This window comes from Rhodococcus sp. P4_B6 (assembly GCF_056402215.1).
In genome coordinates, this window is the sequence record NZ_JBFUHV010000001.1 from 1 (window position 1) to 187,674 (window position 187,674).

Consider the following 187,674-nt stretch of genomic DNA (forward strand, 5'->3'; position numbering starts at 1 on the left):
GTCGTGCTGATCGCACTCGACGACACCGGCACCGACTACCGCATCCTGGTACGAGCCTCCTTCGCCCGCTACCTCGCGGCGTGGCTCATCGACGCCGCCGAAGAATTCGGCGTCGATCCCGTGTAACGCGACAGTTCTCGGCCCCGGGGGACGACATGGCGCCGTCCCCCGGGCCGGTCTCTGCAATAAGGTTCGCACCACCTCACGTCCCGCGGTGATGCGCGAGGCAGTGACAAGCGCGTTCACACACCGATTCCGACGGACTGCCGATCCTCGACTCCGAGTACCTTGCACGACGACGCCGCCTTGACCAAGATCTCTTCGTACTCCTCCGCCGGATCGGACAGGGCGGTAATCGCTCCGCCGACGCCGAAGTGAACGTGCGTGTCGGTGACCACCATCGTTCGGATCGCCACCGACAAATCGGCGGTACCCGACAACGAGAGATATCCGATCGCACCGGAATACACTCCGCGCGCGGTTCCTTCGAGTTCGTCGATGATCCCCATGGTCCTGATCTTGGGGGCTCCGGTCATCGATCCCGCCGGAAACAGCGCCCGAATCGCGTCGACGATAGTCGCATCTCGGCGCAGACTCCCCCGAACCGTGGACACCATCTGGTGCACCGATGTAAACGTCTCGATTCCGAAGAGGATCGGTACGTGGACTGTCCCCTGCTCGCACACCTTCGAGAGATCATTGCGAACCAGGTCGACGATCATCAGATTCTCGGCCCGGTCCTTCTCGCTCCGGGCGAGAGCACGGAGCAGTCTGTCGTCCTCGTCGGCCGTGGCGCCGCGCGGGCGTGTTCCCTTGATCGGTTTCGATTCCACTGTTCGGTCGGCCCCGACCCGGAGAAACCGCTCCGGGGAGGCGCTGACCACCGACAGTTCCGGGAACGACAGCAGAGCGGCATGCGGCACCGGGTGTAGTCGCTTGATATTGGCGAAGATTCGTGGTGCGTCGACGCCGAACTCGACGGTTGCCCTGTTGGTGAGACATACCTCGTACGTTTCGCCGGCGCTGATGAGTTCGAGGCACTCGCCGATCAGCGACTGGTACTCCGCCTCGCTGTTCCTCAGTTGGAATTCCGCTCCCGTCGGCCGCTCCGAGACAGCCGGTGGGCACACCGGGTCGACGGCCGCGTCTCGGCTTTCGATTGCGGCGGTCGCGGTCTCGAACCACGCATTGCTGCGCTTGTCGTTCGGGGCGGTGCTCAAACTCATGACGTACACACACCGTTGATCGTGATCGATCACCACGGCCCGGTCGGCAAAGATCAGGGCCGCATCCGGATGCCCGGACCGGTGTGCGCGAACTCCGCCGGTCTCCCCTTTCAGCTCGTAACCGAGGTAGCCGACGTAGCCGAGGTTGAAATCGAAGGGAAGAGTGCGGTCCGGTTCCACCGCGCGAAGGCGAAGTTGTGCGTCGAGGTAGTCGAAGAGCGATCCCGCAATCTGCTCGTCGGGCAGCGACTTCCGGCTGATGCGCACTATCGAGGCGTCGACGTCGTAGGTGATGTACTCGGCGTGGGGACCGGAACAGTCCCCCATGATGGTGAAGCGGGAGCCCGGTTCGGGTTGGGCGCTGCCGTCGAGCCAGAAGGTTCCCGGACCGCTTCCGAACAGGGCATGGAACAGTTGTTCGGGGTCCGGGTAGCGGTCTATCCGTCGATACTCGACGGCAAAGCACGGCTGGTGGCCGCGAGGTGGCGGAAGCTGTTCGCGTTCCCGGCACTGGGTGTGCGGTTCGACCGCACTCGGTGCCGTGAGATCCCGGAAATTGGCGAACAGTTCCTTCCCGTATTCGCTGGAGATCGATTCGGGATGGAATTGGACTCCCCAGAGCGGCCTGCTCCGGTGCCGCACCGCCATGACCAGACCGTCTGCCGTCGATGCCAGCACCTCGAGGACGTCGGGCAGGTCCACCGCAACGAGCGAGTGATATCGCACCACGTTCATCGGCGACGGGAGTCCGCGGAATAGGTCGTGGCCGGTGTGCACCATCGGCGAGAGTCTGCCGTGCACGGGCTGCGGCGCCCGCACGATGTCGGCCCCGAACAACGCGCACAGGCCCTGGTGTCCGAGGCAGACCCCGAGGACCGGCAACCCTGCCTCGGCGATGACGCGGGCGCCGATCCCGAAATCGGACGGCTCGGTCGGCGTGCCCGGACCCGGCGAGATGACTACGTTGTCATAGGCCGAGAAGTCGATCGATTCCCACGGCGCATCGTTCGGTACCACGGTCGGACGCACCCCGTTGACGGCGGCGAGCAGTTCGACCAGGTTGTATGTGAAGGAGTCGTAGTTGTCGACCAACAGGGTTCTGACAGACTGCACCATCCATACACCTCCGCTTTCGATGCGACGGACGGATCGCTGGAATACTTTTAGTATACCGTGTATTAACTACTAGTATATCACTAGTTGGGAGTACGGCCATGACCCACTCGATTCCACGTCTGCATCCCGGACGCTCCTTCCGTGACGCCACCGACTACCTCTACCGACTGCCCCGGGGAGCAAAGAGCAGCGGCCTCGCCCGCGCAGGCGAGTTCTACGACCGGTTGGGGACGCCTCAGGATGCGGTGCGCACGGTGCACGTGGCGGGGACTGCCGGTAAGGGCTCGGTGAGCACCTTCCTGGCGTCGATCCTGGACGCCCACGGCTGGCGGGTCGGCGCGCACCTGTCGCCGCATGTCCGTTCGATACTGGAGCGTTTCCAAGTCGCCGGCGCACCGATCACCGAGTGCGCGTTCCTCGACATCGTCGACCGCATCGCCCCGGTCGCCGAGGGCATGGCCGATTCGGACGTCGGGATGCCGACATTCTTCGAGGTGGCCAATGCCATTGCGTTCGCCCACTTTGCGAGCGTGCCAGTGGACTACTCGGTCATCGAGACCGGCATCGGCGGACTGCTCGACGCCACGAACACCATCCGCCGACCCGACAAACTCGCCGTGATCACCCGAATCGGGTTGGATCACACCGACATGCTGGGAGACACCGAATCCGCGATCGCCCGGCACAAGGCCGGCATCCTTCCGCGCGGCGGTCACGGCATCGCCCTGCGCCACCCCTCTCGTGAGGTGCGGCGCACAATCGCCACCGTGGCGCAGGAGCGTCGGTGCGTKCTCGATCAGCTCGACGATCGGGCGATCTCCTGCGACATCTCCGCCGCAGGCACGCACGTTCGATTGCACGACAGCGAGCCGATGAAACTCGGCCTGGAGGGCCGCCACCAGGGCGTCAACGCCGCTCTCGCGCTACGCGCCGCCGAGTTCCTCGCGGCCCGCGACGGCTGGTCTCTCGACCCCGCCAGGGTTCGAGACGGCTTGGCCGATGCCACCCTGCCCGGCCGGTTCGAGCGACGCACGACCGTCGACGGACAGCAGCTCGTGCTCGACGGTGCCCACAACGCGGTGAAGCTTGCCGCCCTCACGTCGACGCTGCAGGACCTCTATCCGGGGCAGCGCTTGACCTGGGTCCTCGCCTTCAAGGACGACAAGGATATCGACGCCGCTCTTGCCGCACTCGCGCCCTCTGCGGCAGGGATCGTGGCCACCGAGTTCCGCGAGACCGGCCGCGGAACCGGCGCGGCCTCCTGCATGCCCGCACGGAAAGTGGCGGAACGCGCTCGCGCGCACGGCTTGCGCTCCATCGCCGTCGAATGCCCCATCGAGGCGGTGACGATGGCGGGACTGGTCGCGGGCGACGCACCGGTGGTCGTCAGCGGCTCGTTCCTTCTTCTCAGCGCCGTCACGTCGGTCCTCGAACCGGCGCGGAGCGCACACCGCTGACACCGTCGACGGACACTTTCCGGAAGTTATCCGGACAATACTTGACCACACCCCCAACCTGACCTACCGTGGTACACATCACTGATATATCAATCTGCTGATTTGCCGCTCCGGTGGGTCGGCTTTGTCCTGCGAAGACCTCCTCACTCCCGCTCAGTACACCGAGGAACTCGGCGAAGCGGTATGAGCGCGCAGTCTTCCTGCTGCCTCCGCTGCTTCCACCGCGTGCCCTCGAGGTGCACAGACACAGGATTGTGATTCCATGACCATCAGCGTGTTCGACCTGTTCTCCGTCGGCGTCGGCCCGTCGAGTTCGCATACCGTCGGACCCATGCGAGCCGCCGCGCGATTCGTCTCCGACCTCCACACGCTCGGCGCTTTCGATGAAGTCGTCGACGTGCGAGTGGACCTGTACGGATCACTCGCGGCGACCGGCGCCGGGCACGGGACGATGTCGGCCGTGCTGCTCGGACTGGAGGGCTACCGTCCCGAGGAGATCGAGACCGAGAAGATGGAACAGCGGCTCGAGATCATCCGCAGCACCCGCCACATCTCGCTGGGCGGATCCCGCGACATCGCGCTCGCCGAGGACGAAATTGTTCTGCGCCCGTTGACCGTTCTTCCGTTCCACCCCAACGGGATGACCCTGACCGCCTACGCCGGCGGGAACGTCGAGGTCCACAAGGAGACCTACTTCTCGGTCGGCGGCGGCTTCGTCGTCACGGAGGCGGAGAGCACCGCGACCACCACCGCCGAGTCCCGTGGCCTGACGTACGGGTCCGCGAAGGAACTCCTCCAACTCTGCGACCGCTTCGGATACAGCATCAGCGAACTCATGCTGTCGATCGAACGGGAGTCGCGGTCCACCATCGAAATTTACGACGGGTTGCTGCACATCCGCGACGTGATGGTCGAGTGCGAGCAGCGTGGCATCTCCCGCGACGGATACCTGCCGGGTGCACTGCGGGTTCGCCGACGCGCCCGCGACTGGTTCCTGCGTCTGGATGGCGAAGATCCGGATCGTGCACCGGAATTCGCGGAGGACTGGGTCAACCTCGTGGCGCTTTCGGTCAACGAGGAGAACGCCTCGGGCGGCCGGATCGTCACCGCGCCCACCAACGGCGCCGCGGGCATCATTCCCGCCGTGTTGCACTACGCCGTGCACTACACCCCGGCGGGTAAGGCCGACCCGGACGGCACCGCGATCCGGTTTCTGCTCACTGCCGGTGCCATCGGGTCGCTGTACAAGGAGCGGGCCTCGATCTCAGGCGCCGAAGTCGGGTGCCAGGGCGAGGTGGGTTCGGCGGCGTCGATGGCCGCGGCAGGTCTGGCCGAGATCCTGGGCGGCACACCGGAACAGGTGGAGAACGCGGCGGAGATCGCGATGGAGCACAGTCTCGGCCTGACCTGCGATCCGATCGAAGGTCTGGTGCAGATTCCGTGCATCGAGCGAAATGCGATCTCGGCGGGCAAGGCCATCAACGCCGCCCGGATGTCGCTGCGCGGTGACGGTACCCACCGGGTCAGTCTCGACCAGGTGATCGAGACGATGCGCTCGACCGGCGCCGACATGCTCTCGAAGTACAAGGAGACCTCCACCGGCGGCCTCGCGGTCAACGTTCCCGTCAACTATGTTGAGTGCTGACCGGAAGGCAAGTTGCTTCACCCGTTCCGCGTTGACGAACCTGCTCATCACGCTCGACGCAGTTCTGTATCACCAGAACGCGACCCGGGCCGCCGAGCAACTCGGCGTCTTGCAGCCGGCCATCTCGGCAGCCCTTCGCCGACTGCGCAGGCACTTCGACGACGAATTGCTGCGGCGGGTCGGAAATCGGTTTCAGCTGACGCCCCTGGGAATGGAACTGCGCCTGCACACTCGACTCGTGCTGGACGGCGTCGAACGCGCGATTGCGGTTCGTCCCTGCCGCACCGGATCATCTGCCGCAGGCGGAGCAGATCTTGACCGCACTGGACTTGATGCTGGTGCCGGAAGACCTCGGTCGAGACCTGCCGAGTGAGGAACTGTTCCACGACGAATGGGTGATCGTGATGGACCGGCACCACCCGTCCGCACCGCACGGACCCTCGATCGACGACCTACAGGCCCTCCCGTGGGTGCTCGTCCGGCACAGTCGAACCCCGGCAGATTCCGCGGCGCAACTGTTGCGCCTGAGGGGGATCGAACCCTGGGTGCAGGTCAGCACGGAGACGTATCTGACGGTGCCGCCTCTGGTTGTCGGCAGCGACCGTCTGGCACTGGTCCCCACACGCCTGTTCGACGCCGCCGTCGACAGTCGTGGGCTGGTGAGCCGCCCGTGCCCCGTCCGCCTCGCACCCCTGGTCCAGCGCATGTGGTGGCATCGGGTCCACAACTACAATCCGCAACACCGCTTCCTCCGGCACGTCGTCATGACGACTGCGCAGGAGGTGGGTGGTGGCCGTCACCCGCGCATCTGCGGGTGACGGGCACGAGGGGCCGGTGGTCGCCGGTGCTCACATTCGGGGGGAGCCGTCGCGGATTGCCCGGTACCACTGCACGATCGCTTCGGTGGAACTGTCCACACTCTCGGCGACCCCGCCCCCACCGACTGCCCGGTGTAGTTGCAGGGCTTGATCCTTGCCGAGTTCGACGCCCCACTGGTCGAACGAATTGATGTTCGACAGCACACCTTCGGTGAAGACCTGGTGCTCGTAGAGCGCGATCAGCTGGCCGAGCACGCCGGGACTCAGCTCGGGGGCGAGAATCGTGGTCGACGGACGGTTCCCCGCCATCACCTTGTGGGGAATCAGGTCTTCGAGGATCCCGTCGGCGGCGAGATCCGCCGGGGTACGGCCGAATGCGAGCACTCTGCGCTGGGCGAGCAGGTTGCTGACCAGAACGTCGTGCATGCTGCCGCTGCCGTCGCTCAGCGGCAGGTCGGCGGCCGGTTCGGCGAATCCGAGGAAGTCGACCGGGACCAGGCGGGTGCCCTGGTGCAGGAGCTGGTAGAAGGCGTGCTGCCCATTGGTGCCGGGCTCACCCCACCAGATCGCCCCGGTGGAGACATCGGTCGGCGTCCCGTTCAGCTGCACGGACTTGCCGTTCGATTCCATCGCGAGTTGCTGCAGATACGCGGGCAGGGCTGCGAGGTCGTTGGCGTAGGGCAGGACCGCCCGGGTCTCGGCGTCGAAGAAGTTCGCATACCAGAAACCCAGCAGAGCGAGCAGGACCGGTGCGTTCGACTCGAGCGGCGCCGTCGCGAAATGCCGGTCCACGGTGTGCATGCCGGCGAGGAAGTCGCCGAACGCACCTCGTCCGATCGCGAGCATCACCGGCAGGCCGATCGCCGAGCCGATCGAGTAGCGGCCACCGACCCAGTCCCAGAACTCGAACATGTTGGCCGGGTCGATGCCGAACTCGGCCACCTTCGCCGCGTTGGTGGACACGGCCACGAAATGCCGGTCGACCGCGTCCTCCCCGAGCGCGCCGATGACCCAGGACCGGGCCGCGGTGGCGTTGGTGAGGGTCTCGATCGTCGTGAAGGTCTTCGACGCGACGACGAACAGGGTGGTCGCCGGATCGAGGCCGTCGAGGGCAGCCAGCAGGTCTGCCGGATCGACGTTGGAGACGAACCGCACCGACAGATCGGGGTGGGAGTAAGGGCGCAGCGCCTGGCACACCATCCGCGGGCCGAGGTCGGATCCGCCGATCCCGATGTTGACGACGGTGGTGATGCGCCGGCCGGTGGCTCCCCGCCACCGGCCGCTGCGCACCCGGTCGGTGAAGGTGGCAATCCGGTCCAGCACTCGATGCACGTCGGCGACGACGTCGCGCCCATCCACAGACAGTTCCGCAGATGCGGGCAGCCGCAACGCGGTGTGCAGGGCGGGCCGGTTCTCCGTGGTGTTGACCGGGTCTCCGCGGAGCATGCAGTCGCGGTGGTCCTCGAGACCGACGGCACGGGCCAGCGCGACGAGCAAGGGCAGCGTGTCGCGGTCGATGCGGCTCATGCTGTAGTCGATGAATAAATCACCGGCGGTGACCGTCAGATCCCTGCCGCGTCGGGGGTCGGCGCCGAACAATTCCCTCAGATGCACCGAGGCGATGTCACCGTAGTGGTCCTGCAGGCGCTGCCATTCGAGAAACGCTGTGATGCTCGGTGATACGGACGTCGCGGTCACGGGTTACGCGACCTCGACAGGCTCGGCGCTGCTGACGGCGTGCCCTCCGAACTGCCGGCGCAGCGCGGAGACCGCCTTCATCGCCGGGGAGTCGTCCTGACGGGACGCGAACCGGGCGAACAGTGCCGCGGAGATCACGGGGGCGGGGACGGCGTGGGCGATCGCTTCCTCGACCGTCCACCGGCCTTCACCCGAGTCCTCGGTGTACCCGGAGATCGAGCCCAGCCCCGGGTCTTCGGACAGGGCCTGGACGAGGAGGTCCAGCAGCCAGGAGCGCACCACGGTGCCCTGCGACCAGGCCCGCAGCACCGCCGGGACGTCCGCGATGGACTCCTCGGCCGCGAGGAGTTCGTAGCCTTCGGCGTACGCCTGCATGAGCCCGTATTCGATCCCGTTGTKCACCATCTTCGCGTAGTGCCCGGCTCCGATGCCGCCGGCATGGACGAACGAGTCCGCACGGTCCCCTTCGGGACGGAGGGCGTCGAAAATCGGTAGCAGCCGGGCGATGTCGTCTTCGTGGCCACCGGCCATGAGCGCGTACCCGTTCTGACGTCCCCAAACGCCGCCGGAGACGCCGCAGTCGACGTAGCGGACGTCGTGTTCGGCGAGCAGGGCTGCGTTCACCTTGTCGTCGGTGAACCGGGAGTTGCCGCCGTCGACGACCACGTCGCCGGGGGCGAGGAGCCGGGAGAGTTGCTCGATCACCTGGCGGGTGGGCGCGCCGGCGGGCACCATCACCCACACCGCCCGCGGTGCGGGAAGGGCCTCGACGAGGGCCTCGAGGCTGCGGACGTCGCTGACGTCGGGATTCGGATCGTAGCCGACGACGTCGTGCCCCTTCTCACGCAGACGTTCGCGCATGTTCGATCCCATCCGACCGAGCCCTACCACACCGAGTTTCATCGTCACCGTTTCACTTTCGCCGTCGATCCGTCGAGTACCTGCTCTATGTGTAGTGCCGCGCGACGCCTGGTTCACCTGACCGGATGGGGAGCCGCTACTGGTCACCCGGCCAAGTGCTTTCGCCGCTCGCCGCTCCGACACTGATAGCCGACGCATTGTCCGAATGCGCCTGTCGAGGAGCGAATGTACGGAGTGCAGCAGAAGTGACCGTGTCTGAAGTGCAGCAGAGCGTCCCGCTCACAAGCGAAGTCGGTGGCCGCGTCGGCGGGGAACTGGTGATCGGTGACATCGGCCCGGTGGCCGACTTGTCTTCGCTGGTGATCTTCGGCATCACCGGTGATCTGGCCCGCAAGAAACTGGTTCCCGCAATCTACGATCTCGCTCATTGTGGTCAGCTACCCGCGGGGTTCGATCTCGTCGGATTCGCCCGCGATGCCGCGAACAGCGAGCCGGTGTTGCGGGAGTCGGTGATCGCTCATGCCCGGCGGCCGTTCGACCCCGCGGTCTGGCAGGCCCTGACGCAGCGCATCCACCTGGTCGAGGGGTCGTTCGACGATCCGGGCGGGTTCACGCAGCTGGCTTCGCTGTTGGCCGTCCTCGATCAGCGCCGCGGCAAGCCGGACAATTACGTCTTCTACCTGTCGGTCCCGCCCTCCGCTTTCGCCACCGTGTGCGGCCGGCTCGCGGTCGTCGGGTTGAATCGGCCCGCACGCGGGTGGCGACGGGTGGTGGTCGAGAAGCCGTTCGGTCACGACCTGCCGAGCTCCCGGGCGCTCGAGGTCGTACTGGCACAATATTTTCCACCGTCGTCGATCTACCGGATCGACCACTATCTGGGCAAGGAAACGGTACAGAACATCCTCGCGCTGCGGTTCGCGAACGGGATGTTCGAACCGCTGTGGAACAACCGGCACATCGACCACGTGCAGATCACGATGGCCGAGAGTGTCGGGGTGACCGGACGGGCCGGGTATTACGACGGCGTCGGTGCCGCCCGCGACGTCATCCAGAACCACCTACTCCAGTTGCTGGCGCTGATCGCCATGGAGGAACCCGTCGGCTTCGACGCCGACAGCATCGCCGCCGAGAAGGTCAAGATCCTCTCCGCCACCGAACTACTCGGACCCCTGGATCAGACGTCGGCCCGCGGCCAGTACGGGCCCGGCATCGACGACGACGTTCGGCTCCCCGGCCTGACGGAGGAGGACGGGTTCCCTGCCGACTCGTCGACGGAGACCTTCGCCGCCCTGACCGTCGGGATCACCACTCGCCGCTGGGCGGGAGTGCCGTTCTACATCCGCACCGGAAAACGGCTGGCGCGCAGGGCCACCGAGATCGCGGTCACGTTCACGCCACCCGCTCACGGGTCGCCCGCGGCCCGCGCCGCCGGGGTCTCGAACGTCCTCGTCTTCCGCGTCCAACCCGACGACGGGATCGAATTGCACATCGGCGCCAAGCGCCCGGGGGGTGGCATGCAGATCCAGCCGGTGAGCTTGGGCATGGACTTCCGGTCGGTGTTCGACCCGGCGCCGGAGGCGTACGAGCGGCTGATCGGTGACGTCCTCCGCGGGGACGGGACACTGTTCCCCCGCCGCGCGGAAGTCGAGCACTCCTGGCGGATCATCGACCCCCTCCTACAGCACTGGGCCACGGCCGGCCGGCCGGACACCTACCCGGCAGGCACCTCGGGCCCCGCGTCCGCCGACGACATCCTGAGCCGCTCCGGCCGGGTGTGGCGCACGCTCTAGTTTCAGCCCCACGTGAGTGCCAAAGTGTGCCCCGGCACGCTTTGGCACTCACCTGTCTCCGGTAGTTCCCGGGCACGCGAAATACCCTGAGCAGCGATCCTGCTCAGGGTATTTCGGGTGCCGAAGACTACTTGGCGAGTGCGTCCTTGAGGGCCTTCGCTGCAGCGGCCGGGTCGGCGGCGCTGTAGATGGCGCCACCGGCGACGGCGACGTCCGCACCGGAATCACGGACGGCCTTGATGGTGTCGACCTTCACGCCACCGGCGATCGAGAACGGGACGCCGGCGATCTTGCCGTCGTCGAGCAGGGTCTGGATCGAGTACCCGGGCTGGGCCTGCTCGTCGAGACCGGCGTGGATCTCGACGAACGCGACACCGAGCTTGGCGATCTCGCGGGCCCGCTCGACACGGTTCTCGACACCGATCAGGTCGGCGACGACCTTCTTGCCGTGCTTCTGACCGGCCTCGACGGCACCCTTGATGGTGGCGTCACCGGCGGCACCGAGGACGGTGACCAGGTCGGCACCGGCCGCGAACGCGAGGTCGGCCTCGAGGAAACCGGCGTCGGCGGTCTTGAGGTCCGCGAAGACCTCCTTGTCGGGGTGCGCAGCCTTCACAGCGCTGATCACACCGAGGCCGGCGCTCTTGATCAGCGGCGTGCCCAGCTCGATGATGTCGACGTACGGGGCCACCTTGTTGGTCAGCGCCAGCGCGTCCGCGGTGGTGAGAAGGTCGACTGCTACCTGCAGCTTCGTCATGTATTTCTCCTGTTTCTTTCTTGGGGGGTTCAGGGGTGGTGCTGGTTCAGCCGATGTTGGCGTGGCGTTCCCACAGCCGTTCGGCGGTCTGGTCCGCGTGCGACCACAGCGCCTGGAACAGCGCGTCGAAGGCGAGGAGGACGGACTGCTCGAACAGGCTGCCCGCGTACTGCGCGGTGATCGCGGCGCTGTGGTCCTGCTTGTCGGCCGCCGGGAGCACCAGGATCTCGTCGGCCCGCTGCGCGAGCGGCGACTCGGCGGCCGTGGTGACCGCGACGACGGAGGCGCCGACCTTCCGGGCGGTGTCGGCGGCCCCGATCACCGAGGCGGTGGTCCCGGACCCCGACACCGCGATCAGGACGTCGCCCGATCCGACGGCGGGGGCGGTGACCTCACCGGCCACGTGGACGCGCAGGCCGAGGTGCATCAGGCGCATCGCGGCCATCTGCACGGCCAGGCCGCTGCGTCCGTTGCCGATCACGAACACCGCGCGGGCGGAGGTGATCAACGCGCCGGCACGGTCCCACTGTTCGGCGGCAACGGAATTGAGCAGCCGTTCGTTCTCGTCCAGCACGATGCGGCGCCCATCGTCGAACCGTGTTCGAGTGTCTTCGATGGTGACGGTCATGATCCTCCTCGGTATAGCGGGTCCGGTCGTGGAGACAAGATTGCCGAGCCCGCACCCCGACGGCACCCGGTCGCTCGACGAGTGCGCGCTGGCCGGATGGCCAGTGCCGCCGCACACCGATCGGCCCTACGGTGGATGCCGTGGTAAGCGTCGAGGACACCGATCGGAAGCAAGCGCAGTCGTGGGCGGACATGCGCGCCGTGATCGCGGGCCCGCTGCCGGACATCGCGGCGCGTTTCTCCCGGTATCTGACCTCACTGTGGTCACATGACGCGCTCGTGATCTTCACGTGTGAATGCACCGGGCGACCACGGAAGGTCGCCGGGAACCGGGAGATCGTCGACCGCGTCACCATCGACGAACTCGACGCCCTGAAGAAGTCGGCCGACCTCGGCACGGTTTTCGACGGGGTCCAGATTCTCGGAGGGGCCCGGCGCCCGCTCTGGGTGGTGCGCGATGCCACCGACACCCTGCTGGTCGTCGTACCCAAGCGGGTCCAACCCGAACCGCCCGACCCGGACCTGATCGTGGCGCTGTTCGGGATCGTCGCCACCTCGATCCGTCAGCAGGTCGCCCAGGCCAGCCCCGACTACCTCGCCGAGTCCCGCGCCGCGTCCAGTGAACGGGCCCGCACCATCGCCGAACTCACCGAGATTCACGACGCCACCCTGTCCTCGATCCTGGGGACACTGCGATCGAACGACCTCGACGATCGCCGCTCCCGCATCACCGCCAGCGAGACGGCGTCGGCGGCGTTGATCGCGCTGCGATCGGCGGGCGATGCCGACCGCGCCCTCTCCGAGGAGGCGGTCACCACCGCGTTCGCCCGGCTACAGGGAGAACTACGTCCGCTGCTGCGGCATTGCGAGGTCGAGATCGACTACGTCGAACCCCCGGCGGACGGGCGACCGCTTCCGGGCGAGATCGCGCATGCGGCCAGGGCGATGGTCCGCACCATCGTCCTGGCGTTCGGGGCGCAACCGGTGCTGGCCCGGCTGCGGGTCGCGTGGGACTGCGACGGCGACAACGTGCTGCTCGAGGTCCGAGATCAGGGCTCCGGAGCGATCGACGGCGGCGCCCTCACCCGGCAACTGGCCGGGCGGCTGCACACCCTGCGCGGGCGCGTCGACATCGAAAGCATCGCCGGGTGGGGTAGCCGGGTGTCGCTCGTGATTCCGCTGGATCCCCCGGCCGCACGCCCGGACGAGCACCTGCTGTCCACCCTCAATCCCCGGGAACTCGAGGTCCTCGCGCATCTGACGGTCGGCAAACGCAACAAGGCCATCGCCTCGGAACTGGGCATCAGCGAGAGCACGGTCAAGTTCCACGTCGCCAGCGTGCTGCAGAAACTCGACGTCACCAACCGCGGCGAAGCCGGTGCGATCGGAATTCGCGCGGGCATTTCGCCCGACGCAGCGATGGTCACCGGCGCGCGACGGTAGCGGGAGGCGCTCCCACCTCGGGATCGGAAAATCCGGATCGGCGGTCGTCCGTCCCGGGTCGCCGCGCGGGTTGGCGGACTATCCTGGGGGAAGCGTGTCAGAGGTGGTGCAAGCCTATGGCGGATGATCGGTGGGCCACGCAGCGCGAGCCGGATATCGCGGTGGAACTGTCCGCCGCCGGCTTCGACGACGCCGTGGAGATCGGACGGGGCGGGTTCGGGGTCGTCTATCGCTGTGTGCAGGAAGATCTCGACCGCACCGTTGCCGTCAAGGTCCTCACCACCGACCTCGATCGCGAGAATCTCGCCCGCTTCGTGCGCGAGCAACGCGCGATGGGCCGCATGTCCGGGCACCCCAATATCGTCGATCTGTATCAGGTGGGCATCACCCGGAGTGACCGCCCCTTCCTGGTGATGCCGTATCACGAACACGGATCCCTGGACGCACAGATTCGCACGACGGGTCCGATCGGGTGGGAATCGACCGTTCGGCTCGGGGTGAAGATCGCGGGCGCACTCGAGACCGCTCACCGTGCGGGCACGTTGCACCGGGACGTCAAACCGGCGAACATCCTGCTGACCGAATACGACGAACCGCAACTGACCGATTTCGGTATCGCCCGGGTGTCCGGTGGCTTCGAGACCGCCGCCGGGTCGATCACGGGTTCCCCGGCATTCACCGCGCCCGAGGTGCTCGAGGGCCGCCCGCCCACCGTCGCCTCCGACGTGTACAGCCTCGGAGCAACACTGTTCTGCGCACTCACCGGACATGCCGCGTTCGAACGCCGCAGCGGTGAACAGGTCGTCGCCCAGTTCCTCCGGATCTCCTCGCAGCCGGTCCCGGACCTGCGCGACACCGGCATCCCGAACGACGTGTGCGGAGCACTGGAACGGGCGATGGCCCGGTCCGTGGAGAAACGTCCCGGCAGCGCCGCCGAATTCGGCGACCAACTACGCGTCACCGAACGCACACACGGGATGGCAGTCGACCACATGCATGTGCCCGCCCAGAGAACCCCGCGACAGCCACCCGGCAAGAACGCCGAGGCCACCGAGGCCGCGCCACCGCTCGCACCGAAGCCGACACCGCGTCCCTACCCGGTGCAGACGCCACGGACGCCACCGGTCCCGCTGACCAAGTTCCGCCCACCGACGACCACCCGGAAACTGGTGCGGCGTCACCGCCTGCTCGACGAACTCCGGGCGAGCCGGGGCTGCCGGCTGACCCTGGTCCACGGTCCCGCCGGGTTCGGCAAGAGCAGTCTGGTCGCGCAGTGGCGGGACGAACTCGTCGCCGCCGCAGTCACTGTCGCGTGGCTGACGGTGGACTCGGACGACGACAATGCGGTGTGGTTTCTCTCGCACCTGATCGAAGCGATCCGGCGGGTGCGGGCGGAAGTGGTCGGCGATCTCGGGCAGGCACTCGAGGAGCAGGGGCAGTCGGTCGAGCGATTCGTGCTCACCTCGCTGATCAATCGACTGCACGAGAGCGGGGATCCACTTGTCGTCGTGATCGACGACTGGCATCGGGTCACCGCGCCGACATCGATCGCGGTGATGGAATTCCTCCTCGACCACGGCTGCCACCACCTGCAGATCATCGTGGCCAGCCGCAGCCGGTCCGGACTGCCGTTGAGTCGCATGCGCGTGCACGACGAACTCAAGGAAATCAATTCCACAGCACTGGGATTCGACTTCGCCGAATCCAGGGACTTCTTTGCCGAACGAATGCAGACACCCCTGACCGACTCCGACGTCGAGGAGCTCCGAGCCTCGACCGACGGATGGATCGCGGCGCTCCAATTGGCGTCGCTGTCCCTGCGGGAATCCGGCGGCCCGGACACTCTGCTCGAACGGTTCCGCGCCGGAACCGACACCCTGGGTGAGTATCTCGCGGAGAACGTCCTCGACGCACTCGAACCCGACCTCCTCGATTTCGTTCTCGCAACCGCAGTTCCGGAACGGGTGTGCGGCGAATTGGCGTCGGCCCTCGCCGACATCCCCGACGGCGCAGCGCGGCTCGAGCAGGTCGTCGCCCGCGATCTGTTCCTCGGCCGGGCGGCCGAGGACCGTAGGTGGTACCGCTATCACCACCTCTTCGCTCAGATCCTGCGCCAGCGTCTCGAGCGCGATCACCCCGACCGGATCGCGGCGCTGCACCGGCGAGCGGCCTCCTGGTTCCGGGAACGGCACCTCCTCGGAGAGGCCCTCCACCACACACTCGCGACCGGTGACCGAACCGCCGCGGTCCGGCTCCTCGAAGACGACAGCCTGTATCTCCTCGACCGGTCGCAGATGTCGACGCTGCTCGGCCTGATCGACAAGCTGCCCGCCGATTGGGTGCTGTCCAGTCCCCGATTGCAGCTGACGATCGGGTGGGCGAACACCGAGCTGCAACGGCTCGACGTCGCAGCGAACGCACGGCGCCGCACGCTGGAGCTACTCGACACTCTCGACCTTCCCGACGACGAGCGCGCCCAGCTCCAGGTGGAAGCCAACGTCCTGCAGGCCGATATCAGGATCACCGCCGATCATGCGGCGGGTGTCAAAGACCTTGTCGCCGAATGCCTGACCCACGCCCACGACCATCATCCGTTCGTGGTGTCGTTGGCGGCACTGATCGCCACCATCGTCGACACGTACGAGTTCCATTTCGACGAGGCGTACGACAGGCAGACGTGGGCTGCCCCGTACCACCGGAAGACCACCGGGCCCTACTCCGTGGCGTACGGGTACTGTTTCGCCGGCATGGCGAGGGCGGAGCAGCTCGATATCGCCGGGGCGAGCGAGCTGTATCACCGGGCGTTCGATCTCGTGCGGGAGGCCGGCAACACCCAATCCCAGCACGCGCGACTCACCCGTGCGCTGCTCGCCGAGGAACTCTATCTGCAGGACAGGATCGAGGAGGCGGCCGAGCTACTCGGCGAGACCTCCGACGCCGCGTCACTGGGTGGTGCGTCCGATTTCATGATTCGCCATTACTGCCTGGGCGCACGGATCAGATCGGTACGCGGCGACCACGCGAGCGCGGGATCCCTACTCGACGAAGGCATCCGCACCGCGCACATCCTGTCCCTCCCCCGACTGCGCGCAGCGGTGGACGGTGAACGGGTGCGGCTGGGATTGCCGCCTCGGCCCCGTTTCGTCCCGGTCACCCGCGGAACGCGCCGGGAACCGGTGGACGGCATCGAACGCGTCACCGCCGAACTGGAGGACGAGTCCGCAATCCTGCTACTCGTCCGCAGTGGCGACGCCGAGCAGATCCGTATCGCCTGCGAGTGGGCCGGCGACTGGTTGCGTGCCCTCGAAGGAACCGAACGCGCCATGGCGCGACTCCACGCCGGCCGGCTGCTCGCCACGTGCCTGTGGGCGGCCGGGCGGGCGGATGACGCCCACGAGGCGCTACTGCCCGTCGTTGCGCACTGTGCCCGGCACGGCCTGATCCGCTTCCTCCTCGACGGCGGACCGGAGACGGTCACCGCGCTCCGATCCCTCCGTGAACGACTGAGTGCGACTGGTGGGGAAGAGCATCCGGAGATCACACCGAGTTTCGTCGACAGAGTACTCGGCTCACCAGCCTGAACGAGCGCATCACGGGTCGGCGGTGAGACGCGGCGTCGGGTTCAGCCAGCCACCGACGCACCCAGATAGCTCGGCGGCGCGATTCCGTCCAGCGCCAGCGCGACTGCGGCCCGGGCGGCGACGGGCCCCATCAGGTTGCCGGTCCCGTTGTACCCTCCGACCGCGAAGACACCGGGCCGCACCTCGCAGCACAGGGGGCGACCGTCGGGAGTGAAGCCGACGGACGCCGCCCATCTCCGCGTCACCGACACCGGCCGCCCGGCCATCCGTTCGGCCACCCTCTCGATGTGGGACTGCACCGGTCGGGTCGGCTCAGTGTCGGACGTCCACTCCGCGTCGGCGAACAGGTCGCGGCCACCGCCGACCAGCAATCGGCCGTCGGCGGATTGCTGCGCGTAGTCGTAGCCCCACCGCCCGTACACCGGGCACGGCAGGCGCCGCGGCAGTCCGGGCACGGTGCCGAGCATCTGCAGTCGCGCGGTGCGGACTCGGCCGGCCAGCTCCGGAAGTACCTGCTCGAGTTTCCCGTCCACGGCCACCAGAATCACCGGTGCGCTCACCGTGCCGTGCCAGGTGTGCACGACTCCGGGTCCGAGTGAGGTGACCGGCGAATTCTCGTACAAGCTTGCCGAATTCCGCAGTATCGACGCGAGACCCAATGCTCGGCGCGACGGATTCGTCGCCGCGTCGTCGGGCAGGAATATCCCCTGCCCCAGCTCCCCGTCGTAGGGTTCGACGGCGATGGCATTGTCCCGCAGTGCCTGTGCGAGCGTGTCGCAATCCACCAGTTCTGCTGCCCGCTCGGCGGCTTCGGCGTCGTCGACGGGATCGCCGGGGAGTCCGGCCAGTCGAATCGACCCGGTTCGCGTGATCACGTCCGTACCCAGCACGTCGGCGAGGTGGTCGAGTTCGGCGAGCGTCGCCCGGTACAGGTCCACCGACGCCGCACCCCACGCGGCGACCGACGAATGCAGGAACGCCGCCGGACCACCCAGCAGGAATCCGCCGTTCCGTCCGGCCGCGCCCGAGGCAACGCGACCCGAATCGAGGCCGACGACGGTGAGCCCGCGGGTTGTCAGTTCCTCGACAGCGGCGAGACCGGAACCGCCGAGTCCGACGACGCACGCATCCGCGGTCAGGCGTGATTCCAACCGCGGCAACCCCGACCATGCCGCCACTACCGGGTCGTCATCCCACGCGCACCGTGAATCCATGACGGACACGGCAGCTTTCAGTCGGTGAGGTCGAGGGCGGCGCGGACGATGCTGTCAGTGTCGATGCCGTGGTAGCGGTAGACGTCGTCGAGGGACCCGACCTGCCCGAATTTGCTGACCCCGAGCGCGGCACCGGGCACGTTGTTGATGCCGGTCAGGAACGCGAGGGTGTGCGGGTGCCCGTCCAGGACGGTCACCATGGGCGCCGCCCGGTCGGCGGGGAACACCTGGTCGAGGATCCACGAGGGACCGTCGGCGAGTCCGCGGCGGGCCTGGACCGCCTCGAACAGCAGTCCGGGGCTGGTCACACACACCACATCCGCGGCAATCCCCTGCTCGGCCAACCGGTCTGCGGCGGTGAGGGTTTCGGTGATCATCGCACCGACCCCGACCAACGTCACCACCGGCTTGTCGGTGTGCCGCAGCGTGTAGGCGCCGGCGACGACCTGCCGGCGGCGGCGTTCCCGGGCCGCGGGGTCGGAGGGCACGGCGGCGAGGGTCTGATCGACCGGGCGGGTCGACAGGCGCAGGTACGACGAGGAACCGTCCGGCCGTCCCAGCCGGGAGATGCTGTCGAGCAGGGTCCATTCGACGTCGATCGCGAACGCCGGCTCGAAACTCACACACCCGGGCTGCTCCAGCCCGATCGACGGCGTCTTGATCGACTGGTGCGCCCCACCCTCCGCGGCAAGGGTGACGCCGGAGGGAGTGCCGACCAGGATCGACTGCCCGCCCGCGTAGATCCCGTACGACCACGGCTCGAGGGCACGTTCGACGAACGGGTCGTACATCACCCCGATCGGGAACAGCGGCTGACCCCACCGGCTCCAGGTGGCTCCGAGCTCCCCCATCAACCCGACCAGGTTGGTTTCGGCGATCCCCAGTTCCATGTGCTGCCCGGTGGGCTTTTCCCGCCAGTGCATGATCGTCTCGGCGTCGTCGTCGAACCAGTTGCGGCGCTCGTTCGGCGACCACACCCCGACCTTGTTCAACCAGCCCGCCAGATTCGTCGTCGACGAGACGTCCGGGCTGACCGTGACCACCCGCTTCGCCGCGTCCGGGGCCTGACGCGACAGATCCAGCAACGCCCGCCCGAGCGCTGCCTGGGTCGTGGACGTCCCGGACGGGGTGCGCCCGATGTCGGCGGGGACGGCGGGCGGTGTGGCGAGTTCGACCTTCTTGCGCGTCAACGTCTCCGCGGTGGCCGCGCACACCCGGCCCGCGGTGCTGTCCGCGGCGAACCGTGCCCACGGATCGTTCGGATCCATCCCCAGTTCGGTGGCCAGCTGTTGGTACTGCTCCACCGTCAGCAACGACGAATGATTCTGCGGGTGCCCCTGCGTGGGCAGGCCGCGGCCCTTGATGGTGTACGCGATGATCACCGTCGGCCGGGTGTCGTCGATCCGCGCATAGGCGGCGCGGAGGGCGTCGAGGTCGTGCCCACCGAGATTGCGGATCGCCCGCAGCAGGGTGGCGTCATCCAACTCGCCGATCAGCGAGGCGATCGCCGCCGCGTCGGGGCCGTCGCCGGGCAAACGACGACGCAGTTCCTCGGCGTCGCAGCGCAACAGCCGCTGGTATTCGGGGTTGGGCATGTCCAGAATCCGGGTCCGCATCGCCGGACCACCGGCCCGGGTGAACAACGACTCGAGCAGGGTCCCGAACTTCACGGTGATCACCTGCCACCCCGCGGCGGAGAACATCGCCTCGAGCCGGCCGGCGGCGATGTTCGGGACCACCCGGTCCAGGGACTGCCGGTTCAAATCGACGATCCACACGATCTCCCCGAGTTCGGCGACCGAGGTGTCCAGGATCGCCTCCCACACCGCGCCCTCGTCCAACTCCGCATCCCCGACCAGTGAGTACTGTCGTCCCGTCCCGGCACCGCCGATGGTGGTGTCGACGTAGCGTCGGGCGATGGCACCCCAGATCGGGGCCGTGGCACCGATCCCGACGGACCCGGTCGAATAGTCCACCGGATCCGGATCTTTCGCCCGACTGGGGTAGGACTGCAGGCCACCGAACTCCCGCAACGTCGTCAGATACTTCTCGTCCAACTCCCCCAGCAGGTAGTTGATGCCGTGCAGCACCGGCGAAGCATGCGGCTTCACCGACACCCGATCCCCCCGCCGCAACTGCTCGAACCACAACGACGTCATGATCGACACCATCGACGCACACGACGCCTGATGCCCACCCACCTTCAACCCCGTCGGATTCGGCCGAACCCGGTTGGCGTGATGGATCATCGACGTCGCCAACCACAACACCCGTTGCTCGATCTCCACGAGTGCTTCCGGAGTGCTCGAGCGCGGGGCGAGTTGGTTCGTGTGGGCATCGATCGTGCGGGCGTCGTTCATGGTTTCGTCCTTGCCTGTGAGTTCCGGGCACCGAATCCGATCCTCCTCGGCCCAGTTCGTGAGCGAGGCGGATCGGCGGTGACGGGCAGGCGGACCTGTGGGAACCGGCCTCACCGCATCTTCGAGGTCTCATGTGCAGATCTCTCACAACAGTCGACCACCGGAACGCACTTTGAGCAATACCGTTTACCAAAGTTAAGCATCCTGCGCATTCACAGAGCGGACGCCGCGGTCGACGGTTGGCAAAATGCCCAGCACAACCGCCGTCGCCACCGCCCGGCGCTACCCTGACCGGAAGGGCTGTTCACCGCGCACACCAACTCAGGGGGATCGATTTGACCACCACACCAGACCGCGTTCGCACGGCGTTCCCGGACATCAGTTCGCGTACGTGGGAGCACCCCGCGGACCGGGCGGCGCTCGTCACCCTGCGCACGCTGAAGGGGTTCGACACCGTTTTCCGGACCATCTCGGGTCTGCTGCAGGAGCGTCAGCACCGGCTGATGTACCTGGCCACGTCGGTGCGCGTCGACGAACGGCAGTTCAGCGATCTCCACGACCTCCGCAGCGACTGCGTGCGGATCCTGGGTGCCGACGAGACACCTGAGCTGTTCGTGCTGCAGACCCCGGTGGTGAATGCCTTCACCATCGGCATGGACCGGCCGTTCATCGTGGTCACCACCGGGTTGCTCGACGTGATGAACTACGAAGAGCAGCGGTTCGTCATCGGTCACGAACTCGGGCACGCCCTGTCCGGGCACGCGGTGTATCGCACGATCCTCATGCACCTGATGCGGCTGGCCGGGACCATCGGCTGGATGCCCATCGGCGGGTGGGCGCTGCGGGCGATCATCGCCGCGCTCATGGAATGGCAGCGTAAGTCCGAACTGTCCGGCGACCGTGCCGGATTGCTGTGCGGTCAGGACGTCCACACCGCCCTCCGCGTGCAACTGAAGCTGGCCGGCGGTTCCCGGGTGAGTGAGATCGACACCGACGCCTTCCTGGCCCAGGCCGCGGAGTACGACGCCAGCGGTGACCTCCGCGACGGCGTCCTCAAGCTCCTCAACATCGAACTGCTCGCCCACCCCTTCTCGGTGCTGCGGGCCGCCGAGTTGAAGAAATGGGTGGACAGCGGCGCCTACGCGGCAATCCTGCGAGGAGAGTACCCACGCCGGCACGAGGACGACGACRCCAAGATCAGCGAAGAGTTCCGCAAGGCCGCGAAAACGTACAAGCAGAATTTCGACGCCTCCAACGACCCGCTGATCCGCATGCTCCGCGAGATCGGCAGCGGACTGGGCACCACCGTCGACGCCGTCGGCAATGGTGTCGGCGACGTCGCGGCGGACATCAAGGAACGCTTCACCCACTGGCGCCGGAACTCCGACGGCAAGAAGGATTCCGAGGGCAAGCGGGATTCCGACGACAAGAGCGACGGCGACAACTGACCGGAAGCCGACGGTAGGCCGGGCGCCGCAGCCCGCGCCCGGCCTTCCCGTCAGTCGGCCATTGCCTCGGCCAGCTCCTCGACCTCCTGGATGACCGGTTCGGGTACCCGCACCGGTCCGGGGGTGTAGGTGACCGACCGCAGTCGGCCGGTGAACCGGAACGTCCCTCGCCGTTCCCGCAGATCCCACACCACCGGTCCGCGGGCGTCGACGCCCACCGAGATCCCGGTCCACGGCGCCATGCCGACGAGCTGGAACTGGTCGTCGAGGGTGGCGACATCGGTGGTCACCCCGGCCCCATCGGTGAGCGCGACGGTGAAGTTCCACCGGACGGATTCGGTGGCCTCGGCCCGCACCTGCACACCGACCACACCCTCGCCCAGGGGCGCCGACGTGTGTGCGACACGGCCGTAGCTGTTGACCGCGAACACGATTCGACCGTCCTCGACGTAGAGCACATAACCGCCGTGCGGATCGCCGTGCGCGACGAGCACTCCCTCGTCGCCTGCGGCGATCTCGTGGGTGGCGACGTCGATGGTGAAGTCGCGGTACTGGATCAGCACACTGGACCGATAGCGTTCCAGCGTGGGTGTGCCCGCGAGGATCTTCACCGGTTCCGCGAGCCGGCGCTCGTCGGGCCGGCGCTGCACGGCCTTGCGGTCGTTGAGGATCGGGAACACGGTGTTGTGCCAGGCCGCGCGATCCCATGCCTCGGCCAGTTCCTGCACCTTCTCGGGGAAGAGGTGTGCGACGTCCGTGGTCTCGGCGGGGTCGGATTCGACGTCGAACAGTTGCCACTGCGGATCGTCGACCCGGGTCGGATCCGTGTGCAGCGACAGCAGTTTCCAGCCGTCCCGGTAGAACCCGCGGTGACCGCCGAACTCGGCGTACTGCTCCGTGTGCGGGGTCGGCTGCGTCGCGTCGCGCAGGACCTCGGCGATGCTGACGCCGTCGCGCTCCTGCGCGGGAAGCCCGTTCCGATGGGTCGGCGTCTCGAGTCCGGCGAGGTCCAGGAGGGTCGGGGTGATGTCGGTGACGTACGAGTAGTGCTTGCGCAGCCCGGTGTCGCCGTCGGCGCGCCGGAGCCCGGCAGGCCAGGACAGCAGGAACGGCACCCGGACACCGCCGGCGAACGTCTGCCCCTTGTAGAACCGGAACGGCGTGTTGGACGCCTGGCCCCAGCCGCGCGGGTAGTGGACTCCGATCTTCTCCGAGCCGATCAGTTCCTCGTCGTGCGGGACGTCGCGCACCCAGTCGGACGGCACCGGCCCGTGCACGAATTGACTGAAGTACGAACGGGTTCCCACCGCACCACCTTCGGCCGTGCCGCCGTTGTCGGAGGTGAACACGATGATGGTGTTGTCGGTTTCGCCGAGTTCGTCGAGGGTGTCGAGGACCCGGCCCACGCTCTGGTCGATGCTGTCGACCATGGCGGCGTAGACCTCCTGGTACCGGGCGAACCGTAACTGCTCCTCTTCGGTGAGCTCGTCCCACGGCGGGGCGTCGTAGCCGGGTTCGGTGTTCCGCTCGGCGATCGGCGTGCCGGGAGGGAAGAACCCGGCCTCGACCTGGGCATCGAACCGGTTGCGTCGCACGGCGTCCCAGCCCTCGGTGTAGCGGCCGCGGTACTTCGCGAGGTCTTCGGGCTTGGCCTGGTGCGGCCCGTGCATGGCGATGTGCGAGAAGTACAGGAAAAACGGCTTGTCGGCGTCGTGTGCGCGCAGGCTCTTGATGCGGGCGACGGCCTTGTCGGTGATGTCGTCGGTGACGTAGTAGTCCGACGGGTACTCCTCGACGTCGACCACCGAATTGTCGGAGATCAACTCGTTCGGGTAGTAGAACGAATTCAGCCCTTCGAGCGACCCGTAGTAGCTGTCGAACCCGCGTTGCAGCGGCCAGGAGTCGCGGGTGCGCCCCGGCGCGAGGTTGGTGTCGCGCGCGAGATGCCACTTCCCCACCGCGTGCGTGGCGTACCCGTTCGCGCGGAGGATCTCGGCGAGGCTCAGCGCGTCGTCCGCCAGTTCCATCCGCAGCCCGGGGAAGCCGGGATCGAAGTTCGCGACGCTGCCGTACCCGGCGCGGTGCGGGTTCAGCCCGGTGAGCAGCGCAGCGCGGGCCGGTGAGCAGACCGAGGTGGTGTGATAATTCGACAGCCGGTAGCCGCTGTCGGCGAGCCGGTTGAGGTTGGGGGTGTCGATTTCGGAGCCGAACGGCCCGATGTCCGAATAGCCCATGTCGTCGATGAGGATCACCACGATGTTCGGCGCGCCGGCCGGGGCCTTCGTCTCCGGCTTCCACCACGGCGTCGACTCCGCGCTCGTCCGCCCGATGCGCCCGCCGAATCCGTCGTACCCTCGCGCGCCCGACGGGATCTGCTGCTGACCGTCGACACCACCGGTTCCGTTACTTCCCACTTCGGGCACGCGCGCAATCCCTTCACTCACGGAGAAAGGATTTCCCCGCACATGTGGGGGAATCGTACGGATGCTCACGACCCCGGCGAGTGGTTTGAATCACGAAGATTCCAAACCGCGTTCACCCGCTGTGACCTGCATCGCCCAAAACCGGTGGCAGAACGTGATCTGCGCAATGAAAGGGGCCACTTTTACACGCGCGTAAGATTTTCAGGACAGGATTTGCGGTGAACGTGCTCCTGCCCGCGTGTGATCGTCCAGAAAGCTGTACCACTGTGCTCCAGCTCATCTCGATACTCGGCCTCCTCCGACGTGCCGGCTCCACCGCATGGCCGTCGCTGCGCACCGCGTTGCTTCGCTTCGCGGGGTACCTGGTACCGATTGCGCAGACGGCGGTCACCGCGGGGGCGGCGTGGTGGGTGTCGGTCGAGGTGGCCGGTCACGAGCAGCCGTTGCTGGCCCCGCTGGCCGCGGTCGTGTGCCTGAGCGTCGCGCGTGGCGCCCGCAGCCGCCGCGCCGGTGAACTCATCGCCGGTGTCACCATCGGAACGATCGTGTCGGACGTCGTCGTGCGGTACATCGGCAACGGCCCGTGGCAGATCTGCCTCGTGGTGGCGGTGGCCATGTCTTTCGCGGTGCTCCTCGACGGTGGCTCGGTGATCGTGCTGCAGTCGGGTTCGTCGGCGGCGTTGGTCGCGGCGATGGCGTCCGCGACCGCCGCGCACCCGTTCGATCGGGTCGTCGATGCGTTGATCGGCGGTGCGCTGAGTCTGGTGGCGCTGTCCGTGTTGCCCACCGACCCCGTGCGACGGACGCGCCGGTGTGCCGCCGCGGTGCTGGACAGCGTCGCCGCGGCCCTCCGGCAGACGTCGAAGGGACTGGCCGCCGGCGATGTCTCCGCACTGGAGGACGCTCTCGCGCTTGCCCGTTCGACGCAGTCGACCATCGACAGCAYGCGCGTCGAACTCCGTTCGGGCTCCGAGGTGGCGCGCATCTCGCCGATTCACTGGCGGGGACGTCGCCGCATCGGCCGGCTCGCGTCGATCGCGGACCCGATCGACAACGCCGCACGCAACACCCGGGTTCTGGTGCGGCGAGCCCTGATCGCCACGTACGACGGCGAGCGGGTGGACCCGCAGTTGGCGGACGCCGTCTCCGAACTGGCGCACCTCGCCGACCGGATGCGGCTCATGATCCTCGCGACTCCCGCGAAGAAGCCCAACGAAATCCAGCTCAGCGACGAACTCGAACGGTTCGCACGCGCACTGCCGCAGCAGGAGATCTCGGCCGGGTTCTCCGCGGCGGTCGTGTCCGCACAGGTCCGATCGATCGTGATCGACTTCTTCGAGGTGTGCGGCATCCCGCGCGCCGTCTGCCGGCCGATGCTGCCCCGCCCCGCCCAGTACGCGGAAGCCGCGTAGCCCCGTAGCTCAGGACAGGTCGAGCCGGCACTCGTCGGGCGCACGGGAGTTGTCGATGACGCAGAACCGGTTGCCCTCGGTGTCCGCCAGCACCACGAAGTCCGATTCCTCCGGGTACCGGTCCCACGGCACCCGCTGCGCGCCGAGACCGACGAGTCGTTCGATCTCGGCGGCCTGATCTTCGCTGTCGCGGGCGTGCAGGTCGAGGTGCAGTCGTGGTTCGGGTTCCGCGTCGTGTTCGCTCTGCTGGATCGCGAGCACCGGCCGGCCGTCGGGCCGGGTCAGGTTGGTGAAGCCGTTGTCGCCGACCGGCGGGCGCGCGGCCAATCCGAGTGCCTCGGTCCAGAACCTGACTGCGCGGTCGACGTCGCGTGCCCCGATGACGGTCGTTCCCAGAATGAGCATGATCCGAACTTATCCGCTGTGCCGGGCCGGGGTGGACGATGTGGGTGTGGAATTTCAGGATGCGATATTGCGGCCCCTCGCCGAGCGGTTGTGTCGCGTCGACGGCGTCGTCGGCGTCACCCTCGGCGGCAGCCGCGCCCGTGGCACGCACACGGCGGAATCCGACTACGACCTCGGCGTCTACTACCGCGGGACGCTCGACACCGACGGGCTGACCGCGCTCGCGCAGGAGTGGGCGGGCGCCGGGGCGTCTGCGACCCGCACCGGCGAATGGGGTCCGTGGGTCGACGGCGGGGCGTGGCTGTCGTACGACGGCCGGGCGGTGGACTGGCTGTACCGCGACCTCGACCGGGTGGCCTCGGTCTGGCAGGACTCGCAACAGGGGGTGTACGGGTTCCACGCCCAGACCGGTCACCCGTTCGGGTTCGCGGACATCGCGTACGCCGGCGAACTCGCGTCGGCGGTGATCCTCGTCGATCCGTCCGGACAGCTCGCTGAGTTCCGAACCGCCATGCAGCACTACCCGGACGCGCTGCGCGACGCCCTGGTGCGGCGGGGGCTGTGGGAGGCGGAGTTCGTCACCGCGCTGGCCCGCAAGGCAATCCCGCGAGCCGACACCACCTACGTGGCGGGGTGCCTGTTCCGCGCAGTATGCCTGTGCGCCCACGCCCTGCACGCCCACGCCCGGCGCTGGCTCATCAGCGAGAAGGGCGCCGCAGCCGCCGCCGGCGCCCTGCCGAACGCACCGGCCGACTTCGGCGCTCGTGCTCACGCCGTCCTCGGCCGGCTCGGCACGACACCGGACGAACTGACTGCCGCTCTCACCCTGGCCGAACAGCTCGTCGCGGACACCCGCGACGCCTGCCCGCTCACCTGAGCACGCGCACCCTCAGCCGTCCGCCCCGAACCGCCCGCGGGCCTCGACCGGAATCAGCGGCTTCTCCGCCCGCGCCCTGATCTGCTGGACCGCCCACGTATTGCCGTCGGGATCGGCGAATCCGAAGAACGTTCCCCCGTCACGCTCGTCGAACACGGTGATCTCACTGACCTCGACATCTCGATCGAGCAACTCCTGGCGGGCAGCGGCGGCGTCGGCGACCACCAACTGCAGTCCCCTCATCGACCCCGGCGCCATCTCCGTGTGCGACGGGAGGTCGCCGATCACGATCGAACACCCCGAACCGGTCGGCGTCAGCTGAACGACGTGCATGTGCTCGTTGGTGGTGTCGTGATCGAGATGAAAACCGAGCTTGTCGCGGTAGAACGCGACGGAACGATCGATGTCACTGACGGGCAGAACGACCACTTCGAGTGTCCAGTCCATGATGCGAGTTCCTCCGTAGCTGGGCGGTGTACCTGGGGAGCGAAACTGCTCCGCATCAGATAGTGGCACCGTTCCGCATCGCGTGGTGGCGCATCGACGACGCCGCGCTCAGCCGTGCGTGTGGAGCGGCTTCCCCGACAACGCGAGCATCGCCTCGCCCAGCGCCTCGTTCTGCGTGGGGTGCGCGTGGACGAACGGAGCCACGTCGGTGGGCAGGGCTTCCCAGGCGACGGTCAGCTGGGCCTCGCCGATCAGCTCGCCGACGCGGTCGCCGACCATGTGCACACCCACCACCGGGCCCGTGTCCCCGGCCCTGACGACCTTGATCCCGCCCGACGTTCGCAGGATCTGGCTCTTGCCGTTACCCGCGAGGTCGTACACCACGGAGGTCGCGTCGCCGTGCCGTTCGCGGGCGGCGTCCTCGGTGAGGCCGACGGACGCGACCTCCGGGTGCGAGTACGTCACCCGCGGAACGAGATGCTCGGCCACGGGGACCGGATCGAGGCCGGCGATCTCCTCGGCGACGAAGATTCCCTGCTGAAAGCCGCGGTGCGCCAATTGAAGTCCGGCCACGATGTCTCCGACGGCATACACGCCGTCGACGGGGGTGCGGAGCCGGTCGTCGGTGACGACGAACCCGCGGTCGAGGGTGATGCCGTGTTCGGCGAATCCGCAGTCTCCGGTGCGCGGTCCCCGCCCCACCGCCACGAGCAGGATGTCCGCCTCGAGGGTGTCGCCGCCGTCGAGTTCCACGAGGACGCCGTCCGCGGTCTCCTTCGCCGCGGCGACCGTGACGCCGGTTCGGGTGGAGATACCGCGTTTGCGGAACGCGCGTTCGAGTTGCTTCGAGCACCAGGGATCCTCCGCCGCGACCAGGCGAGGAAGTGCCTCGACGATGGTCACGTCCGCGCCGAACGACGCCCAGACACTGGCGAACTCGACACCGATCACGCCGCCGCCGAGGACGATGGCCTTCTTCGGGACGAACCCGAGGTTCAGGGCGTCGTCGCTGGTGACGATGCGCTCACCGAGCTCGATGGACGGAACGGTCCGGGCGTCGGAGCCGGTGGCGAGAACCACGGACGTTCCCGTGTAGCGGGTGCCGTCCACCTCGATCGTCCTGTTCCCGAGATACTTTCCGTGACCGGTCACGACGGTGATCTTGTGGTGGGCGACCAGGCCTCGGAGCCCCTTGTGCAAGCGATCGATCGTGCCGTTCTTGTACCGGTGCACCGCGTCGATGTCGATGCCGTCGAACGTCGTTCGCACCCCGAACTCCACACCGGTCCGCGCGGCGTCGGCGATCCCGGCGGAGTGCAGCAGCGCCTTGGTCGGGATGCAACCCCGGTGCAGGCAGGTTCCGCCGATCTTGTCCGCCTCGATCAGCGTGACCGACAGCCCGAGTTGCGCGGCCCGGAAGGCGCAGGCGTAACCGCCGGAGCCGCCGCCGAGGATCAGGACGTCGCTGTGCGCGCCTGTCATCTACAGCCTCCCCAGGAAGGTGATCGGGTTCTCGATGTAGTCGGCGAACAGCCGGAGGAATCCTCCGGCGACACCGCCGTCACACACCCGGTGATCGAAACTCAGCGACACCTGCATCACCTTCCGAACGGCCAACTGCCCGTCCACCACCCACGGTTTGTCGACGATACGACCCACACCGAGGATCGCCGCCTCGGGATGGTTGATGATCGGGGTCGAACCGTCCACACCGAACACACCGTAGTTGTTGAGGGTGAACGTGCCCCCGGTCAGCCGCGACGGCGGGAGTGCTCCCTCGCGGGCCAGCGCCGTGGTGTCCCGCAGTTGCCGGGCAAGGTCGACGGTCGTGAGCGAGTCGGCCTTCTCGATCACCGGGACGACCAGCCCGCGTGGGGTTTGCGCCGCAATGCCCAGGTGCACATGACCGTAGCGCACGATCTCGTTGCGTTCGGTGTCAACTGTGGAGTTCAGTTCCGGGTACCGCGCGAGCGCCGCGAGCGCCAGGCGGGCGAGCAGGGCCATCAGACCGACCTTGTCGTCCTCGGGCAGTGCGGCGTTGATCGTGCGGCGGGCCTGCACGAGTTCGGTGGCGTCCACGTCCACCCACGTCGTGGCGTCCGGAATTTCGCGGCGGCTCGTGGACAGCTTGTCGGCGACCGCCTTGCGCACGCCCTTGATCGGTATCCGCTGCACGTCAGTGGAGTCGGGCGTGGTGTCGAGCGCCCGCTCGACGTCGGCGCGGGTGATCACACCACCGGGACCACTGCCCGGCAGCCGCGACAGGTCGAGGTCGTTCTGCCGCGCGAGGTTGCGGACGACCGGCGAGATGACCCGCGTCGCAGAAGCGTTGGGGGCCTGCGCGACTTCGCGGTTCGCGGCGACCCGACGCCGGCGCCGACCGGTGTCCTCACTGGTGCCGTACCCGATCAGGACGTTGCCGCTTCCGGACTGTTCCTCCTCGCGGTACTGCTCGTGCGCGGCGGGGGTACCGCTCACGGTGATCAGTGGGGTGCCGACCTTCAGTGTCGAGCCTTCGTCGCCGTGCAGGGAGATCACCGTACCCTCGAACGGAATCGGCACCTCGACCGCGGCTTTGGCGGTCTCGACCTCGACGACCACCTGGTCGATGGTGACGGTGTCGCCGACGCGGATTCGCCACTCGGCGATGTCGGCCTCGGTGAGTCCCTCGCCGAGGTCGGGGAGCAGGAAGACTTGGCCGCTCATGCTGTCACCGCCCAACGGGTGTCGGCGGAGTCGTTCCACTGCAACCGGTCGACGCTGTCGAGGACGCGGTCGATGTTCGGCAAGTGCAGGCGTTCGAGTTTCGGCGCCGGGTACGGGATGTCGAATCCACTGACCCGCAACACCGGGGCGTGCAGGTGATGGAAGCAGCGTTCCTGGACGCGGGCGGCGATCTCGGCGCCGACGCCAGCGAATCCCTGCGCCTCCTGAATGACGATGCACCGGCCGGTCTTCCGGACCGACGCCATGACCGTCTCGTCGTCGAACGGCACGATCGACCGCAGGTCGATCACCTCGAGGTCGTGACCCTCCGCCGCGGCGGCCTCGGCGGACTCCAGCGCGACGGTCACCGACGGACCGTAGGCGACGAGGGTCGCGTCCCGGCCGGCACGCCGGACGGCTGCCTTCCCGATCGGCGCGCCCACCGCGAGATCGACGTCGGCGCGGGAGAAGTACAGCCGTTTCGGCTCGAGGAAGATCACCGGGTCCGGGTCGTCGATGGCGGCGCGCAGCAGGGTGTAGGCGTCCTCGACGGTGGACGGGGCCACCACCTTCAGCCCCGGGGTGTGCGCGTAGTAGCCCTCACTGGAATCGCAGTGATGCTCGACGCCGCCGATGCCGCCGGCGAACGGGATCCGGATGACGATCGGCACCGACAGCGCGCCCTTGGTGCGGTTCCGGATCTTCGCGACGTGGGAGACGATCTGCTCGAACGCCGGGTACGCGAACGCGTCGAACTGCATCTCGACGACCGGCTTGAACCCGGCCATCGCCATGCCGATGGCGAAACCGATGATGCCGGATTCGGCGAGCGGGGTGTCGAAGCAGCGGTCGTCGCCGAAGTCGCGGGTGAGTCCGTCGGTGACCCGGAAGACGCCGCCGAGCGTGCCGACGTCCTCACCGAAGACGACGACGTTCTCGTCCGCGGCGAGCGCGTCGCGCAGCGCGGTGTTCAGGGCCTGAGCCATGGTGAGTGTGGGCATGATTCAGTGCTCCTCGGATTCGGCGGCCAGTTCGGCCTGCACCTGGGCCTGCTGTTCGCGCAACTGTGGGGTGGGTTCGGCGAAGACGTGCCGGAACAGATCGAGCGGGTCGTGGGGCCGGTCGACGTTCATTCCGGCGCGCAGGGCCGCGGCGGCGGTGTCGGCCTCGGCGGTCAGGGCGTCGACGGACGCGTCGTCGAGCAGGTCCCGGCCGCGCAAGTACTTCTCCAGCCGGGTCAGCGGGTCGCGTCCGAGCCACTGCTCCACCTCGGACGAGTCGCGGTAGCGGGTGGCGTCGTCGGCGTTGGTGTGCGCGTCGATCCGGTAGGTGCGGGCCTCGACGATGACCGGCCCGTTGCCGGCCCGGACGAAGTTCGCTGCCTCGTCCATCACGGCGAGCATGGCGACCGGGTCGTTGCCGTCGACCTGCTCGCTGCCGATTCCGTAGCCGACGCCTTTGTGCGCCAACGTGGGTGCGGCGCTCTGCCGGGCGAGCGGCACGCTGATCGCGAATCCGTTGTTCTGCACCAGGAACACCACCGGGGCCTTGAACACGGCCGCAAAGTTGAGGGCCTCGTGGAAGTCGCCCTCACTGGTCGCGCCGTCGCCGCAGAACGCCAGCGCGATCGCGTCTCGGCCCCTGCGGTGTTCGCCGTACGCCACACCGGTGGCGTGCAGCAACTGAGTGGCCAGCGGGGTGCACTGGGGTGCACTGCGGTGCCGCGCCGGGTCGTAGCCGCAGTGCCAGTCGCCGGCGAGCATGCTGAGGATCTCGACCGGCTCGATACCGCGGGCGGCGAGCGCCACCGAGTCGCGGTAGGTGGGGAACATCCAATCGGTCGGTCGCAGGCTCATCGCCGCCGCGATCTGGCAGGCCTCCTGGCCACGCGAGGACGGATACACCGCCAGCCGGCCCTGCTTGGTCAGGGCCGTCGCCTGCTGATCGAAGCGCCTGCCCAGCACCATGTCCCGGTGCATCTCCACCAGACGGTCGTCACTCGGCCTCGGGTACCGGGCCTCGCTCTCGGTGAGCGCGCCCGCCGAATCCAGATACTGCACCGCACTGTCGGCGGGAAGGAACTTCCGATACGGCCTCGCCGGGGGCTGCTCTACGAGCGTCACGTCTACCTCCATATGCATTGTGTTCGTCAATGCTCGCAACTGAACGACCTATCGACAACGACTGGGAGGAATCGGAGACAAATGGCCTAGAATCGGCCTGTCGGGGGCAGAATGTCTCACCGGAGTGTGAGCGACCACAGCAGGGATGGACAGATGGCCGAGGGCACAACGGACACGTACGAACTCGACGCGATCGACCGACGCATCATCAAGGAACTCGTCGCCGACAGCCGCATCTCGATGCGAGCGCTGGCGGAGAAGGCGCACATCTCCCGCGCCCACGCGTACGTCCGCATCGAACGGTTGCAGGAAGCCGGGATCATCGAAGGATTCACCACCCGCATCTCGCACTCCAAAGCGGGCCTGGGCTCCTCCGCGTTCATCGCCCTGTCGATCAGGCAGGACTCGTGGCGGGGAATCTCCACCCAGCTGCGGACATTGCCGTTCGTCGAGCACTTCTCACTACTGGGTGGCGATTTCGACGTTCTCGTCCTCGTCCGCGCACCGGACAACAGCGCACTGCGTCACGTCGTCCTCGAACGGTTGCAGAGCCTCGAAGGTGTGCAGGCGACCAAGACGTGGCTGATTTTCGAGGAAGCCAGCGGGCCCGGTCCGGAATGGGTTCGTTGACGCGGCGGATACGATCGCAGCATGCGCAGCGACCTGATGAARAACGCGGAACGCAACGGAGAACCGGGCACCTTCGTGCTCCAGAATCCCCGAATGCTCAAGGTGGACTTGACCGGAACTGGCGGCCACTTCTTCGCCCGGCAGGGAGCGATGGTCGCGTACCAGGGTGACGTCGACTTCTCGTACGAGGGCAGCGGCGGCGTCGGGAAGTTCTTCAAGAAGGCGTTCACCGGTGAGGGCATGTCGCTGATGAAGGTGTCCGGCAACGGCGACGTGTTCCTCGCCCGCGACGCCGACGAGATCTTCCTGCTCGAACTCGAGGACGAGTCGGTGACCGTCAACGGTTCCAACGTCCTCGCGTTCGACAGTTCCCTGACCTGGGATATCCACCGCGTCGAGGGCGCGTCGATGCTCAGTGGCGGACTGTTCAACACCACGTTCACCGGGCGCGGCGTTCTCGCCGTCACCGTGTACGGCACCCCCGTCGTCCTGAACGTGGACACCCCCACTTACGTCGACATGCAGAGCGCAGTGCTGTGGTCGACCGGCCTGCACTCGACGATCCGCAAGACGGCGAAGATGGGCGCTGCGATCGGCCGAGGATCCGGTGAGGCATATCAGCTGTGCCTCACCGGAAACGGATTCGTCGTCGTGCAGGCGTCGGAGGGGCACCCGGTTCCCACGCATTGACCGCGGCGTCTGTGCGGGTGCCCCTGTCGATCACCCGGCCCGGGTACGGCCGAGGGCACCGACCGCGACGTCGACGAGCAGGAACGCGACGAGGCTCAGTCCCAGAAGCGGGACGAACCAGCCGACGAGGACGACGCAGGCGACTCCGGTCACGGCCGCGACCGGGTGGATTCGACGCCACGTGCCGCGCGCCGGCGGCCTGCCCACCGCCCGGGCAGTGCCGCGGGTGGGACTGCGCCGCCACCAGAGGACGTAGCCGCGGATGATGACGGCGAGCAACGCCACCGCGAGAGCGGCCAGGATCAGCTGGTTGAGCAGACCGAACAGCAAACCCATGTGCAGGGCGATGCCCCAGGACGTCAGCTTCGCGGCGAGCGGCCAGTCGGCGAACCGCGACACGTCCGTCACGGTGCCCGTGGCCCCGTCGATGGCGATCGAATCGGTCGAGAACTGCCATGGTTCGCGGGTCTGGGTGACCGTGAACGCGGTGCCCGTGTCCGCGGGAACGGTCGCCTCGACGGCGCCGGTGACACCGCTGCGCCGGGCGACGTCGAGGACGGTGTCGAGTTCGCCCACGTTCGTGTCGAGGATTCCCGGATCCGACGCGGGAGTGTGCCCGGCGCCGTGCCCGTCGTGACCGCCCGAGGCAGCGCCGCCGGTGTTCGGAGCCGAGTCCAGTTTCTTGTCGATCTTGGGGGTGGTCCAGCTCAGGGCGGTACGGAGTTCGCCGACGTTCTCGCCCGCGTACCGCGACCAGGTCAGGCCCGTCGCCGAGAGGAACACCAGACCGACCGCGATCCAGACCCCGACCACCCCGTGCCAGCTCAGGGTACGGTTGCGGCCGCGGCTCGACCGGTCGAGCGTCCACAACCTGGCGGCGTCCGCGTTCCGGGCCCGGGTCGTGCGATACCGCTGCACCCACAGGTACACGCCGCCGAGCGCGATGACCCACAGCCACGACGCGGCGAGCTCACTGTAGATACGTCCGGGCTCACCGAGGTGCAGGTGCCGGTGCAACTGCGAAATCCAGGTCCGCATCGGCAGCGCCCCACTGCTGCCGTACACCACCAGTTCGCCCTTCGGCTGCGCGGTGGCGGGATCGACGAAGACCGCGAGTCGTTCGGATTCGCCCAGCCCGGGGTCGGTGAACATCACCTGCGTCGTCTCACCCGGTTCGGTCGCCGGGCGCACGGCCGCCACGGCGAGGTCCGGGCGAACCTGCTGCGCGGCCCGCACCTGTTCGGACATCGGCAGATCGGGCCCGGTCGAGTCGACATGCAGGTAGTCGCGGTAGACCAGCTGCTCGACGGACGGCGCGAGGGCGTAGAGGCCGCCGCTGACGGCGGCGATCACCAGGAACGGGGCCACCAGAATCCCCGCGTAGAAGTGCAGACGCAGGATCAGTGGCCGGAGACTGCGCGGCGGCGACGCCGACGAGGACGGGGCGGGCGCGACGGGTTTGTCGCGTTCGAGTTCGGGAATGGACATGATGGTCTCGATTCGAGTTCGGGTGAGGCGGGCACCCAGCGCCGTCGAGGCCGCGCACGTCAGGGGTGCGCTGGGCAACGCGAGGTCAGGGATGTTCCGACTCGGGAAGGGATCGGCACCGGGACTCGCCGGGAGTCTGCTGGTGCCGTGTGAGAACACGCCCGACCGGCGAGCGACACGTCTTTCCGTGTGCGCCGGGAGGGCGGTGAGAGGTTCGACTAGACGAGTGCGGGTGGCCCGCGGGTGCCGGCGCCCGCGGCGACCAGCAGCCACAACGACAGCTTCGCGCGGTAGACCGGGGTCGCCGACCAGGTGCCGGTATCGACCTGCAGTGGGGCCAGGACGGCGAGAACGATGCGCGTCAGCGCCGCCAGGGCCCGCAGACAGGCGCGTTCGGCCGATCGGACCAGCACCGCGGCCACCGCAATGGCGGCGATGTGCGCGGCGATCATCGGAGTGGACAGTCCCAGGCCGTGCGCATGATCGGCCGCCAACGCCAGCGTGGTGTGGCCGATCAGCTGGCCCACTGCGAGCACCGACAGCACGAACAACCATTCGCGGCTGGCCACCCGGATGGCGGCGACCGACGCTCCGACGGCGGCGCACGCCGCGAGAAGCAGCACCACCGAACCGTCGCTCGGGGGCATTCCGCCGCCGGCGATACCGTGCGCGGCGATGCTGACCGCGCCGGACAGTGAACCCACGACGGAGCCGCGCACCCGCGCGACCACATCCAACCGTGAATTCACCCCGCGAGGGTACCGCTCCCACGATCCCGGCACCGGCCGCGGTATGCGAAACGGGTCAGGCGGACGCCCCCGCCGCCGGGCGCAGACGCGCGAGGACGTCCGTCAGCGTGACGACGCCGATCAGCTGCCCGTCGTCGGTGACGATCGCGAGATGGCTACGGGTCTCGCGCATCGTGTGCAACGCCTCGTACACGGCGGCGTCCGCGTCGAGGGTCAGCACCGGGCGCATCAGGTCGGCGGCAGTGACTCCCGCGCCTGCCCGCAGACTGTCCCGCGCGTGCACCACGCCCCTGATCCCGTCCTCGTCGCGCACGAGCAGCCGGAGGTGGCCGCTCCGATCCGCTGCCGCCTTGATCGCCGCGGCGGTCGCATCCGGGGCGACGCTGCTCGGGGAGGTGTTCGGCCGCACCATGTCCCGCACGGTGAGCGACTGGAGTGCCAGGGCACTGGTCAGCTGGCCGTGGTACCGCTCGTCGAGCGTGCCGACGGTCGCGGAGTGCTCGACGAGGTGACGCAGCGCATCGGGATCCTGGCCCGCCCCGACCTGGTCGACCGGTTCCACGCCGAACAGTCGCAGGCACCGGTTCGCCATCCGGTTCAGCACCAGCAGCAGTGGGCGGGTGGCCCACATGAACGCGCGCATCGGGATCGCCAGCAGGGTCGCCGATTTCTCCGGGTGCGCGATCGCCCACGACTTCGGTGCCATCTCGCCGACGACGAGGTGCAGGAACGTGACGATGATCAGGGCGAGGACGAATCCGAGGACGTCCGCGAGCCACAGCGGCGCACCCCACCCTTCGAACGCCGGGGTGAGCCAGTGATGCACGGCCGGCTTCGTGACGGCACCGAGTGCGAGGGTGCACACGGTGATGCCCAGCTGGGATCCCGCCAGCAACACCGACAGCTCGGATGCGCTGCGCAGAGCGGCCCGCGCCGCCCGACTGGTGGGGGCGGCGTCCTCGAGCCGGTGGCGACGGGCGGCGATCAGTGCGAACTCGATGGCCACGAAGAACGCGCTGGCCGCGATCAACCCGACGGTGACCACCAGAACGACCCAGGGATTACTCATCGGTCGAGTCACTCTCCACGATGCGGAGCCTCACGAACAGCGAGGATGGAACGTGCTTGTCGACCGCCCGCACCTCGGCGTCGAGGTTGCGGACGGGCGGATGGGCGTCGGCGATCAGGTCGGCCGGATCCGGGTTCAATCGGATCGCGACGACATCCCCGACGAGGGGGAGACCACCGAACTCCGCGATGACGGCGCCGGCGAGCGTCTCGAAGTCGCCGGACCGGAGGTCGTGTCCGAGGACGCGCTCCACCTCGTCGATGTGCAGGTCGCCGGGCATCGTCCAGCCCTCGGATTCGGAGCCCGTCACCGACGTGTCGCCGTCGGGATCGTGTTCGTCGGCGATCTCACCGACGAGTTCCTCCGCGAGATCCTCGATCGTGATGACGCCGGCGAACCCGCCGTACTCGTCGACGACGAGGGCCATCTCGTCCCGGGCGGCTGTCAGCTGTTCCAGCACGTCGGGCAGCGGCAGCGACGTCGGCACGACGACGGCCGCGCGGGTCCGGGACGCGGCCACCCCGTCGGCCTGGTCGCCGAGGAGGTCGTGGAGGTGGATGACGCCGCGCAGGTCGTCGGAGGAGGTCCCGACGACGGGGTAGCGGGTGTGTCCGGCGCCCATCTTCCCGAGCACGCTGCTCAAGGGTTCGTCGGCCCGGACGGTGTCGACGTGGGCGCGGGGAATCATGGCGTGCCCGGCGGTGCGGGTGGGGAAGTCGAGGATCCGGTCGAGCAGGGTCGACAGTTCCCGCGGCAGCTCACCGGCGTCGCGGGACTCGGCGACGATGTGCTCGAGGTCCCGTGCGGTCGCCGAGTGCTCGACGTCGTGGACCGGCTCGATCCGCAGCGCGCAGCAGCAGGTTCGACGACTGGTCGAACAACCAGATCAACCAGCCGAAAAGTTTCAGGTAGACGGTGGTCGACAGCGCGAGCCATCGCGCCACCGGTTCGGGACGGGCGATCGCCAGGTTCTTCGGGAACAGTTCACCGAACAGCATCTGGACGAAGGTGGAGAACAGGACGGCGAGGACGGCACCGACACCGACCCCGACCGCGGTCGGGATGCCGACGCCGCCGAGAAGTTCGCCGAGACCGCGCCCGATCAGGGGTTCGGCGACGTAACCGACGAGCAGACCGGTGACCGTGATGCCCAACTGGGCGCCGGAAAGCATGAACGAGGTGCGGCGCGTGACGGCCAGCGCGCGTGCGGCGCCCATGTCTCCCGCCTCGGCCCTGGCCTTGAGCCGCGAGCGGTCGACCGACATGTACGCGAATTCCTGCGCGACGAAATAGCCGGTCAGGGCGGTGATCAGTAATACGACGACGACGCCGAAGCCGATGCTCAGGACGGTCACCACGGTGTCACCCGCGTCGTGCGTCCGGGACTGCGGTGACCACTCTGGGGCGGGCTGGGTCTTCGGGGGCGCGAAGCGCTGGTCATGGCTCTCTCTGTAATCGGAGTACGAGCCACCCATAGTAAAGGACTCTTTACCTTTTCGGACGATGGGTGCGCAGGGTCACGCTCTCACTGCGGATGAGCCGCCGAGAACGCGCGCATCACCGCTGCCGGGATCCGCCCCTTCTCCGACACCTCGATCCCCTGAGCCCGAGCCCAGTCGCGGACGACCGCGGGGCGCTGCACGTCGACTTTCGCGGGCGCCACGGACGGGGCCGTCGCGAACGTCGTTTCGAGATCGCTCGTCGCCCGAGCCGATTCCCACTCGTGCAGGCAGGCGCCCAGCCAGCGATAGGTCCACTCCTGGCCCAGTTGCCGCGTCTCGCAGAACGTCACCGGCAGCGCCGGAAACCGGGCCTGCAATTCGGCCAGCGCCTCAGCGACCCTGGCTCCGCTGACGTGTTCGAGCTTGAACAGCCGGCTGTACCGGTCCTCGACCACCACGGCGGCCCGAGGCAATGCGCTCAACTCGGCCGCCGCGTATGTCATCCGCCCGGACAGCAGGCTCGCCGCAAGATCCTCGAGCGTCTTGCGTTCCACCACCGCCACGATCTCGTCGCCGACCTCGACCGCGTAATCTCCCGCGGACAGCCGTCGGCGAACCGTGGTCGCCTGCTGCTTCCCGAACGTGTACGGATACTTTTCGGCGGTGTCGACGACGATGTCGAGCACGCGGCCGTGGGCCCGCGCCGTCGGCACCGTGACCGCGGGCCTCGCCTGCTTCGCGGTGCGCGGCGACTGCCAGAAGATCATCTCCCGGCCCCGCGCACGGGTCATCACCAACTGGGAGCGGTTCTCCCGGGCACGGGTGAGCACCAGGTCGATCGCGGGGCCTCGCCGGGTGCACGAACGAACCTCGAGCCGCTCCAGGATCTCGGCGTCGGCGGGCCATTCGTCGGCCCGGTGGCAGTAGACCTTGGATTCGCGGGGCCAGGGCTGCTTCGCCTTGACGACGATGCCGCCCGGTCCCAGCGGAACCCGCACCAGGTAGGGAAGCGTCGAGCCGGCTTCCGGATTCCGCGCGATCAGCAGGTCGTCGGGCATATCGCCAGAATAGGGGACCAGACGCGGGACAAACCCGATTCGCGGCCGGTCAGTCAGCACTCTTGATGGTCTTCATCGTGATCAGCGACGTCACCCGCGACACCGCCGGGAGCCCGCTGAGCTTCGTGGCCATGAAGTTCTCGTACGTCGCGAGGTCGCGGACCGCGACCCGGATGAAATAGTCGGGGATCCCGAACAGCCTCCGGCATTCGATCACCTCGTCGAAGGCGGCGACCCGGGACTCGAACTGTTCGATGGTCGCCTGATCGTTCACGCCGATCTCGGCGGTGACGATCACCTGGAATCCCCGATCCAGCGCCTCCTGGCTGACGATCGCGCGGTAGCCGGTGATGACGCCGTCCGCCTCGAGTTTCTTGACCCTGCGCAGACACGGGGAGGGAGTCAGACCCACGAGGTCCGCCAATTCGGTGTTGGTCAGACTGGAGTCGTTGCGCAGGTGGTCGAGAATTGCGTGATCGATATCATCCATCGCACTATTATTGCGCACAGGGCCGATTATGGGCATTCGCTCGCAATCGCGCACCGGGATAGTTGCTATAGATTTGCGTGGTGATCGATCCAGCCCCCTTTGCCGCGACCGCAGTCGTCGACCCCGACCACCGGCACACGCCGGAATGGCGTCGGGCCCTGCAGGCATCCCTCCCCGTCGGGATCGGACTGATTCCGCTGGGGATCGCCCTCGGGGTGCTCGTGGTCCAGCAGGGACTCAACCCCTGGTGGGCGATGGTCTTCACCTCGCTGATCTACGCCGGTTCCCTCGAATTCATCGCGGTCGGCATGGTCGCCACCCTGACGCCCCTCCCTTACATCGCGCTGACCGCGCTGCTGGTGAACTTCCGGCACGTGTTCTACGCCTTGAGCTTTCCCCTCGACAGGGTCAAGGGCCGGCTCGCCCGGTTCTACAGCATGTTCGCGCTGACCGACGAGGCGTACGCCATGTCGGTCACCGGCGACCGGAGGTCGATGACCGGCCGGGTCATGGTGTACTCGCAGCTGTACCTCCACGCGTACTGGATCGGCGGGGCGATCCTCGGAGCGACTGCAGCGCAGTGGATCCCGGAGACCATCGTCGGACTCGACTTCGCGCTGACCGCACTGTTCGTCGTGCTGTCCATCGAGGCGATCCGGGCCCAGAGCGGTTTCGCGGTTCCCACGATCGCCGTGGCATGCGCCCTGACCGCGCGACTCGTCGACGCCGAACACATGCTGCCGATCGCGATGGGCGCATTCGTGAGCCTGCTCGTCGTCCGATACTTCGTCACGCGGAGAAAGGTGCCCGCCGATGCCTGACCCCGGTTACATCCTCGCGGCCGTCGCGATCATGGCGGTGGTCACGTTCGCCCTGCGGGCGATCCCGTTCGCGATCGTCATGCCGATGCGGTCGTCCGCGCTCGTCGGCTACCTAGGTGTTTACATGCCTGCCGGGATCATGCTGATCCTGGTGGCGTACTCGCTGAAGAACGTCTCCGTCACCGCGCCGTCGCACGGGATCCCCGAATTGATCGCGGTGGGGGCCACGGCCGCGGTACAACTGTGGCGTAAGAACGCGGTGCTCTCGATCGTCGTCGGGACCGGTCTGTACGTCGTCCTGATGAACTGGGCATTCGCCTGAGCCCGGCGCGCCTCACGTTCTACGATGCAACCACACGGGTAGGCAGGAACCACAAGACAGTCGGCCGTTTCTCGGGAAGGACGCACTGATGAGTGAACAAGAAGTTGGTTCGGTGACGGGTCTACGGGACAAGGACTACAACCTGATCTGGTTCGTCGAAGCGTCACTGAGCAACGCTCTGCGTCTCGAGGGCTACATCTCCGACGCCGACATGGACGGCGACGCCGAGTTGGCCGACTTCTTCCGCCGCGCCCAGGCCGTGAGCCGGAAGGGCGGCGATCTGGGCAAGGCGATGCTCGCCGCCCGCCTCGGGAAGGAAAAGAAGGAACAGTAAGGTCCACCGCACAACGAAAACCGCCGGCACCCGAGGGTGCCGGCGGCTTCTGCGACGGTGCCGTCATATCGCCTCTCGGCAAGTGGTCGCTCTCGGCGACGAATTTAATGTGGTACCCGGGGTATGTCCGACACCGTCAGCGGGTTCAACAGTACCGTCCTCGGAGATATTCCGCGATATTCCGCGCCCCCGGAATCACCCCGACTCCGGAACAAGCGTCCGACTACCCGAACCGGGAGCGAACCCATGGTCATCGTCGCCGGACACATCACCGTCGAACCGGAGCAGCGCGAGTCCTACCTCGCAGGCTGCGTGAGCGTCGTCGAACAGGCGCGCGGCGCGGCCGGCTGCCTCGACTTCGCCATCTCGGCCGACCTGATCGACCATGGCCGCATCAACATCTTCGAGCGCTGGGAGTCGCAGGCGGCGGTCGATGCCTTCCGCAGCAGCGGCCCCAGCGACGAGCAGGGCGCGGCAATGCTCACGGCGTCGGTAGCCGAGTACGACGTCGCCGACGAGCGGGCGTTGTTCGGCGAATGATCGCGCACGATCGCGATCCGGCAGTCGTCGCGGCGTAGACCTGGCACGATGGCGGGGTGACCGATTCCGATCGCGTCCTCGTCCTCGGCTCGGGGTTCGCCGGTTTGTGGGCCGCGCTGGGAGCCGCGCGGCGGCTCGACGAACTCGGCGCAGCCGGCACCGTCGATGTCACGGTGATCAGCGCGATGCCCTTCCACGACATCCGGGTCCGCAACTACTAGGCGGACCTGAGCGCGTGCCGCATCCCGCTGAGCGACCTGCTCGACCCCGTCGGCGTCGGGGCATCGCCGCCGAGGTGACCGCGATCGACACCGCGGCGCGCACCGTCACCGTCTCGGGCGACGGGGCAGGGGCACGCAGCGGTACGACCGATTGGTCCTGGCGCTGGGCAGTCGGGTGGCGAAGCCCGACATCCCCGGTCTGCGGGAATTCGGCTTCGACGTGGACACATACGACGGCGCGATGAAGTTGCAGCGTCACCTGGCCACACCGTCCAACGGCCGAGCGGGCGTGGGCGCGGCGACCGCGGCGGTCGACGACTATCTGCGCGTGATCGGCTCGCCCGGAGTGTTCGCCGCCGGTGACGTCGCCGCGGCGCGGGTGGACGAGGGCCACCTGTCGGTGATGTCGTGCCAGCACGGGCGCCCGATGGGCCGCTACGCGGGCTACAACGTCGTCGGCGATCTACTCGGGGAGCCGATGTTGCCGCTCCGGATCCCCTGGTACGCCACGATTGATTCTCGACCTCGGACCGGCCGGCGCGGTGTACACCGAGGGGTGGGATCGCCAGGTGGTGACGCGCGGCGCGCAGGCCAAAGCCACGAAGATCACCATCAACACCCAACGCGTCTATCCCCCGTTGAACCGCGACCGCGACGCGCTGCCGGCCGCCGCCGCGCCGACGCTGCAGGCACGGCCCGATCCCGGACAGTGACCGTCCGGACCTTCCGAGGACTTCGCCGCAGTCATCGCCGATTGACCCGGCCGCTTCCTGAACAGCAGCTTTTCAGTCGATAGCCACTGCGTGGTGCCGCGCCATCCACGTGGTGAGCCACTTAGGTCTTGCGTTGATGCCAACATGGTGCCATAGTGGTGCCATGCACTTGATCTCGTTTGAGAGACATCGCGACCGCACCACCGGCTGAGCCGATCGAGGATGCGGCCAATGCATCCCGCTACACCACGTCCCCGACCTGCGAGACGTGCCACCTACCCACGACGAAGGGGACAACCATGCCCAATTTCGAGACACCCGAACCGATTTCCGTCACGCTCGGCCTCGGCGTCGGCAATGTGTGGATCACCGCGAGCGACCGGACCGACACCGTCGTCGATGTGCATCCGAGCGACGACTCCGACGAGTCGGACGTCCAGGCCGCCCAGCACGTCCGCGTCGACTACGCGGACGGCGTTCTTCAGGTCACGGGACCGAAGGCGCGCGCCTTCGACTTCTCCCGCAAGACCCGGTCGGTGAACGTGTCGATCGAATTGCCCAGCGGTTCACGGGTATCCGGCTCGTTGCAGGTGGGAAACCTCAGTGGCACGGGCCGGCTCGGGGAGTGCACGTTCAAGACCTCCGCCGGGAACGTCCGACTCGAGCGGACCGGTTCCTTGCGCGTGAACACCGCGGCCGGTGACGTCACCGCGGACGGCGTCGCGGGCAACGCCGAGATCCGCACCGGCTCCGGGAAGGTACGCATCGGCGAGACCGCGGGCTCCGTGGTCGTGAAGAACTCCAACGGCGACACCACGATCGCCGCGGTCACCGGGGACGTCCGCGTGCGCTCGGCGAACGGCGCCATCTCCGTCGACCGGGCCGGCGCGAGTGTCGAGGCGAAGACGGCCAACGGCAGCATTCGCATCGCCGACGTGGCCCACGGCTCGGTCGAGGTCGGGACCGCGATGGGCGACCTGGAGATCGGCATCGCCGAGGGCACCGCCGCTCGGCTGGACGTGAAGTCCAAGTTCGGGCGGGTACACAACGCGCTGGACGACATCACCCGGCCCGCGGCGTCCGACAGGACGGCCGAGGTGCGTGCGCACACCTCGTTCGGCGGCATCACGATCCGCCGTTCCTGATCCATTTCCGGCCCTGGAGTACAGGAGAACCCATGACCGTCAAGCACACTCACCCGGCACGAGAAGGACATCCGATGAGCCGAACCGTTCCCGTCCCGCACGGCCTCCCGATGGATCGCGATGCGGGACCGTTCGACCCGCCCAGCGCAATCACCCGGCTGCGCGACGCTCGACCCGTCAGTCCGCTGGTCTTCCCCGACGGTCACGAGGGCTGGCTCGTCACCGGCTACGACGCGGTCCGCCGGCTTCTGGCCGACACCCGGTTCAGCTCGCGCCCGGACATCGGCATTCTGCACGTGCCGTACGAGACGCCCGGCATGCCCGCCGCCACCGAGCCGTCCCCGCAGGTCCCGGGGTTGTTCATCGCGATGGACCCGCCCGACCACACCCGGTTGCGGCGCAAGCTCACCGGCGCCTTCACCGTGCGACGCATGAAGCAACTCGAGGAGCACATCGTCGACGTCGTCGAGCGGCAACTGGACGAGATGGCGCGCCTGACCCAGCCGGTCGACCTGGTCAAGGAGTTCGCACTGCCGGTGCCGTCGCTGGTGATCTGCGAACTGCTCGGCGTCCCCTACGCGGACCGGGAGACTTTCCAGGTCAACACGGCCAAGTTCCTGGTCAAGGACCAGGCGCTCGACGAGAAGATGGCCGCGTACGGCGCGCTGACCACGTACCTGGCCGAACTGGTCGCGCTCAAACGTGCCGCACCCGGCGAGGACATCCTGTCCGACCTGGCCCGCGACGACGACCTCACCGTCGAGGAGCTGATCGGCATCGCATTCCTGCTGCTGCTCGCGGGCCACGAGACGACCGCCAACATGCTGGCACTGGGCGCCTTCGCGCTCCTGGAGCACCCCGAGCAGCTGGCCGAACTCCGCGCCGACCCGGAGTTGATGCCCGATGCCGTCGAGGAACTCACGCGCTACCTGGCCGTCGCCGACATCTTCTATCGCTACGCCACGGAGGACATCGAACTCGGCGGCGAAACGATCGGGAARGGATCGACCGTCGTCGTCTCCCTGCTGGCCGCCAACCGCGACCCCCTGCGTTTCGACAACCCCGATGCCCTGGACATCCACCGCAAGGCCCGCGGTCACCTGTCCTTCGGCCACGGCGTCCACCTGTGCCTGGGCCAGCAACTGGCCCGCCTCGAGATGCGCGCCGGCTTCGAGGGACTGCTGCGCCGCTTCCCGAATCTCGAACTCGCCGTCCCGGCGGGCGAGGTGAAGCTCAAGTCCGACATGAACATCTATGGCGTGCATGAACTTCCGGTGTGCCTTCGGCCCGTGAGTACTTATTAACGTCGGGCGGTCAATAAGTACTCACGGGGGATGCGCGCTACAGCGAGCGCGATCGCGTGTGGAGCGGAGAACCCAACGGCGCACTCGTCGACGAGATGACCGGCGCACGCCCGGGACGCGCCCTGGACGTCGGCTGCGGTGAAGGCGCCGACGCACTCTGGCTCGCCCGCCAGGGATGGGCCGTCACCGCGCTGGACATTTCGCAGATCGCCGTCCACCGGGCCCGGGCCCACGCAGACAGGGAAAACGTGGACATCACCTGGGTGCTGAGCGGACTGCTCGATGCCGAGTTACCCGCGGGTGGTTTCGACCTGGTCTCAGCCCAGTACCCCGCCCTGCGCATAACCGCCGACCGTGCCGCCGAACGCGCGCTGATCTCCGCCGTCGCACCGGGCGGCACCCTGCTGATCGTGCACCACGACATCCGCGACGCGGCCGCGGCACGCGAGCACGGCTTCGAACCCGATGAGTGGGTCACACCCGGTGATGTGGCAGCGCTACTCGATAACAGCTGGCACACCGACGTCAACGAAGTGCGGGAACGCTCGATCAGCGGCGGCGCGGGCGCACACCACACCCACGACGTGGTCCTGCGCGCCCACAGGCGCGGTGGGCAACCATCACACCAACCAGCCCCGAGACCAAAGGCCACGCGGCCCACACCACGTCCTCCTACTCCGCCGCGGTCAGTTTCTGATCCGGCATCCGCAGACTCCGCGCGCAGGCCATCGTCAAGTCGTCGCTGAATGCGGGGACCTGGTGCGCAGGTTCGACGTCAGTGGAGCGGTACGGAGGCCTGAGGCGAACGCGTACAACTCCCGACCTGTCTCGTCGTTACGCGTGACGCTGCGAGAACGCCCGGGAAGAACTAGGAGTTCTGTTCGTCATGTGTTTGCTCGACCATCCACGCCGCGATCTGCGCCCTCGAGGTGAATCCGAGTTTTGCAAGGACATGCTCGACGTGCCCTTGTGCTGTGCGTTGGGATATCACGAGTTTCGTGGCGATTGCTCTGTTTGTGAGTCCCTGTGCAACGAGAGTGGCTACTTCCAGCTCCCGTTTGGTCAGAGTCGTCGAATCTGAGGTTGAAGCTGGCGACGCTGTCGGGAACTGCTCGTCGAGCGCATAAGCAAGGGCTTCCTCGTAGCCGAAAGCCTCGCCTTGCGCGTAGGCCGATTGGAATGCCCGGTCACCGAGCACTCGACGTGTGCGGCGTTCGCACTCCTCGTGATAAAGGAGAAGATTCGGAACAATGGCGGTGCGGCCGCCGACCTTCTTCCCGAGGGACTCGGCGCTTCCCAACAGTATGGCGGCGCGTTGCGCCCTTTGATCACCCGCAGCGATCCAAGCCAGCGCTTCCAAGCACCATGCAGAGGTAAGAGGGTCATCCACGACTCGCGTGAGTTGCAGGCCTTGTTCGAGCAGTGTGGTGGCGCGAACAGGGTCACCTTGCTGCGCAACCAGCATTCCAAGGATCCACAGTGCATATGACCGGTACACAGACTCGCCGCGAGGCTCGGCGAGTGAAAGCACCTCCTCGTGACATGCGACCGCTCGTTCAATGTCCCCGTTCAGTCCGCAGGCCAGTCCGAGTCCGAGCAGATCGCCAATCACTCTGTGAATGTTGCCGCCCTTGCGGAAGAAATTGACAGCGGACTCGAAACAGGCGACGGCATGAGCGAGGTCCCCGGCGTACAGCGACAGGCGCCCTTCATCGGAGGTGACGAGCGCACCCATCTCGTCACCGCCGATCTTGGTTGCGACGACGCGCGCCTCTTCGATGCGAGCCGCAGCTGCGCGGAGGTCCCCCTGCACTCCGGCTAACATGCTGTCGGCGCAGAGCGCTTTGACTCGTCCGGTACTTGGTTGGCCGCCCTGACTGGCGAGGGCGAGGTCAAGCCAATGTCTTCCCTCACCCAAAGGACTACGCAAACGCCAGAACGGATAGAGGGCAGCGGCGATCTCCACGCCCGACTCCGATTCAGTCGGATCTGTCATCGAAAATTTGAGTGCCTCACGAAGATTCGTTTGTTCTCGCTGCAATCGCGTTATCAGCTCCACTTGTGACGGGCTTATCCATTCCACCTCCGCCCGCAGCGCCATCTTTTTGTACCAGTCGCGGTGGCGACGCCTAAGCTGCGAATCCTCCCCTGCCTCCTGCAACTTCTCACGTCCGTACTCGCGCAACGTCTCTAGAAGCCGGTACCGCACGACCTTGCCGGGCTCCTCTCGGATGAGAATTGATTTGTCGACGAGCGAAACTACGTGATCGAGCAATCGTCCGGAATTCAATTCGTCTGCGCAGATTTCCTCCGCCGCATCGAGTTCGAATCCTCCTGCGAACACTGACAATCGGGCCCACAATTGTCGTTCGTGCGTGGTGCACAGTTCGAAGCTCCAGTCCATGGAAAGGCGCAGAGTCTGCTGACGGCCTGGCGCAACCCTGCTGCCACCTGTTAGCAATTTGAATCGGTCCGTGAGACGCTGCAAGATCTGCGTTACCGACATCGCTCTGAGCCGCGCCGCCGCCAGCTCGATGGGTAGCGGGAGACCTTCCAAGCGGGAGCATATTTGGGCGACCGCCAGCTGGTTGTCCTCAGTTAGCTCGAAACCCGGGAGTGCGGCTGCAGCCCGCTCGGCGAAGAGGGTCACGGATTCGTATCGCGGAAGACTTCGTAAGGAAACTGAACGGTACGGATCCGGTACCGCCAGCGGGGGAACTCTCATTGCGGATTCGCCGCCGATACCGAGCGGTTCCCGGCTCGTGGCCAGGATACGCAGGTCCGAACAGGATGTGAGCAGCGTTTCGACGGACTTCGCGACCTCGTCAACGAGGTGCTCACAATTGTCCAGGACCAACAGAAGTTGTCGGTCCCTGAGATACTCGGCCAGCATTGTCAACGTCGGGCGAAATGATTGTTCTCTAAGTCCCAGACCGGTAGCGATGGTGTCCGGCACGAGAACGGGGTCTCGCAGGTCGCCGAGTCCTACCAGCCAGACTCCGTCACGGAATGCGCGCTTCACCTCCGCCGCAACCCGCAAAGCCAACCTTGTTTTACCGACTCCTCCAACTCCTGTCAGTGTTAACAGGCGGGAGGAGGACAGCAACCGTCTTGCCTCTGCTACTTCATGGCGACGACCGACGAAACTAGTCAGTTCTAGGGGCAAGTTTCCTAAATTGCTCCGAACGCCGGCTGCCATCCCATCGTCACTCTCGTCGAGATTCTTCACACAACCGTACCCGTTGGCGCCTTCACCTGGCATGGGTTGTCGGACTGTGCCCGCCGGAATTACAGTCCCTATTGACTCGGCTGGAAATCTCCGTCCTGCGCATCGGATTGTCCCCACCGGCGCCGGTTGGATCTCGTGTGAATCGGCCCGCATACATCATTGGTCGGTGATGCGCGACCTCATGTGGCGCGTCGACCCCGTTCGTCCTGGCATTCGCCTTGAATCTAGGACCATCCCAAACCGTCCTTGCGCTGGCGCGTAGCGGGCGTACATGCTTGTGTTTCCCTCCGGGGTGGTACGGCTCAGCCGCCTTGACGAAGACATCCAGATCATGGGTCAGCCCTGGAACAACAGCAGCGCGAAATCGCCGGCAAGCACGCCAGGTCGACGAAGTTGCCGTTCGCCCACTTTCGTTGCTGGACAGCAATACTCCGCCGCGGATCGCCGGTAGTGGAGTAGGTGACTGCCGATCATGAGGATTCGCTTTCAAAGTCAGTCGATCCTGGGCAATGACTGCCAGACCATGGATAAAGGTTCGACGCGATCGTTCGTAGGGCCAACTACAACGTCGCGATCAGCACCACCGCGGAGGCCGGAGTGGAGCAGTGCCGCATCCGTCAGGGAGCGTCTCCACCCCGTAGGTTGCGACATCCCCGCAACCTGCCGGAAGGTACCCGCACGCTCCGCGGTCCGTAGGGAGGCGATGGATGGGGACAGCACCCTGGACCGCTACCGAACTCACGATGGGCCTGCGGTACCATTAATACTATGATTGGACAGGCACGTGGCATCGTTGTGCGCCCCCGGAGGCGACGCCATGCCCGCTAACGCCGACGATTCACGGGCCACGCCTGTCCGTAAAGCTATCCACGAAGACCGAGTCCCTCGTCGGCGAACCAAGAGCCGGCGATCCCACAAGGCTGCCGTTGAAATCGCCCAGCTCATCGTCGATGACATTACCGATGACCGACTGGCGCCGGGAACACGGTTGCAGAGCGAACGAGACATGGTCGCCCGCTTCGAGGTGGGTCGCGGAACGCTACGTGAGTCGCTGCGATTCCTGGAGATGAGCGGGGTTCTGACAATGAAAGCTGGGCCCCAAGGCGGCCCCTTTGTTGCGGATCCTGATGCCCACGATCTCGCCGGCTCCCTCGGACTGTTCCTGCAGCTTCGAGCCGTGCCCTTCAGTCAGATCATCGCAGCCCGCGAGATTCTCGAGCCGGAGCTGGCAGGGCGGGCCGCCGTAGGTGCGTCAGAGGAAATCCGAGAGCTCATCGCGGACTCCATAGCTGGGATGGAAGCCTTCCTCGACAACGACGAGAACTTTCGCGCGGAAAACGACCGGTTCCACGCTGCGATCGCTACCGCAGCGGGGAATGATCTCTTCACCCTCCTTATCGTGTCGCTTCACCAGATCACCGATGGCATGCCGTTGGGTGTCAGCTACTCGATCGAGAATCGCGCCGCTGTGCTCAAGGCACACGTCACTATCGCTGACGCGATCCGTGCTGGCGACCCCGAAGGCGCCCGGTGGGCGATGCGCCGGCATATGCGCGAGTTTCATGAGTTCGTAAAACGGCGGTACCCGGAGGCCTACGAGCGGCCCGTGAAGTGGCGTGACGTTGCGCAGTAGAACGCGGGTCTCGTTGCCGCATCGCGAACTGGCGTGATCCGTGTGTTCGCGTGAATTCTCGGTGTTGTAGACGAATGACGAGGGCCAAATTGACGCCTGAGCTGCTGCATCCTCGCGAGACTGCGGTCGATGGCAGGCAGGCCGCGGACTACCCCTTCAGCGAATACGGCCTCGCGCGGTTTCATTTCACCTCCGCGCGGCGTGGTGCCGCGCTGCGTCTCGTCGCGAGGAAGAGGGTGAGAACGAAACCGAGGACAAGCAGCGGGACGGTCGCGAGGAAGGTGCTGGCGACGGTGTCCGAGAACGCCTCCAGGAGTGGAATCTTCACCGCGGGCGATAGAGATGCGATGGTATCGGTCTTGGTGGGATCGAACTCGGCCGGCAGGGCCGAATGGTTCAGCGCAGTGGTCAGTCGCGGGTTGAAGGCGTGGTTGAACGCGGCCCCGAACGCTGCGACACCGAAAGCTGCTCCCATCGAGCGAGAGTATGTGACCATGGCGCTGGCCGCGCCCAGGTCGGCGGGGTCGACGGCGTTTTGGACGGCGGCCATGATGACCATCGGCACCATTCCGATGCCGATACCGACCACAGCGAAGTAGAGGCCTAGTACCCAAGCGCTGGTCTGGGCGCTGAGGGTGGCCAGCAGAAGCAGTCCGACAATGTTCAGTGCCATGCCCGCAACGAGGCAGAGTTGCCACTTACCGGTACGTCCGGTCCATCGGCCGGCGAGCGCTTGGCTGATGACGAGGCCGAGGACAAGCGGGAGCATATGTACGCCCGAGAGTGTTGCGGAAACGCCGTGCACTACCTGCAGATAGGTGGGCAGGTAGACCAGCACACAAAACATCGCGAAATTGGCGATGAAGCCGACGAGTGCGGCAATGGATACCGTTGTGGTCGTCAACATGGGCAGTGGCAATACCGGTTCGGGTGCCCGGCGTTCGGCCGGAAGGAGGACGAGGAGCAAGACCACGGCCGCCGCCGCAAGGGCAATGGTGCGGGGGGAGATCCAGCCCCACTGATCACCAAAGGAGACGATCAGCACCAGGCAGACCGATAGGGCCGCGAGAATCGTCGCTCCGAGGTAGTCGATGGGACCAGTCCGGCGCTTGGCGCCCGCGGGTAGGTTCCGCGAAGCGAGTAGCAAACCGACCAGGCCGATGGGGAGGTTGATCAAAAAGGCCCAGCGCCAGGAGAGTTGGTCGGTGAATACGCCTCCCAATACAGGACCGAGAATGCTGGCTACGCCGTAGACGCCACCGAACATACCTTGGTATCGGCTCCGGTCCTCCGGACCGGCCACATCCCCCACCAGTGCAAACGTGAGGACCAGCATTCCGCCGCCGCCCAAGCCCTGTAGGGAGCGTGCCGCTACGAGCTGAATCATGTCCTGGGCCAGTCCGCACAATCCGGATGCGACGAGGAACACGGCCATGGCAACCAGATAAAGGCGTCTGCGGCCGAACATGTCGCCGAGCTTTCCCCACAGCGGTGTCGATGCCGTTGTCGCGAGGAGGTAGGAGGCGCTGACCCAGGCGATGTACGCGAACCCGCCCACGTCGGAGGCGATCGCAGGCAGCGCGGTTGAGACGATCGTCTGGTCGAGGGCTGCGAGCAAAACTGCCATTATCAGCGCGCTCATGGCAAGACCTGCCGATGGCACTGTTCCGGCGTGCTCGGCAGAGTTCTGTGCGGGTTCCGTGGACGACGGAGTAGGCATGATTACCTCGGATCTGCAATGAAGGGCCTAGGGCACCTGCCTGACCAAGTCCGTCCCCCGGAGGGACGCAGGCGTTCCCCAAACGTTTCTAACTAACTGGTTGTTTGTCAGAATAGCATCCATACAACCAACCGGTTAGTTATCAAATGTGGTCTTTCGCACACAACCCGTCCACGATCACCGACCGGCCACGGAGAAATGCTGGAGACTCGGAAACACCGTGTTGGCGTGGATCAACGCGGGTCTTGCGGGCGCTCCGTCGAGCCGGAAGCCTGGTTGCGTTCCGATGCGGGATGTTCGGAGCCGACCAGGACGTCATCGAGGAAGGTGGACGGCACCAGTTCCCAATTGCTCTGCCAGTGGCCGTTTTCGACGTCTTGTCTCAGCTCACGGACGAGTGGGAGGACGTGTGGTCCACCGTCGAGCAGGTACTGCCTCAGGCCGATGCGGGCACATTTCGCCATGACTGCTGTGAGGAGGTGTTTGGCTTGCTCGGTGCGTCCGGCAGCGGCGAAGGCCTCCACGAGGAGTCGCTGCGCGTCAAGTGCAGCGCGTGGCCGGCCTCGCCCCTCGAGCGTCTGCACCCATTGGCCGGCCCAATCGCAGGCGAGTGCGAGCGTCTGCGGTGTCGCGTTGGGCTCGAAAAGGAGGAGCTGGATCGCGGTTGCTTCCTCGAGCTGGACGGTGGTTTCGTCGAGGCTGTCGACGGGAGTTCGGCGATGGGAATAGGGCGTAGCTACGATGCCGTCGAGTCGTTCTCCGGTCATTGGATGGAGGAGGATTCGTTCGTAGTCCATCCGCGCCTGTAGTCGTGGGAGTCGTCGGGTGATGGCGATGCGTGTGCCTTCGTCGAGGTACCGTTTCGCAGATTCGCTGTCGTTGCGCAAGGCCTTGATCCGTGCCCCGGTGGCATAGCGGGCCAGCATGAAATCCACGACCCCGCCTTGGTCACGGATTTCGTTGCTCTCATAAAGCAGCTGTTCCGCTTCGGTGATGTGACCTTGTTCGTAGAGCAGTTCGGCGAGGAGCGCGCTGGCAAGTCGCGCAGCACGGGATTGGGTTCCGCCCAGGGTGGCACCCAAACGGAGCGCTTCGCGAAACTCGGCCTCTGCTTCGGCGAGGGCGAGTTTTTCACGGTGCGCGAGACCAGCGAAGCAATGCCCGAACATCACGCTGAAGGGGCCCGTAGTGCGATCGTGGTACGGACCCGCCCAGACTTGACGATCGATCGCGGTGTCGAATCGGAACTGATGGATGTCGACAAAAGTCGCGATGTCGGCGGCGGCGGAGACGACCCATGGGGGCAGTCTCCCTGGATCCCTCAGGCATCGGGACATCAGGTCGTCGACGCCGCCTATGCGATCCGATTCGATCGCGATGTGTCCTTGGACGACGTCAGCTTCTGAGCGCAATTCGGCGGTGTCGTGGTCGGTGCCCTGGTTCGTCTCGAGCAACCGGTAGACGCGGGCGAGTGCTGCGCGTGCACGGTGCGGCTGGACCATGGTGCACTCGGCCCACGCGGTGGTCAGTTGCAGTCGGGGACTGTGCTCGACCAACCCTGGGGGCAGTTTGGCGATCAACGCCAAAAAGCTCGCCATCTGGGCGTGTTCGAGCATGGACATGCCGTCGCGTTCGAGCAGGCGGACGGCTGTGGCTTGTTTTCCGGCCGCCAATGCATGATCAACCGCCTCACTGAGTAGCCCCCGGGTGCCGAACCATTCGGCGGCGATTTCATGCAGGGTGACGACGCGGTCGGGTTGATCTCTTTCGAGCCTTTTCTGGAGAAATTCCGCGAACATGTGGTGGTATCGGAACCACTGTCCTTCATCGTCGAGCCTGTGCAGGAAAAGGTCTCGTTCCTCGATGTCTTCGAGTATGGCTTGGCCTCGGTGGGATCGGGTCAGGACGGATGCCAGTGAGCCGCTGATCCGCTCGGTGACCGAGGTCGCCATCAGGTAGTCGAGCGTCTGCGGTTCGAGGGTGTCGAGCACGTTGTCCGCGAGGAACTCTCCGATGGAGTGATGCCGGCCGGACAGGTGTCCGATCAGCTCGCCGGGATCGGTGGTCTTGCGCAGCGAGAGCAAGGCCAATTGGAGTGCGGCCGCCCACCCTTCGGTGTTCGCCGATAGTTCGGTGATCGCCGTATCAGGGAGTTTCAATCCAGATTCGGCGAGAAAGGCTCTCGACTCGTCAGGGCTGAAACGCAATTGGCTGGCATCTATCTCGGTCAATTCATCGAGCACACGCATACGGCTGAGTGGAAGCCCCATCTGGGTTCGGGTGGTCACGATGATCTGGAGGTGGTGGCAACCGTTGTCGATCAGGAAGGCCAGGGCGGCGACGGTGTCCGGGTTCGTGACTCTGTGCCAATCATCGATGACCAGGGCGATAGTCCCTTCGGCCTGGTGAATCTCGTTGATCAAGGATGTGAGAATGTAATGTTCCGACTGGTCTCCGTGCTCTTCCAGGGTTAAACCCAATACCGTTCAGTTAGTGAACAAGGATGGTGCATTTCGGCGGCTGGGTGGGTTGTGGATGGTGTTGATGGTGTGCGCGTTTGGCTGCCCACTTGAGGACTTTGCGTTTGACGACCCGGGGGTTGACGCGGTGGCGGCGTGCGGGGTTGATTCGGCGCAATAATTTGTCGATGCCGTGGTTCCACAATCTGGTGGCAGCGTTGTGGTTATGAGGGGGAAAAAGAGCTGTGGGACAGGGATCGTCGGGCGATCCGCAAGGCGGCGACGAAGGAGACCCGGTCCGGGTCGTGACCGCCGGCGGTCGCGGCATCGAGCATGAGCGTGCGGATGGCGTAGTGGCAGCATAGGTGCCCCCAGATTTCCTGCTGCACCAATGGTGGGGATTTCGACCGCAACACGGCTCGTGGTCCGCGCTGATGGGTTTTCAGCTCGTCGAGGGTGTTCTCGATTTCCCAGCGTTGGGCGTAGGCGAGGGCCAACTCTTCGGCAGGTGCATCGGAGGGGTCGAGGATCGTGGTCAGCAGCCGGTACTGCTCGGGGTTCTCCCGCCCGTCGTCGAGGGTGTAGTCGATGACGCGCACCGTGAGCGGTGTTCGCTGCCGGCGATTCTTTCCGGAGGTGGGGATGATCTGTGCCAGCCAGGATCCGTCGTCGAGGGTCTCGAGGTGCCGAGGCGAGAGGGTCGATTTGACCCTCCACAGCAGGTCGGCGCCGGTGGCGGCGGCTCGGGTCCACATGTCGAATCCGTAGACGCCGCGGTCGGCGAGCAGCAGCATCCCGGGTTCGAGGGTGTCCATCAGATCGTGCGCCAGCTCCCGCTCGGAGGTGCGGCACGATCCGATCGCGGCGTCGAATACCGCGTGGGTGCCGCACTCGGCGAGGGCCACCAATCGCGCCTGCGGGAACGCGGACTGCTCGCCGCGACTCGATCCCGGCCGCCCGAAATGCTCGGCGTTGGCCGGGGTGTCGGGCAGGTCGAGGCAGGTCCCGTCGAGGGCCACCAACCGGCGCCCGGCGAGCCAGGATCCTGGTGTACCCGTGTCGGCGAGAGGTCGTGCGACACGGCGGAACAACTCCCGCACCGGTTCGTATCCCAGACGTGAACGGGCCTGAAATATGGCCGATTTCGTCGGCGGCGACCAGGACTGTGACCATCCCGACGACCACGACAAACCGTCAGTGAGCTGCTCGAAGACCTCCTCGTAGGAGCCTTGCGAATTCAATGCCATGCCGATCGAGAAGTACGCCGTTACGCGAGCGGTCAAAGTGCGACTTCGCTGCTCCGTGCGACCGCATTCCGCGATCACCTCATCGACCAAGGACGCGGGAAACACCCTGGTCAGCAACCCCACCGACACCACATCCGACAACCGCCGATCCGAGACCGGCTTCACCCATCCACTCCGAGGCACACCTCATCGTATCGCAAACATCACTAACTGAACGGTATTGGGGTTAAACCCATCTCCCGGGCGAGGGCCGGCCGCACTCGCCGTATTGCCTCGATGAGATGAGACAGGAACCACACCACATTGTTGTCATCGCGGTTGACGGTCAGCCATGCGACAGCCACGCCGTCGTCGGCCAGATTCTCGCTCCATTGGGAGGCGAGAGTGCTCTTGCCGAATCCTGTGGGTGCATGAATGACGGTCAGTCGCCGCGGTTGGCCGGCGCGCAGGGTGTCGATGAGTCGGGTGCGTGGGACCAACTCGTGAGGAGTGTTGGGCGGGCGGAACCGGGTTGCCGGGGTAGGTGGAGTCAGCTGGGCGACTCGCGCTGCCCGGTCGCCGTGTTCGGCAGGTATCTCTTCGGGTGTGCGGAGATGAGTCGGCAGAGCCATTTCGTCGACGGGGAGGTGGTGGTGGGCCTGGATTTCCCGTAGTTCGTTTCCGAAGGTCGATGCCGTCGGGGGGCGTTGATCAGGATCGCCCGCCATCGCGTGTTCGATGGCACTGCTTACGTCGTCGGGTATCCCTCCCCCGCGCAGGTCGGGTACGGGTTGGGTGGTGATTCGCAGGAATTGGGCGACGAGTTGTTCGCCGCTACGCCGCTCGAAAGCAGCATGGCCGGTGATGGCGCAGAAGAGGGTCGCGCCGAGGCTGTACAGATCCGAGACCGGGGAGGGTGGTTGCCCGTGCAGCACCTCGGGGGCGGTGAAGGCTGGCGACCCGGTGATGGTGCCGGCCGCGGTCTGGAATCCACCGCTGATCCGCGCGATGCCGAAATCGGTCAGCTGTGGTTCGTTGTAGTCGGTGAGCAGAACATTCCCTGGTTTGACGTCACGGTGCAGTACACCGAGGCGGTGTGCAGTTTCGAGCGCCCCGGCGAGCTTGACGCCCAGGCGCAGCGCCTGTGCCCATCCGAGGGGGCCGCCGCGGCGGATTCGGGTGTCCAAGGAGCCGAGCGCCCGGTACTGCATGACCAGATAGGGGCGATCACTCGCTGTCGTCCCGACCTCGTGGATATCGACGATGTGAGGGTGACCGGACAGTTGGCCCATGGCGAGCTGTTCACGGACGAACCGTTCGCGATCCGCGGCGCAGAAGTCGGCGGTCAGTACCTTGACGGCGACGGTGCGGTTGAGGGCCGACTGCTGGCAGCGGTACACGATGCCGAATCCCCCGCGCCCGATTTCCGTGGCGTCGGTGAGTCCGACCGCAGCAAGTTCGGCGACGATGCCAGGGATCGGGTCACGCTGTGTCGTCGCCAGTGGTTCTGAGCCAGCCATCGTCGTCCTCGGCGCGAACGTGAACCGTGCACATCTGTGTAGCCATCTCGTCACCTCTCGCCAGTTTTCTCAGCATAGTTCCGATAAGTTCCGGTTCCGATGGGTCCGCGCTGTGCTGCCATCGCCGCCGGCCGAGAAGGATCAGACCCCACGGCGGGGTTGAGCCGTACGAGTCTCGCTTTACCCGCACGGCGCGTCGCCTACGGCAAACACTCACCCGGCCTCGACAGCGCTGGTGTCAGCGGCCTGGAATGCGCGAGTTTCGTTGCGGCCGTGGTTTGCACTGCTATTCTCTCGGCGGCGAGAGAGGCCACGGTGCTTCCCCCTGGCCGCGACTCGACCCGGTGATGAGCAGGCCTACCCGTCAGACCGTTGTTTCGTCCGGGCCTCTAGAAGGCACCCTTGATGAGGCCACCGTCGACGCGGATCGTGGCGCCGCTGACGTACTCTGCGTAGTCGCTGCAGAGGTAGGCCACTGCACCGGCGATCTCGTCGGGGTAACCAAAACGACCCCGATCGTTGGGGATGAGCGAGTTGACCGCGTTGGGTTCGATTTCTTCCCACGTCTGCCCCCAGCCGCGAGCAGGCCCAATGCTGGTCACCAATTCCTGTGTTGCCTCCACCAGGATCGCGCCGGGCGAGACGATGTTCGACGTGACCCTGGTGTCCTCGAGTTCGCGTGCGAGTGAGACCGCCAGGTTGTGTCGTGCTGCGAGCGTCGCGTTGTACTGCGGGTGCGTGTTCATCGGCTGCAGGGCGAGACCACCGCCAATCGTGATGACGCGTCCCCAGTTCTGTTCACGCATCTGCGGCACGAGACGCTGGATCATCCGCACACCGGAAATCACATTGGTGTTGTAGGTGAACGCCCATTCGTCCGGTGTCGCGTCCGCCCACGACAGGTGTCGGTAGAAGCCTGCATTGTTGACCAGGATATCGATCGGACCGCCGGCGAGAGCCGTCTGTGCGACCGCGTCCGCACCGGGGTCGGTGGCGAGATCCCCGAGCGCTACCACGGCAGCGCCGCCGGCGTCACGAATTGTGTCGGCGACCCTATTGGTGCGGGCCTCGTCACGGCCGTGAACGATGACGGTGGCGCCCTCTGCCGCCAGAAGCTTGGCGGTCGCCTCTCCTAAGCCGGCGCTCGAGCCGGTGACCAGGGCGCGCTTTCCGGTGAGATTCAGTTCCATGTTTCCTCCTGTTGAGTGGGTCGTAATCGGTGCGCCGACCAGGGAGATGGCGCTCAGGGTGTGGTCCTCGGAGTTTCGGTGCTCGTCGCCGGAGATGGGTGCAATGAAGCACAAGTGGGTGACGGCTACGGACCAGTGGGAAAGTCTGCTGCCCGGCTCAATGCTGCCCACTTGTCGGCCTCTGCGGCGCGTTCGACGGACGATTTGTGTGCCATCTCGACGGCGCCGGCTCCGAGCAACAGCCTTCTCGGGGGATCGTCGGATTCGACGACATCGATGATCACTTTCGCTGCTCGTGCTGGATCGCCGGGTTGGGTTCCATCGTTCTCGCGCCGGTAACTGTTGACCGCGCCAACGGTGTGCTCGTAATCGGCTCCGACAGAGGGTAATTGCATCGACGACCCCTGCCAGTCGGTGCGAAACGCTCCTGGTTCGACGATGAGCACCTTGACACCGAATGGCTGCACTTCGTTGGCCAGTACCTCGGAGAATCCTTCCACGGCAAACTTCGCCGATTGGTACGCGCCCAGACCGGGAGTTCCACCAACACGTCCGCCGACGGAGGAGAACTGCACGAAGAAACCTCCGCGTTGCTTCCGTAGGACCGGAAGGGCGGCGCGGGTCACATTGACCACACCGAAGAAGTTGGTTTCGAGCTGGTTCCGGAAATCCGTGTCATCCATCTCCTCTATCGGAGCACTGTTGGCGTATCCCGCGTTGTTGACCACCACATCGAGCGCGCCGAACTCGACGACAGCGAATTGGACGGCAGCGCGCGCCGCCGCGGCGTCGGTGACGTCGAGCTGGAAGATCCGCCCACGGTCGTTGTCACCGACAAAGGTCAGATCCGCCGGGCGGCGCGCTGTTGCGACTAGGTTGTCCCCTCGATCGAGGACAGCCTTTGCGAGGTCGCGGCCGAATCCGCGTGAAGCTCCGGTGATAAGCCAAGTCTTCGCCATAGTTCTCTCCTCCACCTTTAGTAACTGACTAGTTGGTTATGCCTTTCCATCACACACCCGCCTACCAGGCGGGCCACTCCCGACTGCCCGTCGACCCTCGCCGACAGCTGGTCGGCAGAGAAAACCGGCGCGACTGCCGGGCCGCAGAACGAGAGGTGGATACGGTCCGATGTCCGGGAAAGGAGTGTTCGACCGGACATCGGACCGGGATCGTGATCGCCCGTCGCGGGAACGCGACAGGGCGGAGCGGGAAGCACTCGCCTGCGCCTGGTTGAGACCCGAGTGCCGATATCGAGACTCGGACAGGAACACTGCGTCTTTCCGATTGGCGTACATGACGCGCCCGCACAACACGACGAATCAGAACGCCGATCGGATCGTGCCACCGTCGACGCGGATCGTGGCACCGCTGATGTATTCGGCGTAGTCGCTGCAGAGGTAGGCGACCGCCGCGGCAATCTCGTCGGGGCGACCGAAGCGGCCGACGTCGTTCGGCACCCATTCGCTCGCCGCGGCGCGTTCGATCTCGTCCCATGATCCGCCCCATCCGTGTGCGGGTGCGATGCTGGTGACGAGCTCCTGCACCGTGTCCACAAGGATGGCCCCGGGCGCCACTGTGTTTGAGGTGACTCCCGTGCCCTCGAGGTCGCGCGCCAAAGATACGGCCAGGTTGTGCCGGGCTGCGAGGGTGGCGTTGTAGTGGGGTTGCACGGCCATCGGCTGGAGGCCGAGACCACCGCCGATCTGGACCACCCGACCCCACCCCCGTTCACGCATGCCGGGAACGAGCCTCTGGATCATTCGGACCCCCGATATCACGTTGACGTTGTAGGTCTGCGCCCAGATCGCCGCGGTGGCCTCCGCCCAGCCGACCTGGTCATAGGCACCGGCGTTATTAACGAGGATGTCGATCGGTCCGTCGGCGAGAGCGACGGCGACGACCGCGTCAGCTCCGTCGTCGGTAGCAAGATCTCCGACCGCGACACTCGCCACGCCGTCAGCGGAGCGAATTTCCTCCGCAACCGCCTGCGCACGAAATTCGTTGCGTCCGTGCACCACGACGCTAGCGCCTTCGGCGGCGAGCAACTTCGCGGTGGCCTCTCCCAGACCCGTACTTGATCCGGTGACCAAAGCGCGTTTACCARTGAGTTTCAGTTCCATTTTCGATGGTCTTCCTTGAGGCAGCGCCTGAACGGCTCGATATCTACAACCGTATACTTAGCCGAACCGAATGTCTACATCCGTATACTTCAGCGGTAGACTGCTTGTATGAGCCACGACGGGGCGGACCTCGCCCGGAGCAGCACCCCACCCAAGCGAGTACGCAACGCCGCCGCTACCCGGGAGGCGATTCTGCGCTCGGCGGTTATCGCTTTCACGCGGCACGGATACGACGGCGTGGGCGTGCGTGAGATCGCGCAGTCGGCCGGAGTCACTGCGATGTTGGTCAACCGTTATTTCGGCTCGAAGGAACAGCTCTTCACCGAGGCGGTCGATACCGCTTTCGCCCCACGAACAGTGTTGTCGGACAACCCAGCAACGCTTGCCGGTGATGTAGCCGCACGCCTGGTCGAGCGCACGGCACCAGAATCCGAGCATCTCGACCCCTTTCTGCTGATGCTTCGCTCCGCCTCGAACCCCCGGGCGGCGGAGATCGTGCGGGCAGGGGTGGAAAGGCACGCCGGACGGTACTTGAGCGAATTGCTCGAGGGTCCGGATGCGGACGAGCGCGCGATGCTGGCGCATTCGGTCATTGCGGGGTTCTGGCTCATGCGAAAGATGCTGGGCAGCACCGCACTCGTTACCGCCGATCCGGACGAACTCACCCGCCGACTCGAAGCGCTGCTGGTGATCGCCCTCTCCCCTTCCAGAGAGAAGTGACCAGATCGTCGTTCAACCACCACCGACGTCCACTCGAGATTCGCCGGCCGAGGCATCCCCTTCTCACCGACATCTTCGCGCCAGCAATTCGCGGGCCCGCGATGTGGGCGCATCGGGCCCGTCACACGCAGTGGCCCCCTAGCGACAGCAGCGTATATGTCTCAATTTTATTGCACTGCAGCTTATTCGGTTTGTCCTGAATCCGTGCAGCCTCGAACCGAACTAGGCCGATGTGATAAATCTGTCTCCAAATCTGTTCAGATTAACTGTATAGTTTTGCTTATGAAATCCGGTTCGAGCCGTTCGTCAGCGGCCGTTGATCTCGATCTAGCCATCCAGCGACTACGCGGTCGCATTCGGTCAGAGTCGGGGCTCGACAACTCTCCGTGGAGTCGGAGCCAGCTATCTGCTCTGGACCGGATCGTGCACGGCCCGCCGAGTACCGCGAGTGATCTCGCCGCGGCGGAATCCATGCGTCCACAATCGATGGCCGCGGTACTGGGCCCGATGGAACAGGAGGGCCTCGTGGTCCGGCACCGGGACCCCGAGGACGGCCGCCGCATGCTGATCGCAGCTACCGAAACGGGCCGCGAAGTGCTGCAGTCGGTACTCGAACTGCGCAATGCGTGGTTGACCGCCGCCGTGGATCATGTGTTACGCCCGGAAGAGTACGACGCACTTCCGGTGCTGGTCGATATCCTCAACCGGCTCGCCGACTGCGAGGTCCCACCGGTCGCTCGCCGCGCCGGTCGCTCCAGGGTGGCCCTTCTGTGAGCCCGGCCGTGCATACCCAGCAGCCCAAACCCATGCAGGCTGAGACGCCGAGTTGGCGTCTGATCACTCCGTTGCTGTTGGGCTCGGCGTTGAACCCGATCAACAGTTCGGTCATCGCGACCACCCTCGTGGCGGTAGGAAGCGCTTTCGGCGTCGGGTCGGCTGCTACGGCGAGTTTGGTTGCGGCGCTCTACCTTGCGAGCGCAATCGGCCAACCCGCCATGGGAAAACTCGCCGAAGTGTTCGGACCACGACGGGTGTTTCTCGGCGGGCTCGTGCTYGTGGCGCTGGGCGGGGTGCTCGGTACCGTCGCAGTGAATATGCCGATGCTCGTTGCCGCCCGCGTGGTGCTCGGAGTCGGGACCTCCGCCGGATACCCCACGGCGATGATGATCATCCGGGCGTGGTCGCAGGAACGACCGGCCGGCCGGACAGGAGGCGCCCTCGGGGCCCTGGCTATCGCAGGTCAGGTGACCGCGGCGGTGGGACTACCGCTGGGAGGGCTTCTTATTGCCATCGGCGGCTGGCGAGTGACGTACGTGATGAACCTGCCGTTGGCGGCCATCGGGTTGATCTTGACCCTCGTGTGGGTGCCGCGGGATCCGAGAACGGGGAGGACGCGATGGGCATCGCTCGTTCGGGATCTCGATCCGGGCGGGTTGATCCTGTTCGCCGGAACGATCGCCAGCTTGCTGTACGTGCTGGGCAACCTCGAGCACCCGAACTGGGTTGTCGTCAGCCTTTGTGGTGTATTGCTCATTTGCTTCGTCCTGTGGGAACTGTGGGTAGGCAAGCCATTCATCGACGTCGGATTGATCGCACGTAACCGCGCCCTGACCGGCACATACGTTCGGGTGGCGGTGACGTTCTTGTTGAACTACACGATCTTGTTCGGACTGACCCAGTGGCTTGTGGAAAGCCGAGCGCTGTCGGCAGGACAGACTGGACTCGTGATGCTGCCGATGTCGGTGATCGCGATCGTGATCTCGATGCCATTCGCCCGGCGGAACCTGATCAGGTCGTCACTCGTGGTGACGGCGATCGCGGCGATCGTGGGTACGACAAGTCTGCTGACCTTCACGACGAATACACCGATGTGGGTACTGGTCGTCGTTCCCACGATCTTCGGCATCATGTCTGGCCTCGGCATGATCGGCAATCAGGCCGCACTGTACCGTCAGGCCCCGGCCGAGAATGTCGGAGTGGCCGCCGGCCTGATGCGCACATTCATGTATCTCGGTGCGATCTTGTCGTCCGGTTTGATCAGTGTCTCGTTCGGTGACAACGCCACCGATGCGGGATTGCATTCGATTGTCATCGCCCTGATCGCACTCGCACTCGTGCTTGCGGTGCTCACCGCGACAGGTCTACGTCGTCTAGGCAACTTCTCCCCTCCCAGCTAGCTGACCAAATCCGATGGGCGGTACCGCGTTTGCGGTACCGCCCATCAGGGTTGTTTCAGGCGATCACTGAATGTGCGGAGCCTTCGAACCGGCAGACAGGACGCTCCGGGGCAGCAGGTCCACGAGGTCGTCATACGGCCACGGGCCCGTGTTCTCGTCACGGAAGATCGTCCGTGTCTCGACCGGATGGGTGTACAGACCGACCTTGCCGCCGCCGGTACGGAAAACGCAGCCGGTGACCTCCGACGCGGCTTCGGATGCGAGGTAGAGGACGATGGGAGTGGTCAGTTCCGGATCTGTGCGCGCCTCTTTCGCTTTGGCTCGCTTGGCGCTCATCACTCTCTGCTGGATGAGAGCGGCGTCCCGCTCGCTCGCATCCTGTGTCATACGAGTGGCCGCGAACGGTGCGATGGCGTTGACCGTGATCTTGTCGTGCTGAAGTTCCCAGGCCAGGTCGTAGGTGAGGCTGGTGACACCGCCCTTCGAGGCGGCGTAATGTGCGTTTCCCAGCGGTGCCGCCCACTGGTTCGACGTGGTGTTGATGATGCGCCCGTACCCGGATCGTCGCAGGACGGGAATAGCATGGCGGCAGATGGCGAACGTGCCCTTGAGGTTGACCGCGATGGTCGCGTCGAAGTCCTCTTCGGTGATGTCTTCGATCATCTGTTGCCGAACGATGCCGGCGTTGTTCACCACGATGTCGAGCCTGCCGAACTCATCGACCGCGGTGTCGACCACCCGGCCCGCACCCGCCCAGTCGGCGACTGATTCGTAACTGGCGACCGCCTCTCCACCGGTGCTGCGGATCGTGTCAACCACTTCATCGGCGGGTCCGTGTGTGGACCCGACGCCGTCACTGTCTACGCCGACGTCATTGACGACTACTTTGGCCCCCGCCGCTGCCAGAGCCAGTGCTTCACTTCTCCCGACGCCGCGGCCCGCGCCGGTCACGATTGCCACTCTTCCGACGAGCGGTCCGTCTGTACTCACAATCATCCTGCTTTCGTTGTTACGGTGCCGGTACTCCGGCTGGGAGGTCGATGAATTCGGCGGCGAACCACGCCATCGCGTCTTCGAGCGCTTCGAGGCTCGGGCTGGGAAGATCGATGAGGAACTCCGTGGCGCCGGCCTCGCGCCAGCGCGCCATCTGTTCGATGCACTTCTCACTGGCTTCACGACCGGGTTCAACGCTGGGGGCTGACGGTTGCCCTCGGGGCGCGCGCCCTCCGAGCGGAGCCAAGGGAACGATGATTCGGAATCCCGGTGGCAACTGTTCTTCGCGGGCAGCGGCTAGTCGCGCCACCGTCGCGGTGACCTGGTCGGGTGTGAGGGCCCACGGTGTCCAGGCATCGCCGAAGCGCACCGCACGGCGCAGACCGACGAGGCGATCGCCGCCGATCCATACTGGCGGGCGGGGTCTCTGCACGGGTCTGGGAAGACACACCAGGTCATCGATGTCGACGAATTGGCTGTGTTGGGTCGTGGGGTCGCCATCCCACAACGCGAGGACTGCTCTGAGATAGTCGTCGGCGATGTCACCACGATGCTCGAACGGGACGCGAGCGGCGTGGGATTCGTACTCTCGCCGACCTACCCCGAAGCCCGCGATGATCCTGCCGCGGGAGAGGACGTCGAGTGTCGCGAAGGCCTTGGCGGTGATCAGTGGGCTACGTAGGGGAATCTGGTAGACGTGCGTGGCGAATCGGATGCGGCTGGTCAGCGCTGCGAGGTAACCAACGGTGCCGATCGGATCGAAGAAGCGTGGACTCCCATAGAGGGCCGATTCCGCGGCGGCGATGGCGGCGTGGTCCCCGACTGTCACGTAGCTGTAGCCCAGCGATTCGGCCTTGGTCACTATTCTGGCCAGGCCTTCGGGGTCCGCCGTATCTTCCCAGGGCTGGAGGTTGATTGGCTGCACGATCGGTGTGAAGAAGCCGAAGCTCGACGTCAGGGTCTCGCCAAGCCGAGCAGGGTAGGACCGGTCGCCAGGCCGGGATGCTGTTCGCCCGAGGTGGCCAGCGGTCATTCCGCGGGTGGGATCGGTGCTGGGGCTCGACATCACGAGAGGATCGGCACCACGGCCGCGAGTTGGGAGGACTGCGTGTGGCTGCTTGAAGGACTGCGACCGATGACTTGTGCCAGGTCCTCGCTGACATGGCGATCGTTCATCCTGTTACGTCCATTCCTCGCTTCCGCGTGTTGCGGGGCAGTATTCGCTATCCGAATGGCTGGGACACCTACCGAGCGCGCAAATACTTCGGCTTCGTCTGCAGCCATGATCGTGGTCGGATCCTGCACAGACACGATCTCGCTGTAGACAGCGGCGGCGGTCAGCCCCGCCGCCTCCACGAGTGCGAGAGCTTGACGGGCGACCATCGCCTCACCGTCGCCGTCCCGCGGTCCCGCTACCACCGGCAGCAGGTGCCCCGGTCGTGTGAAATCGTCGGCCTGCGCGCTCGGGTCCGCGATCAGACGTGCGGTGCGGGCTCGGTCGTGCGCGGAAATTCCTGTGCCTACACCGTATCTCGCGTCGACTGACACCGTGAACCCACCCTGGACTGCCTGACGGAAGCTATTGTGCATGGGCGGCAGGCCCAGCCGGTCCGCGACGTCCGCTGAGATCCCGACTCGCAGATACCCGGTGCCGTGTCGAACAGCGAACGCCATCAGGTCGGTGGTGGCGTATGCCGCACCGAACACCATCAGTCCCTCGTTTCGGAGGGCATCGAGAACGACTACCGCTCCACCGCAGGCCAGCCAAGTCGCTGGATCAGCGATAGCGCGCTGGCCAGCAACCCTGAGCCGGGTCATCGGCCCAGCGTTCCGCTGACCGTGGCATGCGTGCCGAAGGTACGTCGGTGGTAGGTCAGGGGGGCACCCTCCCCGAGCCCGACCGCATGGACCAGTCCGGTGACGATGAGATGGTCACCCCCATCGAGAAGATCGGCTGTAGTGCACCGAAAGAATGTGCTCGACGCTAGCCGCGGAACACCGTCGTGCCAGTGCCAGTCAGTGGAGGTGAAGTCTCCCTTTCCCTTCCTGGCGAACTTCTTTCCGGCATCCTCGGCCTCGGTCAACAGGATGTTCACGCCGAACGCGCCGAACTCCCGCACTGCTGCGAGGAGGCCGGATGCGCGGTCGAGAGCAATCAGGATCATCGGCGGGGCCATGGACAAGGAACAGAAGGCGCTGACGGTGGTCCCGTACGGTTCACCTGCGTAGTCACGGGTGGTGACCACGGCTACCGGGGTGCAGATGTTGCCCATCGCTTCCCGGAAGAGGTTCTCGTCGATTAGCTTCTCGACGGCAGTAGTGCTCATCTCGACCTCCCTATCGCCATTCATACAGCACGTTATCCGCGCAGACCGGCCTCTACGAGGAGCGGATAGGTTTCGTTTCGGAATCGCGTCATGTCTTCGATGTATCGAGGGAAGGACATCAGTACACCGTCCAATCCGCAGTCGGTCAGCGTGCTGAGTGTGTCCACGACCTGTTCGCTGGTACCGATAATCGGGAAGCCGGCCCAGCCTCCGATGAACTGACGCTTGATCTTCTCGAGAGCCTGCGGTGGGATCGATTGCGAATTCAAACCCAATGTGGACACCAGGTTCTCGGCCGCTTCCCAATCACCCTTCACATCGACGTAGTAGTCGTGGAATGTGTGGGCAGCCTTTTCGGTTTCGTCTTGGACCACGTATGAGTTGGTCCACACCATGATCTCCCGGCCGTACTCTTCACGTGCCAGCCGCTTGAACGCGGCGACCTCTTCTGCCATTTCCTCCATGTCATATTTGGGTGCGATGAACACGACATCGCAATACTTGGCGCCGAAGTGACGTCCCGCAGCCGAACCACCGGCGTTCATGACCACCGGGTGCGGCTTCTGGATAGGGTGAGGTGCGATCGACGCATCGACCACCCGGAAGTACTTGCCGTCGAAATTGACCGGCTCCTCGCTGGTCCACAGGGCTTTGACGATCTGGAACCACTCGACAGCCAGGTCATATCGCCTGTCGTGCTCGAGCAGCGGGGCGCCGAACATCTCGATCTCGGGCGTGTTCCACCCGGTGACGATGTTCAGCGCGAAACGCCCATTGGTGATGTGATCGATCGTGGCCGACTGCTTCGCCGCCATCACCGGATGGATGGTGGAGACGTGAGAAGTGGCGAAGACACCGGTGCGTTCGGTAACGGTACCCACACCCGCAGCCCAGGTGAAGCATTCGAAACCGGCCCCGTTGAAGTTGGACGGACCACCGAATCCGCGCCACCTTCCGACCGGCACGACCGCCTCGAAATTCATGCCATCGGCCAGCTTTGCAAGTTCGATGGTGTTGGGCCACTCAGCTTGCAGTACCCCGTCGATGGTCGAGATGGCGCAGCCGCCCTGGAGGTTTGTCGAGAACGTGCCCAACCGCAGCTTGCGGTCGCTGTAGACGGGGTTGCCGGCTTCCCGGAGGGAGTCCGCACGGGTTGTGGTCATGATTTCGTCCTTCGTCGGCGACCGTTGCCGGTCGAGAGATGGTGAGGTGAAACGCGTCCGGCGGCACGGCCGGGATGCTGACGAATCGTCTCGGCCGAGACGTGGTGGGCCGAGGTGGTCGTCTGCAGCGCACAGCTACGGGCACACTCACTGCGTCGATCATCACCTTATTCCATATGTTGTGGCACAACGTTTTACAAGCCGTTCATAGATCGAGGACGAGTTCATCCGATGCGCAGCTGCCGACGCAGATGATCATCGCCTCCCCTTCGGCACGCTCCTGCTCGGTCAGCACGGTGTCTCGGTGAACAGGCACACCACCGCACACCTTGGTGATGCACGTTCCGCAGAATCCCTCCTCGCAGGAGTACGGAACCTCGGGTCGGACAGCCTGAACGGCTTGGAGCAGCGTCGTTCCGTCCTCGACTTCCACGGTGCGATCGCTGCGCGCCAGCCGGACCCGGAAGGGACGATCATGCCGGGTCGCGTCGACGTCCTCATCGCTTCCGGAGGCCGGAGCCCCGAACAGCTCGAAGTGAACGGACACGTCCGGCCTGATCTCGGCCGCAAGGGCACGAAGCGCATCGAGCAGAGCCGTCGGTCCGCAGCTGTACACCGCGCCACCGACGCCGACGCCTTCGAGGATCGCCCGCAGGGGAAGCAGTCCCGAATCGACCTCGGGGACCACGTGGACCGTCGAATCCGCCCGAGCACCGAGCGCGGTCAGGTCTCGGGTGAACGCCATGGTCTCCGAAGACCTGCCGCCATAATGAAGGGACCAGGGCACCTGCCCGCCGGCAACCTCCCGCACCATGCTCAGTATCGGCGTCACGCCGATGCCTCCGGCGATGAAGACGTACGACTCGGCAGGCTCGAGCGGAAAATGATTCCGAGGCCCCCGGATCCACAGCTTCTGCCCCACCATGACCGAGTCGTGGATCTCGGCAGATCCACCTCGGCCGCTATCGTCGCGGAGCACCGCGATGGTGTATTGACTGCGGTCCGACGGGTCGCCGCACAGCGAGTACTGGCGAATTAGCCCCGAAGGTAGCGTGACCTCGATGTGCGCGCCCGGCGCCCATTCCGGCAGATCCGATCCGTCGTCGCGAACCAACTGCAGGGAAATGACCTTCTCGGCTTCCCAACGAATCTGAATCACTTTGGCCAAGTTGAGCTCAGCCGTCGCAGCGCCTGCCATAAGCACCTGGACCTCCTGGTCGAACGTGGTGACGAGCCGCCGTGTGCCGGAGGTAACGAATGGCGTCACCTGTGGTTGGCATCACGTTGGTCTCATGAATAGCCTAATAATGGGATACGAAGGGGTCAATCGCCAAAGCGACGGGATAAGTGCTGGTCGACACCGCAGCTTGGCGCGGAGTCGACCCGCAGGACGCAGGGGAGACAACGTCGCAGTTCACAGCATTTATCGCCCGGTGCCCAGCCGTTGCATGCACCGGGAGAGGGGAAGCCCGGGCCGTGAACCGCTCGCCCGCTCCGGAGGCAACTAGCATAATGATAGGACCGTGTTGGAGAATGGAGTGGCCATGATCACCGAAGTGAACGACCACGGACTGGATAGTCCCCCCGAAGCGGATCGGCAGCCACGGAGGCGACCGACGACACGGCGCGCATACAAGGCTGCCCTGTCCATCGCCCAGCACATCGTCGACGACATCACCACCGGCAGGTTGCGCCCGGGCACCCGACTCGACCGCGAGCGCGAAATGTTGGTTCGCTTCAACGTGGGACGCGGTACGCTGCGCGAGGCGCTGCGCTTCCTGGAGATGAGTGGCGTGATCATGGTCAAGGCCGGACCACAGGGCGGTCCCATCGTCGCGGAGCCGAATGCCCACGACCTCGCCGGCATGCTCGGGTTGTTCTTCCAACTTCGGTCTATGCCGTTCAGCGCACTGGTCGACGCACGCGAATTGCTCGAGCCCGAACTGGCCGGTCGAGCAGCGGAATTCGCAACCGAGGATGTCGTACAGGAAATCGTCGATTCGGTGCGGGGCATGGAAGCGTTCCTTGCCGACGAGGAGAATTTCATCGCCGAGAACGACCGATTCCACGACATCGTCGCCGCTGCGGCCGACAACGAGATGTTCGCGTTGCTGGTCTCGTCGCTGCACGCGATCACCGACGGGATGCCCCTCGGCATCAGCTACCCCATCGAGCGCCGAGAAGCGGTGTTGCGTGCGCACTCGGCCGTGGCCGACGCGATTGGTACGCACGACGCAGAGGGTGCCCGCTGGGCAATGCGCCAGCACATCAAAGAGTTCCACAAGTACGTCAGGACTCATTTTCCCGATATCTACCGGCAACCCGTGAGGTGGCGCGACATTGCCGACTGACACCCTACGAACGGGTGCCCGGCGCCCTTTCACGTCACTGCGGGTACGCAACTTCCGACTGTTCTTCCTGGGCCAACTCGTCTCCTCTACCGGACAGTGGATGCAGACCCTCGCACTGGCCCTGTTCGTCCTCGACGAATCCGGCAGCGGTGTCGCGCTCGGCACGGTGACCTTACTGATGTATCTGCCGCTGCTGGTGGTGGCTCCCTGGATCGGTGCAGCGCTCGAGCGGTTGCCGCTCCGCAATGTATTGCTCGTGTCCCAGGCGGTACAAGCGGCACTGGCGGCGATCCTGTGGTCGATGTCCGCGATCGGCACTCTGACAGTTCCGTTGGCGTTGACCGTGGCTGCCTGTTTCGGGCTCGTACAGCCAGTAGACAACCCTGCCCGGCGAAGCTTCGTGTTCGAGATGGTTGGCCGCGAACGAGTGGCAAATGCAGTTGCGCTCAATTCGACGCTGATGACGGCGTCGCGGCTGGTCGGCCCGGCGATCGCGGGGCTGCTGGCCTCCACGGTGGGTTTATCCTGGTGCTTTCTCGCCAACGCACTCTCCTACCTCGTAATTCTCGGCGCACTTTCCCTGATGCGAACCCGGGACCTGCACACCGAGCGAACCGTCGCCGGGGCACAAACAACCGAGACGTCGTCACACGCGTCCGTGCTGGACGGGTTTCGCTACGCCCTACGCGACCCCCGGATTCGGTGGCCGCTAATACTGACGGCGGTGGTCTCACTGCTGTTGCAGAACTATCCCGTTCTGCTTCCCCTGCTCGCACACGAACGCATGAGCACGGGAGCGTCCTCGGCCGGTTTGTTGTTCAGCGCACTGAGCGCGGGCAGCCTGCTCTCCGCATTGACGGTGGCGGCCTTGGCGCCGACGGGGACGCGGGTGGTGGCAGTGTCCGCGCTCTGTTACGGAATCGTGGTCGCTGCTACATCTTTCACCTCAGGTATGGCCGTCCTGGGAATGCTCTTGGTCTTGCTCGGTGCTGCGGATCAGGTCTTCTCCTCAACGGCTAACGCGACATTGCAAATTCAGTCGGATCCGCGCTACCGGGTGAGGGTGATGTCGCTGTTTTCCGCCTTCTTCATCGGAATGCAAGGGGTCAGTGGCGTCCTTGTAGGAGCCCTCGCCGACCTTTTCGGACCGACCGCGGCCATGACGGTCGGCGGCGGCGGGGCGATCGTGGTGGCCGCGATCGTGTTGGGGGTCAACCGGCGGCGCAGACCGCCGCAGGACCGCGGAAACAATGAGGCTCGAAGGACCAAACCAGCATCGCCGTAGTCGATCCGGTTTGCCACTCGGGTGGACTCCGAGTCGAGCTCCTCGCCGCCGTGAGGCACCCGGCGTTACACGTCATCGCTCCGTCCTCGTCTTTCCCTGCCGTCCGGGGACGTTTCGACATCGAAGACATCACGTCCCAGCCGGTGCAACGCAAGGGCGAGGGCCAAGCGGGTCCGCCCCTGAGCAGTTCGGAATGAGTAGCCGAGTTCTTTCTCCAGACGATCGCAGTGAGCCTGCACGGTCGAATGATGTAGTCCCAGCTCGTGCGCGGCCGCCCGCACCGTCGTGTTCAGCTCCATCGCCTCGAGTACCCTGCGAGCGATGTTCGAGGACGCGGTCGCTGTGCCGATCGCAATCGCATCGGGGTGTGGCACAGGGCTCGCGTCGTGCGCTCGCACCAGCAGCGAGAGGGCACCGAGGTCCCGATAAGTCACCGTCTCACCGGCACGCGAAAGCCGGAGTGCGACAAGTGCCTGGTCAAAAGAGTCGGCGAGTCGCTCGACGGTGACGGTCTCACCGATCCCGCAGGTTCCGGTGACTGGCTGCGGACAGTCCGCTCCCGCGACGATCGCGCGAACACCTCCGAACCGGGTGCCGACCACCGCATCGATGTGTGTCACCCCGATCGGCGCCGGATCGGTGGAGATGACCGGCATTACGATGAGATAGATTTTCGAGCCGGCCTCCAGGCCGAGGCGGCGGGCGATCGCCAACTTGGTTCCCAGAGCGGCTTCGCGGTCGAGGAGCGCTTCGAGTGCACCAGCGTGGTCGGGGACTGTGCCCATGGTGCGATCGATCGTGATCTGAATCGACGAGGCCAGCCGATCGAGGACGGTCTCGTCGTTGATACTGGTCTCGGTGTTCCGCTCCACCCACACCACACCCCCGTCCAGGTCGCCCAATGGGCGCCGAGTCCACAACGCCAGTTCTTCGGCACTGGGCATCTGCGTGATCGGGGTGCCGCGTGAATCCACGCGTCGCACCAACCGATGTGCGGGATACACCGCGCCCACAGCGCAACCGGTGAGATTTGCTGCCGCGCGCATGAGCGCAGAAATGCCGACTCGTCTCCGAATCAGCCCATCGAATTGCGTGATGATGCGTAATGTCTCGTTGACGTCAGTGTCGATACCATCAACCCGGCCGAGCAACTCACGCATCCGGCCGACTTCCGCGCGTGGCTCCTCAGTGGCGGCCTTATCGCTGCTCATGCGATCCCGCCGTCGACCATCCTGGTCGGTTCCGCCCGCCGGCGGGACGACGTGCGGAATAGGGGCTCGGCGGCGTGTGGGTTTCGGTCGTCGATTATGAACATCCGCGCTACCTCCAGCGATAGTGATCTATGCCACTCTATTCGCCACTCGGCGGGGTGTCGCCCGCCACTGGTGCGCAAAGAGCCCGCTCAATCCCGCCGTCCGGCGGCCTCGTACTGGCGGTCGTCGAGCCGGGCGAGACGTACGGCCAAAGCGACGATCCGCGACCGATCGGGGTAGCGGACGAAGCTGGAACCCAGAGCACGAAGGAGGCGGAAGCCGAAGGTGACACGGTCGAGGCCGAAACGCACCCAGATCTCTTCCGCGGGGATGTCGCCGAAGGCCACCCACTTCGCAGCGAGTTCGATCATCTCGGTGATGTGGTCCGGACGGGACTCGATCCTTCTCTTGCCACGATTCTTGCTCACGCTCCGCCACCTCCTTGGTTGTAGGGCGAGGACGACCAGTGACAACAAGTGCGCCGTCGTGGCGGCCTGGTCAGGCCGCCACGACGGCGATCAGTGCTGACTGCCTTCAGCGAGCAGCACCGACAGCGGCATCCAATGCCGGAAGGGAGTAGAGCGAGAGAGCGTTGCCGTAGAAGATGGCGTCCTTCTCGGCCGTGTCGAGGAAGTCAAAGCCCTCGATGACCGGCTTCAGATCGTCGAGGTCGCGCCCGGTCGTGGGATCCGGAGCACTACCGCTTCCTGGCTTTTCGGTACCGAACAAACACCGGTCCGCTCCTACTGTCCGGACCAGCAGTTCCAGCGCCAGCGGCGCATGCAACACGGTGTCGAACCAGAGACGCCGCAAACTTTCGTCGAACGACTCCTGCAGCACCTGGCCGGTCCGCAACTTGGGGTGCAGACGAGCCGCCCGCCAGCGCCCGATCTGGTAGGGGACCGAGCCGCCACCGTGTGAGACGACAATCTTCAACGTCGGGAAGCGTAGGAACACCTCCGAATTGAGCAGGGAGAGCACAGCGATGCTTTCCTCGGTGATGAAGTGCTCGCTGTACGATTCACGACCGTTCTGGCAGCTCGCGGAATGGATGAGTGCCGGCACATCGAGTTCGACCATCTTTTCGTACAGCGGGTACCACCACGGATCGCCCAACGGGGGCACGTAGCCGCTTCCCTCGGACGGGTCCGGGTTGAGCAGGCAGCCGACCATCCCCAGATCTTTGATCGCCGTTTCCAGTTCACCCGCCCACTTCTCGGGTGTTTCCCCGTATGCCTGGGGCAGTCCGGCGACGCCGGCGAGGCGGCCGGGGAACTGCTGGACCTGGCGAGCGATCGCCTCGTTCACCTCCGCCGTCCACCAGTGCACGACCTTGGACGGGGTCGCCGAATGCGATGCCTGGAATGGACGCGGCGAGATGAGTTGGACGTCGGTGCCGACGCTGTCCATCACCGCCAGCGTGCGGTCGCCGTACTCCTCGAGCTGCGCATCGGTAACACCGGAACCGTTGCGGCCCTGGCCTCCTCGGGAGGATAGCAACGCGGCCTGGTACGCGTACAGCTCCGGCGGCGCGTTCAAATGGGCGTGGGAGTCGATGATCATGACTTCTCCTGGTAGAGCGATTGGTGGGTGAAAACAATGGAGTGGGTCGCCGCCGCTTCATAAATGGCCAGACACGTGGCAAGGGTTCCCAGCCCCCACTCCCCGTCATGGATCGGGATCCGGCCGTCGAGCGTCTGGTCCATCTCGACAAGCGCCTGATCCCAGACCGAGGTTGCGGGGTCGACGGGCAGGTCGGTCAGTTGTCCGTCGGAATACAGGTGCAGACCACCGGGGTGGACTCGAACGCCGCCACCGGTGAAAGTGGCGAACAGCTCGTCCGCCTCGGGTACAGCTCCGGAACCGTCGTAGTAGGCGTTGGCCTGTACTCCGTTGGCGAAACTCAGCTGCGTCGAGAATCCCTGTTCGGCGCCTCCCGCACCGCCGTGGAGGGCTCCGGAAACCGCGCGCACGTCTCCACCGCAGATCAGTCGCACAATGTCGATCTGATGGGCCCCTTGCCGAAGCAGCAGACCGTTGCCCACTGCTGCATCGAGGTCGTGCGCCGTACGGGTCCGGCGGCGATGCCAATCGGTAAACGAGGTCGCCTGCACCGACAGCAGATCACCGAGCCGACGGTCGGTCACGATCTGCCGCAGCACCCGATAGCGGGGGTCGTAGCTCACAGTGGGGCCCACGAGCAGGCTCACCCCGGCACGGCGTGCGCAATCCACAGCCTCCCGTGCGTCAGCGGCGGTGGTCGCCAACGGTTTCTCGCAGATGATGTGCACACCGGCCGCGGCCGCGGCGGAGACGGCGCCCAGGTGGTGCGCTGTCGGCGCCGCGACGTACACCACGTCCACTGTTCCGGAGGTGACCAGTTCGGTGGCATCGATGAAGGCCGGGCAGCCCCATTCGGCCGACACTCGGTTTCGAACATCCGGATCGGGGTCCGCGAGGCCGGTGAGCACGAACCGGTTGCTGCGTAGGACAGCGCGGGACATCAACGCGCCGGCAACGCCGGCACCGACGATCCCGAGTCTGCGAGGAGCGTGGAAACGCATGTCGGTCAGCTCAGCCCGTAGATGTCGAGTGTGGTCTCGCCCGCCGCGATCCGGGTACGGATCTTCTCCTCGGACCGTTCCCGCTGCAGTGCCCGCTCGACGACGGCCTTGACCTGGCCGGCATCGATGGCAACCACACCGTCGGCGTCACCGACGATGATGTCGCCCGGGTGCACTGTCGTCGAGCCGAGCTGGATCGAGACGTCGAAGCCGCCCGACGTGGCATCTTTGCCGGTTCCGCGAACGCACAGTCCCCGGGCGAACACCGGGAATCCGATGGATTTGAGGTCGGTCGAGTCTCGGACCGAACCGTCGATCACCAAGCCGGCAAGTCCACGTTCGGCTGCGGCATGGGCCAGGATGTCGCCCCAGTAGCCGTACTCGATGTCGGTGTCGGCAGCGGCGACGAGTACGTCCCCCGGCTGGGCGGCATAGAGTGCGCGGTGGAGCCAGATGTTGTGCCCCGGTGTGAGGTCGACAGTGAAGGCGCGGCCGCAGATCCGCCATGCCGGATCGAGCGGTCGGATCCGCGGGGGCAGCGGGGTGGCGCCGGACTCGTGGAGTGAGGCGGCACCGAGTTCCCGCAGGGCCGGAGACAGAGTGGTCATCGCGTTTCCTCTTCGGCGGTTTGCAGCTGGTGATAGCCCGCCTGCGCGCGGGCCTGATCGAGACGCGCTCCGCCAGCGACTGCAAGGCGGATGCGTTCTTCGGCATTCTCGATGGCCTCGGCGACGGCGAGGACACGTTCGACCTCGGCCGTCGCCAACACGACCACTCCGTCGGCGTCCGCGACGACGAGGTCACCGGGGTGCACGATGACGTTTCCGAGGGCGACCGGTACCCCGGTTGCCGCCAGCCGCACCCGGTCCTTGCCGGTCTGCATGTTCCGGCCTCTGGTGAAGACCGGGTACTTCAGTGCCAGGCTCGGTGCGACGTCGCGGCAGACACCGTCGATGACCGTTCCGGCGATTCCGCGGGAGGAGGCGACGTAGGTCATGATGTCTCCCCAGACAGTGCAGTCGAGCCGGCCTTCGTTGTTGAGCACGACGACCTCGCCGGGGGCGACGTCATCGATGAAGTCGCCGACAGTGCCACCATTCTCGTCGACCGGTTCGTACTGGCCGGTGAACGCCGGCCCGCAGAGCCGGAAGCTCGGGTCGAACGGCTGGATGCCTGGGACGGCACCCGGCAGCCCGAGCTTGTCCAACGCATCCGACAGGGTCGAGGTGCTGATTGCACCGACCCGGGTGAGCAGTGTGACGTCGGGCAGGGTCGAAGTGGTTGTTTCGTCAGCCGGCATTGAGCATCTCCTCGTAGTTGCGTCCCATGACCTGTGATGGCAGCAGGCCTCGCCTCAGGTCCTCGGTCATGAGGCGTTCCTTGGCCACCAGCCGTTCGGCCGTAGTGAGGACCCTGCCGATGTCCGAGGCGCTGACAAAGGTGACGCCGCTGCCGTCGGCGATGACGTAGTCGCCGTCGGTGACGGTGACGCCGTGGATCTGTACGGGGTCACCGACGCTGTCCTCGACGAAGCGTCCACGCGCGGTGAACGGCACGGTGGTGAGCGCGGACACCGGCAGTCTCAGTTCGCGGATCTCGTCTACGTCGCGGCAGGCGCCGTCGACGATGACCCCGCCGACGCCCTTGATGACGGCGGCTTGCGCGAGCAGACCGCCCCACGAGCCGGCGGTGGGTGTGCCTCCGTGCTCTTGCTGGACGACGATGACCTCGCCGGCGTTGGCCCGCTCGATCGCCGCGGTACCTAGATGCCGACTACTCGTTCGTCCGTCGGCGGGGACCGTGCGCATCGTGACTACTCGGCCCGCCGTGCGGCTGCCCTCCCAGACCGGGCGTAACCCTGCGACACCACCGGTCAGGCCGAGCGTGTCGAGCGCATCGGACACTACGCATGCGTCGAGGTCGAGTAGGCGATCGCGGTAGCTGTTCACAGCGATCTCGTCCACGTCAAAAATCCCATGCCGCAGCCGGATCCAACTGTGGACCGGTAGGCGGGGATGTAGTCGACGACCTTGGCGGTCGCGTCCTCGAGCGCTGCGCCGACGACGATCCAGTTACGGATCTCCGAGCTTCCCTCGGTCAGGCCGGCGACCGGGATCTGCGCCAGTGCCTCGTGGTCGTGGCGTTCGAGGGCGCTGAGAAGACCCCGGTCGAGGCCCTCGTCGATGATGGGGTGCGTGAGTCCACCGGATGCAATGAGAGCGACGCGCACGTCGGAGTCCCAGCTTTCGATGGCGGCGCGGAGTCCCTGCCCGAGTTCGACGCACCGCCGCGGTGTGGGCTGGTTCGGGGGATAGTAGGTGTTGAGCATGATTGGGGCCAGCGGCAGGCGAGGCAATCCCTCGAAGAGCCGGCGGTAGATGAAGGTGAATGCGTGCCCGAGGCTGCGGCCGGTGGGTTGCTCGCTGAACTGGGCGATGTCGAAGCCGTTTTCGACGAGGTGCTCGACGAGATGCTGGCCCAATTCGGGAACGGTGCGGTAGGTCTCGTCCTCATCGGCGTGGTAGTACTCGTACGCCGATTCCATGGTTTTCGGATAGACCTCCATTCCAGGGGGACGATCGTCGAGGGACTCGCCTCGGAAGATCGCGACCGCGGGCATGATGTCGTCTAGGAAGAGTTCGCGCTGATCGTCACCAACGACCAGGAGGACATCGGGTTTCATCTCGAGCAGTTCATCGCGCGTGCGCTCGAGCGCTTCCTGGCATGCCTTGTGGCGGGCCTCGATCTGCCGAATCTCGATCTCCCGAGCGAGTTCCTCGGGTGTGCGTGGTGACGACGGAAGATTGAGTTCCCTCAGGTGCGGCTGCTCGAGGTCACCGTGTGCGCGCCACCCGCCGGGTTCGATTGACAGCTGCGGGCTGTGTGACACTCCCGCGCCGCCGACAATGTACGCCATGTGTATCCCTTCCAATCTTGTTGATTTGTCCGGCTTACAGCCGGACACTCACGTCGGCGGCGGATCCGAGCGAGTGACGGTAGTAGTCCCATGTCCACTCCGCGTAGGTCAGAGCGGCTTTACGGCTGTTGACGAAGCCGGAAACGTCTTCGGCGTCGGCTTGGGTCAGCACGGCCGGTTCGGCGCCGGGTATCGCGTAGGTCGAGAGCGTCAGGTCGGCCAGGGTTTCGAGCTTGATCGCCCGCACTGTGGCTTCCTGCAGTGTCGCTCCGACCGCGACCACGCCATGGCCTCGCAGAAGACACACGTCCTTGTCGTCCATCGCGGCGGCCAACTCCCCGCCGCGCTCGGGGCGGTCGATCAAGACGGCCCGTTCGTAGATCGGCACGCCGCGAACCGCAAGTTCCATTGCGCCGGGATCGTAGGCCCCGATGGTCGGAGTGAGCGGCAATCCCAGTATTCCGACGAGCAGGGACGACCGCGGGTGGCCGTGGACGACCGCACCCACATCGGGCCGTTTGCGGTAGATCTCGGTGTGGATGGGCCATTCTCCGGGCAACGCATAGCCGCCTGGGAGGTCTGTGTTCGTCGATTCCAGATCGACGATGTGGATGTCATCGGCGATGGTGAACTGGACGCCGGGATCGTGTGGTGGGCGGCACCGGACGAGGAACATGTCGCTGTCGGGGACACGCATGCTTACGTGCCCGGTGATTTCCCGCACGCAGCCAGTCGCCGCGAGGATCCGGCAGGACAGCGCGACGGATTCCCTCAGGGCTTGGATATCGGCGGAGTCAGACACGTGAGGTTCCTTTCGTCAGATGGCGGAGGGCGGCGGCCATCCGGGCGGGCTCGGTGAATACCCGGATTCCGGACGACGCCAGAGTGGTCATGCCCGCCTCCGCCAGTGGGCGGGCAACGAGCCAGGTGACGAGGATCGGTACATCCGAACGTGACTTCGCCGCTGCGATTTCGTTGGCGACCCGGACGGCATCGTTGCCGGTGATGCTGGTGAGGACGATGCAGATCGCGTCCACGTGCGGATCGACGGCGACGACGTCGATTACCTCGGTGAACAGGCCGGGTGTGAAGGCTCCCTCGGCGGTGATGTCGAGAGGATTGGCGACGCTGGCGAACTTGGGCAGAAGACCGGCGAGGGCTCGAGCGGTGCCCTCGGTGAATTCTGCTGTGTCCAGATCGTTCAACACCAGCAGATCCGCGGTGGCGCTGCCCGCTCCTCCGGATGTCGTGATGACCGCGGCCCGCCGCCCTCGTGGAGTCGGGTAGTCCGCGAGAGTGGATGCGACTTCGAGGAGCTGGCTCATTTCCTCGACCTGGATGGCGCCCGCTTCCTCCAGGACCGCCCGGTAGGCGTCTTGACTGCCGGCCAAGGCACCGGAGTGCGAGGCGACCGCGCGTTGGCCGGCAGCGGTGACACCGGTCTTGAAGACGATGACTGGGATGCCGGCATCTCGTGCGGTGTGCAGTGCCCGGCGGAATGCAGAACCGTCGGAGACCCCCTCGAGGAACACCGCGATGGATCGCGTGGTGTCGAGACCGGCGAGGTAGCTGATGTAGTCCGCCACATCAAGATCGGTTTGGTTGCCGACGGTGACCCAGTCGCCGATGCTGTAGCCATCGGAAATCTCGCGTGAGACGAGGCTGCCGGCGACGGCGCCGCTCTGGGCGACGAGGCACACTCCCGCCGGGGTGTCGGGGAACTTGTCGATTGCTTGCGAGAACGTCGCCGCCATCTTGTGATGCGCGCTGACGATCCCGATAGTGTTCGGGCCGCACAGGAGCGTGCCGGACCCTGCGACGGCGTCACGCAGTTCGGCGTCGAGAGCGGCACCTTCTGCCCCGACTTCCCCGAATCCGGAGGCGAATACCATCACTGCGCGAACGCCTCGTGCTACGCACTCGCGGACCGCGGCGATGCTGGCTGAGGCCGGTAGGGCGATGCACACCAGATCTGGGGTATCGACGATTTCGTCGATGCTCCGCACCACGGGGAGGCCCTCGATCTCTCCGCCTGCCGGGTTGACTGGGTACAGTGGTCCGCCGAAACCGTTGCGCTGCAGCGCCCGAATCACCTTTCCGCCCGGCCTATCCGGAGCCCGGGAGGCGCCGACGACGGCGATCGATCGGGGCCGGAACAGCGCTGTGAGGTCGGGCCCGGTGGCGGCGGGCGTGGACTCCTGCACAGGCAAGACGACCGCGCTCGCATCGAGGACCAGGCATCGGCCGTCCGGAAGAATCCGAACCGGGTTCAAATCCAGTTCCGCGATCTCCGGAGCCTCGACGGCGAGCCTGCTCACTCGCTCTACGAGTCCACAGAACTGTGCGGTGTCGACCGCAGGCGCCCCGCGGAATCCCTGGAGTAGCCGCGAGGACACCAGGGAGTCCAGCATCCTTGCAGCATGTTCGGCCGTGACCGGTGCCGGATGGCGGGCCACGTCTCGGAACAACTCGACCGTGACACCGCCGAGCCCGACGATGAGAATCGGACCGAAGGTGGCGTCCCGGTTCCATCCGACGAAAAGATCGGTGCCCGGGGGCGCCATCTCCTGAACGACGATGCCGGCGTCGGAGAGACCGAGCTCCGAGATCTTCTGGTCCAGCCGCTCATACGCCCCGCGCACCGCGTCCGAGGTGGACAGCTTCAGTTCCACCAGCCCGGCGTCCGTCTTGTGGACCACCTCGTCGGACACAGCTTTGAGCACGACGGTCCCGCCGAGACGCAGAGCCGTCTCGACCGCTTCGTCATTGTGGGTGACCCGCACACTGGTGACGAAGGGCAAGTCGAGCGACGCGAGAAGGTCGCGTGTGCTCGATTCACCCCACGTGCCGGTCCGGGGAACTGTTGCGGTCACGGTCACAGACCTCCCCTGTTGAGCGCATCGCGGGAGATGAGGAGACGGTGGATGTCGTTGGTGCCCTCGACGATCTGGAATACCTTCGCATCGCGATACGCCCGGGCGACCCCGTATTCCTCGGAAACACCGTAGGCACCGTGGATCTGCACCGCATCGGTGGCCGCCGCCTGTGCGGCGTCGCTCGCAAACATCTTCGCCATGCTGGCTTCGATCCGCGCGCGGCTTCCCGTCTCCATCTCGGACGCGCACTTGTTCGTCAGCAGCCGGGCCGCCTCGATCGAGACCGCCATATCGGCGATCTTCTGCTGGGTCATCTGAAAGCTGCTGATCGGCTTTCCGAAGACGATGCGTTCCTTCGCGTATTGCACCGATGCGTCCAGGCAGGACTGGGCGAGTCCCACCGCACGTGAGGCGACGGCGAGTCTGCCGCGTTCGACGGCGGTCATCGCGACCGTGAAGCCGTCGCCTTCCTCGCCGAGGAGGGCGTCGGGACCGAGTTGGACATTGTCGAGCACCAGGTCACCGCTGCACAGCGGCCGGAATCCGAGTTTGTTGCGCATCGGGTTCTTGATGACACCGGGCGTGTCGGCGGGAACGATGAATGCCGAGAGCCCCTTTTTACCCAGTGCGGGATCGTTGGTCGCGAAGGTCACGAAGAAGGAAGCTTTGTCGAGGTTGGTGATCCATGCCTTCGCACCATTGAGTACGAAGCCGTCTCCGGTCCGCTTGTACCGTGTCTCGGTACCGGCGACGTCACTTCCCGAGCGTGGTTCGGTCACGCCGGCGCCGCCGAAGATCTGGCCCTCGGCGAGTGGGCGCAGCCACTGCTCCTTCTGCTCGTCGGTGCCGAAGGCGAGCAGGCCGCCGCCGACGAGGGCGGACGGCATGCTCATGAAGACACCCAGGCAGTGATCGACCCGCGAGATCTCCTCGATGATCATCGAGAAGGTCAGGTGATCGAGACCCATACCGCCCCATTCGACGGGGACCACCCCGCCGAAGAAGCCGAGGCTTGCCATCTGCTGGAGAAGGTCGAGGGGAATCGACTCCGCCTCGTCGTACGCCTGGACCCGGGGGGCAACCTCGCTGCGCGCGAAATCACGGACCAACTGAATCAGTGAGTCACGTTCGGCGGTGTCGACGGACGGTTCGAGGATGCTGGTCACAGCGCTCCTGCCGCTTCCAGGTTCTTCCGCAGGCGCGGGAAGATTTCGAGGGCGGTGTCGCCGAGCATCTGATCCAGGCCCTTCTCCTCGGCGCCGGGCAGCCCACGCAGCACGGCCGCGATGTCGTCGGCCCAGCCTTCGGTGGTGGTCTTTTTGTGCGAGCCGTCGCCGGGACGCTCGGTGCCCAGAACGATCCGGTCGGCGCCGATGGCCTTGACGAGCAGGTCCAGCGCCTCCTCGGTGTAGAGCGAGGTGTCGTAGTAGCAGTTGCGGACTGCCTCGTCGAAGGTGCCGGTGCGGCCGGTGCCCTCCCAATAGGTGCCGCGGAAGCGTCCGAGCTGGTAGGGAATCGCGCCGCCCCCGTGGGGGACGACGACCTTGAGATCAGGGAACAGCTCGAAAGCCTCGGACTGGACGAGCGACATCACGGCCACGCTCTCTTCGGAGATGAAGTGCAGGCTCTGGTTCTCACGCAGCGACACGCAGCCGGCGGAGTGCACGAGGAGCGGTGCCTCGTACTCGACGAGCTTCTCGTACAGCGGGTACCAGTACTCGTCACCTAAGCCCGGAACCTCCTGCGGTGCACGGCCTTCGCTCGGATCGGGGTTGAGGAGCACACCCACGAAGCCCAGGTCGTTCATGCAACGGTCGAGTTCGTCGAAGCAGTCTTCGATCGGGGCGCCCCATGCCAGCGGGAGGTTGGCCATTCCCTGCAGGCGATCCGGGAAGAAGGCGGACTGGGTGGCGATGGCGTCGTTGACCGTCTGTGCCCACCAGTGGACGATGCGGGCCGGCTTCTCCGAGTGCATGAGGCTGTACGGGCGCGCCGACACCAGCTGCACGTCTGTACCCACGTGGTCGAGCCAGGAGATGTGCTCGCGGGCGAAGTGCTCGAGTTCCTCCGGGGGGATGACTCCGGTCCGGCCGTGGCTCATACCCTCACGTGCCTCGGAGAAGCCCTTGAGGCGGCGGCCGTAGTGACCGCGGGTGCCGATGAGGAACTCACGGTAGCTGTAGAGCTCCGACGGGGCCACGATGTGGCCGTGTACGTCAATTACCTTGCGAGGCATGAACAATTCTCCTTGATTTGAAGATTTTTTGAGATGGAGGGAMTAGGTGGGGGGATTGCCGGCGTGTCGCCCCGGGGGGCTATTCGGTGTACACCCGAACCGGGTGACGGGTCTGTTGGTAGTGCTCGACGGCCGCGATGATGGTGTCCTCACCGATGGCCACGATCCACCCACAATCGCGTTCCCGGCACACTGCGGTGGGGAGCCACTCTCCACAGACCGCGCAGATACTGCCGGTTTTCACGTGCCCTGGGTGTTCGCACGGTTGGCGGTTCGGATTGGAATTCCTGGCGAACTCGATGAGATCGGTTCTCATGAAGGAACTCGGCTCGCTTGCTCTGCCTCGGCATCGATCAGTTTCGAGAGCGCGGTCAGTCGAGGACTGTACAGGCTCTGGGTCCGCAGGAACGCCGAGACGGGGTTGCCCTTGGAGGCGCCGCCGAAGCCGAGTTCCTTACGCTCCATGGGAAGCTCGATGACATTGCCTTCGGTGGCCGGGTCGTACACGTTCATCACCGGTTCGCCCGCCTCGTTCGAGTCGAGCTGCTTGCGGAGCAGGGTCCGGAAGAGAGCGATGCCCTGATCCGAGGAGCTGAGGTTCTCGTCGTGGCGGCTCGCAATCGGTCCTTGCGTCACCCACACCATCGCGTCCTGCGAGTCGATGGTGTCCATACGGAAGGTTCCGTCGTCGTCCTGCAGCTTGACGTCGTAGATGTCAGGAAGCTGTCGAACCTGCTGGACCAGATGGGAGAACTTCTCCTCCACGTCGAACCAGCAGTACCAGAAGTGCAGGGTGTTCGTGTCGTCGACGGGAACACGAATCTGCAGCGACTGCAGTCCGTATCCGCCCACCTTGAGAATGTGGGGGAAGTACACGGGGTGTCCGGTCCGCCAGTCCTCGGACTCCTCGGTCTGTCCTTCACGAAGACGACGCTTGATGATGCCGTAGTCGACGAGATCGAATCCGATCTTGATGTGGTGACCGGCCAGTTCGGTCGGCTCCTCGCCGGCACGTTCGAGGGTGTAATTGAAGTACTTGCCGTGCAACCACTCGACGTGGGTGGGATCGAACGAATTCTCCATGATCTGGAGCCAGTTGCAGGGGATGATCGCCGATCCGATGTCCCGAAATTGCGTGCCGTTTTCCTCGAGCGTGAACAGATCGAGCAGGGGCAGCGCCGGGGCCGGCCCTTCGCCGAGGTAGGCGAAAATCAGGCCGGCGAGTTCACGCACCGGATAGCCGGTAATCGAGGCGCGCTCTCGCAGGCGCGGCGAGGCCGGTTCCTGATTGGGTTGTTCGAGGCAACTACCCGTGCCGTCGAAGAGCCACCCGTGGTAAGCACATCGCAGCCCTGGCCCGTCAGGGAACCCGTACGCCAACGACGCACCCCGGTGCGGGCACTTCCGTGTGACCAGACCCAATTCTCCCGCCTCCGAACGGTAGAGCACCAGGTCTTCACCGAGGATTCGCACCGGCTTGACCGGGTTCTCGTCGAGCTCTGTCGCGGCGGCGACCGGCAGCCAATACCTCCGGTAGAGCTCTCCAGCGGGAGTTCCCTTGCCGACGCGGCTGAGTCGTTCGTTGAGTTCAGGTTGAAGCATCAGGACCTCGCACTTTCCGAAACGGACGTTGTTTCATCAATTAGGCTAATCATAGGACCAACCTCCTAGCAAGAGGGTAGAGCAAATAGATTTCGGCGGAACCTACGTTCCCGGCTCGGTGGTTTCGCGCTCGATCGCATACAACTCCTCGAGCCCCGCCATCTCCTGGAACTCCTCCCAGATCCGGAAGGCGTCCGCGGGATTTCGGCCGCTGGACCGGCCCTCCGCGTGCCGCTGATACACCTCGGTGACCGCCGCCCAGGCGGCGGTCTGGCCGGTGACGGGGTCGATCACCAGGGCGTAACCCATATCCGCCCACTCGTCGGGCGTGTGCAGATCCAATGACGTCAACGTGGCGACCGGGCAGTCGAGCTTCTCCGGAATCAGGGCCCGTTGTTCGGACCCCTCCGGAAGCAACATCACAGCGTCGGCGCCGGCATCGCGATACGCCCTGCAGCGTTCTATGGCGTCATCGAAACTCTCATTCTGGATCGCCCCGGTTCGCGCGATGATCAGCAGGTCAGGATCCTCGCGCGCCTGGACGGCGAATCGTACCTTCTTGACCATCTCCTCGGCCGGAATGAGGTGCTCGATATGGCGGTGATGGCTCACCCGCTTCGGCGCGACCTGGTCTTCGATCTCGATCGCGTGTGCTCCCGCCGTCTCCAGTTCCGCCACGGTGCGGGCCAGGTGAACGGCATCACCGAATCCGACTCCCCCGTCGACGATGAGCGGCAGGGTGGACCGCCGCCGCACCGCAGCCACGGCGGAGGCCAGCTCGGTAAGGGTCAGCAGCGCCTCGGACACCGCCAGCGAATACCCCAGGCCTCCGCCGCCGAGATACCCCGCCTCGAAGCCCAGGCGCGTACACAACCGCGCGGTGAGCGCGTCCGGCGTGTACGGCACGATAATCGGGTCCTTGCCTTCGAGACGGCGTCGAAAGCTGGCTCTGTCGATTCGAGTCATCGGGTCGCGTTTCCTGTCTGGATCAGATCGATGGGATATGTCCGCTATGACTGCCCGCTCACCCACCGAGCACCTTTACGCCACTGCGCTGCTCGCACAACGGATTCGCTCAGCGGCTGATGGCACCGGTAACTCGTTTTCTCGCAGTCGAACTCGCAATCGCCGCCATCGATCAGAAGCAAGATTCGGGGTGGAGCCATGCGGTGTGCCCCTACGATAGACCATTGGTTCAATGATTATTCGATATGTGCCACATTTTTCACACTTTCTCAGTGGTTCCACGGCGTCGCAAACGTGTGGTGCCGACCACTCTATTCGATACCTCGTCGCAGTTCAGCCGCCATTTGTGAGCGAATCGCTGTCTGCTACCCGCCATTTGTCGGTCCGGACTCCGCCATTGGAATGGGTACGACATTCGGTATTGACGCACGTCACATAGAGGGTAATCATAGGACCAACCTCACACACCGGGACGCGAGGCCGCCTGTCTGCTCACCTGCTTCAGACGCACGGCATACCAACCATCAGAGGAATTCAGCAATGAGTGGAGACCCATCCAATCTTCCCCTGGCCCAGACACACGGCAACACCGTTGTCTCCCAACAGGAAGTCCGTCGCGTAACCATCTCCAGTTACCTCGGCAACACGATCGAGTACTACGACCACACACTTTTCGCCTCGRCTGCCGCCTTGGTGTTCGGCCCACTGTTCTTCTCGAACCTCAGTCCCGCCCTCGGGACCATGGCATCCTTCGCCATCCTCGCCACCGGCTATGTTGCGCGCCCCCTCGGCGGCGTCGTCTTCGGATACCTCGGCGACCGCTATGGACGCAAGTCCACCCTTCTCATGACTATGACCATCATGGGGATCGGCAGTGGCCTGATCGGATTTCTTCCGACATACGACCAGGTCGGAGCAATCGCGCCGATCCTTCTCGTTCTTCTTCGTATTCTGCAGGGCTTTTCGGTCGGCGGGGAATGGGGCGGTGCCGCACTGATGACTGCCGAGCACGCGCCGGACGGTCGCCGCGGCCTCTACACAGCGATCGGCCAGGCCGGAATGGCTTCGGGAGGCGTGGCATCGACCCTGGTCATGGCGCTCACGACCCAGCTCCCGGATGAGCAGTTGTTCTCGTGGGGCTGGCGCGTACCATTCCTGCTGAGCTTCGGACTCCTCATCGTGGGTCTTTACATGCGACTGAAGGTGACCGAAAGTCCCCTGTTCGTGGCATACGCCGAACGAGGCGAATCCGTCAAGATGAGCCGATCACTCCTCGATAACCGAGGCGCACTGCTGCGCGGACTCTTCGCCAGCCTGCCCTCGACGATGTCGTCCTCGCTGTTCGGCAGCTTCGCGGTCTCCTATGCGGTAGGCGCCGGCCACAGCCGCTCCATCGTGCTTACCGCACTCGCAGTCGGATGGGCTCTGTCCACTGTGACCATGCCCCTCTACGGTTCGCTGTCCGATCGTGTCGGGCGACGCACCGTATACATCACTGCCGCACTCACGCTCGTCGTGATCGCCTATCCCTTCTTCTGGGCCATCCACACCATGAACACGGCTCTGTTGTTCCTCGCCTTCATCGTCGTGTTCGCGGTGGTCGCGATCGGCATGCAGGCGGTGATCGCGGCGCTCCTGACCGAAATGTTCCCGACCGAGTCTCGCTACACGGCGGTATCGATTTCATACCAGGGCAGCGCCATCCTCGGCGGCCTCGCCCCGGTCATCGCCACCTCTCTGATCACCGCCGCGGACGGCGGCGCACAGTGGGTAGCTGTGATGGTCGCGATCGTTGCCGTGCTCGGGGCAACCATGGTCTGGACAACGGGGGAATCGAGCGGCAAGAGCTTGAGCGCCCGCAACACTGACAGAGAACACCCCGCCCAGCCCGCAGTCGACCCCGTCGGCTGACGCCCAACTCCCTCTAGCTCCGGGCGTCGTGTCGGACCGAACCATCGATCCGTTCCGACACGACGCTTGGCCGTCGACCTCCAGACGGTTGCAGGGCAGAGCCGATACCCAGTCCGGCAGGACGCTCTCCTGCGCTGTGAGTGACCACCACACCACTCTCCAGGGTTCTCATCGGAGGCTCCAGGCACCGGAACGCGCGCAGTCCGAGATGTTCACTCGCAGGCCGAAAGGAGGTTCTCGACCGCGCTGACGACTACCTGGCGTCGGCGCGCTCTGTCCCGGGGTGCGACCGCGCCAAGCTCGGGTGTCTGGATATGCCAGGACATGGCAAGTGCGCGAACAATGGTAAGAATTTCGTGGGCTGTGTACTGAGCCGGCAGATGCCCTTCCTGCTGTGCCTGAGTGATCTTTTCGAGCTTGGACTGATTCGATGCCGCGATGGACTGCAGTGGCTCCCCGTCGGGCCGCTCGAGCTGATACCAGGTTGCCAGCCTCAGCGTCGACGGATTGTCTTCGTAAAGATCGAAAGCCCGGCCGACATAGCCGGCCAGGTCGGTGGCATCGAACTGGACAGAGTCGGTGAACGCCACCACCTGACTGCTGAAGACCGAGTCGAAGAGGCCGTCCTTGTTCCCGTAGTACGCGTAGATCAGCGACTTGTTGGCCTGCGCTACGGCAGCGATCCTGTCGACACGTGCTCCCGCGATCCCGAACTTCGAAAACTCAGTTGTGGCCGCGTCCAGAATTCGTTTCTTCGTCGCTTCTGAGTCCCGTGCCATACCGCCATCATAACAACTAACTAGTCAGTTTGAATTGCTTGTATCTAGCGCCGCCTCCTGCAACAAATGCCGACACGACGGAACCCCGATCCGGCGGAACCCCCGGCTGCGCTTGCCGTACAGCTTCGTCCCGGAAACCCGTGCTCCAACACTGACGTCGCTGGTGCACCGCCGACACGACCGGATCGCCGCCAACCTACTCGCCTCCGACGCCCTCACCACATACATGCACGGACCCGGGATCGGGCCCGTGCAGGATCATGGTGCGCGCGCGAACGTGTTGATCACGCAAGGAGCCGAAGCCGGCGGTCATCGTGCCACCTTCCCCTGCCGTCCGGGCGGCGATCTCACCGACCCGATCGGCCTGATCGCGTTGATGCAGTTTGTTGCGCGGCATCGTCTTCCAGGTCCCCCTGGTGGTCAGCGCATCACCACCGGCGCTGGGCTGGCCGCGGCGCTGACAGATGAGGCAGCCGCCGCGCAGCTCGGATCGGTCTTCATACGTTGCCCGGAGGCGGGTACCTCGGCGGTGGTGCGCGACGCACTCACCAGGGGCAGGCCGACCGTGCCGAACTGGCACGACTACGCAAGGAGAATGCGGCACTCAAACACAAGGTCGTTCGTCGACGAGCTCACCGCAACCGGGATCGGGGTCCGCACAGCGTGTGGGCGGGTCGGGCTGCCACGCTCGACCTACTACCGGCTCACCCGCCGCTACCGGCATTACCAGCCGGTGGCCGACCCGATACCGCAGAAGAACCGACGGCAACCGGCCGCGCTGACCGCCGCCGAACGCACCGCCATCATCGCTGTGCTCGAATCCGACGAGTACGCCGAATTACCTGTGGTGCAGACGTATTGGCGGGCGTTCGATGCGGGAACGGTCGGTTGTTCGGAGCGGACCTTCTACCGGGTCGCGACCGAACAGAACATGGTCGGCGATCGCTTCGGGCTCACAGCTCCGGCACCGGCACGGCCCCGAAGTCACCCTCAGTCGACGCCGACAGGATCCGGGCCAGCTCCGGATCGGCATACACCTCCGCCGTGTGGCGCCACGTCTCGATCGTGCGGGCCGGCGGAGCCGGATTATCCAGCGATGAGCCTGCCCGCAGCGAGGCGATCAGCTCGTCGACGAAGTCGGCGACCTCCTCACCCGAGAGGTAGCTCACCCACGGGAACGCCGCCGCAACTACCTTGCGCACCAGATCACGGTCATCCGAGTGCAGCAGGGCGTCGACCATCGCCGTCGCCGCCGCGAGCACCTCCCGTGCCTGATCCGCCCGCGCCGCCGTCATCAACACCAGATCCTCATCGTCGCGGCGCGTCACCCGCAGCGGCCGCGCTCCCGACCGCTGCCATTCCGACAGTGTCGCCTTCCCCTTGTTCTGGATATCCGAGAACGGCACCTCACCCACAGACATACTTTCAATGTACTTTTAAAGTGCGTGGTCGGCAAGATATGGGCAGGGGCTCCGCTGATCAGATTCGTCCAGGATCCGAATCGGTGAACCGTCGTATTTCACCTGTCTCATCGGAGCCATCGCTGTCGCGGCGTGGCCGCACCGCACACCCGGATACCCGGACTGCGCGCCCCGTCGCGCGGCCGCTGACTTTGCCGGCTCCCGGGTGACCGTGACCAGGGCACTTGTTGCCGCGATCGCGACCACGAGAGTGATGACCAGGGTCACCGAGACCTCCGAGGCGGAGGTGCCCACGAAGGCGAGCGCGGCGAGTACCCAGAGGGCGAGGGCCGCCGCTGCGTGATGGGTGCTGACGACGCCGATACGGGTGGCCCACCGCAAGAAAGGACGAACAGCGGGGGAACTGAAATACGCCGACCGTCGTCAGACGCGTTCGGCGGCGTGCTCGCGCAGGTACTCGCGCAGATACGGCATGGTGAAGTCGAGCATCCCGTGACCGACCGACGCGATCAGCTCGGGCCGTCATCCTGCGACATCACGACGAGGAAGCTGCGATCGAATCGGAGATCCCCGCGAGGCCCTACCCCCAACCGAGGGGCCGGCAGCAGGTCAGCGGCAGCTCTCATCCCCGAGCTCACGACGCCGGGGGCGACCTGCGTGGCGACGGAGCCACGCCCATGTCGAGCGGCGATCGCGTGCGCGCTCGGGCCACCCCCACCAGCGCAGTGGGCTTGGTGTCACGCGGGTCGTCCCGCCGATGTGTTACCCCATTAGCCTCTGGCGATGACCGGGTGGGTAGTGCTTTGGTGGATGAAAGGGGGGCAGACCCGATCGATCGAGGAGCCGGTCATGGCCAAGCCGTTCAGAGGTGTCGTCAATCTCGATATTCGTGATTCGATCCCGGACTGGGGTCCGTACGAGCAACCGAAGGCCCCGCCCGGTTCGCCGAACGTCCTCTACATCGTGCTCGACGACGTCGGCTACGGCGCCCTGGGCTGCTACGGCGGCCCGATCGAGACCCCGAACATCGACAAGATCGCCGCGAACGGGCTGCGGTACGGGCAGTGGCACACCACCGCGCTGTGTTCCCCGACCCGCTCTTGCCTGCTGACCGGCCGCAATCACACCACCAACGGGATGGGCTGCATCAGCGAGGCCGCCAGCGGTTTCCCAGGCGCGAATGGGCACATCCCACCCGAATGCGCCACCCTCGCCGAGATCCTGGTCGAGCACGGCTATTCCACCGCGATGGTCGGCAAGTGGCACCTGTGCGCCCAGGACGAGATGAACGCGGCATCCACCAAACGGAACTGGCCGATCGGCCGTGGATTCGAACGCTTCTACGGCTTCCTCGGCGGGGAGACCAACCAGTGGTACCCGGACCTGGTGCACGACAACCACCCGGTTCAGGCTCCGACCACGCCGGAGCAGGGGTACCACCTCGGTGTCGACATCACCGACCGGGCCATCGAGTACCTCGACGACGTCAAGGCGATCGCCCCGGACCGCCCGGTGTTCCTGTACTACGCGCCGGGCTGCGCGCACGCCCCGCACCACGTGCCCCGCGAATGGGCCGATCACTACCGCGGGAAGTTCGATACCGGGTACGAGGCGATGCGCGAGCAGATCCTGGCCCGGCAGAAGCAGATGGGTCTGGTCCCGCAGAACACCGAGCTGCCCCCGCTCAACCCGGTCGGCACCCCCGAGAACCGCACCGGCCTCGACGGTCAGCCGTTCCCGCCGCTGGACTTCACCCGCCCCTGGGACACCCTGTCCGACGACGAAAAGCGCCTGTTCGCCCGGATGGCCGAGGTGTACGCGGGATTCCTGTCGCACTGCGACGACCAGATCGGCCGCCTGCTGGCCTACCTCGAGGACATCGAGCAACTCGACAACACCATCATCGTGCTGGTCTCCGACAACGGCGCGAGCGGCGAGGGCGGACCCAACGGCTCGGTCAACGAGAACAAGATGTTCAACGGCGTGCCCGACGACCTGGCCGAGAACCTGATGATGCTCGACGAACTCGGCAGCACCAACACTTACAACCACTACCCCAACGGGTGGGCGATGGCCTTCAATGCCCCGTTCAAGATGTGGAAGCGCTACACCTTCAACGGCGGCACCTGCGACCCGTGCCTGATCTCCTGGCCCGCCGGGATCACCGCCCGCGGCGAGACCCGCGACCAGTACCACCACGCCATCGACCTGGTCCCGACCCTGCTCGACTGCCTCGGCCTCGAACTCCCGGACACGATCAAGGGGTACGCCCAGCACCCGCTGCAAGGGGTGAGCATGCGGTACAGCTTCGACACCGGCACCATCCCCACCGCCAAGCACACCCAGTTCTACTCGATGCTCGGTAGCCGGGGGATCTGGCACGACGGCTGGAAGGCCGTCACCACCCACCCCACGATCAGCGGCTGGAGCCATTTCCCGGACGACACCTGGGAGCTCTACCACACCGATGTGGACCGCGCCGAGCTCCGCGACCTCGCCGCCGAGGAGCCCGGCCGACTGGCCGAGCTGGTCGGGCTGTGGTTCCACGAGGCCGGCGCCAACCAGGCGCTGCCCCTCGACGATCGTCAGCCCGTCGAGATCCTCACCACCCCACGCCCGCAGCCGGTGGCCCCGCGCAACCGCTACGTCTACCGTCCGGGGGGCGCCCCGGTGCCCGAGTCGGTCGCGGTCAGTGTCCGCAACCGCTCGTATTCGATCGGGGCACTCGTCGACATCCCCGACCCGGGCGCGTCCGGGGTGCTGTTCGCCCACGGCGGCCGGTTCGGCGGCCACACCCTGTACGTCAGGGACAACCGGCTGCACTACGTCTACAACTTCCTCGGCAGCGAACAGCAGAGGATCGACGCCACCGAAGACGTGCCGACCGGTCACAACGTGATCCTGGCCGCCTCCTTCGACAAGGACGGTGAAGATCCGCCCGGCACCGCCCAAGGCGTGCTGAGCCTGTACTACGGCGACCGCAAGGTCGGCGAGGGCCGGATCCGGACCCAACCCGGCCCGTTCGGTCTCGGCGGCGCGGGCCTCACCGCCGGCCGCGGGGGCGCCGAAGCCGTCACCGACGACTACCCCGGCACCACACCCTGGGCGTTCACCGGCGGCACCCTGAACCGGGTCGCCGTCGACGTCAGCGGCGAACCCTACGTCGACCTCGAACGCGCAGCCGCCGCCATGCTCTCCCGCGAATAGCAAGATCGAAACGACGAGGCGTCGGGCTCTGCCGACATGATGTGCTCGGTGGAGCCCGCGCTTTCCGTCGAACGTGTCCACCGATCAGCATTCCTGTTGTGCCCCAACAACTCCGAGATGCGGGCGTCAGCGTCCTGATCGGCCGTCGCGGTATTGCCTGCTGCGCGCCTCGCCGGCCAGCGGCCCGCGAGGCTACCAGCGAGAGACGACGCTCGGGTTCGGCTCGTCGCTGCCCCGAATCGCGACCGGAGTCGCCGGCGTAATCAGGAGGCGAACCGTCGAGTTCTGGCTGACGAAACCGACGAATCCGCCGTTGCCGTGGTCTTCGAAGATGCCCCTGATGGCGTCCTCGAGGCCGTGGGCGGCGGCCGCATCGGCGAGCGGATAACGGACCCCGTCGTAGATCGCTTCGTAACTCATGATCCTTCTCCCGCTGGTGTCGTGGTCCTCCCAGCGTAAGAGCGCCGGGCGAGCAAGATGTCGATCGGCGGGAGTCGGTCGACAGGCTCCCACCGACAACGGTGTTTACCGCGTGTTCAATCCGTGCGGGCACGCTCTCTTCCATGAGTACTCGCCATCAGCCGCCCCCGGAGGACCGTCCACCGACGAGAACGACACCGACACGTCGAAACTGCCCGGACCTCACTAACCACTGAGGCACCGACTACCGATGACGCAACGCCACCCGAACGCCCTCCGCTACTACTCCACACGAAAGGACGCCATGACCGACGGACCGGCCGAGTACACGCCCCCAGGTTCCGCACGGACACACACCACCGAGTGGATCAAGGCCCATCTCGAGCGGATGGACCGTCCCGACCCGCAGGCGGCACCGATCACCGGCGGGACGACCACCGAGCCGACCTGACTCGCGCGGCCGACCACGACCAGCGGGGCCAGCAACGGTACCGCCCCGCAGGGTGGGTCAGCGCGCGAGACGCGCGGCGTCCGCCCGGGAACCGAGCGCACCCCCGACCGATCCCGCGGACCACAGAGATTTGGAACCCGAACATCCGCACACACCGCCACCGGCGCACGGCGGTGGCGCTGAGCGGCGAGGAGTGCGGTACCTGTTGGCGCGCAGCCTTATTCCGATGCTCATGCACGACCAGTCGCGCCTACTCGACGTCAATCAGATGTTCGCGACCCTGCTGGGATACGACCTGCCCGAGATCGCCGGCCTGCACGTCCACCAGGTGATCCACCTGAATGACACCGCCATCGGCTCGCCGCGACCGTTCGACGCACATGAGAACGCACCCATACCGTGAGAGCCCCGGAGCGGTAATGCGGAAACACTGATAGGCGAAATCCAAGTGAGGACAGTCCCCGACCCGAGGCCGGGGACTGTCCTCGCGTTTGAGGGCTCGCGCGTCAGTTACCGAACCGGAACCAGAATCGGATCACCCGGCCGAGGGCGACGATCACCTTCGCGAAGTCGCGGAGACCGGCGGTGCTGCCGGTGAGGATAACAATGAGGATGGCGGTGACCAGGCAGGCGGTCACGAAGAAGACAAAGCACGCGGCAATCACCAAGGCGATCGAGACGAGAATTTCGGGTTGGGCCATGTGGACCTCCTTCTGTTGGCGGACACGCGACGACAGCGACCGTTGTGGTGCTGCCCAATGAGTGATCTCCAACAGAGGGACGGGCCCTCCCCACCCGCAGGTGGGATACCTAAATCATCGCTTGGACCTGGCACTTCCGTCAATAGAGGCATCGAAAAACGGTACGCGAGGTTGACACAGGTATGCATCACGCTCCGCTGACAACTCAGGAGATGACCGAGGACGCAGTCCGCCGGTTTGCTCACGTCGTGCGGTGAGGGCGACGACGAGCCGCTGCACTGTCTCGCCGAACGCGCAGCAGATGGCTCCACCGATACCCCGGTACCCGCCGCGGCATCGCCGCCGGGCCGGATCTCGATTCACCCCCGACCACCCCGATGGCCGGGGAATACTGGAGGGATGCGGATCGTGTTGATTCTCGGCGCCGTCGGGTTGGGACTCGAGGAATTGGAGTCCGCGTGATCCTCGACGCCATCGGTGCGCCCATCGTTCTTGCCCCGATGGCCGGCGGACCGTCCACGCCGGAACTCACCGCGGCCGTCACCGAGGCGGGCGGGTTCGGCATCCTCGCGGCCGGATATCTGAGCGCCGACGTGCTGGCGCAACGGATTTCACAAACGCAGCAGCTCACCTCGGCGGGGTTCGGGGTGAACCTGTTCGCGCCGGGAAAGCCGACACCGGTCGAGCAGATCGCGCCGTACCTCGACGAGCTCGCCGCGACCGGAGCCGAAGTCGGCGAACCGCGTTTCGACGACGATGACTGGTCCGCCAAGCTCGACCTCCTCGTCGCCGATCCCGTTGCGGTGGTGTCGTTCACGTTCTGCTGCCCGTCGCCGACAGAGATCGAGCGACTGCACGCCGTCGGGTCCGAGGTGTGGGTCACCGTGACGTCGACCATCGAGGCGCAGGTCGCCGTGACTGCGCGCGCGGACGTGTTGATCGCGCAAGGAGCCGAAGCCGGCGGTCATCGTGCCACCTTCCTCTCCCGTCCGGGCGACGATCTCACCGACCCGATCGGCCTGATCGCGTTGATGCAGTTGTTGCGCGGCACCGTCTTCCCGGTCCCCCTGGTGGCCAGCGGCGGCATCACCACCGGCGCTGGGCTGGCAGCGGCGCTGGCAGCTGGTGCAGCCGCCGCGCAGCTCGGATCGGTCTTCATGCGCTGCCCGGAGGCGGGTACCTCGGCGGTGGTGCGCGACGCACTCACCAGGGGCCGGCCGACCGCGCTCACTCGTGCGTTCACCGGACGGTGGGCGCGTGGCATCCGCAACCGATTCCTCGACGAACACACCGCCACCGCACCCGCTGCCTACCCGGAGATCCACTACGCGACGTCGCCGCTGCGCCAGGCCGCGCGTGAGAGCGGAGACGGCGAAGCGGTGAATCTCTGGGCCGGGCAGTCCTACCAGCTCGCGAAGGATCGGCCCGCCGCCGAGGTGGTGCAGCGCCTGGTCAAGGGGTGCCGCGTATCGCTCGAGGCTGCGGCGAAGCGGATCTCACCGCCGTGACCTCAGTGTCGGGTCCGCGCCGAGCCACCGTCGTGTACAGCAGTTGCCACCCCGTATTTCATCGCTGAGTTAGAGCCGGCATCGCCGTGTTTCATATGCCCTTGGGCGGGTCGCGATCAGAAATGTGCTGCTCAGGCTTCGGGAGAACGCCGGCAGGCACCACGGTCACCGGATCGGACGGGGCGCACCCGCCGTTTGCTCCCCGCGCGGCGTCGGCGACGGTAGATTCACGTATCGCTGCTCCCGCAAGATTCCCGCTCGTCGAAGGGATCGTCCGTTATGAGTAAGCCGACTCACCGGTGGATGCGCCGCGGTGCATCCACCGCCCTTGCCGTCGCCATCGGATTCGCCACCCTCTCCTGCGGATCGGATGACACCAGCGGCGGTGGGACGGAGTCGACAGCCCCGGAATCGCCCGACGTCGCCAAGATCGAACAGATCGTCCAAGGCAAGATGACCGAACTCGACCTCTCGTCCGCCGTGTTCGGGGTGTGGCGCGGCGACGAGCAGGTCACCGTCGGCGCGCTGGGCGGATCCCCGATCGGCGTCCCCGCGACGCCCGACATGCAGCTGCGGGTGGGTCAGCCGATGGAGCCGATGCTGTCGACGGTGCTGCTGCAACTCGACAAGGACGGCGTCGTCCCCCTCGACAAGCCGATCGCCGAATGGGTCCCCGACTTCCCGCGCGCCGACAAGATCACCCCGCGGATGCTCGCCAATAGCACCACCGGCATCGCGGACTACGTCACCGACCCCGAATTCCTGAAGCAGTTCTACGCCAACCCGATGGCGGGCTTCACTGCGCAGCAGATCTTCGACCTCGCCAACGCGCGGCCGCCGCTGTTCGAACCCAGCACCAATTGGGCGTACGCCCACAGCGATCTGTGCCTGCTCGGCGTGGTCCTCGAGAAGGCCACCGGCACGACCCTCCACGATTTGATCCAGCAGCGCATCCTGGACCCGCTCGGCATGAACTCCAGCGACGTCGTCCTCACACCCCAGATGACGGAGCCGACGCTGCACGGCTACACGAATGAACGTGGCGTCTTCGAGGACTCCACGTTCTGGAACCCCACCGCATTCCTCAACAGCGGCAACATGAACTCCACCCTGGCCGACGTCTCCGTGTGGGTGCGTGCGCTCGCCGCAGGCAAGTTGCTCTCCGAGGAGCAGTTCAAGGAAATGATGGCCCCCAGCACCGCCGGCCTCGGCCCCATGACGGCGCAGAAGTACTTCGCGTTCGGGGTCGTCCACATCGACGACTGGCTCTACATGAACCCAGCATTCGGCGGCTACAACGGCGTCGCCTTCTACGACACGAAAACCGACACGACGATCGTCGTCTACTGCACCCTCGGACCGAAAGCCAACTCCGACACCAACAACGCCGTCCCCATCGGCAAAGACATCGGCGCTCTCCTCGTCCCGGACCGACCCCCGAACGTCTGATCTCCGCTGTGGTGCGTTCGGTGAGCCTAACGCGCCGGCAGGCGATACACCCGCCGCGCGGTTTCGCCGAAGAACAGAGCCTGTTCCGCCGACGACAGGTCGTCGAGGGCTGCCTGCACGGTGGACACCATGGTGTCGCTGTCCCACAGCAGATGGTCGATCGGGTAATGGGAGGCGAACATGCATCGTCCGGCGCCGAAGATTCTGAGCGCCGTCCGCACCCAGCTCCCGATCGCGTCCAGCGAAGTTCCGAAGATGAGGGCGATTCCCTGAAACTTGAGGACGACGTTCGGAAACTGACTCACCGCACCGAGGCGTTCTTCCCACCGGGAGAAGCCGTCGGCAGTGAGGTCGACGGGCCAGCCGACCGCCTCCAACACGAAGGTGGTGTCGGGAAACGCAGCAATGAGTTCGTGCGTGTCGGGTAGCTGCTCGTCGTATACGAGCAGCTCCCACACCAGCCCCGCGTCGGCGACCTTCTCGAACCCGTGCAGCCAGGCCGGGTCCGACAGGTAGTCGCCCCGCGCACCCAGACGCTTGACGGGGTCTTCCGCCCAGTACAACGGCTGACGCACCGCCTGGACCACCGGCAGATCCCGGTATCGCGCGAGAACATCTGCCAGACCATCCGATTCGAGCTGCGCGGCCGCGATGAAGGCGTTCGGAACGCCGACACGATCGGCGCACTCCTGAATCCAGAGGGCCTCCGCGACACCGTCCGCTGCTCCGAACTCACACGCGACCGAGGCCGCGACGGGTATCCCGTCGACCTGTGCCCGGTAGTCGTGCGGCAGGTATCGGCGTGCCGCGTCATAGTAATTCGACAGCAGCGCGGTCAGCGCGGGTGGGCGATTGTCGATCCACGGGTACGCGAGGTCGGGCAGATTCAAGAAATGATGGTGCGCATCGACAATGTCCACCTCACACAGCATATTTCACTTCTGCACGACCGGCCGAGACTTGGTTGAGCTCAACTCGCGTTGAAACTATCCACGGCGGCGGTGACTGCGGCGGCGAATCCTTCTCCCCCGTGCCCGGCGTCGTCGAGCACGACCAACTTGCTGCCGGGCCAGGCCCGCGCGATCTCCCACGCGGTGTCCAACGGCCCGGACACGTCGTAACGTCCGTGTACCAGGATCGCCGGGATGCCGGCGAGGGCGCCCATCCCTTCGAGGATCTCGTTCGGGGCGAGGAAGCAGTCGTGTGACCAGTAGTGCGTCACCAACCGCGCGAACACGCTCCGGAATGCGGGATCGTCGTAGCGCGGGTTCGGCTGCCACCCCGGCATCAGCGAAACATGCGTGTCCTCCCACGCACACCACCTCATTGCCGCCGTCCGGCGCACCTCCGGGTCCGGGTCGGCCAGCAGGCGGGCGTAGGCGGCCGGGAGGTCCCCTGCCCGTTCAATATCAGGCACCGCCGCGACGAAATGTTCCCACTGCTGCGGGAACACGCGACCCATGGCGCGGGTGATCCAGTCGATCTCCCGCCGGGAACCCGTGGTGACCGCACCGAACACCGCCGCAATCACCTGCTCCGGGCACTTCTGTGCGTATGCCAATCCCAGGCTGACGCCCCACGAGACGCCGGTGACGATCCACCGCTCGATCCCGAGATGCTCACGCAGGCGCTCGATGTCGTCGACCAGGTGCGCGGTCGTGTTCGACCCCAGGTCGTAGTCGGGGCCGTCCGCCAACGGCGTGCTGCGACCGCACCCGCGCTGGTCGAACAGCACCGCCCGGAACGCGGTCGGGTCGAAATAGCGTCGCGCTCCCGCGGTACTCCCCGAGCCCGGTCCGCCGTGCAGGTACACGACGGGGATCCCGGTCGGGGTCCCGACGGTCTCCCAGTACACGCGGTGACCGTCGGAGACGTCGAGGAGTCCGGACTCGTACGGCTCTACCGCCGGATACAGTGCGTCGCCCACCGCCTCACCCTGCCACGACGCCGGACGTCCGCGCGTCACGAGATGGATTGCGGGTCCTGTCCGTACTGTGATCTCGATGCACTTCGGACTGACTGATCTGATCGACCCGCGCCTGCTGCCTCTCGTCGACGCGTCGCGGGCGTTCTACGCGAAGCGCGTCGCCGGTCGGAGTCCGAGTAGCGGGGCGGAACTTCGATCGGTCCGAGCCGATGCCCCCGCCCCCGCCCCGTCGCAACCGCCGGCTGTCGAGGAGGTCGTCGTCAGCGGTGGTCTTCGAGTCCCGCTGCGGATTCACGCCCCCGTCGGCCGGGCCGCGACGGGTGTCTACCTGGAGATCCACGGCGGCGGCTTCTACATGGGGTCGGCTGCCGGCAGTGACGTCCGCAACCGCCGACTCGCGGACGCGCTCGGCGTCGCGGTCGTCAGCGTGGACTACCGGCTCGCTCCGGAACACCCGTGGCCGGCCGCACCCGACGATTGCGAAGCCGCCGCACTCTGGCTCGTCGAGCACGCCGCGGACCGCTTCGGGACGACGAAGCTCTCCATCGGCGGCTTCTCGGCCGGTGCAACGCTCGCAATGACCACGCTTCTACGGCTGCGCGATCGGGGGATATTCGCCATTGATTCCGCCGTGCTGCAGTTCGGAACGTACGACCTCAGCGCGCAGACACCCGCCGGACGCCTGATCGCCGACGAGTACTTCCTCGACGCCTACGCGGGCGCGGCGTCGGACCGCACTCATCCCGACCTCTCCCCGATCTATGCCGACCTCACCGATCTGCCTCCGATCCTGATGGTGGTCGGGGACGCCGACATTCTGCTCCAGGACAACCTGGCCATGGCCGCACGGCTGTCCGCTTCGGGCGTCGACGTCGATCTCCGTATCTACCCGGACTCACCCCACGGATTCACCGGCCACCCGACCCCGATGGCTCGGGCGGCCCACGACGACATGCAGATGTGGCTGAACAGCCACCGCCGCGAGAGTGCAGGAGGTGGTCGGCATCAGTGAGTACCGTTCGAATCAGTTGTCCGATAATTCCGTTCCGGTAGCACCGATCGCGGCGCTCTGGGATCGCGGCGAGGTGATCGGCGCAGCGGTGCTGGCGGTCGCGGGGATCGCCTGGTTCGGCTGGGCGCAGCAGGACCCGCCCGCACCGTGGGTCCCGTACCTGGTCGCCGGGTCGGTGATCTCGGCGCTACTCCTGGTCGCGCTGGTGATGCTGCTGGTGCGCCGACTGACGACGACCGGCTCTCCGATGGCAGACCCACGAGTCCGCCGCCGCTACTGGCTCACCGTTGCGGTGGAGGTGGTTTTGATCGTGGTCGGAAACCTCCTCCTTGCCGCGGTCGGGCATCAGGCGTACGACGCGGCGTGGACGCTGTTCGTCGTCGGTGTCCACTTCATTCCGCTGGGCAGGGTCTTTCACGCCCGGGGCCTTGCCCTGACCGGTGTCGTCGCGGCGCTCGTCGCGGTGGCCGCCGCGTGTCTCGGGCTTGCCGGCGCCGTCTCGCCGAGCGCGGCGGCCGGTGCCGGGGCCGGGGTCGTGTTCATCGGTTACGCCGGCTGGGTGCTCGGACGGGGACGCCGCCCCCGCCCGGACGGGTGACGCCCGGTAGCCGACGCGCTCAGCAGTCGAACACCGACCAGCAGATGTCGTTCCGCAACCGCTGGTCGTCGAGGACGAGTTCGCGAATCGCCTCGGGGAGTTGGTCACGCTGCCAACGGCACTCACGTCGTCCCGCTGCGTCGCCCTCACCCGCGGGCGCGGCAGCACGTGCGGCTTTGATCGCATAGGCGGCGGCACCGAGTTCGTGCGCCGCGACGTGCGCGACCGCCCCGGCCTGCCCCGCAGCATAGGCGGCGTGCCGGGCGGCTCCACGCAGGTCTCTGGCCGCGCCCATGGCATGCCCGCCGGCGGCGCGGGCCTCCATCATCTTGACCTCCCCACGCACCCAGGCGCGGGCGTTCTCGATCGCGTCACGCGGTCGTGGGTCGTCGGGCCGAACCGACTCGAACAGGTTCAGCACGTGCTCCGCGCACGATGCCGCCCACAGGGCCAGAAGCTGGTGATCCGCGTCGGTGAGGGTGCCACCGCGGCGGATCGTCACGAAGCGCGGGTCTCGGACCTTCGGGAGGATCATGGCTAGATCTTCCAACACGTGCACCACCCAACCGACGTTCCCGGACACCGGCGCTTGACCCTGACACAGTGACAAGGACTCGAATGGTCGGCGAAGGAGGTGGTTGTCGTGAACACAACCAACCAGGGTGGGCCGAATGCTCACCTCGCCGACGCTCTGGCCGCGACCGACCCGTCGGCCCGGCTGCGGGCGGCGCTCGCTGCGGGCACGCACCCCGATCCCCGATTCGCGGACGCTCTCGTCGATCGGTGTGCCGTCGAACCGGACTTCTACGTCCGCGACATGCTGACCTGGGCTTTGTGCCGCCTGCCCGCCGAGGTCACGGTGCCGAGACTGGTCCACGAGCTCGGGTCCGGCTCCGCGCAGGCCCGCAGTCAGTCGCTGCACACCCTGTCCAAGATCGGGGATCGGCTCGCCTGGCCCGCGGTGTCCGCACTGCTGCACGACGAGCACGACGAGGTCGCGCGCAGCGCGTGGCGGGCGGCCGTGGTCCTCGTCCCACCCGGCGGCGAGGCTGCGCTCGCGGCCGAACTGATGATCGAACTCGGACGCAGCGACCATCAGATGCACCTCAGTCTGAGCCGTGCCTTCGTGGGACTCGGGGACGCTGCCCTACCGGTCCTCGACGCAGCCGGGACCAGTCCCGATCCGCACGTTCGCGCGCATGCCGATGCGACGAGGCAGCTCTGCCACGACCCCGACAGCGGATTCGCCCTCTCACTCGAGATGGCGACGCGCGTCGCGGTCGCCGGTCCGGACACGTAAGGGAGGAGATGGGGATGTTGATCGGCGAGGTCTCGCGGCGGTGCGGTGTCAGTACACGGATGTTGCGCCACTACGACAGGTTGGGACTGGTCGAGCCAACCGGCCGCACGTCGGGTGGCTACCGCGAGTACTCCGCCGATGACATCCGACGGCTCTTCCACGTCGAGAGCCTGAGGACGTTGGGGCTGTCGTTGAACGAGGCCAAGCGCGCACTGGACGAGCCCGATTTCGCACCGGCCGATCTGGTGGGAGACCTCATTCGGCACACCCGCCAGCGGATCGCCGCCGAGGAGGAACTGCTCGGCAGGCTCGAAAGCGTCGACGCTGCCTCCCCCGCGGAGTGGGACGACGTCCTGAACCTCGTCACCCTGTTGCGGGCGCTCGAATCGGAGTCCGCCGCCCGGCGTCAACAGGCGATCCTCTCTGCGAACGGGAAGGCGTCGCTGCCCGTCGAGGCGTTGGTCGAGGCTGCCCTCTCGGAGGACGACCTCAATGTGGCCGGCGCGCTGCAGTGGTCGTTGGCGAGGATCGCCGGTCGAGGACTCGCGGATCTCGCCAACGGCCTGGACGCGGCGGAGGTCGACGTCCGGCGTCGCGCCACCACCGCGATAGCGGCAATCCACACCGAGGAGGCCGCCGTACATCTGAGACGTGCCCTCGACGACTCGGACGCCACGGTCCGCGGGTACGCGGCCCTGGCGCTCGGCTCTCGCGGGAACAGCGAGTCGATACCCGTCCTCCTCCAGATGGTCGTTACGGGGCGGCTCGACGTCGAGGCCGCCGAGGTGCTGGGTCTGCTGACGACCCTCTCTCCGACGGCCGACGACATCGTCGGGGCCATGCAGGACACGCTCGACACCGTCGACGACGCGCCCACCCGGTTGCGGATCACGCAGGCACTCGCCGAGATTCCCGGCACGGCGGCACGGAAGGCACTCACCCGGCTGACCCACGACGACGATCGGACGATCGCGTCCACCGCGGCAGCGATCATGCAGGCGCAGGATCGCGGATAATTCCTGACACAGGATGTCAGGGTCTGGGTGCGAGCATGGTTTCACCACCGACAGACAAGGACCTCCATGCGCGAAACACCCGAAGAGCTCGGTGAACTCCAGCGACTTCTCGACGCCTCGCTGTCCCGCTCGACCGCACATCTGCGTTCGATCATCGACACCGAGAGAACACTGACCGCGGAGCAGCTCACCGAGGTCGTCACCGGCATGTGCACGCTTGCGCTGTCTACCGTCACCGCCACGGGCGAACCGCGGATCAGCGGAGTGGACGGGCACTTCCTACACGGGAAGTGGCACTTCGGCACGGCGCGCGGCGCAGCCAAGGCCCGCCACCTCGCCGCCCGGCCCGCCGCCAGTGCGGCGCACATGCGCGGTGAGGACCTCGGCGTGTTCGCGCATGGCACGGTGGAGATCCTCAACCCGCAGGACGGCGAGCCGGCCGCGGACTGGCCCGACCTGCTCGCCTACTTCAAAGACTTCTACGGCGAAGACTTCTTCGACTGGGACAACGACGTGGTCTACTACCGGCTGCATCCGCACTGGATGACCGTCTACGCCGCGGATTTCGCGAAGCTTGTCGCGCAGTCGGATTCACGACCCTCGATCGATCCGACCGACCGCTCGGTGTGATGACGATGCCTGCATGGGATCGCCGGAACCACAGCGCACTCGACGACAGAGTGTTGCACTGGATCGAGGGCACGGTGAAGACGCCGTACTGGGACATTGCGGCGGCCCTCTACTTCCCGCCCGGATGCGACGAGTGTGCTTCTGTGTGGCTGGCCAATTCGATCAACGCGGACCGGTAGATGTCTGTGATCGCCGCTGCGAGTTCGGGTTCACTCTCGGGGGAGGGGGATGCGAAATCGGCACTCCACACGACTTCGGCGCCCTCGGGATGGGGGTTGACGGTGAAGTTCGAGGAATAGAACGACAGGGGCAGGGGCCCGGAGACGTACTCATAGGTGTAGCTTCGCTGTGGATCGTCGTGGTGGACGATCCGCTCCGTCGCTTCGCCACCGTCGTTGGCGAAGGTCGCGTACCGCAGGTCACCGTGTTGGTGGGACTTTTCCAGCGCGGGGATCCAGTCCGCGACGTTCGCGGTGTCTCCGCCGATTTTCCACACGGCATCGGGTGTTGCCCGGATGACGTAGGTTTCAGTTACTCGCATGCGGCGCTCACTTTCTTCGTTGCGTCGTCGTGGGTGAGGAGCAGTTCGGTCAGTCGGCGGATCTCCTCCGGCCCTATACCGTTGTCCTGGAGCAGGTTGCGGGTCCCGCCGTACCGACGGTCGACGTTGCCGAGGAACCGTTCCATCGCATCCGCGGGCGCCGTCCATGCCTCCGGTGGGTAGAGGTCGGCGGCGGGGCCGTACGACGCCATCTGCCGCAGACGCCGCATGGATACGGCGACGTCGTCGGGGGCGGCCGCGTAGTCGGCGGCGATGTCCTCGCGGAGCACCCCGATGGCGTCGAGGAGCAGTGCCACCGCCACCCCGGTCCGGTCCTTGCCGACGGTGCAATGCACCAAGACCGGGAGAACGGCGGGTTCGAGAAGCCGTGTGGTCAGGGAGACGACCCCGGCGGCGTCCTCGGCCAGGTATTTGAGATAGCGGGTGACCAGCGGATCGTCGCCGTCCATCGGGGCAACCGCCGAGTCCTCGGCCACGCGGTCGCCGATGCTGAACGGGTGACGGAAGTGGCGAACCCCCAACTCGTCGAGAGGTCCTCGCCCCTCCACCGCGACCTCGTGGGGCAGCCGCAGATCGATGGTCGCCCGGATCCCGGTGTCGGCGATCAGTGCCCGCCCCGACTCCTCGTCCAGGAACTGCGGTGTCCCGCTGCGGAAGAGCACTCCGGCCCGCACGCGCCCGCCGTCCCGGGTTCGCAGTCCGCCGACGTCGCGGAACCCGAGAAGCCCTGCGTAGATCGCGGTCATGACTGCGTCGACAGGATGGTGACCACGCAGGCGTTGCCGTCCATTCCGGCCGCTCCCCCACCCATCGTCTCGACGAGCCCGACCCGGTGCCGGGCAACCTGCCGCGGTCCGGCCTGTCCGCGCAGTTGCCATGCGATTTCGGCGAGCTGCGCCATTCCGGTTGCGCCGAGGGGGTGCCCGCGCGAGAGCAGCCCTCCGCTCGGGTTGACCGGTTGCGCACCGTCGCGGGTGGTGTGGCCGGAGGGGGCGAGTTCGGCGCCCTTGCCGCGGGGTGCGATGCCGAGCGCCTCGAGGGTGATGATCTCACCGATGGTGAAGGCGTCGTGCACCTCGAGCACGTCGATCTCCTGCGGGGTGCGATCGGCCTGCGCGAAGGCCTTCTCGGCGGCGCGGGCGACGCTGGCAAATCCCCAGACGTCCTCGCTGCGCTGGTCCCACAGGGCACCGGAGACCATCGCGGAGGCCTCGATCCGCAGGTCGTTGCGGTTGCCGCGGTCGCCGCCGACGATGGCGGCGCCGGCCCCGTCGCTGGTGGGGCAGCACTGCAGGAACGTCAGCGGTTCGGCGATCATGCGGGAGTCGAGCACCTCCCGAACCGTGGGCACCGTGTCCCGCAGTTGGGCGCGGGGGTTGTCCATCCCGTTGGTCTTGTTCTTGACCGCGATGGCTGCGAGTTGTTCCGGGGTGACACCGAATTCGCCGACGTACCGCTGCGCCTGCAGGGCGTAGAGCCCCGGCAACGGCAGCGACGCAGCGCCTTCCGGGTCCGTCGCCTCCGGCACGATGGCACCGGAGAACAGGGTCGACATCTGGTCGACCCCGAGAACCAGCACGCACTCGAATCGCCCGTGCCGCACTGCCTCCACCGCTTCGTGATAGGCGGCGGTGCCACTGGCGCAGGCGTTCTCGACGGTCCACATGGGCACGGAGGGAATGCCGAGTCCGCGTTGGATGCGGGTGGCCACCCCGGGCGGGCCGAACACGGATCCGACGATGATGGCGTCGATCGCGTCGGGCCGGATGCCGGCGTCCCGGACCGCTTCGGCGACTGCGGTCCAGGCGAGTGACTCGACTCGCTGGTCGGGGAATCGGCCGTAGGACGAGGTTCCGACGCCCCACAACATGGCCTGGTTCATCGCTGCACCTCCGAAGTGGCGACGAGGTCGCCGTCGTCTGCTCCGGTGATCTCGAGCCGTGTACCGATCTCGAGTACCGCGGGTTCGCCGAGGTGAACGAGTACCCGGGGGCCGTCGTCGAGGTCGACGTACGCCAGCCCGAACGGTGGCCGGCGGGTGCCCACGGGGATCGCGACCACGGTGGATGACCAGGTCCTGCCTGTGCGGGCGAAGCGGGCCGGTTCGGTGGAGGCGTAGCACACCGGGCACCACGGCAGATGCTGTTGCGCGGTCGGGTACCGGCACACCGTGCACCGGGAGCCGAGCACGGCATCGCCGTCGAGGACCGGCCGCGAGTCGGCGACGGGCAGTCCCCCGACGGCGGAGCCGGCACGGCGCTTGGTCGGCCGCCCCACACCCAGCTCGCTCATCGGTGATCGCCTTCCAGGGTCAGCGAGAAGTCTTCGGCCTCGATGTGCAGGTAGGCACCCACGGACGTCTCGACGAGTTCACGGATGTACTTCATCTGCTTGCTGGTCGGGGCGAAGTCGCGGTTGCGTTGCGGGGTCGCGCGCATGACGTCGATGTCGTTCTCCGGGACGAGCAGTCGCAGGAGCAATTCGTCGTCGCTGATCGATTCGCCGAACTTCTTCCGCAGGTCGCCCAGGCTCGGCTGCGGAGGCTCCCAGTTCTCGTAGCTCTTCGCCTTGGGCGAACTCATGATGGTGTCGTACACGTTCGGATCCATCGGGGCGACGGGTTTGCCGTAGAAGCCTTGCGAATAGATCATCACCTCGTCCGGAACCACGGAATACCGGGATCCCGTCACCACGTTCAGCACCGCCTGCGTACCGACCAGCTGCGAGAACGGGGTGGCCATGACGGGGTAGCCGAGTTCTTCCCGCACCCGGGACATCTCGTCGAGGACCTCCTCGAAACGATCCTCCATGCCGCGGTCGCGCAGCTGCGCCTTGAAGGTGCCCGCCATTCCGCCGGGAAGCTGGTGCCGGTACTGGAACAGGGAGTACTCGGCCGGCTGACCGACCGGCAGGTCCTCGTACTCCGCGACGCGCAGGAGGTGCTGTTCGACTGCGGCGAAGCGGGATTCGTCGAGGTCGACGTCGAAGCCGGCGTAGCGCAGGTTCGCCACCGTGTTCTCCGTCGAGGGCAGCGACACTCCCGCCGCGAGCGGGCGGCTTGCCGTGTGCACACGATCAGCGCCGGCGAGGACGGCTTCCAGGTAGTTCAGCGGCGCGAGCGCGTTGTTGCTGTGAAAATGGACCTCCACCGGCAGGTTTCCGGCCGCACCTTTGATGGCCGCGATGAGCGAGCGGGTGCGCTCGGGGGTCAGCAGGCCGGCGGCATCCTCGAGTTCGATACCGTCCGCACCGGTCGCGACCAGCTCCCGTGTGCGGGCGGCGTAGTACTCGTCGGTGTGGTACGGCGTGTCGGCGTAGAGGATGCACGGCAGCGCCTGACCACCCTCGGCCTGCACGGTCTTGACGAGGCGGCCGATCTTGTCGATGTTGAACAGCCCGTCGTAGATCCAGAAGCTGCCGACGCCGTGAGCGCTGAGCCGCTGCACCCACAGGTCCATCACGCTGTCGGCAGTGAGGCCGAATGTGACGATCCCGTTGCTGCGGGTTCCTGCTCGGACCGTCGTCTCGGGCATCGACTTCGACAGCGAGATCAACTGCTCCCACGGATCTTCCTTGCAGTGCCGCACGAGCACCTCGAAGATCGAACTGCCGGCGAGATCGATGGTGTGAAAGCCGGTGCGGTCCAGCTCGGACGCCATGGGCAGGCCCATGTCCTTGCGCAGCCGCATGCCCCACCAGCTCTGGGGGCCGTCGCGCAGGGTCTGGTCGACGATGTCGATCTTGCGCTTGCTGCCGTCGGCGTTGCGCGGGGCACTGTCGAGGAAACTCATGAGATCTTCTCCAAGTAGTCGGGGAGGCCCCGAGAGGCAATCCAGTCGGTGGTGACGGTGCCGGCGCGAAAGTCCGCATGGTCCAGAGCCACCCGCGCGAAATCCGCGGTGGTTGGAACTCCGGTCACCCCCAGTCGGCCCAGGGCGGCGACCATCCGGTCCGCGGCGACGTCCCGGTCGGGGCCGTATGCCACGATCTTGGCGAGCAGGGAGTCGTAGTAGGGGGTGACGACGTAACCAGGTTCGCAGTGGCTGTCGACGCGGATGCCCTCGCCCTCCGGCGGTTCCCAGGTGTGCACCGTCCCGGGGTTGGGGATGAAGCCGCGGGCCGGGTCTTCGGTGGTGATGCGGACTTCGATGGCATGTCCGGTCAGGTCGATGTCGTCCTGGGTGAACCGGAGCGGTTCGCCGGCCGCCGAGCGCAGCTGCTCGGCGACGAGGTCCACGCCGGTGACCATCTCGGTCACCGGGTGTTCGACCTGGATTCGGGCGTTGAACTCGAGGAACGCGAACTCGTGGGAGTCTGCGTCGTAGATGAATTCGACGGTTCCGGCGCTGTCGAGCCCGAGCGCCTCGGCGAACAGAACCCCGCTGCGTCGGATGTCCTGACGAATCTTCTCGGGCAGATTGGGAGCAGGCGATTCCTCGACGACCTTCTGGTGACGCCGTTGCAGGGTGCAGTCGCGTTCGCCGAGGTGGATGACGTTGCCGTGTTTGTCCCCGAGCACCTGGACCTCGATGTGGCGGGCGTTGCGGATGAATCGCTCGACGTACAGTCGTCCGTCGCCGAACGCCGATTGGGCCTCGGCCGCAGCCGACGACCAGCGGGCACGTAGTTCGGATTCGTTCTCGACCACCGACATTCCCCGGCCGCCGCCGCCGGCGGCGGCCTTGACCAGGACGGGATAGCCGAGCTCGGTGGCCGCGGCGACCGCGGCCTCGGTGGAGTCGACCACCGGCGATCCCGACAGCACCGGGATGCCGGCCGAGCGGGCGAGTTCACGGGCGCGGGCCTTGTCGCCGGCCTGCGCGACCGCTTCCGGCCGCGGTCCGACGAAAGTGAGTCCCTCGGCGACGCAGGCGGCGGCGAATTCCGGGTTTTCCGACAGGAACCCGTAGCCGGGATGGACGGCGTCGCACCCGGCGCCGAGGGCGGCGCTGAGCACCGCGGGGATCGCCAGGTAGCTCTGCGATGCCGGGGCGGGGCCGATGCACACGGCGCGGTCGGCCATCCGGGCGGCGAGCCCGTCGCGATCCACGGTCGAGGTCACGGCTACCGTTTCGATGCCGAGGGCCCGGCAGGCCTTGATCACGCGGACCGCGATCTCCCCGCGGTTGGCGACCAGGACCCGCCGGAGCGGCGTGCGGTGCGGTGATTCGGTGGACAGGGTCGACGGGCTAGCCATCGGTCGGCCTGATCAGGAACAGCGGCTGGTCGAATTCGACCAGGTCCGCGTTGGTGGCGCAGATCTGCACGATCTCTCCGCCTTGTGGAGTGACCACCGGGTTCATCAACTTCATGACCTCGACGATGGCGATCTGCTGCCCGGCCTCGACGGTCTGCCCGACCTGGACGAACGGCGGCTCGCCGGGGCCGGGGGCCACCCAGAAGGCGCCGACGGTCTGGGCTCGCACTTCGATGCAGCCGGTGGTGTCGACGGCAGGCGGCGCCGCCGGGGCGGGCGCGGCCGCAATCGACGCTGCCACAGGGGCAGGAGCAGGGGCAGGAGCAGGAGCCGGAGCCGGAGCCGGCGCGGATGGAGCCACAGCGGTCGAAGCCGGTGCCGGCGGGCCGTCCTTGCCGACGGTGACGCGAATACCGTCGAGTTCGAGGGTCATCGAAGCCCATCCCGACTCTGTGAAGGTACGGAGAATCTCCTGCACCTCGCGATGGGTCACACGATCCGCCGTGGTCATGACGTGCTCCTCTGGTGTGCGATGGCTGCAAGAAGCACCGGCAGCCGATGGGTTGTGACAACCGCTTCGACCCCGGCGTCGAGGGCTGCCCGGACTCCGTCCGGAGCGCAGAACACCGCTCCACAAACGGTTTTGGTTCCGGGTGGGATGTCGGGTATGTGCTCACCGATCTCTTCGGCTGCAAGGGAGTCGGCATCGAACACCGGCTCCGCCGCCACGTCGGGACCCACTCGCAAAGAGGTGGCACTGCTCGCCCACTCGGTGAGGTGGCGCAGATCCTCGTCCTCACTCTCGTCGACCGCCGAGGTCGGCAGTGAGCCGGCGTAGACCCGGCCGGTGGTCGCATCGACCGTGACGGTGCGGCCGACCAGGCTTGCCACGGAGTCGGTGCCGCAGCCGACGACACAGGGGGTGTCGAGGGCGCGGCTGACGACGGCGGCGTGTGAGGTTGCGCCGCCCTGCTCGGTGACCACCGCGGCGGCCGCGATCATGCCGTGAACGTCGTCGGGGCTGGTCGATTTGCGGACCAGGATGCTTCCCGGGTTCGCCTGTGCCGCTTCGGGAGTGTCCACGACGACACCTGTGGCGACACCCGGGCTGGCGGCCACCCCGGTCACCAGTACCTCTGCGGTGTCGGCGGCACCAGGTGCGATCTCCGGGCGCAGCAGCGTGCGGATCTGCTCTGCGGTGACCCGGGACAGGGCCTCGCCCGGTTCGAGAACACCCTCGTCGACGAGTTCGACGGCGATCCGCACGGCGGCGCGGGCGGTGCGCTTCGCCGGCCGGGACTGCAGCAGGAACAGCTCGCCACTCTGCACGGTGAACTCGACGTCCTGCGCGTCGCGGCCTTCGCGGTCCAGTCGTTCTGCGGCGTCGAGCAATTCGGCGTGCACGATCGGCCAGCGCTCTTCCAGGTCGGTCAGGGGTTTCGGGGTGATCCGGCCGGACACGACGTCCTCGCCCTGCCCGCGCTGCAGATATTCGCCGTACGGTTCGCGGGAGCCGTCCACCGGGTTACGGGTGAACAGCACCCCGGTGCCGGAGTCGTCGTCGAGGTTGCCGAACACCATCGCCTGCACGGTGACCGCGGTGCCGAGATCGTCCGGGATGCCGTAGTGCTTGCGGTAGGCGAGGGCACGCCGGGATCGACTCGATGCGAACACCGCGGCCACCGCGGCGCGTAGCTGCTCCCACGGGTCGGCCGGCACGGCGTCACCGACGTCGGAGGAGATCGCTGCCCGGACCGACGCGGTATCGGGCAGGTCTTCGAGTTCCTCGGTGCAGCCGAGGACGAGACGGCCGTAGAAGCCGGTGAAGCGGCGATGCACCTCGGCAGCGAAGTCGCGGTCGCCGCTTTCGGCGGCCAGGGCGGCCTCGACGTCGTCGTTGCAGCCGAGGTCGAGGATGGTGTCCATCATGCCGGGCATGCTGATCGCGGCGCCGGAGCGCACCGACACCAGCAGCGGGCGTTCGGTGCCGCCGAACGTGCGGCCGAGTTGCTTCTCCAGCAAGCGGATTCCGGTGATCAGTTCGTCGGCCAGCCCCTCGGGCAGGCCGCCGTCGGCGAAGTAGGCCGCGCAGGCCGCGGTGGTGACGACGAACGCCGGTGGCACCCGCAGGCCCAGTGACCGCATCCGCCACAGGCTCCATGCCTTCCCGCCGACCAGATCGCGGCTCGGCTCGGCGGCGTTCTCGTCGGGGACGACCAGCCAGCGAAGACCTGTTGCGGTGCTCATTCGGGGCGCTCCCGTCCGGTGAGGCGGAGGATGTGTTCGTGCATCTGGAACCACACGGTGTGGACCGAGTCGACGCGGACGCCGCTGACGTAGTCGGTCTCGCCGCCCTCTGCGCGGATCAGCGCCGCGCCGATCCGGTCGAGGAATCGATCGACCAGCGGGTTCTGCTGGGCCAGGGGCTGAAGGACCTTCTGGGTCTTCTCGTGCACGCGGCCGAGCTTCTCGACGATCCTGGCGTCGTAGTCGGCGTCGGCGTGATCGTTGCTGACGCGGGCGCCGTCGACCTCGATGGTCTGCCAATCGGTGGTCAGGGTGAGGACCTGCTTGTTGACACCGGTCTCGAAGGAGTCCATCGCGTCGGTGACGGCCGGGTCCGCGCGCAGACCGGCGAAGGCGCGGAGGTACACATCGTCGAGGAACTCGCGGCCGGCCGGGGTGATCATGTAGTTGCCGTGTGCGGCCATCACCGCCCCATCCGCGACGGCCTTCTCCAGCGCCGCCTCGACGTCGGCGATCGGGAGGGCGTTGATCTCGGCGAGCTGCTCGGCGGATCCGAGCTGACGCAGGGTCAGGGTGTGAACGGTGAGTTCGTTGGGGTCGAGCATGATGGGTCCTTTCGGTGTCGGGGTCACACCTGCGCGGCGACCATGCGGTCGCGCACTTCGCGGCGCAGGGATTTCCCGACCGGACTGGTAGGGATGTTCGGCCAGATCTCCAGGGAACGAGGTCGTTTGAAACCGGCCAGTCGATCGGCGCAGAACTCGAGGATCTCGTCGGGCTCGGCGGTGGAGCGGGTGACGACAGCGGCGGCGACCCGTTCGCCCCACTTGTCGTCGGGCAGGCCCACCACGGCGGCCTCGACGACCGCCGGGTGAGTCAGCAGGGCGTCTTCGACCTCGCGGGGGTAGACGTTGAAGCCGCCCGAGATGATGACGTCGTGCCTGCGGTCGAGCAGGTGCAGGTACCCGTCGTCGTCCCAGCGTCCGATGTCGCCGGTGTGCAACCAGCCGTCCGGTTCGATCGTCTCGGCGGTGGCGTCCGGGCGACGCCAGTACCGGCTCATCGTGTGCGGCCCCCGGGTCAGGACCTCCCCGACCTCGTCGGGTCCGAGCACCGTGCCGTCGGCGGCCCGGACCTGCACCTCGACGAAGGTGTAGGGCTTACCGGCGGAGGTCAGCCGTTCCGGTGTGTGCTCCCACGGCTGCAGGCAGGTGATCGCCAGCGGCGCCTCCGCCTGACCGTAGAGCTGCGCGAAAACCGGTCCGAGGATGTCGATTCCGCGTTGGAGCACACTGGTCGCGATCGGGGCTCCGCCGTAGCACAAGCGCTCGAGGGCGAGATCCGCTGTTGCCGTGGCGGGATCCTCGAGCAGCATCGCGATCATCGTCGGCACCATGAACGTCGACGTGGCCCGATACTTCTGCGCGGCCTCGAGGAAGGCGCCGGGCGAGAACTTCGACACGATGACGTTCGGTGCGCCCTTGACCAGGTGCGGCAGGAAGAACGCGCCGCTGCCGTGGGTGATCGGGGCGGCATGCAGCATCACCGAGTCCGGTCGGAGGTTGGGCAGCAGGTCGACCAGGAAATTCGCCACTTCGGCAAGCTCGCTGCGCGTGGTGAGGACCACCGCCTTGGGCTTGCCGGTCGTGCCGCCGGTGTAGGCCAACCGCAGCGGTTCGTCCTGGTCGCGCCGGACGTCACACGGGCCGTCGGGCGCGCCGGCGACGAGTCCGGGCAGCTCGTCGGCTGTGATCATCAACTCGACCCGGGCAGGGGGATCCCCTGCGTAGACCAGGGCTCGCGCCTGTGAATCCTCGACTTTGTAGGTGTGCTCGTGGGCCGTCTCGCGCACGTTGAGCGGGACCCGGACCAGTCCGGCCTTCGCGAGCGCGTAATAGACGACGACGCCGTCGATCCCGTTCGGCATGAGCACCGCGACACGGTCACCGGCATCGAGGCCGCGGGCCAGCAGTGCGTGGCCGAGCCGGTCGGTGAGTTCGTCGAACTCGGCGAAGCTGACCACTCGGTCGCCGTCGATCAGCGCGGGCGCGGCACCGTACTGCCGCCCGGCGCGGCGGATCAGGTCACCGATCTGCATCGCCAGACCCCTTCGTGTCGTCGGTGGCGGGCAGGTCGGCCCGACGCAGCCCGGATCCGCGGCCCTCGATGTTCCGTGAGCCTCGCTGCGCGAGGCGGTACAACTCGTCCGCCTGCGGGGTCCCGTGGTTCCACTTCACCCATTCCTCGTCGAGGTAGCGGTTGCCGCCGTCGAGCACGGCGGGGGTGAATCCCTTTGCGCGCGTGTTGTAGTCGTCGATGTCGATGCGTCCGGCGCTGGTGGCCCACAAGCCGGACTTGCCGGGCAGGCTCGACGAGCCGGTGAACCGGTCACCTGCGGTCGGTGCGTAGTCGTCGTCGGTGAGCACCGAGTAGGGGATGCTGGTGAGCATGTTGCGGTTCAGGTCGGAGTAGCGGGCCATGGTGTACTCGTTGCTCGTCTGGTGGGGCAATCCCAGCAGGCCCACCATCTCGCCGAGGTTGTCGCGTCCGTATTCGTCGTTGAGCAGGGGCTTGAACCGCTGCACTCGTTCGTCGACCTGGAACCAGTCGTCCTGCCGGTAGGTTCCGGCGAGATGAGCGAAGTCCTTGCCGACCGAGGAGTAGACCAGGGCGCCGGCGTCGATCATCTGCTCGCGTGACCAGGTCGCGATCCGCTTCCACAGGTCGGTGGTCGCCTCGTTGAGGATCTCCCGGTACTGCTCCATGGTGTCGGCCAGTGTGTCGGCGTTGTCCATGCCGACCGGAATGTATCCGTCGGTCAACGCATCCGAGGTGTACATCCCGACCGCTTCGATGTTGGCGGCGTTGTATCCGGGTTCGGCCTCGAAGGACGCCCAGTCGTCCATCAAGTGGAAGTTGGTGCCCTTGAAGACGATCGGGATCGTGAGGTTGTTGAACGGCAATTGGGTGGCGATGCCGTCGAGCCACGGGTAATCGCCTTCGGTGAGGTCGAAGAAGTCCCGCATGATCATCTGCCGGTTGTTGCCGAAGTCGTAGGGGCCGCTGTTGTGCAGACCGATGCGGCACTCRCAGTGCGCGAGGAACGCGTACTGCGACAGTTGGGCGACGAGTTTGGTTGCGGCGGTGTGTAGGCGGTCACCGGGCACCACACCGTGCAGATCGGACTCGAAGACCTGCWGGGTGCGTTCGGGCAGGAACTGGCTGCGGTCGCCGAATTCCTTGTTCGTCAGGTGTCCGTCGTTGCGGTGGTAGGCCAGATTGAACCGCCGGGAGAAGTCGAGCACGTCGACGACGTCGTCGACCGCGTCGGTGGGCCGCAGCAGGCCCCAGTTCATCAGCATCTCGCGGCCGATGAGGTAGAACGCGGGCATGCCCCACGCCGCGTTGACCGTGTCCACCTTCAGGCTGACCTCGCGGGCGCGGTCTCCGAGTTCCTCGGCGGGCGTCGCCGCGTCGATCTCGCGCAACAGGGTCGGCAACCGGTAGAAGCTGTTGAGATAGCTCACCAGCATATACGGGTTCATCGGGAACAGCTTCGACTCCTGCACCGTCCGCGTGATGCACAGCCAGTAGGTGGTGTCGGACAGACTCCGGAGGTAGTTGTTGGTCTCCAGCAGGGTCCGGTAGGTCAGATTCGCCATGGTCTCAGCTCTCGCTTTCGATCAGCCAGATCCGGGCATGCCCGGTGTCACCCGTCTCGTATGCATCCGCTGCCGGGGGCGCCGCGGTCACTTCGAGTTCGACCAGGTCGCCGTTCTTCAGGTCGTTGATCTTGCAATTCATCAGCGTGGGGACGTCGTACTCACGGGCGAGGATGCCCAGGTGCGAGCGCACGGTGCCGCCGAGGCAGATGACGCCGGCGAACCCTTCGATGATCGGTGCGGTCAAGGTGCCGCCCGAGTCGTCGATCACGGCGATCGTGCCGGGCGGGATGCCGTCGGCGAGGAATTCCATGACCTGCTCGACGGCGGAGATCAACGCGACCGGTCCGATGACCGTCTGGGACTTCTTGATCACGTTGTCGCCGATACCCACGTGACGGCGACCGTCCGAGTCCCGGTCTTCCGAGAACTCCCGCGCCTCTCGGTCGGTTCGCTTGTACTTGTGCGGCTCGGATTCGAGCGAGACCGTCGCGGAGTACTCGAACCGGTACCCGGAATCCAGGGCCTCCTGCTCGATCGCTCGCGCATCCTCCACCGAGAAGATCTCGAACTGGCGTTCGAACACGCTGTCTTTCCACCGCTCGCCGGTGGCGGAGAATCGTTGTGCCGCCAACGACCGCACAGCGGTGTTGAAGCGGCCCGGCAATGGGAGCATTTCGGTCGATCCCCATTTCGGGGGCGTAACCACGGAGTCGGACATGTCACCTCACGTTTCCTCGGGACGGACGCAGCCGCCTACGCGGCCGGAAACAGGTGGCTACCTGGTATTTTTTTCTCCGGCTTCTTGGCGTTGTGACCTAAAACTAGTTACGCTCCGTGGTGTGACCCAGTCCACGTTGGGGGACACTTCCGGGACAACGCCGAGTGCAAAGTCCTCGTCCCGAAACCGCTCCCCGTTCCGAGCCAACCTGAGCAAGGCCGACTACGAGCGCGCCTTCGACATCCTCGAACAGTGCTCCGGTGCGGCCTGCCTTCCCGACTTCAAGGAACGGGCCGTCGAGGCGATCAGTGAGCATTTCGCCCTGAGACATGTCTCGTTCTTCGCCGGCGCGACCTTCCACACCGTGTTCGAGGACTCGGCACCCCTGACAGCGGGCAAAACCGCCAAGATGCTGCCCGAGTACCAAGACCGGTGGGCCCGCTACGACATCTTCGGCACGCCGGCGGCGATGCGGCAACTCGTCTCCAGCGGGGTGTCGTCATTGGACGAACTGCAGTCGATGGGCCAGTTGCCGGCGGCGGCCGACGCCTACGTCAGATATTTCCTCTCCTCCACGTGGCGCATGCAGACCGCTGCCGCATTGCGCCTGGAGTTGAGCGCGGGACACACGGCACTGCTGGGAATGTTCGACCCGGAGCCCGGCAAGATCGGCACCTCCGAGGCGGCCACGCTGCGCCTGCTGAGTCAGCAGATGTCCGCCATGGCTCGCGGCCTGCCCGCGTCGAAGTCGCAGGCCGCCCTTGCACGGCTCTCCGTGCGGCAGCGGCAGGTCGTCCGGCTCGTCGCGGACGGATTGTCGAATGCGCAGATCGCCGAGATCCTCTCCCTGGCCGAGGACAGCGTGAAGAAGTACGTCACCCGAATCCTCACAACCACAGGTTGCCAGTCACGGATGGAACTGGCGCTGCTGGCGCGGGCGCAGCGGATATGAGAAAGGGGCCGCGGACTATTCGTCCGCGACCCCGTCATGCTCCGGTCAGAGGAAGGACGTCTCCTTCGTCAGCCCGTAGCGGGGATGTTCACCGATCACCATCGATTCGAAGATGCCGTACCCGACGGCGTCGCCTTCGCGGCAACGGATTACGCAGTCCCGCAACTGGTGTACCTCGCGTGCGGTGTCGGAATCGGAGACGTCCGCGTACCGTTCACCGTCGAGGTGTTCGGGTCCCTGCCATTGCCCGTGCCGCTGGCCCTTGAACCCGAAGTACAGTCCCGTGCCGAGGTGGAACCCGGTGTCACTGACGGGTTCGATCTCGAGGGTGCGCGTCTCGCCCCACCCCGCATCAAAGGTCAGGGTCCCACCGAGGAGTCGCCTGTTGTCGGGGTCGTACTTGAGGTCGTCTCTCAATCCTTGCAGCGGGCGCTGGGTTCCGTCGGGAAGATTCTCGAAGCCCGAGAAGTAGGTCACCGCACCGTCGACCCATTGCAGATAGTGGTGGATCTCGTAGCTGGACCCGTCGGGACGCTGCATCCACATCGGACTCCACGTCAGAATGAAGTCGCCATCGAGCCGCTGAGGTTTGAAGACATCCGGTGCGGGCTCACCGACGTCCATCCGCACTCCCCAGGAGTGGTCGCGGAAGCCGAACCACTCCTCGTCCCGGACCTCGATACGCTCGCCGTCGAGCCAGATCTCACCGCTGACCGTCGACGCCTGGTGGTACCGGAGCAGATCGGACTGCACCCGAAATCCCTGCGGCTCACGCTGGGCATCCTTCTGTTCGAGGAACGGCGGCAGCACTCCGGTGACGGTGAGGTCGAATCGCAGTGGGACCACGTCGTTCTCCTGCAGGACCCAGCGCACCTTCCGGAGCGGCTCGATGACCTCGTAGTCCAGCGGTCCGACACCGATTCGCTCGCCGTCGAGGTCGAGTTGGCGACTGGCTCGAACCGTCAGCTGCTCCTTCCCCCGCGAGACGCCGGCGAACATGTCCATCACGTTCCGGTTGTGGTATTTCCCGAGGCCGATGTCGACCTGGATGGACCCGTCACGAGCGAAGAGCGAAGACCAGAGCTTCTCCGTCCAGGACGTGTCGGCATGGCTGATGGTCGCGAAGGTTTCGGGCGTCTGATGACACAACAGCTCGTCGGCGTGGATGAGTTTCTGCATCGATTGGCGCATGTGAGCGCCTCCTCTCGAGTGGTTCAGCGAATGGGTGAGAAGGATCCGGGCATATCGTGTGCCAACAACGCTCCACCGAATATGGCCGCAGCCCGGTCGTCGTCGTCGAACGGATCAGGATAGAGCGCAAGGGTCTTCGGCGACATCGCCCAGTCGACCTGATCCGTCACCCCGGCCTGGGCGGCAAAGGGGCGAAGCCCTGAGGTGTACATGGTGGTGGCGGCCATGATTCGGTCGCTCCGGTCCATGGTGGCGAATTTCTGATACAGGCCCATGTGGCATCGGCTGAGATCCGCCGCAACACCCGGCCAGTCTTCCGGCGCGATCAGCTCACGGGTGCCGTCGGCGCGATACCCGTACACGGCAGCTTCGTCGACCACGGCGAGAAGTTGATCCGATTCGGTGAACGTCGTTCCCCAGTCGTTGATTTCGAATTCGGTGAACTTCGAGCGGTCGAACGTCAGGACCATCGTCAATCCGGTGTACGGCGGGTCCAGATCGTCTGCCCACGGATACGCCCATGCACTGGGGCCGAGGGAGAGGTAGTCCCGCACGATCGTCTGCCGGTTTTTCGTCGGCCGCGGATACGGACCGGAGTCGCAGATGCCGACCCGTGAATCACAGAAGTACAGGAACGAGTATCCCGAGACCGTGGCGTTCAGCCGCTTCAGGCTCTTCGCGGTGGTCGCGTCCAACGCCGTTGCCGCGCCGGCCAGCTCGTCGACGACGGCCGTCGACAGGTACCGGTTGGTGAATCCGGCGTCCTTGTAGTCGAGTGTGCCGTCACCACGATGCGCCAGGGTGAGCCGGCGCCAGAAATCCACGACGGTGCGAATATCGTCCCGATGGTCGCCGGGCTCGATGGTGCCCATCTGTATCAGGCACTCTCGACCGCAGAGAAAGTGGTAGCCGATCATCCAGATCCACAGCGGGCTGACCTTGTTCGGCCCCTCACGCAACCGGCGGCCCAACTCTTCCGCCGGCACAGCCGCGTCGATCACGCGTATCCGATCCACGTAGCTGTGGAAATCCTCGATGACCGACAGCGACATGTAGGGCAGCATCGGGAACAGTTCGGAGGTAAACCCGGATCGGCGGGTCAATTCGGGTTTGAATGCCCGGCCCATGTGCTGGACGAGATCGTCGAGACGGTCGTCGGTGAGTTCCTCGGAGAGGAGTGCCTCGAGCGCAGCGCCCGAGACGTCGACCGTGAAGTCCTTGACCGCGATCTCGTCTCCCACACGCCGGATGTATTCCCACCACGCGGCGCTCACATCCGCGGACCGGTCCGATGTGGTGTCAGGATCCGGGGAAGCAACGACCCCCGTCTGCTCTTCGATACGAAGCGTGATTTCGGTGCCGTCGGGGATGTCCTCGGACAGTTCGGTACCGACCAGACACGGGACCTCGAACTCTCGCGACACGATCGCCAGGTGTGAGCGGAGTGTTCCATCCAGGCAGACGATTCCCCCGAGCCGGCCCAGGATCGGTGACAGGAACGTCGTGCCGCCCGACGCGACCAGAGCGATCGTGGACTCGAGGTCGCTGTCGAGCGAGGCGATCACGTCGTCCGGCGACCGGAAATGGCGCACTGTTCCGGTAACCGGCGCAAAGGCGTACGACGGATTTCCCTTCCCGAGAATTGACATCGCCTAACCTCCCAGCGGACGGAAGCAACCGTCGCGGTCCTGCGGAACGAAGACGCCGCCGATCAACTGCAGCGCGAGGTCGGGATCGCTGAACTTCTGGAAGGATTCGGCGATCCGCGGCGTTATGGCCCAATCGATCTCGTCGTAGCAGCCGGCGAGCCGTGCCCACGCCTTGAGCTTCCACGCGTACATCTCGGTGGCGTACAGGTTGCGTTCCTCGGCATCGGTTTCGGCCAACCGCTGGTACAGCGCTCGGTGCGCCTTGCGGATCGCTTTGGTGGCCTCCTCGACCTCGTCGGCACCGAGTGGGCGGAGGGTGCCGTCGTCGGTGCAGAACACTCGGGTTTCGATGATGTCGGCCTGGTAGTCGCTGGGTGTGAACCAGGCAGTGCCCCACACGTTGTTGTCCATCTTCACCGTGGCGGGCAGTCGGTAGGCGATGACGAAATGATGGTAGGGCAGCGTTTCGCGGATGCCGTCGACCCAGGGGAAGTCTCCGTCACCGTCCGTGCAGGTCTCGCGCAGCGCGAGGAACGTGCCGTCCTCGAGCTGATAGGGCCCGGTGTCGCACACCGCGGTGCGTGCGTCGCAGTTCTCCAGGAATGCGTACGCGGTCAGCCGCGCACCGAATTTGCGAATCCCCGCCTTGACCTCGCCGTCGGCAGGGACCAGATGGGACCGGATCTCCGCCAGCACGTCGTCGTCGATGACATGAGAACTGTTCTCCGGCTCCGCGTCCATGTTGAACAGGACGTTGTCGGTGCGCATCGCAATGGTCGCCTCGCGCCAGAATCGGAGAACCTCGAGCTGATCCTCCAGACCATCCGACAGGGTGCTCTCTCCGAGGTCGACGAACAGCTCACGACCGGTGAGATAGTGCAGCGGGGTGGCCGCGAGGTTGATGAAGCTGCGCTTGTTGCCGATGGGCAGAGCCTTGCGCACCAGTTCGGTGGGGGTGGCGTGCTGCCGGATGGTGCGGATGCGCTCCGGCACCCTGAGGTAGTCCTCCATCATCGACATCAGGATGTAGGTGTTCATGCCGAACAGTTCCGACTCGAACACGGTCCGCGCGGACAGTTCGGACTTGTAGGCCGCACCCGCGGCGTGCACGAGCCAGTTCCATTCCTCGAGTGTGGGCTCGTAGGCCGGGTCCGTGTACAGAGCCTCCACGTTCACGGGAGTGGTCAGTTGCGCGGTCACGCCGTCACTGCCCCTGCAGCGACAGCAACGCGTGCGGTCTCGGTATCGGACAGGTCCAGCACCACGGTGTCGCCGTCTGCGATGGTTCCGATCAGTTCGGCGGCGAGCACGCAGGGCACGTCCGACTCTCGCGACAGGATCGCGAGGTGCGATTCCCGGCTGCCGGCTGTACAGACGATCGCGCGCAGATCGGGCAGGATCGGCGACAGGAAGGTCATCCCGCCCTTACTGACGAACGCGATCGTGTCCTCGAGATCTTCGTCGTCGATCGACAGCACGTCGGCCGTGTCGTTGAACCACCTCGCGGTACCGCGAACCTCCCCTGCGGTGAATAGGTTGACACCGGTCCCGACCTCGTTCAGGTCTCCGCTCATCACATACTCCGTTCGGCCCATTCGTGGGCGTGGGATTGTCTTGAACACGCACTTTCGTCGGTGTCAGGAAGGCTACGAGTGGCTGTGTCGTGCGCCACAGTCCACTTTGGGGGACAGTCTCGATACCGGTCACAGCGGCGGCACGCACACCGAATTCCTCCCAGTTGCGGCCGATGGTCGAAAATGGATCCATGGCAGGGGAAGCAACGGAAATCGTTCTGAGCAATCAGGATCTTCGTGAGGTCACCGCGTTCGCCGCGGGGTGCGCGGAGGGGGTACTCGAGATATTCGAGGCCGATCAGCCGGACGACGCACGGCCTCGCGACGCGATCACTACCGCGTGGGAGTTCGCTCGGGGTGGTGAGCGCGGGAAACCTCTGCGCGACGCAGCGTGGGCGGCGCTCGCGGCTGCCAAGGACACAGACACCGAGGCCGCGCGCGAGGCGGCGTGGGCGGCGATGACCGCGGCTGGCGCCGCCTACCTGCATCCCTTGGCGAAGGCCACCCAGGTCAAGCACATACTCGGAGCGGCCGCGTACGCGGCGAGAGCGGCCGAACTCGTCGCCGGGGACGATCCGACCGTCGGCGCCGAACACGTCGAGCAAGCGGTCCAGCGTGCGACACCAGTCGTCGTCGACGTACTCGGACGCTTTCCGGTGGCACCGGGTGGCGGCGGACGGGTCGGCGAGTTGATCCGCATGCTGGACGCCGCCCTTCGGCAGTGACAGACGCGGCGGATCTCCGACAAAGCGTGTAATTCATCAACCGTTGACCCAGGCCATTCGGCGTGCCTAGCATCGAATATGCGCGCCATGATTCTCAAGGAATTTCGCGAACTTCGGCGGGACCCCCGCACATTGGCGATGTTGATCGCGCTGCCTCTTCTCCTGCTCGTCATCTTCGGCTACGCGGCCAACTTCTATGTGTCCTCCGTCGAGACGGCAGTCATGGGTCCCTCGGCTCAGCAGGTGAGCACGTCGTTGCCGCCGTTCTTCGACGTGACGCAGACAGACGTCGGCGGCTCGACCACCCAGGCGACGGATCTGTTGCGGGAGAACAAAGTCGACGTCGTCGTGGTGACCGGCTCGACCCCGGCCGAGCAGTCGACGGCACTGGTGGACGGCTCGAATCTGTTCGCTGCCCAGTCGACGGTGTCGATCCTGAACAAACTCGGCGACCAGGTCCGCACCGAGGTGTTGTTCAATCCCGACCTGAAGACGTCGTGGGTGATGGTGCCGGCGATCATCGGCCTGATCCTCACTTTCATCGGCACGATCGTCACCAGCATCGGTCTGGTCCGGGAACGCGAGGCCGGGACCCTCGAACAACTGGCGGTCATGCCGATCCGGCCGAGTCAGGTGATCCTGGGCAAGATCGTGCCCTATTTTCTGCTCGCCGCACTGGACATGACCGTCGTGACGGTGCTGGGCATGGTGCTGTTCGGGGTGCCGTTCAACGGCAATGTACTGGTGTTCGCGCTGGGCGCCGCGCTCTTCCTGTTCGTCGTCCTCGGTCTCGGTGTGCTGATATCGACGATCTCGCAGACCACCGGACAAGCGATCCAAACGGCATTCCTGTTCCTGATGCCACAGATTTTGTTGTCCGGCATGATTTTTCCGCTCGATGCAATGGCGGCAGGGGTTCGCTGGATCGGCTATCTGCTTCCGCTGACCTATTTCACGATGATCTCGCAGGGCGTGATGTTGCGTGATGCGCCGATCTCGTCGTTGTGGTTGCCGCTGGTCGTGTTGGCCGTGATGGCGATCGTGGTCTTCACCGGGTCGACGCTTCGTTTCCGGCGAGATCTCGCGCCGGACGTCTCGAAGGCGAGTAAGCCCGAGGGGTCGAAATCGGTCGATCCGACCGGTGCGGACGCCTCGTGATCGCCGCGACCGAGTCCGTCGTCGTCCGGTTCGGCGACCGGACAGCCCTCGACGGAGTGAGCATCGACGTGCCTGCCGGCCAGGTGGTGGCCTTGGTCGGAGGAGACGGGGCGGGAAAGTCGACCCTGTTGCGGACGTTCGTCGGGGAGGTCCTCCCCGACAGTGGGACCGTCCACGCCCCCGGCAAGCACGAAATCGGGTTCCTCTGCGCGGGCCCGGGGAGCTGGGCGGCCTTGACGGTCCGGCAGAACATGGATTTCGTCGGCGGCATCTATGGCCTGAGCGGCAACGAATTGGCCGAGCGGCGCGAGGAACTCATCGACCGGGCCGGGCTGGGTGATGCGGCGGACCGACTCGCCTCGGCGTTGTCCGGAGGGATGCGGCGCAAACTGGGCACGGCGATGGCCATGCTGCACCGACCCAAGATGCTGATCCTCGACGAACCGAGCACCGGCGTCGACCCCGTGAGCCGCATCGACCTGTGGCGATTGATCTCGGAAGCCGCCGCTGACGGGGCAGCAGTGGTGATGTCGACGACATACCTCGACGAGGCCGAGCGAGCCGGGCATCTCGTCGTCCTCGACTCCGGCCGGATCCTGACCCAGGGCTCCTACGACGAGGTGCGCGCCGGATTCACCGGCGCCATCACCTCGGCAGCGGATCCGGTACGACCGGAGTGGTCGTGGCGCCGCGGCCGGGAGCGTCACGAGTACTGGGAGGACGGACACCCCGGCACCGACGCCGCGACCATCACGCCAGACCTCGAAGACATCGTCATCGCGTTGTCGCTGACACGTCGGCGGGAGGTCGGGGCATCATGACCGGTGAGGTACTACGGGCACGCTCGGTGACCCGGAAGTTCGGTGACTTCACTGCCGTCGACTCGATGTCGATGACCGTCGCCCCCGGAGAGGTGGTCGGTCTTCTCGGCGCCAACGGTGCCGGGAAGACCACGCTGATCCGGATGCTCCTGGGTTTGCTCGCCGCGACGAAAGGTGCGGTCGAGTTGCTCGGCGGTCCACCGGACCGAAAGCGCCGGGCGCGCATGGGTTACGTGCCCCAGAACCTCGGTCTCTACCGCGATCTGACCGTCGAAGAGAACCTGGCCTTCAGCGCGGAGGCCTACGGTGTCCCCGTGCCCGGTGTTCCTGCCGAACTCCACGACGCGCGCAACACCCTCGTCCGCGAACTGGCCCTGGGCTCGCAACGACAGGTGGCGTTCGTCGTGGCCCTGGCACACGAACCCAACGTGCTGGTGTTGGACGAGCCGACCTCCGGCGTGGACGCACTGTCCCGGGCAAGACTGTGGGACACGATCCGGCAGCAGGCCGACAACGGCGTCGGCGTCCTGGTGACCACCCATTACATGGAAGAAGCGCAGCAGTGTGATCGCCTGTTGCTGATGTCGTCCGGGCAACTCGTCGGCGCCGGAAGCGAGGACGACATCATCGGCGACACCCGCGCGGTCGCGGTGCACACTCCGGAATGGGCGCAGGCATTCGCGGCACTGAACGATGCCGGAATCCCCGTGATCCTGGACGGCCGTGCGATCCGAGTTCCGGACACGGATCCGGCGACGATCGATTCCGTACTGGACTCAGCCGGCATCGCCGCCGACATCCGGCCCGTGCGCGCCACCATCGAAGAGCGCATGCTGGTCCTCGCGCGTGCCGGAGCACATGGATAGTCGCGCTCCCGGCCGGCCGAAGGTCGTTGCCGACTCCGCCGACAAGCGCGACACCATTCTGCGGTCGGCACGAGAGCTGTTCTCCGATCGCGGCTTCGACCGAACGACCATGCGCGCCATCGCCAAAGAGGCCGGAGTCGACCCGGCGCTCATCCATCACTACTTCGGCAACAAGAACGCGCTGCTGGTGGCCGCCCTGCAGCCGGAGGTCGACGCGAAGACCGTATTCTCCGGAATCACCCCCGAGACCGACGCGCCCGGTGAGATCTTCGTCCGACGCGTACTCGAATTCTGGGAGACGAACCCACAGCAGCGAGCACGGGCAATCGCGCTGCTGCGAGTCGCCGTCACGCACGACGAGATCGCCATGCGAGTACGAGATTTCTTCCTCGGACTCGTGCAGCGCGCACTCGGCGATGTCGTCCGCAGCGATCACCAGGACGAGCGCTACGCACTGGTGGTCAGCCAAACGGCCGGGCTGGCGATATCGAAGTACATCCTCCTGCTACCCGAMGTCGCCAACGCCTCCATAGAGATTCTCGCTCAGCGAGTGGGGCCGAACATCGACAACTACCTATTCAGCAACTTCGACGGGTAACGAGTGACCGCTCCCGCGGTGTTCGATCTCCGCCGCGGGCTCTTTCGCTGCTTCTTCCCGGTCGATGCGGGCGAACACGAGGTGCAAACACCGCGATCGCCCGCACCTCGTCGACTGGCGTGGCCGCGGGCAGGCTGGATACTCGATTCCGACGGCCTGTGACCCTCGTACACGGACGCAGCCGTCTACCTGGAACAACTTTTCATTAGATGATTTTGCATCCGTGACTCGATCGCCGGGAATCTCCGAAGCTCGGGTAATTGTGGCAATTCCTTGCACGAGGTCGCGTAGACGGCCTACCGGTTCCGCCATCCAGGCAATCAAGTCCGGGCGGTCTGACGTCGCGTAACTTGCTGTGTGCACCTAGTTCTGCATGAAAGAGGCGATCCCGAACCGAGTCCGTTGAGACCCGCCCTCTGCAACTCCTCAACCCGGGTCATTGACAGACATCGGACATGGGGCGTTACACTGCTCACACTTTGAATCGATTTATTCATCTGATGAAAGTGACCTAATGCGGAACTTCAGCGATATCGCGGGATTGCTCGCGGACCAGGCCATCGAGCTCCCCTCGTGGGCGTTCGGTAACTCCGGCACCCGCTTCAAGGTGTTCAGCACCGCCGGGGTGCCCCGCGACCCCTACGAGAAGATCGCCGATGCGGCGAAGGTGCACGAGCTGACCGGGCTGGCGCCGTCGGTGGCCCTGCACATCCCGTGGGACCTGGTGGACGACTTCGACAAACTGGGCACGCACGCGGCGAACCTCGGGGTGCGGCTGGGCACGATCAACACCAACACGTTCCAGGACGAGGACTACAAGTTCGGCAGCCTCACCCACGTCGACGACAAGGTCCGCGCGAAGGCGATCGCGCACATGCACGAGTGCATCGACATCATGGACGTCACCGGCAGCCGGGACCTGAAGATCTGGCTCCCGGACGGCACCAACTACCCCGGCCAGGGTGATCTGCGTGGTCGCCAGGACCGGCTGGCCGACTCGCTGCGGCAGGTGTACGCGCGCCTCGGTGAGCAGCAGCGACTGGTGCTCGAATACAAGTTCTTCGAGCCCGCCTTCTACGCCACCGACGTCCCGGACTGGGGCACCTCGTACGCGCACTGCGTCGCGCTCGGCGAACGGGCCCTGGTGTGCCTGGACACCGGCCATCATGCGCCGGGCACCAACATCGAGTTCATCGTCGCCCAGTTGCTGCGCCTGGGCCGGCTCGGCTCGTTCGACTTCAACTCCCGCTTCTACGCCGACGACGACCTGATCGTGGGCGCGGCGGACCCGTTCCAGCTCTTCCGCATCATGTTCGAGGTCGTCCGCGGCGGCGGGTACGGACCCGGCAGCGGCGTGGCGTTCATGCTCGATCAGTGCCACAACGTGGAGGAGAAGATCCCCGGGCAGATCCGCTCGGTCCTGAACGTGCAGGAGATGACCGCCCGCGCCCTGCTCGTCGACCGCGACGCGCTGGCCGAGGCCGAACGCGACGGCGACGTCCTCGGCGCCAACGAGGTGTTCATGGACGCCTTCTACACCGATGTCCGCTCGGACCTGACCGACTGGCGCAGCTCGCGCGGTCTGCCCGCGAATCCGATGCGGGCCTTCCGCGACAGCGGGTACGCAGACCACATCGCCGCCGAACGAGTCGGTGGCACCCAAGCCGGATGGGGAGCCTGAAAGAACATCATGAGCGACAACACCAACACCACCGTCGAGCAGTTGCTGGCCCGATCGAACCGCCTCGGGTCCGATCCGAAGAACACCAACTACGCCGGCGGCAACACCTCCGCCAAGGGCTCCGAGATCGACCCGGTCACCGGGGAGAGCGTCGAGCTGTTGTGGGTCAAGGGGTCCGGCGGTGACCTCGGCACCCTCACCGAGAAGGGTTTGGCCGCACTGCGACTGGACCGGATGCGGGCCCTCGTCGACGTCTACTCGGGCGTCGAGCGAGAGGACGAGATGGTCGCCGCGTTCGACTACTGCCTGCACGGCAAGGGCGGTGCCGCCCCCTCGATCGACACCGCCATGCACGGTCTCGTCGACGCCGCCCATGTCGATCACCTGCACCCCGATTCCGGCATCGCGATCGCCACCGCCAAGGACGGCGAACAGCTCACCAAGACCATCTTCGGCGACAAGGTCGTGTGGGTGCCGTGGCGGCGGCCCGGCTTCCAGCTCGGACTCGACATCGCCGAGGTCAAAGACGCCCACCCCGATGCCATCGGCACTATCCTCGGCGGCCACGGCATCACCGCCTGGGGCACCACCAGCGACGAGGCCGAAGCCAACTCGAAGTGGATCATCGACACCGCGCAGGCGTACCTCGATCAGCACGGATCCGCCGCACCGTTCGGCGGTGTCGTCGACGGGTTCACCGCCCTGCCCGCAGACGAGCGGCGCGCCAAGGCCGCCGCGCTGGCGCCGCACCTGCGCAAGGTGGCCTCCCGCGACAAGGCGATGGTCGGGCACTTCAGTGATTCCGACGTCGTCCTCGAGTTCCTCGCCAGCGAAAAGCTGGGCCCGTTGGCCGAACTCGGCACCTCCTGCCCGGACCACTTCCTGCGCACCAAGGTCAAGCCGCTGGTGCTGGACCTGCCCGCCGCCGCGTCCGTCGAGGACGCCGTCGCCCGGCTGGCCGAGCTGCACGAGGCGTACCGGGCCGATTACCAGGCCTACTACGACCGGCACGGCGCGGACTCTCCCACGATCCGCGGCGCCGACCCGGCGATCATCCTGGTCCCCGGCGTGGGCATGTTCTCCTACGGCAAGGACAAGCAGACCGCCCGCGTGGCCGGCGAGTTCTACACCAACGCGATCAACGTGATGCGTGGTGCCGAAGCCGTCTCCGCCTACGCCCCGATCGACGAGAGCGAGAAGTTCCGCATCGAGTACTGGGCGCTCGAGGAGGCGAAACTGCAGCGCATGCCCAAGCCCCGCTCCCATGCCGGCCGGATCGCGCTGGTCACCGGCGCCGCCGGCGGCATCGGCAAGGCCATCGCCACCCGCCTGGCGGCCGAGGGTGCCTGCGTGGTGATCGCCGACCTCGATGCGGACAAGGCCCGGGCCGCCGCCGAGGAGATCGGCACCGCCGACGTCGCGGTCGGTGTCGCGGCCGATGTCACCGACGCCGCCCAGGTTCGTGCCGCCGTCGACGCGACCCTGCTCGCCTTCGGCGGGATCGACCTGCTCGTCAACAACGCCGGCCTGTCCATCTCCAAGCCGCTGCTGGAAACCTCCGAGAAGGACTGGGATCTGCAGCACGACGTGATGGCCAAGGGCAGCTTCCTGATGGCCCAGGCCGCCGCGAAGGCCATGATCGACCAGGAACTCGGCGGTGACATCGTCTACATCTCCTCCAAGAACTCGGTCTTCGCCGGCCCCAACAACATCGCCTACAGCGCGGTGAAAGCCGACCAGGCGCACCAGGTCCGGCTCCTCGCCGCAGAACTCGGCGGCCACGGCATCAAGGTCAACGGCATCAACCCCGACGGCGTGGTCCGCGGGTCCGGCATCTTCGCCGGCGGCTGGGGCGCCCAGCGCGCCGCGGTGTACGGGGTCGAGGAGAACAAGCTCGGTGAGTTCTACGCCCAGCGCACCCTGCTCAAGCGGGAGGTGCTGCCCGATCACGTCGCCAACGCCGCCGCGCTGATCACCTCCGACGAATTCAGTCACACCACCGGTCTGCACATCCCCGTCGACGCCGGCGTCGCCGCCGCCTTCCTCCGGTAAACCCCATGCCTGCCAGAGTTTTCGGTGCCGTCGACATCGGCGCCTCCAGTGGCCGGGTGATCGCCGGGGTGGTCGACGGCGGCCGCACCACCCTGCACACCGTGCACCGCTTCACCAACGGAGTCCGCGAACGGGACGGGCATCTGCGCTGGAACATCACCGGCCTCTACCGGGAGGTGCTTACCGGTCTGCGGGCCCTCGCGGTCGGGTTCCCGGAGGTCGAATCGATCGGCATCGACACCTGGGCGGTGGACTACGGACTGCTCGACGGCGACGGGAACCTGCTCGCCGAACCGATCTCCTACCGGGACGACCGCACCGATGCGGTGATCGACGCCGTCCACGACCGCATCGACCCGCAGGCCCTGTATGGGATCAACGGCCTGCAATACCTGCCGTTCAACACCATGTACCAACTCGTCGCCGAGCAGAAGTCGCAGCTGTGGGACCGGGCCGCGCACATCGTGCTGCTGCCGGATCTGCTGGCGTACTGGCTCACCGGCGAGCTGCGGACCGAGACGACGAACGCCTCCACGACCGGTCTGCTCGACGTGCGCACCGGAACCTGGTCGCGGGAACTGCTCACCCGTCTCGACATCCCGCGGTCGCTACTGCCGCCGCTGCAGCAGCCGGGCAAACAGCGCGGGATACTGCGGGCAGAGCTGGCGGACTGCACCGGGCTTTCGCAGTCGACGGCGGTGACAACGGTCGGCTCCCACGACACCGCATCGGCGGTGGCCGCAGTCCCGGCCACGGACACCCGATTCGCCTACATCTCCAGCGGCACCTGGTCGCTCGCCGGTGTCGAACTCGCCGCCCCGGTGCTGACCGAGGACGCCCGCCGCGCCAATTTCACCAACGAGGGCGGCGTCGACCGGCGCACCCGCTTCCTCCGCAATGTCGGGGGCCTGTGGCTGCTCCAGGAATCCCTGCGCACCTGGACCGACGAGGGACGCAACCCGGAGCTGAACGCCTTGCTTGCCGAGGCCGCGACAATCCCCGCCGGCGGACCGGAAGTCGATGTCGACGACGCCGAGTTCATCCGCCCCGGCGACATGCCCACCCGGATCTGCACGGCCGCGGGACTGCCGTCGTCGACGAGCCCGGCCAAGGTGGTCCGCTGCATCCTCGACTCACTGGCCACCGCGTACCGCGACACCGTCCGCGAGGCGGTCGCACTGACCGGGGCGGAGGTGGAGGTGATCCATATCGTCGGAGGCGGTTCCCAGAACGCGCTGCTGTGCCAGCTGACGGCCGACCGAACCGGACTGCCCGTCATCGCCGGCCCCATTGAAGCGACCGCACTCGGGAACGTCCTGGTCCAGGCCCGCGCCCACGGGGCTGCACCGGACACCCTCGAAGACATCCGCAGTATGTTGGCGCAGACCCAGCGAACTCGGCGATACAAGCCATTCCGCCGACCGACTGTCACCACCGGAACATCGGCAACCGGCTGTCGTTGGCCGCTTCGCAATTTGGTCGAATGAGCGGCGTAGCTCGCACGTCGACGGCATGCGGGTGCGCGACACCGGCATCACGATTGCGTTCGTGCCCCTCGCGAGCCCGAGCATCTCCGACGGAGTCGGGGAGCGTGCCGCGACACGACACGACCCGAGCAAAAGCCATCGCCTCGGCGACAGGTTGATTACACCATCCACCTCTTAGATAGCGGAGTTGACAATGACCGAATGGAATATCGGCGCCCCGCTGCCACCCGTCGCAGGTGGCGGGCCGACACGAAGCAAGGCGGAACTCAATCGACAAGTGCGCCGGTACGCAACCGAACGTCGGCGAGACATTCGACGACGACGGATAAGACCCAGCATCGACCGACAGGCCCGCGCCCGCGAATCGTCCGACATCATCGCACTGGCTCGTATCTGGATTCCGTACGGTGGCGTACCCGCCGAGCTGATCTTTGAACGATTCGGGATTGTTGAGCACGATTTTCTCGAGAGATTGTGGAAAGCGGCCGAGACCACGGGCTGTGCATCCGATCTCGTTCGAGAGTTGTCTTCGGTCTACCCGCGTCACACGAAACCGGACGATTAGGGCGATTCCAGCGACGGTGCGCCTGGGACAAATGATGACCTTCTTGCTCGCCCCGCCGTCGCACCGTCGCCGCAGGAATCGCAGTACTCGACGTCCCGGGGGATCCATGTTCACGATGCCGGTCGTGTCCTTGCTGTCCGTGTTCATCACCTTCCTCGTGGGACATGAAAAGCCCTGAGAAGTGCATTTGCGACGTCCGGCATCAAGTAGGCCGCCGGAACTAGTGGGCACGAGGACTGTGTGAAGCGGTATCACCGACAGTGACGCCAAGAATGGCCTTGAATCGACGATTCAAAGCCATTTTCAGCTTGACGGGAACGTCTCTACGTAAGGGACTCGGTACGGGGTGATCCGCTGAAAAATGCGGCTGCTCTCGCGAGACTGGTACCGGTGAGACCAGGTTCGCAGTCGGCCTTCCCTACGGAGCGCTCAACTGTACGGAAATACAAGTGTGGGTGTGAGTGTCATGATTCTTCAGCGAAGAACGTCGTCGGAGATGAACGGTACTGAGAGGTCGCTCAGACGAGGAAGTCCCTCACAGTCACCCGGCACCGCCACCGCGAGTGCGCCGACGCGGACAGCCGTTTCCAGACGGCCCTCGGGAGAGGAGTTGTTCAGGCGTTCGGTGAGGTAGCCGGCGACGAATGCGTCGCCGGCACCGACGGTGTCGATGGCGTGCACGGCGTATGCATCGCGTCGGTGGCGCTGTCCGTCGATTACTGCGGTGGCGCCGTGGGCGCCGTTCTTGATGATCGCTTCCTTCGGCCCGAGCGCAGTCAGCGCGGTGGCGAGTTCGACGGCGGTTGCGCCGGCTCCGATTCCGAGAACCAGTTGGGCTTCGTCCGGTCCGGCGAAGAGGATGTCGGCTCGGGAGGCGAGATTACGCAGGGTGGGGGCGGCGGCCTCGGGATCCCAGAGTTTGCGGCGGTAGTTGATGTCGACGGAGATGAGAACCCCGGCGGTGCGTGCGATGTTTATCGCGGCGAGCACGGTGTCGGCGGCGGTGGCGCTCAGGGCGGGAGTAATACCTGTGACGTGCAGGATCGCCGACTGTCGGATCGCGTCGTCGGGGACGTCGTCAGGGCTGATCCGCGAGGCGGCGCTGTGGTGGCGGTGGTAGTCCAGGTGCCCGGCGTGGGCGAAGCGGTGGTGCTTGATCATCACGCCGGTGGGGCTGCTTTCGTCGCGGACTGCGAGCGTCGTGACTTGTTCTGCGCGGAGGCGTCGTTCGATCATGTCACCGGTAGCGTCGGTACCGACGCGGCCGAACCAGGTGGCTGAACCACCGAGGCGGGCGACGCCGATCGCGACGTTGGACTCGGCGCCGCCGATGCCGTACCGGAACTGGCGCGACATTTCCAGCGGCCCGACGTCCAGGGCGGTGAGCAAGCCCATCGTCTCGCCGAACGTGATCAATCCCCCTCCTCCGCTTGGCGTCGGGGAGGTGGGTTCAAGCGAGATCGTCATGGTGCACTCCTCATTCTGTCGACRGATCTATCGGCGACGATGTGCCTTCCGGGAATCGGCGGGGGTCATCGTTCTAGCGGCCGAGCCAGCCTCCGTCGACGGGCAGTGTGATGCCGGAAACGTAGTCGGAGGCCGGACTTGAGAGGAACACCGCAACACCGGCCAGGTCGGTGGCCTTCCCCCATCTGCCCGCAGGGATACGGTCGAGGATCGCGCTGCTTCGCTCGGGATCGTCCTGCAGTGCCCGGGTGTTGTCCGTGGCTATGTAGCCGGGTGCGATGGCATTGACGTTGACACCCTGGCTTGCCCATTCGTTGGCCAGTGCCTTGGTCAGCCCGGCGATCGCGGACTTCGAGGCCGTGTAGCCGGGGACGTTGATCCCGCCCTGGAAGCTCAGCAGTGACGCGGTGAAGATAATCTTGCCAGAGCCGCGTGCGAGCATTGACCGTCCGACGGCCTGGCTGAGCACGAACTGGCTGTCGAGGTTGACGGTAAGGACCCGATCCCACATGTCCAGGGGGTGTTCGGCGGCCGGTGTCCGTTCGATGGTTCCGGCGTTGTTCACCAGAATGTCGATGGTTTCGGTCGCCAATTCGGCGGCCAGGTCGAGTACGGCATCACGGTCTGCGAAGTCGACCTGGTGGGCGGTGAACTTTCCGCCGACCGCTTCGACCCGTTGCTGCACAAGACTTCCGACGGGCTCGAGGGTCGCGCTGACACCGATGATGTCGGCGCCGGCTGCGGCCAGCGCCTCGGCGATCGCAAGTCCGATGCCGCGCTTCGCTCCGGTCACGACCGCGGTTCTCCCGGTCAAATCGAACATCGGATTCGTCATTTCCGACCTCCGGAGGCGACGTCGATCAGAACCTTCATGGCACGTCCGCTCTCGAGTTCGGAGAACGCCGCGGCGGTGCGGGTGATGGGCTGGATGCTGCTGATCAGTGCGTCGGCCGGAACGATCCCGGCGTCGAGAAGCTCGATGGCACGTTCGAAGTCGCTGCGTTCGTACACCCGCGCCCCCAGGATTCGGAGCTCGCGCCAGAACACCCGCTGCAGGTCGACCGGGCGTGGCTGGGGGTGGATGGCGACGACGACGATGGTTCCGCGTACTTTCACCAGTTCCGTCGATCCTAGAACGGCGGCGGCCGCGCCGGACACCTCGAAGGCGACGTCCGCGCCCGTGTGTCCGGTCCACTCGTTCACCCAGGCGGCTTGATCGGTGGTTGTCGGGTCGAGAACGTCGAACCCCAGTTCCGCGACAGCTGCGCGACGCCGGGGATCCACTTCGATGACGACGATGTCGGCTCCGCTGTGTCGGGCGACGGTGGCGATCAGGACGCCGATCGGCCCGCCTCCGATCACCACGACACGGTCGCCCGGTGACACCTCGGCGCGGCGGACGTCGTGGACGGCGACGGCGACCGGTTCCACCAGCGCGGCGTGGTCGAGTCGCAGACTGTCCGGCAGCGTCACCAGTACGTCGGCGTCGACATTCCAGAATCGTTGCAGCGCTCCGGGAGAGTCGATGCCGACGAAGTTCAGATTGTGGCAGAGGTGGTGGTGGCCGGCGATGCACGCCGGGCAGGTTCCGTCCCAGTCCAGCGGCATGACCGTGACGCGGTCACCCACGCTCCACCGGTCGACCCCCTCCCCGACTGCGGCTACCACGCCGCTCATCTCGTGGCCGACGACGGCCGGCATCGTGACGCGGGCGTCCATGTGCCCGTGCAGGATGTGCAGATCCGTTCCGCAGATGCCGGCGTACGCGACCTCGACCTGTACCTGACCGGCGTGCACCGGTTCAGGATCCTGCTCTCGTATCTCGATCTTGTGGGCACCCACATAGCTGACCGTCAGCACGGGGCCTCCTTTCGCTTGGGGTTCCTCATGATTCTCGCGCGATACATCTGATGTCAAGATGAAGGATCGCGACGAAGATTGGCGTCGAAGTGCATTTATATCCGATCGTCACACACCCTGTCGAGCCGTTGCTCACAATTCATCTGATCTATACACTGACAAATACCTCGGTATCACTCGGCGGACTTGTACCGCGCGAGCGGACCTTTCCCCTACCCGATTCGGGAGTGACATGACCACGATCATTGGCGTCGACGCCATCGACCTACGTTTTCCAACGTCCCTGAGCCTCGATGGATCGGACGCGATGAACAAAGACGGCGACTACTCGGCCGCGTATGTGGTCATCACGACCGATGATCCTCACCTGTCGGGCTTCGGATTCACCTTCACGATCGGTCGCGGCAACGACGTGTGCACACTCGCGGCACTGCGGCGTGGTGAGCCGTTGATCGGAATGGACCTGCGTGAGGTCATCGGCGACCTGGGCGGGATATACCGCTACCTGAAGTCGGACTCGCAGATGCGGTGGCTGGGACCGGAAAAGGGTGTCGAGCACCTGGCGATGGCCGCCGTCATGAACGCGGTGTGGGACCTGGCCGCGCGGGCGGCGGGCAAGCCGTTGTGGCGGCTGCTGGTCGATATGTCGCCCGAAGAGTTGGTCGAGGTTGCAGATCTGACCTATCTGTCCGACGTGCTGACCCGTGACGAGGCCGTCGCCCTGCTGTCCGAGCTCGAGGCGACCCGCGCGAATCGCATCGCCACGCTCACCGATACCGGGTACCCCTGCTACACGACGAGTGCCGGCTGGCTCGGGTACTCGGACGACAAACTGCGTCGGCTGTGCCAGGAGGCGGTCGATGCGGGGTACAAGCACATCAAGCTGAAGGTCGGAGCGAACCGCGCGGACGACATCCGACGATTGAGCATCGCGCGGGACGTGATCGGATACGACGCGAATCTGATGATCGACGCCAACCAGGTGTGGGACGTGCCCGAGGCCATCGAGTGGGTGCGGGCATTGGCACAGTTCCAGCCTCTGTGGATCGAGGAACCGACCAGTCCCGACGACATCCTCGGGCACGCCGCAGTACGGAAGGCCGTGGCGCCGATCGGGGTGGCCACCGGTGAGCACGGCATGAATCGCGTGCTGTTCAAGCAGATGTTCCAGGCGGAGGCTATCGACTTCTGCCAGCTGGACTCGGCCCGGCTCGCCAGCGTCAACGAGATCCTCGCGGTCTATTTGATGGCGAAGAAGTTCGGCGTCCCGGTATGCCCCCACGCGGGCGGGGTCGGTCTGTGCGAACTGGTGCAACACCTTTCGATCTTCGACTATGTCGCGGTGTCGGGCTCACTGGACGGACGGGTCACGGAGTACGTCGACCACCTGCATGAGCATTTCGTCGAACCCTGCGTCGTCCGCAACGGTGCGTATGTCCTTCCCACGGCAGCGGGATACAGCGCGGAAATCTACAGCAGCACCATCGACGAGTTCGCGTTCCCGAACGGCAGTTACTGGTCGGGCCGGTCTCACGCCGTCGCGCACTCCGCATCCGTGTCCAGCTGAGTTGCCAGATACTGCTCGACTCCGAGCGAACGCATGCTCAGCGTGCGTCCGTGAGTCGACGTTCTCCTCGTGCGGGGCCCGCCAAGTGCGGGCCCCGCACGGTCGTATGCCGTCCCCACAGATCTACCGCAGCACCATCGACGAGTTCGCGTTCCCGAACAGCAGTTACCGGCGGGCCGGCCTCAGGCCGTCGCGCACTCCGCATCCGTGTCCAGCTGAGTTGCCAGATACTCCTCGACTCCGAGCAGATGCACCCCCATCCGCAGCCGGGCGGCATCCGGGTCTCGTGCCGTGAGCGCCGACAGGATTGCCTGATGCTCCGCGTGCGTCCGCGATTCGACGCCCTCCTCGTGCAGCGCCCGCCACGTGCGGGCCCGCACCGTGCGGCTGGCCAGACCCTCGATGAGCGCACACAGCGTGGGGTTTCCCGATGCCCGCGAGATGATTCGGTGGAACGTGACGTCCGCTTCCATCACGGCTTGATGATCGACATCCTCCTGCGCGATCATCGTCTCCATTCCTGACAGGATGTCAGCGGCTGCACTCAACTCGGCGTCGCTGATGCGCAGGGCCGCACGGCCCGCCGCCTCCACTTCGAGCACCCGGCGCACACTCATCAGGTCGATGACGTTGCCGGGCCGTTGTAGATCCACCAGGACAGCCAACGGCCCTAGCAGCGTGGCCGGATCCAGTGCGGTGACATAGGTGCCGTCGCCCTGCCGTGTTTCCAGCACACCCATCAGGACAAGCGCCCGCACCCCCTCGCGCAGCGACCCCCTGGAGACCCGCAATTCCTCGGCCAGATCCTTCTCGACCGGAAGACGCGATCCCGCCGAGAGAGCGCCGCTGGTGATCATGTTCTTGATCCCGTCGATCACGACTTCCGACTGCGACCGACTAGCGGGTTGCGCGGGCACATGCTGAGTGACTGTCATCTGATGATTCTAGCTCGATCGCTCACCGCGACTGCGGGAACACCAGAGGCAGGCAGAAGAAACTCGCGCCTATTTTCGGTCGGGATTCATCGGAAATACGCTCTGCTGCTGACATATACGATACTGAATCTCGGGTGTGCGCTAGCGCCCTCGTTCGGTCGGACGCCGCCGCAATCGGCCGTTTACGAGCAGCGAGCGGATCGCGCACTCCGATGACTGTGCGCTTCTCGGGCAAGAACGCATCAGCACGGAACGCAGAAATCCCGGTGGGGACGACCTACACAATGTCTGTGCGTCGTCTCCACCGGGACCACAAAGAGCGTCTACGAGGCGGACGTCACGGCATCGCGGCCGTTGGTCGACTCGGCCTCGGGCCGGTACGCGGGTCGGCGGATCATCTGCGACCCGATGATGGCCGCGACGGTCGCGAATCCAACCAGGATCCACAGCAGCGCCGCGGGGTTGGAGTTCGCGATCGTTGGCGTGACCACAGCGAATCCAGCGCACGCGAAACGCGAGACCGAGTACGTCAGCCCCTGGACGGTGGCGCGGGCGTTGACCGGAAAGCCTTCCTGGGTCGTGACCTTGTAGAGGGCCTCGCCTGCGAAGGGGTTGAACAGCATGTAGATCGCGAGCAGGGCGATCATCGCGGCCAGGACGGCGCCACCGGTGACGGCGCCGATGGCCATCGCGACTATCTGCAGGCAGGCGCCGACGTAGAACATGGGACGCCGGAATCTCGTGTCCGCGATCCGCACGAAGACGATGCCGCTGAGCATCGCCAGGATCGATGCCCCGAACGACAAGCCCGTGGCCACCGCCTGGGATGTGTCACTGACCGTGACCAACAGGTAGGCCTTGAACTGGCCTATGGTGTTCGCCATCAGATTCCATGCCAGATAGAACCCGCCGGTCAGGGCGATCGTGCAGAGGAAGCGCCGGTTCGAGAAGAGGGACCGCAGGGGGAACGCGTGGTCGGAGTCGACGGTCGGGTCGGAACTGTCGGTGTTTTGCACCGCGCGCGCTTCGAGTTCGCGGAGGTTCGAACTGAACACCCGGATCGTCCAGGTGATGGCGCCGAGGACGGCGAGGTGCACAAAGAGCATCCGGATGCCGAACAGGCCTCGGTCGGAGACCGCGAATCCGAGGGCGGTGACGACGACGGCACCGGCGCTCCACATCACCTGGGTGAAGGCGACGAGCCGTCCGCGGGCCTGCTCGGGGGCGAGCTCGGACACCACCGCGACCGAGGTGGGGAGGTCCGCGCCCGCTGCGAGGCCGGCAATCACCACACCGGTCACGATCATGACCGGCCCCTGGGCGAACGCGATCAGCACGATGCCGATGACGTACAGGAAGATGTCGATGTTGAACACTCGGCGCCGGCCGAGCAGGTCTGCGATCCGGCCGCCGAACAACGCGCCGATGGCGATGCTGAAGGTGAGGGCGCCGCTGATCACTCCCAGAGTGAGGGGGTCGATCCCGAAGCTCTCCTTCCACGTCGCCAGACTGAGGCCGACGGTGACGATGACGCCTGCGTCGAGATACGACGCCATGCCCGCCACGACCGCGAGGCCCCAGAGCCGTCGGTCGATACTCCGTGGTGTGGTTCGATTGATCATGGGTGAAACTCCTCGTCGAACGGCTTGTCGTGTACCCGGGCCCTCGCGGGCTACGCCGGGATCGTTGTCTGAATAGGGTGGAATCCCTGAGGCTCTCGGTCGAGAGTCCCGGATTCGACGCCGAAGTGGTGGCGCCCGCCGGCAACACGTTGCGGCTCACGCCCTGGAAGGTCGATTTCGGCGGTGACGCCGTCCGGCACGGTGACATCGACGTCGAGATCCCCGGTCGGGATAAGTCGCCATGCCACCGAAAGGTGTCCGTGCGGGGTGTCGAGGGAGGTCTCCGCCCAGGTGAGACCGCCACCGGGACGGGGCGCGATCCGCACCGCGGAGTAGCCCGGTTCTACGGGGGCGATCCCGCCGATCACGCGGTGCATCCAGTCGGCCACCGCACCGAGTGCGTAGTGGTTGAAGCTGGTCATCGAACCGGGGTTGATGCTGCCATCGGGCAGCATCGAGTCCCACCGTTCCCAGATCGTGGTGGCACCCATCGTCACCGGGTACAGCCAGGACGGGCACTGCCGCTGGAGAAGCATGCGGTAGGCGTCGTCCAGGTGCCCCGTCGCGGCGAGCGCCTCACACAGGTGCGGGGTTCCGGCGAATCCGGTGGAAATCCGGTAGTCGTCCTCGGCAACCAGTTCGGCGAGGCGATCGCCGGCGCGCTGACGACCTGTGTCGTCGAGCAGGTCGAAGCAGATCGCCAGCGCGTACCCGGTGGCGGCGTCGCTGTGGATGCGACCGTCGGCGGTGACGTAATTCCGGTTGAACGCCTCCCGGGTGCGCTCGGCGAGTGCCGCGAATTCTTCGGCATCCGTGAGGTGCCCGAGCAGTGTCGCGACATCGGTGACGATCCGGGCGGTCCGATACAGGCAGGCCGTCGCGACCACTCCCTTGTCGACCTTTGAGCGGCCGGGCTCGTTGGGCGGTGCGGTCGGGTCCAGCCAGTCACCGAATTGATGACCCGTGTCCCACAGTCCGGTGTCGGAGAGCATGGTCTCGACCCGGCGGAGGTGGGCGGTCATGGCGCCATAGGACTCTCGCAGCACGGTGTCGTCGCCGTAGGCCTGCCAGAGCGCCCAGGGAACCCAGGCGGCCGCGTCGCTCCAGATCGCGGTCGTGACGGGTGTCGGCGTGCCTTCCGGCGGACCGACGTACTTGAGGACGTCGGGCACGACATAGGCGACCTGTCCGTCGGCCGCGCGCTGCTCGGCGTCGAGATCGCGGAACCAGTCGCGCAGGAAATTCTTCACATCGAAGAGGAACGCCCCGGTGGGGGTGAACACGGAGATGTCGCCGGTCCAGCCGAGCCGCTCGTCGCGTTGCGGACAATCGGTCGGCAGGTCGAGGAAGTTCCCTCGCGCACCCCACACGACGTTGCGGTGCAACTGGTTGAGCAGATCGTCGGAACAGGTGAAGCGGCCGATGCGGCGTAGGTCGGAGTGCACCGCGACCGCGATCAGCGACTCATCCAACAACTGTCCCGCCGGCCACCCGTCGACCTCGACATACCGGAACCCGTGAAACGTCAGGGTCGGCTCGAACTCGTCGCCGCCGCCGCTGAGCACGAACCGGTCCGTCGCTTCGGCCTTACGGAGCGGCCGCGTACCCAGTTCCCCGTTCTCGAGAACTTCCGCGTGCCGCAGCGTCACCGTGGAGCCGGCGTCGCCGCGCACGCGGCAGCGCACCCAGCCCACTAGATTCTGGCCGAAGTCCACGAGGGTGCGGCCGGACGGTGACGTCCACACCCTCACGGGGTGCAGCTCTTCCTGGCGCCGCACCACCGGGCCCACGTAAGGGGTGAGTGTCGCGGTGTCGAATTCCTGGGCGTGCACGCCGCCCCAACCGTCCGAGGTGAAACCCGCACGTTGCCAGGAACTGTCTCGAAGTCGTGCGTCGATCGCCTGCCCGCCGTAGAGGTTGTTGGCCGTGACCGGCGACGGGCCGGCCTGCCAGCTCTCGTCGGTGGTCACGATCTGGCGGTGACCGTCGGCGAAGGTGATTTCAAGCTGTGCGTAGGCACCGAGTTCCGGACCGTAAGTGGCTTGCCCCCAAGAACATCCGACACCGCTGCGGTACCAGCCGTTACCGAGTTCGATGCCGAGGACGACGGTTCGGCTGCGGCCCGAACTGTCGGCGGACGTCGAACGCAGCAGGCCCGTGACGTCGTAGCTGCGGTACCGCAGTCGCCACTCGTAGCTGGTCCAGCCCGGGCTCAGGACATCGTCCGACACGGGAGTGCCATCGATCGACGCAGTGAACACGCCGCGCGCAGTCGCGTACAACACCGCGTCCGCCACGTCACCGTGGCCGGGCTCCAGGCCGACCTCGCGCCGCAGGATCGGTGCCCCGGAGTAGTCCTCGTCCGGTCCGATCATGGTCGCGCGCCATTCGGACGGCGCGGAGGGCGCCTTTCGCCCGGTCTGATTCATTTGATGACTCCTTCGTCGCAGGCCGGTCGCGCTGGATCGCGGCTGTCGGATGGGCCGCCCGACGCGATCCAACCGGCATATATCTGATGAATTAGGTAGAGACTAGCATCACAGCCCGGATTTGCCCAGATTAATGTCACATTGATCAGATGAATGACTTGTTCGGGTCGATCAGGCAGCCGCGCCGACGATTCGGAGGCCGGACTGCGCCCGCGGGCCCATCGCCCCACCTGCCACGTAGGTGATCACCACGGTCACCCATCCACCCACTTTGCACCCGAGGGCCGTGGGAGCGCTCGATGAGTCCGCGGAGCTGGCCATCGCACGGCGGGACTGGCACCCGTGATGTAGTCCCGAGTTTGATCGAGCACCCCAACACGCAGCCACAAGGCCTGCTCACCCCGCAGGGACCCGGCTTCCTGTGGGCCGCCGCCGACACCGTCATGCTGGTCGGCGTCCGCACTCCGGAGATGAAGATCCTCGAGATGCCGCTGATCGATTTCTTCTCCCGCGGTGGATCGTTGAAGTCGTCGTGGTACGGCGACTGCCTGCCCGAACGCAACATCCCGACGCTGGTCGACCTGTATCAGCAGGGCCGTCTGCCGCTGAAGAAATTCGTCAGCGAACGTATCGGTCTCGACGAGGTCGAGAATCTCGTCCACCAGCGGAACGGCCGCACCGGGCAAAGCCAGGATCGAGCTCCCCGGCGCTCGCTCGAGTCCGGCGCCAACCGGCTGTGCCCTGGGCGAGGCAACCGCCGGTCATGCGGCGATTACCCTGAGCTGATGGCTGCAATCCCCGATTCCACCGTGCGCACGAACACCGCGGTGCCCGGCCTCGCGAGCACGTTCGCCGACGAGCTGGGCGCCCTGACGGTGCCGTGGCAGGGCGCCCCTGTGCCGGACCCCACCATGCTCGTGCTCAATGAGCAGCTCGCGGCGTCGCTGCGGTTGGACGTCCACGCACTGCGAAGCGGGGACGGGGTCGGCGTCCTGTCCGGATCGGCGGCACCGACCGGGGCAAAACCGGTAGCGATGGCATATGCGGGCCATCAGTTCGGCGGATATGTGCCGCTCCTCGGAGACGGTCGGGCGTTGCTGCTCGGCGAACTGACCAATGGTGACGGTCAGCACGTGGATCTGCACCTCAAGGGCTCGGGGCGAACACCGTTCTCCCGGGGCGGCGACGGCTTCGCGGTCATCGGCCCCATGCTGCGTGAATACCTCGTCAGCGAGGCCATGTACGCCCTCGGCATCCCCACCACCCGCGCACTGTCGGTGATCGCGACGGGCCGGCCCGTTCACCGAAACGGTACCGAGCCCGGCGCCGTGCTCGCCCGAGTCGCGGCCAGCCACCTACGGGTCGGCACGTTCGAATACGCAGCGCGGCAAGGCGATCTGCTGCAACCGCTCGCCGACTACGCGATCGCCCGCCACTACCCGAAGCTGATCGAACTGCCGGCGAACGGTGACGGCAACCGCTACCTGACATTCCTCGAGGCCGTCGTCGAGGCGCAAGCGTCACTGGTGGCACGGTGGATGCTCACCGGTTTCGTGCACGGGGTGATCAACACCGACAACACGACCATCTCCGGGGAGACCATCGACTACGGTCCGTGCGCCTTCCTCGACACCTACGACCCGGCAGCGGTGTTCAGTTCGATCGACCACGGCGGCCGCTATGCGTTCGGTAACCAACCCGCCGTCCTGAAATGGAATCTGGCGCGCTTCGCCGAAACGCTGCTCACGTTGATCGACCAGACGCCCGATGACGCGATCACCGCGGCATCGGCAGTCCTCGACACATTCGACGAGCGTTACGACGGCCACTACGCAGCCGGCATGGCAGTCAAGCTCGGTATGGCCGGCACACCCCTCGAGCCATTACTGATCGACGACCTTCTGACGATGATGAAAGACCACGGCGTCGACTGGACCAGTGGTTTCCGTGCCCTCGCGGACGAACTACGCGGAAATTCGGCACCACTCGACGGCCTCGCACCGCGCGAGCACACCGAGCCGTGGTTGCAACGCTGGCGCAGCGCCCTGACCCACCACGGGCGCGGGGCCGCGGAGACCGCGGACGCGATGGACCGCGTCAACCCGCTCTACATCCCACGCAACCATCAACTCGACGCTGCGTTGCGGGCCGCGACCGACGGTGAACTCGCCCCATTCGAGAAACTACTGGAGGTCGTCACCCATCCGTTCGACCGCCGCGACGAATGGTCCGACTACACCACACCCGCCCCGCCGTCATTCAGCCAAACATTCCAAACTTTCTGCGGCACATAATCACTAGGACGAATACACTCGCAATCCGACAGGACCGCACCGTTCACACGGCGGCGCCGGGCCCTTGAAGTAGTTCGACGTCGCCAGCGTGCATCGACTCGCCGCAGTGTGCGCAGTGCAGGTCGGCTGTGCTGATCTCGCCGCACGCGTGGTGGCGGTAGAGGACGGGTGGGCCCGCCTCCCCCGCGAGCCAGTTGTCGCCCCAGGTGGCCATTGCCATCAGAACGTCGAGGAGTTGGATGCCCTTCTCCGTCAGGACGTATTCGTACCGCGGCCGTCGGTCGTAGGGCCGGCGCTCGAGCACTCCGCGCTCCACGAGGTGGCTGAGTCGTTCGGTCAGGACCTTGCGCGAGATGCCCAGGTCGGCCTGAATCTGCTCGAATCGGGTGAATCCGGCCCACACGTCACGCAGGATCAGCGGCGACCAGGGCTCCCCGATGACGTCGAGCGTTCGCGCGATCGAGCACGCCATCCCACCGAAATCTGTGCGTTGCATGGAACCAGTCTAACAATCGGAGTTCCCTCAAGGAACTCACACTGCTACGCTCATGGAGTCTCCTGAAGGAACTCCGAAAGGAACGGAGTCCTGGCCGCAGCCGGGGAAGCCGGCCTCGCAACCTGCGCGCCCCCACGACGTCGGCCTCGCGCCGGCAACCTCAGATGAAGGAGCAGATCCATGCTTGATCCCGACGTGCGCCGCATACTCGACGGCACCTCGATCGCTCACCTCGCCACCACCCTCCCCGACGGCTCGCCCCATACCGTTCCCCTCTGGATCGGCGCGCACGGCGACCGAATCGTCTTCCTCACCGGTCCCGGGTCACGCAAGGCACGCAACCTGCGCCGCGACCCGCGGGCGGCGCTGTCCATCGCGCCCGTGGACAACCCGTTCAAGCCCGTCGTCGTCCGCGGGCGGGTGGTCGAATGGCTCGACGGCGATGCCGCGTGGGAGATCATCGACGAGCTGTCCACGAAGTACACGGGTGCGCCGTACCCCCGAGAGGAAGAGCGCGTCGTCGCCGTGATCGAGCCCGAGCGACAGACCGTCGGCGTCGGCTGAGCCGATCACCGATACTCGCTCATCCCGGTGGTGCGCCGTCCCGGCGCTTCAGCGTCGCGGTCAGGCCCGCCAGAAGAATGTCGACCCCGCGTTCGAGTTCGGCGGCGCCGTCGTAGGACGCCAGCACCGGCGCCAGACCTCGCAGGAGCGGGAATTCACCGATCGGCAGACGGTGCAGTCCGAGGCGCAGGAGGTCGTCGGATTCGTCGGGCCGCTCGACGAGTTCCTGCAGTTCGTTGAGGATGTGGCCATAGAGGAAACCGAACAACGCCCGATAGACGTGCAGGGCGTCGGCGTCGGTGAAACCCGCCCCGGTCAGCAGGGTCAGGATGTCCTCGAGGGGGCGCAGGGTGCCGAGCGGCCTGAGCCCGAGCGGCGTCGACAGCGGCCGGGTGACCAGGAGCGGCACCACCTGCGGATGAGCGAGGGCCAGTCGGCGGAAGCCCCGCGCGACCTCCCGTAGTTGAGTGGCCCAGTCGCCGTCCCCGGTATCGACCTCCAGTTCGTCGAGTACCCGCTCGGCGAGACCGTCGAGCAACGCGGCCTTGTTCGGGGCGTGGCGGTACAGCGCCATCGGGTCGCGGCCGAGCGCCTTACCGAGGCGACGCATGGACAGCCCGTCGATTCCGTCCCGGTCGACGATCGCGAGCGCTGCTTCGAGTATCCGCTCCCGGGTGATCGGGCCGCCGTCGGAGTGGGTCGAACGACGTTCGGGCTCATCGGCCATCACGACACCTCCACCAACACTGTAGGCCTGAACTGTAGATCTACAGTGTTGACAGTCTGCAAAATGCGGCGTTCACTTCAGGGTGAGGCACGGAGCACGTCGGGAAATCGGGAGTTGAGAATGGCGATATCCGACATCAAGGAATACGCACATCTCACCGAAGAGGATGTCGAGTCGCTCCGCTCCGAACTCGACGCCATCCGGCGGGACGTCACCGATTCGCTCGGTGAGCGCGACGCCACGTACATCCGTCGCACGATCGCGTTCCAGCGTGTGCTGGACGCCGCTGCACGCCTGGTGATCCACTGCAGCCGGGAACGAATCGGGTGGATCCTCGGGACGACGGCCCTGGCCGTGGCCAAGAGCGTGGAGAACATGGAGATCGGGCACAACGTGTCTCACGGGCAGTGGGACTGGATGAACGACCCGGAAATCCACTCCAGCACGTGGGAGTGGGACATGGCAGGGGTGTCGTCCCAGTGGCAGTACTCGCACAATTATCGTCACCACGTGTTCAGCAACGTGGTCGGGATGGACGACGACCTCGGGTTCGGCGTCATCCGCATCACCCGCGACCAGCCCTGGAAGCCCGACAATCTGCTGCAGCCGCTGCGGAACCTGTTGTTGGCGTCCACATTCGAATGGGGCATCGCCCTGCACGGCCTGTATTCCGAACGGGACCGCGTCGACACCGCCGCCGAGAAGAGCGCCCACACCCGGGCACTGCTCGGCAAGATCGTTCGCCAGGCCGGCAAGGACTACGTGCTCTTCCCCGCCGTCAGCGGGCGGCGGTGGCGACGGACATTGAGGGCGAACCTCTCGGCCAACCTGCTGCGAAACCTGTGGGCGTACGTCGTGATCTTCTGTGGACACTTTCCCGACGGCGCAGAGAAGTTCACGCCCGCGGAACTGGAACACGAGACCCGGGCGGAGTGGTATCTACGCCAGATGCTGGGCACCGCCAACTTCCGGGCCGGTGCGGTGCTGGCATTCCTGAGCGGCAACCTCTGCTACCAGATCGAGCATCACCTCTTCCCCGACCTTCCCAGCAACCGCTACGCGGAAATCGCGACGAGAGTCCGCGCACTGTGTGAGAAATACGATCTGCCCTACACCACGGGTTCGCTTGCCAAGCAATACTTCCTGACCCTGCGCACCATCCACAAGCTGGCGTTCCCGGACCGGTTTCTGTCCGCGACCGCCGACGACGCTCCCGAGACCGCGTCCGAACTGAAATTCCGCACTCCCCTCACCGCGCCTTCCGACGGAGGCACCGGACGCCGAACGGGACTGCGCACCGCGTTGCGCGAGGCCCGCTCTCGAACGAAAAGGCATTGAGGCCCATCGGCTACGCGCGCTGGCCATCATCGCGGCCCATCAGCCTCAGGCGTACGTTCTGACCTCGTGCGCGCCTGCCCGTGTCGGTCGGACATCACCCGCCGCCACCACGAGTCGAGCGGACTGGGATCGGGCCACCGGATCGGCTCATCGTCGGCGTGGCCGCGAGAGTGGCTCTGGGGCGAGGCTGTGGTCGAGGGACGTTCGTCGGATTCGGTGGCGTGCACCGGCGACACCTGCGTGTCGGGTCGCGGCGGCGGGCAGGAATAGTGCATGTCAGGTGGACGACGGGTTCTCTTCGGGGGCGGCGGAACCGGGGTCATCGCGATCGGCAAACATCGCCTGAATCCGATGCAAGATCTCCGGTGTGCTCAGTACCCGGCGGGTGGGAATCGAGTGATGCGGTGCGCTCACGGACGAAGCTTGCAGGCGGGTCATGTGAATACTCTCAGTCGCACGTCGGTGGACCGAGCGGAGCGGCCACGGCGGCGGCACCCCTCCCGGTCATCCCCAGTGTGCCTATTCAGGCATCGGGGCGGGTAGAGGAGAAAGTCCTCTCCCACCAATCGGACCGAGAACCGAAGCTCCGGTGCCGACGACGAGCCGGGACCGGCCGACACAATCCGCAACCGGACCGCGGGATGCTCCCGCAATACCGCCGCGACCAGTTGTTCGGCGAGCAGTTCGGACGTGGATGCCAGCAGCCCGACCGTCACGATTCCCCGCAGCACTCCGGATTCGGGCGGATCTCGGCCCGGGCACGCTCGAGTTCGGCCAGCACTCTCCGCGCGCGTTCGAGCATGAGCCGGCCGGGCTCGGTCAATTCCATTCCGGGACAGCTGCGCTCGAGACGGAAACACCCAGTTCCTGCTCCAGCGTGTGGATTTGGCGTGTCACCGCCGGCTGAACGAGATGGAGGAGTTCGGCTGCGCGGGTCACGCTCCCGGCGTCGGCCACCGCAACGAGTGCAGTCAACTGCTTGACGTCCACCGGACGACCCACCTTCCCGGGCTACTCGCCGCCCCGCACCATCAGCACGCGACATCTGACGGCGACTTCGATAACAAGGAAGAATGTCAGTGCCCGGCGAGGAAGCTGATCGCCGCGGTGCTCGCGACTTCGCGTTCTTCCTCGAAGTAGGCGTGCCGTGCGCCGGGAAGCAATTGCACGCGCGCGTCCGGGATCCGTTCGGCGAGTAGTGGCGCGTTGTCGACCGGGGAGAGCAGGTCATCGGTCCCGTGCAGAACGAGGGTCGGCGCGCTGATCGACGGCAACGCATCCCACGCGTCGTGCCCGTTGCTTGCCCGCAGGTGTGCGAGCCGGGCGTGCGCGGGCATGCCTGCATCCCCGAGGGTGTTGTAGGGGGCTGGATTTCGACCGAGCCACTCCCGGGTATACATCAACTCCAGCAGGGCGCCGCGCGACCGTTCGGGATCGGGGTGTGCCAGGTTCGCGCGCACTTCGCGGCTTCGCTCCACCGCATGGGTTCCACCCAGGGAGGTGCAGCCGAGGATCAGGGCGCGGACACGCCGGGCGTTGCGCACCGCGACCCACTGCGCCACCCGGCCTCCCATCGAGGTGCCGTAGACGTGCGCCGTCTCGATGCCGAGCGCGTCCAGCACGCACATCGCGTCCTCGGCGAATAGTTCTGTGCTGTACTTGGTCTCGGGTTTTCCGCTGGATCCGGTTCCGCGGTAGTCGATCGTGACGGTGTGAAAATTCCTGTCGAAGTCCGTGCGAACGCGGTCCCACCAGTGATGGTTGTTGGCCTGACCCGCGAGCAGCAGCAGCGCGGGTCCGGCGCCGGACTCCTGGTACGCGATCGGCGTTCCGTCGGACGCCACAGCATGGGGCACTGCGGACCTCAGACCGTCTCTGCCGTGCGGAGTTCGGAGATCGCGGCATCGGTGTAGCCGAGTTCTCCCAGGATGGCATCGGTGTGCGCGCCCAGGGCCGGGACCGGATCGAATCGCGGTTCCACACCGCTGAGGTTCGCCGGCGGCAACAGCGCCCGCGCCGGGCCGCCCGGCGTCTGCACCTCCCGCCAACGATCGCGGCCGGCCAGGGACGGGTGCGACAGGAAGTCCGACACGGTGCCCAGCCGCCCGTTGGCGATCGACACCTTGTCGAGCAGCGCGAGGGCGTCGTCGGTGCTGAGCAGACGCGTCCGCTCGGAGATCATTGCGTTGCACTCCTCGCGGTGCTCCACCCGCGAGGAGTTGCGGCAGAAGCGCGGGTCGGTGGCGATCGACGCGTCGCCGAGCACCTCCGCGCAGAACGCGGACCATTCGCGGTCGTTCTGGATCGACAGCAGGACCGTGCCGTCGGCGGTGGGGAACGGACCGTACGGGGCGATCGTCGCGTGTTCCGCTCCGACGCGGCTCGGCTGCCGGCCCCCGTATTCGGTGTAGTAGGCGGGTGAGCCCATCCATTCGCCGAGCGCCTCGAACAAGGCGACCTCGACGGCGCGGGCCGTGCCGGTGGTGGCGCGCGTGTACAGCGCGGACAGGATCCCGCTGTACGCGTACATGCCGGCCGCGATGTCGGCGATCGACACTCCGGCCTTGGACGGGCACTCGTCGGGGCCGGTCAGCGACATCAGGCCGGATTCGCCCTGAACGAGCATGTCGTAGGCCTTGCGGCCCGACCAGGGGCCGGTGTTGCCGTAGCCGGACACGTCGCACGGAATCAGCGTGGGGTACCGCTGCTGGAGTGACTGCGCGTCGAGGTTCATCCGGGCCGCGGCGCCGGGGGCCAGATTCTGCACGAAGACGTCCGCTGTGGACAACAGCTTTTCGAGGATGCCGCGGCCCTCGTCGGATTTCAGGTCCAGTGTCAGGGACTCCTTGGAGCGGTTGAGCCAGACGAAGTAGCTCGATTCGCCGTGCACGGTCTCGTCGTACCGTCGTGCGAAGTCGCCGGCATCGGGACGTTCCACCTTGATCACCCGGGCACCGAGGTCGGCCAGTTGCCGGGTCGCGAAGGGCGCGGCGACGGCTTGTTCGATGCTCACGACGGTAATCCCTGCGAGCGGTAGGGCGGTCTGCGATGCCATGGAGCCAGCCTTCCTGGAAATGTACGGCCATTTTGCAGCCGATGCGGGCAGTAGTCAACCGCGTGGGCCCGGAGTTTTACATGCAGTTGAGGTTGGCGGCGGTGCCGACCCGCGATACCCGGCCATTATGGCCGTACATGACGGCCGTCAGCCGTGGTGGCGCCGGTATGCCGCGACCGCGCCCGGATGACGCGGGACGCCCGCCGTCTGGATCAGCGACCGGACGTCGAGGAACTGGGCTCCGACGGTGTCGGGAGGAATCAGGTCCTGCGCCCGATCGACGAGAAGGTCGACGAGCGCACCGGCCACGGCGTCCGGCAGTTGGGGGGACGCGACGAGCAGGCTGGGGACGCCCACCGTCGCGGTCTCGGCGGTGTCGCCGTACGTCCGGGCCGGCACCGAAACCGGTTCGTACATCGGCCCGTAGACCCTGCGCATCTCCGCGTACTCGGCGGACAGGTCGAGTAGCCGGATCCCGCCGTCCGGACCGTGCCCGGGCCGCGGCACCGCCGCCGGAGTCGGCACACCCCCGGCCCACAGCGCGGCCGCGACCGTGCCGTCGGCGAGGGAGTCGAGGACGGTGGTGAGCGAGACCGGGCGCACCGTCACGTCGTCGACGGACAGTCCGCTCGCCTCGAGCACCCGCCGCCCAGTCTGCGCGGTACCCGAACCCGGGGAACCGAGGCTGATCGTCTGCCCGCGAAGATCTTTCATCGACCGGACCGGTGAGCGCGCGGGCACCGCGCACTGGAGATAGTTCTCGTACACCCGGCCGATGGCCAGCATCGGGGTGTCCGACAGCACGGCCGAATCGGCCAACGTGAGCCCGATCAGGACCTCCCCCGACGCCAGCAGCGACAGATTCTCCAGCGAACCGGTGGTGTACCGCACCGTGAACCGGAGATCGCCACCCGAGGCGGACGGCGCGTCCGCGAGCAATTCGGCGAATTCGGACTGGAAACCGTCGCGCTCACCGGACGCGATTTCGTACGTCCCCGACGGCTGGGTCCGGGCACACCCGGACAGTGCGACCGCCGCGGCCACACCGCCGAGGAACTGTCGCCGGTTAATCATCGTCGGGCGTCTCCACGTGCGGTTCGAGCCACAAGCGTACGCGCAGACCACCGGCCGGGGCCTCGTCGATGTCGAGTCGGCCACCGTACGCGGCGGCGACCACCTCGACGATGGACAGGCCGAGTCCCGTCCCGGCCTGATCGCTGGCCCGGAAGAAGCGGTCGGTGAGTTTGCCGCGCAGTTCCGCCGGGACGCCCGGGCCGTCGTCGGCCACCCACACGCACACCTGGGTGTGGAGCTGTGACGGCTCCGTTGCGACCCCGATCTCGATGGTGGGGTGGGGGCCCGCGTATCGGGAGGCGTTGTCGATCAGCACGTCGAGCACCTGGGACAGATCGTTCTCGGCGATCGCGACCGGCACACGGTCGACGCCGGGTGCCGCGACGGTCGTCAGGCGCGCGCCCCGTTCCCGGGCCGTCACCGACCAGAAATCGACCCGGTCGGCGACCACCGAAAGGGCATCGCAGACGGCCTCGGCTCCGAAGCGCGGCGTTTCGGCGGAGGCGAGGGAGAGCAGACTGTCGAGGATCGTCTGCAGACGTTTGGCCTCCTCGGTGACGAGGTGATAGTCCTCGCGCGCGTCGTCCGGTATCCCGTCGTCGAGGAGGTCGAGGCGAAACTGCAACGCCGCAAGCGGATTCCGCAGCTGGTGCGCGGTGTCCGCGATGAGACGCTGCTGCGCGTCCGCGGCCCGCAACACCGCCGAGGACATCACGTCGAACGAATGCGCGAGCCTGCGCACCTCGGGAGGACCGCCCGCGGCCGTGGCGGGCAGGACGGACGGCGGAGGCTCGGACGCCGACGGCGTCCTCGCGTCGGGCATGCGGCGGATGAGTTGCACGATTCCAGTGGACAGGTTCGCGAGCGGTCCGAGTACCCACCGGCTCAAGGCGATCGCGAGCACACCGAACGCGACCAACGCCAGCACCGCGCCTGCCGCGATCACGGCCCACTGCCGGAGGATGTCGGAGCGCGCCTCGGCCGTCGAGGCGCGCAGCACGATGGTGCCGTTCACCTGAGCGCCCGACCCCACGGGTTTGACGAACAGGGCGTCGTCGTCGCTCCACGGGAACAGCCGGTCGACGGTGGAGACCCGCTCGTTGCGCAGTCCGCTGCGAATCGCGGCCTCGATTCCGGGTTCGCTGCCGTCGAGGCCCACACCGAGGGTGGGCACACCGCGGGTGGAGACCACCAGAACGCCCTCGCCGTACACGTCGTCGTACGCGTCCACCTCGCCTTCGATCCTGGCGGGGTCGCCGGTCCGGACGTATTCCTCGGCGAGGACGGCGAACCGTTGGATGTCGCCCTCGCGGCCGAGGGTGAACTCCTGTGTCCGTGAGTCGGCGGTCGCGATCGCCAGGGGGATCGCGAAACTCGCGACCGCGCAGGATCCGAGGATCGCGAGGATGAGCAGTAGCCGTCGGCGCATATCGTTTCGACCTCCGGTCAGCACACCCAGCGGTAGCCGAAACCACGGATGGTGCTGATCAGCCCGGGCCGGTCCAGCTTGGCCCGCAGGGTACCGATGTGGACGTCGAGCGAGCGTGAGACCGCGACGAACGCGTCACCCCAAACCCGATCCATCAATTGCTGACGACTGACCGCGGCACCCGGGTTCTCGAGCAGAATCTCCAGGAGGGAGAACTCCTTCGACGTCAGGTCCACGTCGGTGCCCGCCACGGTGACGGTGCGGGAATCGAGGTCGACGCGCACATCCCCGGTGGCCACTTCCCGCGGTGCGCCGCCTTCGACGGCCAGGCTTCGCCGACGCACCACCTCGATGCGCGCGAAGAGTTCCGACATCCGGGCCGGCTTGACCAGGTAGTCGTCGGCGCCGCCGCGCAGCCCGCGCACCACCGACCGCTCGTCGTCGCGTGCGGTGAGGATGATGACGGGGACGCCGCTGACCTGGCGCAGCTGGCGCAGCACCTCGAGGCCGTCGCGGTCCGGTAACCCGAGATCGAGCAGCACGAAGTCCACCTCGCCGTGGTGCAGCAGCAGTTCCGACCCGAACTTCATCCGCACAGGCTGGTGCGCCTGCCGGGTCAGCCCCGCGACGAGTGCGTTGCCGACGCCGTCGTCGTCCTCGACCACCGCGATGCGCATAACCGGCATTGTCCCCCGGCCACGGTGGGCCGGGGGAACAATGCCGGAGGCGGAGGGATCAGACACGCTCGAGTTCGCGGCCGTCGCGGTCGTCCTCGCGGCCGTCGCGGGCGGGGCTGCCCGTCGCGGGATCGAGGGTGGTGCCGCCCTTGCCCTTGGGCATGAACAGTGCCGCGACGAGGGTCAGCGCGGAGCAGCCGACGACGTAGTAGAAGAACGCCGACTCGTGTCCGGCCTGCTTGAGAGCGAGCGCGAGCGGCTCGGCGGTACCGCTGAACAGGGCTGCGGTGATCGCGTGCGGCAGGCCGACACCGAGTGCGCGCACCTTCGTCGGGAACAGTTCCGCCTTGACGATCGCGCTCAGCGCGCTGTAGGCGGTCACGATGACCAGTCCGGTCATCATCAGGCCGAACGCGACGAACGCGTTGGTGGTGTTGCCGAGAACAGTGAGGATCGGCACGGTCAGCACGGTCGAGCCGATACCGAAGAACAGCATGACCTTGCGGCGGCCGATGCGGTCGGAGACGAGGCCGGCCACGGGCTGCAGCAGCATGTACACGAACAGTGCGGCAAAGTTGATCCACGCCACCGTTTCCGGGGCGATGCCCGAGGTGTTGATCATGTACTTCTGCAGGTACGTGGTGTACGTGTAGAACGCGACCGTGCCGCCGATCGCGAGGCCGAAGACCATCGCGAGCTGCTTCGGGTACTGCAGCAGCAGACGCAGGGTGCCACGCTTGGCCGACGGCGTCGTGCCGGACGCCTTCTCGGCGGCAATCCGGGCGGCCTCGTCCTTGTACTGGTCCGACTCGTCCATGCCACGCCGGAACAGCATCACAGTCACGGCGGCGATGGCGCCGATCACGAACGGAACACGCCAGCCCCAGGAGTGCATCTGATCGAGGGTGAGAAGCTGCAGCAGAATGATCTGGACGCCGAGTGCGGCGAGCTGACCCAGGATGATCGACACGTATTGGAAGCTCGAGTAGAAGCCGCGGCGGCCGGGAGTCGCGACCTCGGACAGATACGTGGCGCTTGAGGCGAATTCGCCTCCCACGGACAGTCCCTGGATCAGTCGCGCCGTCACCAGCAGCGCCGGGGCGAGCATCCCGATCGCCTCGAAACTCGGTGTCGCGGCGATGATCAGCGAGCCTGCTGCCATCATGAGCACCGACAGCGTCAGCGCGTTCTTGCGCCCGTAGCGGTCCGCGTACCGGCCCAGGATGTAGCCACCGATCGGGCGCATCAGGAATCCGACGGCGAAAACCAGTGCCGTGGAAAGCAGCTGGGCGGTCGTGCTGCTCTTCGGGAAGAACGATGCCGCGAAGAACACACTGAACGCTGCATAGACGAACCAGTCGTACCACTCCACGAGGTTGCCGATGCAGCCGCGAACCACATTCGCTACAACCCGCCTCTCGCCGGTCGACGACGCTGGGTTCGAAGTCGTGTGTCGCATGATGTCCCTTCCTCGAATGCTGTGATCGTGCGTAGCCACTGGAACCAATGTGGCCGTCACCACAGCGCGAGGGAAGGGATAAGCGGCTTTCCTTACATTCGCTTTAGACGACACCGCGGCGCGTGCCGCAGAACGGTGCCGCGCGCGCATTCGCCCCGGTCGCGGCCGTTTCCCGGCCGAGGACCGAGCAAAATGCCACGGCCCGAGGGCGCATGCCGGATCGTCATGATCCCATCACAAAACAGCCCGATCACCACCCGGCAGCAGTTCGCGAAGGTACTCGAATACATCGACCTGGCCGAGCAGGACGGCACCCGCGCGGTGCTCGGTGGCTCGGCCCGGGCATTCCGCATGACCGAGGCGATCCAGTCGGGAACCGTGTGGGTCAACACCGGTGCCCCGTCCGGCACCCCGTTCGTCATGCGCTGACGTCGACCAGCCGGTGAGCTTCCGAACAGGGGGTGGGTAATGAGCACCCTTGGGTGGCTGTCGACCGGCTCGTTCCGGGGGCAATGTTGGTGTGGTCAAGGAACACTCGACCCCATACCAGCAAGGACTCCGCATGTTTCGCCACACCGCCATTCGCGCCGGCCTGATGTTCGCCGCAGTCGCATTCTCCGTCACCGGCGCGGCCGGAATCGCGCACGCCATGCCCGCCTCGACGGGCGGTGACGTCGCCGTCACCTCGCAGTCGGACCGCGACAACCGCGACCGGGATCGGCGCGACCGTTTCGACGACGACGCGCAGGGCGCAATGTGTGAGGGTCAAGCCGTCGTAAACCACCCCAGCTGCTCCTCGCTGCCGTACTGACCCCGATCGAGGTGACACAACGCCGCTGCCGCAGTCACTGCGGCAGCGGCGTATCGTCTGCGGCAAGGTAACCCCACGGCACTACCGGTTGTGCAGGGCCACCGATTCGGTACCGTTCGTGTCGACCCGCGACCGCGGGTCATTGGATCGGCACACATCCGAACTGTGGGAGGTTTTTCGTGGCTGGTGGACTCGTCGCCCTGTTGGACGACGTCGCGGCACTCGCGAAAGCGGCCGCGGCATCCATCGACGACATCGGAGCCGCGGCCGGCAAGGCCAGCGTCAAGGCAGCGGGAGTGGTCGTCGACGACACCGCCGTCACCCCCCGCTACGTGCACGGGTTCTCCCCCAATCGCGAACTGCCCATCATCCGCAAAATCGCAATCGGGTCGATTCGCAACAAACTCCTGATCATCCTGCCGGTGGCGATGATCCTGAGCGAGTTCCTGCCCCAGGCACTGCCGTACCTGCTGATCGCCGGTGGTCTGTTCCTGTGCTTCGAGGGAGCCGAGAAGGTCTACGAAGCACTCACCGGGAATCACCACGAGGCCGCGGGCGCAACCGAAGGGCAGAGCGGACCCGAATTCGAGAAGACCATGGTCAGCGGCGCGATCCGCACCGACCTGATCCTGTCCGCCGAGATCATGGTGATCTCACTGTCCTCGGTCGAGGACGAACCGTTCCTCACCCGGCTGCTGGTGCTCGTCGTCGTCGCGATCCTCATCACCGTCCTGGTGTACGGAGTGGTCGCCCTGATCGTGAAGATGGACGACGTAGGCCTGGCGCTCGCCCAACGCGAGTCCGCGTTCAGTCAGCGGATCGGTCGAGGACTCGTCGCGGCGATGCCGAAGGTCATGGCAGTGCTCACCGTGGTCGGGATCGCCGCGATGCTCTGGGTCGGCGGCCACATCCTGCTCGTCAACATCGGCGAGGCCGGATTCCACTGGCCGGCCGATCGCCTCCACGATCTCGAACATTGGTTCGGCGATCTCGTCCACGGCGGCCTCGGCGGTGTTCTGTCCTGGACTGCCGGGACCGTGGTGTCCGCACTCGTCGGGCTCGTCGTCGGCGCGATCGTCGTCCTGATCATGCACCTGATCCCGAAACGGAAGAAACGCGCCGACTGACCGAGGTGGCCGACACCGCCCCAGTTGCTCCTCGCTGCCGTACTGACCCCCGGACACAACGCCGCTGCCGCAATCACTGTGGCAGCGGCGTATCGTCTGCGGCAAGGTAACCCCGCGCCCGATCGCTTCGTCCATCGGCCCGCCTACTGCGCGGGGTACGACAATGCTCGCCGACCGACAACGACGCACACCCGAACCCGGCTCGCAGCAGACACTCACGGTCTTCGTCGACGACGAACCCGTCCCCGCGCACCGTCTCTGGCACCCCGCTGACACCGTGACCACCACACTCTCGTGGCTCGACGAACAGCATCTTCCCGCCGAGATCCGATCACTAGCCGAAGAGGGACCGAACGGTTACGGCAGAGGAGCCTTCTACGTCGACAGGTACCCAGGGTCATCGACCGCGCGCGTAGCGTCCGTGCGCGGAGTGGTCGCGTCGATCGAGGTCGTCGCGAACCTCGCACTGAGCACCGACGACGGCTGGAACTTCTTGCCCGGCACCGTGCAGATGTGGTGCGTGCCCGACACGGGCACGTGGCGCATGCCGAATCTGCAATGTTCGGTACCCGGCACCACCGGCGACCTCCGGTTCATCGAGCAGCACGAATTCTTCGAGCGGTACGGTGTCGCCACACCGACCTTCCGCCGGGATTCCCGGTACTTCCGGGTGGTTCTCTACCTCACCGAGTGAGCGCCACCGCCTACCGGAGGTCGAGTCGCACGTCCCGGAACTCGAAGATGTCGACGACCCAGTCGAACGCCGTGGGACCGTCCTTCCGCAGAGCGCGTTCGAGATCGGCGCGCACCCTGTCCCGGTTCGTCGGGTGGCACTGCTCGAGCCGCCGCCCCAGTTGCCGCGCAGTCTCCGTGTAACCGAGCGCCTCGCGGGATTTACTGCTGTTCTCCCACACGAAGTAGAAACGGCCGTCCTCGGGCGTGCCGTATCCGCCCGTGAGACAGTCAGCGAAGGCATCCAGGTTGCGCCCGAAATACCCGCCTTCGCCGCGCACCGCTTCTCCCGCCAACGTGAAGACGTCGTCGAGCGTGCGAATGCGTGCACCGTCGATCACGTACGTCACGGGTTCTCCGGTCATGGTTCGATCATTTCCCCTCGAAGAGATCGGACCAGCGGACTCGGGGGTGCGCCTCGAGCAGTGCCCGGCGCTGACGTTCGGTCATCCCACCCCAGATGCCGAATTCGACGCGATTGTCGAGCGCATACGCGCCGCATTCCATCAGCACCGGGCAGTGCCGGCACAGCGCGGCGGCCTTGCGCTGCGCGGCGCCGCTCACGAACAGCTGATCCGGATCACCGTCTCGGCACCGACCTCGCGTGATCCAGTGGAGTTCCGACATGTGGAGTCATTCCCCTCTCGAACACCGAACACGGTCAGGGCACTGGGAATGCGGGCACAGCCCGATGAAGCATGTGAAAGATCCAGCTGCGGACAGGTTTTCGCAACACATCGGCTCCGGCGACGAGGCACGAGACAATCGCACCGATGACAGATTAGCTGCACCCCGTGCCGATCGCGCGTCGAAGCCCGCCCGGGTGGACAGAGGTACCCCTCCTCGCGGATCAGGGACGACGGGACGAGCGGATCGCGTAGATCACGGCCCCGAGCCCGAGGACGATCACACCCGGAATCACCGAGGCCAGGGGAAGGAACGCGGCGAGAACGATGCAACCGATGGCGCCGACGACCGCCACCAGGCGCGGCCACGGTTTCGCGGACAGGGTCCAGGCGGACGCGTTGGCGATCAGGTAATAGAACAGCACCGCGAACGAGGAGAACCCGATGACGCCGCGCAGGTCCGCCGTCGCGGCGAGGAGCGCCACCACCACCCCCACCGCCAACTCGGCCCGGTAGGGCACCGCGAACCGGGGGTGGACGGCGTCGAGCAGACGTGGCAGGTGGCCGTCGCGCGCCATCGCGAATGTCGTCCGCGAGACCCCGAGGATCAGGGCGAGCAACGAGCCGAGTGCGGCGATCACCGCGGCCACCCGGACGACCGGCTCGAGACCCTCGAATCCCGCAGCGGCCACCGCCTGCGCGAGCGGATCCGTCGCGGCCGCGAGAGTGTCGGCACCGAGCGCGTTCAGGACTGCGACCGCGACGCACAGGTACACGACGAGGGTGATGGCCAGGGCGAGGGGAATCGCCCGGGAGATTGTCCGGGCCGGATCCTTCACCTCCTCGCCGAGCGTGGCGATCCTGGCGTACCCGGCGAACGCGAAGAACAGCAGACCGGCGGCCTGCAGGACCCCGGTCACGCCGTGGCCGGAGGCGATCGCCAGGCCACCGAACCCGGTATCGGGTCCGGTCAGGCACACGATGACGACCACGGCGAGGACGGCGAGGACCGTGAACACGATGACCCGGGTGACCAGGGCCGACTTCTGCACACCGAAGTAGTTCACGGCGGTGATGGCGACGACGGCGACCACCGCGACGAGATGCTCGCGGCCGGGCCAGGCGTAGGCGCCGACCGTTAGGGCCATCGCGCCACACGAGGCGGTCTTGCCGACCACGAAGCCCCAGCCCGCCAGATACCCGAAGAACGGTCCCAGGCGTTCACGCCCGTAGACATAGGTGCCACCGGATTGCGGATACAACGCGGCGAGCCGGGCGGAGGAGTTGGCATTGCAGTAGGCGATCACCGCGGCCACGGCCAACCCGACGAGCAATGCACCGCCCGCGGCGGACGCGGCAGGCCCCAGCGCGGCGAAGATCCCCGCCCCGATCATGGACCCGAGGCCGATCATCACCGAGTCGAACACCCCCAGCCGCCGGCGCAACTGCGGCGTCGCGTCCGGGTGCGCGTTCTCGCCGTCCGAAATCTCGTCACCGGCCATGCGAGGCAGTTTCTCCTTCGAACGTGCGGATGTCGGGCAGCCCAACGCTAGCGCCCTCCGGTACACAGACGTGAACTCCACGGGGTCACACGGTTTCGACACTGCGGCACGCTCGGGGCTGCGAGCAGGGCCGCGACGGCCGGTGTGGACTGCGCATTCGAATTGCCGGTAACCACGCGAAGGGGTGATTTTCGCCGACGGCTCGGACCATAATTGTTCCATCGGGATAGATAGCCCGAAGATTGCTTGTAACCCGAGAATCATCGGCCGGTGAAAGCCGGGCGACAATCGAATCAAAGGTGACATCAGATGAACACGTTCGCATTGCGCACGGCGGTTACATCGGCCGCGATCGCCACCGCTTTTGCACTCGGCTCCGGCATCGCGGCGTCGGCACCGGCATTTCATGGAGACCCGAACACACCCGGCACGCAACTCCACGTCCACAACGACACCCCGAACGACATGAACAGCTACCAGTGCGGGGCGATCGGCGTCGGGGGTGCCGGAGTCGGATCGAACTCTCCTGGAGGCAGCGGGCAACTCAATGGCGTCTTCTTCGGCAGCGGCCCGGTGCAGGGGGGTTGCATCGGCAACGACGGGTCGGTGCATTTCCCGTCCGGACGCTCCGAGTAGTAAGGACCCGGCCTGAGGCCGCCCGAGGAGGATAAGCGGCAGGGCCCCGGGTTCCGTAGGCGAGCACATCACTGCTATCGCAGTCGGGTGGTGACCTCGTCCGATGGTGACCGTGCCGCATCTGCACGGTCAGGGTCGTCTTCGCGCCACCATCGAACTCACCGGAGCGCTATATCATCATTTCCTTGCAACCGATAGAGTCGCATGGATGCAAATACGACTCCGCGCTCATCGAGCGCACCAGACCGGACATCCTTCCCGTGGCCGCTGACAGCGCTGATGCGTTCTTTGATGGCGACCAGACCGACGATCGCCTCGCCCGCGCGGTGATCGAGGCCCTCCAGGCGGGCAGGTCGTGGGCGCACATCGCCACGGATCTCGCGGTTCCACCTCCAGCCGTCCGCGACGGGCTCGGCGTGACCGATCGGGACTGGCAGGAGGCAATCGTCGCCCACGAGAATGCCCGCGCGGCCCGGCTCGACGATCTGCCCCGGTCCCGGCTCTCGTAGACGAGACACCGCCGACCGCAGTACCGGACGGTCCCACGGGGGAAGTGTCAACCCGCCCGTCAGAGCTCGGCGAGAGACACCAGACCGTCCTGAAGTGCTCGGACCAACAGTCCGGACTTGTCGGTGACGGGGCGTCCGACGGCGGCGTACTTCGCTCGGATCCGGGCCAGGTGGGTGTTGATCGTGCCCAGGCTGATTCCCAGGTCGGATGCGGCAGCCGTTTTCGATTCACTCCGCAGCCACAGGCGAAGGATTTCCAGCTCCCGCGGCGACAGCGCGGGCATCCGCTGCGGCCCAGCGATGGAGTCGGGCAGCGGGCCCGTGCCGGAAGTCATAGCCATCTCACCTTCTCCAGTCGCAGTGGGTGCTACCTGACGCCACACACCTGTCGTCCGACGCAGCACGCACGCTGTTTACCGCGGTGAACAAACCGTACCTGAAGCCGGTTTTGTGGACGTGCGGTCGCGAACGCACCTGGTGGAGATTGGTTCCGCCATTGCTCATGGGCTCGCTCGAGGAAGTCGTCGACCGGCGCCTGGTAGGCGACGTTGTTGCGGCAGCGCGCAGGCGAAGCCAGGTCACCAGCGAAAATGTGGCAGCGGCGCTCCCTCCCGACCGTGCTCCGACCGGGACCGCAGTCCGAGCCGGCAGTGTCCGCGACGAGCCCCTCCGGCGAGTCGTATCCCGGACTGTCAAATCTCGACCCGACGGGATACGGCCCGCTCCTTCCAGATTAAGTCGTCGCCGGACGGACCTCAACGGTCGATTCGATACCAGGCACACGCCGCTTCCAGGGTGGAACAAATACGTTGTAAATCAGCATTCTCGAGCGACCCGAATTCGTACGCGGGTTTCGTGATTCGGGATCAATGCAGCTGAACCGCTGTTTCATAGGGACTGGTCGGTCCGTGACACCTGCGAGCTGATCCGCTAAAACGGAAATGGAGGTCAGGGCTCGTCGCCGCAGGGCACCACGAGCCACAAACGGGTGTGACCGCGTGAGGGAGTGCGCTCCCCATGGGTCGAAGGGGTCGTTTCAGCATGAATATATCGGGGTTTTCGCAGAGTCGATCGGGCGTGTACTGGCAAGAGCAGGTCGCGGCCGAACACGATGCGGGGCACCGACGATATTTCGATTTACCGCGAACGCGACCTGTCGGAGACCCACCCAGCCTTGCCGACCACGTCAGCGTTTATCTGTCCGACGTGAGTGATGCGCGCGAGCCAGGGAAGTAGCACAACGTATTTCGTCGATCGGTACCGGATTCCTGTCTCACCTCGCCGGTGACCGGATCGAGGTCCGCTCCGCCGGGTCCGCCCCGGCCGAGACTGTCAAAGCTACCGGGACTGGGCGCTCGAGGATCCGGCAGGCAAGGGCGTCGACGCCGTACGACCGATGCCGGACTCGGTAAGGGTGTTGACACCGTGGATCTCGGCGGTGTCGTCGACGATGTCGACGGTCTGCTCGGTGGCGTTCATCGTGAACGCCACCGGGACGATGCTCGCGATCTCCTCGTCGCGACCGAGGAGTTGGCCCTCGCTGGTGATGTGTGAAGTCGGGACCGAGGATCGATTCGATCGTGTCGCGGTCACCGGCCGTGATGGCCGTCAGCAGGTCAGGCGCGAACGAGAACCTTCAGATCCGGAAGACAACGTTCCCGCTTTCCAGGAGAATTCTCAGTCATGGCCGACCCACTGATCGAACAGCTCACCGACCGCATCGGACAGGCCGTCGCCCGCGCCGCCAAGAACGGTGATCCCCTTTTCGGCACCGTTGAACTCACCATCGGCGAACTCATCGAATTGCTCGAACACATCGAACGACTGTCACCCACATCGGAATAGGTCCCCACCCACGATTCTGTGTGCGCCAAAGTGTTGTCGATCCGCCGGCGGCTCAGCAGTCTGGCATCCGTGCACTGGTCAGATGTCGGCGAGCTGGTTGCGGAGCGGCCCGGCCGATGCCCTCGTTGTGGTCACCCCGCTACCTCTGCCCGAGGGTCGCGGTGGGTGGAGCGATTTCTGCGCCTCCCGCCGCTACCTGCCCGGTGCGCCGAAATCATGATGATGGATCCGTACATCTGGCTCATCGGGTTTTGCCAGTGCCGGGACCACTTCCACGGCTCCTGAACGACGACGCCTGCGAGGTTCGACGCAGTCGGATCGCAACCCTTGGGCGCACGTCGATGCGACCGATAACCTGCGCACCAGCCGCGCCTCGGCCGGCCATTGCAACATTCGCGATTGTGGACCCTCGAGGACGGACCTCCCATCATGCTCGCCCGAAACTCTTCGCCGCCCAGGCAAGCGCCGACGCTCGCGCGTGGGCGCGGCCCCCGCCGACAAACGATGGTTCCGGCGATCGTGTATCGGTGGTTTCGAGCAACGATGCCGTGGGCACCCTTCGTTCTTTGCGCTTTCGGCCTCATCGCCTGCATACGGGAGGGGACCCACTTCGGTGTCGCCTTCTACCTGTTGCTCGGCGCACTGCACACACGCCGGGCCCTCCTGATACTGCGTGAGAGCGCGACATCGGTACTCCACCGAGCAAGCGTTCGGATCCGTGAGAGTAAATCTCGCACAACAGGAATAGCAGCTCTTCGAGGGAGGTTGCGTCACACATGACCAAATCTGTTGTCGCGCAATCATACGGAACACCCGAGGCCCTGACCGTGGTCGATGCGGAGGTTCCGCCGCCCGCATCGGGGGAGGTGCTCGTCGACGTCAAGGCGATCGGCGTCAATCCCATCGACTACAAGCTCTACAGCGGCGCCTTCGGTGACGATCCCGACAAGCTGCCGGTCAGGGTCGGCGGCGAGGCCGCCGGCGTGGTCGCGGCCGTCGGGGCCGGAATCACGGAGATCGCGGTGGGCGACGAGGTGATTGTCAGCCCCGGCACCGGTCTCTACGCCGAGAAGGTGGTCGTTCCCGTCTCCGCAATCACCCCCAAACCTGCCGGCCTCGGCTGGGAACAGGCCGCCGGTCTGCTGCTGGTGGGCGGCACCGCGGTCGACGCCCTGGACACCATCGGGGTCGGTTCCGGCGACACCGTCCTGATCCACGGCGCCTCCGGCGGCGTCGGTGCCCTCGCCGTGCAACTCGCCGTCGCCCGCGGCGCGACGGTCGTCGGCACCGCGGGAGCGGCGAATCAGGACTACGTCCGGAACCTCGGAGCAACTCCCGTCGTCTACGGAGACGGACTCGAGGAGCGGGTGCTGGAGGTCGCACCCCAGGGCATCGACGCGGCCCTCGACACCGTCGGAACCGACGAGGCCGTCGACGTGTCGCTGGCATTGGTCAAGGACAAGACCCGGATCGTGACCATCGCCGCTTTCGGTCGGGCGCAAGAGGACGGCTTCGCGTCGGTCGGCGGCGGCAACCCGGCAAGCGCCGAAGCCCGGCTGAAGGCGCGCGCCGAACTGGTCGAGCAAGCCGGCGCCGGACATCTGACGGTCACCATCGCCAAGACGTTTCCCCTGATCGATGCCGCGCAGGCCCACAGCGAACTCGCGCAACCCCACCCCGCGGGGAAGTTCATCCTGATCCCATGAGACGCGGGACCACGCCCCTGCGCGGAGACTCGAATTGTCCGTCTTCAGCGCAGGGTGCGGCGCGTAGAATTTGGCGGGTGCAGACCTGCCGCGAGCTGCTGCTCACCCGTCGCCGCACAGTCGACCTGTGTCGCGTCGGCGGTTGCTGTTGCCTTTGGCGTCGCTGACCGCGCTTCTGTGTCATTTTCGATTCGCCCTGCGGTCACGTGCTGACTTCCCTGCCTTTTCGGTGATCGACTCGATCGCGTTCCATCRCATTCCCTCGGCCATCCGACACATTCTGTGGAGCACAGTCAATGCCCACCACACCAGCAACAACACCCACCACCACCCCGACCGCGGCCGTCGACCAGGTCGACGTCCGCGGTCCCCGGTTCGCCGCCTGGATCACTACGGCGGTTCTCGCCGCCGTCCTGCTCTCGGCGTCCTTCTCGACCGTCGTCGCCGGTGTGATCCTGGCGGTTCAGACCGTCGTGTTCGCCGTCGCCGCCGTCGTCGGGCCGCGGCGCAGCCCGTACGGCCAGATCTTCGGAAAGCTGGTCGCCCCACACATCAGCCCGCCGAGCGAGCGTGAACCAACCGCGCCGCTGCGCTTCGCCCAACTGGTCGGCTTCATCTTCGCGGCGGCAGGTCTGGTCGGATTCGCGTTGAGCGCGCCCGTCGTCGGTGCCGTCTTCACCGGCTTCGCACTGTTCGCGGCGTTCCTCAACGCGGCCTTCGGAATCTGCCTCGGCTGCCAGATCTATCCGTTGGTCGCCCGATTCCGATCGTCCGCCTCCGCCGACCACCCGACCCCCAATGGAAAACCCCGGCAAGTTCTCAGTGAAGGAAAGAACATGGCTCGCTCCGACGTCCTGGTCTCCACCGACTGGGCTCAGCAGAATCTGAACGCGCCCACCATCGTGTTCGTCGAAGTCGACGAAGACACGTCCGCCTACGACGGCGGCCACATCGAGGGCGCCATCAAGCTCGACTGGAAGAAGGATCTGCAAGATCAGGTCCGCCGTGACTTCCTCGACCGTGAGCAGTTCTCCGATCTGCTGTCGACACGCGGCGTCGCCAACGACGACGAGGTCGTCCTCTACGGAGGCAACAACAACTGGTTCGCGGCGTACGCCTACTGGTACTTCAAGCTCTACGGCCACGACAACGTCAAGCTGCTCGACGGCGGGCGCAAGAAGTGGGAACTCGAGCAACGCCCCCTCTCCGAGGACACCGTCACCCGCCCGTCCACCACCTACCGGGCGGCCGAGCCCGACCTGTCGATCCGCGCGTTCCGCGACGAGGCCGTCGACGCGATCGGTGTGCTGAACCTCGTCGACGTCCGATCGCCCGACGAGTTCACGGGCAAGATCCTCGCGCCGGCGCACCTGCCGCAGGAGCAGAGCCAGCGTCCCGGCCACATCCCGGGTGCACTCAACGTTCCGTGGAGCAAGGCGGCGAACGAGGACGGCACGTTCAAGTCCGACGAGGAACTCACCGCGATCTACGGCGCAGCCGGTCTCGACGGCTCCCGGGACACCATCGCCTACTGCCGGATCGGCGAGCGCTCCAGCCACACCTGGTTCGTCCTCAAGGAACTGCTCGGCCACAAGAATGTCAAGAACTACGACGGCAGCTGGACCGAATACGGCTCGCTCGTCGGCGTGCCGATCGAGCTGGGCAAGTAGCGGACCGCGGGGAACAAGCACATGAGCGCAGCATCAACGCAAACCCACACCATCCCCGCCGGCGTCGACCTCGGCAGGGAAACGGCCATCACCGGCAAGGTCGTCACGGGCGACGGAGAACCTGTCGGTGGCGCCTTCGTTCGACTCCTCGACGGCACAGGCACGTTCACCGCCGAGATCGTCGCCTCCGGCAGCGGAGACTTCCGTTTCTTCGTCGCACCGGGCGACTGGACCGTGCGGGCCCTCTCGCCGGTCGGCAACGGCACGGCATCGGTGAAGCCCACGACCAGCGGCATCCACACCGTGGACATCACCTTGACCGCATAGCATTTCGCCTCCGAACACCCCAACAAGCCCAGCTCAGGAGCCCTCACCCTGCGATTCCACGACCCACGCCGCGATCTGCGCGCGTGAGTTGAACCCCAGTTTCGTCAGGAGGTGCTCCACGTGCCCCTGCGCGGTGCGGGGCGAGATGACGAGCCGGGCGGCGATCTCCTTGTTGGTCAGTCCCTCGACGATCAGGGCGGCAACTTCACGCTCCCGCTTCGTCGGTTTGGGGGACTGGCCGGCGGAGGTAGACGAGGCCGAGACCTGCTCGCCCAGTGCGTAGGCGACGGCTGCGTCGAAACCGAGCGACTCGCCCTTTCGTCGGGCGGCGGCGAACGCGGGTTCGGTCATCGCCTGCCGGGTCGCGCGTTCGCACTCGTCCTGGTACACGCTCAGTCCAGGCACCAGCACCGCCGAACTGCCCACCGACCGGGTGAGCGCCTCGGCCGCCCCCATCAACACGACGGCCCGCTCCATGTTCTGCTCCTCGGCGGCGATCCACGCGAGGGCCTGCAGGCACACACTGGAATTGAGCCGGTCGTTCACCCGGCGGTCCACCTGGAGCGCTCGCCCGAGGAGTCGCACCGCTCGGGCTCTCTCCCCCTTCTGCCACACGGCGACGGCCAGCGCCCACATCGAATACGACCGGTACACCGATTCGCCCTGAGCTTCGGTGATCGCGAGGATGCGCTCGTGGCATTCGACGGCACGTTCCGTGTCGTTCAACAGGTCGTACATCATGCCGAGACCCACGACCGCGGCCACCTCGAAGACGTCGTTGCGTGCCGTGAACACAAGGACGGCCTTCTCGAGATGCGCGCGCCCCTCGGGGAGGCGGCCCGCGAACAAGGCTGCGTATCCGATTGCGTGGTCGAGGTGCGCGCGCACCTCCGGGTCGGGCGTCCGGGCGGCGAGCGCCCGCGCTTCCTCCGCCAGGGTGTCCGACACCGAAATGTCGCCCTGCACTCCGGCCAGCACGGCGGCGCCGTAGAGCGCCTTGGCCCGATCGATCGTGGGCTCGGAGACCTGCCGCGCAAGGAGGCGATCGAGCCACCGTCGCCCCTCGACGAACAGCCCCCGGGCCAGCCAGTACGGGTATAACGCGGCCGCGATCCGAACTCCGATGCCCGGGCTGTCGGACACGCAGAAGTCCAGCGCTTCGCGGATATTCGGCAGTTCCCGTGACAATTTGGCGATCAACGGAAGTTGCCGGGAGCTGATCCATTCGGATTCCGCTTCGACCGCGAGGCGGTCACACCAGTCCCGGTGCCGACGGCGCAGTTCGGTGTACACGCCACTCTCCTGCGCCTTTTCGCGCCCGTAGGCTCGCACGGTCTCGAGCATCCGGAACCGCACCGCGGTGCCCGACTCCTCTCGCGTCAGGATCGACTTGTCGACGAGGAAGGTCACCGTGTCGAGAAGATCGTCGACGTCGTCACCGTCGCAGACCTGTTCGGCCGCCTCGAGTTCGAATGTGCCCGCGAACACGGACAGCTGCGCCCACATCCGTTGTTCCACAGGAGTACACAGGTCGTAGCTCCAGTCGATGCACATCCGCAGTGTCTGCTGCCGCGAGGGCGCGTCCCGGCTGCCGCGGGTCAGCAGCAGGTACCGATCGGTCAGGCGCTGCAGGATCTGGTCGGGTGTCATCGCACGGAGCCTGGCCGCAGCCAACTCGATCGGCAGCGGCAAGCCGTCCAGCCGCTGACAGATACGGGCGATGGTGACCTTGTTGTCCTCGGTGAGTTCGAACCCGGGGACGGCGGCGACACCGCGTTCGACGAACAGGGTGACCGCGTCGTTGCGGGGCAGCCCTTTCGGGAGATGGTCGGGATCCGGGACGGGCAGCGGAGGGATCAGCAGCGCCGCTTCCCCGCCGATCCCGAGCGGTTCGCGACTCGTCGCGAGAATCCGCAGTTGCGGGCATGCGCGAAGCAGGATCTCGGCGAGCTTCGCGGCCGCGGCCACCACCTGCTCGCAGTTGTCCAGCACGAGCAGCAGGTCTCGCGGGGCGAGGAACTCGACGAGCATCTCGTGGGGGTGTCGCGTCGACTGACCCCGCAACCCCAGGGCAGCGACGACCACTCCCGCCAACAGCGAATCATCCAGTAGTTCACCCAGTTCCACCAGCGTCACGCCGTCCGCGAAATTCCGTTGTGCCTTGGTGGCAGCACGAATGGCGAGCCGGGTCTTCCCCACCCCGCCGATCCCGGTCAACGTCACCAGCCGCGACGTCGACAGCAAGTTCGTCGCCTCCGCCAGTTCCGTGCGGCGGTCGACGAAGCTGGTCAGCTCCAGCGGGAGTCCACCTGTCCGGCCCGAGTCCGCCGGCGCTCCGGCAGGCCGGCTCCACGCACCTTCTCCTCCGGGATCGGCGCCCGGTTCTGACGTGCTGCCTTGCACTGCAACTGTTCCCGCATACATCGCCATCTCGTCGACCGGGAAGCCGTGACGCAGTTGCGCGTCGCGGAGTTGCCTGCCCAGTTCCACGGCGGACGGGCGGGCCCCGGGTTCGGACGACATGGCACGTTCGACGACCGCGCTGATCTCCTCGGATACGCCGTGCTCGCGCGGGTTCGGGACCGGCTCGGACGCGATCCTCAGGAACTGCGCCACCAGCTGTTCACCGCTGCGGCGTTCGAACGCCGCGTGACCGGTGATTGCCGCAAACAAGGTGGCGCCGAGCCCGTAGACGTCGGCGGCAGGACTCGGGGCCTCGCCGGCCACGACCTCGGGGGCGGTGAACGCCGGCGACCCCGTCACGATGCCCGCGCTGGTCTCGAACCCGCCCGCGATGTGGGCGATGCCGAAGTCGGTGAGTGCGGGCTCGCCGTAATCGGTGCTCAGGATGTTCCCGGGTTTGACGTCGCGATGGAGGATCCCGAGCCGGTGGGCGGTCTCCAGGGCGCCTGCCATCTTCACCCCGAGACGCAGCGCTTCGTCCAGCGGGAGCGGCCCGTGGCGGCGGATCCGTTCGTCGAGCGAGCCCTGCGCCTGGTACGGCATCACGATGTAGGGCCTGCCGTTCTCGGTGACGCCGGCGTGGAGAACATTGACGATGTTGGGGTGACCGGTCAGCCGGCCCGCAGCACGCTGCTCCCGCAGGAATCGGGCCCGGTTCTCCTCGTCGAGGTCGGCGGTGAGGACCTTCACCGCCACAGTGCGGTCCAGCGCAGTCTGGATGCAGCGGTACACGACCCCGAATCCGCCGCGGCCGATCTCCTGAGCGTCCTCGAATCCGGCCGCCGCCAACTCCGCCGTGACCGAACCGGACACGTCGCGCTGGGTGGCGAACGGATCGACATCAGTCATCGACTACATCGATTCGTCCCATTCGAAACACGGTCGACGCATGCCACACTGCCCACCTCTCGACGTTGTACCCCAGGATATCGCCGACCGTCCCCTCCGATGGCCGACTTGCGTTCTACCCGAGTGTGGGACGGGGACGCGACGCGATAACCGGCCGGTCGGTTCGATCGGCCGGCACTTCGGGTTTCCGTTACAACTGGACACTCGCCCAGTCGTTTTCGAGGATCGACCCGGACGAATCGTTGCTCCCCGCGGTGAATAGTCCCGCACATATCGGGTACCCACCATCTACGCTGATCCGCGGGCCCGGCGGCCCCACGGACCAGCGAGGCCCCCTGACCGGTCACCCCTCGGCTGGAGGGCCACAGCCGCCCGCGGCCGGGGAGCCCCCCTCTTCCTCGCCTGCGGGCGGCACCATGCCGTCACACGCCATCCCCTCTCCTCCACCCTGCCAAAGGGACACAGCTGAATGCTCTCGATCAACTGTGGCTGTGCAGCGGGGTTCCCGCGAGTGCGAGGTGCGCCTCGCCGACCGCCTCGGCCTGGGTGGGGTGCGCGTGAACGAGTGCGGCGACCTCGTTCGGGTAGGCACCCCAGTTGACGATCAATTGCGCCTCGCCGATGAGTTCACCCACGCGTTCTCCGACCATGTGGATACCGACGACCGGTCCGTCCGTGGCTCCGGCGCGGACGAGTTTGACGCCGCCGCTGGTTCCGAGGATCTGGCTTCTGCCGTTGCCGGCGAGGTCGTAGACGACGGTGGCGACGTCGCCGTGGCGTTCGCGTGCCTGTTCTTCGGTGAGCCCGACTGACGCGACCTCGGGGTTCGAGTACGTCACCCGGGGAATTACGCTGTCCTCCAACAAGGTCGGGCTCAGGCCGGCGATCGTTTCGGCGACGAAGATGCCCTGCTGGAATCCGCGGTGCGCGAGTTGAGGTCCGGCGACGATGTCGCCGACCGCGTACACGTCCGGCTGCGAGGTGCGCAGGGAATCGTCGACCGTGACGAATCCGCGGGGGTCGACGTCGACGCCCAGCTCGGTGAGTCCCAGGCCCGCGGTGCGGGGTCCGCGGCCGACCGCGACGAGCAGCAGGTCGGCCTCGAGCGTGTCGCCCGATTCCACGGTGACGCTGACCGTGCGCTCGTCCTGAACGGCTTTCGCGAACCGGGTGCCGGTCATGACCGTGATGCCGCGCTTGCGCAGGGCCCGGGTGAGTTGCTTCGAGGCCCATTCGTCCTCGGCGGCGATCAGCCGGGGCAGCGCCTCGACGATCGTGACGTCCGCGCCCAGGGATGCCCAGATGCCGGCGAACTCGACGCCGATGACACCGCCGCCGAGCACGACGACGCGCCGCGGAAGCTCGGGGAACGTCAATGCTTGGTCGCTGGTGAGGATTCGGCCGCCGATCTCGAGTCCGGGGAGACTCCGGACCTCCGAACCGGTCGCGAGGACCAGTGCCGCGCCGGTGATCGTGCGGTCACCGACGTGGACGGTGCGGCCTCCGGCGTAGCGACCGGTGCCGTGGACCACCTCGATCCGGTGACTGCGGACCAGCCCCTGCAGACCCTTGTAGAGGCGTTCGACGATCGCGTTCTTGTACGCGTGGACACCATCGAGGTCGATCCCGTCGAGTGTCGCACCGATCCCGAGGGCCGACGCGTGCGCGACGGTGTCAGCGACCTCGGCGGCGTGTACGAGCGCCTTGGTGGGAATGCACCCGCGGTGCAGGCAGGTGCCGCCGACCTTGTCCTCTTCTATCAGGGTGACGGATTTGCCCAATTGCGCGGCACGGAAGGCGCAGGCGTATCCGCCGGATCCTCCGCCGAGAATCAGGACGTCGGGTTGGTCAGACATGGGGAATCTCCCTCGGTCGGGCACGTCATCGGACGTGCCGGAAGGTCGGATCGAACGGAGGCTCAGCTCAGCGCGATCAACGTCATCGGGTCGGACAGGATCTGGCCGATGGCGGCGAGGAATCGCGATCCCTGCTCGCCGTCGACCAGTCGATGGTCGAACGACAGGCTCAAGGTCGTCACCGACCGCAACGCGATCTCGCCCCGGTATTCCCACGGCTGCCTGCGGATCGCCCCGAAGCACAGGATCGCCGCCTCGCCGGGGTTGAGGATGGGTGTGCCCGAGTCGATGCCGAAGACACCGACGTTGGTGATCGTGATGGTGCCGTCCGCCAGGTCGGCCGGTCCGGTCTTCCCCTCCTTGGCGGTGGTCGTCAGATCCGACAGGGCGATCGCAAGGTCGGGCAGACCGAGGGTGTGTGCGTTCTTGATGTTGGGCACCATGAGTCCGCGCGGCGTGGCGGCCGCGATGCCGAGGTTCACGGAGCGTTTGACCACGATCTCCTGCGCGCCTTCGTCCCAGAACGAATTCAGGGTCGGGTTGGTGCGCAGCGCCACGAGCAGGGCCTTGGCCACCAACGTCAGTGGTGTCAGGCGTACGTCGGTGAAGTGCTTCGTGTCCCGTAGCTGAGCCAGCAGTTCGATGGTCGGGGTGACGTCGACCGTGACGAACTCGGTGACGTGCGGGGCGGTGAACGCGCTGCGGACCATCGCCGCCGCAGTGTGCTTGCGGACGCCCTTGATCGGGATGCGTTCCTCGTCGGCGTCGGGCACGGGCGTGGCCGTCGGCGTCGTCACCGGGGTGGCGGTGCGATGACGTTCGAGGTCGTCCCTGGTGACCTCACCGTGCACCCCGGTGGCAACCACCGCGGTGAGGTCGACTCCGGATCGCTTCGCGGCGAACCGCACGGGCGGCGAGGCCAGCGGACGCGTCGAATGCGGGGCGGGAAGGTCGCCGATGCGAGCGGCCGCGGCGGTTGTGTGCCTGCGGCGGCGCTTGCTGGACGAGTCCTCGGCCACGCCGTAGCCGACGAGGACCGGAGTCCGCTCGGCCGGGGGCGCGGGGTCCACCTTCGGTTCCTCGCCGGCGACCTCGATGTCGATGAACGGGCAGCCGACGTCGACGGTCGTCCCCTCCGCCGCGTGCAGCGCGACCACCGTTCCGGCGTACGGGGATGGGAGTTCGACGGAGGCCTTCGCGGTCTCGACCTCGGCGATGTTCTGGTTCAGCGTCACGGTGTCACCGACCGCGACCTGCCAGGTCAGCAGTTCGGCGTCGGTGAGGCCCTCGCCGAGGTCGGGCAGCAGGAATGTCTTGACAGTGGGCACGGGGGAACTCCTGGTCCTACGCGGTGAAGGTGCAGTCGACGGCGTCGAGGATGCGGTCGACGTCCGGCAGGAAGTGCTGTTCGAGTTTCGCCGGCGGGTAGGGGACGGTGAAGCCGCCGACGCGGGCGACCGGCGCCTCGAGGTGGTAGAAGCAGCGCTCGCTGATGCGGGCGGCGATCTCGGCGCCGATGCCGAGGAACACGGGCGCCTCGTGGGTGACGACCAGGCGTCCGGTGCGCTGCACGGACGCGGCGACGGTGTCGACGTCGAGCGGGGAGAGGGACCGCAGATCGATCACTTCGACCGACCGGCCCTCATCCGCAGCGACTTTCGCCGCCTGCAGCGCCGTCGTCACGAGCGGCCCGTACGCGACGACGGTGACGTCGGTACCCGGGGCGACCACCCGGGCCTTGTGCAGTGGCCCCGTCTCGGCGGCGGGGTCGATCTGCCCCTTCTCCCAGTAGCGGCGCTTGGGCTCGAAGAACAGCACCGGATCGTCCGAGGCGATGGCCTGCTGAATCATCGTGTGCGCGTCGGCGGCGGTGCTGCAGGTGACGACGCGAAGACCCGCGGTCGCGGCGAAATAGCCCTCCGGGGACTCGGAGTGATGCTCGATCGCGCCGATGCCGCCGCCGTACGGGACGCGGATGGTGATCGGCATCGTGACGTTGCCGCCCGTGCGGTAGTGCAGTTTGGCGACCTGCGAGACGATCTGGTCGAAGCCGGGGTAGATGAACCCGTCGAATTGGATCTCACACACCGGCCGGTAGCCGCGCATCGCGAGACCGACTGCGGTGCCGATGATCCCGGACTCGGCGAGCGGGGTGTCGATGACACGGTTGGGGCCGAAGTCCTTCTGCAGTCCGTCGGTGATGCGGAAGACGCCGCCGAGTTTGCCGATGTCCTCGCCCATGAGCACGACCTTCGGGTCGTTCTCGAGGGCGCGGCGCAGGCCGGCGTTGAGGGCCTTGCCGAGCGGAAGCGTGGTCGGGGCGGCCGCGGAGATGGCTGTGCTCATGCGTCGGTCCCTTCGAAACTGTCGAGGTAGGAGGCGAACTGGCGGCGCTCGTCGTCGACGAGGGGATGGGGTTCGGCGTAGACGTTGTCGAACAACGACATCGGTTCGGGCTCGACGGTCTCGAGGCATCCGCGGCGCAGCGCGGCGGCGGTGTCGTCGGCGCGCTGCTGCACCGCGGCGAGGTAGTCGTCGTCGATCGCGCCCGCCGACTCGAGGAGCGCACGGATGCGGTCGAGGGGGTCCTTGCGTTTCCATTCCTCGTCGAGCGCGGCCGGGCGGTACCGGGTCGGGTCGTCGGACGTGGTGTGCGGGCCCATCCGGTAGGTGACGGCCTCGATCAGGGTCGGTCCGCTGCCTTCCCGTGCCCGCTCGAGCGCGGCCCGGGTCACGGCGATCACGGCGATCACGTCGTTGCCGTCGACGCGCACACTGGGAACGCCAAAGCCGCGGCCCCGCGCGGCGATGCTCACCCGCGACTGCAGGCTGACCGGTTCGGAGATCGCCCACTGGTTGTTCTGGCAGAAGAACACCACCGGGGCGTTGAAGCTCGCGGCGAACCCGAAGGCCTCGGAGATGTCGCCCTGACTGGTGGCGCCGTCGCCGAAGTAGGTGATCGAGGCGCCGTCGGAGCCGTCGAACTGCAGGCCCATCGCGTACCCGGTGGCGTGCAGTGCCTGCGCGCCGACGATGATCGCGGGGGTTGTCATGTTGTAGTCGAACGGGTTCCAGCCCGAGTGCGTCGACCCCCGCCAGAACCGGAGCATGTGGGTGGGATCGACGTCGCGGCAGTACGCCACCCCGTGTTCGCGGTAGCTGGCGAAGACGAAGTCGCCGGGATCGAGGGCGCGTGCCGACCCGACCTGCGCCGCTTCCTGCCCCAGCAGCGGCGCCCACAGGCCCAGTTCGCCCTGACGCTGCAGCGCGGTCGCCTCCGCGTCGATGCGCCGCACCACGACGAGGTCCTCGTACAGTGCGCGCACCGCGGCGACGTCCACGTCGTCGACGTACCGGGAGTAGTCGGGATGATCCACTCGCGCACCGGTTTCGGTGACGAGTTGCACCACATCATCGTTGTCGAACACGAATACCTCCGAATGGGATGGAACGGGAGGCACCGCCGCCCATGTGCGACCGTTTCGGTCAGAATGATGTACTCATGCAAACATCGGGATCCAGCATGCGCAAGTGTTGTCTATCAAATTAAGCAGAATGCCCAACTCTCGGCATGGGGAGTGTGGGATACTGCGCTACATGACGAGACTCGATCGAACCGATGCCCGCCTGCTGCTCGCCCTGTGCGACGCCCCCCGCGCAACCGGCGTCCAACTGGCGACCCTGCTGGGGATGGCACGGAATACCGTGCAGGCACGAATGTCTCGCTGGGAGGAGCAGCGCGTGCTCGCGCCCGTGGACCGCTGCGTGTCACCCCGCGACCTGGGATACCCCCTGCAGGCGTTCGTCACCGCGGTCGTCGACCAGCACCGCCTCGAGGACGTCATCGAACACCTGCGGGACATCGCCGAGGTCGTCGAGGTCGTCGGCATCTCCGGAGCGGCAGACCTGCACATCGGCGTGGTCGCCGTCGATGCCGACGACCTGTACCGCGTCGCCGGCCTCATCCTCGCCGTGCCCGGGATCGAGCGCACCACGGTGTCCGTCGCCATGCGTGACGCCATCCCCTACCGGACCCGCCCACTGCTCGAGCGGATCGCCGAGGAGCGCTGACCCCGGGCGCATGCTCAACGACTCGCGGTGACCACGCGGGTATCGGCGTCTTCGGTACTGCGCGTGGCACTTACCCGGGATCTGAGGATGAGAACCAGCATCACGGCGACGAGCATGACCGCCCCCACGACCCACAGGCCGGCGCGCGAGTTCCCGGTGGCGTCGAACAGCCACCCGGTGACGTACGGGGCCCCGAAACCACTCAGGTTGCCCACCGAGTTCACGACGGCGATGCCTGCCGCGGCGCCGGCACCGGTCAGGAATGTGCTGGGCAGGTACCAGAACACGGGCAGTGCGCAGAACACACCGACCGCGTTGACGGTGACCGCGATCATCGTCGTGAGCGGCGACTGCATGTACAGGGCGACCGGGATGGAGACGGCTCCGATCAGGGTGGGGACGGCGACGTGCCAGATCCGCTCACCCGTCCGGTCGGAGTGCCTGCTCCACAACACCATTGCGACGGCGCCGACCGCGAACGGAACCGCGACGATCAACCCGGTGGTGAACAGCGAGAAATCGGTGGCGAACGTCTTCTTGAAACCGGCGACGATGCTGGGCAGGAAGAAGCTGAGCGAGTACAGCCCGTAGGTGATCCCGAAGTAGACGAGGCCCAGCATCCACACGCGGGAATCCGTCAGCGCCCGGCGCACCGACCCGTGGGAACCGGATTCCGAAGCCTCGGATTCGAGTTCGCGAGTGAGCCAAACCTTTTCGTCCTCATCCAGCCACGTGGCCTGCGACGGCCGGTCCGTGAGGTAGAACCAGGTGACCACCGCGAGCAGGACGGCGGGTATCCCCTCGATCAAGAACATCACGCGCCAACCGGACAGTCCGAACAGGCCGTCCCAGTATTGGATGATGGCGCTCGACAACGGTGCCCCGAGCGCCGACGACACCGGGAGCGCGAGAAGGAACAGGCCCATCAGCCGGACCCGGTAGGCGCGGGGAAACCACAGGGTCAGGTAGAGCAAGACCCCCGGGAAGAAGCCGGCCTCGGCGATACCCAGCAGCATGCGCAACCCGTACAGCGATCCCACATTGGGCACGAAGGCCATGGCGGCCGCGATGATCCCCCACGTGAGCATGATCCGGGCGATCCAGCGGCGTGCCCCGAACCTGTGCAGCGCGAGATTGCTCGGCACCTCGAACAGGAGATACCCGATGAAGAACAGCCCGGAGGCCAGGCCGAACATCGTCTCGGTGAGGCCGAGTTCCGCGCTCATGGTCAACTTCGCCAGCCCGATATTGGTCCGGTCGAGGTAGTTGACGAAATAGGCCAGGCCGAGGAACGGAATGAGCCGCCGGGCGACCTTCCGGACCACCCTCGCCTCGATCTCGGGTTTCTGCAGTACAGGCGACATGAATGTCTCGGCTTCCTGAAGAGTGGGCGCGCCCGACCGGGCGACGTGACGTGACGTGGACCACTCTATGAGTCGGATCAGCTCGAAACTATGGAGAAACCACACATGCGACACCGCGATGAATGGAGGGATCCTCAGCCGAACGTCTCCCCTGGGAAGCGGGTGTGGTGTCCCACCCGGACGGGGTTGTCCCCTATGCTGACCGGTGCAGCTGGTTCGCCCGGCACGGTCATGAGGAGCCCCGAAGACCGCACCAGGCGTCGAAGCACCGCGAATCCCTCCGGGGGTCTCGGGGTGTGAGAGGGAACCCGGTGAGAATCCGGGACTGTCCCGCAGCGGTGAGTGGGAACGACCGCCGTCATCATGCACTGGGCATTTTGCCTGGGAAGCGACGGCCACTAGGTCCGGTGGATGCCACCGGGTGCCCGCGAGTCCGAAGACCTGCCGACTGCGTCGGGCACGCCGTGCCCGACGGTCCACCGCCTCGGGGAATGGGCGTGTAGGCCTCCTCGTGTCGCAGCATGCTTTGTCTCGGGCTCGAGAGGTGTACTCGTTTCTGCCGGTGGTGGTCCTTCCCTGCATGCAACTGGAGAAACACCGTGACCACCCTCTTCACCGCGACCGTACTGGGATCACCTCGTATCGGTCGGAACCGCGAACTCAAGAAGGTCGTCGAGGCCTACTGGGCGGGCCGCGCCGACGCCGCCGCCCTGGCCGCGGTCGGCGCCGACCTGCGCCGGCAGACCTGGACCGACCTGCGCGATGCCGGGCTCGATTCGATCCCGGTCAACACGTTCTCGTACTACGACCAGGTCCTCGACACCGCCGTCCTGCTCGGCGCCCTGCCCGACCGTGTCGCCGGCATCGACGACGACCTCGACCGGTACTTCGCCGCCGCTCGCGGCACCGACAGCGTCACCCCGCTGGAGATGACGAAGTGGTTCGACACCAACTACCACTACCTCGTCCCCGAAATCACCCCGTCCACCTCGTTCGCCCTGGATGCGTCGAAGGTGCTCGGCGAACTCGGTGAGGCCCTCGAACTCGGCATCGCGGCCCGCCCGGTGATCGTGGGTCCGGTGACGTTCCTGCTGCTGTCGAAGGCCGTCGGCTCGGAGGCGCCGCTGCTGGATCGGATCGATGAGCTGGTGCCGTTGTATGCGGATCTGCTGACCCAGCTCCACGACGCCGGCGCCGAGTGGGTGCAGATCGACGAACCGGCCCTGGTCGCCGACCGCACCCCGGAGGAGATCGCCACCGCCAAGCGCGTCTACGACCAGCTGTCCGCCGTCGAAACCCGTCCCGCGATCCTGCTGGCGTCCTACTTCGGCAGCCTCGGCGACGCCCTGCCCGCGATCGCCTCGACCGGGGTCGAGGGCATCGCCGTCGATCTGGTCGCCGGATCCGACACCCTCGCCGCGGTTCCCGAACTGACCCGCAAGCACGTCGTCGCCGGTGTCGTGGACGGGCGCAACATCTGGCGCACCGACCTCGAAAACGCCCTGACCACCCTCGGCACCCTGCTCGGCAGCACCGGATCGCTGGCGGTGTCCACCTCCTGCTCGCTGCTGCACGTCCCGTACACCCTGCAGGCCGAGAAGAACGTGGACAAGGCCCTGCGGTCGTGGCTGGCGTTCGGCACCGAGAAGGTCCGCGAGGTGGTCACGCTGGCCACCGCGCTCACCGAGGGCCGGGAGACGGTGGACGAGGAGTTCGCGCTGGCCCGAGCGGCGGCCTCGACCCGCACCACCGACCCGCGGCTGCGCGACAACGCAATCCGCGCCCGGCTGGAAACGATCCTGTCCTCCGACCCCGGCCGCTCCCCCGCGGATCAGCGCCGCCCGGCCCAGGCCGCACTGGAGTTGCCGCTGCTGCCGACCACCACCATCGGCTCCTACCCGCAGACCACCGCGATCCGGGTGGCGCGGGCGGCGCTGCGCAAGGGTGAGATCGACGACGCCGAGTACCTGACCCGGATGCGCGCCGAGATCGCCGCTGTCGTTGCGCTGCAGGAGGAACTGGGCCTCGACGTCCTCGTGCACGGCGAGCCGGAACGCAACGACATGGTGCAGTACTTCGCCGAGCAGTTGGACGGGTTCTTCGCCACCGAGAACGGCTGGGTGCAGTCGTACGGGTCCCGGTGCGTCCGTCCGCCGATCCTCTACGGCGACGTGCGCCGTCCGAACCCGATGACCGTCAGCTGGATCACCTACGCCCAGTCCCTCACCCAGCGCCCGGTCAAAGGCATGCTCACCGGTCCGGTGACCATCCTGGCGTGGTCGTTCGTGCGCGACGACCAGCCGCTGGCGGACTCGGCGAACCAGGTGGCCCTCGCCATCCGAGACGAGACGGTCGACCTGCAGGGCGCCGGGATCCGGATCGTTCAGGTCGACGAGCCCGCACTGCGCGAACTCCTGCCGCTGCGGGCGGCCGAGCAGACCGCCTACCTGGACTGGTCGGTGGGGGCGTTCCGGCTCGCGACCTCGGGGGTCGCGGACTCGACGCAGATCCACACCCACCTGTGCTACTCGGAGTTCGGTGAGGTCATCGACGCCATCGCGAACCTGGACGCGGATGTGACGTCGATCGAGGCGGCCCGCTCGCACATGGAGGTCCTGGGTGACCTGAACGCCGTCGGGTTCGATCTCGGCGTCGGCCCGGGTGTCTACGACATCCACTCCCCGCGCGTGCCGAGCGTGGAGGAGATCGCAGCCTCGCTGAAGGAGGCGCTCGAAGCGGTTCCGGCGGAACGGTTGTGGGTCAACCCGGACTGCGGATTGAAGACCCGCGGTCCGGTGGAGGTGGAGGCGTCGCTGCGTAACCTCGTCGACGCCGCGAAGCTGGTCCGCGCCGGCCTCTGACACACCCCCTGTGAGTACTTGTTAACCGCCGGCGGTTAACAAGTACTCACGGGCCCGGGGCAAAGACCTTCCCCGGGTTCAGGATTCCGTGGGGATCGAGGGCGTTCTTCACCGATCGGTGCATGTCCAGCACGACCGGATCGAGTTCCTGGGCAAGACCTTCCATCTTCAGCAGACCGACACCGTGTTCGCCGGTGACGGTGCCGCCGAGTTCGAGCGCGGCGTCGATGATTTCCGCGAAGGCGGCCTGCGCGCGGGCGCGGGCAGGCTCGTCGTCGCGGGGTGTGATGAGCAGCGGGTGCAGGTTTCCGTCGCCGGCGTGTGCGATGTTGGCGATCGTGGTCTCGTGGGCGATGCCGACCTGTTCGATGCGTGCAAGCATCTCGGGGACAGCCCGTTTCGGAACGCACACGTCTTCGGTGAGAACCGGTCCGAGCCGCTCCATCGCCGGGTAGGCCAGGCGGCGCGCGGCGAACAACGCATCCGCCTCCTCCTGGTCGGTGGACACGGCAGACCATGTGGCTCCGGCTTCGTCGAAGCACGACAGCATCTTCTCCGCCTCCTGGTCGCCGATGACGCCCGCGGTGTCGATGCGGCCGAGGAGAACGACGTTCGCCTCCACCGACAGTCCCATCTTCTTCCACGCGTCGACGGCGATGAGGCACTGCCTGTCCACCAATTCGAGCGCCGACGGGGTGAGCCCCGCCGCGGCCACCGCGCTGACGGCCCGGCCCGCGTCGACGATGGAATCGAAGTAGCCGGCCACCGTGCGCTGCGGGTCTTGCAGCGGGCGCAACTTGACCGTGATTTCGGTGATGACGCCGAGCGTTCCTTCGGACCCGACCATCAGACCCGCCAGGTCGTAGCCGGCCACCCCCTTGGCGGTCTTGCGTCCGAGGCGCACGAGTTCACCGGTGCCGGTAACGATCTGCATGCCGAGCACGTAGTCGCGGGTGACGCCGTACTTGACGCAGCACAGTCCGCCCGCGTTGGTGGCGACGTTCCCTCCGATCGTCGACCACGGCGCGCTGGCCGGGTCCGGCGGATACCAGAGTCCGTGTTCGGCGCAGGCGGCCCGGAGATGATCGTTCACCACGCCGGGTTCGACGACGGCGTACCGCTCGAGGGGATCGATCTCCTTGATCGCGTTCATGCCCTCGAGCGCGAGGACGACGCAGCCGTCGGTCGCGTTCGCCCCGCCGGACAGGCCGGTGCCGGCGCCCCGCGTGACGACGGCGGTGTCGTGCTCGAGGCAGGCGCGCACGACGGCCTGGACTTCGAGCGCCGTTCGGGGCCGGACGACGGCGAGCGGCGCCGCGTACGGCGCCCACTCCGCCTCGTCGTGCTGGTACCGGGCGACGACGTCGGGGTCGCGCACGACACGATCCGCCGGAAGGGCTGCCAACAATGCATCGATCAACATGACGAGAACCAGTCCTTTGCGGCCTAGACGGTGATCGGGTTTTGTCGGACCGTGGGGTTAGTGTCTGGGGCATGGCGGGGAGGGTGGTGAAGCGTGCGTTCAAGTATCGTTTCTATCCGACTGCGGTGCAGGCGGAACAGCTTGCTCGGACGTTCGGGTGCACCCGGTATGTCTATAACCGGGCGTTGGCCGAGCGGACGCGGGCGTGGTCGCAGGAGCAGCGGCGGGTCACCTACGCGGACACCTCGAAGATGCTCACCGGATGGAAACGCGATGCCGAGACGGAGTGGTTGGCGGAGCCGTCGAAGGGACCGCTGCAGGAATCGCTGCGGCAGTTGCAGGGCGCGTTCGACAGGTTTTGGCGCAAGCAGACCCGCTACCCAAAGTTCAAGAAGAAGGGCCAGTCGAAGGAGTCGGCGACCTACTTCTCGAACTGCTTCACCTACCGGGGTGGGCAGATCCGGTTGGCCAAGCAGTCCGAACCCCTGGAGATTCGGTGGTCGAGGCCACTACCGGAGGGGGCGGTGCCGTCGCAGGTGACGGTGTCGCGCAATGCTCGTGGTCAGTACCACATTTCGATTCTCGTCGAGGACACGATCACCAAGGCCCCGTCGACCGATCGGGCGGTCGGGCTCGACGCCGGGATCACGAGCCTGTACACGCTCTCGACGGGGGAGAAGATCACCAACCCGCGCCAYGAGCGYASGGAYCGTGAGCGGCTGGCGAAGGCGCAGCGGGTGCTGGCCAAGAAGGAGAAAGGATCGCGTAACCGGGCGAAGGCCCGAYTGAAGGTCGCGAAGATTCATGGTCGGATCGCCGATCGGCGTCGCGATTATCTGCACAMACTTTCCACTCGTTTGGTGCGCGAAAATCAAGTGAYCGCCATCGAGGATCTGAGTGTGCGGAATATGGTGAAGAATCGGTCGTTGTCTCGGGTGATCTCGGATGCGGGGTGGTCCGAGTTCCGGTCGATGCTCGAGTACAAGGCCGACTGGTATGGGCGCCGGGTGGTGGCGATCGACCGGTTTCATCCGTCGTCGAAGACCTGCTCGGTGTGCGGGGCGGTCGCCTCGACGATGCCGCTGACGGTGCGGGAGTGGACGTGCCGATGCGGCGTCGTCCACGACCGCGACGTGAACGCGGCAAGGAACATTTTGGCCGTCGGACTGACGGTGGCAGCCTGCGGAGACGGTGTGAGACCACCTCGCACATAACGTGCGGGGTGGCGACTGTCGGTGAAACAGGAACCTCGGGACGCGAGTCTCGAGGGGAATCTCGGTCGTTCACGGCCGAGAGGACGTCAAGGTTCAAACGTAGCTGCGATCCGGATCGCGGCCAATGCAGGTTCCATCCATTCCAAGCCGGAGTGGACGCCCGACCACCACACCTTGGTGACCCGGCTCAGGCGCTGATGCCGCCCGTGAGGATGGCGGCGAGTTCGGCGTACGCGTGCGCGTCGTCGAGCCCGGTGCTGTCGCGGACCCCGCGTTGCTGGATGCGGACCATCATGGTGGCGGCGAGGTCGGCGGCGAACGCGGCGTGCACGTCGCGGAAGTCGCCGGCGGCGACGCCCTCGGTGATCAACTCCTGGACCCGACCGGCCGCGAACTGCGTGTTCCGTTCGTAGACCTCCCGTGCCGGGGGGAAGGCGTCGAGGTCGGCCATGAACTGGTCGGACGCGGCCGCGAGTGCGTTGCCGACGGCCGACAGGTACGCGGTGATCCGCTCGCGGGCCCCGCCGATCGGCTCGATGCGCGACTCGACGTCCTCGGTCGCGCGGCGGAAGAAGTGCACCGTGSCGGCCCGGACCAGCTGCTCCTTGCTGCCGGCGAGGGTGTAGAGCGTCGACTTCGAGCAGCGCAGCCGGTTCGCGATCTCGTCGAGCGTCAGGTGTGCGAACCCCTCGACCAGAAAGAGGTCGACGAGGGCGTCGAAGAGCTGGGTGCGCCGTCGGGTGGCGAAACCGGGTCGGGTGGGCTGCTCCATGACAGAAATAGTACTGGGAGGTGTCTTGCAGTACTATTTCGCAATCAGTACTCTGGGCCGTAATCCAGTACTGCTTTCCGTAGCCTTCTCGAGGAGACACCGTGGCCGTCGATCGTTTGCTGCCTACTGACGAAGCCCGTGACCTGATCCAGCTCACGCGCGACGTCGCCGACAAGGTCCTGACGCCGATCGTCGACGAGCACGAGAAGTCGGAGACCTACCCCGAAGGCGTGTTCGCCACCCTCGGCGAGGCCGGACTGCTGAGCCTGCCGTACCCCGAGGAGTGGGGCGGCGGCGCGCAGCCGTACGAGGTGTACCTGCAGGTGCTCGAGGAGATCGCCGCCCGCTGGGCCGCCGTCGCGGTGGCGGTCAGCGTCCACAGCCTCGCCTGCCACCCGCTGATGGCGTTCGGCACGGACGAGCAGAAGCAGCAGTGGCTCCCGGACATGCTCGGCGGCAACACCGTCGGCGCCTACAGCCTGTCCGAGCCGCAGGCCGGATCCGACGCCGCCGCACTGACCTGCAAGGCCGCCGCGACCGACGGCGGGTACGTCGTCAACGGCGCGAAGGCCTGGATCACGCACGGCGGCATCGCCGATTTCTACAACCTCTTCGCCCGCACCGGTGAGGGCTCGAAGGGGATCTCCTGCTTCCTGGTCCCGAAGGACACCGAGGGACTCACGTTCGGCAAGCCCGAGGAGAAGATGGGCCTGCACGCCGTGCCGACCACGTCCGCGCACTACGACGACGCCTTCGTGCCCGTGGAGCGGCGCATCGGCGCGGAGGGTCAGGGGCTGCAGATCGCATTCAGCGCACTGGATTCCGGCCGGCTGGGCATCGCCGCCGTCGCCGTCGGACTCGCGCAGGCGGCCCTCGACGAGGCCGTGGCCTACGCCCAGGAACGGACCGCGTTCGGCAAGAAGATCATCGACCACCAGGGCCTCGGGTTCCTGCTCGCCGACATGGCCGCCGCCGTCGACTCGGCGCGCGCCACATACATCGACGCCGCCCGCCGCCGCGACGCCGGCCTGCCGTACTCCCGCAACGCGTCCGTCGCCAAGCTCGTCGCCACCGACGCCGCAATGAAGGTCACCACCGACGCCGTGCAGGTCCTCGGCGGCTACGGCTACACCCGCGACTTCCGCGTCGAGCGGTACATGCGCGAAGCGAAGATCACCCAGATCTTCGAGGGCACCAACCAGATTCAGCGACTGGTCATCAGCCGCACCCTCGCCGCGAACTGACGAACCCACCCCCGAAAGGCCTTCCGCACATGACCACCTCCGTGATCGTCGCCGGCGCCCGCACCCCGATCGGCCGGCTGCAGGGCTCACTCGCCGGATTCTCCGGCGCCGACCTCGGCGCCATCGCCATCGAGGGGGCGCTCGGCAAGGCCGGTGTCGCCCCGGACCGGGTCCAGTACGTCATCATGGGACAGGTCCTCACCGCCGGCGCCGGGCAGATGCCCGCCCGTCAGGCGGCCGCGAAGGCCGGCATCCCGATGAACACGCCGTCGCTCAACATCAACAAGGTGTGCCTGTCGGGGGTCGAATCGATCATCCTCGCCGACCAGTTCATCCGGTCCGGCGCGTTCGACGTAATCGTCGCCGGCGGCATGGAGTCGATGAGCCAGGCACCGCACCTGCTGCCCGGTTCGCGCGGCGGTTTCAAGTACGGCGACGTCACCCTCGTCGACCACATGGCCCTCGACGGATTGCACGACGCATTCACCGACCAGCCGATGGGACTGCTCACCGAGGCGGGCAACGACAGGGACGTCATCGCCCGCGAGGACCAGGACGCGTTCGCCGCCCGCTCGCACCAGCTCGCCGCGAAGGCGTGGGACAGCGGAGTCTTCGACGACGAGGTCGTCCCCGTCGAGATCCCCGCACGCAAGGGTGAGAGCACCTGGCTGCGCCGCGACGAAGGCATCCGGCCGGACACCACCGCCGAAACCCTGGCGCGGCTGCGGGGCGCATTCCGAGCCGGCGGCACGGTCACCGCGGGCAACGCGTCGACCATCAACGACGGCGCCTGCGCCGTGGTGGTGATGAGCAAGGAGCGCGCCGAGGCGGAAGGCCTGACGTGGCTGGCTGAGATCGGCGAGCACGGGATGGTCGCCGGGCCGGATTCGGGACTGCAGTTCCAGCCGTCCGGAGCGATCGCGAAAGCCTGTGATGCAGCCGGTATCTCACCGACCACGTTGGATCTGATCGAGATCAACGAGGCGTTCGCCGCGGTCGGGATCGCGTCCACCCGCGAACTCGGCGTCGACCCCGAACGCGTCAACGTCAACGGCGGCGCCATCGCCCTCGGGCACCCCATCGGAATGTCCGGCGCCCGGATCACCCTGCACCTCGCGCTCGAGTTGCAGCGCCGCGGAGGCGGCACCGGCGCCGTCGCCCTCTGCGGCGGTGGCGGACAGGGCGACGCCCTGATCCTGCGCGTCCCCTGATCTCGCATCGCGGCCGCACCGCTCAGCGCGGCTCCGTTGACGCGATCCGGACCGCGAGGAGGAGATTGACGACGTCCTCCACCCGCCGAAGGTCCTTGCCGGTGCGCTCGGCGATCCGACCCAACCGGTAGTACATCGTGTTCACGTGGATCTGTAGCGCGGAGGCGGCCTCCTTCGCGTTCATGTCGTGGGCGACGTACGCCGTCAGCGTCTCGATGTAGATCGCGCCCGCCGACAGGTCTTCGGCGATGAACGCGCGCAACTGGGGCTCGACGAGTCGGCGCGCGGTCGGGTCCGCGCGCCGCACCAGGTAGTCCAGCGGCGAGAGATCGTCGAAGATCTGGACCTCGCGCCGGCCTCCCAGGTGGTCGCAGGCGACCTGAGCCTCCAGCAACGCTTCGGCCGTCTGGTCGAACCCGAGGTGCGTCGAGCTGATACCGATCGACGCTGTGGTCCGGGTCGTCCCGAGCTCGGTGGCTGCGCGAGCGACCTTCTGCGACAGGGCGCCGGGGCTGAGTCGTTCGAGCGGGACGAGTCCGACGAGTTCCTGCCGCCACGGCACCAACATCCCCGACAGATGCCGGGAGAGCACCCTGCGTGCGTCGAGGATCGGATCCGCGTCGTCCGCCTCCGAGCTTGCCCGGCAGACGATGACGACGAACCCGGCGCCGTCCGCGAGCCCGGCCCGGCGCATCGCCTCCAGGCGGACCGGTACGGCGGGCACGTTCCCCGCGAGCAGATCCTCGAGACAGTCGAGTGCGATGCGCTCCTGGTCGGCCACGAGATATTGCTGCGCCTGCAGGTAGGTGGTCGCGGCGGCGGAGCAGCCCGCCTCGATCGTGCGCATGAGGTGCTCGACCAGGCTCAGTGCCGTTTCCTGCTGCCCCTCCGTCGATCGGACGAATTCGAGAACATACGACCAGAGGACGATCTGCCCGATGCGAAACGCGTGAAGGAAGTCGATCAGGGAGATGCCGTGCGCGACGCGCTCCGAGGCGTGCCCGGACGTGAACGCGAAATCGTCGAGGCGCGGATTCCGTTGTTCGATGACGCTGGTCGTGAACACCCCGAAGACGGCGGTGACGTGGGCAACCACATCGTCGTACAGTCCGGTGGCGCGGTAGGACGGCAGTTCCGCCCAGATCGCGTCGGTGGCGGCTCGCGCGATCTCTGGATGGCGGTCGTGCACCCACTTCGCGAGATCGATTGCCGCGTCGTCGAACGGCCGCATCGCGCCGTGTGCTGTGGTCATCCCCACGACCTCCGATACTGTCCACCCGCTGTGGCCAGGCTACAGCCAGAATTCGGACCTTCGACACATTCCCACCAGGGGACTGTGGGCCGACCACAAACATCTTCGGTGTCGCACCACGATGAAGTGATGGCTGTCACGGCCTATGGTTGCCCGGACGACCCACGAGGCTCGCCGCCATTCGCGCGTGGGAGCCCGCCGCAATCTTCGAGGGAGAGACCCACGTGAGCTTCAAGAGCCCGTTTCCGGACGTCGAGATCCCGAACCTCAGTGTCTACGATTTCCTGTTCGGTCGGGTCGACCCGGCGGATGCGGAACGGCCCGCCCTGATCGACGGCGCCTCCGGTGCGGTCATCACCTACCGGTCGCTCATCGCCCAGATCGGCGGGGTGGCGGGGGCGCTGGCCGCCCGCGGTCTCGCGGTCGGTGAGGTGGTGGCCCTGCACTCACCGAACGTGCCCGCGTTCGCCGCGGTGTTCCACGGCATCCTGCGCGCCGGCGGCGTCGCCACCACCATCAACGCCCTCTACACCGCCGAGGACATCGCCAAACAGCTCACCGACTCGCACGCGAAGTTCCTGTTCACCGTCTCCCC

165 protein-coding genes, 7 pseudogenes and 1 riboswitch are annotated in these 187,674 nt (G+C 66.4%); of the genes and pseudogenes, 69 read left to right on the forward strand and 103 right to left on the reverse strand.

The features are described 5' to 3' along the window. Window positions 1–126: pseudogene (locus tag AC1DWT_RS00005) on the forward strand (sarcosine oxidase subunit gamma); the annotation flags it as partial. A 116-nt stretch (window positions 127–242) separates the two neighbouring features. On the opposite strand, the gene pabB reads toward AC1DWT_RS00005, so the two are convergent. Continuing rightward, a complete protein-coding gene (gene pabB, locus AC1DWT_RS00010) occupies window positions 243–2,342 on the reverse strand; it encodes an aminodeoxychorismate synthase component I (RefSeq protein WP_206013846.1) in 2,100 nt (699 codons plus the stop codon). 98 nt (window positions 2,343–2,440) lie between these two features. Between pabB and AC1DWT_RS00015 the strand changes: the two genes are divergently transcribed. The 4 genes from AC1DWT_RS00015 (at window position 2,441) to AC1DWT_RS00030 (ending at window position 6,262) form a co-directional block, all read left to right on the forward strand. Further along, window positions 2,441–3,799 carry a bifunctional folylpolyglutamate synthase/dihydrofolate synthase gene (locus AC1DWT_RS00015; protein WP_206013847.1) on the forward strand — a complete coding sequence of 453 codons (1,359 nt, stop codon included), beginning with the start codon at window positions 2,441–2,443 and terminating at the stop codon, window positions 3,797–3,799. 262 nt (window positions 3,800–4,061) lie between these two features. After that, on the forward strand, window positions 4,062–5,444 hold the full coding sequence (locus tag AC1DWT_RS00020; RefSeq protein ID WP_206013848.1) for an L-serine ammonia-lyase: 1,383 nt from the start codon (window positions 4,062–4,064) through the stop codon (window positions 5,442–5,444). Continuing rightward, window positions 5,431–5,817 carry a LysR family transcriptional regulator gene (locus tag AC1DWT_RS00025; RefSeq protein ID WP_420855115.1) on the forward strand — a complete coding sequence of 129 codons (387 nt, stop codon included), beginning with the start codon at window positions 5,431–5,433 and terminating at the stop codon, window positions 5,815–5,817. Before AC1DWT_RS00020 ends, AC1DWT_RS00025 begins: the two co-directional genes overlap by 14 nt. Then, a complete protein-coding gene (locus AC1DWT_RS00030) occupies window positions 5,759–6,262 on the forward strand; it encodes a LysR substrate-binding domain-containing protein (RefSeq protein ID WP_206013850.1) in 504 nt (167 codons plus the stop codon). The genes AC1DWT_RS00025 and AC1DWT_RS00030 overlap by 59 nt, the downstream gene beginning before the upstream one ends. A 30-nt stretch (window positions 6,263–6,292) precedes the next feature. On the opposite strand, the gene pgi is transcribed toward AC1DWT_RS00030, so the two are convergent. Together pgi and gnd are read right to left on the reverse strand one after the other, a co-directional pair. Beyond that, entirely contained in the window at window positions 6,293–7,960 is a 1,668-nt protein-coding gene (pgi, locus tag AC1DWT_RS00035; protein WP_241031372.1) for a glucose-6-phosphate isomerase, read from the reverse strand. Between the two features lie 3 nt (window positions 7,961–7,963). Continuing rightward, entirely contained in the window at window positions 7,964–8,869 is a 906-nt protein-coding gene (gene gnd / locus AC1DWT_RS00040) for a phosphogluconate dehydrogenase (NAD(+)-dependent, decarboxylating) (RefSeq protein ID WP_477919383.1), read from the reverse strand. Between the two features lie 197 nt (window positions 8,870–9,066). On the opposite strand from gnd, the gene zwf reads away from it, so the two are divergent. Further along, entirely contained in the window at window positions 9,067–10,611 is a 1,545-nt protein-coding gene (zwf, locus tag AC1DWT_RS00045) for a glucose-6-phosphate dehydrogenase (RefSeq protein WP_241031373.1), read from the forward strand. Window positions 10,612–10,738: 127 nt separating this feature from the next. Here the strand turns inward: zwf and hxlA are convergent, their stop codons facing one another. After that, window positions 10,739–11,368 carry a 3-hexulose-6-phosphate synthase gene (gene hxlA / locus AC1DWT_RS00050; RefSeq protein WP_206013852.1) on the reverse strand — a complete coding sequence of 210 codons (630 nt, stop codon included), beginning with the start codon at window positions 11,366–11,368 and terminating at the stop codon, window positions 10,739–10,741. A gap of 46 nt (window positions 11,369–11,414) precedes the next feature. Further along, the gene (hxlB, locus tag AC1DWT_RS00055) at window positions 11,415–11,996 is read right to left on the reverse strand and encodes a 6-phospho-3-hexuloisomerase (protein WP_072946763.1); all 582 of its coding nucleotides are present in this window, start codon (window positions 11,994–11,996) and stop codon (window positions 11,415–11,417) included. Between the two features lie 191 nt (window positions 11,997–12,187). Here hxlB and AC1DWT_RS00060 point away from each other — a divergent pair, with 191 nt between their 5' ends. Beyond that, complete coding sequence (locus AC1DWT_RS00060; protein ID WP_206016065.1) at window positions 12,188–13,438, forward strand: helix-turn-helix transcriptional regulator; 1,251 nt, start codon at window positions 12,188–12,190, stop codon at window positions 13,436–13,438. A 116-nt stretch (window positions 13,439–13,554) separates the two neighbouring features. Further along, window positions 13,555–17,019 carry a serine/threonine-protein kinase gene (locus AC1DWT_RS00065; protein WP_206013853.1) on the forward strand — a complete coding sequence of 1,155 codons (3,465 nt, stop codon included), beginning with the start codon at window positions 13,555–13,557 and terminating at the stop codon, window positions 17,017–17,019. A gap of 41 nt (window positions 17,020–17,060) precedes the next feature. On the opposite strand, the gene AC1DWT_RS00070 is transcribed toward AC1DWT_RS00065, so the two are convergent. Both AC1DWT_RS00070 and AC1DWT_RS00075 read right to left on the reverse strand, forming a co-directional pair. After that, complete coding sequence (locus AC1DWT_RS00070; RefSeq protein WP_206013854.1) at window positions 17,061–18,233, reverse strand: NAD(P)/FAD-dependent oxidoreductase; 1,173 nt, start codon at window positions 18,231–18,233, stop codon at window positions 17,061–17,063. Between the two features lie 17 nt (window positions 18,234–18,250). Beyond that, window positions 18,251–20,707, reverse strand: a complete 2,457-nt coding sequence (locus tag AC1DWT_RS00075) for a transketolase-like TK C-terminal-containing protein (protein ID WP_206013855.1) — start codon at window positions 20,705–20,707, stop codon at window positions 18,251–18,253. Window positions 20,708–20,928: 221 nt separating this feature from the next. Between AC1DWT_RS00075 and AC1DWT_RS00080 the strand changes: the two genes are divergently transcribed. Continuing rightward, window positions 20,929–22,041, forward strand: a complete 1,113-nt coding sequence (locus tag AC1DWT_RS00080) for a M48 family metallopeptidase (protein WP_477919384.1) — start codon at window positions 20,929–20,931, stop codon at window positions 22,039–22,041. Window positions 22,042–22,091: 50 nt separating this feature from the next. Here the strand turns inward: AC1DWT_RS00080 and AC1DWT_RS00085 are convergent, their stop codons facing one another. Then, the gene (locus AC1DWT_RS00085; RefSeq protein WP_420855138.1) at window positions 22,092–24,455 is read right to left on the reverse strand and encodes an arylsulfatase; all 2,364 of its coding nucleotides are present in this window, start codon (window positions 24,453–24,455) and stop codon (window positions 22,092–22,094) included. 275 nt (window positions 24,456–24,730) lie between these two features. On the opposite strand from AC1DWT_RS00085, the gene AC1DWT_RS00090 reads away from it, so the two are divergent. Continuing rightward, window positions 24,731–25,876, forward strand: coding sequence for an FUSC family protein (locus AC1DWT_RS00090; protein WP_477919385.1), 1,146 nt, complete (start codon window positions 24,731–24,733; stop codon window positions 25,874–25,876). A 9-nt stretch (window positions 25,877–25,885) separates the two neighbouring features. Here AC1DWT_RS00090 and AC1DWT_RS00095 read toward each other — a convergent pair whose 3' ends face one another. Next, entirely contained in the window at window positions 25,886–26,281 is a 396-nt protein-coding gene (locus AC1DWT_RS00095) for a VOC family protein (protein WP_206013857.1), read from the reverse strand. On the opposite strand from AC1DWT_RS00095, the gene AC1DWT_RS00100 reads away from it, so the two are divergent. Further along, on the forward strand, window positions 26,280–27,158 hold the full coding sequence (locus AC1DWT_RS00100) for a nucleotidyltransferase domain-containing protein (RefSeq protein ID WP_206016069.1): 879 nt from the start codon (window positions 26,280–26,282) through the stop codon (window positions 27,156–27,158). The two genes, AC1DWT_RS00095 and AC1DWT_RS00100, sit on opposite strands and share 2 nt — an antisense overlap. 12 nt (window positions 27,159–27,170) lie before the next feature. Here AC1DWT_RS00100 and AC1DWT_RS00105 read toward each other — a convergent pair whose 3' ends face one another. The 5 genes from AC1DWT_RS00105 to pdhA (AC1DWT_RS00125) form a co-directional block, all read right to left on the reverse strand. Beyond that, window positions 27,171–27,605, reverse strand: a complete 435-nt coding sequence (locus AC1DWT_RS00105; RefSeq protein ID WP_095861663.1) for a VOC family protein — start codon at window positions 27,603–27,605, stop codon at window positions 27,171–27,173. Window positions 27,606–27,713: 108 nt separating this feature from the next. Then, the gene (gene lpdA / locus AC1DWT_RS00110) at window positions 27,714–29,087 is read right to left on the reverse strand and encodes a dihydrolipoyl dehydrogenase (protein WP_206013858.1); all 1,374 of its coding nucleotides are present in this window, start codon (window positions 29,085–29,087) and stop codon (window positions 27,714–27,716) included. Further along, a complete protein-coding gene (locus AC1DWT_RS00115) occupies window positions 29,088–30,311 on the reverse strand; it encodes a dihydrolipoamide acetyltransferase family protein (RefSeq protein ID WP_206013859.1) in 1,224 nt (407 codons plus the stop codon). Beyond that, window positions 30,308–31,312 (reverse strand): alpha-ketoacid dehydrogenase subunit beta, encoded by a 1,005-nt coding sequence (locus tag AC1DWT_RS00120; RefSeq protein ID WP_095861660.1) that lies wholly within the window; start codon window positions 31,310–31,312, stop codon window positions 30,308–30,310. Before AC1DWT_RS00120 ends, AC1DWT_RS00115 begins: the two co-directional genes overlap by 4 nt. A gap of 3 nt (window positions 31,313–31,315) precedes the next feature. Next, complete coding sequence (pdhA, locus tag AC1DWT_RS00125; protein WP_206013860.1) at window positions 31,316–32,452, reverse strand: pyruvate dehydrogenase (acetyl-transferring) E1 component subunit alpha; 1,137 nt, start codon at window positions 32,450–32,452, stop codon at window positions 31,316–31,318. Window positions 32,453–32,587: 135 nt separating this feature from the next. On the opposite strand from pdhA (AC1DWT_RS00125), the gene AC1DWT_RS00130 reads away from it, so the two are divergent. After that, entirely contained in the window at window positions 32,588–33,064 is a 477-nt protein-coding gene (locus tag AC1DWT_RS00130; protein ID WP_072946749.1) for an Lrp/AsnC family transcriptional regulator, read from the forward strand. Window positions 33,065–33,085: 21 nt separating this feature from the next. Beyond that, on the forward strand, window positions 33,086–33,754 hold the full coding sequence (locus AC1DWT_RS00135) for an AIM24 family protein (RefSeq protein WP_206013861.1): 669 nt from the start codon (window positions 33,086–33,088) through the stop codon (window positions 33,752–33,754). A 30-nt stretch (window positions 33,755–33,784) separates the two neighbouring features. Here AC1DWT_RS00135 and AC1DWT_RS00140 read toward each other — a convergent pair whose 3' ends face one another. From AC1DWT_RS00140 to AC1DWT_RS00165, 6 genes and pseudogenes are all read right to left on the reverse strand, one after another. Continuing rightward, complete coding sequence (locus AC1DWT_RS00140) at window positions 33,785–35,242, reverse strand: PepSY-associated TM helix domain-containing protein (RefSeq protein WP_206013862.1); 1,458 nt, start codon at window positions 35,240–35,242, stop codon at window positions 33,785–33,787. A 218-nt stretch (window positions 35,243–35,460) separates the two neighbouring features. Beyond that, window positions 35,461–35,991, reverse strand: a complete 531-nt coding sequence (locus AC1DWT_RS00145) for a hypothetical protein (protein ID WP_174705544.1) — start codon at window positions 35,989–35,991, stop codon at window positions 35,461–35,463. A gap of 55 nt (window positions 35,992–36,046) precedes the next feature. After that, entirely contained in the window at window positions 36,047–37,060 is a 1,014-nt protein-coding gene (locus AC1DWT_RS00150) for a hemolysin family protein (RefSeq protein WP_095861658.1), read from the reverse strand. Beyond that, window positions 37,053–38,418, reverse strand: a pseudogene (locus AC1DWT_RS00155) (hemolysin family protein). The gene AC1DWT_RS00150 and the pseudogene AC1DWT_RS00155 overlap by 8 nt, the downstream one beginning before the upstream one ends. A gap of 167 nt (window positions 38,419–38,585) precedes the next feature. Next, a complete protein-coding gene (locus tag AC1DWT_RS00160) occupies window positions 38,586–39,560 on the reverse strand; it encodes an ERCC4 domain-containing protein (RefSeq protein ID WP_095861656.1) in 975 nt (324 codons plus the stop codon). A 49-nt stretch (window positions 39,561–39,609) separates the two neighbouring features. Beyond that, window positions 39,610–40,050 (reverse strand): Lrp/AsnC family transcriptional regulator, encoded by a 441-nt coding sequence (locus AC1DWT_RS00165; RefSeq protein WP_005254660.1) that lies wholly within the window; start codon window positions 40,048–40,050, stop codon window positions 39,610–39,612. A gap of 80 nt (window positions 40,051–40,130) precedes the next feature. On the opposite strand from AC1DWT_RS00165, the gene AC1DWT_RS00170 reads away from it, so the two are divergent. From AC1DWT_RS00170 to AC1DWT_RS00205, 8 genes and pseudogenes are all read left to right on the forward strand, one after another. After that, complete coding sequence (locus AC1DWT_RS00170; RefSeq protein ID WP_420855116.1) at window positions 40,131–40,871, forward strand: AzlC family ABC transporter permease; 741 nt, start codon at window positions 40,131–40,133, stop codon at window positions 40,869–40,871. Beyond that, window positions 40,864–41,193 (forward strand): branched-chain amino acid transporter permease, encoded by a 330-nt coding sequence (locus tag AC1DWT_RS00175; RefSeq protein ID WP_206013864.1) that lies wholly within the window; start codon window positions 40,864–40,866, stop codon window positions 41,191–41,193. Before AC1DWT_RS00170 ends, AC1DWT_RS00175 begins: the two co-directional genes overlap by 8 nt. A gap of 88 nt (window positions 41,194–41,281) precedes the next feature. Further along, window positions 41,282–41,527 carry a hypothetical protein gene (locus AC1DWT_RS00180; RefSeq protein ID WP_072946741.1) on the forward strand — a complete coding sequence of 82 codons (246 nt, stop codon included), beginning with the start codon at window positions 41,282–41,284 and terminating at the stop codon, window positions 41,525–41,527. 246 nt (window positions 41,528–41,773) lie between these two features. Next, the gene (locus AC1DWT_RS00185) at window positions 41,774–42,067 is read left to right on the forward strand and encodes a putative quinol monooxygenase (protein WP_206013865.1); all 294 of its coding nucleotides are present in this window, start codon (window positions 41,774–41,776) and stop codon (window positions 42,065–42,067) included. 56 nt (window positions 42,068–42,123) lie between these two features. Continuing rightward, a pseudogene (locus AC1DWT_RS00190) lies at window positions 42,124–43,001 on the forward strand (FAD-dependent oxidoreductase). A gap of 299 nt (window positions 43,002–43,300) precedes the next feature. Beyond that, window positions 43,301–44,146 (forward strand): DUF4097 family beta strand repeat-containing protein, encoded by an 846-nt coding sequence (locus tag AC1DWT_RS00195; protein ID WP_206013866.1) that lies wholly within the window; start codon window positions 43,301–43,303, stop codon window positions 44,144–44,146. 74 nt (window positions 44,147–44,220) lie between these two features. Further along, complete coding sequence (locus AC1DWT_RS00200; RefSeq protein WP_206013867.1) at window positions 44,221–45,450, forward strand: cytochrome P450; 1,230 nt, start codon at window positions 44,221–44,223, stop codon at window positions 45,448–45,450. A gap of 56 nt (window positions 45,451–45,506) precedes the next feature. Further along, window positions 45,507–46,196 carry a class I SAM-dependent methyltransferase gene (locus tag AC1DWT_RS00205; RefSeq protein ID WP_241031375.1) on the forward strand — a complete coding sequence of 230 codons (690 nt, stop codon included), beginning with the start codon at window positions 45,507–45,509 and terminating at the stop codon, window positions 46,194–46,196. 122 nt (window positions 46,197–46,318) lie between these two features. On the opposite strand, the gene AC1DWT_RS00210 is transcribed toward AC1DWT_RS00205, so the two are convergent. Further along, window positions 46,319–48,712, reverse strand: coding sequence for an ATP-binding protein (locus AC1DWT_RS00210; protein WP_241031376.1), 2,394 nt, complete (start codon window positions 48,710–48,712; stop codon window positions 46,319–46,321). A 784-nt stretch (window positions 48,713–49,496) separates the two neighbouring features. Between AC1DWT_RS00210 and AC1DWT_RS00215 the strand changes: the two genes are divergently transcribed. Then, window positions 49,497–50,312, forward strand: a complete 816-nt coding sequence (locus AC1DWT_RS00215) for a FadR/GntR family transcriptional regulator (protein WP_477919386.1) — start codon at window positions 49,497–49,499, stop codon at window positions 50,310–50,312. Between the two features lie 181 nt (window positions 50,313–50,493). On the opposite strand, the gene AC1DWT_RS00220 is transcribed toward AC1DWT_RS00215, so the two are convergent. The 7 genes and pseudogenes from AC1DWT_RS00220 to AC1DWT_RS00250 all read right to left on the reverse strand — a co-directional run bounded on the left by AC1DWT_RS00220 (window position 50,494) and on the right by AC1DWT_RS00250 (window position 60,547). Beyond that, entirely contained in the window at window positions 50,494–51,954 is a 1,461-nt protein-coding gene (locus AC1DWT_RS00220; RefSeq protein ID WP_206013869.1) for an MDR family MFS transporter, read from the reverse strand. Window positions 51,955–52,265: 311 nt separating this feature from the next. Then, entirely contained in the window at window positions 52,266–54,455 is a 2,190-nt protein-coding gene (locus tag AC1DWT_RS00225) for a winged helix-turn-helix domain-containing protein (protein ID WP_477919387.1), read from the reverse strand. 260 nt (window positions 54,456–54,715) lie between these two features. Beyond that, window positions 54,716–55,921 (reverse strand): IS4 family transposase, encoded by a 1,206-nt coding sequence (locus AC1DWT_RS00230; protein ID WP_477919388.1) that lies wholly within the window; start codon window positions 55,919–55,921, stop codon window positions 54,716–54,718. A 47-nt stretch (window positions 55,922–55,968) separates the two neighbouring features. After that, window positions 55,969–57,237, reverse strand: a pseudogene (locus tag AC1DWT_RS00235) (serine/threonine-protein kinase); the annotation flags it as partial. A 389-nt stretch (window positions 57,238–57,626) separates the two neighbouring features. Beyond that, entirely contained in the window at window positions 57,627–58,427 is an 801-nt protein-coding gene (locus tag AC1DWT_RS00240; protein WP_095861648.1) for an SDR family NAD(P)-dependent oxidoreductase, read from the reverse strand. Window positions 58,428–58,552: 125 nt separating this feature from the next. After that, window positions 58,553–59,386, reverse strand: a complete 834-nt coding sequence (locus AC1DWT_RS00245) for an oxidoreductase (protein ID WP_095861647.1) — start codon at window positions 59,384–59,386, stop codon at window positions 58,553–58,555. A gap of 360 nt (window positions 59,387–59,746) precedes the next feature. Beyond that, window positions 59,747–60,547: an SDR family NAD(P)-dependent oxidoreductase gene (locus AC1DWT_RS00250; protein ID WP_477919389.1), complete on the reverse strand. Its 801-nt coding sequence runs from the start codon at window positions 60,545–60,547 to the stop codon at window positions 59,747–59,749. Window positions 60,548–60,655: 108 nt separating this feature from the next. Between AC1DWT_RS00250 and AC1DWT_RS00255 the strand changes: the two genes are divergently transcribed. The 3 genes from AC1DWT_RS00255 (at window position 60,656) to AC1DWT_RS00265 (ending at window position 63,444) form a co-directional block, all read left to right on the forward strand. Further along, entirely contained in the window at window positions 60,656–61,267 is a 612-nt protein-coding gene (locus AC1DWT_RS00255; protein ID WP_095861645.1) for a TetR/AcrR family transcriptional regulator, read from the forward strand. A gap of 282 nt (window positions 61,268–61,549) precedes the next feature. Then, a complete protein-coding gene (locus tag AC1DWT_RS00260; RefSeq protein WP_095861644.1) occupies window positions 61,550–62,041 on the forward strand; it encodes a MarR family winged helix-turn-helix transcriptional regulator in 492 nt (163 codons plus the stop codon). A gap of 32 nt (window positions 62,042–62,073) precedes the next feature. After that, entirely contained in the window at window positions 62,074–63,444 is a 1,371-nt protein-coding gene (locus tag AC1DWT_RS00265; RefSeq protein ID WP_206013874.1) for an MFS transporter, read from the forward strand. Between the two features lie 63 nt (window positions 63,445–63,507). Here the strand turns inward: AC1DWT_RS00265 and AC1DWT_RS00270 are convergent, their stop codons facing one another. The 6 genes from AC1DWT_RS00270 to AC1DWT_RS00295 all read right to left on the reverse strand — a co-directional run bounded on the left by AC1DWT_RS00270 (window position 63,508) and on the right by AC1DWT_RS00295 (window position 69,086). Further along, a complete protein-coding gene (locus AC1DWT_RS00270) occupies window positions 63,508–64,440 on the reverse strand; it encodes an SDR family NAD(P)-dependent oxidoreductase (RefSeq protein ID WP_241031377.1) in 933 nt (310 codons plus the stop codon). A 13-nt stretch (window positions 64,441–64,453) separates the two neighbouring features. Beyond that, window positions 64,454–65,503, reverse strand: a complete 1,050-nt coding sequence (locus tag AC1DWT_RS00275) for a TIGR03619 family F420-dependent LLM class oxidoreductase (protein ID WP_095861643.1) — start codon at window positions 65,501–65,503, stop codon at window positions 64,454–64,456. Beyond that, a complete protein-coding gene (locus tag AC1DWT_RS00280; RefSeq protein WP_206013876.1) occupies window positions 65,503–66,255 on the reverse strand; it encodes a 3,4-dihydroxy-2-butanone-4-phosphate synthase in 753 nt (250 codons plus the stop codon). Before AC1DWT_RS00280 ends, AC1DWT_RS00275 begins: the two co-directional genes overlap by 1 nt. Continuing rightward, entirely contained in the window at window positions 66,252–66,764 is a 513-nt protein-coding gene (locus AC1DWT_RS00285; protein ID WP_206013877.1) for a flavin reductase family protein, read from the reverse strand. Before AC1DWT_RS00285 ends, AC1DWT_RS00280 begins: the two co-directional genes overlap by 4 nt. Before the next feature lie 32 nt (window positions 66,765–66,796). Beyond that, window positions 66,797–67,858 (reverse strand): LLM class flavin-dependent oxidoreductase, encoded by a 1,062-nt coding sequence (locus tag AC1DWT_RS00290; protein WP_179377570.1) that lies wholly within the window; start codon window positions 67,856–67,858, stop codon window positions 66,797–66,799. Window positions 67,859–68,132: 274 nt separating this feature from the next. After that, the gene (locus AC1DWT_RS00295; RefSeq protein WP_241031379.1) at window positions 68,133–69,086 is read right to left on the reverse strand and encodes a PDR/VanB family oxidoreductase; all 954 of its coding nucleotides are present in this window, start codon (window positions 69,084–69,086) and stop codon (window positions 68,133–68,135) included. A 385-nt stretch (window positions 69,087–69,471) separates the two neighbouring features. Between AC1DWT_RS00295 and AC1DWT_RS00300 the strand changes: the two genes are divergently transcribed. Then, window positions 69,472–70,278, forward strand: coding sequence for a FadR/GntR family transcriptional regulator (locus tag AC1DWT_RS00300; protein WP_095861639.1), 807 nt, complete (start codon window positions 69,472–69,474; stop codon window positions 70,276–70,278). Beyond that, window positions 70,268–71,563, forward strand: a complete 1,296-nt coding sequence (locus AC1DWT_RS00305; protein ID WP_477919390.1) for an MFS transporter — start codon at window positions 70,268–70,270, stop codon at window positions 71,561–71,563. The genes AC1DWT_RS00300 and AC1DWT_RS00305 overlap by 11 nt, the downstream gene beginning before the upstream one ends. A gap of 65 nt (window positions 71,564–71,628) precedes the next feature. On the opposite strand, the gene AC1DWT_RS00310 is transcribed toward AC1DWT_RS00305, so the two are convergent. From AC1DWT_RS00310 to AC1DWT_RS00380, 15 genes are all read right to left on the reverse strand, one after another. Continuing rightward, window positions 71,629–72,507, reverse strand: a complete 879-nt coding sequence (locus AC1DWT_RS00310) for a helix-turn-helix domain-containing protein (RefSeq protein ID WP_206013878.1) — start codon at window positions 72,505–72,507, stop codon at window positions 71,629–71,631. 458 nt (window positions 72,508–72,965) lie between these two features. Next, on the reverse strand, window positions 72,966–73,244 hold the full coding sequence (locus AC1DWT_RS00315; protein WP_095861636.1) for a hypothetical protein: 279 nt from the start codon (window positions 73,242–73,244) through the stop codon (window positions 72,966–72,968). A gap of 106 nt (window positions 73,245–73,350) precedes the next feature. Beyond that, window positions 73,351–74,379, reverse strand: a complete 1,029-nt coding sequence (locus AC1DWT_RS00320) for an amidohydrolase family protein (protein WP_206013879.1) — start codon at window positions 74,377–74,379, stop codon at window positions 73,351–73,353. Further along, window positions 74,376–75,380 (reverse strand): Gfo/Idh/MocA family protein, encoded by a 1,005-nt coding sequence (locus AC1DWT_RS00325; RefSeq protein WP_095861634.1) that lies wholly within the window; start codon window positions 75,378–75,380, stop codon window positions 74,376–74,378. The genes AC1DWT_RS00320 and AC1DWT_RS00325 overlap by 4 nt, the downstream gene beginning before the upstream one ends. A 5-nt stretch (window positions 75,381–75,385) precedes the next feature. Further along, the gene (locus tag AC1DWT_RS00330) at window positions 75,386–75,988 is read right to left on the reverse strand and encodes an RraA family protein (protein ID WP_095861633.1); all 603 of its coding nucleotides are present in this window, start codon (window positions 75,986–75,988) and stop codon (window positions 75,386–75,388) included. Continuing rightward, window positions 75,985–76,680, reverse strand: a complete 696-nt coding sequence (locus AC1DWT_RS00335; protein WP_095861632.1) for an RraA family protein — start codon at window positions 76,678–76,680, stop codon at window positions 75,985–75,987. The genes AC1DWT_RS00330 and AC1DWT_RS00335 overlap by 4 nt, the downstream gene beginning before the upstream one ends. After that, window positions 76,670–77,344 carry an RraA family protein gene (locus AC1DWT_RS00340; RefSeq protein WP_206013880.1) on the reverse strand — a complete coding sequence of 225 codons (675 nt, stop codon included), beginning with the start codon at window positions 77,342–77,344 and terminating at the stop codon, window positions 76,670–76,672. The genes AC1DWT_RS00335 and AC1DWT_RS00340 overlap by 11 nt, the downstream gene beginning before the upstream one ends. Further along, on the reverse strand, window positions 77,326–78,297 hold the full coding sequence (locus AC1DWT_RS00345; RefSeq protein WP_206013881.1) for a DODA-type extradiol aromatic ring-opening family dioxygenase: 972 nt from the start codon (window positions 78,295–78,297) through the stop codon (window positions 77,326–77,328). Before AC1DWT_RS00345 ends, AC1DWT_RS00340 begins: the two co-directional genes overlap by 19 nt. A 34-nt stretch (window positions 78,298–78,331) precedes the next feature. Then, a complete protein-coding gene (gene phtC / locus AC1DWT_RS00350; RefSeq protein WP_477919391.1) occupies window positions 78,332–79,099 on the reverse strand; it encodes a 3,4-dihydroxyphthalate decarboxylase in 768 nt (255 codons plus the stop codon). Continuing rightward, complete coding sequence (locus AC1DWT_RS00355) at window positions 79,092–81,170, reverse strand: acetate--CoA ligase family protein (protein WP_206013883.1); 2,079 nt, start codon at window positions 81,168–81,170, stop codon at window positions 79,092–79,094. Before AC1DWT_RS00355 ends, phtC begins: the two co-directional genes overlap by 8 nt. A gap of 2 nt (window positions 81,171–81,172) precedes the next feature. Then, window positions 81,173–82,339: an acyl-CoA dehydrogenase family protein gene (locus AC1DWT_RS00360; RefSeq protein ID WP_179377568.1), complete on the reverse strand. Its 1,167-nt coding sequence runs from the start codon at window positions 82,337–82,339 to the stop codon at window positions 81,173–81,175. Beyond that, the gene (locus AC1DWT_RS00365) at window positions 82,336–83,409 is read right to left on the reverse strand and encodes an amidohydrolase family protein (RefSeq protein WP_095861627.1); all 1,074 of its coding nucleotides are present in this window, start codon (window positions 83,407–83,409) and stop codon (window positions 82,336–82,338) included. The genes AC1DWT_RS00360 and AC1DWT_RS00365 overlap by 4 nt, the downstream gene beginning before the upstream one ends. A 79-nt stretch (window positions 83,410–83,488) precedes the next feature. Then, window positions 83,489–83,653, reverse strand: coding sequence for a hypothetical protein (locus tag AC1DWT_RS00370; protein WP_164062506.1), 165 nt, complete (start codon window positions 83,651–83,653; stop codon window positions 83,489–83,491). Between the two features lie 68 nt (window positions 83,654–83,721). Further along, a complete protein-coding gene (locus tag AC1DWT_RS00375) occupies window positions 83,722–85,011 on the reverse strand; it encodes an aromatic ring-hydroxylating dioxygenase subunit alpha (protein ID WP_095861625.1) in 1,290 nt (429 codons plus the stop codon). A gap of 102 nt (window positions 85,012–85,113) precedes the next feature. Continuing rightward, window positions 85,114–85,977: an isocitrate lyase/PEP mutase family protein gene (locus tag AC1DWT_RS00380; protein WP_259375864.1), complete on the reverse strand. Its 864-nt coding sequence runs from the start codon at window positions 85,975–85,977 to the stop codon at window positions 85,114–85,116. A gap of 540 nt (window positions 85,978–86,517) precedes the next feature. On the opposite strand from AC1DWT_RS00380, the gene AC1DWT_RS00385 reads away from it, so the two are divergent. After that, window positions 86,518–87,888, forward strand: coding sequence for an MFS transporter (locus AC1DWT_RS00385; protein ID WP_477919392.1), 1,371 nt, complete (start codon window positions 86,518–86,520; stop codon window positions 87,886–87,888). Window positions 87,889–88,100: 212 nt separating this feature from the next. On the opposite strand, the gene AC1DWT_RS00390 is transcribed toward AC1DWT_RS00385, so the two are convergent. Continuing rightward, on the reverse strand, window positions 88,101–88,667 hold the full coding sequence (locus tag AC1DWT_RS00390) for a TetR/AcrR family transcriptional regulator (RefSeq protein ID WP_095861622.1): 567 nt from the start codon (window positions 88,665–88,667) through the stop codon (window positions 88,101–88,103). A gap of 226 nt (window positions 88,668–88,893) precedes the next feature. On the opposite strand from AC1DWT_RS00390, the pseudogene AC1DWT_RS00395 reads away from it, so the two are divergent. Beyond that, window positions 88,894–89,205: pseudogene (locus tag AC1DWT_RS00395) on the forward strand (nitronate monooxygenase); the annotation flags it as partial. Between the two features lie 415 nt (window positions 89,206–89,620). On the opposite strand, the gene AC1DWT_RS00400 reads toward AC1DWT_RS00395, so the two are convergent. Continuing rightward, window positions 89,621–90,082 carry a hypothetical protein gene (locus AC1DWT_RS00400; protein ID WP_083395717.1) on the reverse strand — a complete coding sequence of 154 codons (462 nt, stop codon included), beginning with the start codon at window positions 90,080–90,082 and terminating at the stop codon, window positions 89,621–89,623. 21 nt (window positions 90,083–90,103) lie between these two features. After that, on the reverse strand, window positions 90,104–90,469 hold the full coding sequence (locus tag AC1DWT_RS00405; protein ID WP_206013885.1) for a hypothetical protein: 366 nt from the start codon (window positions 90,467–90,469) through the stop codon (window positions 90,104–90,106). 468 nt (window positions 90,470–90,937) lie between these two features. Between AC1DWT_RS00405 and AC1DWT_RS00410 the strand changes: the two genes are divergently transcribed. Further along, window positions 90,938–93,295 carry an arylsulfatase gene (locus AC1DWT_RS00410; protein WP_206013886.1) on the forward strand — a complete coding sequence of 786 codons (2,358 nt, stop codon included), beginning with the start codon at window positions 90,938–90,940 and terminating at the stop codon, window positions 93,293–93,295. Window positions 93,296–93,487: 192 nt separating this feature from the next. Here AC1DWT_RS00410 and AC1DWT_RS00415 read toward each other — a convergent pair whose 3' ends face one another. Then, window positions 93,488–93,715, reverse strand: coding sequence for a hypothetical protein (locus AC1DWT_RS00415; protein WP_072946733.1), 228 nt, complete (start codon window positions 93,713–93,715; stop codon window positions 93,488–93,490). A 250-nt stretch (window positions 93,716–93,965) separates the two neighbouring features. Here AC1DWT_RS00415 and AC1DWT_RS00420 point away from each other — a divergent pair, with 250 nt between their 5' ends. Next, on the forward strand, window positions 93,966–94,166 hold the full coding sequence (locus AC1DWT_RS00420; RefSeq protein ID WP_072946732.1) for a hypothetical protein: 201 nt from the start codon (window positions 93,966–93,968) through the stop codon (window positions 94,164–94,166). 226 nt (window positions 94,167–94,392) lie between these two features. Next, the gene (locus tag AC1DWT_RS00425) at window positions 94,393–94,569 is read left to right on the forward strand and encodes a PAS domain-containing protein (RefSeq protein ID WP_206013887.1); all 177 of its coding nucleotides are present in this window, start codon (window positions 94,393–94,395) and stop codon (window positions 94,567–94,569) included. Between the two features lie 103 nt (window positions 94,570–94,672). Here AC1DWT_RS00425 and AC1DWT_RS00430 read toward each other — a convergent pair whose 3' ends face one another. Continuing rightward, window positions 94,673–94,867, reverse strand: a complete 195-nt coding sequence (locus AC1DWT_RS00430) for a hypothetical protein (protein ID WP_005565087.1) — start codon at window positions 94,865–94,867, stop codon at window positions 94,673–94,675. Between the two features lie 458 nt (window positions 94,868–95,325). On the opposite strand from AC1DWT_RS00430, the gene AC1DWT_RS00435 reads away from it, so the two are divergent. Together AC1DWT_RS00435 and AC1DWT_RS00440 are read left to right on the forward strand one after the other, a co-directional pair. Then, window positions 95,326–96,375, forward strand: a complete 1,050-nt coding sequence (locus AC1DWT_RS00435; protein ID WP_206013888.1) for an NAD(P)H-dependent flavin oxidoreductase — start codon at window positions 95,326–95,328, stop codon at window positions 96,373–96,375. Between the two features lie 279 nt (window positions 96,376–96,654). Further along, the gene (locus AC1DWT_RS00440; RefSeq protein ID WP_206013889.1) at window positions 96,655–97,824 is read left to right on the forward strand and encodes a serine hydrolase domain-containing protein; all 1,170 of its coding nucleotides are present in this window, start codon (window positions 96,655–96,657) and stop codon (window positions 97,822–97,824) included. Between the two features lie 26 nt (window positions 97,825–97,850). Here the strand turns inward: AC1DWT_RS00440 and AC1DWT_RS00445 are convergent, their stop codons facing one another. Together AC1DWT_RS00445 and pip are read right to left on the reverse strand one after the other, a co-directional pair. Further along, the gene (locus AC1DWT_RS00445) at window positions 97,851–98,756 is read right to left on the reverse strand and encodes an amidohydrolase family protein (protein ID WP_072946730.1); all 906 of its coding nucleotides are present in this window, start codon (window positions 98,754–98,756) and stop codon (window positions 97,851–97,853) included. A gap of 38 nt (window positions 98,757–98,794) precedes the next feature. Beyond that, window positions 98,795–99,751 carry a prolyl aminopeptidase gene (pip, locus tag AC1DWT_RS00450; RefSeq protein WP_206013890.1) on the reverse strand — a complete coding sequence of 319 codons (957 nt, stop codon included), beginning with the start codon at window positions 99,749–99,751 and terminating at the stop codon, window positions 98,795–98,797. Between the two features lie 76 nt (window positions 99,752–99,827). Between pip and AC1DWT_RS00455 the strand changes: the two genes are divergently transcribed. Continuing rightward, window positions 99,828–100,763, forward strand: a complete 936-nt coding sequence (locus AC1DWT_RS00455; RefSeq protein ID WP_206013891.1) for an alpha/beta hydrolase — start codon at window positions 99,828–99,830, stop codon at window positions 100,761–100,763. Next, window positions 100,747–101,361 carry a hypothetical protein gene (locus tag AC1DWT_RS00460; RefSeq protein ID WP_206013892.1) on the forward strand — a complete coding sequence of 205 codons (615 nt, stop codon included), beginning with the start codon at window positions 100,747–100,749 and terminating at the stop codon, window positions 101,359–101,361. Before AC1DWT_RS00455 ends, AC1DWT_RS00460 begins: the two co-directional genes overlap by 17 nt. Before the next feature lie 19 nt (window positions 101,362–101,380). Here the strand turns inward: AC1DWT_RS00460 and AC1DWT_RS00465 are convergent, their stop codons facing one another. Continuing rightward, complete coding sequence (locus tag AC1DWT_RS00465) at window positions 101,381–101,896, reverse strand: putative immunity protein (RefSeq protein ID WP_072946729.1); 516 nt, start codon at window positions 101,894–101,896, stop codon at window positions 101,381–101,383. A gap of 99 nt (window positions 101,897–101,995) precedes the next feature. Between AC1DWT_RS00465 and AC1DWT_RS00470 the strand changes: the two genes are divergently transcribed. The 3 genes from AC1DWT_RS00470 (at window position 101,996) to AC1DWT_RS00480 (ending at window position 104,307) form a co-directional block, all read left to right on the forward strand. Next, window positions 101,996–102,661 (forward strand): HEAT repeat domain-containing protein, encoded by a 666-nt coding sequence (locus tag AC1DWT_RS00470; protein WP_206013893.1) that lies wholly within the window; start codon window positions 101,996–101,998, stop codon window positions 102,659–102,661. 14 nt (window positions 102,662–102,675) lie between these two features. Next, window positions 102,676–103,677 (forward strand): MerR family transcriptional regulator, encoded by a 1,002-nt coding sequence (locus AC1DWT_RS00475; protein WP_206013894.1) that lies wholly within the window; start codon window positions 102,676–102,678, stop codon window positions 103,675–103,677. A 66-nt stretch (window positions 103,678–103,743) separates the two neighbouring features. After that, on the forward strand, window positions 103,744–104,307 hold the full coding sequence (locus tag AC1DWT_RS00480) for a pyridoxamine 5'-phosphate oxidase family protein (RefSeq protein WP_206013895.1): 564 nt from the start codon (window positions 103,744–103,746) through the stop codon (window positions 104,305–104,307). A 109-nt stretch (window positions 104,308–104,416) separates the two neighbouring features. On the opposite strand, the gene AC1DWT_RS00485 is transcribed toward AC1DWT_RS00480, so the two are convergent. Genes AC1DWT_RS00485 through AC1DWT_RS00540 form a run of 12 tightly spaced genes read right to left on the reverse strand, consistent with a single transcriptional unit; the run spans window position 104,417 to window position 116,651 of the window. Next, window positions 104,417–104,848: an SRPBCC family protein gene (locus AC1DWT_RS00485; protein ID WP_206013896.1), complete on the reverse strand. Its 432-nt coding sequence runs from the start codon at window positions 104,846–104,848 to the stop codon at window positions 104,417–104,419. Further along, window positions 104,839–105,615, reverse strand: coding sequence for a tyrosine-protein phosphatase (locus AC1DWT_RS00490; RefSeq protein WP_206013897.1), 777 nt, complete (start codon window positions 105,613–105,615; stop codon window positions 104,839–104,841). Before AC1DWT_RS00490 ends, AC1DWT_RS00485 begins: the two co-directional genes overlap by 10 nt. Continuing rightward, window positions 105,612–106,751: a thiolase family protein gene (locus AC1DWT_RS00495; protein ID WP_206013898.1), complete on the reverse strand. Its 1,140-nt coding sequence runs from the start codon at window positions 106,749–106,751 to the stop codon at window positions 105,612–105,614. The genes AC1DWT_RS00490 and AC1DWT_RS00495 overlap by 4 nt, the downstream gene beginning before the upstream one ends. Then, window positions 106,748–107,161 carry a Zn-ribbon domain-containing OB-fold protein gene (locus AC1DWT_RS00500; protein WP_072946723.1) on the reverse strand — a complete coding sequence of 138 codons (414 nt, stop codon included), beginning with the start codon at window positions 107,159–107,161 and terminating at the stop codon, window positions 106,748–106,750. The genes AC1DWT_RS00495 and AC1DWT_RS00500 overlap by 4 nt, the downstream gene beginning before the upstream one ends. Beyond that, on the reverse strand, window positions 107,158–108,660 hold the full coding sequence (locus AC1DWT_RS00505) for a carboxyltransferase (RefSeq protein ID WP_072946722.1): 1,503 nt from the start codon (window positions 108,658–108,660) through the stop codon (window positions 107,158–107,160). Before AC1DWT_RS00505 ends, AC1DWT_RS00500 begins: the two co-directional genes overlap by 4 nt. Next, entirely contained in the window at window positions 108,657–110,066 is a 1,410-nt protein-coding gene (locus tag AC1DWT_RS00510) for an acetyl-CoA carboxylase biotin carboxylase subunit (protein ID WP_206013899.1), read from the reverse strand. Before AC1DWT_RS00510 ends, AC1DWT_RS00505 begins: the two co-directional genes overlap by 4 nt. Then, entirely contained in the window at window positions 110,059–110,577 is a 519-nt protein-coding gene (locus tag AC1DWT_RS00515; RefSeq protein ID WP_206013900.1) for an acetyl-CoA carboxylase biotin carboxyl carrier protein, read from the reverse strand. Before AC1DWT_RS00515 ends, AC1DWT_RS00510 begins: the two co-directional genes overlap by 8 nt. After that, window positions 110,574–112,313: a pyruvate, phosphate dikinase gene (locus tag AC1DWT_RS00520; RefSeq protein ID WP_206013901.1), complete on the reverse strand. Its 1,740-nt coding sequence runs from the start codon at window positions 112,311–112,313 to the stop codon at window positions 110,574–110,576. The genes AC1DWT_RS00515 and AC1DWT_RS00520 overlap by 4 nt, the downstream gene beginning before the upstream one ends. Next, the gene (locus AC1DWT_RS00525; RefSeq protein WP_477919393.1) at window positions 112,310–112,918 is read right to left on the reverse strand and encodes a hypothetical protein; all 609 of its coding nucleotides are present in this window, start codon (window positions 112,916–112,918) and stop codon (window positions 112,310–112,312) included. The genes AC1DWT_RS00520 and AC1DWT_RS00525 overlap by 4 nt, the downstream gene beginning before the upstream one ends. 23 nt (window positions 112,919–112,941) lie before the next feature. Beyond that, window positions 112,942–114,411, reverse strand: coding sequence for an AMP-binding protein (locus AC1DWT_RS00530; RefSeq protein WP_206013903.1), 1,470 nt, complete (start codon window positions 114,409–114,411; stop codon window positions 112,942–112,944). After that, complete coding sequence (locus AC1DWT_RS00535; protein WP_477919394.1) at window positions 114,398–115,975, reverse strand: hypothetical protein; 1,578 nt, start codon at window positions 115,973–115,975, stop codon at window positions 114,398–114,400. Before AC1DWT_RS00535 ends, AC1DWT_RS00530 begins: the two co-directional genes overlap by 14 nt. 4 nt (window positions 115,976–115,979) lie before the next feature. After that, entirely contained in the window at window positions 115,980–116,651 is a 672-nt protein-coding gene (locus tag AC1DWT_RS00540; RefSeq protein WP_206013905.1) for a PEP-utilizing enzyme, read from the reverse strand. A gap of 166 nt (window positions 116,652–116,817) precedes the next feature. On the opposite strand from AC1DWT_RS00540, the gene AC1DWT_RS00545 reads away from it, so the two are divergent. Then, on the forward strand, window positions 116,818–117,648 hold the full coding sequence (locus tag AC1DWT_RS00545) for a helix-turn-helix transcriptional regulator (protein WP_206013906.1): 831 nt from the start codon (window positions 116,818–116,820) through the stop codon (window positions 117,646–117,648). 45 nt (window positions 117,649–117,693) lie between these two features. On the opposite strand, the gene AC1DWT_RS00550 is transcribed toward AC1DWT_RS00545, so the two are convergent. From AC1DWT_RS00550 to AC1DWT_RS00565, 4 genes are read right to left on the reverse strand one after another with little or no spacing between them, the layout of a single operon-like run. Beyond that, window positions 117,694–118,839, reverse strand: a complete 1,146-nt coding sequence (locus tag AC1DWT_RS00550; RefSeq protein WP_241031381.1) for an Rv3169 family protein — start codon at window positions 118,837–118,839, stop codon at window positions 117,694–117,696. A 23-nt stretch (window positions 118,840–118,862) separates the two neighbouring features. Beyond that, complete coding sequence (locus tag AC1DWT_RS00555) at window positions 118,863–120,488, reverse strand: PEP-utilizing enzyme (RefSeq protein WP_206013907.1); 1,626 nt, start codon at window positions 120,486–120,488, stop codon at window positions 118,863–118,865. Between the two features lie 3 nt (window positions 120,489–120,491). Next, complete coding sequence (locus tag AC1DWT_RS00560; RefSeq protein WP_072946713.1) at window positions 120,492–121,688, reverse strand: hypothetical protein; 1,197 nt, start codon at window positions 121,686–121,688, stop codon at window positions 120,492–120,494. Continuing rightward, a complete protein-coding gene (locus AC1DWT_RS00565; RefSeq protein ID WP_206013908.1) occupies window positions 121,685–122,062 on the reverse strand; it encodes a PEP-utilizing enzyme in 378 nt (125 codons plus the stop codon). Before AC1DWT_RS00565 ends, AC1DWT_RS00560 begins: the two co-directional genes overlap by 4 nt. 191 nt (window positions 122,063–122,253) lie before the next feature. On the opposite strand from AC1DWT_RS00565, the gene AC1DWT_RS00570 reads away from it, so the two are divergent. The 8 genes from AC1DWT_RS00570 (at window position 122,254) to AC1DWT_RS00605 (ending at window position 131,450) form a co-directional block, all read left to right on the forward strand. After that, entirely contained in the window at window positions 122,254–122,787 is a 534-nt protein-coding gene (locus AC1DWT_RS00570) for a putative immunity protein (RefSeq protein ID WP_206013909.1), read from the forward strand. 78 nt (window positions 122,788–122,865) lie between these two features. Beyond that, window positions 122,866–123,945 carry an ABC transporter permease gene (locus AC1DWT_RS00575; protein WP_206013910.1) on the forward strand — a complete coding sequence of 360 codons (1,080 nt, stop codon included), beginning with the start codon at window positions 122,866–122,868 and terminating at the stop codon, window positions 123,943–123,945. Further along, window positions 123,942–124,766, forward strand: coding sequence for an ABC transporter ATP-binding protein (locus AC1DWT_RS00580; RefSeq protein WP_124391520.1), 825 nt, complete (start codon window positions 123,942–123,944; stop codon window positions 124,764–124,766). Before AC1DWT_RS00575 ends, AC1DWT_RS00580 begins: the two co-directional genes overlap by 4 nt. Beyond that, window positions 124,763–125,632 (forward strand): ABC transporter ATP-binding protein, encoded by an 870-nt coding sequence (locus tag AC1DWT_RS00585; protein WP_206013911.1) that lies wholly within the window; start codon window positions 124,763–124,765, stop codon window positions 125,630–125,632. The genes AC1DWT_RS00580 and AC1DWT_RS00585 overlap by 4 nt, the downstream gene beginning before the upstream one ends. Then, window positions 125,625–126,230, forward strand: a complete 606-nt coding sequence (locus AC1DWT_RS00590) for a TetR/AcrR family transcriptional regulator (protein ID WP_477919395.1) — start codon at window positions 125,625–125,627, stop codon at window positions 126,228–126,230. Before AC1DWT_RS00585 ends, AC1DWT_RS00590 begins: the two co-directional genes overlap by 8 nt. A gap of 514 nt (window positions 126,231–126,744) precedes the next feature. Beyond that, complete coding sequence (gene rhaI, locus AC1DWT_RS00595) at window positions 126,745–127,911, forward strand: L-rhamnose isomerase (RefSeq protein WP_206013913.1); 1,167 nt, start codon at window positions 126,745–126,747, stop codon at window positions 127,909–127,911. A 9-nt stretch (window positions 127,912–127,920) separates the two neighbouring features. After that, window positions 127,921–129,963, forward strand: a complete 2,043-nt coding sequence (locus AC1DWT_RS00600; protein ID WP_206013914.1) for a bifunctional aldolase/short-chain dehydrogenase — start codon at window positions 127,921–127,923, stop codon at window positions 129,961–129,963. Between the two features lie 5 nt (window positions 129,964–129,968). After that, window positions 129,969–131,450, forward strand: a complete 1,482-nt coding sequence (locus AC1DWT_RS00605; protein ID WP_206013915.1) for a rhamnulokinase — start codon at window positions 129,969–129,971, stop codon at window positions 131,448–131,450. Window positions 131,451–132,489: 1,039 nt separating this feature from the next. Here the strand turns inward: AC1DWT_RS00605 and AC1DWT_RS00610 are convergent. The 3 genes from AC1DWT_RS00610 to AC1DWT_RS00620 form a co-directional block, all read right to left on the reverse strand. Next, on the reverse strand, window positions 132,490–133,482 hold the full coding sequence (locus tag AC1DWT_RS00610) for a sugar kinase (RefSeq protein WP_206013917.1): 993 nt from the start codon (window positions 133,480–133,482) through the stop codon (window positions 132,490–132,492). 73 nt (window positions 133,483–133,555) lie between these two features. After that, window positions 133,556–134,305 carry an SDR family oxidoreductase gene (locus AC1DWT_RS00615; protein WP_477919396.1) on the reverse strand — a complete coding sequence of 250 codons (750 nt, stop codon included), beginning with the start codon at window positions 134,303–134,305 and terminating at the stop codon, window positions 133,556–133,558. A gap of 8 nt (window positions 134,306–134,313) precedes the next feature. Continuing rightward, window positions 134,314–135,342: a zinc-dependent alcohol dehydrogenase gene (locus AC1DWT_RS00620; RefSeq protein ID WP_206013919.1), complete on the reverse strand. Its 1,029-nt coding sequence runs from the start codon at window positions 135,340–135,342 to the stop codon at window positions 134,314–134,316. A 232-nt stretch (window positions 135,343–135,574) separates the two neighbouring features. Between AC1DWT_RS00620 and AC1DWT_RS00625 the strand changes: the two genes are divergently transcribed. After that, window positions 135,575–136,909: an L-fuconate dehydratase gene (locus AC1DWT_RS00625; protein WP_206013920.1), complete on the forward strand. Its 1,335-nt coding sequence runs from the start codon at window positions 135,575–135,577 to the stop codon at window positions 136,907–136,909. 182 nt (window positions 136,910–137,091) lie between these two features. Here the strand turns inward: AC1DWT_RS00625 and AC1DWT_RS00630 are convergent, their stop codons facing one another. The 3 genes from AC1DWT_RS00630 to AC1DWT_RS00640 form a co-directional block, all read right to left on the reverse strand. Further along, on the reverse strand, window positions 137,092–137,844 hold the full coding sequence (locus tag AC1DWT_RS00630) for a FadR/GntR family transcriptional regulator (protein ID WP_206013921.1): 753 nt from the start codon (window positions 137,842–137,844) through the stop codon (window positions 137,092–137,094). A gap of 323 nt (window positions 137,845–138,167) precedes the next feature. Beyond that, entirely contained in the window at window positions 138,168–139,466 is a 1,299-nt protein-coding gene (locus tag AC1DWT_RS00635; protein WP_477919397.1) for an MFS transporter, read from the reverse strand. 50 nt (window positions 139,467–139,516) lie between these two features. Then, window positions 139,517–141,895, reverse strand: a complete 2,379-nt coding sequence (locus tag AC1DWT_RS00640; RefSeq protein WP_241031382.1) for an alpha-L-rhamnosidase — start codon at window positions 141,893–141,895, stop codon at window positions 139,517–139,519. Between the two features lie 785 nt (window positions 141,896–142,680). On the opposite strand from AC1DWT_RS00640, the gene AC1DWT_RS00645 reads away from it, so the two are divergent. Continuing rightward, window positions 142,681–144,189, forward strand: a complete 1,509-nt coding sequence (locus AC1DWT_RS00645) for a protein adenylyltransferase SelO (protein WP_206016074.1) — start codon at window positions 142,681–142,683, stop codon at window positions 144,187–144,189. A 43-nt stretch (window positions 144,190–144,232) separates the two neighbouring features. On the opposite strand, the gene AC1DWT_RS00650 is transcribed toward AC1DWT_RS00645, so the two are convergent. Beyond that, the gene (locus tag AC1DWT_RS00650; RefSeq protein ID WP_072946707.1) at window positions 144,233–144,685 is read right to left on the reverse strand and encodes a winged helix-turn-helix transcriptional regulator; all 453 of its coding nucleotides are present in this window, start codon (window positions 144,683–144,685) and stop codon (window positions 144,233–144,235) included. A 180-nt stretch (window positions 144,686–144,865) separates the two neighbouring features. On the opposite strand from AC1DWT_RS00650, the gene AC1DWT_RS00655 reads away from it, so the two are divergent. Continuing rightward, window positions 144,866–145,249 (forward strand): PPOX class F420-dependent oxidoreductase, encoded by a 384-nt coding sequence (locus AC1DWT_RS00655; RefSeq protein ID WP_072946706.1) that lies wholly within the window; start codon window positions 144,866–144,868, stop codon window positions 145,247–145,249. Between the two features lie 19 nt (window positions 145,250–145,268). On the opposite strand, the gene AC1DWT_RS00660 is transcribed toward AC1DWT_RS00655, so the two are convergent. Continuing rightward, window positions 145,269–145,976, reverse strand: coding sequence for a TetR/AcrR family transcriptional regulator C-terminal domain-containing protein (locus AC1DWT_RS00660; protein ID WP_072946705.1), 708 nt, complete (start codon window positions 145,974–145,976; stop codon window positions 145,269–145,271). 120 nt (window positions 145,977–146,096) lie between these two features. Here AC1DWT_RS00660 and AC1DWT_RS00665 point away from each other — a divergent pair, with 120 nt between their 5' ends. Next, on the forward strand, window positions 146,097–147,314 hold the full coding sequence (locus AC1DWT_RS00665) for a fatty acid desaturase family protein (RefSeq protein WP_072946704.1): 1,218 nt from the start codon (window positions 146,097–146,099) through the stop codon (window positions 147,312–147,314). A gap of 819 nt (window positions 147,315–148,133) precedes the next feature. On the opposite strand, the gene AC1DWT_RS00670 is transcribed toward AC1DWT_RS00665, so the two are convergent. From AC1DWT_RS00670 to AC1DWT_RS00700, 7 genes are all read right to left on the reverse strand, one after another. Continuing rightward, entirely contained in the window at window positions 148,134–148,304 is a 171-nt protein-coding gene (locus tag AC1DWT_RS00670) for a LysR family transcriptional regulator (protein ID WP_241031383.1), read from the reverse strand. A gap of 86 nt (window positions 148,305–148,390) precedes the next feature. After that, window positions 148,391–149,170 (reverse strand): alpha/beta fold hydrolase, encoded by a 780-nt coding sequence (locus tag AC1DWT_RS00675; protein ID WP_241031384.1) that lies wholly within the window; start codon window positions 149,168–149,170, stop codon window positions 148,391–148,393. 8 nt (window positions 149,171–149,178) lie between these two features. Beyond that, entirely contained in the window at window positions 149,179–150,369 is a 1,191-nt protein-coding gene (locus AC1DWT_RS00680) for a CaiB/BaiF CoA transferase family protein (protein ID WP_206013923.1), read from the reverse strand. A 147-nt stretch (window positions 150,370–150,516) separates the two neighbouring features. Beyond that, on the reverse strand, window positions 150,517–151,443 hold the full coding sequence (locus AC1DWT_RS00685; RefSeq protein ID WP_387488333.1) for a TAXI family TRAP transporter solute-binding subunit: 927 nt from the start codon (window positions 151,441–151,443) through the stop codon (window positions 150,517–150,519). After that, complete coding sequence (locus AC1DWT_RS00690) at window positions 151,436–152,872, reverse strand: sensor histidine kinase (RefSeq protein ID WP_206013924.1); 1,437 nt, start codon at window positions 152,870–152,872, stop codon at window positions 151,436–151,438. Before AC1DWT_RS00690 ends, AC1DWT_RS00685 begins: the two co-directional genes overlap by 8 nt. 17 nt (window positions 152,873–152,889) lie before the next feature. Then, window positions 152,890–153,549, reverse strand: coding sequence for a response regulator transcription factor (locus AC1DWT_RS00695; RefSeq protein ID WP_072946699.1), 660 nt, complete (start codon window positions 153,547–153,549; stop codon window positions 152,890–152,892). A gap of 58 nt (window positions 153,550–153,607) precedes the next feature. Beyond that, the gene (locus AC1DWT_RS00700) at window positions 153,608–155,008 is read right to left on the reverse strand and encodes an MFS transporter (RefSeq protein ID WP_072946698.1); all 1,401 of its coding nucleotides are present in this window, start codon (window positions 155,006–155,008) and stop codon (window positions 153,608–153,610) included. A 225-nt stretch (window positions 155,009–155,233) separates the two neighbouring features. Here AC1DWT_RS00700 and AC1DWT_RS00705 point away from each other — a divergent pair, with 225 nt between their 5' ends. The 4 genes from AC1DWT_RS00705 to AC1DWT_RS00720 all read left to right on the forward strand — a co-directional run bounded on the left by AC1DWT_RS00705 (window position 155,234) and on the right by AC1DWT_RS00720 (window position 157,640). Next, window positions 155,234–155,437, forward strand: coding sequence for a hypothetical protein (locus AC1DWT_RS00705; RefSeq protein ID WP_206013925.1), 204 nt, complete (start codon window positions 155,234–155,236; stop codon window positions 155,435–155,437). Window positions 155,438–155,570: 133 nt separating this feature from the next. Next, entirely contained in the window at window positions 155,571–155,819 is a 249-nt protein-coding gene (locus AC1DWT_RS00710) for a hypothetical protein (protein WP_072946696.1), read from the forward strand. A 179-nt stretch (window positions 155,820–155,998) separates the two neighbouring features. After that, window positions 155,999–156,946: a DUF808 domain-containing protein gene (locus AC1DWT_RS00715; RefSeq protein WP_206013926.1), complete on the forward strand. Its 948-nt coding sequence runs from the start codon at window positions 155,999–156,001 to the stop codon at window positions 156,944–156,946. A 163-nt stretch (window positions 156,947–157,109) separates the two neighbouring features. Beyond that, window positions 157,110–157,640, forward strand: coding sequence for a hypothetical protein (locus AC1DWT_RS00720; RefSeq protein ID WP_206013927.1), 531 nt, complete (start codon window positions 157,110–157,112; stop codon window positions 157,638–157,640). Between the two features lie 10 nt (window positions 157,641–157,650). On the opposite strand, the gene AC1DWT_RS00725 is transcribed toward AC1DWT_RS00720, so the two are convergent. The 3 genes from AC1DWT_RS00725 to AC1DWT_RS00735 form a co-directional block, all read right to left on the reverse strand. Next, window positions 157,651–158,043, reverse strand: a complete 393-nt coding sequence (locus AC1DWT_RS00725; protein WP_206013928.1) for a barstar family protein — start codon at window positions 158,041–158,043, stop codon at window positions 157,651–157,653. A 7-nt stretch (window positions 158,044–158,050) separates the two neighbouring features. After that, on the reverse strand, window positions 158,051–158,305 hold the full coding sequence (locus AC1DWT_RS00730; protein WP_095861583.1) for a WhiB family transcriptional regulator: 255 nt from the start codon (window positions 158,303–158,305) through the stop codon (window positions 158,051–158,053). Between the two features lie 223 nt (window positions 158,306–158,528). After that, window positions 158,529–159,806: an APC family permease gene (locus AC1DWT_RS00735; RefSeq protein WP_206013929.1), complete on the reverse strand. Its 1,278-nt coding sequence runs from the start codon at window positions 159,804–159,806 to the stop codon at window positions 158,529–158,531. A gap of 309 nt (window positions 159,807–160,115) precedes the next feature. On the opposite strand from AC1DWT_RS00735, the gene AC1DWT_RS00740 reads away from it, so the two are divergent. Both AC1DWT_RS00740 and AC1DWT_RS00745 read left to right on the forward strand, forming a co-directional pair. After that, on the forward strand, window positions 160,116–160,442 hold the full coding sequence (locus tag AC1DWT_RS00740) for a hypothetical protein (RefSeq protein ID WP_072946690.1): 327 nt from the start codon (window positions 160,116–160,118) through the stop codon (window positions 160,440–160,442). 185 nt (window positions 160,443–160,627) lie between these two features. Next, a complete protein-coding gene (locus AC1DWT_RS00745; RefSeq protein WP_241031386.1) occupies window positions 160,628–160,951 on the forward strand; it encodes a hypothetical protein in 324 nt (107 codons plus the stop codon). 59 nt (window positions 160,952–161,010) lie between these two features. Here the strand turns inward: AC1DWT_RS00745 and AC1DWT_RS00750 are convergent, their stop codons facing one another. Beyond that, the gene (locus tag AC1DWT_RS00750; RefSeq protein ID WP_206013930.1) at window positions 161,011–161,286 is read right to left on the reverse strand and encodes a response regulator transcription factor; all 276 of its coding nucleotides are present in this window, start codon (window positions 161,284–161,286) and stop codon (window positions 161,011–161,013) included. A gap of 909 nt (window positions 161,287–162,195) precedes the next feature. Between AC1DWT_RS00750 and AC1DWT_RS00755 the strand changes: the two are divergent. Continuing rightward, a pseudogene (locus tag AC1DWT_RS00755) lies at window positions 162,196–162,365 on the forward strand (heat-shock protein HtpX); the annotation flags it as partial. Here the strand turns inward: AC1DWT_RS00755 and AC1DWT_RS00760 are convergent. Both AC1DWT_RS00760 and AC1DWT_RS00765 read right to left on the reverse strand, forming a co-directional pair. Continuing rightward, entirely contained in the window at window positions 162,290–162,544 is a 255-nt protein-coding gene (locus tag AC1DWT_RS00760) for a hypothetical protein (RefSeq protein ID WP_241031387.1), read from the reverse strand. The pseudogene AC1DWT_RS00755 and the gene AC1DWT_RS00760 overlap by 76 nt on opposite strands. Window positions 162,545–162,628: 84 nt before the next feature. Next, on the reverse strand, window positions 162,629–162,766 hold the full coding sequence (locus tag AC1DWT_RS00765) for a hypothetical protein (RefSeq protein ID WP_206013931.1): 138 nt from the start codon (window positions 162,764–162,766) through the stop codon (window positions 162,629–162,631). Between the two features lie 806 nt (window positions 162,767–163,572). Here AC1DWT_RS00765 and AC1DWT_RS00770 point away from each other — a divergent pair. The 4 genes and pseudogenes from AC1DWT_RS00770 to AC1DWT_RS00785 all read left to right on the forward strand — a co-directional run bounded on the left by AC1DWT_RS00770 (window position 163,573) and on the right by AC1DWT_RS00785 (window position 166,499). Further along, window positions 163,573–164,502, forward strand: coding sequence for an NADP-dependent oxidoreductase (locus AC1DWT_RS00770; protein WP_206013932.1), 930 nt, complete (start codon window positions 163,573–163,575; stop codon window positions 164,500–164,502). A 296-nt stretch (window positions 164,503–164,798) separates the two neighbouring features. Continuing rightward, a pseudogene (locus tag AC1DWT_RS00775) lies at window positions 164,799–165,251 on the forward strand (DUF4395 domain-containing protein); the annotation flags it as partial. 87 nt (window positions 165,252–165,338) lie between these two features. Then, window positions 165,339–166,172, forward strand: coding sequence for a sulfurtransferase (locus AC1DWT_RS00780; protein ID WP_072946777.1), 834 nt, complete (start codon window positions 165,339–165,341; stop codon window positions 166,170–166,172). 21 nt (window positions 166,173–166,193) lie between these two features. Further along, window positions 166,194–166,499 (forward strand): DUF1416 domain-containing protein, encoded by a 306-nt coding sequence (locus tag AC1DWT_RS00785; protein ID WP_072946686.1) that lies wholly within the window; start codon window positions 166,194–166,196, stop codon window positions 166,497–166,499. A 33-nt stretch (window positions 166,500–166,532) separates the two neighbouring features. Here the strand turns inward: AC1DWT_RS00785 and AC1DWT_RS00790 are convergent, their stop codons facing one another. The 5 genes from AC1DWT_RS00790 to pdhA (AC1DWT_RS00810) all read right to left on the reverse strand — a co-directional run bounded on the left by AC1DWT_RS00790 (window position 166,533) and on the right by pdhA (AC1DWT_RS00810) (window position 175,095). Next, window positions 166,533–169,811 carry a protein kinase domain-containing protein gene (locus AC1DWT_RS00790; protein WP_206013933.1) on the reverse strand — a complete coding sequence of 1,093 codons (3,279 nt, stop codon included), beginning with the start codon at window positions 169,809–169,811 and terminating at the stop codon, window positions 166,533–166,535. A 479-nt stretch (window positions 169,812–170,290) separates the two neighbouring features. Next, window positions 170,291–171,667 carry a dihydrolipoyl dehydrogenase gene (gene lpdA / locus AC1DWT_RS00795; RefSeq protein ID WP_206013934.1) on the reverse strand — a complete coding sequence of 459 codons (1,377 nt, stop codon included), beginning with the start codon at window positions 171,665–171,667 and terminating at the stop codon, window positions 170,291–170,293. A 62-nt stretch (window positions 171,668–171,729) separates the two neighbouring features. Beyond that, a complete protein-coding gene (locus AC1DWT_RS00800; protein ID WP_206013935.1) occupies window positions 171,730–172,995 on the reverse strand; it encodes a dihydrolipoamide acetyltransferase family protein in 1,266 nt (421 codons plus the stop codon). A gap of 16 nt (window positions 172,996–173,011) precedes the next feature. Beyond that, on the reverse strand, window positions 173,012–174,013 hold the full coding sequence (locus AC1DWT_RS00805; RefSeq protein ID WP_206013936.1) for an alpha-ketoacid dehydrogenase subunit beta: 1,002 nt from the start codon (window positions 174,011–174,013) through the stop codon (window positions 173,012–173,014). Beyond that, a complete protein-coding gene (pdhA, locus tag AC1DWT_RS00810; protein WP_206013937.1) occupies window positions 174,010–175,095 on the reverse strand; it encodes a pyruvate dehydrogenase (acetyl-transferring) E1 component subunit alpha in 1,086 nt (361 codons plus the stop codon). The genes AC1DWT_RS00805 and pdhA (AC1DWT_RS00810) overlap by 4 nt, the downstream gene beginning before the upstream one ends. 169 nt (window positions 175,096–175,264) lie before the next feature. On the opposite strand from pdhA (AC1DWT_RS00810), the gene AC1DWT_RS00815 reads away from it, so the two are divergent. Continuing rightward, the gene (locus AC1DWT_RS00815; RefSeq protein ID WP_072946680.1) at window positions 175,265–175,738 is read left to right on the forward strand and encodes an Lrp/AsnC family transcriptional regulator; all 474 of its coding nucleotides are present in this window, start codon (window positions 175,265–175,267) and stop codon (window positions 175,736–175,738) included. A 14-nt stretch (window positions 175,739–175,752) separates the two neighbouring features. On the opposite strand, the gene AC1DWT_RS00820 is transcribed toward AC1DWT_RS00815, so the two are convergent. Next, window positions 175,753–177,102 carry an MFS transporter gene (locus AC1DWT_RS00820; RefSeq protein ID WP_206013938.1) on the reverse strand — a complete coding sequence of 450 codons (1,350 nt, stop codon included), beginning with the start codon at window positions 177,100–177,102 and terminating at the stop codon, window positions 175,753–175,755. Between the two features lie 267 nt (window positions 177,103–177,369). After that, a riboswitch (cobalamin riboswitch) is annotated at window positions 177,370–177,565 on the forward strand. 136 nt (window positions 177,566–177,701) lie between these two features. Between AC1DWT_RS00820 and metE the strand changes: the two genes are divergently transcribed. Further along, window positions 177,702–179,963 carry a 5-methyltetrahydropteroyltriglutamate--homocysteine S-methyltransferase gene (gene metE / locus AC1DWT_RS00825; protein ID WP_206013939.1) on the forward strand — a complete coding sequence of 754 codons (2,262 nt, stop codon included), beginning with the start codon at window positions 177,702–177,704 and terminating at the stop codon, window positions 179,961–179,963. A 46-nt stretch (window positions 179,964–180,009) separates the two neighbouring features. Here metE and AC1DWT_RS00830 read toward each other — a convergent pair whose 3' ends face one another. Further along, on the reverse strand, window positions 180,010–181,386 hold the full coding sequence (locus AC1DWT_RS00830; RefSeq protein ID WP_206013940.1) for an FAD-binding oxidoreductase: 1,377 nt from the start codon (window positions 181,384–181,386) through the stop codon (window positions 180,010–180,012). A 71-nt stretch (window positions 181,387–181,457) separates the two neighbouring features. Between AC1DWT_RS00830 and AC1DWT_RS00835 the strand changes: the two genes are divergently transcribed. Then, entirely contained in the window at window positions 181,458–182,600 is a 1,143-nt protein-coding gene (locus AC1DWT_RS00835) for an RNA-guided endonuclease InsQ/TnpB family protein (protein WP_477919398.1), read from the forward strand. Window positions 182,601–182,787: 187 nt separating this feature from the next. Here the strand turns inward: AC1DWT_RS00835 and AC1DWT_RS00840 are convergent, their stop codons facing one another. Then, complete coding sequence (locus tag AC1DWT_RS00840) at window positions 182,788–183,372, reverse strand: TetR/AcrR family transcriptional regulator (RefSeq protein WP_477919399.1); 585 nt, start codon at window positions 183,370–183,372, stop codon at window positions 182,788–182,790. Window positions 183,373–183,473: 101 nt separating this feature from the next. On the opposite strand from AC1DWT_RS00840, the gene AC1DWT_RS00845 reads away from it, so the two are divergent. Beyond that, a complete protein-coding gene (locus tag AC1DWT_RS00845; protein ID WP_095861572.1) occupies window positions 183,474–184,616 on the forward strand; it encodes an acyl-CoA dehydrogenase family protein in 1,143 nt (380 codons plus the stop codon). 29 nt (window positions 184,617–184,645) lie between these two features. Then, window positions 184,646–185,827: an acetyl-CoA C-acetyltransferase gene (locus tag AC1DWT_RS00850; protein WP_095861571.1), complete on the forward strand. Its 1,182-nt coding sequence runs from the start codon at window positions 184,646–184,648 to the stop codon at window positions 185,825–185,827. Window positions 185,828–185,849: 22 nt separating this feature from the next. Here the strand turns inward: AC1DWT_RS00850 and AC1DWT_RS00855 are convergent, their stop codons facing one another. Continuing rightward, window positions 185,850–187,079 carry a PucR family transcriptional regulator gene (locus tag AC1DWT_RS00855; RefSeq protein ID WP_206013942.1) on the reverse strand — a complete coding sequence of 410 codons (1,230 nt, stop codon included), beginning with the start codon at window positions 187,077–187,079 and terminating at the stop codon, window positions 185,850–185,852. Window positions 187,080–187,303: 224 nt separating this feature from the next. On the opposite strand from AC1DWT_RS00855, the gene AC1DWT_RS00860 reads away from it, so the two are divergent. Continuing rightward, on the forward strand, window positions 187,304–187,674 hold a 371-nt coding region (locus AC1DWT_RS00860; RefSeq protein WP_477919400.1), incomplete at its 3' end, for an AMP-binding protein.

Coding starts and splice junctions, on each gene's coding strand:
- pabB (WP_206013846.1), bottom strand. CDS start 2,342: ATGGTGCAGTCTGTCAGAACCCTGTTGGTCGACAACTACGACTCCTTC.
- AC1DWT_RS00020 (WP_206013848.1), top strand. CDS start 4,062: ATGACCATCAGCGTGTTCGACCTGTTCTCCGTCGGCGTCGGCCCGTCG.
- AC1DWT_RS00025 (WP_420855115.1), top strand. CDS start 5,431: ATGTTGAGTGCTGACCGGAAGGCAAGTTGCTTCACCCGTTCCGCGTTG.
- hxlA (WP_206013852.1), bottom strand. CDS start 11,368: ATGACGAAGCTGCAGGTAGCAGTCGACCTTCTCACCACCGCGGACGCG.
- hxlB (WP_072946763.1), bottom strand. CDS start 11,996: ATGACCGTCACCATCGAAGACACTCGAACACGGTTCGACGATGGGCGC.
- AC1DWT_RS00060 (WP_206016065.1), top strand. CDS start 12,188: ATGCGCGCCGTGATCGCGGGCCCGCTGCCGGACATCGCGGCGCGTTTC.
- AC1DWT_RS00065 (WP_206013853.1), top strand. CDS start 13,555: ATGGCGGATGATCGGTGGGCCACGCAGCGCGAGCCGGATATCGCGGTG.
- AC1DWT_RS00070 (WP_206013854.1), bottom strand. CDS start 18,233: ATGGATTCACGGTGCGCGTGGGATGACGACCCGGTAGTGGCGGCATGG.
- AC1DWT_RS00100 (WP_206016069.1), top strand. CDS start 26,280: ATGATCCGAACTTATCCGCTGTGCCGGGCCGGGGTGGACGATGTGGGT.
- AC1DWT_RS00095 (WP_206013857.1), bottom strand. CDS start 26,281: ATGCTCATTCTGGGAACGACCGTCATCGGGGCACGCGACGTCGACCGC.
- AC1DWT_RS00105 (WP_095861663.1), bottom strand. CDS start 27,605: ATGGACTGGACACTCGAAGTGGTCGTTCTGCCCGTCAGTGACATCGAT.
- lpdA (WP_206013858.1), bottom strand. CDS start 29,087: ATGACAGGCGCGCACAGCGACGTCCTGATCCTCGGCGGCGGCTCCGGC.
- AC1DWT_RS00115 (WP_206013859.1), bottom strand. CDS start 30,311: ATGAGCGGCCAAGTCTTCCTGCTCCCCGACCTCGGCGAGGGACTCACC.
- AC1DWT_RS00120 (WP_095861660.1), bottom strand. CDS start 31,312: ATGCCCACACTCACCATGGCTCAGGCCCTGAACACCGCGCTGCGCGAC.
- pdhA (WP_206013860.1), bottom strand. CDS start 32,452: ATGCATATGGAGGTAGACGTGACGCTCGTAGAGCAGCCCCCGGCGAGG.
- AC1DWT_RS00130 (WP_072946749.1), top strand. CDS start 32,588: ATGGCCGAGGGCACAACGGACACGTACGAACTCGACGCGATCGACCGA.
- AC1DWT_RS00140 (WP_206013862.1), bottom strand. CDS start 35,242: ATGTCCATTCCCGAACTCGAACGCGACAAACCCGTCGCGCCCGCCCCG.
- AC1DWT_RS00150 (WP_095861658.1), bottom strand. CDS start 37,060: ATGAGTAATCCCTGGGTCGTTCTGGTGGTCACCGTCGGGTTGATCGCG.
- AC1DWT_RS00160 (WP_095861656.1), bottom strand. CDS start 39,560: ATGCCCGACGACCTGCTGATCGCGCGGAATCCGGAAGCCGGCTCGACG.
- AC1DWT_RS00165 (WP_005254660.1), bottom strand. CDS start 40,050: ATGGATGATATCGATCACGCAATTCTCGACCACCTGCGCAACGACTCC.
- AC1DWT_RS00175 (WP_206013864.1), top strand. CDS start 40,864: ATGCCTGACCCCGGTTACATCCTCGCGGCCGTCGCGATCATGGCGGTG.
- AC1DWT_RS00180 (WP_072946741.1), top strand. CDS start 41,282: ATGAGTGAACAAGAAGTTGGTTCGGTGACGGGTCTACGGGACAAGGAC.
- AC1DWT_RS00185 (WP_206013865.1), top strand. CDS start 41,774: ATGGTCATCGTCGCCGGACACATCACCGTCGAACCGGAGCAGCGCGAG.
- AC1DWT_RS00195 (WP_206013866.1), top strand. CDS start 43,301: ATGCCCAATTTCGAGACACCCGAACCGATTTCCGTCACGCTCGGCCTC.
- AC1DWT_RS00210 (WP_241031376.1), bottom strand. CDS start 48,712: ATGCCAGGTGAAGGCGCCAACGGGTACGGTTGTGTGAAGAATCTCGAC.
- AC1DWT_RS00215 (WP_477919386.1), top strand. CDS start 49,497: ATGCCCGCTAACGCCGACGATTCACGGGCCACGCCTGTCCGTAAAGCT.
- AC1DWT_RS00220 (WP_206013869.1), bottom strand. CDS start 51,954: ATGAGCGCGCTGATAATGGCAGTTTTGCTCGCAGCCCTCGACCAGACG.
- AC1DWT_RS00240 (WP_095861648.1), bottom strand. CDS start 58,427: ATGGAACTGAATCTCACCGGAAAGCGCGCCCTGGTCACCGGCTCGAGC.
- AC1DWT_RS00245 (WP_095861647.1), bottom strand. CDS start 59,386: ATGGCGAAGACTTGGCTTATCACCGGAGCTTCACGCGGATTCGGCCGC.
- AC1DWT_RS00255 (WP_095861645.1), top strand. CDS start 60,656: ATGAGCCACGACGGGGCGGACCTCGCCCGGAGCAGCACCCCACCCAAG.
- AC1DWT_RS00260 (WP_095861644.1), top strand. CDS start 61,550: ATGAAATCCGGTTCGAGCCGTTCGTCAGCGGCCGTTGATCTCGATCTA.
- AC1DWT_RS00270 (WP_241031377.1), bottom strand. CDS start 64,440: ATGATTGTGAGTACAGACGGACCGCTCGTCGGAAGAGTGGCAATCGTG.
- AC1DWT_RS00275 (WP_095861643.1), bottom strand. CDS start 65,503: ATGTCGAGCCCCAGCACCGATCCCACCCGCGGAATGACCGCTGGCCAC.
- AC1DWT_RS00280 (WP_206013876.1), bottom strand. CDS start 66,255: ATGACCCGGCTCAGGGTTGCTGGCCAGCGCGCTATCGCTGATCCAGCG.
- AC1DWT_RS00285 (WP_206013877.1), bottom strand. CDS start 66,764: ATGAGCACTACTGCCGTCGAGAAGCTAATCGACGAGAACCTCTTCCGG.
- AC1DWT_RS00300 (WP_095861639.1), top strand. CDS start 69,472: ATGATCACCGAAGTGAACGACCACGGACTGGATAGTCCCCCCGAAGCG.
- AC1DWT_RS00310 (WP_206013878.1), bottom strand. CDS start 72,507: ATGCCCAGTGCCGAAGAACTGGCGTTGTGGACTCGGCGCCCATTGGGC.
- AC1DWT_RS00320 (WP_206013879.1), bottom strand. CDS start 74,379: ATGATCATCGACTCCCACGCCCATTTGAACGCGCCGCCGGAGCTGTAC.
- AC1DWT_RS00325 (WP_095861634.1), bottom strand. CDS start 75,380: ATGCGTTTCCACGCTCCTCGCAGACTCGGGATCGTCGGTGCCGGCGTT.
- AC1DWT_RS00330 (WP_095861633.1), bottom strand. CDS start 75,988: ATGACCACTCTGTCTCCGGCCCTGCGGGAACTCGGTGCCGCCTCACTC.
- AC1DWT_RS00335 (WP_095861632.1), bottom strand. CDS start 76,680: ATGCCGGCTGACGAAACAACCACTTCGACCCTGCCCGACGTCACACTG.
- AC1DWT_RS00345 (WP_206013881.1), bottom strand. CDS start 78,297: ATGGCGTACATTGTCGGCGGCGCGGGAGTGTCACACAGCCCGCAGCTG.
- AC1DWT_RS00365 (WP_095861627.1), bottom strand. CDS start 83,409: ATGCCTCGCAAGGTAATTGACGTACACGGCCACATCGTGGCCCCGTCG.
- AC1DWT_RS00375 (WP_095861625.1), bottom strand. CDS start 85,011: ATGCTTCAACCTGAACTCAACGAACGACTCAGCCGCGTCGGCAAGGGA.
- AC1DWT_RS00380 (WP_259375864.1), bottom strand. CDS start 85,977: ATGACTCGAATCGACAGAGCCAGCTTTCGACGCCGTCTCGAAGGCAAG.
- AC1DWT_RS00390 (WP_095861622.1), bottom strand. CDS start 88,667: ATGGCACGGGACTCAGAAGCGACGAAGAAACGAATTCTGGACGCGGCC.
- AC1DWT_RS00410 (WP_206013886.1), top strand. CDS start 90,938: ATGGCCAAGCCGTTCAGAGGTGTCGTCAATCTCGATATTCGTGATTCG.
- AC1DWT_RS00415 (WP_072946733.1), bottom strand. CDS start 93,715: ATGAGTTACGAAGCGATCTACGACGGGGTCCGTTATCCGCTCGCCGAT.
- AC1DWT_RS00420 (WP_072946732.1), top strand. CDS start 93,966: ATGACGCAACGCCACCCGAACGCCCTCCGCTACTACTCCACACGAAAG.
- AC1DWT_RS00425 (WP_206013887.1), top strand. CDS start 94,393: ATGCTCATGCACGACCAGTCGCGCCTACTCGACGTCAATCAGATGTTC.
- AC1DWT_RS00430 (WP_005565087.1), bottom strand. CDS start 94,867: ATGGCCCAACCCGAAATTCTCGTCTCGATCGCCTTGGTGATTGCCGCG.
- AC1DWT_RS00440 (WP_206013889.1), top strand. CDS start 96,655: ATGAGTAAGCCGACTCACCGGTGGATGCGCCGCGGTGCATCCACCGCC.
- AC1DWT_RS00445 (WP_072946730.1), bottom strand. CDS start 98,756: ATGCTGTGTGAGGTGGACATTGTCGATGCGCACCATCATTTCTTGAAT.
- AC1DWT_RS00455 (WP_206013891.1), top strand. CDS start 99,828: ATGCACTTCGGACTGACTGATCTGATCGACCCGCGCCTGCTGCCTCTC.
- AC1DWT_RS00465 (WP_072946729.1), bottom strand. CDS start 101,896: ATGATCCTCCCGAAGGTCCGAGACCCGCGCTTCGTGACGATCCGCCGC.
- AC1DWT_RS00475 (WP_206013894.1), top strand. CDS start 102,676: ATGTTGATCGGCGAGGTCTCGCGGCGGTGCGGTGTCAGTACACGGATG.
- AC1DWT_RS00480 (WP_206013895.1), top strand. CDS start 103,744: ATGCGCGAAACACCCGAAGAGCTCGGTGAACTCCAGCGACTTCTCGAC.
- AC1DWT_RS00485 (WP_206013896.1), bottom strand. CDS start 104,848: ATGCGAGTAACTGAAACCTACGTCATCCGGGCAACACCCGATGCCGTG.
- AC1DWT_RS00490 (WP_206013897.1), bottom strand. CDS start 105,615: ATGACCGCGATCTACGCAGGGCTTCTCGGGTTCCGCGACGTCGGCGGA.
- AC1DWT_RS00495 (WP_206013898.1), bottom strand. CDS start 106,751: ATGAACCAGGCCATGTTGTGGGGCGTCGGAACCTCGTCCTACGGCCGA.
- AC1DWT_RS00500 (WP_072946723.1), bottom strand. CDS start 107,161: ATGAGCGAGCTGGGTGTGGGGCGGCCGACCAAGCGCCGTGCCGGCTCC.
- AC1DWT_RS00505 (WP_072946722.1), bottom strand. CDS start 108,660: ATGAGTTTCCTCGACAGTGCCCCGCGCAACGCCGACGGCAGCAAGCGC.
- AC1DWT_RS00510 (WP_206013899.1), bottom strand. CDS start 110,066: ATGGCTAGCCCGTCGACCCTGTCCACCGAATCACCGCACCGCACGCCG.
- AC1DWT_RS00515 (WP_206013900.1), bottom strand. CDS start 110,577: ATGACCACGGCGGATCGTGTGACCCATCGCGAGGTGCAGGAGATTCTC.
- AC1DWT_RS00520 (WP_206013901.1), bottom strand. CDS start 112,313: ATGAGCACCGCAACAGGTCTTCGCTGGCTGGTCGTCCCCGACGAGAAC.
- AC1DWT_RS00525 (WP_477919393.1), bottom strand. CDS start 112,918: ATGCTCGACCCCAACGAACTCACCGTTCACACCCTGACCCTGCGTCAG.
- AC1DWT_RS00530 (WP_206013903.1), bottom strand. CDS start 114,411: ATGCAGATCGGTGACCTGATCCGCCGCGCCGGGCGGCAGTACGGTGCC.
- AC1DWT_RS00540 (WP_206013905.1), bottom strand. CDS start 116,651: ATGCTCCCATTGCCGGGCCGCTTCAACACCGCTGTGCGGTCGTTGGCG.
- AC1DWT_RS00550 (WP_241031381.1), bottom strand. CDS start 118,839: ATGCGCCAATCGATGCAGAAACTCATCCACGCCGACGAGCTGTTGTGT.
- AC1DWT_RS00555 (WP_206013907.1), bottom strand. CDS start 120,488: ATGTCAATTCTCGGGAAGGGAAATCCGTCGTACGCCTTTGCGCCGGTT.
- AC1DWT_RS00565 (WP_206013908.1), bottom strand. CDS start 122,062: ATGAGCGGAGACCTGAACGAGGTCGGGACCGGTGTCAACCTATTCACC.
- AC1DWT_RS00570 (WP_206013909.1), top strand. CDS start 122,254: ATGGCAGGGGAAGCAACGGAAATCGTTCTGAGCAATCAGGATCTTCGT.
- AC1DWT_RS00575 (WP_206013910.1), top strand. CDS start 122,866: ATGCGCGCCATGATTCTCAAGGAATTTCGCGAACTTCGGCGGGACCCC.
- AC1DWT_RS00585 (WP_206013911.1), top strand. CDS start 124,763: ATGACCGGTGAGGTACTACGGGCACGCTCGGTGACCCGGAAGTTCGGT.
- rhaI (WP_206013913.1), top strand. CDS start 126,745: ATGCGGAACTTCAGCGATATCGCGGGATTGCTCGCGGACCAGGCCATC.
- AC1DWT_RS00600 (WP_206013914.1), top strand. CDS start 127,921: ATGAGCGACAACACCAACACCACCGTCGAGCAGTTGCTGGCCCGATCG.
- AC1DWT_RS00605 (WP_206013915.1), top strand. CDS start 129,969: ATGCCTGCCAGAGTTTTCGGTGCCGTCGACATCGGCGCCTCCAGTGGC.
- AC1DWT_RS00610 (WP_206013917.1), bottom strand. CDS start 133,482: ATGACGATCTCGCTTGAACCCACCTCCCCGACGCCAAGCGGAGGAGGG.
- AC1DWT_RS00615 (WP_477919396.1), bottom strand. CDS start 134,305: ATGTTCGATTTGACCGGGAGAACCGCGGTCGTGACCGGAGCGAAGCGC.
- AC1DWT_RS00625 (WP_206013920.1), top strand. CDS start 135,575: ATGACCACGATCATTGGCGTCGACGCCATCGACCTACGTTTTCCAACG.
- AC1DWT_RS00630 (WP_206013921.1), bottom strand. CDS start 137,844: ATGACAGTCACTCAGCATGTGCCCGCGCAACCCGCTAGTCGGTCGCAG.
- AC1DWT_RS00635 (WP_477919397.1), bottom strand. CDS start 139,466: ATGATCAATCGAACCACACCACGGAGTATCGACCGACGGCTCTGGGGC.
- AC1DWT_RS00640 (WP_241031382.1), bottom strand. CDS start 141,895: ATGAATCAGACCGGGCGAAAGGCGCCCTCCGCGCCGTCCGAATGGCGC.
- AC1DWT_RS00645 (WP_206016074.1), top strand. CDS start 142,681: ATGGCTGCAATCCCCGATTCCACCGTGCGCACGAACACCGCGGTGCCC.
- AC1DWT_RS00650 (WP_072946707.1), bottom strand. CDS start 144,685: ATGCAACGCACAGATTTCGGTGGGATGGCGTGCTCGATCGCGCGAACG.
- AC1DWT_RS00655 (WP_072946706.1), top strand. CDS start 144,866: ATGCTTGATCCCGACGTGCGCCGCATACTCGACGGCACCTCGATCGCT.
- AC1DWT_RS00660 (WP_072946705.1), bottom strand. CDS start 145,976: ATGGCCGATGAGCCCGAACGTCGTTCGACCCACTCCGACGGCGGCCCG.
- AC1DWT_RS00665 (WP_072946704.1), top strand. CDS start 146,097: ATGGCGATATCCGACATCAAGGAATACGCACATCTCACCGAAGAGGAT.
- AC1DWT_RS00680 (WP_206013923.1), bottom strand. CDS start 150,369: ATGGCATCGCAGACCGCCCTACCGCTCGCAGGGATTACCGTCGTGAGC.
- AC1DWT_RS00685 (WP_387488333.1), bottom strand. CDS start 151,443: ATGATTAACCGGCGACAGTTCCTCGGCGGTGTGGCCGCGGCGGTCGCA.
- AC1DWT_RS00690 (WP_206013924.1), bottom strand. CDS start 152,872: ATGCGCCGACGGCTACTGCTCATCCTCGCGATCCTCGGATCCTGCGCG.
- AC1DWT_RS00695 (WP_072946699.1), bottom strand. CDS start 153,549: ATGCGCATCGCGGTGGTCGAGGACGACGACGGCGTCGGCAACGCACTC.
- AC1DWT_RS00700 (WP_072946698.1), bottom strand. CDS start 155,008: ATGCGACACACGACTTCGAACCCAGCGTCGTCGACCGGCGAGAGGCGG.
- AC1DWT_RS00705 (WP_206013925.1), top strand. CDS start 155,234: ATGATCCCATCACAAAACAGCCCGATCACCACCCGGCAGCAGTTCGCG.
- AC1DWT_RS00710 (WP_072946696.1), top strand. CDS start 155,571: ATGTTTCGCCACACCGCCATTCGCGCCGGCCTGATGTTCGCCGCAGTC.
- AC1DWT_RS00720 (WP_206013927.1), top strand. CDS start 157,110: ATGCTCGCCGACCGACAACGACGCACACCCGAACCCGGCTCGCAGCAG.
- AC1DWT_RS00725 (WP_206013928.1), bottom strand. CDS start 158,043: ATGACCGGAGAACCCGTGACGTACGTGATCGACGGTGCACGCATTCGC.
- AC1DWT_RS00730 (WP_095861583.1), bottom strand. CDS start 158,305: ATGTCGGAACTCCACTGGATCACGCGAGGTCGGTGCCGAGACGGTGAT.
- AC1DWT_RS00735 (WP_206013929.1), bottom strand. CDS start 159,806: ATGGCCGGTGACGAGATTTCGGACGGCGAGAACGCGCACCCGGACGCG.
- AC1DWT_RS00740 (WP_072946690.1), top strand. CDS start 160,116: ATGAACACGTTCGCATTGCGCACGGCGGTTACATCGGCCGCGATCGCC.
- AC1DWT_RS00750 (WP_206013930.1), bottom strand. CDS start 161,286: ATGACTTCCGGCACGGGCCCGCTGCCCGACTCCATCGCTGGGCCGCAG.
- AC1DWT_RS00770 (WP_206013932.1), top strand. CDS start 163,573: ATGACCAAATCTGTTGTCGCGCAATCATACGGAACACCCGAGGCCCTG.
- AC1DWT_RS00780 (WP_072946777.1), top strand. CDS start 165,339: ATGGCTCGCTCCGACGTCCTGGTCTCCACCGACTGGGCTCAGCAGAAT.
- AC1DWT_RS00785 (WP_072946686.1), top strand. CDS start 166,194: ATGAGCGCAGCATCAACGCAAACCCACACCATCCCCGCCGGCGTCGAC.
- AC1DWT_RS00790 (WP_206013933.1), bottom strand. CDS start 169,811: ATGACTGATGTCGATCCGTTCGCCACCCAGCGCGACGTGTCCGGTTCG.
- lpdA (WP_206013934.1), bottom strand. CDS start 171,667: ATGTCTGACCAACCCGACGTCCTGATTCTCGGCGGAGGATCCGGCGGA.
- AC1DWT_RS00805 (WP_206013936.1), bottom strand. CDS start 174,013: ATGAGCACAGCCATCTCCGCGGCCGCCCCGACCACGCTTCCGCTCGGC.
- AC1DWT_RS00815 (WP_072946680.1), top strand. CDS start 175,265: ATGACGAGACTCGATCGAACCGATGCCCGCCTGCTGCTCGCCCTGTGC.
- AC1DWT_RS00820 (WP_206013938.1), bottom strand. CDS start 177,102: ATGTCGCCTGTACTGCAGAAACCCGAGATCGAGGCGAGGGTGGTCCGG.
- AC1DWT_RS00830 (WP_206013940.1), bottom strand. CDS start 181,386: ATGTTGATCGATGCATTGTTGGCAGCCCTTCCGGCGGATCGTGTCGTG.
- AC1DWT_RS00850 (WP_095861571.1), top strand. CDS start 184,646: ATGACCACCTCCGTGATCGTCGCCGGCGCCCGCACCCCGATCGGCCGG.
- AC1DWT_RS00855 (WP_206013942.1), bottom strand. CDS start 187,079: ATGACCACAGCACACGGCGCGATGCGGCCGTTCGACGACGCGGCAATC.